208 protein-coding genes, 3 tRNA genes, 2 pseudogenes and 1 riboswitch (2 of these 214 running past the window's edge) are annotated in these 226,701 nt (G+C 70.2%); of the genes and pseudogenes, 112 read left to right on the top strand and 101 right to left on the bottom strand.

The genetic code is table 11. The features are described 5' to 3' along the window. A protein-coding gene (locus MFF06_RS02725; RefSeq protein ID WP_370876581.1) for a DUF1214 domain-containing protein crosses the window boundary here: on the bottom strand, positions 1-142 show its beginning. The gene continues 554 nt to the left of window position 1, outside the view; only the first 142 of its 696 coding nucleotides appear in the window; its start codon is at positions 140-142; its stop codon lies off the left edge, out of view. An 11-nt stretch (positions 143-153) separates the two neighbouring features. Beyond that, on the bottom strand, positions 154-2,406 hold the full coding sequence (locus tag MFF06_RS02730; protein WP_238201474.1) for a transglycosylase domain-containing protein: 2,253 nt from the start codon (positions 2,404-2,406) through the stop codon (positions 154-156). Between the two features lie 241 nt (positions 2,407-2,647). Here MFF06_RS02730 and MFF06_RS02735 point away from each other — a divergent pair, with 241 nt between their 5' ends. Next, positions 2,648-3,160 (top strand): YcgN family cysteine cluster protein, encoded by a 513-nt coding sequence (locus tag MFF06_RS02735; RefSeq protein ID WP_238201475.1) that lies wholly within the window; start codon positions 2,648-2,650, stop codon positions 3,158-3,160. A gap of 622 nt (positions 3,161-3,782) precedes the next feature. Here the strand turns inward: MFF06_RS02735 and MFF06_RS02740 are convergent. Next, positions 3,783-4,433 (bottom strand): NrsF family protein, encoded by a 651-nt coding sequence (locus MFF06_RS02740; protein WP_238201476.1) that lies wholly within the window; start codon positions 4,431-4,433, stop codon positions 3,783-3,785. Further along, complete coding sequence (locus tag MFF06_RS02745) at positions 4,433-4,990, bottom strand: sigma-70 family RNA polymerase sigma factor (RefSeq protein ID WP_238201477.1); 558 nt, start codon at positions 4,988-4,990, stop codon at positions 4,433-4,435. The genes MFF06_RS02740 and MFF06_RS02745 overlap by 1 nt, the downstream gene beginning before the upstream one ends. A gap of 479 nt (positions 4,991-5,469) precedes the next feature. On the opposite strand from MFF06_RS02745, the gene MFF06_RS02750 reads away from it, so the two are divergent. Further along, a complete protein-coding gene (locus tag MFF06_RS02750) occupies positions 5,470-6,279 on the top strand; it encodes a glycosyltransferase family 2 protein (protein WP_283207238.1) in 810 nt (269 codons plus the stop codon). 23 nt (positions 6,280-6,302) lie between these two features. On the opposite strand, the gene MFF06_RS02755 is transcribed toward MFF06_RS02750, so the two are convergent. The 3 genes from MFF06_RS02755 to MFF06_RS02765 all read right to left on the bottom strand — a co-directional run bounded on the left by MFF06_RS02755 (position 6,303) and on the right by MFF06_RS02765 (position 8,151). Further along, a complete protein-coding gene (locus tag MFF06_RS02755; RefSeq protein ID WP_238201479.1) occupies positions 6,303-7,085 on the bottom strand; it encodes a creatininase family protein in 783 nt (260 codons plus the stop codon). Positions 7,086-7,138: 53 nt separating this feature from the next. Then, positions 7,139-7,675: a protein phosphatase CheZ gene (locus tag MFF06_RS02760; protein ID WP_238201480.1), complete on the bottom strand. Its 537-nt coding sequence runs from the start codon at positions 7,673-7,675 to the stop codon at positions 7,139-7,141. A gap of 92 nt (positions 7,676-7,767) precedes the next feature. Continuing rightward, positions 7,768-8,151, bottom strand: a complete 384-nt coding sequence (locus MFF06_RS02765) for a response regulator (RefSeq protein ID WP_238201481.1) — start codon at positions 8,149-8,151, stop codon at positions 7,768-7,770. A gap of 259 nt (positions 8,152-8,410) precedes the next feature. Between MFF06_RS02765 and MFF06_RS02770 the strand changes: the two genes are divergently transcribed. Together MFF06_RS02770 and MFF06_RS02775 are read left to right on the top strand one after the other, a co-directional pair. Next, a complete protein-coding gene (locus tag MFF06_RS02770; RefSeq protein ID WP_238201482.1) occupies positions 8,411-9,397 on the top strand; it encodes a bifunctional riboflavin kinase/FAD synthetase in 987 nt (328 codons plus the stop codon). 51 nt (positions 9,398-9,448) lie between these two features. Then, positions 9,449-9,667 carry a DUF2093 domain-containing protein gene (locus MFF06_RS02775; RefSeq protein ID WP_238201483.1) on the top strand — a complete coding sequence of 73 codons (219 nt, stop codon included), beginning with the start codon at positions 9,449-9,451 and terminating at the stop codon, positions 9,665-9,667. Between the two features lie 559 nt (positions 9,668-10,226). On the opposite strand, the gene MFF06_RS02780 is transcribed toward MFF06_RS02775, so the two are convergent. Beyond that, positions 10,227-11,162, bottom strand: a complete 936-nt coding sequence (locus tag MFF06_RS02780) for a HEPN domain-containing protein (protein WP_238201484.1) — start codon at positions 11,160-11,162, stop codon at positions 10,227-10,229. Positions 11,163-11,322: 160 nt separating this feature from the next. Between MFF06_RS02780 and MFF06_RS02785 the strand changes: the two genes are divergently transcribed. The 3 genes from MFF06_RS02785 (at position 11,323) to MFF06_RS02795 (ending at position 14,359) form a co-directional block, all read left to right on the top strand. After that, positions 11,323-12,918 (top strand): gamma-glutamyltransferase family protein, encoded by a 1,596-nt coding sequence (locus MFF06_RS02785; RefSeq protein ID WP_238201485.1) that lies wholly within the window; start codon positions 11,323-11,325, stop codon positions 12,916-12,918. A gap of 202 nt (positions 12,919-13,120) precedes the next feature. Beyond that, a complete protein-coding gene (locus MFF06_RS02790; protein ID WP_238201486.1) occupies positions 13,121-13,822 on the top strand; it encodes a YoaK family protein in 702 nt (233 codons plus the stop codon). Between the two features lie 141 nt (positions 13,823-13,963). After that, positions 13,964-14,359 (top strand): hypothetical protein, encoded by a 396-nt coding sequence (locus MFF06_RS02795; RefSeq protein ID WP_238201487.1) that lies wholly within the window; start codon positions 13,964-13,966, stop codon positions 14,357-14,359. An 86-nt stretch (positions 14,360-14,445) separates the two neighbouring features. On the opposite strand, the gene MFF06_RS02800 is transcribed toward MFF06_RS02795, so the two are convergent. The 3 genes from MFF06_RS02800 to MFF06_RS02810 all read right to left on the bottom strand — a co-directional run bounded on the left by MFF06_RS02800 (position 14,446) and on the right by MFF06_RS02810 (position 16,046). Next, positions 14,446-14,532, bottom strand: a tRNA-Leu gene (locus tag MFF06_RS02800). Between the two features lie 34 nt (positions 14,533-14,566). Continuing rightward, the gene (locus MFF06_RS02805) at positions 14,567-15,772 is read right to left on the bottom strand and encodes an FAD-dependent monooxygenase (RefSeq protein WP_238201488.1); all 1,206 of its coding nucleotides are present in this window, start codon (positions 15,770-15,772) and stop codon (positions 14,567-14,569) included. A gap of 16 nt (positions 15,773-15,788) precedes the next feature. Then, a complete protein-coding gene (locus MFF06_RS02810) occupies positions 15,789-16,046 on the bottom strand; it encodes a zinc-finger domain-containing protein (RefSeq protein WP_238201489.1) in 258 nt (85 codons plus the stop codon). 237 nt (positions 16,047-16,283) lie between these two features. On the opposite strand from MFF06_RS02810, the gene map reads away from it, so the two are divergent. The 6 genes from map (at position 16,284) to MFF06_RS02840 (ending at position 22,080) form a co-directional block, all read left to right on the top strand. Beyond that, positions 16,284-17,111 carry a type I methionyl aminopeptidase gene (gene map, locus MFF06_RS02815; protein WP_238201490.1) on the top strand — a complete coding sequence of 276 codons (828 nt, stop codon included), beginning with the start codon at positions 16,284-16,286 and terminating at the stop codon, positions 17,109-17,111. 13 nt (positions 17,112-17,124) lie between these two features. After that, a complete protein-coding gene (gene radC / locus MFF06_RS02820; RefSeq protein ID WP_238201491.1) occupies positions 17,125-17,868 on the top strand; it encodes a RadC family protein in 744 nt (247 codons plus the stop codon). Between the two features lie 100 nt (positions 17,869-17,968). Then, entirely contained in the window at positions 17,969-19,408 is a 1,440-nt protein-coding gene (locus MFF06_RS02825; protein ID WP_238201492.1) for a circularly permuted type 2 ATP-grasp protein, read from the top strand. Between the two features lie 70 nt (positions 19,409-19,478). Next, a complete protein-coding gene (locus MFF06_RS02830; protein WP_238201493.1) occupies positions 19,479-20,426 on the top strand; it encodes an alpha-E domain-containing protein in 948 nt (315 codons plus the stop codon). 54 nt (positions 20,427-20,480) lie between these two features. Beyond that, on the top strand, positions 20,481-21,305 hold the full coding sequence (locus MFF06_RS02835; protein ID WP_238201494.1) for a transglutaminase family protein: 825 nt from the start codon (positions 20,481-20,483) through the stop codon (positions 21,303-21,305). A 28-nt stretch (positions 21,306-21,333) separates the two neighbouring features. Beyond that, the gene (locus MFF06_RS02840) at positions 21,334-22,080 is read left to right on the top strand and encodes a proteasome-type protease (protein WP_238201495.1); all 747 of its coding nucleotides are present in this window, start codon (positions 21,334-21,336) and stop codon (positions 22,078-22,080) included. Positions 22,081-22,286: 206 nt separating this feature from the next. Here the strand turns inward: MFF06_RS02840 and MFF06_RS02845 are convergent, their stop codons facing one another. The 8 genes from MFF06_RS02845 to MFF06_RS02880 form a co-directional block, all read right to left on the bottom strand. Then, positions 22,287-22,910 (bottom strand): thiamine phosphate synthase, encoded by a 624-nt coding sequence (locus tag MFF06_RS02845; RefSeq protein WP_238201496.1) that lies wholly within the window; start codon positions 22,908-22,910, stop codon positions 22,287-22,289. Next, on the bottom strand, positions 22,907-23,707 hold the full coding sequence (locus MFF06_RS02850; protein WP_238201497.1) for a thiazole synthase: 801 nt from the start codon (positions 23,705-23,707) through the stop codon (positions 22,907-22,909). Before MFF06_RS02850 ends, MFF06_RS02845 begins: the two co-directional genes overlap by 4 nt. 3 nt (positions 23,708-23,710) lie before the next feature. Next, the gene (gene thiS, locus MFF06_RS02855; protein ID WP_238201498.1) at positions 23,711-23,923 is read right to left on the bottom strand and encodes a sulfur carrier protein ThiS; all 213 of its coding nucleotides are present in this window, start codon (positions 23,921-23,923) and stop codon (positions 23,711-23,713) included. Beyond that, the gene (gene thiO, locus MFF06_RS02860; protein ID WP_238201499.1) at positions 23,920-25,137 is read right to left on the bottom strand and encodes a glycine oxidase ThiO; all 1,218 of its coding nucleotides are present in this window, start codon (positions 25,135-25,137) and stop codon (positions 23,920-23,922) included. Before thiO ends, thiS begins: the two co-directional genes overlap by 4 nt. A 69-nt stretch (positions 25,138-25,206) precedes the next feature. Next, a riboswitch (TPP riboswitch) is annotated at positions 25,207-25,335 on the bottom strand. A 180-nt stretch (positions 25,336-25,515) separates the two neighbouring features. Beyond that, entirely contained in the window at positions 25,516-26,775 is a 1,260-nt protein-coding gene (locus MFF06_RS02865) for an adenylate/guanylate cyclase domain-containing protein (RefSeq protein WP_238201500.1), read from the bottom strand. 57 nt (positions 26,776-26,832) lie between these two features. Further along, positions 26,833-28,806 (bottom strand): RNA polymerase sigma factor RpoD, encoded by a 1,974-nt coding sequence (gene rpoD / locus MFF06_RS02870; protein ID WP_238201501.1) that lies wholly within the window; start codon positions 28,804-28,806, stop codon positions 26,833-26,835. 231 nt (positions 28,807-29,037) lie between these two features. Continuing rightward, complete coding sequence (gene dnaG, locus MFF06_RS02875; RefSeq protein ID WP_238201502.1) at positions 29,038-30,924, bottom strand: DNA primase; 1,887 nt, start codon at positions 30,922-30,924, stop codon at positions 29,038-29,040. 238 nt (positions 30,925-31,162) lie between these two features. Further along, the gene (locus MFF06_RS02880) at positions 31,163-31,627 is read right to left on the bottom strand and encodes a GatB/YqeY domain-containing protein (protein WP_238201503.1); all 465 of its coding nucleotides are present in this window, start codon (positions 31,625-31,627) and stop codon (positions 31,163-31,165) included. A gap of 179 nt (positions 31,628-31,806) precedes the next feature. On the opposite strand from MFF06_RS02880, the gene carA reads away from it, so the two are divergent. The 9 genes from carA (at position 31,807) to MFF06_RS02925 (ending at position 43,006) form a co-directional block, all read left to right on the top strand. Then, positions 31,807-33,042 (top strand): glutamine-hydrolyzing carbamoyl-phosphate synthase small subunit, encoded by a 1,236-nt coding sequence (carA, locus tag MFF06_RS02885; RefSeq protein WP_238201504.1) that lies wholly within the window; start codon positions 31,807-31,809, stop codon positions 33,040-33,042. A 268-nt stretch (positions 33,043-33,310) separates the two neighbouring features. Next, entirely contained in the window at positions 33,311-33,688 is a 378-nt protein-coding gene (locus MFF06_RS02890) for a hypothetical protein (protein WP_238201505.1), read from the top strand. Positions 33,689-33,847: 159 nt separating this feature from the next. Continuing rightward, entirely contained in the window at positions 33,848-37,321 is a 3,474-nt protein-coding gene (gene carB, locus MFF06_RS02895) for a carbamoyl-phosphate synthase large subunit (RefSeq protein ID WP_238201506.1), read from the top strand. Between the two features lie 88 nt (positions 37,322-37,409). Continuing rightward, complete coding sequence (gene greA / locus MFF06_RS02900; protein WP_238201691.1) at positions 37,410-37,886, top strand: transcription elongation factor GreA; 477 nt, start codon at positions 37,410-37,412, stop codon at positions 37,884-37,886. A gap of 4 nt (positions 37,887-37,890) precedes the next feature. Continuing rightward, on the top strand, positions 37,891-38,388 hold the full coding sequence (locus MFF06_RS02905) for a hypothetical protein (protein WP_238201507.1): 498 nt from the start codon (positions 37,891-37,893) through the stop codon (positions 38,386-38,388). 325 nt (positions 38,389-38,713) lie between these two features. Then, positions 38,714-39,679 (top strand): mitochondrial fission ELM1 family protein, encoded by a 966-nt coding sequence (locus MFF06_RS02910; protein ID WP_238201508.1) that lies wholly within the window; start codon positions 38,714-38,716, stop codon positions 39,677-39,679. Between the two features lie 44 nt (positions 39,680-39,723). Next, positions 39,724-40,701, top strand: coding sequence for a thioredoxin-disulfide reductase (gene trxB / locus MFF06_RS02915; RefSeq protein WP_238201509.1), 978 nt, complete (start codon positions 39,724-39,726; stop codon positions 40,699-40,701). A gap of 241 nt (positions 40,702-40,942) precedes the next feature. Further along, entirely contained in the window at positions 40,943-41,833 is an 891-nt protein-coding gene (locus tag MFF06_RS02920) for a LysR family transcriptional regulator (RefSeq protein WP_238201510.1), read from the top strand. A gap of 165 nt (positions 41,834-41,998) precedes the next feature. Beyond that, positions 41,999-43,006, top strand: coding sequence for a zinc-dependent alcohol dehydrogenase family protein (locus MFF06_RS02925; protein WP_370876582.1), 1,008 nt, complete (start codon positions 41,999-42,001; stop codon positions 43,004-43,006). A gap of 215 nt (positions 43,007-43,221) precedes the next feature. Here the strand turns inward: MFF06_RS02925 and msrP are convergent, their stop codons facing one another. From msrP to MFF06_RS02945, 4 genes are all read right to left on the bottom strand, one after another. Further along, entirely contained in the window at positions 43,222-44,175 is a 954-nt protein-coding gene (msrP, locus tag MFF06_RS02930) for a protein-methionine-sulfoxide reductase catalytic subunit MsrP (RefSeq protein WP_238201512.1), read from the bottom strand. A gap of 126 nt (positions 44,176-44,301) precedes the next feature. Beyond that, positions 44,302-46,023: an AMP-binding protein gene (locus MFF06_RS02935; RefSeq protein ID WP_370876560.1), complete on the bottom strand. Its 1,722-nt coding sequence runs from the start codon at positions 46,021-46,023 to the stop codon at positions 44,302-44,304. Positions 46,024-46,132: 109 nt separating this feature from the next. After that, complete coding sequence (locus MFF06_RS02940) at positions 46,133-46,894, bottom strand: hypothetical protein (protein WP_238201513.1); 762 nt, start codon at positions 46,892-46,894, stop codon at positions 46,133-46,135. 19 nt (positions 46,895-46,913) lie between these two features. Further along, complete coding sequence (locus tag MFF06_RS02945; RefSeq protein WP_238201514.1) at positions 46,914-48,410, bottom strand: leucyl aminopeptidase; 1,497 nt, start codon at positions 48,408-48,410, stop codon at positions 46,914-46,916. Positions 48,411-48,586: 176 nt separating this feature from the next. Here MFF06_RS02945 and lptF point away from each other — a divergent pair, with 176 nt between their 5' ends. From lptF to rsmA, 5 genes are all read left to right on the top strand, one after another. Next, entirely contained in the window at positions 48,587-49,747 is a 1,161-nt protein-coding gene (lptF, locus tag MFF06_RS02950) for an LPS export ABC transporter permease LptF (RefSeq protein WP_238201515.1), read from the top strand. Positions 49,748-49,756: 9 nt separating this feature from the next. Then, the gene (gene lptG / locus MFF06_RS02955; protein ID WP_238201516.1) at positions 49,757-50,845 is read left to right on the top strand and encodes an LPS export ABC transporter permease LptG; all 1,089 of its coding nucleotides are present in this window, start codon (positions 49,757-49,759) and stop codon (positions 50,843-50,845) included. Positions 50,846-50,921: 76 nt separating this feature from the next. Next, positions 50,922-53,492: an LPS-assembly protein LptD gene (locus MFF06_RS02960; RefSeq protein WP_238201517.1), complete on the top strand. Its 2,571-nt coding sequence runs from the start codon at positions 50,922-50,924 to the stop codon at positions 53,490-53,492. Between the two features lie 158 nt (positions 53,493-53,650). Beyond that, on the top strand, positions 53,651-54,760 hold the full coding sequence (gene pdxA / locus MFF06_RS02965) for a 4-hydroxythreonine-4-phosphate dehydrogenase PdxA (protein ID WP_238201518.1): 1,110 nt from the start codon (positions 53,651-53,653) through the stop codon (positions 54,758-54,760). Then, positions 54,757-55,632 (top strand): 16S rRNA (adenine(1518)-N(6)/adenine(1519)-N(6))-dimethyltransferase RsmA, encoded by an 876-nt coding sequence (gene rsmA / locus MFF06_RS02970; RefSeq protein ID WP_238201519.1) that lies wholly within the window; start codon positions 54,757-54,759, stop codon positions 55,630-55,632. The genes pdxA and rsmA overlap by 4 nt, the downstream gene beginning before the upstream one ends. A 43-nt stretch (positions 55,633-55,675) precedes the next feature. On the opposite strand, the gene MFF06_RS02975 is transcribed toward rsmA, so the two are convergent. The 3 genes from MFF06_RS02975 to MFF06_RS02985 all read right to left on the bottom strand — a co-directional run bounded on the left by MFF06_RS02975 (position 55,676) and on the right by MFF06_RS02985 (position 58,583). After that, positions 55,676-56,644 (bottom strand): TIM44-like domain-containing protein, encoded by a 969-nt coding sequence (locus MFF06_RS02975; RefSeq protein ID WP_238201520.1) that lies wholly within the window; start codon positions 56,642-56,644, stop codon positions 55,676-55,678. Between the two features lie 109 nt (positions 56,645-56,753). Further along, positions 56,754-57,839 carry an ATP-binding protein gene (locus MFF06_RS02980; RefSeq protein WP_238201521.1) on the bottom strand — a complete coding sequence of 362 codons (1,086 nt, stop codon included), beginning with the start codon at positions 57,837-57,839 and terminating at the stop codon, positions 56,754-56,756. Positions 57,840-57,950: 111 nt separating this feature from the next. Further along, positions 57,951-58,583 carry a S24 family peptidase gene (locus MFF06_RS02985; RefSeq protein ID WP_238201522.1) on the bottom strand — a complete coding sequence of 211 codons (633 nt, stop codon included), beginning with the start codon at positions 58,581-58,583 and terminating at the stop codon, positions 57,951-57,953. A gap of 262 nt (positions 58,584-58,845) precedes the next feature. Between MFF06_RS02985 and MFF06_RS02990 the strand changes: the two genes are divergently transcribed. Beyond that, complete coding sequence (locus tag MFF06_RS02990) at positions 58,846-59,196, top strand: DUF952 domain-containing protein (RefSeq protein WP_238201523.1); 351 nt, start codon at positions 58,846-58,848, stop codon at positions 59,194-59,196. Further along, positions 59,193-60,266, top strand: a complete 1,074-nt coding sequence (locus MFF06_RS02995; protein ID WP_238201524.1) for a quinone-dependent dihydroorotate dehydrogenase — start codon at positions 59,193-59,195, stop codon at positions 60,264-60,266. The genes MFF06_RS02990 and MFF06_RS02995 overlap by 4 nt, the downstream gene beginning before the upstream one ends. A 40-nt stretch (positions 60,267-60,306) precedes the next feature. Here MFF06_RS02995 and MFF06_RS03000 read toward each other — a convergent pair whose 3' ends face one another. Beyond that, complete coding sequence (locus MFF06_RS03000) at positions 60,307-61,458, bottom strand: O-antigen ligase family protein (RefSeq protein ID WP_238201525.1); 1,152 nt, start codon at positions 61,456-61,458, stop codon at positions 60,307-60,309. Positions 61,459-61,755: 297 nt separating this feature from the next. Here MFF06_RS03000 and MFF06_RS03005 point away from each other — a divergent pair, with 297 nt between their 5' ends. Then, positions 61,756-62,517 (top strand): glycosyltransferase family 2 protein, encoded by a 762-nt coding sequence (locus tag MFF06_RS03005; RefSeq protein ID WP_283207243.1) that lies wholly within the window; start codon positions 61,756-61,758, stop codon positions 62,515-62,517. A 111-nt stretch (positions 62,518-62,628) separates the two neighbouring features. On the opposite strand, the gene MFF06_RS03010 is transcribed toward MFF06_RS03005, so the two are convergent. After that, positions 62,629-63,522, bottom strand: a complete 894-nt coding sequence (locus MFF06_RS03010) for an HpcH/HpaI aldolase/citrate lyase family protein (protein WP_238201527.1) — start codon at positions 63,520-63,522, stop codon at positions 62,629-62,631. Between the two features lie 235 nt (positions 63,523-63,757). Here MFF06_RS03010 and MFF06_RS03015 point away from each other — a divergent pair, with 235 nt between their 5' ends. Continuing rightward, a complete protein-coding gene (locus MFF06_RS03015; RefSeq protein ID WP_238201528.1) occupies positions 63,758-64,069 on the top strand; it encodes a hypothetical protein in 312 nt (103 codons plus the stop codon). Positions 64,070-64,078: 9 nt separating this feature from the next. Here the strand turns inward: MFF06_RS03015 and MFF06_RS03020 are convergent, their stop codons facing one another. Together MFF06_RS03020 and MFF06_RS03025 are read right to left on the bottom strand one after the other, a co-directional pair. Beyond that, positions 64,079-65,353, bottom strand: a complete 1,275-nt coding sequence (locus tag MFF06_RS03020; RefSeq protein WP_238201693.1) for an MATE family efflux transporter — start codon at positions 65,351-65,353, stop codon at positions 64,079-64,081. Between the two features lie 160 nt (positions 65,354-65,513). Continuing rightward, positions 65,514-65,858 carry a DUF6460 domain-containing protein gene (locus tag MFF06_RS03025; RefSeq protein ID WP_238201529.1) on the bottom strand — a complete coding sequence of 115 codons (345 nt, stop codon included), beginning with the start codon at positions 65,856-65,858 and terminating at the stop codon, positions 65,514-65,516. Between the two features lie 199 nt (positions 65,859-66,057). Here MFF06_RS03025 and MFF06_RS03030 point away from each other — a divergent pair, with 199 nt between their 5' ends. The 3 genes from MFF06_RS03030 to pdeM are packed head-to-tail and all read left to right on the top strand — an operon-like array spanning position 66,058 to position 70,459. Beyond that, on the top strand, positions 66,058-67,014 hold the full coding sequence (locus MFF06_RS03030; RefSeq protein WP_238201530.1) for an alpha/beta hydrolase: 957 nt from the start codon (positions 66,058-66,060) through the stop codon (positions 67,012-67,014). Next, complete coding sequence (locus MFF06_RS03035) at positions 67,011-69,692, top strand: ligase-associated DNA damage response DEXH box helicase (RefSeq protein WP_238201694.1); 2,682 nt, start codon at positions 67,011-67,013, stop codon at positions 69,690-69,692. Before MFF06_RS03030 ends, MFF06_RS03035 begins: the two co-directional genes overlap by 4 nt. 53 nt (positions 69,693-69,745) lie before the next feature. Continuing rightward, positions 69,746-70,459, top strand: a complete 714-nt coding sequence (gene pdeM / locus MFF06_RS03040; RefSeq protein ID WP_238201531.1) for a ligase-associated DNA damage response endonuclease PdeM — start codon at positions 69,746-69,748, stop codon at positions 70,457-70,459. Positions 70,460-70,702: 243 nt separating this feature from the next. Here the strand turns inward: pdeM and MFF06_RS03045 are convergent, their stop codons facing one another. Next, a complete protein-coding gene (locus MFF06_RS03045) occupies positions 70,703-71,677 on the bottom strand; it encodes a CorA family divalent cation transporter (protein ID WP_238201532.1) in 975 nt (324 codons plus the stop codon). A gap of 209 nt (positions 71,678-71,886) precedes the next feature. Between MFF06_RS03045 and groES the strand changes: the two genes are divergently transcribed. The 4 genes and pseudogenes from groES (at position 71,887) to MFF06_RS22770 (ending at position 74,563) form a co-directional block, all read left to right on the top strand. Then, positions 71,887-72,177: a co-chaperone GroES gene (gene groES / locus MFF06_RS03050; RefSeq protein WP_238201533.1), complete on the top strand. Its 291-nt coding sequence runs from the start codon at positions 71,887-71,889 to the stop codon at positions 72,175-72,177. Positions 72,178-72,266: 89 nt separating this feature from the next. Further along, positions 72,267-73,907, top strand: coding sequence for a chaperonin GroEL (groL, locus tag MFF06_RS03055; protein WP_238201534.1), 1,641 nt, complete (start codon positions 72,267-72,269; stop codon positions 73,905-73,907). Positions 73,908-74,033: 126 nt separating this feature from the next. Next, positions 74,034-74,270: pseudogene (locus MFF06_RS03060) on the top strand (type II toxin-antitoxin system ParD family antitoxin); the annotation flags it as partial. Continuing rightward, positions 74,267-74,563, top strand: a complete 297-nt coding sequence (locus MFF06_RS22770) for a type II toxin-antitoxin system RelE/ParE family toxin (RefSeq protein WP_370876561.1) — start codon at positions 74,267-74,269, stop codon at positions 74,561-74,563. The pseudogene MFF06_RS03060 and the gene MFF06_RS22770, both read left to right, overlap by 4 nt. A gap of 14 nt (positions 74,564-74,577) precedes the next feature. On the opposite strand, the gene MFF06_RS03065 is transcribed toward MFF06_RS22770, so the two are convergent. Together MFF06_RS03065 and MFF06_RS03070 are read right to left on the bottom strand one after the other, a co-directional pair. Next, a complete protein-coding gene (locus MFF06_RS03065) occupies positions 74,578-75,897 on the bottom strand; it encodes an HlyC/CorC family transporter (protein WP_238201536.1) in 1,320 nt (439 codons plus the stop codon). Positions 75,898-76,241: 344 nt separating this feature from the next. Next, positions 76,242-77,840, bottom strand: a complete 1,599-nt coding sequence (locus MFF06_RS03070; protein ID WP_238201537.1) for a hypothetical protein — start codon at positions 77,838-77,840, stop codon at positions 76,242-76,244. 263 nt (positions 77,841-78,103) lie between these two features. Between MFF06_RS03070 and MFF06_RS03075 the strand changes: the two genes are divergently transcribed. The 6 genes from MFF06_RS03075 (at position 78,104) to MFF06_RS03100 (ending at position 84,218) form a co-directional block, all read left to right on the top strand. Further along, on the top strand, positions 78,104-78,502 hold the full coding sequence (locus MFF06_RS03075; protein WP_238201538.1) for a DUF3775 domain-containing protein: 399 nt from the start codon (positions 78,104-78,106) through the stop codon (positions 78,500-78,502). A 13-nt stretch (positions 78,503-78,515) separates the two neighbouring features. Beyond that, positions 78,516-79,793: an App1 family protein phosphatidate phosphatase gene (locus MFF06_RS03080; RefSeq protein ID WP_238201539.1), complete on the top strand. Its 1,278-nt coding sequence runs from the start codon at positions 78,516-78,518 to the stop codon at positions 79,791-79,793. Between the two features lie 33 nt (positions 79,794-79,826). Next, positions 79,827-80,975, top strand: a complete 1,149-nt coding sequence (locus MFF06_RS03085; RefSeq protein ID WP_238201540.1) for an alpha/beta hydrolase — start codon at positions 79,827-79,829, stop codon at positions 80,973-80,975. A gap of 140 nt (positions 80,976-81,115) precedes the next feature. Then, a complete protein-coding gene (locus tag MFF06_RS03090; RefSeq protein ID WP_238201541.1) occupies positions 81,116-81,394 on the top strand; it encodes a hypothetical protein in 279 nt (92 codons plus the stop codon). 99 nt (positions 81,395-81,493) lie between these two features. Continuing rightward, complete coding sequence (locus MFF06_RS03095; protein WP_283207239.1) at positions 81,494-83,785, top strand: primosomal protein N'; 2,292 nt, start codon at positions 81,494-81,496, stop codon at positions 83,783-83,785. Between the two features lie 70 nt (positions 83,786-83,855). Next, positions 83,856-84,218, top strand: coding sequence for a SpoIIAA family protein (locus tag MFF06_RS03100; protein ID WP_238201543.1), 363 nt, complete (start codon positions 83,856-83,858; stop codon positions 84,216-84,218). 6 nt (positions 84,219-84,224) lie between these two features. Here the strand turns inward: MFF06_RS03100 and MFF06_RS03105 are convergent, their stop codons facing one another. The 5 genes from MFF06_RS03105 to MFF06_RS03125 all read right to left on the bottom strand — a co-directional run bounded on the left by MFF06_RS03105 (position 84,225) and on the right by MFF06_RS03125 (position 87,367). Then, on the bottom strand, positions 84,225-84,611 hold the full coding sequence (locus tag MFF06_RS03105; RefSeq protein ID WP_238201544.1) for a hypothetical protein: 387 nt from the start codon (positions 84,609-84,611) through the stop codon (positions 84,225-84,227). A gap of 227 nt (positions 84,612-84,838) precedes the next feature. After that, the gene (locus MFF06_RS03110; protein WP_238201545.1) at positions 84,839-85,045 is read right to left on the bottom strand and encodes a Trm112 family protein; all 207 of its coding nucleotides are present in this window, start codon (positions 85,043-85,045) and stop codon (positions 84,839-84,841) included. An 11-nt stretch (positions 85,046-85,056) separates the two neighbouring features. Further along, entirely contained in the window at positions 85,057-85,722 is a 666-nt protein-coding gene (locus MFF06_RS03115) for an LON peptidase substrate-binding domain-containing protein (RefSeq protein ID WP_238201546.1), read from the bottom strand. 68 nt (positions 85,723-85,790) lie between these two features. Continuing rightward, a complete protein-coding gene (gene trxA, locus MFF06_RS03120; protein WP_238201547.1) occupies positions 85,791-86,708 on the bottom strand; it encodes a thioredoxin in 918 nt (305 codons plus the stop codon). 128 nt (positions 86,709-86,836) lie between these two features. After that, the gene (locus tag MFF06_RS03125; protein ID WP_238201548.1) at positions 86,837-87,367 is read right to left on the bottom strand and encodes a hypothetical protein; all 531 of its coding nucleotides are present in this window, start codon (positions 87,365-87,367) and stop codon (positions 86,837-86,839) included. 263 nt (positions 87,368-87,630) lie between these two features. Here MFF06_RS03125 and MFF06_RS03130 point away from each other — a divergent pair, with 263 nt between their 5' ends. Beyond that, entirely contained in the window at positions 87,631-87,855 is a 225-nt protein-coding gene (locus tag MFF06_RS03130) for a hypothetical protein (RefSeq protein ID WP_238201549.1), read from the top strand. Here the strand turns inward: MFF06_RS03130 and MFF06_RS03135 are convergent. Then, complete coding sequence (locus tag MFF06_RS03135; protein ID WP_238201550.1) at positions 87,833-88,828, bottom strand: alginate O-acetyltransferase AlgX-related protein; 996 nt, start codon at positions 88,826-88,828, stop codon at positions 87,833-87,835. The genes MFF06_RS03130 and MFF06_RS03135 overlap by 23 nt on opposite strands. Positions 88,829-88,902: 74 nt before the next feature. Between MFF06_RS03135 and MFF06_RS03140 the strand changes: the two genes are divergently transcribed. From MFF06_RS03140 to MFF06_RS03165, 6 genes are all read left to right on the top strand, one after another. Next, on the top strand, positions 88,903-90,051 hold the full coding sequence (locus MFF06_RS03140) for an SPL family radical SAM protein (RefSeq protein ID WP_370876562.1): 1,149 nt from the start codon (positions 88,903-88,905) through the stop codon (positions 90,049-90,051). A gap of 20 nt (positions 90,052-90,071) precedes the next feature. Next, positions 90,072-90,596: a 2'-5' RNA ligase family protein gene (locus tag MFF06_RS03145; protein ID WP_238201551.1), complete on the top strand. Its 525-nt coding sequence runs from the start codon at positions 90,072-90,074 to the stop codon at positions 90,594-90,596. 672 nt (positions 90,597-91,268) lie between these two features. Then, positions 91,269-94,724: a beta strand repeat-containing protein gene (locus tag MFF06_RS03150; protein WP_238201552.1), complete on the top strand. Its 3,456-nt coding sequence runs from the start codon at positions 91,269-91,271 to the stop codon at positions 94,722-94,724. Further along, complete coding sequence (locus tag MFF06_RS03155; protein WP_238201553.1) at positions 94,724-95,368, top strand: invasion associated locus B family protein; 645 nt, start codon at positions 94,724-94,726, stop codon at positions 95,366-95,368. Before MFF06_RS03150 ends, MFF06_RS03155 begins: the two co-directional genes overlap by 1 nt. A gap of 109 nt (positions 95,369-95,477) precedes the next feature. Further along, the gene (locus MFF06_RS03160) at positions 95,478-96,245 is read left to right on the top strand and encodes a phosphatase PAP2 family protein (RefSeq protein ID WP_238201554.1); all 768 of its coding nucleotides are present in this window, start codon (positions 95,478-95,480) and stop codon (positions 96,243-96,245) included. 87 nt (positions 96,246-96,332) lie between these two features. After that, a complete protein-coding gene (locus tag MFF06_RS03165) occupies positions 96,333-96,647 on the top strand; it encodes a PilZ domain-containing protein (protein WP_238201555.1) in 315 nt (104 codons plus the stop codon). Positions 96,648-96,810: 163 nt separating this feature from the next. Here the strand turns inward: MFF06_RS03165 and flgH are convergent, their stop codons facing one another. Genes flgH through flgF form a run of 4 tightly spaced genes read right to left on the bottom strand, consistent with a single transcriptional unit; the run spans position 96,811 to position 100,236 of the window. Beyond that, positions 96,811-97,551, bottom strand: a complete 741-nt coding sequence (gene flgH, locus MFF06_RS03170; RefSeq protein WP_238201556.1) for a flagellar basal body L-ring protein FlgH — start codon at positions 97,549-97,551, stop codon at positions 96,811-96,813. Positions 97,552-97,586: 35 nt separating this feature from the next. Beyond that, on the bottom strand, positions 97,587-98,666 hold the full coding sequence (gene flgA / locus MFF06_RS03175) for a flagellar basal body P-ring formation chaperone FlgA (protein WP_238201557.1): 1,080 nt from the start codon (positions 98,664-98,666) through the stop codon (positions 97,587-97,589). 23 nt (positions 98,667-98,689) lie between these two features. Beyond that, positions 98,690-99,481, bottom strand: a complete 792-nt coding sequence (gene flgG, locus MFF06_RS03180; RefSeq protein WP_238201558.1) for a flagellar basal-body rod protein FlgG — start codon at positions 99,479-99,481, stop codon at positions 98,690-98,692. Positions 99,482-99,492: 11 nt separating this feature from the next. Continuing rightward, entirely contained in the window at positions 99,493-100,236 is a 744-nt protein-coding gene (gene flgF, locus MFF06_RS03185) for a flagellar basal-body rod protein FlgF (RefSeq protein WP_238201559.1), read from the bottom strand. A gap of 247 nt (positions 100,237-100,483) precedes the next feature. Here flgF and fliL point away from each other — a divergent pair, with 247 nt between their 5' ends. The 4 genes from fliL to MFF06_RS03205 all read left to right on the top strand — a co-directional run bounded on the left by fliL (position 100,484) and on the right by MFF06_RS03205 (position 103,765). Then, positions 100,484-101,044 carry a flagellar basal body-associated protein FliL gene (gene fliL, locus MFF06_RS03190; protein WP_238201560.1) on the top strand — a complete coding sequence of 187 codons (561 nt, stop codon included), beginning with the start codon at positions 100,484-100,486 and terminating at the stop codon, positions 101,042-101,044. Between the two features lie 7 nt (positions 101,045-101,051). Continuing rightward, positions 101,052-102,266: a flagellar motor switch protein FliM gene (gene fliM, locus MFF06_RS03195; protein ID WP_370876563.1), complete on the top strand. Its 1,215-nt coding sequence runs from the start codon at positions 101,052-101,054 to the stop codon at positions 102,264-102,266. A 6-nt stretch (positions 102,267-102,272) separates the two neighbouring features. Continuing rightward, positions 102,273-102,797: a DUF6468 domain-containing protein gene (locus MFF06_RS03200; protein ID WP_238201561.1), complete on the top strand. Its 525-nt coding sequence runs from the start codon at positions 102,273-102,275 to the stop codon at positions 102,795-102,797. Between the two features lie 158 nt (positions 102,798-102,955). Beyond that, entirely contained in the window at positions 102,956-103,765 is an 810-nt protein-coding gene (locus tag MFF06_RS03205) for a MotE family protein (protein ID WP_238201697.1), read from the top strand. A 250-nt stretch (positions 103,766-104,015) separates the two neighbouring features. Here MFF06_RS03205 and MFF06_RS03210 read toward each other — a convergent pair whose 3' ends face one another. From MFF06_RS03210 to MFF06_RS03225, 4 genes are all read right to left on the bottom strand, one after another. Beyond that, the gene (locus tag MFF06_RS03210) at positions 104,016-105,293 is read right to left on the bottom strand and encodes a leucine-rich repeat-containing protein kinase family protein (protein ID WP_238201562.1); all 1,278 of its coding nucleotides are present in this window, start codon (positions 105,291-105,293) and stop codon (positions 104,016-104,018) included. A 1-nt stretch (position 105,294) separates the two neighbouring features. After that, positions 105,295-105,483: a DUF1192 domain-containing protein gene (locus MFF06_RS03215; protein ID WP_370876564.1), complete on the bottom strand. Its 189-nt coding sequence runs from the start codon at positions 105,481-105,483 to the stop codon at positions 105,295-105,297. Positions 105,484-105,620: 137 nt separating this feature from the next. Then, positions 105,621-106,841, bottom strand: a complete 1,221-nt coding sequence (locus MFF06_RS03220; RefSeq protein ID WP_238201563.1) for a phosphopentomutase — start codon at positions 106,839-106,841, stop codon at positions 105,621-105,623. Positions 106,842-106,844: 3 nt separating this feature from the next. Further along, on the bottom strand, positions 106,845-108,479 hold the full coding sequence (locus tag MFF06_RS03225) for an ABC transporter ATP-binding protein (RefSeq protein WP_238201564.1): 1,635 nt from the start codon (positions 108,477-108,479) through the stop codon (positions 106,845-106,847). A gap of 341 nt (positions 108,480-108,820) precedes the next feature. On the opposite strand from MFF06_RS03225, the gene MFF06_RS03230 reads away from it, so the two are divergent. From MFF06_RS03230 to MFF06_RS03245, 4 genes are all read left to right on the top strand, one after another. Then, positions 108,821-109,759 carry a lytic transglycosylase domain-containing protein gene (locus MFF06_RS03230; protein WP_370876565.1) on the top strand — a complete coding sequence of 313 codons (939 nt, stop codon included), beginning with the start codon at positions 108,821-108,823 and terminating at the stop codon, positions 109,757-109,759. Between the two features lie 86 nt (positions 109,760-109,845). Then, on the top strand, positions 109,846-110,778 hold the full coding sequence (locus MFF06_RS03235; protein WP_238201565.1) for an alpha/beta hydrolase: 933 nt from the start codon (positions 109,846-109,848) through the stop codon (positions 110,776-110,778). A 184-nt stretch (positions 110,779-110,962) separates the two neighbouring features. Continuing rightward, a complete protein-coding gene (locus MFF06_RS03240) occupies positions 110,963-112,288 on the top strand; it encodes an O-antigen ligase family protein (RefSeq protein ID WP_238201566.1) in 1,326 nt (441 codons plus the stop codon). Between the two features lie 230 nt (positions 112,289-112,518). Next, on the top strand, positions 112,519-113,685 hold the full coding sequence (locus MFF06_RS03245; RefSeq protein ID WP_238201567.1) for an acyltransferase family protein: 1,167 nt from the start codon (positions 112,519-112,521) through the stop codon (positions 113,683-113,685). A 68-nt stretch (positions 113,686-113,753) separates the two neighbouring features. Here the strand turns inward: MFF06_RS03245 and MFF06_RS03250 are convergent, their stop codons facing one another. From MFF06_RS03250 to uvrB, 3 genes are all read right to left on the bottom strand, one after another. Continuing rightward, positions 113,754-115,499 (bottom strand): pyrroloquinoline quinone-dependent dehydrogenase, encoded by a 1,746-nt coding sequence (locus MFF06_RS03250; RefSeq protein ID WP_370876566.1) that lies wholly within the window; start codon positions 115,497-115,499, stop codon positions 113,754-113,756. Positions 115,500-115,621: 122 nt separating this feature from the next. Next, entirely contained in the window at positions 115,622-116,146 is a 525-nt protein-coding gene (locus tag MFF06_RS03255; RefSeq protein WP_238201568.1) for an ankyrin repeat domain-containing protein, read from the bottom strand. Between the two features lie 129 nt (positions 116,147-116,275). After that, positions 116,276-118,933, bottom strand: coding sequence for an excinuclease ABC subunit UvrB (gene uvrB / locus MFF06_RS03260; RefSeq protein ID WP_238201569.1), 2,658 nt, complete (start codon positions 118,931-118,933; stop codon positions 116,276-116,278). Between the two features lie 198 nt (positions 118,934-119,131). Here uvrB and MFF06_RS03265 point away from each other — a divergent pair, with 198 nt between their 5' ends. The 4 genes from MFF06_RS03265 (at position 119,132) to coaBC (ending at position 122,639) form a co-directional block, all read left to right on the top strand. After that, positions 119,132-119,749 carry a hypothetical protein gene (locus tag MFF06_RS03265; RefSeq protein ID WP_238201570.1) on the top strand — a complete coding sequence of 206 codons (618 nt, stop codon included), beginning with the start codon at positions 119,132-119,134 and terminating at the stop codon, positions 119,747-119,749. Beyond that, complete coding sequence (locus MFF06_RS03270) at positions 119,736-120,125, top strand: transcriptional regulator (protein ID WP_238201571.1); 390 nt, start codon at positions 119,736-119,738, stop codon at positions 120,123-120,125. Before MFF06_RS03265 ends, MFF06_RS03270 begins: the two co-directional genes overlap by 14 nt. Positions 120,126-120,204: 79 nt before the next feature. Beyond that, positions 120,205-120,927, top strand: coding sequence for a di-trans,poly-cis-decaprenylcistransferase (locus MFF06_RS03275; RefSeq protein WP_238201572.1), 723 nt, complete (start codon positions 120,205-120,207; stop codon positions 120,925-120,927). Between the two features lie 437 nt (positions 120,928-121,364). Then, on the top strand, positions 121,365-122,639 hold the full coding sequence (coaBC, locus tag MFF06_RS03280; protein WP_238201573.1) for a bifunctional phosphopantothenoylcysteine decarboxylase/phosphopantothenate--cysteine ligase CoaBC: 1,275 nt from the start codon (positions 121,365-121,367) through the stop codon (positions 122,637-122,639). Between the two features lie 109 nt (positions 122,640-122,748). Here coaBC and MFF06_RS03285 read toward each other — a convergent pair whose 3' ends face one another. Continuing rightward, a complete protein-coding gene (locus MFF06_RS03285; RefSeq protein ID WP_238201574.1) occupies positions 122,749-122,973 on the bottom strand; it encodes a hypothetical protein in 225 nt (74 codons plus the stop codon). Between the two features lie 231 nt (positions 122,974-123,204). Here MFF06_RS03285 and MFF06_RS03290 point away from each other — a divergent pair, with 231 nt between their 5' ends. The 4 genes from MFF06_RS03290 (at position 123,205) to MFF06_RS03305 (ending at position 129,356) form a co-directional block, all read left to right on the top strand. Next, positions 123,205-123,624, top strand: a complete 420-nt coding sequence (locus tag MFF06_RS03290; RefSeq protein WP_283207240.1) for an FKBP-type peptidyl-prolyl cis-trans isomerase — start codon at positions 123,205-123,207, stop codon at positions 123,622-123,624. Between the two features lie 52 nt (positions 123,625-123,676). Continuing rightward, positions 123,677-125,059, top strand: coding sequence for a Wadjet anti-phage system protein JetA family protein (locus MFF06_RS03295; RefSeq protein ID WP_238201575.1), 1,383 nt, complete (start codon positions 123,677-123,679; stop codon positions 125,057-125,059). Then, positions 125,052-125,675: a DUF4194 domain-containing protein gene (locus MFF06_RS03300; protein ID WP_238201576.1), complete on the top strand. Its 624-nt coding sequence runs from the start codon at positions 125,052-125,054 to the stop codon at positions 125,673-125,675. Before MFF06_RS03295 ends, MFF06_RS03300 begins: the two co-directional genes overlap by 8 nt. A 243-nt stretch (positions 125,676-125,918) precedes the next feature. Continuing rightward, positions 125,919-129,356 (top strand): SbcC/MukB-like Walker B domain-containing protein, encoded by a 3,438-nt coding sequence (locus MFF06_RS03305; protein WP_238201577.1) that lies wholly within the window; start codon positions 125,919-125,921, stop codon positions 129,354-129,356. A gap of 171 nt (positions 129,357-129,527) precedes the next feature. Here the strand turns inward: MFF06_RS03305 and MFF06_RS03310 are convergent, their stop codons facing one another. Then, a complete protein-coding gene (locus MFF06_RS03310) occupies positions 129,528-129,743 on the bottom strand; it encodes a hypothetical protein (RefSeq protein WP_238201578.1) in 216 nt (71 codons plus the stop codon). Positions 129,744-130,137: 394 nt separating this feature from the next. On the opposite strand from MFF06_RS03310, the gene MFF06_RS03315 reads away from it, so the two are divergent. From MFF06_RS03315 to MFF06_RS03325, 3 genes are read left to right on the top strand one after another with little or no spacing between them, the layout of a single operon-like run. After that, positions 130,138-131,280, top strand: a complete 1,143-nt coding sequence (locus MFF06_RS03315; RefSeq protein ID WP_238201579.1) for a S1C family serine protease — start codon at positions 130,138-130,140, stop codon at positions 131,278-131,280. Continuing rightward, a complete protein-coding gene (locus tag MFF06_RS03320) occupies positions 131,277-131,552 on the top strand; it encodes a hypothetical protein (RefSeq protein ID WP_238201580.1) in 276 nt (91 codons plus the stop codon). Before MFF06_RS03315 ends, MFF06_RS03320 begins: the two co-directional genes overlap by 4 nt. Continuing rightward, a complete protein-coding gene (locus MFF06_RS03325; protein ID WP_238201581.1) occupies positions 131,552-132,262 on the top strand; it encodes a DnaJ domain-containing protein in 711 nt (236 codons plus the stop codon). Before MFF06_RS03320 ends, MFF06_RS03325 begins: the two co-directional genes overlap by 1 nt. Positions 132,263-132,358: 96 nt before the next feature. On the opposite strand, the gene MFF06_RS03330 is transcribed toward MFF06_RS03325, so the two are convergent. Further along, complete coding sequence (locus MFF06_RS03330; protein WP_238201582.1) at positions 132,359-133,840, bottom strand: D-alanyl-D-alanine carboxypeptidase; 1,482 nt, start codon at positions 133,838-133,840, stop codon at positions 132,359-132,361. Positions 133,841-134,517: 677 nt separating this feature from the next. Between MFF06_RS03330 and clpS the strand changes: the two genes are divergently transcribed. The 4 genes from clpS (at position 134,518) to MFF06_RS03350 (ending at position 139,163) form a co-directional block, all read left to right on the top strand. Continuing rightward, positions 134,518-134,916, top strand: coding sequence for an ATP-dependent Clp protease adapter ClpS (clpS, locus tag MFF06_RS03335; RefSeq protein WP_370876584.1), 399 nt, complete (start codon positions 134,518-134,520; stop codon positions 134,914-134,916). A 37-nt stretch (positions 134,917-134,953) separates the two neighbouring features. Then, on the top strand, positions 134,954-137,434 hold the full coding sequence (gene clpA / locus MFF06_RS03340) for an ATP-dependent Clp protease ATP-binding subunit ClpA (RefSeq protein ID WP_238201583.1): 2,481 nt from the start codon (positions 134,954-134,956) through the stop codon (positions 137,432-137,434). A 91-nt stretch (positions 137,435-137,525) separates the two neighbouring features. Beyond that, complete coding sequence (locus tag MFF06_RS03345) at positions 137,526-137,801, top strand: hypothetical protein (protein WP_238201584.1); 276 nt, start codon at positions 137,526-137,528, stop codon at positions 137,799-137,801. Positions 137,802-137,855: 54 nt separating this feature from the next. Beyond that, entirely contained in the window at positions 137,856-139,163 is a 1,308-nt protein-coding gene (locus MFF06_RS03350; protein ID WP_306421643.1) for a flavin monoamine oxidase family protein, read from the top strand. 196 nt (positions 139,164-139,359) lie between these two features. Here MFF06_RS03350 and egtD read toward each other — a convergent pair whose 3' ends face one another. Both egtD and egtB read right to left on the bottom strand, forming a co-directional pair. Continuing rightward, the gene (gene egtD / locus MFF06_RS03355; protein WP_238201585.1) at positions 139,360-140,319 is read right to left on the bottom strand and encodes an L-histidine N(alpha)-methyltransferase; all 960 of its coding nucleotides are present in this window, start codon (positions 140,317-140,319) and stop codon (positions 139,360-139,362) included. 128 nt (positions 140,320-140,447) lie between these two features. Then, positions 140,448-141,731 (bottom strand): ergothioneine biosynthesis protein EgtB, encoded by a 1,284-nt coding sequence (gene egtB, locus MFF06_RS03360; protein ID WP_238201586.1) that lies wholly within the window; start codon positions 141,729-141,731, stop codon positions 140,448-140,450. A gap of 260 nt (positions 141,732-141,991) precedes the next feature. Here egtB and murI point away from each other — a divergent pair, with 260 nt between their 5' ends. After that, on the top strand, positions 141,992-142,870 hold the full coding sequence (gene murI / locus MFF06_RS03365) for a glutamate racemase (protein WP_238201587.1): 879 nt from the start codon (positions 141,992-141,994) through the stop codon (positions 142,868-142,870). A 251-nt stretch (positions 142,871-143,121) separates the two neighbouring features. Here the strand turns inward: murI and MFF06_RS03370 are convergent, their stop codons facing one another. The 3 genes from MFF06_RS03370 to MFF06_RS03375 form a co-directional block, all read right to left on the bottom strand. After that, positions 143,122-144,813, bottom strand: a complete 1,692-nt coding sequence (locus MFF06_RS03370) for a porin (protein WP_238201588.1) — start codon at positions 144,811-144,813, stop codon at positions 143,122-143,124. Positions 144,814-145,517: 704 nt separating this feature from the next. Beyond that, complete coding sequence (locus MFF06_RS22635; protein WP_283207241.1) at positions 145,518-145,643, bottom strand: hypothetical protein; 126 nt, start codon at positions 145,641-145,643, stop codon at positions 145,518-145,520. A gap of 125 nt (positions 145,644-145,768) precedes the next feature. Next, the gene (locus MFF06_RS03375; RefSeq protein WP_238201589.1) at positions 145,769-146,206 is read right to left on the bottom strand and encodes a UCP034077 family protein; all 438 of its coding nucleotides are present in this window, start codon (positions 146,204-146,206) and stop codon (positions 145,769-145,771) included. Positions 146,207-146,417: 211 nt separating this feature from the next. Here MFF06_RS03375 and MFF06_RS03380 point away from each other — a divergent pair, with 211 nt between their 5' ends. Beyond that, positions 146,418-146,726: a hypothetical protein gene (locus tag MFF06_RS03380; RefSeq protein WP_238201590.1), complete on the top strand. Its 309-nt coding sequence runs from the start codon at positions 146,418-146,420 to the stop codon at positions 146,724-146,726. Positions 146,727-147,281: 555 nt separating this feature from the next. After that, positions 147,282-148,139, top strand: coding sequence for an outer membrane protein (locus MFF06_RS03385; RefSeq protein WP_238201591.1), 858 nt, complete (start codon positions 147,282-147,284; stop codon positions 148,137-148,139). A gap of 959 nt (positions 148,140-149,098) precedes the next feature. Here the strand turns inward: MFF06_RS03385 and MFF06_RS03390 are convergent. The 9 genes and pseudogenes from MFF06_RS03390 to MFF06_RS03430 form a co-directional block, all read right to left on the bottom strand. Then, positions 149,099-149,509: an SRPBCC family protein gene (locus tag MFF06_RS03390; RefSeq protein ID WP_238201592.1), complete on the bottom strand. Its 411-nt coding sequence runs from the start codon at positions 149,507-149,509 to the stop codon at positions 149,099-149,101. A gap of 959 nt (positions 149,510-150,468) precedes the next feature. Further along, positions 150,469-151,269, bottom strand: a complete 801-nt coding sequence (locus tag MFF06_RS03395) for an ABC transporter ATP-binding protein (RefSeq protein WP_238201593.1) — start codon at positions 151,267-151,269, stop codon at positions 150,469-150,471. Next, positions 151,266-152,627, bottom strand: coding sequence for an ABC transporter substrate-binding protein (locus tag MFF06_RS03400; RefSeq protein WP_238201594.1), 1,362 nt, complete (start codon positions 152,625-152,627; stop codon positions 151,266-151,268). The genes MFF06_RS03395 and MFF06_RS03400 overlap by 4 nt, the downstream gene beginning before the upstream one ends. A 26-nt stretch (positions 152,628-152,653) precedes the next feature. Beyond that, a complete protein-coding gene (locus MFF06_RS03405) occupies positions 152,654-153,685 on the bottom strand; it encodes a branched-chain amino acid ABC transporter permease (RefSeq protein WP_238201595.1) in 1,032 nt (343 codons plus the stop codon). 4 nt (positions 153,686-153,689) lie between these two features. Further along, a complete protein-coding gene (locus MFF06_RS03410; protein ID WP_238201596.1) occupies positions 153,690-154,583 on the bottom strand; it encodes a branched-chain amino acid ABC transporter permease in 894 nt (297 codons plus the stop codon). After that, positions 154,580-155,440, bottom strand: a complete 861-nt coding sequence (locus tag MFF06_RS03415) for an ABC transporter ATP-binding protein (protein ID WP_238201597.1) — start codon at positions 155,438-155,440, stop codon at positions 154,580-154,582. The genes MFF06_RS03410 and MFF06_RS03415 overlap by 4 nt, the downstream gene beginning before the upstream one ends. An 829-nt stretch (positions 155,441-156,269) precedes the next feature. Further along, positions 156,270-157,094: a cobalamin-binding protein gene (locus tag MFF06_RS03420; protein ID WP_238201598.1), complete on the bottom strand. Its 825-nt coding sequence runs from the start codon at positions 157,092-157,094 to the stop codon at positions 156,270-156,272. 526 nt (positions 157,095-157,620) lie between these two features. Continuing rightward, a complete protein-coding gene (locus tag MFF06_RS03425; protein ID WP_238201599.1) occupies positions 157,621-157,920 on the bottom strand; it encodes a LysM peptidoglycan-binding domain-containing protein in 300 nt (99 codons plus the stop codon). A gap of 28 nt (positions 157,921-157,948) precedes the next feature. Beyond that, positions 157,949-159,064 (bottom strand): annotated as a pseudogene (locus MFF06_RS03430) (PAS domain-containing protein). A gap of 245 nt (positions 159,065-159,309) precedes the next feature. On the opposite strand from MFF06_RS03430, the gene MFF06_RS03435 reads away from it, so the two are divergent. The 4 genes from MFF06_RS03435 to MFF06_RS03450 all read left to right on the top strand — a co-directional run bounded on the left by MFF06_RS03435 (position 159,310) and on the right by MFF06_RS03450 (position 162,303). Beyond that, on the top strand, positions 159,310-159,978 hold the full coding sequence (locus MFF06_RS03435) for a sigma-70 family RNA polymerase sigma factor (protein ID WP_238201600.1): 669 nt from the start codon (positions 159,310-159,312) through the stop codon (positions 159,976-159,978). 227 nt (positions 159,979-160,205) lie between these two features. Then, positions 160,206-160,634, top strand: coding sequence for a PRC-barrel domain-containing protein (locus tag MFF06_RS03440; protein WP_238201601.1), 429 nt, complete (start codon positions 160,206-160,208; stop codon positions 160,632-160,634). A 115-nt stretch (positions 160,635-160,749) separates the two neighbouring features. Continuing rightward, entirely contained in the window at positions 160,750-161,487 is a 738-nt protein-coding gene (aqpZ, locus tag MFF06_RS03445; RefSeq protein ID WP_238201602.1) for an aquaporin Z, read from the top strand. A 261-nt stretch (positions 161,488-161,748) separates the two neighbouring features. Continuing rightward, entirely contained in the window at positions 161,749-162,303 is a 555-nt protein-coding gene (locus tag MFF06_RS03450) for a hypothetical protein (protein ID WP_238201603.1), read from the top strand. Positions 162,304-162,384: 81 nt separating this feature from the next. On the opposite strand, the gene MFF06_RS03455 is transcribed toward MFF06_RS03450, so the two are convergent. The 6 genes from MFF06_RS03455 to MFF06_RS03480 form a co-directional block, all read right to left on the bottom strand. Further along, positions 162,385-162,837 carry a BA14K family protein gene (locus tag MFF06_RS03455; RefSeq protein WP_370876585.1) on the bottom strand — a complete coding sequence of 151 codons (453 nt, stop codon included), beginning with the start codon at positions 162,835-162,837 and terminating at the stop codon, positions 162,385-162,387. Between the two features lie 726 nt (positions 162,838-163,563). Next, positions 163,564-163,836, bottom strand: a complete 273-nt coding sequence (locus MFF06_RS03460) for a hypothetical protein (protein WP_370876568.1) — start codon at positions 163,834-163,836, stop codon at positions 163,564-163,566. A 217-nt stretch (positions 163,837-164,053) separates the two neighbouring features. Beyond that, positions 164,054-164,284 carry a hypothetical protein gene (locus MFF06_RS03465; protein ID WP_238201605.1) on the bottom strand — a complete coding sequence of 77 codons (231 nt, stop codon included), beginning with the start codon at positions 164,282-164,284 and terminating at the stop codon, positions 164,054-164,056. 450 nt (positions 164,285-164,734) lie between these two features. Then, entirely contained in the window at positions 164,735-165,277 is a 543-nt protein-coding gene (locus tag MFF06_RS03470; RefSeq protein ID WP_238201606.1) for a metallophosphoesterase family protein, read from the bottom strand. Between the two features lie 254 nt (positions 165,278-165,531). Then, positions 165,532-165,606: transfer RNA gene (locus MFF06_RS03475), tRNA-Gly, on the bottom strand. 65 nt (positions 165,607-165,671) lie between these two features. After that, a complete protein-coding gene (locus tag MFF06_RS03480) occupies positions 165,672-166,538 on the bottom strand; it encodes a methionyl-tRNA formyltransferase (protein ID WP_238201607.1) in 867 nt (288 codons plus the stop codon). Between the two features lie 230 nt (positions 166,539-166,768). Between MFF06_RS03480 and MFF06_RS03485 the strand changes: the two genes are divergently transcribed. Continuing rightward, on the top strand, positions 166,769-168,292 hold the full coding sequence (locus tag MFF06_RS03485; protein ID WP_238201705.1) for a cryptochrome/photolyase family protein: 1,524 nt from the start codon (positions 166,769-166,771) through the stop codon (positions 168,290-168,292). A gap of 3 nt (positions 168,293-168,295) precedes the next feature. Here the strand turns inward: MFF06_RS03485 and bcsS are convergent, their stop codons facing one another. After that, positions 168,296-168,976 (bottom strand): cellulose biosynthesis protein BcsS, encoded by a 681-nt coding sequence (gene bcsS, locus MFF06_RS03490; protein WP_238201608.1) that lies wholly within the window; start codon positions 168,974-168,976, stop codon positions 168,296-168,298. 346 nt (positions 168,977-169,322) lie between these two features. Between bcsS and MFF06_RS03495 the strand changes: the two genes are divergently transcribed. After that, complete coding sequence (locus tag MFF06_RS03495) at positions 169,323-169,928, top strand: exopolysaccharide biosynthesis protein (RefSeq protein ID WP_283207242.1); 606 nt, start codon at positions 169,323-169,325, stop codon at positions 169,926-169,928. A gap of 363 nt (positions 169,929-170,291) precedes the next feature. On the opposite strand, the gene ldtR is transcribed toward MFF06_RS03495, so the two are convergent. Together ldtR and MFF06_RS03505 are read right to left on the bottom strand one after the other, a co-directional pair. Beyond that, positions 170,292-170,801, bottom strand: a complete 510-nt coding sequence (ldtR, locus tag MFF06_RS03500) for a transcriptional regulator LdtR (RefSeq protein WP_238201609.1) — start codon at positions 170,799-170,801, stop codon at positions 170,292-170,294. Between the two features lie 473 nt (positions 170,802-171,274). Next, a complete protein-coding gene (locus tag MFF06_RS03505) occupies positions 171,275-171,733 on the bottom strand; it encodes a DUF6163 family protein (RefSeq protein ID WP_238201610.1) in 459 nt (152 codons plus the stop codon). Between the two features lie 272 nt (positions 171,734-172,005). Between MFF06_RS03505 and hemB the strand changes: the two genes are divergently transcribed. From hemB to MFF06_RS03550, 9 genes are all read left to right on the top strand, one after another. Further along, positions 172,006-173,061 carry a porphobilinogen synthase gene (gene hemB, locus MFF06_RS03510; protein WP_238201611.1) on the top strand — a complete coding sequence of 352 codons (1,056 nt, stop codon included), beginning with the start codon at positions 172,006-172,008 and terminating at the stop codon, positions 173,059-173,061. Positions 173,062-173,100: 39 nt separating this feature from the next. Next, entirely contained in the window at positions 173,101-173,466 is a 366-nt protein-coding gene (locus MFF06_RS03515; protein ID WP_238201612.1) for a hypothetical protein, read from the top strand. A gap of 147 nt (positions 173,467-173,613) precedes the next feature. Then, complete coding sequence (locus MFF06_RS03520; protein ID WP_238201613.1) at positions 173,614-174,102, top strand: RDD family protein; 489 nt, start codon at positions 173,614-173,616, stop codon at positions 174,100-174,102. A 157-nt stretch (positions 174,103-174,259) separates the two neighbouring features. Next, a complete protein-coding gene (locus tag MFF06_RS03525; protein WP_238201614.1) occupies positions 174,260-175,006 on the top strand; it encodes an arginyltransferase in 747 nt (248 codons plus the stop codon). 217 nt (positions 175,007-175,223) lie between these two features. Next, positions 175,224-176,531 (top strand): adenylosuccinate lyase, encoded by a 1,308-nt coding sequence (gene purB / locus MFF06_RS03530; protein ID WP_238201615.1) that lies wholly within the window; start codon positions 175,224-175,226, stop codon positions 176,529-176,531. A gap of 56 nt (positions 176,532-176,587) precedes the next feature. Then, on the top strand, positions 176,588-177,445 hold the full coding sequence (locus MFF06_RS03535; protein ID WP_238201616.1) for a D-amino-acid transaminase: 858 nt from the start codon (positions 176,588-176,590) through the stop codon (positions 177,443-177,445). A 94-nt stretch (positions 177,446-177,539) separates the two neighbouring features. Further along, the gene (locus tag MFF06_RS03540; protein ID WP_238201617.1) at positions 177,540-177,890 is read left to right on the top strand and encodes a hypothetical protein; all 351 of its coding nucleotides are present in this window, start codon (positions 177,540-177,542) and stop codon (positions 177,888-177,890) included. Between the two features lie 140 nt (positions 177,891-178,030). Then, a complete protein-coding gene (locus MFF06_RS03545; protein ID WP_238201618.1) occupies positions 178,031-179,323 on the top strand; it encodes an adenylosuccinate synthase in 1,293 nt (430 codons plus the stop codon). A gap of 146 nt (positions 179,324-179,469) precedes the next feature. Beyond that, positions 179,470-181,062: a histidine kinase gene (locus tag MFF06_RS03550; protein WP_238201619.1), complete on the top strand. Its 1,593-nt coding sequence runs from the start codon at positions 179,470-179,472 to the stop codon at positions 181,060-181,062. Between the two features lie 45 nt (positions 181,063-181,107). Here MFF06_RS03550 and rpoH read toward each other — a convergent pair whose 3' ends face one another. After that, positions 181,108-181,995 (bottom strand): RNA polymerase sigma factor RpoH, encoded by an 888-nt coding sequence (rpoH, locus tag MFF06_RS03555; protein ID WP_238201620.1) that lies wholly within the window; start codon positions 181,993-181,995, stop codon positions 181,108-181,110. Positions 181,996-182,217: 222 nt separating this feature from the next. After that, positions 182,218-183,201, bottom strand: a complete 984-nt coding sequence (locus tag MFF06_RS03560) for an RluA family pseudouridine synthase (protein ID WP_238201707.1) — start codon at positions 183,199-183,201, stop codon at positions 182,218-182,220. 84 nt (positions 183,202-183,285) lie between these two features. Here MFF06_RS03560 and MFF06_RS03565 point away from each other — a divergent pair. Both MFF06_RS03565 and MFF06_RS03570 read left to right on the top strand, forming a co-directional pair. Beyond that, positions 183,286-183,361, top strand: a tRNA-Glu gene (locus MFF06_RS03565). Positions 183,362-183,810: 449 nt separating this feature from the next. After that, positions 183,811-184,062: a pilus assembly protein PilZ gene (locus tag MFF06_RS03570; RefSeq protein WP_238201621.1), complete on the top strand. Its 252-nt coding sequence runs from the start codon at positions 183,811-183,813 to the stop codon at positions 184,060-184,062. A gap of 42 nt (positions 184,063-184,104) precedes the next feature. Here MFF06_RS03570 and MFF06_RS03575 read toward each other — a convergent pair whose 3' ends face one another. The 3 genes from MFF06_RS03575 to MFF06_RS03585 all read right to left on the bottom strand — a co-directional run bounded on the left by MFF06_RS03575 (position 184,105) and on the right by MFF06_RS03585 (position 187,227). Further along, the gene (locus MFF06_RS03575) at positions 184,105-185,184 is read right to left on the bottom strand and encodes an acyltransferase family protein (RefSeq protein WP_238201622.1); all 1,080 of its coding nucleotides are present in this window, start codon (positions 185,182-185,184) and stop codon (positions 184,105-184,107) included. Between the two features lie 203 nt (positions 185,185-185,387). Further along, positions 185,388-185,795, bottom strand: a complete 408-nt coding sequence (locus tag MFF06_RS03580; protein WP_238201623.1) for a hypothetical protein — start codon at positions 185,793-185,795, stop codon at positions 185,388-185,390. A 115-nt stretch (positions 185,796-185,910) separates the two neighbouring features. Then, positions 185,911-187,227 carry an RsmB/NOP family class I SAM-dependent RNA methyltransferase gene (locus tag MFF06_RS03585; protein ID WP_238201708.1) on the bottom strand — a complete coding sequence of 439 codons (1,317 nt, stop codon included), beginning with the start codon at positions 187,225-187,227 and terminating at the stop codon, positions 185,911-185,913. A gap of 183 nt (positions 187,228-187,410) precedes the next feature. Between MFF06_RS03585 and MFF06_RS03590 the strand changes: the two genes are divergently transcribed. Then, entirely contained in the window at positions 187,411-187,590 is a 180-nt protein-coding gene (locus MFF06_RS03590) for a hypothetical protein (RefSeq protein ID WP_238201624.1), read from the top strand. A 235-nt stretch (positions 187,591-187,825) separates the two neighbouring features. Here the strand turns inward: MFF06_RS03590 and panE are convergent, their stop codons facing one another. From panE to MFF06_RS03605, 3 genes are all read right to left on the bottom strand, one after another. After that, positions 187,826-188,755, bottom strand: a complete 930-nt coding sequence (panE, locus tag MFF06_RS03595) for a 2-dehydropantoate 2-reductase (RefSeq protein ID WP_238201625.1) — start codon at positions 188,753-188,755, stop codon at positions 187,826-187,828. A 35-nt stretch (positions 188,756-188,790) separates the two neighbouring features. Further along, the gene (guaB, locus tag MFF06_RS03600; RefSeq protein ID WP_238201626.1) at positions 188,791-190,284 is read right to left on the bottom strand and encodes an IMP dehydrogenase; all 1,494 of its coding nucleotides are present in this window, start codon (positions 190,282-190,284) and stop codon (positions 188,791-188,793) included. Positions 190,285-190,484: 200 nt separating this feature from the next. Next, positions 190,485-191,381 (bottom strand): DUF3313 domain-containing protein, encoded by an 897-nt coding sequence (locus MFF06_RS03605; RefSeq protein ID WP_238201627.1) that lies wholly within the window; start codon positions 191,379-191,381, stop codon positions 190,485-190,487. 231 nt (positions 191,382-191,612) lie between these two features. On the opposite strand from MFF06_RS03605, the gene MFF06_RS03610 reads away from it, so the two are divergent. Then, a complete protein-coding gene (locus MFF06_RS03610; RefSeq protein ID WP_238201628.1) occupies positions 191,613-193,049 on the top strand; it encodes an MFS transporter in 1,437 nt (478 codons plus the stop codon). Between the two features lie 5 nt (positions 193,050-193,054). Here MFF06_RS03610 and MFF06_RS03615 read toward each other — a convergent pair whose 3' ends face one another. The 4 genes from MFF06_RS03615 to MFF06_RS03630 form a co-directional block, all read right to left on the bottom strand. Beyond that, entirely contained in the window at positions 193,055-193,546 is a 492-nt protein-coding gene (locus tag MFF06_RS03615) for a DoxX family protein (protein WP_238201629.1), read from the bottom strand. 255 nt (positions 193,547-193,801) lie between these two features. Continuing rightward, positions 193,802-194,971 (bottom strand): multidrug effflux MFS transporter, encoded by a 1,170-nt coding sequence (locus tag MFF06_RS03620; RefSeq protein ID WP_238201709.1) that lies wholly within the window; start codon positions 194,969-194,971, stop codon positions 193,802-193,804. Positions 194,972-195,195: 224 nt separating this feature from the next. Then, a complete protein-coding gene (locus tag MFF06_RS03625; RefSeq protein ID WP_238201630.1) occupies positions 195,196-196,485 on the bottom strand; it encodes an MFS transporter in 1,290 nt (429 codons plus the stop codon). A 26-nt stretch (positions 196,486-196,511) separates the two neighbouring features. Continuing rightward, positions 196,512-196,946, bottom strand: coding sequence for a MarR family winged helix-turn-helix transcriptional regulator (locus tag MFF06_RS03630; protein WP_238201631.1), 435 nt, complete (start codon positions 196,944-196,946; stop codon positions 196,512-196,514). Positions 196,947-197,142: 196 nt separating this feature from the next. On the opposite strand from MFF06_RS03630, the gene MFF06_RS03635 reads away from it, so the two are divergent. Continuing rightward, positions 197,143-201,987: an NAD-glutamate dehydrogenase gene (locus MFF06_RS03635; protein ID WP_238201632.1), complete on the top strand. Its 4,845-nt coding sequence runs from the start codon at positions 197,143-197,145 to the stop codon at positions 201,985-201,987. Positions 201,988-202,137: 150 nt separating this feature from the next. Here the strand turns inward: MFF06_RS03635 and MFF06_RS03640 are convergent, their stop codons facing one another. After that, positions 202,138-202,338, bottom strand: a complete 201-nt coding sequence (locus MFF06_RS03640; protein WP_238201633.1) for a hypothetical protein — start codon at positions 202,336-202,338, stop codon at positions 202,138-202,140. Between the two features lie 190 nt (positions 202,339-202,528). Here MFF06_RS03640 and MFF06_RS03645 point away from each other — a divergent pair, with 190 nt between their 5' ends. Further along, entirely contained in the window at positions 202,529-204,328 is a 1,800-nt protein-coding gene (locus MFF06_RS03645; RefSeq protein ID WP_238201634.1) for an outer membrane beta-barrel protein, read from the top strand. Positions 204,329-204,364: 36 nt separating this feature from the next. Here the strand turns inward: MFF06_RS03645 and MFF06_RS03650 are convergent, their stop codons facing one another. Continuing rightward, positions 204,365-204,814 (bottom strand): nucleoside deaminase, encoded by a 450-nt coding sequence (locus MFF06_RS03650; RefSeq protein WP_238201635.1) that lies wholly within the window; start codon positions 204,812-204,814, stop codon positions 204,365-204,367. Between the two features lie 126 nt (positions 204,815-204,940). On the opposite strand from MFF06_RS03650, the gene MFF06_RS03655 reads away from it, so the two are divergent. The 4 genes from MFF06_RS03655 to rsmD all read left to right on the top strand — a co-directional run bounded on the left by MFF06_RS03655 (position 204,941) and on the right by rsmD (position 208,253). Beyond that, positions 204,941-205,132 (top strand): CsbD family protein, encoded by a 192-nt coding sequence (locus MFF06_RS03655; protein ID WP_238201636.1) that lies wholly within the window; start codon positions 204,941-204,943, stop codon positions 205,130-205,132. Between the two features lie 165 nt (positions 205,133-205,297). After that, entirely contained in the window at positions 205,298-205,474 is a 177-nt protein-coding gene (locus MFF06_RS03660; RefSeq protein ID WP_238201637.1) for a DUF1328 domain-containing protein, read from the top strand. Positions 205,475-205,547: 73 nt separating this feature from the next. Beyond that, positions 205,548-207,668 carry a pseudouridine synthase gene (locus MFF06_RS03665; protein WP_238201638.1) on the top strand — a complete coding sequence of 707 codons (2,121 nt, stop codon included), beginning with the start codon at positions 205,548-205,550 and terminating at the stop codon, positions 207,666-207,668. A gap of 12 nt (positions 207,669-207,680) precedes the next feature. After that, positions 207,681-208,253, top strand: a complete 573-nt coding sequence (gene rsmD / locus MFF06_RS03670; protein WP_238201639.1) for a 16S rRNA (guanine(966)-N(2))-methyltransferase RsmD — start codon at positions 207,681-207,683, stop codon at positions 208,251-208,253. Between the two features lie 19 nt (positions 208,254-208,272). Here the strand turns inward: rsmD and MFF06_RS03675 are convergent, their stop codons facing one another. Next, a complete protein-coding gene (locus MFF06_RS03675) occupies positions 208,273-208,731 on the bottom strand; it encodes a helix-turn-helix domain-containing protein (protein ID WP_238201640.1) in 459 nt (152 codons plus the stop codon). Between the two features lie 309 nt (positions 208,732-209,040). After that, the gene (locus tag MFF06_RS03680) at positions 209,041-211,458 is read right to left on the bottom strand and encodes a thiamine pyrophosphate-binding protein (protein ID WP_238201641.1); all 2,418 of its coding nucleotides are present in this window, start codon (positions 211,456-211,458) and stop codon (positions 209,041-209,043) included. A gap of 134 nt (positions 211,459-211,592) precedes the next feature. On the opposite strand from MFF06_RS03680, the gene MFF06_RS03685 reads away from it, so the two are divergent. Beyond that, a complete protein-coding gene (locus tag MFF06_RS03685; protein ID WP_238201642.1) occupies positions 211,593-212,060 on the top strand; it encodes an Lrp/AsnC family transcriptional regulator in 468 nt (155 codons plus the stop codon). Between the two features lie 15 nt (positions 212,061-212,075). Here the strand turns inward: MFF06_RS03685 and MFF06_RS03690 are convergent, their stop codons facing one another. From MFF06_RS03690 to MFF06_RS03715, 6 genes are all read right to left on the bottom strand, one after another. Then, positions 212,076-212,366, bottom strand: a complete 291-nt coding sequence (locus tag MFF06_RS03690) for a hypothetical protein (RefSeq protein ID WP_238201643.1) — start codon at positions 212,364-212,366, stop codon at positions 212,076-212,078. Between the two features lie 543 nt (positions 212,367-212,909). Further along, positions 212,910-214,382, bottom strand: a complete 1,473-nt coding sequence (gene gatB / locus MFF06_RS03695; RefSeq protein WP_238201644.1) for an Asp-tRNA(Asn)/Glu-tRNA(Gln) amidotransferase subunit GatB — start codon at positions 214,380-214,382, stop codon at positions 212,910-212,912. Between the two features lie 184 nt (positions 214,383-214,566). Beyond that, the gene (locus tag MFF06_RS03700) at positions 214,567-214,866 is read right to left on the bottom strand and encodes a hypothetical protein (protein WP_238201645.1); all 300 of its coding nucleotides are present in this window, start codon (positions 214,864-214,866) and stop codon (positions 214,567-214,569) included. Beyond that, positions 214,863-216,344, bottom strand: a complete 1,482-nt coding sequence (gene gatA, locus MFF06_RS03705) for an Asp-tRNA(Asn)/Glu-tRNA(Gln) amidotransferase subunit GatA (protein WP_238201646.1) — start codon at positions 216,342-216,344, stop codon at positions 214,863-214,865. Before gatA ends, MFF06_RS03700 begins: the two co-directional genes overlap by 4 nt. A gap of 76 nt (positions 216,345-216,420) precedes the next feature. Next, positions 216,421-216,708, bottom strand: a complete 288-nt coding sequence (gene gatC, locus MFF06_RS03710) for an Asp-tRNA(Asn)/Glu-tRNA(Gln) amidotransferase subunit GatC (protein ID WP_238201647.1) — start codon at positions 216,706-216,708, stop codon at positions 216,421-216,423. Between the two features lie 87 nt (positions 216,709-216,795). Beyond that, a complete protein-coding gene (locus MFF06_RS03715; protein ID WP_238201648.1) occupies positions 216,796-216,972 on the bottom strand; it encodes a hypothetical protein in 177 nt (58 codons plus the stop codon). Positions 216,973-217,133: 161 nt separating this feature from the next. Between MFF06_RS03715 and ruvX the strand changes: the two genes are divergently transcribed. Further along, positions 217,134-217,628, top strand: a complete 495-nt coding sequence (ruvX, locus tag MFF06_RS03720; protein ID WP_238201649.1) for a Holliday junction resolvase RuvX — start codon at positions 217,134-217,136, stop codon at positions 217,626-217,628. 139 nt (positions 217,629-217,767) lie between these two features. Here ruvX and MFF06_RS03725 read toward each other — a convergent pair whose 3' ends face one another. Both MFF06_RS03725 and MFF06_RS03730 read right to left on the bottom strand, forming a co-directional pair. Beyond that, positions 217,768-218,535 carry an HTD2 family dehydratase gene (locus MFF06_RS03725; protein ID WP_370876586.1) on the bottom strand — a complete coding sequence of 256 codons (768 nt, stop codon included), beginning with the start codon at positions 218,533-218,535 and terminating at the stop codon, positions 217,768-217,770. Positions 218,536-218,606: 71 nt separating this feature from the next. Further along, positions 218,607-219,758 carry a CaiB/BaiF CoA transferase family protein gene (locus tag MFF06_RS03730; RefSeq protein WP_238201651.1) on the bottom strand — a complete coding sequence of 384 codons (1,152 nt, stop codon included), beginning with the start codon at positions 219,756-219,758 and terminating at the stop codon, positions 218,607-218,609. 283 nt (positions 219,759-220,041) lie between these two features. Between MFF06_RS03730 and MFF06_RS03735 the strand changes: the two genes are divergently transcribed. The 7 genes from MFF06_RS03735 (at position 220,042) to ureG (ending at position 225,327) form a co-directional block, all read left to right on the top strand. Then, on the top strand, positions 220,042-220,515 hold the full coding sequence (locus MFF06_RS03735) for a Ros/MucR family transcriptional regulator (RefSeq protein ID WP_238201652.1): 474 nt from the start codon (positions 220,042-220,044) through the stop codon (positions 220,513-220,515). A gap of 125 nt (positions 220,516-220,640) precedes the next feature. Next, positions 220,641-220,823, top strand: coding sequence for a hypothetical protein (locus MFF06_RS03740; RefSeq protein WP_238201653.1), 183 nt, complete (start codon positions 220,641-220,643; stop codon positions 220,821-220,823). 220 nt (positions 220,824-221,043) lie between these two features. Beyond that, positions 221,044-221,664 (top strand): urease subunit gamma, encoded by a 621-nt coding sequence (locus tag MFF06_RS03745; protein WP_238201654.1) that lies wholly within the window; start codon positions 221,044-221,046, stop codon positions 221,662-221,664. A 31-nt stretch (positions 221,665-221,695) separates the two neighbouring features. Next, complete coding sequence (gene ureC / locus MFF06_RS03750) at positions 221,696-223,423, top strand: urease subunit alpha (protein WP_238201655.1); 1,728 nt, start codon at positions 221,696-221,698, stop codon at positions 223,421-223,423. Between the two features lie 90 nt (positions 223,424-223,513). After that, entirely contained in the window at positions 223,514-224,023 is a 510-nt protein-coding gene (locus tag MFF06_RS03755) for an urease accessory protein UreE (protein WP_238201656.1), read from the top strand. Next, positions 223,980-224,696, top strand: a complete 717-nt coding sequence (locus MFF06_RS03760; RefSeq protein ID WP_370876587.1) for an urease accessory protein UreF — start codon at positions 223,980-223,982, stop codon at positions 224,694-224,696. The genes MFF06_RS03755 and MFF06_RS03760 overlap by 44 nt, the downstream gene beginning before the upstream one ends. Before the next feature lie 10 nt (positions 224,697-224,706). Further along, positions 224,707-225,327: an urease accessory protein UreG gene (ureG, locus tag MFF06_RS03765; RefSeq protein ID WP_238201658.1), complete on the top strand. Its 621-nt coding sequence runs from the start codon at positions 224,707-224,709 to the stop codon at positions 225,325-225,327. Positions 225,328-225,480: 153 nt separating this feature from the next. Here the strand turns inward: ureG and MFF06_RS03770 are convergent, their stop codons facing one another. After that, positions 225,481-226,257, bottom strand: a complete 777-nt coding sequence (locus MFF06_RS03770; protein ID WP_238201659.1) for an HpcH/HpaI aldolase family protein — start codon at positions 226,255-226,257, stop codon at positions 225,481-225,483. Positions 226,258-226,546: 289 nt separating this feature from the next. Between MFF06_RS03770 and tolQ the strand changes: the two genes are divergently transcribed. After that, a protein-coding gene (gene tolQ / locus MFF06_RS03775) for a protein TolQ (protein WP_238201660.1) crosses the window boundary here: on the top strand, positions 226,547-226,701 show its start. 562 nt of this gene lie beyond the right edge of the window; 155 of the gene's 717 nt are visible here — the first part of the coding sequence; it begins with the start codon at positions 226,547-226,549; its stop codon lies beyond the right edge, outside the window.

A 226,701-nucleotide genomic window follows, 5' to 3' on the forward strand; every position in this document is an offset into this window, starting at 1 on the left:
GGGTGTAGAGGACGAGCACGGGCCTGCCGCCCCGTCGCAGGAGCCGGGCCGCCCGCCGGGCGAGGCCGCCGTCGCGGGGCTTGCGCACAGCCGTGTCCGGCGCCGCGGCGGCCCCCGTGGAGCCGGTGAAGGCGGCCTTCATCTCCGCTGCCCTCACGGCGTGCCGATCCGGCCGCCGACCGCGCGGGCGCCCTCGGCCACTTCCCGCGCGGGGACGGCGGAGGCCCGGTCGCCGCCCGCGCCGCCCGTCCCGGCGGGACGCGGACGCTCGGCGGCCTTGAACAGGCCGTTCAGCCCGCCGATGACCTCGAAGGACCGGCGGGAGATCTTGCCGAAGGCGCTGGCATTGGGGTCCGTCGGTGCGATGACGCCGCCGGCGGCGGCCTGGGCCGCGGCCTTCGGGCTCTCCTTCAGGCCGGGCAGGCCCTTGATCTCGATGCCCTGGTGGGCCGGCTCCATCACGTCGTGCCAGGTCTGGGCCGGCAGGGAACCACCGGTGAGCTTGTTGGTCGAGGTGTGGTCGTCGTTGCCGTACCAGACGGCGGCGACGTAGTTGCCGGTGTAGCCGACGAACCACGCGTCGCGGTAGGCGTTCGTGGTGCCCGACTTGCCGGCCACCTTGATGCCCTCGAGCTGCGCCCGGCGGCCGGTGCCCTCCTCCACCACCTTGTTGAGCATGTAGTTCATGTCCGCCACGACCTGCGGCGAGAGCACCCGCTCCGGCGCCTCGTCGGCATGGCGGTAGATGACCTCGCCGGAGGAGTTGCGGATCTCGGTGGCCGCGTAGGGCTTGGCCTTGAAGCCGCCGTTGGCGAACACGGCGTAGCCCGCCGCCTGATCGAGAACCGTCACCTCGTCGGAGCCGATCGGCAGCGACACCGTGTCGACGAGGGGCGTGGTGATGCCCATGCTGTGCGCCATGGCGATGATCTTCGCCCGGCCCGCCTTGGCGGCCTTGGCCTCGTGGCTGATGCCCATCGCCTTGCCGAGCTGGATGGAGATCTTGATCGGGATCGTGTTCACCGATTTCGCCACGGCGAGCCACATCGGCTGGCGCCCGGAATAGGAGCGGCCGTAGTTCTGCGGGCACCAGTTGCCGATGCAGACGGGGCTGTCGACCACCGTGGTGTCCGGCTTGAACTGCCCCGAGGCGAGGGCCGCCGCGTAGACGTAGGGCTTGAACGACGAACCCGGCTGGCGCAGGGCGTCGGTCGCGCGGTTGAACTGGCTCTCGCCGTAGTCGGCGCCGCCGACCATGGCGCGCAGCGCCCCGTCGGGATCGAGGATGACCACGGCCGCCTCGTCCACGTCCGAGACGTCGCCGGACTTGCGCAGGATGTCGGCCACCACCTCGTCGGCGCGCTTCTGCACCGCGAGGTCGAGGGGGGTCTTCACGGTGAGCACCCGGTCGCCCCGGAGCTTGCCGGCATCGGCCATGGCCTTCACTTGGCCGAAGGCCCAGTCGAGGTAGTAGTCGGCGGTGATGTCGCGGGTGCGGGTGACGGGGGTCGCCGGGTTGCGCAACGCCGTCTGGATCTGCCCCTCCGTGACGAAGCCCGCCTCCACCATGTTGTGCAGCACGTCCGCCGCTCGGGCGCGGGCGGCGGGCAGGTTGACGTGCGGCGCGTATTTCGTCGGCGCCTTGAACAGGCCCGCCAGCATCGCGGCCTCCGCGAGGCTGATGTCCTTGAGCGGCTTGCCGAAATAATAATCCGCCGCCGCCACGGCGCCGAAGGTGCCGCCGCCCATATAGGCGCGGTCGAGGTAGAGCTTGAGGATCTCGTTCTTGGTGAGGTGGCTCTCCAGCCAGAAGGCCAGGAACGCCTCGTTGACCTTGCGCTCCAGCGAGCGCTCGTTCGTCAGGAAGAGGTTCTTGGCGAGCTGCTGGGTGATGGAGGAGCCGCCCTGCGTGTTGCCGCCGCCCCGCGAGTTGTTGACCAGCGCGCGGGCGGTGCCGATCGGATCGATGCCGTAATGCTCGTAGAAGCGCCGGTCCTCCGTGGAGATCAGCGCCTTGATCATGATGTCGGGGAACTGGTCCAGCGACAGGGAATCGTCGTGCTTGATGCCGCGGCGTCCGACCTCAGTGCCGTAGCGGTCGAGGAAGGTGATCGCGAGGTCCTGCTGCTTCAGCCAATTGTCGCTGGTGAGCTGGAATGCGGATTGCGCCAGGGCGAGCAGGCCGACGAGGCCGACGGTGCCGATCGTCGCCGCCTCGCTGGTGAGGTCGAGGGCGACGCGCTTCCAGCCGCGCACGGCGAAACGGGCCATGAACCGCTGGAACCGCTCGTAGGCCTCCCCCGTCGATCGGCCGCTGTCGTACAGGGACGCGTTGACCCAGGCATCGAAGGCCAGGGCGGCGCGTTCGAGGCGGGTCTTGATCGTGGTGAAGTTCGGCAGGCGCACGTCTCTGATCCGGTCTTCGGGCGCCCTCTCGGCTCCCGTGGTAGTAGCAGGAATGTGCGGCAGCGGCGAGGCGGCAGGCCCTCCTGCTCCAACGCAGACTGCCCGGTATAGCCGCCCGGCGGCACCCGATATCCTAACACAGGGTAAACGCCGCCGCCGTGGCGGCCTCCCCCTGCCGTGGCGTCGTCCTTTGCCGCGACGCTTGCCTCCGGCCGGCGCCTCGGGCAGACGGGGCGGGCCCATGTCACACTCCCCGCGCCATTCCGGCGGCCCCGCGGCGAAACATCCCGGCGTCGCGGACAAGCCCTTCTGGCGGACCAAATCCCTTGAGGAGATGTCCCCCGAGGAATGGGAGAGCCTGTGCGACGGCTGCGGCCGCTGCTGCCTGATCAAGCTCGAGGACGAGGACACGGGCGAGGTCCACCACACCGATATCGGCTGCACCCTGCTCGACGGGTACGGCTGCCGCTGCCGCGACTATCCCCGGCGGCAGAAGAAGGTGCCGGATTGCGTCCGCCTCACGCCGGAGGCGGTCCGCACGATTCCCTGGCTGCCGCCGACCTGCGCCTACCGCCTGATCCGCGACGGGGCGCCGCTCTATCCGTGGCATCCCCTCGTCTCGGGCCGCGCCGCGAGCGTCCACGAGGCGGGCATCTCGGTGCGCGGACGCCTCTCCGGCAACGAGGAGGAGTTCACCGAGGAGGAATACCTCGACCGGATCGTGGAGTGGCCAGGCCTGCCGCCCGAGGCATAAAAAAACCTGCCGCCCGAGGCATAAAAAAGCCTGCCGCCCGAGGCATAGGAAGGCTTGCCGCCCGAGGCATAGGAAGGCTTGCCGCCCGAGGCATAGGAAAGCCTGCCGCCTCTCACCGCCGTCTCTGCGAGCGCAGCGAAGCAACCTCTGGCAGCAGGACGCCTCGGAGTCGCGCCGGGAAGCCGGCATTATCCACTCTCGCCCTCATCCTGAGAGTCTCGCCGAAAATTCGGCCGTCCTCCCTCGTCGCGCCCTCGTCCTGAGGTGCCGGAGCGCAGCGGAGGCCTCGAAGGAGGGCTCCAGGGACCGCAGAGCCTTCGGGAGCCCTCGGTCGAGGCGGCTTCGCCGCACTCCAGAGCCCGGCCGGAAGGGTCCTGGCGGCCTATGAAGCCCTCCTCGTCTTTGCGAGTGCAGCGAAGCAATCCAGGGATGCCCCACGTTCGGACATGGCCCGTTGCCCTGGATTGCTTCGCTGCGCTCGCAATGACGGAGGGAGCGACGACTTTCCGGCCAGACACTCAGGATGAGGGAGTCTGAGGGGGCGAACGGGCTTCTCGGCTGACTTTCAGGAGGTGATGGATCCCTGGATTGGTTCGCTGCGCCCGCAAGGACGATGCGGGCGTCACCCCGGTGCGCGCGACAGCAGGCGCCCGCCGGCGAGGCCGTTCAGGCCGATCACCCCGCCGATCACGCCCAGATGGACGAGCAGATCCGCGACGGTCGACTCGTCCGGATGGAAGGGCATCAGGAGGGCGGCCGCGGCGGCGGCGACCGCGAGACCGGCGAGCGCCGCCGTGAGGTTCGGCCGCAGCGGACAGGCCCGGCGCAGCATCGCGACGATCAGGAGCGACAGCGGGATCGAGACGCAGACGAGGAAGCCGAGGCAGCCGACGCCTTCGTGCTCGGCGGGAAGGTCCGCGACCGGCGCCACCAAGGACCGCAGGCATCCGGGGCCGCTCGCGCCGAGCCACAGGGCCAGGAACGGCAGCGGCAGCAGCGCCCAGGAGGGCGACCGTCCCGGTACGCTCGTCGCGAAGGCCGCGTAGGCGGCGGTGACGGCGGTGAGGACCGCCCCCAGCGCCGCCAGGGCGAGATCGAGTCGCTCGATCCGGCCGTCGAGGCCGATCATCGCGAGGCGGGAGGCCAGGAGGGCGCCGATCCCGGCGACCGCCGCGAGCCACAGGGCCGTGCGCAGGCCGGGGCGCGGCAGGCGCCGCACCGGCTCCAGACGCCCGGCGAGGTCCTCGACGAGCCTGTCGTGCCGGGCCACCATCACTCCTTCTCCTGTCCGAGGCTGGTGCGCAGGGCCTTGAGCGCCCGGTGCAGATTGACCTTGAGGGCGCCCTTGGTCCGGCCGGTCAGGGCGGCGGTCTCGTCGAGGGAGAGCTCCCGCAGGCCGAGATGCTCCACGGCCTGACGCTGTCCCTCGGGCAGGGCCGCCACGGCGCGGGCGAGGGCCGCGCCCCGCTCCCGCGTCTCCAGGGCAGCGCCGGGCCCGGGGCCGGGATCGACCTCCGCCTCGAAGGCCAGGGGATCGTGCACCTCCTGCGGGCGCCGGCCGGCCCGGCGCAGGCGGTCGATCGCCCGCCGCCGGGTGATGGCCGCGAGCCAGGGCAGGAAGGGCCGCGCCGGGTCGTAGCTCGCCCGGGCGGCGTGCACGGTCATCAGCGTGTCCTGGACCACGTCGTCCACCGCCTCGCCCCGGACGCCCTGGGCGCGGGCGATGCCCGCCACGAGGGGTAGGCACGCCTGGAGCAGGGCGCGGTAGGCCGCCGCGTCGCCCCGCTGGGCCGCGTCCATCAGGCTCCCCAAGTCGCGCTCGCGTGCCATCGCGCTACCGGTCCGCGTCTCTCCAGCCGCCCTGTCTAGTCCAGCCGACCGCCCGGCGGCCAGGGGGCGGGGTCCGCCCCCGAGGGAGAGCCCGGCTCCGGCCAGGGCACCGAAGGCGACGGCCATGGCGCTCACGCCTTCGTTGCGGCGGCGGGAATCCCGCCACGCAGGGCCGCCCGGCTGAAACGAGAGGGATCGCGAGGGGCGAACGAGATCGGTCGCATGGGCGGGCTGGCTCCGGGGCCGGACCTGCCCCTCGCTCCGTCTTTCGCCGACCGGACGGACGCGGTTACACGCCCCGGCGGCCGGACATGGCGCGTCCGGCGAACATACGCCCGTCCGTTGAACTATCGGTACAAGTCAAACCGTCGATTGTATATCTCGATCAATATGCCTGGTCCCGTCGTATTTCTCGCGGCAGAACGGCTTTCCTCTCGGCGGAACATTTGACATGAGTGTCGCTTCTGCGGGGCGAACTCATGCGCGCGAACGGGCCCGGCCGTGTGGACGTGATCATGCCGGCCCACGATGCGGCGGCCACCGTGGCGCGGAGCGTGGAGAGCGCCCTCGCCTGCCCCGAATGCGCCCGCGTCCTGGTGATCGACGACGCCTCCCGCGACGGGACCGCCGCCATCGTCGAGTCCCTCGCCGGGCGGGCGCCCGGACGGGTGGTGCTCGTGCGGCTCGCGGTGAACGGCGGCCCGGCCTATGCGCGCAACGTCGGACTCGCCCTCGCGGAGAGCGACCTCGTGGCTTTCCTCGATGCCGACGACCTGTACGAGCCGCAGGCGCTGACCGTGGCGGTGGCCGCCCTCGACGGGCTGGCCGACCTCGCCCTGGTCCGACTCGCCCTGAAGCCCCTGGGGCTCGATCCGGCGCTCGCCTCCCATCCGGGATTCGGGGACGCCTGGACGCGGGTGGCCTTCACGGTGCCGAGCAACGTCGTCGTCCGCCGCGCGGTGGTCGCGGCGGCGGGCGGCTTCCCGGAGGACGACCTCTTCCGGCGCCACGGCGGCGAGGACGTCGCCCTGTTCCAGGCCGTCGTGCGCACCTGCCGGGTCGGCACGCTCTTCACCGAGCCCGGCGTGCTCTACCGGATCCGGCCGGATTGCGCCGCCCTGAAGCTCATCCGCGCCTGCCTGTTCGACATCCTCCCGCCGGGGATCGAGGCCGACCTGCCGAAGGCGGAGAGCGTGACCGTCAAGATCATGCAGCGGCTCAAGCTGTTGAGCCCCTTCGTCCGCGCGGAGCCCGGGGCGACGGAGGTGCGGGTCACGTGGTCGGGGTGAGAGGCGGCCGCGACGGTCGGCCCTCAGACCTGAAGGTCGAACCGGCTGACCTCGCCGAGCAGGTCGACGAACACCCTCGCCCCGTGGTCGAGGAGGGCGTGGCCGGCGGCGGCGGTGCCGAGGCGGGCATCGCCGAGGGCACCCGTGATGTTCAGGTCTTCGGTCTTCCAGGCGAGGGCGGCGGGGCGCCCGGTGCGCAGCACGGCGTGATCCCGGGCGATCTCCCGTCCCCGCGAGGGGAAATCCGCCACGGCCTCGCGCCGCACGAGGTCCGGGCGCAGGGCGAGCATCAACGCCGTCTCGATCCCGCCCGCATGGATGCCGTGGGCGATCTCCTCCGGCGGGAAGAGCCCGGCCGGGACGCCGAGCCGCGCCCAGGAGGTCGTGACCGCCACCATCCCGAACCGCCCGCGCAACTCGCCCGCGACGAGGTCGATGAGGGCGGAGTTGCCGCCGTGGCTGCTGACGACGACGAGGCGGCGGCACCCGCTCCGGGCGATGCCGGCGCCGATCTCGGTCCAGGCCGCCAGCGCCGTCGCGGCGGTGAGGCTGAGGGTGCCGGCGAAGGTGTCGTGCTCGTCGGACTTGCCCACGGTCTGGACCGGCAGGACGAGCACGTCGAGGTCGCGCGGCGTCAGGGCGGCGACCCGGTCGAGGTAGCCCTGCGCGATGACCGTGTCGGTGGAGAGGGGCAGGTGTGGCCCGTGCTGCTCCGTCGCCGCCACCGGCAGGACGGCCACGGCCCGGCTGAGCTCGGCTCCGGCGAGGTCCCCGGTGGTGAGGTCGCCCCAGTTGCGTGCGCCCATCCCGCGCCCTTCCCACGCTGCGCGACGGCGTCGGCCGGTCGCGGGGGGTGGTTCTACGCGAACAGCGCGTCGATGTCGTCCTGGCTGGTGGCGATCGCGGCGTCCTGCGGGCCGTTGAGCAGCAGCGTTTCGGCGCGTTCCTGCCGGGCGCGCTCCACGGGATCGGAGCTGATCGCGTCCCGCGCCCGCACCGCGCCGATGAACCGGTCCAGGCGCTTCTCGAAGCTCTGGAGGGCATCGACCACCTTCGAGATCCGCTGGCCGGTGATGTCCTGGAACGCGCAGGCCTCGAAGATCGTGTTGACGTGCTCGTCCAAGCCCGGCCGCCCGGCGGGGCCCTCGGGCAGGAGCAGCAGCGCCTCGGCGGCGGCCATGATGCGGTCGGTGGCGCCCGCCGTCGCCTGGAGGACGCTGCTGAGCTCCTCGTGCGCCATGGGGATGCGGTCGCGGCTCATCTCGTTGGGCCGCAGGGCCGCAATCTCCTCGCGCATGCTGGTGATGTAGTCGGCGATCTGCATCAGTTCCGAGACGATCGTCGCGGACTCGAAATCCTGGACCTCGGACCGGTCCTTCCGCTGCGCCTTGGCCATTCTGTCACCTCACCGTGCCGGATCGTCACGAAAGGGCGCGGGCGCCCGGAGGCGCGTTCCGGAGCGCGCCCCGGGCTTGCGCACCGGTCCGGTCAGCTGCCGCAGACGGCCTCGATCTTCGACTTCAGCGTCGCCGCGTTGAAGGGCTTGACGATGTAGTTGTTCACACCGGCCTTCTTGGCGGCGATGACGTTCTCGGTCTTCGACTCGGCGGTGACCATGATGAACGGCGTCGTGCGCAGGCCCTCGTCGGCGCGGACATGGCGCAGCAACTCGTAGCCGGTCATCGGCTCCATGTTCCAGTCCGAGATCACGAGGCCGTACTTGCGGCCCTTCATCCGGGCGAGGGCGGCCGTGCCGTCGGAGGCGTCGTCGACCTCCTCGAAGCCGAGCTGCTTGAGCAGGTTGCGGATGATGCGGACCATCGTCTGGTAGTCGTCGACGACGAGGATCGGCATGCTCAGGTCGAGAGCCATGGACGAAATGCTCCGAAATAGAAACCGGGGCGCGTCGCACCCGGGGCGTTGGACTGTCCGTCGCCGGCGGCGGGGCCGCACGGAACCTTTGACAACCGTAGCGGGAACTGCGTTGCAAAGGGGTTAAGCGGGTCGTCCATGCCTCGCTTGACCCGCCGGGTCCGTTTCGGCAGGGTCCGCGGGGTCCGGTCCCCGGCAGCCCCTGCGGGCCGGGGCGCCGGCAGGACCGATCCCGCTCCGATGTCCCCCCTCTGAGTCGATGTCCCCTGGCAACGAGACGGCCGCGCGGCCCTTCCTCCTGTGTCGCGCCGACGAGCCCGTGCCGGCGGCCCTGCGCGGCGCCGTGGCGGCAATCGGCAACTTCGACGGGGTTCACCGGGGCCACCGCGCCCTCGTGGACGCCGTGCGCGACGAGGCCCGCGCCCGCGCCAGGCCCGCCGTGGCCCTGACCTTCGAGCCGCACCCGCGCGCCTTCTTCCGGCCCGACGCGCCGATGTTCCGCCTCACCGGCCCCCGGGCGAAGGAGGTGCTCTTCGCCCGCAGCGGCCTCGACGGGCTGATCGTCCGGCGATTCGACGCCACCCTCGCCGCGACGGGCGCGCGGGCCTTCGTGCAGGGCCTGCTGCGGGACGATCTCGGCCTGTCCGGCGTCGTGGTGGGGCACGATTTCCATTTCGGCCGGGCGCGGGAGGGGACGCCCGCCGTGCTCGAGGCGCTGTGCGCCGAGGCCGGGCTCACCTGCCGCCTCGTGGCGCCCGTGGCCCTGCCCGGCGAGGACGAGGCGGTGTCCTCCAGCAAGATCCGGGCGGCCCTGGCCGGGGGCGACGTGGCCCGCGCCAACGCGCTGCTCGGCTACCGCTGGGTGGTGATGGCGGCGGTGCGCCACGGCGACAAGCGCGGGCGGACCCTGGGCTACCCCACCGCCAACCTCGCCCTGCCGGATTGCGACCTCGCCCACGGCATCTACGCCGTTCGCGTCCGCCTGCCCGACGGAACGGTGAGGGACGGCGTGGCGAGCTACGGCCGCCGCCCGACCTTCGACGACGGCGCGCCGCTCCTGGAGGTCCACCTGTTCGACTTCGCGGGCGACCTCTACGGGCAGGAACTCGCTGTGGAGTTCGTCGGCTACATCCGGGGCGAGGAGCGCTTCGACAGTGCGGAGGCGCTGATCGCCCGGATGGACATCGACTCGGCGGAGGCCCGGCGGATGCTCGCCGCCGACACGGTTCCCTCCGTCCTCGCCTGAGGCATCGGAACCGGTATAGAAGAGGCCGCGAGACAGCGTCGGAGGCGTGAAGTGCTGGGCCGGTTGGAGCGGGGAAACACGGGCGAGGCCGTCGTGGCCTACGGGGACGGCACCATGCGGGTCGTCAAGCCCGGCAGCTTCGTGCGCTGCGCGGTGACCGGCGAGGCGATCCCCCTGGACGAGCTGCGCTACTGGAGCGCCACCCGGCAGGAGGCCTACGCCTCGCCGGAGGCCATCCTGCAGCGGCTGAAGGAAACCGGGCGGCCGTAACCGTTCACCGTCCTTGCGAGCGCGAGCCGAAGCGATTCAGGGATGCGCCACGGTCGGAACCGGCCCGCTGCCCTGGATTGCTTCGCTTCACTCGCAAGGACGCGGAGGGAAGGCGGCGCCGGCATGGCTGATCCGGCCAGACGCTTGGGATGCGGCTGCGATGGCGATCGTTGCAGAATTGCTCCCACCCTCGACCTCATCCTGGGGTGCCGGAGCGTAGCGGAGCCCTCGAAGGAGGGCTCCAGACTGCACCGCGCTCACCGGAGCCCTCCTTCGAGGCGGCTTCGCCGCACCTCAGGATGAGGGGGTTGAAGGGATGGAGGGGCTCTCCGGCAAGCCTTCGCGGACAACGAATCGTCTCAAGCGTTTTCGGTTCGACCTGGATCGCAGCGGTTCAGCGGAATGCGCAGGCTCCCTTCCCTTCTGGGGAGGGGAAGGGGTGGGGTGGCGCAGGTGGCACCGCCGCGCGTGATGCGGCACCACCCCCACCTCCCACTGCTCCCCACAAGGGGGAGGAGAGCGCATCGCGCCACCTGATCCAAGTTTGATCGAAACCGCCCTAATCCCGCTTGTCGCCCGGCTCCGGTGTGGGCCGGAGGCCGAGGCGCTCCAGGCAGACCTCCTGCACGATCCGCTGCAACACGCCGATGCGTTCGGCCAGCCAGTCCAGTTCTTCGGTCGTGATGCGATAGTGGCGCGAGTAGCGCGCCTTCACGTAGGCATCGTGCAGCAGGTTGAAGCGGCGGCGGCTGAGCCGCGTGTTGCGCGGCCATGCCTCCACCAGCCGCCGATCGACGCCCTCGGCAATGGGGCGCAGTCGGCGGAGGGCGTGAAGCTTCGGGCTGTAGAGCGTCAGGACAAGCAGCGTGCAGTGAAACAAGCCTTCCGTGACCTGATGCAAGTCGAAAGCGGCCTGTCGGTTCGAACCCTGATCCATGAGAAAGCGAGCCGCTCGAAATCGTCTTGCGGCATCGTCAAACCACGTCTCGTAGTGGAGCCACGCCTCATCTCGGCGCGTCTCCGGGGTGAGCGCCCCCGGCTCGGCGAGCGGAAAGCCCGACGCCTCGTAGAGGGTGATGCCGTCCCGGAAGATGTCCGTGAAGAACGGCCGCCCCCGGGCCATCTGGTCGTTCACGTCCGCGTGGCTGTGGACGATCAGGCTCACCGATGCGGTGTGGAACGACTTGAGCATCTCGCTCTGGACGAAGCGGTCCCGCACCGGGTCCCACAGATCGATCTCATCGACCAGATCGTCGTGGTTCACGACGACGAGCAGGTCGTAATCGGAAAAATAGCCGGAGGCCCGGTCCTCCACCCAGCCGCCGCGGGCGTGCGAACCGTAGAGCACCACCCGGACGATGCGCCCGCGCCGCTTGCGGTCGGACAGTTTTCCCTTCTGGAACGCGTCGAACTCCTCGAACAGGATCGCCACCGTGCGGGCGAGGTCCCGGCGCTTGCGGAGCGGCAGGTGGGCGAGGCGGTCGTCGAGAATCATCGGGTTGCCACGGAGACGAGCGCTCAGTAGCCGACACGCCCCATCCTGGCGAGGCGCGGGCCGGAGGTCGGGAGGGCGAGGCCCGGAACGGGCTTTGCGTCGCGGGCCGCCCTCGCCTATTCGCGGGATGACCGCCGCCGGAGCACCCATCGGAACAGCCATGCCCGAGACCCCGATCTTCTCCTCCGCCGCCGTCGCCGCGCCCCACAGCCTCGCGGCCAGGGCGGGCCAGACCGTCCTCGCGCAAGGCGGCAACGCCATCGAGGCGATGGTGGCGATGGCCGCCTCCATCGCCGTCGTCTACCCGCACATGAACGGGCTCGGCGGCGACGGCTTCTGGCTCGTGCGGGAGCGCAACGGACGCGTGCGCGGCATCGAGGCCTGCGGACCGGCGGGCCGCGCGGCCACCATCGCCCGCTACCGGGAGAAGGGCTACGACGCGATTCCTCCGCGCGGGCCGGAGGCGATGGTGACGGTGGCCGGGACCGTCGGCGGGTGGGAGCTGGCGCTCGCCCTCTCGCAGGCGCTCGGCGGGCGCCTTCCCCTCGCGACGCTGCTGGCCGACGCCATCGGCCAAGCCCGCGACGGCGTGCCGGTCTCCGCGAGCGAGGCGCGCTACGCGCCGCAGGCCGGCGACACCCTGCACGACGCGCCGAACTTCGCCGCGACCTTCCTGAAGGACGGCCAGCCCTTCGCGGCCGGTGAAACCCGCCGCCTGCCGGCCCTCGCGCAGACGCTGGAGCACCTCGCCCATGCCGGGCTCGACGACTTCTACCGGGGCGATATCGGCCGCGAGATCGGCGCCGACCTCGAACGGCTCGGCGCCCCGGTCTCCCGCGCGGACCTCGAAGCCTACCGTCCCGCCGAGCGCGCACCGCTGACCCTGCGCCGCCGCGCCGCGACGCTCTACAACTTCCCGCCGCCGACCCAGGGGCTGGCCGCCCTGCTGATCCTCGGCATGTTCGACCGGCTGACCATCGCCGAGGCGGAATCGGCGGCCCACTACCACGGGATGATCGAGGCGACGAAGCGCGCCTTCGCCATCCGCGACCGGGTGGTGACCGATTTCTCCCGCCTGCGGCACGACCCCGCCGCCTTCCTCGATTCGCAGCGCCTCGCCGCCGAGGCCGCGCGGATCGACTTGGCGCGGGCGGCCTCGATCCCCGTCGTCTCCCATACCGGCGACACGGTGTGGATGGGGGCGATCGACAAGGACGGCCTCGCCGTCTCTTTCATCCAGTCGGTCTACTGGGAATACGGCTCCGGCACGGTGCTGCCCCGGACGGGCCTCGCGTGGCTCAACCGGGGCGTGTCCTTCTCCCTCGACCCCGCCGCCGTGAACCCCCTGGAGCCGGGCCGGCGGCCGTTCCACACGCTCATTCCCGCGCTCGCCACCTTCGACGACGGCCGGGTGATGGCCTACGGCTCGATGGGCGGCGACGGCCAGCCGCAATTCCAGGCGCAGATCTTCGCGCGCTATGCCGATTACGGGATGTCGGTGGCCGACGCCGTCGATGCCCCGCGCCTGCTCTACGGCCGCACCTGGGGGGCGCCGTCGCTGAGCGTGAAGGTGGAGGACCGGTTCGACCCGGCCCACCTCTCCGCGCTGGAGCGGATGGGCCACGAGATCGAGCCGGTGGGCAGCGGCTACAGCGACACGCTGGGCCACGCGGGGATGCTGGTGCGACACCCCGGCGACGGCCGCATCGCCGCCACGCACGATCCCCGCTCCGACGGCGGCGCCGAGGGGTTGTAGAGGCGTTGCCCAAGGGCCGAGCCCTTGGGTGGGTCGTCGCGGTGAAACCTTGAATTGCAGGGCTCTGCCCTGCACCCGCAAAAGTTCTAGGACCTTTTGAAAGCATGACTTGGGCGGCGCCCGCGGCATCCGTGAGGTGCCGTTAAGTGATGACGGCGCTATGATGGCGTCCACCGTTGCCCGTTCCTGCCCCCGAATCGCCATGCTGATCCACGAAGGCGCCGCGCGCACCGGCCGGACCGACGAACGTCTTGCCTGGACCTTCGCGGCCATCGCCGGAGCCTTGAACGCGGCGGGCTTCTACGCCTTTGGCGCCTATTCCGCGAACATGACCGGCAACGTCTCCTCGCTCGCCGACCATCTCGGCCTCGGCGAGGCGCGGATGGCCCTCTACGGTCTGCTCCTCGTCGCCGCCTTCATGTCGGGGGCGGCCATGGCGACCCTGCTCGTGGCGGTGGGACGCTGGCAGGGCCTGCGGGGCGTCTATGCCTACGCGGTGCTGGTGGAGGCCCTGCTGCTGACGGCGCTCGGCTGCGCGGCGCCCTGGCTGGCCGAGGGGACGCGGGAGGCGGTGCTGTCGCTCGGCCTCGGCTTCGTCCTCGGCCTGCAGAATGCCACCGTCACGCAGATCACCAATGCGCGGGTGCGCACCACGCACGTGACCGGGACCATGACGGATATCGGCATCGGCCTCGTCCAATGCCTCGCCCGGCATCCCGGCGCCGACCGGGCGCGGCTGCGGCTGCACCTCGTCACCGCCGCGGCCTTCCTGGCGGGCGGAATCGCGGGCGTGGTGGCGTTCAAGGCGATCGGGACGGCCCTGCTCATCGTGACGGGCGGGCTGCTCGCGGCGCTGGCCCTGCCCGGCATCAGCTCGGCCCGGCGGCTCCAGCTCACAAGCTGAACGGGAGCTGCCAGCGGGCTTCAGGGTCGGTGCAGCGCCGCCCTGCCATTCTCTCCTCAACAGCCCGGCCAGGGCCGGCTGGGAAACACGGAACCGGGCATCGTCGCGATGCCGGCCTCCGCCGAGCGAGAGGGATGGGTCATGAAGACGTTTGCTACGCTGGCCGCCACCGCGCTGGTCATGGCCGGAACCTTCGGAGCGCCGCAGCAGGCGCAGGCGCGCGGCGGCGGTGCCATCGCGGCGGGCGTGATCGGCGGCCTCGCGGCGGGCGCCCTCCTCGGCGCCGCCATCTCCGACGCCCACGCCGCCCCGGACTACGGCTATCGCCCCGCGGGCTATGGCTACGGCTACAGCCGTCCCGCCTACGGCTATGCCCCTGTCGTCGAGGAGGAGTACGTTCCCGCCTACCGCCCGCGCCGGGTCGTCCGCACCTACGACGACGGCCCCTCCTACGGCTACCGCCCGGCGGGCTACGGCTACGGCTACGGCCGTCGCCACTGCGACCGGCCCGACGGCTACGGCTACGGCGGCTGGTAAGCCCCGCCGGCACGATCCGGGCGCTCCTGTCGCCCGGCCTCACACCACCGCTCCGGCGGTGGTGTCGTCGTTCGGGGACGGGGTGATGGTGCGGACGGCGGGACTCGAACCCGCACGGCCTTGCGGCCGCAAGATTTTAAGTCTCGTGCGTCTACCGGTTCCGCCACGTCCGCATCGGGCGAGCGGTAGCGGGCCGGGGCGCCGGGATCAAGCCGGGGGCGTCCATCCGTAGACCCAGGCGTAGCGCTCGCGCATCCCGTCCGGACCGAGGCGGCGCATGACCGCGTTGCGGGCGAGCCCCACGAGGGCGCCCGCGTGGTAGGTGCGGCCGTTCGCGCGGGCGGCCCGCTGGACTTGGCGGACGCGCTGCGCCCGCGCCTCCGCATAGGTGGCGAGGGCCGTGGGCACGTCGTCTCCTCCGGACAGGCACCGGGTGAGCACGGCGGCATCCTCGATCGCCAGGGCGGCGCCCTGGGCGAGGTAGGGCAGGACGGGATGGCCCGCATCGCCGAGGAGAGCCAGGCGGCCCCGGGCCAGGGGGCGCGCCGCCGGCCGGTCGGCGAGGGACCAGACCAGCCAGGAATCGGGCAGGTTCAGCAACTCGCGCAGGGGACCCGCGCAGGCGCGGAAATGCGCGCGCAGCACCGCCGGCTCACCGAGGCGGCCCCAGCCCTTGTCGCCCACCGCCTCCGGGACGATCGCGACGACGTTGAGCAGGCTCCCGCCCCGGACGGGATAGTGCACCACATGCCGCCCCCGCCCGAGCCAGAGGCCCGTCGCCTCGCCCGCGAAGGCCTCCGGCACGGCCTCGCGGGGGAGGAGCGCCCGCCACGCGGCGGCGCGGCCGGGGCGCAGCGGCGCCTCGTCGAGATGGCGGCGCAGGTGCGAGCGCAGCCCGTCCGCGCCGATCACGAGGTCGAAGCCCATCTCCTGGTGGCCCGCGCCGACCTCGGCGGTGAGCGTCGCCCGCTCCGGCCCCTCGGCGAGGCCGGTGACGGAGCGCCCCATGAGGAGGCGGATGCCCTGGCGCCCGCGCACTGCGTCGAGGAGCACGGTCTGGAGGTCGGCCCGGTGGATTACGTAGTAGGGGGCGCCGAACCGCTCCCGCGCCGTCTGCCCTAGTGTCACGCCGCCGATGCGGCGGCCGGTCTCCAGGGCACGGACCTCGACGCCCGGCGGCTCGCTCGCCGCCCGGCGCAGGGGCGCCGACAGGCCGAGGCCCGCCAGCACCCGGCTGGCGTTCGGCGAGAGTTGGATGCCCGCGCCGACCTCGCTGAACCCCGTCCGCCGCTCCAGCAGCGTCACCGCGTGGCCCGCCGCGTGGAGGGCCAGGGCCGCCGTCAGGCCGCCGATCCCGGCGCCGACGATCCCGATGGTGAGGGACGGGCCCGGGGGAACCGAATCGGGGGGCAAGGCTGCTGGCGCCGCCTCAGGCCGCGGCCGCGGGGGTGTCGTCGTGCCAGACGCACTCGGCCGGCTCGGCCGCGCCCGCCGCCAGCGTCGGCGCGTAGCGGTAGAGCGTCGAGCAGTACTGGCAGATGATCTCGGATTCCGCGCCCATGTCGAGGAAGACGTGCGGATGGTCGAACGGCGGCAGCGCGCCGATGCACATGAACTCCTTCGCGCCCACGGAAATCGCGGGGACGCCGGGTTCGTTGTGAAAATGCGGTACCGACTTGCCAGCCATCCGGACCTCGCCTGCCCCGGACGCGGGGCATGTCCGCCGCAGCTTATGCCGCCCCGCCCCCCGGACGCGCAAGGGGGAGGCGCGAAGGGGGAGCGCAAAGGGGGAGCCGCCGGAGATACCCGCTCACCGCACATGGCCTCGCGCGGGAAACGCCGGGGAAGGCCGCTTGGCCTGCCGACGCGGGCGCCGTACATAGGCGGAAAGGCCGAGATCCCTCAGACCCGTCAAGACGTCCCGATGATGCAGCAGGAACAGGCGAGCGCCCAGGCGCGTCGCGCGCCCGAGCCGCCGATCCACGGCCCCGAGGATTTCGCCGGCATGCGCCGGGCGGGCCGCCTCACGGCCGAGGCCCTCGACCTCCTGATGGAGGCGACCCAGCCCGGCGTCACCACCGAGGCCCTCGACAAGCTCGCCTACGAGTTCGCCATGGACCACGGGGCCTATCCGGCCTCCCTGCTCTATCGCGGGTACCCGAAGTCGATCTGCACCTCGATCAACCACGTGGTCTGCCACGGCATCCCGAACGACAAGCCGCTGCGCGAGGGCGACATCGTCAACCTCGACATCTGCCTGATCCTCGACGGCTGGCACGGCGATTCGAGCCGCATGGCCTATGTCGGGGAGGTGCCGCGCAAGGCGCAGCGCCTGTGCGAGATCACCTACGAGGCCCTGATGCGCGGCATCGCGGCGGTGCGTCCCGGCGGCTCCACCAACGACATCGGCCGCGCGATCCAGACCTTCGCGGAAGCGGAGCGGTGCTCCGTGGTGCGCGACTTCTGCGGCCACGGCCTCGGCCGGATCTATCACGACGCGCCGACGATCCTGCACTACGTCGAGGCGAGCTACGACGTGCCGCTCAAGCCCGGCCAGTTCTTCACCATCGAGCCGATGATCAACCTCGGCCGCCCGGCGGTGAAGGTGCTGGGCGACGGCTGGACCGCGGTGACCCGCGACCGCTCCCTCTCCGCGCAGTTCGAGCACACCGTCGCCGTCACCGAGACGGGCGTGGAGATCTTCACGGCCTCGCCGAAGGGGCTTCACCAGCCGGTCAACCCGGCCGCCTGAGGCCGCCCCGCCCGTGGCCCGCAAGCCCGCCACCCCCGCGCCGGGGTTCTCTGACGGCGCGGTGCAGGCTCCGCTGCCGAAGGAGGAGCCGCACTATCTCGGCCACCGCGACCGTCTCCGCGAAAAATTCGCCGAGATCGGCGGCGAGGGCCTGCCGGATTACGAGGTGCTGGAACTGCTGCTGTTCCGGGCGATCCCCCGGCGGGACGTGAAGCCGCTGGCCAAGGCGCTGATCCGCCGCTTCGGCAGCCTCGCCGAGGTGCTGGCCGCCGAGCCCGCCCGCCTCCGGGAGATCGAGGGGATCGGCCCGGGGGTCGTCTCGGACCTGAAGCTGGTGGAGGTTGCGGGCCGCCGTCTGGCCAGGGGCGACCTCCGAGAACGCGATGTCATCGCCTCTTGGAGCGCCCTGTCGGATTACCTGCGCGCCACCATGGCCTTCGCGCCCCGGGAGGAGTTCCGCATCCTCTTCCTCGACAAGCGCAACCACCTCATCGCCGACGAGGTGCAGGGCCGGGGCACCGTCGATCACACGCCGGTCTATCCCCGGGAGGTCGCCCGCCGGGCCCTGGAACTCTCGGCCACCGCGATCATCCTCGCGCACAACCATCCGTCCGGCGATCCGGCGCCCTCCTCCGCCGACATCGCCATGACCCGCGAGATCGTCGCCGCCCTCGCGCCCCTGCGGATCGTGGTGCACGATCACGTCATTCTCGGGCGTAACGGTCATGCCAGCCTGAAAGGTCTCAAGCTGCTCTGAGGCCCCCTCCCCCTGGCAACGGGGCGAGAGGCCGCTACGCTAGGACTCAATGGCGCGCCTCTTGCCTCTCCAAGCGGTGGCGTATGGGGGAGTGAACAGCATGGCGGTGGCGGCCTTCGACGAAATGAACGGCTTGGTCGACGGCGCGCCCGATCCCGCGACCCTCCGTGAGGCCTATGCCCGGCTCAAGACCTGGCTGGACACCACCCCGCCCGAGCATTTCAACACCCGCCGCAGCCAAGCCGAACTGCTCTTCCGCCGCATCGGCATCACCTTCGCCGTCTACGGCGACACGGAATCCACCGAGCGGCTGATCCCCTTCGACATCATCCCCCGGGTCATCACCCGGCCGGAATGGGACTTCCTGGAGGCCGGGTTGAAGCAGCGCGTCACGGCGCTGAACCTGTTCCTCAAGGACGTCTACGGCGCGCAGGAATGCATCAAGGCCGGCATCATCCCCGCCGACCTCGTCTACAAGAACGCCCATTACCGCATGGAGATGCGCAACTTCCGGGTGCCGCACGACCTCTACGTGCACGTGGCCGGCATCGACATCGTCCGCACCGGCGAAAAGGACTTCTTCGTCCTGGAGGACAACGCCCGGATCCCCTCGGGCGTCTCCTACATGCTCGAGAACCGCGAGGTGATGCTGCGGCTCTTCCCGGATCTGTTCTCGAAGCACCGGGTCGCGCCCGTCGAGAATTATCCCGACGCGTTGCTGGCGACGCTGCGAAGCCTCGCCCCGGCCTCCGCCACCCGCGATCCGACCGTGGTGCTGCTCACCCCCGGCCGCTACAACTCGGCCTTCTACGAGCACTCGTTCCTGGCCGACAAGCTCGGCGTCGAGCTGGTGGAGGCCTCGGACCTCTTCACCAAGGACGACGTGGTCTACATGCGGACCACGGAGGGGCCGCGGAAGGTGGACGTGATCTACCGCCGCCTCGACGACGACTTCCTCGATCCCCTGGTCTTCCGCCCCGATTCGGTGCTGGGCGTGCCGGGCATCATGAATGCCTACGAACGAGGCTCCGTGACGCTCGCCAACGCGGTCGGCACCGGCATCTCGGACGATAAGGCGGTTTACAGCTATATGCCGGAAATCGTGAAGTTCTTTACCGGCGAAGAGCCGATCCTGCATAATGTTCCGACCTATCGCTGCCGCGAGAAGGAGGCATTTGCCTACGTGATGGACAATCTGTCCGACCTCGTGGTGAAGGAGGTCAACGGCTCCGGCGGCTACGGCATGCTGGTCGGACCCCACGCCTCGAAGCGCGAGATCGACGACTTCGCCAAGAAGCTGCGCCATGCGCCCGACGGGTTCATCGCCCAGCCGACGCTCTCGCTGTCCACCTGCCCCACCTTCGTCGCCTCGGGCGTCGCCCCCCGCCACGTCGACCTGCGGCCGTTCGTGCTATGCGGGGCGGACGAGATCCGGATCGTGCCCGGTGGCCTGACCCGCGTCGCGCTCAAGGAGGGGTCCCTCGTCGTGAATTCGAGCCAGGGCGGCGGGACCAAGGACACTTGGGTGCTCGACGCCTGAACCCCCGCCGCCGCGACCCTCCGCCAAACCTTCTGCGACGGCCTCCGGGCCGGGACGATCGAGCCGGACAATGCTTTCCAGGACCGCCGACAACCTCTACTGGCTCTCGCGCTACGTCGAGCGCGCCGACTTCGTGGCGCGCATCCTCGACGCCGCGCACCGCCTCGCCGCCCTCCCCTCCAGCTACGGCGGGGGCGAGACCAACGAGTGGGAATCCGCCCTGGCCTCGGCCGGCGACCCGGCCCTGTTCAAGCCGCATTACAGCGTCGTGAACGCCGACACGGTGTGCGACTTCCTCGCCTTCAGCCCGCACAATCCGTCCTCGATCCGCTCCTGCATCGAGGCGGCCCGCGAGAGCGCCCGCTCGGTGCGCACCGCCCTCACCACGGAGATGTGGGACGCGATCAACGGAGCGTGGCTCGAACTGCGCGGCTATGCCGGGCGCGACCTGAACCGCGACGAGTTCGGCCGCTTCCTCGATTGGGTGAAAACCGTCTCGCTGACCTACGACGGCTCGGCCTTCCGCACGATGCTGCGCAACGACGCCTTCTGGTTTACGCGGCTGGGCACCGCGATCGAGCGGGCGGACAACACCGCCCGCATCCTCGACGTGAAGTACCAGATCCTGCTGCCGCACGACGAGAAGATCGGCGGCAGCCTCGACTACTTCCAGTGGACCACGATCCTGCGCGAGGTCTCGGCGCTCACGGCCTATCACTGGGTCTACCGGGAAAGCGTGAAGCCGCTGCTGGTGGCCGACCTCTTGATCCTCAACAAGCAGATGCCCCGCTCCTTCGCCAACTGCTACGGCGTGATCGTCGAGTATCTCGACCTCATCGCCGACGCCTACGGGCGGCGGGGGCCGAGCCAGCGGCTGGCGGGCAACATGCTGGCGAAGCTCGAGAGCGACGACATCGACCGGATCTTCGCAGCCGGCCTCCACGAGTACGTCGAATCGTTCATCGCGCAGAACAACGGGGTGGGCGAAGCCATCGCCAAGCAGTATCTCGTCGGCTGATTTCGACGGGACGGGCACCGGAACGACGGGCAACGAGACGGGCGGGAAACGCGCATGCGCATCCGCGTGGTCCACGAGACCAGCTACACCTACGAGCAGCCGGCACGGGGTCTGATCCAGATCCTGCGGCTCACGCCGCGCGACCATGACGGGCAATATGTCCGCAAGTGGCGGATCGACACCTCCGTCGACGGGCGGCTGACCGCCCGCGAGGACGGGTTCGGCAACATCGTCCATTGGTTCACGCCGGACGAGCCCGCCGAGGCCCTGGCGATCCGCGTCACCGGCGAGGCCGACACCGACGACAATGCCGGCGTCGTGCGCGGTGCGGTGGAGCGGCTGCCCAACCTGTTCTACCTCCGCGAGACGGATTTCTGCGTGGCGAGCCCGGAACTGCACGCCTTGGCCCACGACGCGGCCGATGCTGCGGCCGATACGCTCACCGCCCTCCACCGGCTCATGGAAGCGGTGAACGGTGCCGTGCGCTTCGAGCCCGGCCCGGCCACCGCCGCCGTCCCCGCCGCCAAGGCGCTGGCGGCCGCCTGCGGCAATTCGCAGGACATCGCCCACGTCTTCATCGCGGGCGCCCGCCACCTCGACATCCCGGCCCGCTACGTCGCAGGCTACCGCGCCCGGGAGGACGGCGAGGCCGAGGTGGAGGCGCCGCACGGCTGGGCCGAGGCCTACGTGCCCGATCTCGGCTGGGTCGCCTTCGACGCCGTCCACTCGCTCAGCCCCTCGGAGGGCTACATCCGCCTCGCCATGGGCCTCGACTATTTCGGCGCCGCGCCGATCCGCGGGAGCCGCGTGGGCGGCGGGACCGAGACGCTGGACGTGAAGCTCCGGGTCGAGCAAGGCAAGGCGGCGGTTCAATGCTGAACGCTCCCCATCCCGGAAAAGTCGTCCCATGACCTACTGTGTCGGCGTCCTTGTCGAGGACGGCCTCGTGATGGTCGCCGATACCCGCACCAATGCGGGGCTCGACGACATCTCCACCTACCGCAAGCTGCACCACTTCAACGTGCCGGGCGAGCGGGTGATGATGCTGGCCTCGGCCGGCAACCTCTCGGTCACACAATCGGTGCTGAGCCTGCTGCAGGAGGGGGTTCCCGGCGACGAGGGGGAGCCGCCCCAGCGCCTCATCGAGGCGCCGACCATGTTCCAGGCCGCGCAACTGATCGGCCGGGCCATCCGCCGGGTGCGGACCATCGAGCAGAAGGGGTTCGAGGCGGCGAGCATCCGGTTCTCGATCTCGCTGCTGTTCGGCGGCCAGATCGGCGACGAGCCGATGCGGCTGTTCCTGATCTACTCGGCGGGCAACTTCATCGAGTGCAGCACCGATGCGCCCTTCCTGCAGATCGGCGAGCACAAATACGGCAAGCCGATCCTCGACCGCGCGGTGAAGTTCCAGACGGACCTTTACGACGCCCTGAAGGTCGGGCTCGTCTCGATGGACTCGACCATGCGCTCGAACCTCGGCGTCGGCCTGCCCATCGACATCGCGCTGGCCCGCCGCAACGCGCTCAGCCTTGAGGTGAACCACCGCATCGAAGCGGGCGAGGGCTATTTCCACGATCTGCGCGAGCGCTGGTCGGCGGCTTTGCGGGCGGCCCACCGGGCGATTCCCCGGCCGCCCTACGGGCCTTCGGCGTAGCGCGTCGGGAGAATCCCTCCCCCCTCTGCGGGGGAGGGTGGCCCCCGTCAGGGGGGCGGGAGAGGGGAGCGACGCCACTGGATGAGGCGCTGCCCTCACCATAAGCTCCGCCTTTTCTTGAAGCGTGGTTCCCCTCTCCCGACCCCCACTTACGTGGGGGCCGCCCTCCCCCGCAGAGGGGGGAGGGAGATCGGGTGCGCTCTCGTCTAAACGATGCCGCGATCCGCCCAGCCCGCGAGCAGAGCGCGGGTGGCGCCTTCAGGGTCCTCCCCGTGCATCACCCCACCCATCACCGCGAAGCCCGCCGCCCCGGCTTCGCGGCAGGCGGGCAGCGTCCCCTCCCCGATCCCGCCCAGCGCCACGACCGGAATGCCGAAGCCCCGCGCGGCGGCGATCGCCTCCGGGCCGAGGGCCGGGCCGTAGCCGGGCTTGCTGGCGGTGGGGAAGATCGGGCTGAGGGTCACGTAGTCGGCCCCGGCCAAGGCGGCGGCCTCGACCTCCCGCAGGCTGTGGGCCGAGACGCCGAGCAGCACCCCGCCGAGCCTGTCCCGCACCGGAGAAACCGGGGCGCCGCCGGGCAGGTGTACGCCCCCCGCCCCGAGGATGACGGCAAGGTCGGGATCGCCGCCGACGATGAGAAAGCCCTCCGCCGCCCGCACCGTGTCCGCAACCGTTTCGCCGAGGCGGCGGCGCTCGTCGGGGGGCAGGTCCCGGTCGCGGAACCAGATCCAGCGCCCGCCCCCGGCGATCACCGCCCGGACCGTGGCGGCCAGCGGGCGGGCATGGCCGTGGCGGTCCGTCACCGCCAGCAGCGGCGACGGCAGGCTCACGAGCCGACGAGGCCGAGTTGCGGGCTGGACGGTTCCGCCCGGCCCCGGCGGGGAATGCGGCCGGCAAGGTAGGCGTCCCGGCCCGCCTCGACGGCCCGGGCCATGGCGCGGGCCATGCGCACGGGATCGTCGGCCTTGGCCACGGCGGTGTTCACGAGGCAGGCGGCGGCGCCGAGCTCCATGGCGATCACCGCGTCCGAGGCCGTGCCGATCCCGGCATCGACGATCACCGGCACGCTCGCCCGGCGGCAGATCAACTCGATGTTGGCCGGGTTGGCGACGCCCATGCCGGAGCCGATCAGCGAGCCCATCGGCATCACGGCGGCGCAGCCGAGATCCTCCAGGCGGCGGCAGACGATGGGATCGTCGTTGCAATAGGGCAGGACGGTGAAGCCCTCGTCCACGAGGTGGCGGCAGGCGTCGATCAGCTCGGCCACGTCCGGGTAAAGCGTCTCCCGGTCGCCGATGACCTCGACCTTGATCCAGGTCGTGTCCAGGGCCTCGCGGGCGAGTTCGGCGGTCATGATCGCGTCGCGGGCGGTCTCGCAGCCGGCGGTGTTGGGCAGGAAGCGGCGGCCCTTCAGCAGGCTCACCGTGTCGGAGCCGTGCCCGGCCAGCGACACCCGGCGGATCGAGGCGGTAACCACTTCGGCGTCGGACGCCTCGACGGAGTCGCGCATGATCGCCTGCGTCGGGTAGCCGGCGGTGCCGAGGAACAGGCGCGAGGACAGGCGCACCCCGGCGATGACCAGGGCGTCGTCGTCCTCGGGACGAACGGGCGTGACTGTGCTGTCCATGCTCTAGCCTCCCTGCATGGCGCGGACGATCTCGATGCGGTCGCCCGGTGAAATGGCGGTGTCGGCCCACTGCGCCCGGCGCAGGACGCGGCCGTTGAGGGCGATGGCGATGCCCTGCGGGCTCTCGATCCCGGTCTCCTCCGCCTCGAGGCGGAACAGGGCCTCGACGGTCTCGGCCTCGACCTCGCGGGGTTCGCCGTTGACGAGAAGCCTCATCGCGCCGCCCGCCGCGGCTCGGGCCGCGCGAAGCGGGCCAGGGTGAAGGGCTTGGCCACGTCGGGCAAGGCGCCCCCGGCCACGAGGTCGGCCACGGCGTCGGCGGTGGCGGGGGCCAGGAGGTAGCCGTTGCGGTGATGGCCGGTGGCGGCCACCAGCCCCGGTGCCAGGGTGTCGATGATCGGCGCGTCGTCGTCCGAGGTCGGCCGGTAGCCGCTCCAGACGGCCTCCACCTCCATCTCCTCGATCCCCGGCAGCACCCGGCGGGCGCCCTCCAGCAGGGCATAGAGCCCGCCCGCCGTGTTGCCCGGCCGGAAGCCGCAATCCTCGACCGTCGCGCCGACGATGAGCTGCCCATCGCTCTTGGGCGCCATGTGGACCTGCTCGGTCCAGACCATCCGGGAGAGGGTGCCGGTCTGCTTCGTGGTGCGCAGCGCCAGGGCCTGACCCTTCAGCGGGCGCACCGGCAGGGCGAGGGAGCCGGGCAGGAGCCCGCCCTCCCCGCTCCAAGCGCCGGAGGCGAGGATGACCGTCCCGGCGCGCAGCGTGCCGCCCTCCGTGCGCAGGCCGGTAACCGCGCCGCCGGTCCAGTCGAGACCGGTCACGGGTGTGTTCTCGACGAGCGTCACCCCCGCCGCCGCGCAGGCTTGCGCCAGGGCGGCCATGACCAAACGGGGATCGACCTGATGATCCAGCGGGCAGCGCACGCCCGCCGTCACCGAGGGGCGCAGCCCGGGCTCCAGGCGGCGGATTTCGGCCCCCGGCAGCCACTCGGCGTCGAGACCCGAGCGGCGCTGAAGGTCGAAGCGGAAGCGCAGGCGCTCCACCTCGTCGCGGCCGATGGCCAGGACCAAGGTCCCGTCAGGCCGGTAGTCGATGGACAGGCCGGAGGCGGCTTCGAGGTCGTCGCGGAAGCCCGGCCATCGGGCCAGGGAGTCGAGGGCCAGCGGCAACAGCGGGTCGGAGCCGGGCTCGTGCTCGGCGGCCGGCGCCAGCATCCCCGTCGCCGCGAGGCTCGCACCGCTGCCGAGGGTGCCCCGCTCCACCACTGCCACCGACAGCCCGCGCCCGGCGAGCCGCCACGCGCAGGCGAGGCCGATCAGGCCGCCGCCGACGACGGCCACGTCCGCCCGCTCGGGCAGGCTCGCCGTCGAGGGCGTCAGGCCGGAATCCCGGCGGCGTCCGATGGGGGCTTCGGGCCTCGGCAGAACCACGTCAACGCTCCGCTGCTCGGGCGGAGGGATGGGGCCGGATGCTTTCTTGAAAAGCGATGGCCTGTCGGGGCGACGGCCGCGGTCCAATCCCTACGCCGGTGTGAACCGGATCAGGTTCGAAGGATTTCCGCGCCGCAGGCCCTCTCGGGCGTGCCAGCGGTTTCTCAGCCCCTTGCCGGGGATCTCCCTGGAACATGCGAGATGTGGCCCGTGGCGGGCCGAGCGTCAATCCCCTCCGGGCGTCGTCCTTGCGAGCATCGCGAAGCAATCCAGGGATGCGCCACGCAGGGCCATGTCCCGCTGCCCTGGATTGCTTCGCGATGCTCGCAATGACGTCCACCGACCGGGAGGGGGCGCCCGCAACGACGGCGAAGCGTGTCAGTCCCGCTTCCGCGGCCGCAGGAACTTCGGCTTGAACACCGCCATCGGCTCCTCGAACCCATGCAGGACGTGGGTGCCCACCGGGACCGGATCGCCCCACAGGAAATCCACGAAGGGCTTGGACATCAACAGTTCCTCGCCGAGCCCCCGGTTGAGCTTGGCCAGCCGGCTCGCGAGGTTCACGTCGCGGCCGATCACCGTGAAGTCGAGGCGGGAGCCGGAGCCGACGTTGCCGTAGGCGGCCTCCCCGTGGTGCAGGGCGATGCCGGCCTGGATCCGCACGGGGAACTGATGGAGGGCGTTGGCCTCGTCGAGGGCGGCGAGCACGTTCTGGGCGGCGGTGAGGGCGCCCTTGGCCGCGCCGCCGAGGTCGTCGCCGCTCTCACGGAAGATCGCCAGCAGGCCGTCGCCCAGATACTTCAGCACCTCGCCGCCCTCCCGCTCGATCGGCGGGACGAGGCAATCGAAGAAGACGTTGAGGAGCGCCACCGCCTCCTCCGGGGTCATGTCGGCGGAGATGCGGGTGTAGTCGCGCATGTCCGCGAACAGGATCGCGGAGCGGATCCGCGTGACCTGCCCGCGGCGGATGTCGCCCGACAGGATCGCCCGGTGCGGCTCGTCGCCGACATAGACGCGCAGCACGTGGTCGAGCTGCTTGTTCAGCACCCGCATCTCCATCACCGCCGCGAGCGCGGGCATGACGAAGCGCAGGATGGCGATGTGCTCGCGCTCGAACCCGGTCGGGCACTTGGTGGAGAAGGTGATGCCGTTCTGCGTGCCGTTGGTGAAGAACAGCGGCGCGACGACGTAGTGCGTGTAGCCCTCGGCCTTGAGGTCGGGGACGATGGCGTAGGCGTCGTCCGGCGTCTCGGACAAATCCAAGATCAGCCATTGGCCGGTCTGGTGGACCTCCGCGAAGGGGCTGCGGAGGTAGGCTTCCTGCGAACGGCTCCCGTGCGGGAACAGGCGCACGGTGACGCCGCCGTTGCGCGTCCACACGCGCCCGACACCGGCATATTCCGAATGGAGCGTGTCGATGGCGGTGGAGGCCCGGTCCACCGGCACGCCGATCGCGATCAGCCGCTCGGCCAGGCCCTCGAGCATGTGCTCGGCCTTGTCGATGCGGGCGCCCTCACCCAGCAGCCAGTCGCGGATACCCACCGAGGGTTCCAGCGCGCCGAAGGGGACGTCGCCGGTCTCGGAGCCGTCCGCGTCGGCCGTCGGCGCTCCTGGCATAGGCGGACGTCGTTCGAGCATGACGCCAAGGTGGGTTTCCGTCACGGCAAAGCAAGGCTTCGCCGTGAGTGTGCAGCCTCAGTTGTCGAGGAAGCTCCTGAGCTTCCGGCTGCGGCTCGGATGCTTGAGCTTCCGCAGCGCCTTCGCCTCGATCTGGCGGATGCGCTCGCGGGTCACGGAGAATTGCTGTCCGACCTCTTCGAGGGTGTGGTCGGTGTTCATGCCGATGCCGAAGCGCATGCGCAGCACGCGCTCCTCGCGGGGCGTGAGCGAGGCCAGCACCCGCGTCGTGGTCTCGCGGAGGTTCGACTGGATCGCCGCGTCGATCGGCAGGACGACGTTCTTGTCCTCGATGAAGTCGCCGAGGTGGCTGTCCTCCTCGTCGCCGATGGGCGTTTCGAGGGAGATCGGCTCCTTGGCGATCTTCAGGACCTTCCGGACCTTCTCCAGCGGCATGGCCAATTTCTCGGCCAACTCTTCGGGTGTCGGCTCACGCCCGATCTCATGGAGCATCTGGCGGGACGTGCGGACGATCTTGTTGATCGTCTCGATCATGTGGACCGGGATGCGGATGGTCCGCGCCTGGTCGGCGATCGAGCGGGTGATCGCCTGCCGGATCCACCACGTGGCATAGGTCGAGAACTTGTAGCCCCGGCGGTACTCGAACTTGTCCACCGCCTTCATCAGGCCGATGTTGCCCTCCTGGATCAGGTCCAGGAACTGCAGGCCGCGGTTCGTGTACTTCTTGGCGATGGAGATCACGAGGCGCAGGTTCGCCTCGATCATCTCCTTCTTCGCCTGCCGGGCCTCGCGCTCGCCCTTCTGCACCATGTTCACGATGCGGCGGAACTCGCCGATCTCGAGGCCGGTCTCGGAGGCGAGGTCGAGGATCTGCGCGCGCAGCTCCGTGACCTGCTTCGAGCCCTTCTCGACGAGGTTCTTCCAGCCCTTGCCGCCCAGCGTGCCGACGCGCTCCATCCAGGCCGGATCGAGCTCGTAGCCCTGGTAGTGGCGCAGGAACTCGTCGCGGGCGACGCCGTGGCTCTCCGCGTAGCGCATCAACCGGCCCTCGTGGCCGATGAGCTGCTTGTTGATCGCGTAGAGCTGGCCGACCAGCGCTTCGATGCGGTTGTTGTTGAGCGACAGGGACTTCACGTCGGTGACGACGATGTCCTTCAGGTCGCCCTGCTTCTTGGTTTGCGCCGAGGACTTGTCGGCGGCGTTGTCCGTCTGGGCCTTGCGCAGCTTGTGGTAGTTGGCGGCGATCGAGTCGAAGGTCTCCAGGACCCGCGGCTTGATCTCGGCCTCCATCGCGGCGAGCGAGACGTTGTTCTCGAGATCGTCCTCCTCGTCGCCGCCCTCGGGCGCGGCCGGCTCGGAATCCTCGTCGCCGTCACCCTCGCCCTCGGCCAGCTGCGGCGCGTTGCGCCCGTCGGGCCCGGCATAGGTCGCCTCGAGGTCGATGATGTCCCGCAGGAGGACCTTGCCCTCCACGAGTTCGTCGCGCCAGATGATGATGGCCTGGAAGGTGAGCGGGCTCTCGCAGAGCCCTGCGATCATCGCCTCGCGGCCCGCCTCGATCCGCTTGGCGATGGCGATCTCGCCCTCGCGGGAGAGCAGCTCCACCGAGCCCATCTCGCGCAGGTACATCCGCACCGGATCGTCGGTCCGGTCGGTCGGTTCCTTGGCGGTGGTCGTGACGGCGACTGCGCGGGTGGACGTCACCTCCGCGACCTCGCCGCCCTCGGCCTCCTCCTCCTCGCCCTCGGCGCCCGCCGCCTTCTCGCCGGCCGCGGCCTCCTCGGTCTCCTCGGCCTCGACGACGTTGATGCCCATCTCGGACAGCTGCGACAGCACATCCTCGAGCTGGTCGGGGTCGGATTGCCCCTCGGGCAGGACCTCGTTGACCTCCTCGTAGGTCACGTAGCCGCGCTTCTTCGCGAGCTTGATCATCCGCTTGACCGCGGCATCGGACAGGTCGAGGAGCGGCCCGTCGGTCGGCTGCTCGGGTGCAGCGTCCGCCTCGTCCCGTTCCGTTGCCTTCGTCGCCATGATGAGCCTATTGTTGTCCCGTTGCGGCGGAGTGCGGAGGCCCGCGCAGGCCGGTCCGCGCCGTCGACGCCGCGATGCAAAAGATGTCACCGGATCGCGACGGCAAGCCGCCCGACACCGCCTCCGTATGCAAGCCTTAGGCTTGACCGATTGTTAACCAAGGCCACGATTGCCGGATGGCAGCGGCCGAGGGGAGCCTATAGCGCCGCGCCCCACCCGGAGTCACGGTGCTCATGCATCGCCCGTCGCCGGTTGGTCGGCTTCGGTCTCCGCCGAGAGTACGGTCGCCAGCCTTTCCTTCACGTCGCATACCCAAGCCCAGCCCGCGTCGGTCGGATCAGCCTCAAACGCCTGCCGTGCTTCGTGAAGTTCGCTATGTAGCGCTCCCGCCTGCCGGTGCAAGATCATGGCTTGGCGGAGCGCGTCCGCGCGCTGCGCAGGATCGGCCTGCGTGCCGAGCATCGCCCGCTCCCGTGAGCGCGCCCGGTCGAGCACCCGCTGCGCCGCCTCGACGAGACCGCTCCGGGTGAGGCGTTCCTGCAACAGGTTCGCATCGGGAACGGAGGTCTCCGCCGCACAGGCGAGGAGGATCGCCGTCACGGCGCGGCAATCCGAATCAGCGAAGTCGAGTTCGGCGATGTCCTCCGCGGTGGTGGCGGCCATCTCGGGGTTCACGAGCAGGGTCGCCACGATCATCGCCTCCCGCACGGGTGAGGCGTCGCTGAAGCCCGCCGAGGCGGTGACGGAGGCGCTGGGCTGCGCCTTGAGGCGGGGCGAGACGGGCTCGTTGAAGCGCCGGGCGCCGTCGCGGCGGAAGCCGCCGGCCGCACCGCCGGACCCGCGCTGGGGCTGGGGCGAGAGGCCGCGCAGCCGCTCCTCGACGTCGTCCCGGTAGTAGCGCCGCACCGTCTCGTCGCGGATGGCCTGGACCGTCGTCCGCAGGGTCCGCGCGAGGCCTGCGCGGCGCTCCGGCGTGTCGATCGGACCGGAATCCAGGGCGCGCCGCCACAGGAGTTCGGAGAGGGGGATCGCCGCCTCCAGCACACGGTCGATGGCGGCGGGGCCGCCGGAGCGCAGCAGGTCGTCCGGGTCCTGGCCGGCGGGCAGCAGGGCGACCCGCAGGGAGCGGCCGGGTTCCAGCAGAGGTAGGGCGAGGTCGAGGGCGCGGTGGGCGGCGCGAACCCCGGCTCCGTCGCCGTCGAAGCACAGGATCGGCTCGTCGCCGTGGCGCCACAGGAGGGCGAGCTGGTCCTCGGTGAGGGCCGTGCCCAGCGGCGCCACCGTCTCGGCATGGCCCGCCAGCGTCATGGCGATGACGTCGACATAGCCCTCCACCGCGATGATCGTGCCGCGATCATGGGCGGCCTTCCGCGCACCCGCGAGGTTGTAGAGCATCCGGCCCTTGGAGAAGAGCGGCGTCTCCGGCGAGTTCAAGTACTTCGCGCGCACCTCTTTCGCCAGCGCGCGGCCGCCGAAGGCGACCACCTTGCCGCGCAGGTCGGTGATCGGAAACATCACCCGGTCGCGGAAATAGTCGTAGGGCACGGCGACGTCCTCGCCCGCCGCGAGCAGGCCGAGTTCCACCATCGTGGCCCGGTCGATCCCCTTGCCCGCGAGATGATCGCGCAGGGCGTAGCGATCGTTCGGCGCGTAGCCCAGGCGGAAGCGGGTCCGCACCTCGGGGCCGAGGCCTCGCCGGTCCAGGTAGGCCCGCGCCTCCGCGCCCGGCGCGGCGCGCAGCCGCTCCTCGAACCATGCGGCTGCCATCTCCATCACGTCGAGGGCGGTGGCGCGCCTCTTCTCGCTCTCCCGCGTCTCCGCCGTCGGCGCGGGCAGGCTCACCCCCGCCTCTCCGGCCAGACGCTCGACGGCCTCGGGAAAGCTCAGCCCCTCGGTCTCCATGAGGAAGGTGAACACGTCCCCGTGCTTGCCGGAGGAGAAGCAGTGATAGAACTGCTTCTGGTCGTTCACGTAGAAGGACGGCGTCTTCTCGGCGTTGAAGGGCGACAGGCCGCGCCACTCCCGCCCCGCCTTCTTGAGCTGCACCCGGCGGCCGACCACGGCCGAGGCCGGGAGCCTGGCGCGGATCTCTTCCAGGATGTGAGGCGGATAGCGCACGGGCTTCGCGGGATGAGACGGGGACCGGCGAGTATAGCGCGCCGGAGCCCGGAGAGTCCCACGCCGGGGTCGCAGGGGGGCGGGGGATTGCGGGCAGAACCCCAAGGTGACGCAGGGGTTCTGCGGGTAGCGTCGTTGCGAGCGGCAGCGAAGCAATCCAGGGATGCGGGACGCCTCCGCAGCTGGGCGCCAAGACTGGTTTGATTCGCTGCGCTCGCAAAGGCGGCTTTGTCGAAGGTTATCCCTTCGCCGCGAGGGCCGCCTTCACCAAGCCGCTCGCCTTCCCGAAATCCATACGCCCGGCGAAGGTGCCCTTCAGGGCGCCGATCACCCGGCCCATGTCCTTCGGACCGGCGGCGCCGGTCTCGAGGATCGCCGCCTCGACGGCGGCCTTCATCTCGGTCTCGTCCATCTGCTTGGGCAGGAAGGACTCGATGATGCCGATCTCGGCGCGTTCGTTCTGGGCGAGTTCCGGGCGACCGCCCTGCTCGTAGACGGCAGCCGATTCGTTGCGCTGCTTGATCATCTTCTGGAGCAGCGACAGGATCTCCTCGTCGGAGGCCGGGTCCTTGCCGAGGCCGCGGGCCTCGATGTCCTTGTCCTTGAGGGCCGCCTGGATCATCCGGACGGTGGCGAGGCGTGCCTTGTCGCCGGCCTTCATGGCCTCCTTCATCTCGGCGGTGAATCGCTCGCGCAGCTGCATCGTGAAGTCCCTGTGGGTGTGTGAAGACCGGGCGGCAGCCCTGCGACGGGGATCGTTGATCGGCGGCCGCGATGCAGCCACATTGACCGTACCGCACCACACTGTCTTTAAGACGCGCCGGAGGGCTCCGCGCGCGCCGCAAGGCGCCGGATGCCGACGGAATAAGCGAGAAGGTCCCGATGCTGCAAGACGACGGCGCCCCCGCGCAACCCCTGCCCGAACCCGCCGCGACCCCGGCCCCCTGGGCCGAGCCCGTCGTCACCGCCCTGCTGGTGCTGGCGGACGGGACGATCCTCGAAGGGTTCGGCATCGGCCAGACCGGCGTGGCCGACGGCGAGGTCTGCTTCAACACCGCCATGACCGGCTACCAGGAGATCCTGACCGACCCGTCCTATGCCGGGCAGATCGTCACCTTCACCTTCCCGCATATCGGCAACGTCGGCACCAACGACGAGGATCTGGAGAGCCTCGACGCGGCCCCGGCCTCGGGCGTGCGCGGCACGGTCATCGCCTCGGCGGTGACCAATCCGTCGAACTGGCGCTCCTCCTCCCATCTCGACGGCTGGCTGAAGGCGCGGGGCATCGTCGGCATCACCGGCGTCGACACCCGGGCGCTCACCGCCCGCATCCGTGACCGGGGGATGCCGAACGCCGTCATCGCCAACGATCCGCAAGGCCGCTTCGACCGGGAGGCGCTGAAGGCGCGGGCCGCCGCGCTGGCCCCGATGGAGGGGCTCGACCTCGTGCCGCCGGTCACCAGCCGCGAGCGCTCGGAATGGGGCGAGACCGTCTGGGCGCTGGGCGACGGCTACGGCCGCCGGGCACAGGGCGAGGGACTGAAGGTGGTGGCCATCGATTACGGCGTGAAGCGCAACATCCTGCGCCTGCTGGCGCAGGCCGGCTGCGACGTCACCGTGGTCCCCGCCACCACCAGCGCCGACGACATCCTCGCCATGAAGCCGGACGGCGTGTTCCTGTCGAACGGCCCCGGCGACCCGGCGGCGACGGGCGAGTACGCCGTGCCGGTGATCCGCCGCCTGCTGGAGGCGAAGGTCCCGACCTTCGGCATCTGCCTCGGCCATCAGCTCATGGGTCTCGCGCTGGGCGGCCGCACCGTGAAGATGGGCCAGGGCCACCACGGCGCGAACCACCCGGTGAAGGACAAGACCACCGGCAAGGTCGAGATCGTCTCGATGAACCACGGCTTCGCGGTGGACCCGGCGAGCCTGCCGGACACGGCGGTGGAGACCCACGTCTCCCTGTTCGACGGCTCGAATTGCGGCCTGTCCCTCACCGACCGTCCGGCCTTCTCGGTGCAGCACCACCCCGAGGCGTCGCCGGGTCCCCGGGACAGCCACTACCTGTTCGAGCGGTTCGTGACGCTGATGCGCTCCGGGCAGCCGGACGCGCGGTAGGGCGTAGCGCGTTCCCCTCCCCCTTGTGGGGAGGGGCTAGGGGTGGGGGTGGTGCAGGAGGCACCCCTGCGCTCGATCCGGAACCGCCCCACCCGTGCCCTTCCCACAGGGGGGAGGGAGTTATCCGGACGCCTCGCGCGAAGCCGCCTCGATCCCATCCCCGCCCCATCCGGGTCACAAAATCCGCGAATTCCTCCGGCTTATCCCCAGCCAACGGAAGGAGAGGGCGGCGCCGTGGCGCGCGCCCCGCCACGATGGGGACCCCCGGATGATCGCCAACCAGGCCCGCGACGATTTCTCCCGTCTGCACAAGGCGTTCGCGTTCCACCTGGGGATGGCGACGGCCCTGTCCTGGCTGACGGCCCTCTATGTCGCCGCCTCGACGCCGTGGGTGCGCAACGTCCGCGCGCTGATCGACCCCGTCGGGGGGCTCGACCGGGTGGAGAGCACTGTCTCCTACCTCTTCGCCATGCCGGCGGTGCTGGCGCTCGCCTGGATTTCCATCGTGCTCGGCCGCGAGAGCCTGCGCCGGGCGCAGACGCTCTCGAACGTCGCCGTGGAGTTCGCCGCCGCCGCCGTGGTGGCCTTCGGCGTGTTCTACCTGTCGATCGACCGGGCGGTGACGCTCCTGTCGGCGGCGTCCTGAGCCCTCGACTCGGCATTGTCCTTGCCTTGAACGGCGAGGCACCCTTGTCTCGGGTGCGAGGCCGCGTGTAAACGCAGGTTTCAACGACAATCCCGCCGCGCGTCCGGTCGTGGGGCCAAGCCCGACGACGGGGCGCGTGTGCCTGTACCAAGGCGTCCGATGCCCAAACGCACCGATATCTCCTCGATCCTGATCGTCGGGGCGGGGCCGATCATCATCGGACAGGCGTGCGAGTTCGATTACTCCGGGACCCAGGCCTGCAAGGCGCTGCGCGAGGAGGGCTACCGGATCGTCCTCGTGAACTCGAACCCCGCGACGATCATGACCGATCCGGACATGGCCGACGCGACCTACGTCGAGCCCATCACCCCGGAGATCGTCGCCAAGATCATCGAGAAGGAGCGCCCCGACGCGATCCTGCCGACCATGGGCGGCCAGACGGCACTGAACTGCGCCTTGTCGCTGCAGAAGATGGGCGTGCTCGCCAAGTACGGCGTGCAGATGATCGGCGCCACGGCGGAGGCCATCGACAAGGCCGAGGACCGCTCGCTCTTCAAGGACGCGATGACCAAGATCGGCCTCGACACGCCGAAATCCGCGCTGGCCAACGCCTCCGCCGCCAAGAAGGCCGACCGGGAGAAGTACCTCGCGGAGGTCGCCCGGATCGAGGAGTCGAACACCGATCCGCAGGCGCGCGCTGCCGCGCTCGGTGCCTTCGAGGCGAAGTGGCAGGCGGGCGAGACCGACCGGCGCAAGCGCTACGGCGAGCACGCCCTCGGGCAGGCGCTGATCGCGCTCGCCGAAGTGGGCCTCCCGGCCATCATCCGCCCGTCCTTCACCATGGGCGGTACGGGCGGTGGCATCGCCTACAACCGCGAGGAGTTCCTCGACATCGTGGAGCGGGGCATCGACGCGTCGCCGACGAACGAGGTGCTGATCGAGGAGAGCGTGCTCGGCTGGAAAGAGTACGAGATGGAGGTCGTCCGCGACCGGAACGACAACTGCATCATCGTCTGCTCCATCGAGAACATCGACCCGATGGGTGTCCATACGGGCGATTCGATCACCGTCGCCCCCGCCCTGACGCTCACCGACAAGGAATACCAGGTGATGCGGGACGCATCGCTGGCGGTGCTCCGCGAGATCGGCGTCGAGACCGGCGGCTCGAACGTGCAGTTCGCGATCAACCCCGAGAACGGGCGGATGATCGTCATCGAGATGAACCCCCGCGTCTCGCGCTCCTCGGCGCTCGCCTCCAAGGCCACGGGCTTCCCCATCGCCAAGGTCGCGGCCAAGCTCGCGGTCGGCTACACCCTCGACGAGATCGCCAACGACATCACCGGCGGCGCGACCCCGGCCTCCTTCGAGCCGACGATCGACTACGTCGTCACCAAGATCCCGCGCTTCGCCTTCGAGAAGTTCCCCGGCGCCGAGCCGACGCTCACCACCGCCATGAAGTCGGTGGGCGAGGCCATGGCCATCGGCCGGTGCTTCGCCGAATCGCTGCAGAAGGCGCTCCGCTCCCTGGAGACCGGGCTCACCGGCCTCGACGAGATCGAGATCGAGGGGCTGGGCAAGGGCGACGACCGCAACGCCATCAAGGCGGCGCTCGGCACCCCCACCCCCGCCCGCCTGCTGCAGGTCGCCCAGGCGATGCGGCTGGGCGTGAGCCACGAGGAGATCCACGCCTCCTGCAAGATCGATCCGTGGTTCCTGGAGCAGATCCAGGCCATCGTGGACCTGGAACTGCGGGTGAAGGCCCACGGCCTGCCGACCACGGCGGGCGCCTTCCGCCAGCTCAAGGCGGCGGGCTTCTCCGACGCGCGCCTCGCGGTGCTGGCCAACCTCGAGGAGGGCGAGGTGCGCGAGAAGCGCCGGGCACTGGCCGTCCGGCCGGTCTTCAAGCGCATCGACACCTGCGCCGCCGAGTTCAAGTCGCCCACCGCCTACATGTACTCGACCTACGTGGCGCCCTTCGCGGGCACGGTGGTGGACGAGGCCGAGCCCTCTGACCGGAAGAAGGTCGTCATCCTCGGCGGTGGCCCGAACCGGATCGGCCAGGGCATCGAGTTCGATTACTGCTGCTGCCACGCCTGCTACGCGCTCGGCGATGCCGGGTACGAGACCATCATGGTCAACTGCAACCCGGAGACGGTCTCCACCGACTACGATACCTCGGACCGGCTCTACTTCGAGCCGCTCACCGCCGAGGACGTGCTGGAGATCCTCGAGACCGAGAAGCAGAAGGGCACGCTCCACGGCGTCATCGTGCAGTTCGGCGGGCAGACGCCCCTCAAGCTCGCCCGCGCGCTGGAGGCCGCCGGCATCCCGATCCTCGGCACCTCGCCGGACGCGATCGACCTCGCCGAGGACCGCGACCAGTTCAAGCGGCTCCTCGACAAGCTCGGAATGAAGCAGCCGAAGAACGGCATCGCCTATTCCGTCGAGCAGAGCCGCCTGGTGGCCGCCGAACTCGGCCTGCCCTTCGTGGTGCGCCCGAGCTACGTGCTCGGCGGCCGGGCCATGGCGATCATCCGAGACGAGACCCAGTTCGCCGACTACCTCCTCGGCACCCTGCCGAGCCTGATCCCCTCCGACGTCGTCGCCCGCTACCCGAACGACAAGACCGGTCAGATCAACACGGTGCTGGGCAAGAACCCGCTGCTATTCGACCGCTACCTGTCGGACGCGGTCGAGGTCGATGTCGATGCGGTCTGCGACGGCGAGGCGGTGTTCATCGCCGGCATCATGGAGCACATCGAGGAGGCGGGCATCCACTCCGGCGACTCGGCCTGCTCGCTCCCGCCGCGCTCGCTCTCGCCCGAGATCATTGCGGAACTGGAGCGGCAGACCACCGCCATGGCCCTCGCCCTCAAGGTCGGCGGCCTGATGAACGTGCAGTACGCCATCAAGGACGGCGTGATCTACGTGCTGGAGGTGAACCCCCGCGCCTCGCGGACGGTGCCCTTCGTCGCCAAGGTGATCGGCGAGCCCATCGCCAAGATCGCCGCGCGGATCATGGCCGGCGAGAAGCTCGGCAGCTTCGGCCTCGTGAAGAAGACCTTGCAGCACATCGCGGTGAAAGAGGCGGTGTTCCCCTTCGCGCGGTTCCCCGGCGTCGACGTGCTGCTCGGGCCGGAGATGCGCTCCACCGGCGAGGTGATCGGCCTGGATGCGGGCTTCGGCGTGGCCTTCGCCAAGAGCCAGCTCGGCGCGGGCAACCAAGTGCCCCGCTCCGGCGCGGTGTTCGTCTCGGTGCGGGACGCCGACAAGGCGCGCATCCTGCCGGCGATCAAGCTGCTCACCGACCTCGGCTTCACCGTGACGGCGACGGGCGGGACCCAGCGCTTCCTCGTGGAGAACGGCATCCGCTCCGAGCGCATCAACAAGGTGCTCGAAGGGCGGCCGCACGTGGTCGATGCCATCAAGAACGGCGGCATCCAGCTCGTGTTCAACACCACCGAGGGGGCCGGCGCCCTGTCCGACTCGCGCTCGCTCCGCCGGGCGGCCCTCTTGCATAAGGTGCCGTACTACACCACTCTAGCCGGCGCGATGGCGGCCGCCGAAGGGATCAAGGCCTATCTCGAAGGCGATCTCACGGTGCGCGCATTGCAGGAATATTTTGCGGCTTGAAGTTGCGGGCCGTCCAACAACTATCCGGGCCCGGAGGGAGCGTCCTGCTCCCCACCGGGCTTCTTCATTACGGCGTGAGACGATGAGCATCGATAAGGTTCCGATCACGACCCACGGCTATGCGGCGCTCGAAGAAGAGCTGAAGCATCGCCAGCAGGTCGAGCGGCAGCGGATCATCCAGGCCATCGCCGAGGCCCGCGCCCTCGGCGACCTGTCGGAGAACGCCGAGTATCACGCCGCCAAGGAAGCGCAGTCCCACAACGAGGGACGGGTGCTCGAACTCGAGAGCATGATCGCCCGCGCCGAGATCATCGACGTGACGAAGCTCTCCGGCGACAAGATCAAGTTCGGCGCCACCGTGAAGCTCGTGGACGAGGACACGGAGGAGGAGAAGACCTACCAGATCGTCGGGGAGCCCGAGGCCGACGTGCGCTCGGGCCGCGTCTCGATCGGGTCTCCCATCGCCCGCGCGCTGATCGGCAAGGCCGTCGGCGACACCGTCGAGGTGACGACGCCGGGCGGCGGCAAGTCCTACGAAGTCGTCGACATCCGGTTCGGCGCCTGAGCCGATGCGGCGGATCACGGGTTTCCTCGCCTCCCTCGCCCTGCTGAGCGGGGCTTCCGGGGCGGCGGGGGCGCAGGACTTCCCCCCGACGCCGGTCTTCTCCGACGTGCGCGTGGATGTGCGCCCCCTGATGGCGGGAGCCGGCGGCCCCCAGGCCCAGTCCCTCGCGGCCGATCTCACGGAGGCGTTGCGCAGGAACTTCGCCGGGCGGATCGGCGGCGGCGGCCCGCGGCTCGTCGTGGTCCTCACCGGGCTGTCGTTGCGGGATTACGTCGCCAACGGCAGCCGGGCCGCCCTGGGCGGGACGCAGAGCGACTACCTGGAGGGCGACGCCCTTCTCGTCGGACGCCGGGGCGAGATCATCGGCCGCCACCACCAGTTGACCGCCACCCCATCGAGCTACGGCGGGGCTTGGTACGATCCGGCGAGCGAGCGCCGCCGTCTCGCGGTCGTCGCGGACATCTACGCCCAGTGGCTCGCCCGCGATCTGCCGCGGGACTGACGGGTCTTTCGGTGGCCTCCGTCCGCGCGCGCTCACTCATCGTCTTGGCGAGCGCGGCGAGGCAATCCAGGGCGGCGGGGCGTCCCCGTATCCGGCCGAGAAGCCGGATTTCCCAGACTCGGCCTCATCCTGAGGTGCCCGGCGTGCCGGGCCTCGAAGGAGGGCTCCAGGGATCGCAGCGTCCCCTGGGGGCCTCCTTCGAGGCGCCTGTCGCCGCACCTCAAGATGAGGGGGCGGATTGGAACGAGGGGCCTTTCGGTCAGGCTCTCAGGATGGGGGCGAGTGAGGGGATCGGCGGAAGCGATCCGGCTCCTCGATGCAAGCCATGAGGCCGCTCGCCGGTCTGCCGGCCTGGATCATCACCGACGGCAAGGCCGGCGACGAGAATCAGTGCCTGGGCCTCGCGGAGGCGCTAGGCGTGGCGGCCGAGTTGCGCCGCATTCCCAAGGCGGGCCTGTTCGCAACGCTGGCGCCCTGGGGCCCCGCCGATCCGCGCCTGCGGTGGACGGGGGGCGCCCTGCACGGCCCCCTGCCCGCCCTCGCCATCGCCTCGGGGCGACGGGCCGTGCCCGCCCTGCGGGCCTGCCGGCGGCTCGGCGTGCCCTTCACCGCCTACCTGAAGGATCCCCGGACGGGGGCGGGCACGGCCGACTTCATCTGGGTGCCGGACACCGACCGGCTGCGCGGCCCGACCGTCGTCACCACCCTCACCTCCCCCCATCGCGTCTCGGCCGAACGCCTCGCCGCCGCCCGCGCGGCCCCCGATCCGCGCCTCGCCGGCCTCGGCTCGCCCCGCGTGGCGGTGCTGCTCGGCGGCGACAGCCGGCACCTGCGCTTCACGGAGGCCGAGGCCGCAAGGCTGATCGCCGCGCTGCGCCGCCTCGCGGCGGCGGGGGGAAGGCTGATGATCACGGCCTCCCGCCGGACGCCGGAGGGGCTACGCGACGCGGCCCGGGCGCTCGTGGCGGAGACGGAAGGCTTCTTCTGGGACGGCACCGGCGAGAATCCCTATCTCGCCCTGCTGGCGCTGGCCGATTCCGTGGTCGTGACCTCCGATTCGGTCAATATGGTGAGCGAGGCGGTGGCGACCGGGGCGCCGGTCCTTCTGTTCGACGTGCCGGGCACGCCGCCACGCCACGCCCGGTTCTATGCCGCCCTCGCGCAGGCGGGCGCGCTGGCCGCCTTCGACGGTTGCTTCATCGATCTGCGCTATCCCCCCCTGGATGCGACGCCGGTCATCGCGCGCGCCCTCGAGGACGCCTATATGATGCGGTATCCGGCGGCGGCGTGATGCCTCGCGCGTCCCGCCGCCCGACGACGAAGAGTTCGAGACCGATGGCCCACACACACTCCAAGCTGATCATCGTCGGCTCCGGCCCGGCCGGCTACACCGCCGCGATCTACGCCGCCCGCGCCATGGTCCAGCCCCTGCTGATCTCCGGCTTCCAGCCCGGCGGCCAGCTCATGATCACCACGGACGTGGAGAATTATCCGGGCTTCGCGGAGGCTATCCAGGGGCCGTGGCTGATGGAGCAGATGCGCGCCCAGGCGGAGCATGTGGGCACCACGATCCTCTCCGAGTACATCACCAAGGTCGACCTGAAGACCCGGCCCTTCCGCCTGGAGGCCGATTCGGGCGAGACCTATTCCTGCGATGCGCTCATCATCGCGACCGGCGCCCAGGCCAAGTGGCTGGGCCTGCCCTCCGAGGCCAAGTTCCAGGCCGGCGGCGTCTCGGCCTGCGCGACCTGCGACGGGTTCTTCTACCGGGGGCGGGAGGTCGTCGTGGTCGGCGGCGGCAACACCGCCGTGGAGGAGGCGCTCTACCTCGCCAACATCGCCAAGAAGGTGACGGTGGTCCACCGCCGCGACCAGTTCCGCGCGGAGCGGATCCTGCAGGAGCGGCTGTTCAAGCACCCCAACGTCGAGGTGCTGTGGCACAAGGAGATCGACGAGATCTGCGGCGTCGAGAAGCCCGCTCCCTCGGTGACCCATGTGCGCCTGAAGGACACCCGCACGGGCGAGACCTCCGAGGTGAGGACCGACGGCGTGTTCGTCGCCATCGGCCACCAGCCGGCCACGGCGATCTTCGAGGGCCAACTGCCGATGCGGCAGGGCGGCTATCTCACCGTGCGGCCGGGCACGACCGAGACCGAGATCCCCGGCGTCTACGCGGCGGGCGACGTCACCGACGACGTGTACCGCCAAGCGATCACCGCCGCCGGCATGGGCTGCATGGCCGCGCTCGAGGCGGAGAAGTTCCTCGCCAACCTGGAGATCGGCGAGAGCCCGGTGCGCGCGGCGGCGGAGTGAGACGGCGCCGGGACACGGCGTTTCCGAAGGCTTTCGTCCCGGCGTCCCACGCGTTGTCCCGCCCTCGGGCACGGCGTCCCACGCATAGGTCTATTCTCCGCGCAGGTTTGCGTATATCGCATGGCACCGTGGCGTGCATGTCGGCCCTGCGGAGAGGATGGCGGGGCGCCGGGTGATCGCGCCCCCTCCGCAGGATCGGGCCGCAGGGCCCGGCGGGGCGGCACCGCTGGGAGTTCTCGCGTTGGACTGGGATAAGATCCGGATCTTCCTCAACGTCGCCGAGGCGGGCAGCTTCACCAAGGCGGGCGACGACATCGGGCTCAGCCAATCGGCCGTGAGCCGCCAGATCAGCGCCCTCGAACGGGAGCTGAAGGCGCCCCTGTTCCACCGGCACGCCCGCGGGCTGATCCTGACCGAGCAGGGGGACCTGCTGTTCCGCGCCGCCAAGGACATGAAGCTGCGCCTGGAAAACACCCGGATGCGCCTCGTGGAGACGGCCGAGCGCCCCACGGGCGACCTCAAGGTCACCACGACGGTGGGTCTGGGCGTGTCCTGGCTGGCCCAGCGGGTTGGTGAATTCCTCGATCTCTATCCCGACGTGCGGATCGAGATGATCCTCACCAACGAGGAACTCGACCTCGCCATGCGCGAGGCGGACGTGGCGATCCGGATGCGGCGCCCGGCCCAGCCGGACCTGATCCAGCGCCGCCTGTTCACGGTGCACTACCACGCCTTCGCCAGCCAGGATTACGTGAAGCGATTCGGCGAGCCCAAGACCGTCGAGGATCTGGACGAGCACCGTATCGTCTCCTTCGGCGGCAACGAGCCCTCCTACCTGCTGGCCGCGCACTGGCTCGCGGATGCGGGCCGGGACGGGCGCGAGCGGCGGCAGGTGCACCTCACCGTCAACAACATCGGCGCCCTCCAGCGCGCGATGGAGGCCGGGGCCGGCATCGGCATCCTGCCCGACTACGCCGTGGACGGCGACGACACCCTCGTCCAGGTCCTGCGCGAGACCGACATGCCGACGCTGGAGAGCTACCTCGTCTATGCCGAGGAGATGCGCTCCGTCGCCCGCGTTCAGGCGTTCCGCGACTTCCTCGTGCAGAAGGCCCAGCGCTGGACGTACTGACCCGCCGGACAAGTCTCCGCCCCGCTCGCGGGTTTCCGCCGTCATTGCCTCGCGTGGCTCGCGATGACGGCTGAGCCTCGGGGCGAGGCATCCCCGCCCCTTGATACGCGACGCCCCGGCCTACATCGCCCCTCGACGGGACATCGGAGGCGGGGCATGGGCACGATGGCGAAGGCCATGGTCGTCGGGGCGGGCGGCGGGTTCGCGGCGGTCTCGGCGCAGGAGCGGCCGGTGCCGGAGCCTGGCCCCGGCGAAATCACGGTGCGGCTGCGGGCGAGCTCCCTCAACTATCACGACTACGCCGTGGTCAGCGGCATGTGGGGGCCGCCCGAGCCGCGTATCCCCATGTCCGACGGGGCGGGCGAGGTCACGGCCGTGGGGCCCGGCGTCACCGAGTTCGCCGTCGGCGACGCGGTGGTGAGCACCTTCTTCCCGACCTGGCTCGACGGGCGGGCCGAGGTGGTGGGCTTCGCCACCGTGCCGGGCGACGGCATCGACGGCTATGCGCGGGAGGCCGTCACCGCCCCCGCGACCTCCTTCACCCGCGCCCCCGCCGGCTGGGACCACGCCGAGGCGGCGACGCTGACCACCGCCGGGCTGACCGCGTGGCGGGCGCTCCACGAGGACGGAAAGGTGAAGGCCGGCGAGACGGTGCTGGTCCAGGGCTCCGGCGGAGTCTCGGTCTTCGCCCTGCAATTCGCCAAGATGGCCGGGGCGAGGGTGATCGCCACCTCGTCCTCGCAGGCGAAGCTCGCTCGGCTCCAAGCCCTCGGGGCCGACCATCTCATCGACTACACGCAGGACCCCGCCTGGGGCGAGACAGCCCGCAGGCTCACCGGGGGACGCGGCGTCGATCACGTGATCGAGGTCGGCGGCCCCGGCACCCTGGAGCAATCCATGGAGGCCGCCCGCGTCGGCGGGCACATCTCGGTGATCGGCATCCTCACCGGCGTCGCCGGGCCGCTTCAGGTCGTGCCGGCTCTCGTCAAGCAGTTGCGGCTGCAGGGCGTCCTCGTCGGCAACCGCCGCCAGCAGATGGACATGATCCGCGCCATCGACGCCACCGGTATGAAGCCGGTGATCGACAGCCGCTATCCCCTCGACGCCCTGGTGGACGCCTTCCGGCATCAGGAGAGCAACCGCCACTTCGGAAAGATCTGCCTGGAGATGTGAAACGGCCCCATCCCCGCGCGCGACGCGATTCGGGCAGCCGCCACGGTCCGGGGGCCGACCGGGAAGGTCGAGCGGATTCAGGTCCGCTCCGCGTCCTTGCGAGCGCAGCGACGCAACCCAGAGCAACGGGCCGGCTCCGGCCGTGGCGCGCATCCCTGGATCGATTCGCTCGCCGAGACGAAGGAGGCCCGTGACCGCCCTGGGGCGGCCGGGCCTCACACGAACAGCCGCTCGCCCTCCAGCCCCTTGTAGAGCCCCGCGACCTGCTCGCCGTAGCCGTTGTAGATCAGCGTGGGCACACGCTGGTCGGTGCCGAGCACGCGTTCCGTCGCTTGGCTCCAGCGGGGATGCGGGACGGCCGGGTTCACGTTGGCCCAGAAGCCGTATTCCGAGGCTTGCAGCCCCTCCCAGAAGGTCTTCGGCCGGTCGGCGGTGAAGGAGACCTTCACGATCGACTTGGCCGACTTGAACCCATACTTCCACGGCACGGCGATGCGGATCGGCGCGCCGAACTGGTTGGGAAGCGGCTTTCCGTAGATCCCCGTGACCACGAAGGGCAGGTCGTTGCCCGCCTCGGCCATGGTCAGCCCTTCGACGTAGGGCCACGGGTAGTAGAAGACCTTCTGGCCCGGCGCCATGGCCTTGTCCATGAAGGTCTCGAAGCGGACGTATTTCGCCCCCGAGGTTGGCTTGGCCAGCGCCACCAGCTTCGAGAGGGGGAAGCCCGTCCACGGCACCGCCATCGACCACGCCTCGACGCAGCGGTGCCGGTAGAGCCGCTCCTCCAGGCCGGCCTTCCGCACGAGGTCGTCGACGCCGATCTCGAAGGGCTTCTCCACGAGGCCGTCGATCTTGAGCGTCCAGGGCGAGGTCTTCAGGGCGTTCGCCGCCGGGAGGACCGTCTTGGACATGCCGAATTCGTAGAAGTTGTTGTAGTCGCCGCTGAACCGCTCGGGCGTCACGGCCCTATCGAGGGCGTAGCCGTCGTTGCGGGGCGCCGGGTAGAGGGAGGCCGTGTCGGTGGCCGCCAGGACCCTGCCGCCGCCGAGGAGCGAGCCCGCCGCGAGCCCGGCCGCGCCGCCGATGAGGGCGCGCCGGTCGAGGAACACGGATTCGGGCGTCGCCAGATGCTCCGGGATCTCCCATCCGCGTCTGCGCCTGATCCACATGGTCGCCTCCCTGCCCTGTCTGCGGTGCTGCGCCGAACATCGGGTCGCGGCGGGGGCCGGGCAAGCCGGTCCCGCTCACCATTCGGCGAGACGCGCTGCGAGGTTACGTCGCGCGGCCGTTCTTCCTCACGGCGTCCCCTCCTCCCGCAGCACCCGGCGCAGGACCTTGCCGACGTTCGTCTTCGGCAGGGCGTCGTGGAGCACCACCGTGCGTGGCACCTTGTAGGCGGTGAGCTGGGTCCGGGCATGGGCGCGCAGGGCATCCGGCGTGATGCTCGGGTCCTTCAGGACCACGTGGGCGACGACCATCTCTCCTGTCTCGACGCTCGGGTTGCCCACCACGGCGCATTCGAGCACGCCCGGATGGGTGGCCAGCACCTCCTCGACCTCGTTCGGATAGACGTTGAAGCCCGAGACCAGGATCATGTCCTTCAGGCGGTCCACGATCCGCACCTCGCCGCCCGCGCTCATCACCGCGACGTCGCCGGTGCGGAAGAAGCCGTCCTCCGTCATGACCTTGGCGGTCTCGTCCGGCCGGTTCCAGTAGCCGCGCATCACCTGCGGACCCCGGATGCAGAGTTCGCCCCGCTCCCCCGGCGGCACCGCCCGGCCCTCCTCGTCCCGCACCGAGGCGGCGGTGGAGGGGATCGGGTAGCCGATCGTGCCGGTGAAGTCGGGGATCGTGTGTGAGTTGGCGCAGGCCACCGGCGAGGTCTCGGACAGGCCGTAGCCCTCCACGATCGGGCGGCCCGTCAGGGCCTTCCAGCGATCCGCCACGGCCCGCTGCACCGCGGTGCCGCCGCCGATGACGAAATCGAGCGCCGAGAAATCCACGGTGCCGATCTTCGGATGATTCACCAGCATGTTGAACAGGGTGTTGACCCCGGCCATGCTGGTGAAGCGATAGCGGGAGAGGGTCTTCACGAACCCGTCGCAGTCGCGGGGATTCGGGATCAGCAGGCAGCTTCCCCCCGTCCGCACCGAGAACAGGAAGCAGGCCGTCAGCGCGAAGATGTGGTAGAGCGGCAGGGCGGTGACGGCGATGCGCCGGAGGCTCGTGTCGGTGGCTCCGAACCACGTCACGCATTGCTCGACATTGGCCGAGACGTTGCGGTGGGTGAGCATCGCGCCCTTGGCGACGCCCGTGGTGCCCCCGGTGTACTGCAGGAAGGCGAGGTCGTCCGGCGTCACGGAGACGGGGCGCGGCGCGTCCTTGGTCTTGAGCGCCGCCTCGAAGCGCACGGCGAGGCCCGGCGCCAGGCGATAGGGCGGCACCGCCTTGCGGATGTGGCGGCTCGCCAGGGTGATGGCGCGCCCCTTCACGCCGAGGCCGTCGCCCGGCCCCACGAGGATCACCCGGCGGAGGTCGAGGCCGTCGGCCGCCGCCGCCACGGTGTGGGCGAAGTTCTCCAGCACGATCAGCACCCGTGCCCCGGCATCCGCGAGTTGAGCCGCCACCTCGCGGGCGGTGTAGAGCGGGTTCACGTTGACCACGACGCCGCCGGCCCAGTGGATCGCGACGATGGCCGTGGCGTAGGCCGGGACGTTCGGCAGCATGATCGCGACCCGGTCGCCCTTGGCGACGCCCTGGCCCTGGAGGTAGGCCGCCAGCGCCCGGGCCTGCCGCCCGAGTTCGGCATAGGTCAGGTCCGAACCGAAGCAGGTCATCGCCGGCCGGTCGCCGAAAGCCTTGACGCTCGCGGTGAACAGGTCGCTCAGGGTGGGCAGTCCTGCGACGTCGATCTCGCCCGGGATGCCGGGCGGATAGGCGCCGAGCCAGGGGGCGGAAGGGGCCTCGCCCGGCGCCCCGGCCGCCGCGGCGCGGCTGTCCATCACGCTGGTTTGCATCGCGTTTTCTCCCACGGGCGTCGCTCTCGGGGGCGACGTCCCGCTCTCCACCCCGCGAGTGTGGGCGATGCACCCGGTGGACGCAAGGCGCGCCCCCGCCCCCCGGGTTTCAGCGGGCGCCCCAGCCTCGCCAGGCCTGGAACACCGCGTGCGGGAGGGCGGCGGCGGCGAGGAGTCCCGCGGCCAGCCCGGCCTCGGAGCCGGTTATCGGGCGGGCGGGCCAGGGTCCGGTCCCAGCCGCGTGGGCGAGGCCGATCACCCCGGCGGCGAACCACAGCAACGCGAAGGAGAGCGCCCCGCCGCCGATCCGCCGGAGCCGCGGGCGCAAGACACCGTTGGCCGCGAGGCCGGAGGCCCCGACGATTCCGCCGACCATCGACGCCGCGACCCCCGCCCCGAGGGCGTAGGCGAGCCAGAGGGGTTGCCCGGTCAGGAAAGCCATGCCCCCCGTGGCGTAACCGCCGCGCAGGATCAGGCCGCCGAAGGTCGGATAGAGCCCCGCCCCCGCCAGGACGGCGAGGCCGGCGGCGGCGAAGACCCCCCGCCGGACGGGGCCGCCCGGCCCCGGTCCGGCCGCGACGGCCACGATACGCGCCGCCCCGTAAACGAGGGCGAAGGCGAAGAGGGGGTACCGGTCGAGGAAATAGCCGTAGGCGTAGGGTTCGAGGATATCGGGCACCCCCGACCGGCGGCTGAGGCCGGTGAGGGCGACGATCCCGAGGGCCGTCAGTGCCGCCGCCAGGGGCGCGACGGCCACCGCCCACGCGCCGCCGCCGGACCCGGAGCGCCCCGCGGTGGCGGATGCCGACGCGGCAACGGGACCCGCCCCGATGACGTCGAGGAAGGCGTCGCCGCCCCTGCTCCCGGCCATGGAACCGGTCCCGCCGTCGTCAGCGCGCCTCGTAGTTGTCGCGGATCAGGCGATCGAGCAGGCGCACGCCCCAGCCCGCGCCCCAGCTCTTGTTGATCTCGTTCGCGGTGGAGGACATGGCCACGCCCGCGATGTCGAGATGCGCCCAGGGCGTGTCCTCGACGTAGCGCTTGATGAAGGAGGCCGCCGTCGCGGCGCCGCCGTGGCGCCCGCCGGTGTTCTTCATGTCGGCGAACTTCGAGTCGATCGCCTTGTCGTAGGCCGGGATCAGCGGCATCCGCCACACGGCCTCGCCGGTCACCTCGCCCGCCGCGCGGATCTTCTCGGCGAGCGCGTCGTCGTTCGAGAACATGCCGGCGATGTCCTGGCCGAGCGCCACGATGATGGCGCCGGTCAGCGTCGCGAGGTCGATCATCGCCTTCGGCTTCTCGGAGCGGACGATGTGGGTGATCACGTCCGCCAGGACGAGGCGTCCCTCCGCGTCGGTGTTGATGACCTCGATGGTCTGGCCGGACATGGAGGTGAGGATGTCGGAGGGGCGGTAGGATCCGCCGTCGGGCATGTTCTCGACGATGCCGATGGCGCCGACGACGTTGCAGCGGGCCTTGCGGGAGGCGAGCGCGTGCAGGGCGCCGACCACGGCGGCCGCACCGCCCATGTCGCCCTTCATGTCCTCCATGCCGCCGCCCGGCTTGATGGACACGCCGCCCGAATCGAAGATCACGCCCTTGCCGATGAAGGCGACCGGCGCCTCCCCGGCGGGGCCGCCGTTCCAGCGCATCACCACCACGCGGGGCTCGCGCACCGAGCCCTGCGCCACGGCGAGCAGGGCGCCCATGCCGAGCTCGCGCAGGCGGGCGGGCTCCAGCACTTCGACCGCGACGCCGAGCTTGGTCAGCTCCTGGGCGCGCTTGGCGAATTCCTCGGGATAGAGGACGTTCGGCGGCTCGTTCACGAGGTCGCGGGCGAGGATCACGCCCTCGGCCAGGGTCTTCGCGGCCTCGGCCTCGCGGGAGGCGGCGGCGTGGTCGCCCGTGAGGATCGTGAGGGCGCCGCGGGACTTGTCCTCCGCGTCCGGCTTCTTCTTCGTCTTGTAGCGGTCGAAGGTGTAGGCGCGCAGGCGCCCGCCGAGGGCGAAGGCGGCGGCCTGCTCCGGCCCGGCCGCGACGCCGGGCAGGTCGAGGACGACCCGGGCGGTGCGGCCCGCGACCTTCGCGGCGGTGAAGCCGCCGAGCGCCGGCCAATCGATCTTGCCCCGGTCCGACTCGGAGCCGAGGCCCACCACGACCAGACGGTCGGCGGAGAGGCCCGCCGGGGCGGGCAGGACCATCGCCGAGAGCGAGCGGCCCTTGAACTTCTCCGAGGCGGCGGCCTTGGCCACGAGGTCCGCGCCGGCGCCGCCGAGGGCGTCCCGCGCCGCGCCACTCAAGGCCAAGTCGTCGCCGATGAAGACCACGAGGTCGCCGGGGCCGCTCTGGCCGAGGGGGCCGAAGGCGATGTCGATTGTGTCGGTCATGCTCGCTGCCATTCCCGCGCCCCCGGCTACGGAAACGGCCGGAGGCGCAACGCCATTCATCCTGTGTAGCCCCTGAGCCGCAGAACGCAACGCGGCGTGGCGGCCCTGGAATCGCCCCAAATAGCGCGCCATGCCGGTGAATTGAACGGGTCGACCGAGGGCGGGCCGCTGGGCCGATGAGGCAGATCGAGCGCTACATCTTCCGGATCGCGGCGGGCGCGACGCTGGCCTGCCTCGTCGGGCTGACCGGGACGATCTGGATCACTCAGGCGCTGCGCGAGCTCGACCTCGTCACCGCCAAGGGGCAGACGCTCCTCGTCTTCCTCTTCGTCACCGCCCTGTCGCTGCCGACGCTGGTCGTCGTCATCGCGCCGGTGGCCCTGTTCATCGGCATGATCTACGCCCTGAACAAGCTGAACGGCGATTCGGAGCTCATCGTGATGTCGGCGGCCGGGATGCCGCCCCGGGCGCTGTTGCGACCGTTCCTCACGCTGGCGCTCAGCATCAGCTTCCTCGTGGGCTTCGTGGTGATCGTGGTGATGCCCGCGAGCTTCCAGGAGCTGCGCGACGTCATCACGCGGGTCCGGGGCGACTTCATCGCCAACGTGGTCAAGGAGGGGCAGTTCACCCAGCTCGACAACGGCATCACCTTCCACTTCCGCCAGCGCGGGCCGGGCGGGGTGCTGGAGGGCCTGTTCATCCAGGACCGGCGGGAGGCCGGCAAGACGAAGGTCTACCTCGCCGACAAGGGCAACGCCGTCGAGATCGACGGGCAGAGCTACCTGATCCTCGAGAACGGCACCGTGCTGCAGCAGCAGAAGGACAGCCGCGATTCCTCGATCCTGAAGTTCGACCGCTACACGATCGACCTCGCCGCCTTCGCCCCCCCCGACACGGACACGGTCTACAAGCCCCGCGAGCGCTCGACGGCGCAACTCCTGTTCCCCGACGAGACCGAGGGCTACTACAGGCTCTCGAAGGGCCGGTTCCGGTCCGAGCTGCACGACCGGCTCTCGGCCGCCCTCTACCCCCTGGCCCTCGCCTTCATCGCCTTCGCGGCCCTCGGCGACCCGCGGACGACCCGGCAGGGGCGCGGGCTCGCCGTCGGCGGGGCGATCCTCGCCGTGGTCGCCCTGCGCATCGGCGGCTTTGCGGCAGTGAGCGCGGCCACCCGCAGCGCGGCGGCGGTGACGGCGATCTATGCCGTGCCCCTCCTCTCCATCCTGCTGTCGAGCCTCCTCATCTTCCAGGGCGCGCGGGTGCGCCGCTTCAATGCCGGGATCGCCCGCCTGTTTCGCAGGCGCGGACGCTCCGGCGGCCTCGCCCCGGCCGGCTAGCGCGTCGCCATGCTGATCGGACCCACCCTCGGCCGCTACTTCGCCCTGCGCTTCGCGCGCACCGTGCTCGGCGTGTTCATCACGGTCTTCGCCCTCGTCTACACCATCGACTTCGTGGAGCTGGTGCGCCGCGCGGGTGAGACGCAGGGCGCCTCCCCGGCGGTGATGGCGCAGCTCTCCCTCTACCGGACCCCCGCCGTGGCCGAGGCGGTGCTGCCCTTCGCGGTCCTGTTCGGGTCCATGGCCTGCCTGCTGCAACTCTCGCGCAAGCTGGAACTCGTGGTCGCCCGCGCCGCCGGCATCTCGGCATGGCAGTTCCTCCAGCCGGGGCTGTTCGTCGCGCTGGCCATCGGGGCGGCGGCGATCTTCGCCTACAACCCGGTCTCAGCCCTCCTGAAGCAGCGCTCCACGGAGATCGAGGCCAAGATCTTCGCCCGTTCCACCAAGGCGGCCTCCGGCAAGGACCTGTGGCTGCGCCAGCGCGGCCTCGACGGCGAGGCGATCATCCGGGCGGAGACGGCGATCGAGGGCACGACCACACTGGCCGGGGTGGCGGTGTTCCTGTTCGACGACGCGGGCGTCTTCACGGGGCAGGTGGTCGCCGCCGAGGCGACCCTGCACGACGGGTACTGGGAACTGACGGATGCGCGGGTGATGGAGCCCGGCCAGCCGCCGGAGGCCCACGGCACCTACATGATCGCCTCGACCCTGGAGCCCGCGCGGATCCGCCAGCGCTTCACCAGCCCGGAATCTGTGCCCTTCTGGCAACTGCCCTCCACGATCCGCCAGACGGAGAGGGCCGGCCTGGATGCCACCCGCTACCGGCTGCAGTATGATGTGCTGTGGGCGAGGCCGATCCTCTTCGTCGCGATGGTCCTGGTGGCTGCAACCGTTTCGTTACGGTTCTTCCGCTTTGGTGGCGTTGGAAAACTCGTTCTCGGGGGCGTCGCGGCGGGCTTTGCCCTTTACGTCGTCCGGCAGGTCATGGAGGGTCTCGGCGCCTCGGGGATGGTGGCAACCCCGGTGGCGGCGTGGTTCCCCGCGGTGGTGGGAAGTCTTCTCGGTACGCTCGCGCTTCTGTACCAGGAAGACGGCTGAGGCCCGCGGCCCGCGCGGGTCGGGAGACGGGTTTTGAGAGTCGTGGCGAAGGTCGTCACAGGGGTTGGGACTCGCGTTGCGTAAGGTCGCCGACATCCTGAGGAGCGCCGGTCTCTCGGCGGCTCTCGCGGTCGCGGTGCTTCCGGTGGCGGAGGCGCGCGCGCAAAACCTGCCCGCGCCCAAGGTGAAGCCCGGCGAGAAGCTCCTCGTCGAGGCCGACGAGCTCATCTACGACAACGACCGCAACAGCGTGACCGCCCGGGGCAACGCGGAGCTGCATTACGGCCCGCGCACCCTTCAGGCCGACCGCGTGCGCTACGACCGCGGCACCGGCCGCGTCTTCGCCGAGGGCAACGTCCGCCTGACGGAGGCCGACGGCGGCGTCGTGACCGGCGAGCGCATGGAGCTCACCGACGACTTCAAGACCGGCTTCGTCGACTCCCTGCGGGTCCAGCAATCGATCGAGCGCAAGAACGAGACGGTGCGGGTGCGCTTCTCCGCCCCGCGCGGCGAGCGGATCGACGGCGCGCAGACCTCCTTCGAGTACGGCAGCTACACCGCCTGCGAGCCGTGCAAGGATGCGCCCGAGAAGCCGCCCCTGTGGCAGATCAAGGCGCAGAAGATCATCCACAACAACGAGACCCGGACGATCTACTTCGAGGAATCGACCCTCGAACTCGCCGGCATCCCGGTGATGTACCTCCCCTATTTCGAGGTTCCGGATCCGAGCGAGAGACGCAAGACCGGCCTGCTGACACCGCGCTTCATCTCCACGACGGCGCTCGGCAAGGGCGTGTCGCTTCCCTATTTCATCGATCTCGCCCCGAACTACGACCTGACCCTGACGCCCACCTTCCTCAGCCGCCAGGGCGTGCTCGGGCAGGCGGAGTTCCGGCACCGGCTCGACAACGGCTCCTACTCCCTGCGCCTCTCCGGCATCTCGCAGACGACGCCCTCGGCCTTCCTGCCGAGCCCGCTCGGCGCGGGCGAGCGCGACTTCCGCGGCTCCGTGGAGAGCAAGGGCCGCTTCTACATCAACGACCGCTGGCGCACGGGCTGGGACCTCGTCGGCGTCACCGACAAGTGGTTCCTCGACAACTACCGCATCCGCAACCAGTCGATCACCACGGACTTCTTCCGCGAGGCTGTCTCGACGGCCTACCTCACCGGGCAGGGCGACCGCTCCTACTTCGAGGCGCGGGCCTACTACTTCAAAGGCCTGTCGAGCTTCGACTGGCAGAAGCAGCAGCCGATCGTCGCGCCCGTCATCGACTACGACAAGCGCGTCAACGCCCCGCCCGAGATCGGCGGCGAGCTGCGCCTGCAGACCAACATCACCCATCTCGACCGCGACGTGACCCAGTACCAGGGCCTGCCCCGGACGACGGCCTACGTCCTGTCCCCCAGCATCAACGGCATCAGCTTCCCGCTCTACCAGACCTGCGCGGTCTTCGTCCGCGGCGCCTGCCTGATCCAGGGCTTGGCCGGCTCGGACACCCGCGCCTCGGCGCAGCTCACGTGGCGGCGCAGCTTCATCGACGACTGGGGGCAGAAGATCACGCCCTTCGCTTCGCTGCGGGCCGACGCGTTCTTCGTGAACCCGAACCTGCGCGGCTACCAGAACGACCTCGCCCCCCAGGTCGCGCGCATCGACGACGGCACCAGCGGACGGGTGATGCCGACGGTCGGCGTCGATTACCGCTACCCCTTCGTCGCCAATTTCGGCGGCTTCGGCGTGCACACGATCGAGCCCATCGGCCAGCTGCTCCTGCGCCCCTCCGAGACCAAGATCGGGCGCCTGCCGAACGAGGATGCGCAGAGCCTCGTCTTCGACGACACCTCGCTGTTCGAGTGGGACAAGTTCTCCGGCTACGACCGGGTCGAGGGCGGCGTCCGCACCAACCTCGGCGCGCAGTACTCGGTGGTGACGCCCTCCGGCTGGTACGCGAACGCGATGTTCGGCGAGTCGATCCAACTCGCGGGGGTGAACTCCTTCCGCCGGGGCGACCTCGCGAATACCGGCCTCGAATCCGGCCTCGACAAGAAGCTCTCCGACTATGTCGGGCGCTTCCAGGTCTCGCCGAACCAGAACATCACCTTCATCACGCGGGCGCGCTTCAACCAGTCGGATTTCCACGTCGCGCGGTTCGAGGCGGGCGCCACCGCGCGCTTCGCCCCCTTCGTGCCGCTCACGCTCTCGGCCTTCTACTCCTACTACGAGTCGCAGCCGCTCCTTGGGTACAGCCACTACCGCGAGGGCATCACCGCCGCCGCGACCTACAACATCACGCCGAACTGGTTCGTCTCCGGCTCGGTGCTGATGGACCTCACCCACTACCTCGACGTGCGCAACACCTACACCGACGCCCTGGCGGGTTACCTCGCCAACCCGGTCGGCGCGGCGCCGATCTACGAGAATCCGGGGCGCTTCTACGTGGCCGGGGCGAGCTTCGGCGGCGGCTATCAGGACGAGTGCACCACGGTCACGCTGAACTACATCAACTCCCCGATCGCCACGGCGACGGGCGTGCGCGAGCGCAACCAGACCGTGCTCCTGCGCATCGAGTTGAAGACCCTGGGAGAGGCGGACCTGCGCCAGAACGTCGGCATCGCCGCCACCGCCGACGGCATTGCCAGCGCCCGGTAACGGGATCCCGAAGGGCGAGCCCTTCGGTGGGGTCCGAGTGGCGGGTCCAGGCGGCGGGTCGAAGTGGTGGGTCCACGGGCGAAGCCCATGGTACTGGCAGGGCGCTGCCCTGCACCCGCCAAAGGACTCGGCCTTCGGAAACCCGGTATAAGAGCGCCATGCTCCCCCTCGCCCTGACCCTCGGAGATCCAGCCGGGATCGGCCCCGAACTGGCGCTCGCCGCCTGGCTCGCCCGCGGCGGCCCCTCCCCGCTCCCGCCCTTCTTCGTGCTCGGCGACCCGGCGTTCCTGGAGCGCCTCGCCCTGCGGCTCGACCGGCTCGTGCCGGTGGCGGAGGTCGATCCCGAGACCGCGGCCGAGGTGTTCCCCCGGGCCCTGCCCGTCGTGCCCCTGCCGAGCGGCGCGCCGGTCTCCGCCGTTCCGGGCGTGCCCGATTCCGTCAACGCGGGGGCGACCATCGAGTCGATCAGCACCGCCGTCGCCCTCGTCCGGGCCGGCCGGGCGGCGGCGATCGTCACCAATCCCATCGCCAAGCATGTCCTGACCCGCGCGGGCTTCGCCCATCCCGGCCACACGGAGTTCCTGGCGGCCCTGTCGGTCCCCCCTGGCCGGGAGTTGCCCCGCCCCGTCATGATGATCTGGAGCGAGCATCTCGCCGTCGTGCCGGTCACGATCCACGTTCCCCTCAGGGACGTGCCGGAGCTGCTGACCCAGGACCTCGTGGAGGACACGGCGCGGATCGTCGCCCGCGACCTGCGCGAGCGCTTCGGCCTGCCCGCGCCGCGCCTCGTCCTCGCCGGGCTCAACCCCCATGCGGGCGAGGCCGGGACGATCGGCTTTGAGGACCGCGACGTCCTCACCCCCGCTGTGGCCCGGCTCCGCTCGGAGGGTATCGACATCCGCGGGCCGCTCCCCGCCGATACCCTGTTCCACGCCCGAGCCCGCGAGACCTACGACGTCGCCCTGGCGCCGACCCACGATCAGGCGCTGATCCCGATCAAAACCATCGCCTTCGACGACGGCGTGAACGTCACCCTGGGCCTGCCCTTCATCCGCACCTCGCCGGATCACGGCACCGCCTTCGACATCGCGGGGAAGGGCGTCGCCCTGCCGAACAGCCTGATCGCGGCCCTGCGCCTCGCCCGGCGCTTGGCGGATGCGCAGGATCCCCCCCGCCGCAATGCGGAGGATGATGCCATCGCCAGCCCCTATGCCGGGCGGGCCAGACCCGCCGGAGCCCGCCATTTCGATCCCGAGGACGAACTGTGAGCGCACCCGATGGCCTGCCTCCCCTCCGGGAGGTGGTGGCCCGCCACGGTCTCGAACCGAAGAAGGCGCTCGGCCAGAACTTCCTGTACGACCTGAACCTTACCGGCCGCATCGCCCGTGCTGCCGGGCCGCTGGCGGGGGTGACGGTGGTCGAGGTCGGCCCCGGCCCCGGCGGGCTCACCCGCGCCCTCCTCGCCGAGGGAGCGGGCCGGGTCATCGCCATCGAACGCGACCCCCGCGCGCTGCCCGCGCTCGCCGAGATCGCCGCGCATTACCCCGGCCGGCTGGAGGTGGTGGATGCGGACGCTCTCGCCTTCGATCCGCGACCGCTCATCGGGGAAGGACCCGCCCGGATCGTCGCCAACCTGCCCTACAACGTCGGCACGGCGCTGCTCACCGGCTGGCTCGACGGCGAGGCGTGGCCGCCCTGGTGGGACAGCGCCGTGCTGATGTTTCAGCGGGAGGTGGCGGAGCGGATCGTCGCCGGGCCGGAGAAGCGGGCCGATTACGGGCGGCTCGGGGTGCTGTGCGGCTGGCGCACGGAGGCGGCGATCCTATTCGATGTCGCGCCCTCGGCCTTCGTGCCGCCGCCCAAGGTGACGTCGAGCGTCGTCCGGCTCGTGCCCCGCGCGACGCCCCTGCCCTGCCGGGCCGGCGCCCTGGAAGCCGTCACGCGGGCCGCCTTCGGCCAGCGCCGCAAGATGCTGCGCCAGAGTTTGAAGTCCCTCCTGCCCGATCCGGCCCCCCTGCTCGACGCGGTCGGCATCGCCGCAACCGCGCGGGCGGAGGAGATCCCCGTGGACGGATTCGTCGCGCTGGCGACGGAATGGGACGCCCGACGCAAAAAAGCCGGCGCCACGGCGCCGGCCTGATGCGAGGGCAGGCCCGCGCCCCGGGGCGCGGGCCTCCCAACCGTTACTTGGTCTGCTGGATCGCCGAAAGCACCCAGCCGCGGCCCGGCTGGCGGGCGAACGTCCAGAGCTCGGTCGCCTCGGGATCGTTCGTGGAGACGACCCGGCCGCTGCCACGCTCCACCGTCACATCCTTGAGGGCGTAGCGCATGGCCACCGTAGCGTAGTCCGTGCGATCCTCGCCCCAGGCTTCCGCGAGGTCGCCCTGCAGGAGCTTCACGTCGGTGATGCGGTTGATCACCCCGCGCGAGGCGTTGGCGCGCAACTCCTCCTCGAAGTAGCCGACCATCTCCGGCGTCGCGAGATTCGACAGGGTGACCCGGTCCTCCCGCGAATAGGCGTCCTGGATGTCGCCGAGCAAACGCTCGAACGCCTGAAAGTCGTTAGGGCCGATCTGCACTTGGCGCATCTGCGGGGCGCGGGGGGCGGCGCCCACACCGCCGGAAGACATGCCGCCCGGCGCCATGCCGCCACCCATCGGGCCACGGTCCGGGCCACCCATCGGGCCGCCGGTGCCGGGGCCGGTCCGGGCATAGGAGGCTGCCGCGGGCTCGTTCCGGCGGCGGAAGAAGCGCAGCGCCAGCATCACCACGCCGATGACGAGGGCGACCTGCAGCAGCAGCCCGATCATCGAGGCGATGCCGCCCAGGCCGCCGAAGAAGCCGGCGCCGAGCAGGGCACCCAGGAGGCCCGCCCCGAGGAGGCCGCCCATGAAGCCGCCGCGACGGCCGGGCGCCTGCATCCCCGGCGCGTTCATGCCGGGCGAGGGCGCGGTCTGGCTGCGCTGCATGGTCATGCCGCCACCGGGGGCGGTGGGCGTGGCCGACGGGGCCGTGTAGGTGCGCGAGCCGCGGGATCCGACGGAGCCGCCGCCGCCGGGCCGGGCCTCGGCGATCGGAGCCGCGACGGTCAGCGCGGCGGCGAGCGCCAGAAGGGCCGCCCTGTGCCGACGACGCGACGAAGACAATGACATGAAACGCCCCTGAAGACGAACTGGCGACAAGACCGCCGCAACCAATATGGAAACGGTCATGCCGGAATTTTAGTCCGTCGATCACGCGACCGTGAGGAATGTCGTTCGGTCAGTGCAGGACGCGCGCCGGGGCGGCCGGGAAGACGAGGCGGACCCTGGTGCCGCCGCCGGGTTCGCTGTCGAGGGCGATGGTGCCGTTCTGTCGCTTCATCAACCCGTGGACGATGGCGAGGCCCGCCCCCCTCCCGGCCTCGCGGCTGGTTTGGAACGGCGCCAGCGCCCGGGCCAGCATCTCCGGCGACATGCCGTGCCCCGTATCGGCGACCTTGAGGCCCACGGCGCCCGCGCCGGGATCCTGCATGGAGCGGTCACCCGGTTCGATGCGGAAGGTCGAGAGGGTCAGGGTCCCGCCGTCCGGCATGGCCTCGCAGGCGTTGGCGACGAGATGCCTCAGGGCGAACTCGATCTGCGTCGGGTTCGTGATGGCCTGCGGCAGGTCCGGCGTCGTCTCCACGGCGAGGCGGATCCCCGGCGGCAGGTCGCGGCCGAGGCGCTCACCCAGGTCCGCGACCAGGGCGTCGAGGTCGATGGGGCGGACGTCGGGCGCGATGCGGCGTGAATAGGCCAGGAGTTGCCGGGTGAGGATCGCCGCCCGCTCCGTGGCGTCGGCCGAGCGCGACATGGCCCGCTGGATGAACGGCTCCTTCTGGTCGCCGAGGCGGCGCTTCAGCCCATCGATGTAGCCGATCAGGATCTGGAGGAAGTTGTTGAACTCGTGCGCCACGCTGTTCGTGAGCAGGCCCAGCGCCTCCCGCTGGCGCGACAGGGCCAGGGCCGACTCGGCCTCGCGCCGGGCGGTGATGTCGACGATCTGGCCGAGCGTCAGGTCCGGGGAGAAGGGCGCCAGGGTCAGGGCGGCCCAGAAGGTCGCCCCGTCGGCACGCTGGGCGAGGAATTCCTGAGGGCCTTCGCGCGAGGGGTCCAGGGCGAAGCCGTGCGGGCCGGTGAGGATGTCGAGGCCCGCCCCCGCCAGCGCCCCGCCCGCCTGGGCGGTCAGCCGTTCCAGGGCGCCGTTGGCGTGCAGGATGGTGCCGTCGCCGGACAGGACCAGGCTCGCCAACGGCAGGGCGTCGATCACCGCGCGGGCGGCCGCCGGCAGGGTCGTCGCGGGAGTGTCGGTGTCAGGCTGCGCCATGCCCGCCTCGGTCGAAAGCCGTGCGCGCCCGCCCGTCACGGTCGGCGCTGGGGCAGCGATAGCGGGTGACGGACGCGAGGCCAAGCCGGGACCGGCCCGCCGGGTTCCGCCCTATTGGCGCACCCACATCACCCGCGCCATCCAGGCGATCTCGCCGATGTTCAGCACCCGGTCGGCGTGCTCCGGGTTGAGGGAGGCGAGTTCCACCGTCCGGGCGGTGCGGCGGCGGAGTTCCTTGGCGATCACCTCGCCGCCGTGGAGGCGGGCGACCACGCGGTCGCCCTTGCGCACCCCTGCGGTGGGCGAGACGATGAGCACGTCGCCGTCGCGGAAGAGGGGCATCATCGAATCGCCCTGCACCTCCAGGGCGAAGGCCCGCTCCTCGCCGAGATCGGGAAACTCGATCTCCTCCCAGCCGGGGCCGCCCGTGGGCATCCCGTCGTCGGTGAAGACCCGGCCCGCGCCGGCCTGGGTGAGGCCGATCAGCGGGACCATCGTCCGCGCCGGGACCGCCCGCGCCTCGATCAGGCGCAGGAACTCGTCGAGGCTCGCGCCCGTGGCGGTGAGCACCTTCGCGATCGATTCGGTGGAGGGCCACCGCTTGCGGCCGTCGGCGCCGATGCGCTTGGACTTGTTGAAGCTCGTCGCGTCGAGCCCGGCCCGCCGGGCGAGACCCGAGGCGGAGTAGCCATGCCGCTCCGCCAAGCGATCGATGGCGTTCCAGATTTGTTCGTGGGACAGCATGCGACCCGCCGAGTCCTGTCTGATCGGCCCGGTCATCCCGGCCCGCATCAGCCTGCACAGTTGTGCCACCGAAAATGACACATCTAAGACGTGTCGCCTACCGGTAGGAAACTAGAACTACAATCCTCAAATCGCAAATTCCGACCGGCAACATCCTGCCTGGGATGTCCTGCCGTGCCTCTGCTTGGCAGCCGGGTCCGCGCCGCCGGTTGCGGAGGGCCGACACTGCCTCTATCCGACCGGCCATCCCGGGGAGTGGATCATGCCGTTCGTCTACAAGATTTGCCCGCGCGCCCTCTGGCGGGAGGCGGAGGGCGCCGGCCGTTTCGCCGGGGCGCCCGTCGACCTCGCCGATGGATTCATCCACTTCTCCACCGCCGCGCAGGTGGCCGAGACGGCTGCGCGCCACTTCGCCGGGCAGGAGGACCTGCTTCTCCTCGCCGTCGAGGCCGACGCCCTGGGCGACGCCCTGCGCTACGAGACGTCGCGGGGCGGCGATCTCTTCCCGCACCTCTACGGCGACCTGCCCCTCACGGCGGTGGTGGCCGTGGAGGAGTTGCCCCTGGGGCCCGATGGCGGGCACGTTTTCCCGGAAGGAATCCCGCCGCAATGATCGGTGCCGCCTTTCCCCTGGTGCGGCCGCTGCTGCACCGGCTCGACGCCGAGCGCGCCCACGATCTGACGATTCGGGGGCTGTCGCTCCTGCCGGCCGGGACGCCGCCCGCCGACGATCCCCGCCTCGCCGTCACCTGCCTCGGGCGGCGCTTTCCCAATCCGGTCGGCCTCGCGGCGGGGTTCGACAAGGGCGCGCGGGTGCCCGACGCGCTGCTGGGGCTGGGATTCGGCTTCGTCGAGGTCGGCGGCGTGGTGCCGCGGCCGCAGCCCGGCAACCCGCAGCCACGGGTGTTCAGGCTCCCGGCCGATCGGGCGGTGATCAACCGCTTCGGCCTCAACAGCGAGGGGCTCGGCGTGGTGGAGGCGCGGCTCCGCGCCCGGGCCGGACGGGGCGGGATCGTCGGCGTCAACATCGGCGCCAACAAGGACTCGGTGGACCGGCTGGCCGATTACGTCGCCTGCACGGCGGCGCTGGCGCCGCACGTCGCCTTCGTCACGGTCAACGTGTCCTCCCCGAACACGCCGGGCCTGCGGGATCTGCAGGGCGAAGCCTTCCTCGACGAGTTGCTGGCCCGGGTGGTGGAGGCGCGGGATGCCGCCGGGGCCGGCGCCGCGATCCTGTTGAAGATCGCCCCCGACATGGGCCTCGACGCCCTTGACGCGATCTGCGCCACCGCGAAGGCCCGGGGTGTGCAGGCCCTCGTCGTCTCGAACACCACGGTGGCTCGGCCATCCTCCCTGCGCGAGGCGGCCACGGCGAAGGAGACCGGCGGCCTCTCCGGCCGTCCCCTTTTCGCGCCGGCCACGCGGATGCTGGCTCAGGCGTTCCTGCGGATCGGCGACGCGATGCCCCTCGTCGGGGTCGGCGGAGTCGAGTCGGCCGAGACCGCCTGGGCGAAGATCCGCGCCGGGGCGAGCCTCGTGCAGCTCTATTCCGCCCTGGTCTACGAGGGGCCGGGGCTCGTCTCGCGAATCAAGGCGGGCCTGAGCGAGCGGGTGATGGCCGAGGGCGCCTCGTCCATCGCCGCCGTCGTCGGACGGGACGCGCGGGCCCTGGCGTCGGGCTGACGGCGCCCTCCCCGCCGCCGACCCACCTCGCCGGCGTGGCTCACGCCGGGCGAGGCGCCCCGTCCCGCGGCGCCGGCCTCGCGCCGGGGCCGCCACCGAGGCGGAGCCACGTGAAGGCGATGGCGACGCTGGCGATCCACCAGGGTTGCCAGAGGGAGTGCGACAGGAGCATCAGCACGCAACAGAACAGGACGATCCCGAAGCGGAGCGCGAAGGCGCCGTCGGTCCCGTCCATGCCGGCGATCAGCCACCAGAAGAGCGCGAAGGACAGGCCGGCGCCCACCGCGCCGAACTCCACCCAGACTTGCAAGTAGGCATTGTGTGGGTGGAGGTTGCGGGCCGCGTCGAGAGCGGGATCGCCCGCCCCGTGCAGTGCCTTCGAGCCGACGATCTCCTGAGACGATCCGAATCCGTAACCGAGGACAGGCCTCCGCCCGACCAGCGACCCGAAGGCCTCCCAGATCGCGATGCGCTCCTCGAGGTGGAAGGCTTCGAGCGTGCGGACGAGGAGCCCCTCCCACCCCTGATTCGCCGCCGTCCCGAGGAAAGGGGCGACGAGGAGGCATCCGGCGATCCAGGCCGCGCCCACGGCCTTGGCCAGGGACGGCCCGCCGAAGCGGACGGCGAGGAGCGCGCCCCCGAACCCGAGGAGACCGAAGGCGGCCGCGCCGGAATGGGCGGCGGTGATCGCGCCCAGCTGCAAGAGGCCGACAAGGCCGATCAGCGACGGCCGAAGGCGGCCGAGCATGAAGCGAAGCAGGCCGAGCAGGACCAGCGTGTTGCAGACGGCCGTGCGCTTCAGCACGAACGACTCCGATCGCACGCCGATGGCGCGGTGAAGGGGCATGTCGGCCCATTCCTCGACGATGATCAGCGCCGCGCAGGCAACGGTGATCGACAGCGCGACGTATCCCGCCGCGACGTCATGATCCGTCCGGCGAATGAACACCGTGGTCAGGCCCGCCGCCGTCACGATCCCGGCTCCGGCCAGGATGTCGAGCGACCGGACGGGATCGGGTGACGCCAGGGCCGAGACGGCGAAACAGGCCGGAACCGCAAGGGCGAGGATCCGCAACGGTCGCGGAACGCCGGGGCCGACCGGCCGCACCCTCCCAGCCAGGGCGTATCCCGCGACCGCCACGGCGGCGGACACGACGAGGACCAGGGCGGCCGACTTGTTGAAGAGGAACATCGAGACCGGTGTCGTCGCCAGGATCGTTTGCGACAGTCGATCGGCTTGCCGCGCAATACCACCGTCGAACGGGCGCATGAGGCTGTCGCACTCGTTTATTCGCGCGTTGGGGAACGCTCATGTTGCATTGTCGACGTCGTTATAGGCCGGATAGTGTTGCTGGGATATTTGTTTCTGTTAGGTGCCGGTGCAATCCATAGTTTTATATATTGTTATTATGCAATCTTGAATTTATTACCGCGACTATTTCTGTTTGATATCATGTTTCTCGACGCGAAATATTCGTCGGCGAGCGCAATGGACCGTAAAATATCATGCACCATTATAGCCAAGAACGAGGAAGATCGAATCGCCGAATGTCTTCGGAGTGTCAGGGATGTGGCCGATGAGATTGTCGTCGTCGATTCCGGTAGCTCCGATCGGACGCTCGAGATCTGCCGATCCTTCGGCGCGACATGCCATCACCATGACTGGCAGGGCTTCGGTCAGCAGAAGCGCTTCGCCGAAGACCGAGCCACCCACGATTGGATCCTCAACATCGATGCCGACGAGTGGCTGACGCCGGACCTTCAGCGGGAGATTAAGGCCTGGGCCGCCGCACAACCCGAGGATGGGATCGTCGGCTACCGGATCGATATCAAGACGGTCTACCCGGGACAGGACCGGCCACGGCCACTGGCCGACCAGCACCGGTACGTTCGTCTCTACGACAGGAGATTCTGCAGGTTTCCGGCTTCCGCGGCGTTCGACGAAATTCACCTGCCATCGCGGCAGGTGCGCGCGCTGAAGCATCCCATGTATCACCGGTCGATCCGGTCGCTGTCTCATTACATCGAGAAGAACATCGCCTATTTCAACATCCAGTGCTCGGAGAAGATCAAGGGAAGGTATTTGTTCTTCATCAGGGTTTTGGTCGAGCCGTTCGGGGCGTTCTTCAAATACTATATCCTGCGGCGTCATTTCACCGGCGGATGCTACGGGTTCCTGATCGCGTCGACGGCCGCCGTGCTGCGAACCTATCGCCTGATGCTGCTGACGTTTCCGCACCGGCCGAGATGACCGGCCCGCCACGTCCCACCCACCTCTCCCGATCGGAGGCGAGGCCCATCGGGTCGCTTCAGGGGGCCGCCGTCCGTCCCCCGCCCTCGTCCTGCGAAGCCGGCCCGACGCTCAGAACCCCTTCGCCTTGATCGCCTCCGCCCAGCTCACCGCCCGGCGGTTCATGGCGAGGTGCTGGCGCTCGTAGAGGCGGCCTTCCAGCTTGATGACGCCGCGCTTGGCGTATTCCGGCCGCTCGAAGGCTTCGAGCACCATCTTGGCGCGGCGCACCTCCTCCTCTGTCGGGGCGAAAGAGGTGTTGGCCGGCTCCAGCTGGCTCGGATGGATCAGCGTCTTGCCATCGAAGCCGAGGTCGCGGGCCTGGAGGCATTCCGCCCGGCAGCCCTCCGTGTCGGAGATGTCGTTGAACACGCCGTCGAGGATGGTCAGGCCCTCCGAGCGGGCGGCGGCCAGCGCCGTCATCATCCACGGCATGAACGGCGCCCGGCCGGGCACGATCTTGGCCCAGGTGTCCTTGGAGAGGTCGTTGGTGCCGAGCACGAAGCAGGCGAGCCGGGTGCGGCTGTCGCGGCGGGCCTTGGCGATCTCGTGGATGTTGAGGATCGAGGCGGGGGTCTCGATCATCGCCCAGATGCGGATGTCCTCCGGGGCGTCGAGGGATTCGAGCCGGTCGGCGATGCTCTCCAGCACCGCCGGAGAGGACACCTTCGGCATCAGGATCGCGTCGGGCTTCGCCTCGATGGCCGCGTGCAGGTCCGCCTCGCCCCAGGGGGTCTGCGGGGCGTTGACGCGGATCACCAGTTCCCGGCTGCCGTAGCCGCCGTTCTTCACCGCGGCGCAGACCTGCTCGCGGGCGGTCTCCTTCTCGTCCGGCCCCACGGCGTCCTCGAGGTCGAGGATGATGCTGTCGCAGGGCAGCGACTTGGCCTTGTCGAGGGCGCGCTGATTCGAGCCGGGCATGTAGAGGACGCTGCGGCGCAGGCGGAGATCGGTCAGCGTGGCCATCGGCGAAATCCTTCCTCGCGGCGTCGCAAGCCGCCTTCCCTCTCGTCGCGACCCTCCGGTCCGGCCGCGTTGCAGCGCACACTAGACGATGGGCACGGCCGTGCCATCCGCCTTTCGACCACGGGATTGAGAACGGCCGAGGTTTGACACCACCCGGCGAAGCGAACACTGCCGTGCTTTGGTCACGGTCGCGCGATTCAAGGCGCACCGTATCGTTTGGAACGTGGACGAACTGATGAGACGGATTCTTGCGGCCCTCGCCCTCGTCGGCGGCCTCGGCCTGCCGCAGGCCGCCGTGGCGCAGAGCGCGACGACGCTGGGCGTCGGGTCGGGCGCGGTCGCGGGCGCGGTGGTCGGCGGCCCGATCGGCGCCGTGGCCGGTGCGGTGATCGGCGGCGTGATCGGCCACAATTCCGAGCGCGGCGGGCGCCGCCACGTCCGCCGGAGCCGCCACTACGCCACCGGACGCCGCTTCCCCCAGCGCCGCGCCGAGGCAACGATCCCCCGGGCCGCCCCCACGGCGACGGCCTGGAAGGACCCGCGCTGACGGCCGGGTTCAGGCGGAGGCGGGAAAGGTCCGCCTGACGAGGCCGGGGAAGGCGACTCCCTGGCTCATGCCCCTGGCGCCGAGGAAGACCAGGAAGGCGATCCAGAGCCCCGGATTGCCGAGGCCCATCACCTCGACGATCCCGAGGGCGGCCGCGAAGACGGCGAAGGCCAGCAGCATGAGGTTGCGCATCGCCCGCGTCCAGGTCGCGCCGATGAAGATGCCGTCATAGGCGAAGGCCGCCGCGGCCGTGACCGGCGCGAGCGCGGCGAGCGGCAGGGTCGCCCGCGCCGCCTCCCGGACCGCGGCGTTCGTCGTCACGAGGTCGATGAAGGTCCCGCCCCCGGCGAGCGCCAGAAGGCTGACGACGAGGCCGAAGCCGAGGCACCAGCGCAGGCTCAAGGACGCCGACGCCCTGAAGGCGGCGGCGTCCCGGGCGCCCACCGCCTGCCCGCACAGGGTCTCGGCGGCGGTGGCGAACCCGTCGAGGAAGAAGCCGCCGATCATGAAGAGATTCCACAGCACGGCGTTGGCCGCCAGCGTCACGTCGCCCTGCCGGGCCCCCAGCGCCGAGAACAGGACGATGGCGGCGATGATGGCGAGCGTCCGCACGATCACGTCGAGATTGACGCTGAGCGTCCGGCGCAGGGCCGCCCCGTCGCGGATCTCGGCCAGCGGCACCCGGAACGGCCGGGAGCCGAGGCGCGTCACCACGAACAGCCCCAGCACCAGCCCGGCCGCCTCCGCGCCCAACGCCGCCAGGGCCGCCCCGGCGATGCCGAGATCCGCGCCGAGCACCAGCGCGAGGGTGAGCGCGATGTTGATCAGGTTGATCGCCACCTGGATCACAAGGCCGAGATCCGTCCGTCCCCGGCCGAGGATCGAGCCGAGCAGGGCGTAGTTCGCCAGCACGAAGGGGGCGGAGAGGATGCGGATGACGAAGTAGCTGGCCAGCGCCGCCTGCACCGCCGGGCTCGCGCCGCTGACCGCGAAGGCTGCCTGCCCGATCGGCCATTGCAGCAGCACGATGATCAGCCCCGCCAGCCCTCCCGCGGCGAGAGCCCTTGCGAGCGTCCGGTCCGTCTCGGCGGTATCGCCCGCGCCCACCGCCTGCGCGGTCAGCCCCGCCGTCGCCATGCGCAGGGAGCCGAAGGACCAGAACAGCGCATCGAAGACGACGGCGCCGAGCGCGATGGCGCCGAGCAGCGCCGCGTCGCCGAGCCGCCCGATCACCGCCGCCCCGACGAAGCCGAGGAGCGGCGTCGTCACGTTGGCCAGCGTCATCGGCAGCGCCAGCGTGAGGACGCGGCGGTGGCCGGTGGGGAGGGTGGTCGAGACGGTCACGGCGGCGACAAGGGTCTCCCCGGCGCGGGACCGCGCCGAAGGCGAATTCCCGCCGCATCCTCTCGGGCGTCCGTGCGTTGGCGCACGGGACGCCGGCTTCTCAACGGGAGACGGCGAAGAGCCGGGCGATCAACCAGAGCGGCACGACGACGACGGCGCCGGCCACGATCCAGCCGGTGACGTCGTGCAACTGGGTGGCCGCGAGGTGGACGAGATCCTGGACCGAATCGACGACCCGCCAGAACAGCAGGCCCGGCGTGACCCCGAGCATCGACATGAAGGCGCCGACCAGCACCGAGAGGAACAGCAGGCGCACGAATACGCCGGCGGGCGATCCGCCGAGGAACCGGCGGAGCGCCGAGGATCCCCGTGGCGCCTGGTAGGCGGCGTAGGGCGTCTCGCCGGGCTCGGCTCCGGCACGGCGGCGGTCATGGTCGAGGAGCATCGTCTTCTTCTCAGCTGGCGCCTTTGCATCGCCCGCGAACCGGGCATAACCGTGGCCGGCGCACCACACCCGGCCGAAAGCCTGCAACAACCGCGACCCTCGCGGATTTTACCGCCATCCCTCAGATGGCAAGCATGACGGGGCACGCCAAGATGCGGGAATCGCAGCCGGGATCACGCCGGCCGACCGAGACGAGAGCATGATCGACCACGCCCTCTTCGATCCGGCGACGATCGATCCCGAGACCAAGCGGCTCAACGCCGAGATCGTCGCCGCCCACGCCGCGCAGGCCGACCCCTGGTCGCTGCCCATCGCGGAGGTGCGCGCCCGCCGCCAGGCCGGCACGCAGGCCTCCCCAGCCATGCCGCGCTCGGCGCGGGCGGAATGGCTCACGATTGAGGGGCCGGCCGGCCCCCTGCGCCTGCGCTGCATCCGGCCCAAGGCCGGGGTGAGGCTGCGCGGCGCATACCTCCACATCCACCGGGGCGGCTGGATCTGGGGGTCTGCCGACGAGCAGGACCCGTGGCTGGAGCGCGTCGCCGACACCTGCGGCTTCATCGTGCTTTCCGTGGAGTACCGGCTCGCCCCCGAGCACCCCTACCCGGCCGCGCTCCTCGATTGCGAGGCGGCGGCCGTGTGGCTCGCCGGTCCGGGCCGGGCGGAGTTCGGCGTCAACGCCCTCACCATCGGCGGCGAGTCGGTCGGCGCCCACCTCGCGGTGATGGTGCTGCTGCGCCTTCGCGACAGGCAGGGCCTCGGCCGCGCCTTCCGCGGCGCCAACCTGAATGCCGGGTTCTTCGACCTCGGCCTCACCCCGTCCGTCCGCAACTGGGGTTCGGAGCGCCTGGTGGTGAACACCGAGGACCTGACCCGCTTCGCCGACGGCTACGTCCGCGAGGGCATCGACCGGCGGCGGCCGGACGTGTCGCCGATCTACGCCGACCTCAAGGGCCTGCCCCCGGCCCTGTTCACGGTAGGCACCTGCGACCCCCTCCTCGACGACACGCTCTACATGTCCGCCCGCTGGGCGGCGGCCGGCAACGGCGGCCACACGGCGATCTATCCGGGCGGGTGCCACGTCTTCGTGCGCTACCCCGGCGCCATGAGCGAGCGCGCCCTCGAACTGATCGACCGCTTCCTCATGGCCCTCGCCTGAGCAGGCGGGCGAAGGGCACGTCGGCGGGGGATCTGCCCCCGGCCTTCCGGGCGTGGTTCGCCGCGCGCGGCTGGGCGCCACGGCCCCACCAGCTCGATCTCCTGCGCCTCGTGCGCGGAGGCCGCTCGGCGCTGCTCGTGGCGCCCACCGGCGCGGGCAAGACGCTGGCGGGGTTCCTGCCGAGCCTCGTGGCACTGTCCGAGCGGGGCGCGCGGCCCGTGAAGGGGGCGGGTCTCCACACGCTCTACGTGTCTCCGCTCAAGGCGCTGGCCGTCGACATCGCCCGCAACCTCGAAGCGCCGATCGACGGGATGGGCCTGCCCATCCGCGTCGAGACCCGCACGGGCGACACGCCGTCCCACAAGCGCACCCGGCAGGTCAGCCGCCCGCCCGACATCCTGCTCACCACGCCGGAGCAACTCTCCCTGCTGATCGCCCATCGCGAGGCGGCGGACCTGTTCGCCAACCTCCAATGCGTGATCCTCGACGAGTTGCACGCGCTGGTCACCTCGAAGCGGGGGGACCTCTTGTCCTTGGCCCTCGCGCGTCTGCGCCGGCTGAGCCCGGGGCTCGTGTCGATCGGCCTGTCCGCGACGGTGCGGGAACCGGACGAGTTGCGGAAGTATTTGGTGGCGCAGACAGAACCGCCTCTCCCTCCCCCCTTTGCGGGGGAGGGTGGCCCCCGGAGGGGGTCGGGAGAGGGGAGCAACGATTCAGGACGTGACGCCTCGGGTAACAACTCCGGGACCGTCGCTCCCCTCTCCCCCCCTGCTGCGCAGGGTACCCTCCCCCGCAGAGGGGGGAGGGAGGGCGTGGCCATGGCCGACCTCGTGGTCGTCGCCGGCGGTGCCCGGGCCGACCTGCGGATGCTCGATCTCGGGCGGCCCCTGCCGATCTCCGGCCACACCGCGTGGCACTCGATGGAGGCGATCTACGACCTCATCAAGCAACACCGGACGACCCTTGTCTTCGTCAACACGAGGCTCCAGGCGGAGTACACCTTCCAGGAGTTGTGGCGCCTCAACGAGGAGACGCTGCCCATCGCGATCCACCACGGCTCCCTCGACGCCGCCCAGCGGCGGCGGGTGGAGGCGGCGATGGCGGGGGGCGGCCTGCGGGCCATCGTCTGCACCGCGACGCTCGATCTCGGCATCGACTGGGGCGATGTCGATCTCGTCGTGAATGTCGGCGCGCCCAAGGGCGCGAGCCGGATCATGCAGCGCATCGGCCGCGCCAACCACCGGATGGACGAGCCGTCCAAGGCCTACCTCGTCCCCGGCAACCGGTTCGAGATGCTGGAGTGCCAAGCCGCCCTCGACGCTGTGGAGGAGGCGGCCCAGGATACGCCCGACGCCCGCACCGGCGCCCTCGACGTGCTGGCCCAGCACGTGCTGGGCATGGCCTGCGCCGACGCCTTCGACGCGGCCGACCTCTACGACGAGATCGTCTCGGCCTCGCCCTATGCGGGACTGACCTGGGAGCGGTTCGAGCAGGTCGTGGATTACGTGGCGACGGGCGGCTACGCGCTGCGCGCCTACGAGCGCTTCGCCAAGATCCTGCGGGGACCGGACGGGCTTTGGCGGGTGCGCGACGCCCGCACCGCGCAGGCCTACCGAATGAATGTCGGCACCATCGTCGAGGCGGCACGCGTGAAGGTGCGCCTCGGCCGCAGCCTGCGGAACAAGCCCGGCACGGTGCTGCCGAAGACCGGCCGGGTCCTCGGTGAGATCGAGGACGAGTTCGCCGACACCCTGACCGTGGGTGACACCTTCCTGTTCGCGGGCGAGACCCTGCGCTTCGAGGGGCTCGCCGAGGACGAGGCCCTCGTCACCCGCGCCCCGCCGGGCACGGACCCGGCAATCCCCTCCTATGCCGGTTCCAAGTTCCCGCTCTCGACGTTTCTCGCCGCGCGGGTGCGGGCGATCATCGCCGACCCGTTCGAGTGGGACCGGCTTCCGGCATCCATCGGCGACTACCTCGTGCAGCAGCGCCGCCGCTCGGTCCTGCCGGGCGAGCGCGACCTGCTGGTCGAGACCTTCCCGCGGGGCAAGCGCCACTACCTCACCGCCTTCCCCTTCGAGGGGCGGCTCGCCCACCAGACGCTCGGGATGCTGCTGACGCGCCGCCTGGAGCGCGCGGGCCTGAGGCCGCTCGGCTTCGCGGCCAACGATTACGGCATCGCCATCTGGATGACGAAGGACATCTCCGAGCGGGCGGCCTTCGATCCGGATTTCATGGCCGGGCTGTTCGGCGAGGACATGCTGGGCGACGACCTCGAGGCGTGGCTCGATGAGTCGGCGATGATGAAGCGCACCTTCCGGCAATGCGCCGTGATCGCCGGGCTGATCGAGCGCCACCACCCCGGCCTGAAGAAGACCGGGCGGCAGGTCACGATCTCGACGGACCTGATCTTCGACGTGCTGCGCAAGCACGAGCCCGACCACTTGCTGCTGGCCGCCGCGCGGCAGGATGCGGCAACCGGACTCCTCGACGTGCGCCGCCTCGGCATGATGCTAGAGCGCATCCAGGGGCGAATCATCCATCGCGCCCTCGACCGGGTGTCGCCCCTGTCGGTCTCCGTCATGCTGGAGATCGGCCGCGAGCGGGTCTACGGCGAGGGGGCGGACGAGATTCTCGCCGAGGCGGAGGCGGAGCTTCTTCAGGAGGCCCTGGCTTGAGCCGAGGCCCGCGCGACGGTTCGCCCTCCCCCGACGCGATAGAGGATGCCCTGGTGGCGGCCGGACTCCGACTCGAGAAGACCCAGAAGCACCCGACGCTCACGCTCGCAGGGGAAGTGCTCACCCTCGACCTCTGCGGCGGCCTCTGGATCGAGGCCCACCGCACGCTGATCGTCTCCGATCTGCACCTGGAGAAGGGTTCGTCCTTCGCCGCCCGGTCCGGCCAGTTCCTGCCGCCCTACGACACCCGAGAGACCCTGGCCTGCCTGCACGAGGCGATCATCCGGCACGATCCCGCCCGCGTCGTCGCGCTGGGCGATTCCTTCCACGACGCGAGGGGGCCCGAGCGGATGGAGCCCGGCGACCGGGCGATGATCGCCGCCCTGCAGGAGGGGCGCGACTGGGTCTGGATCGCGGGGAACCACGATGCCGCCGTGCAGGACGGCGTCGGTGGACGCTACGCCGAGGCGTTGACCCTCGGCGGCCTCCTCCTGCGCCACGAACCGGGTGCCGACCCGGCGCCGGGCGAGATTTCCGGCCACCTCCATCCCTGCGGAAAGGTCGCGATGCGGGGCCGCGCCGTCCGCCGCCGCTGCTTCGTCACCGACGGTCACCGCCTGATCATGCCGGCCTTCGGCGCCTATGCCGGCGGGCTCAACGTCCGTGACAAGGCCTTCGACGCGGCCTTCCCCAAGGGCTTCACCGCCTATCTCCTCGGGGACGGGCGCGTGTTCACGATCGGCCGGGCGCAACTCGCCAGGGATTGATGCGCGCCCGTCGTTGCGAGCGGAGCGCTTCCGTGTATCGCAGCGGGCCTCCGGGAGCCTGACCGAGAATACCCTCTTCCCCCAAATCACCTCGTCCTGAGAGGCTGGCCGGAAAGATCGTGGCGGCCCGTCACGACCTCCACGTCATTGCGAGCGGAGCGAAGCAATCCAGGGTGGCGGGCCGTTTCCGATCGTGGCGCACCCCTGGATTGCTTCGCTCCGCTCGCAAGGACGGAGGGGGCGTCAGAACCAGCCGCGGATCCTGAAGTACACGATCGGAATGATCGCGCTGATCAGGATGAGACCGAGGGCGTAAGGGTAGCCGTAGGTCCATTCCAGTTCCGGCATGTATTTGAAGTTCATGCCGTACATCGAGGCGATCAGCGTCGGCGGGACGCCCACCACCGAGACAACGGTGAGGACCCGGAAGACGTTGTTTTGCTCGATGTTGATGAGGCCCAGCGCCGCGTCGAGGAGGAACTGCACGTTCTCGGCGAGCCGCGTCTCGAACTCGTCGAGGGACTCGATGTCCCGCTTCAACGTCTCGTAGCGGCCGTCGTCGGCCAGTTCCAACCCCTCGCAGGCGCTCGCCACGAAGGGAACGATCCGCTCCAGGCCGAGCAGGCTTGCCCGCACCTTGCCGAGCACCTTCCCCCGGCGGCTGATTCCCCGCAGGATCCGGCGCAGCGCGAGATCCCGGCGGCGGGGCGGAGGGTCCTCCATCCGGCGGGCATGGGGGCCGCGTACGTCGAAATCGAAGATGCGGCTCGACAGGGAGTCGAGGTCGGCCGCCATCTCCTCCAGGGCGTCGGCGAGGCTGTCGACCAATTCCTCCAGGATCACCAGCAGGATTTCGCCGGGGTCACCCCCCTCCCCGTCGTCGATGCGCGTCCGGGCATGATCGAACGCACGCAGATCGTGGAAGCGGATGGTGACGAGGTGATCCTTCGTGAGCATGAAGCCCAGCGGCAGGAGCTGGGAGTCCGCTCGCTCGAAGGTGATCATCGGAGTCGAGAGCGACAGCCCGGTCTTCACCCGGCGCAGGCGGCTCGACGACTCGACCTCGGAGAGCGCCGCCCGGGAGGGGACGCGCAGGCCCGTCCGCGCCTCGACGTCCGCCACGGTCTCCGCCGAGGGATCCAGCAGATCGAACCAGACACCAGCGCCCCGCGCAGGCGCATCGCTGGCGGATGCCGAGGATCCGGTGGAGATCGCCATGAAGGGAGAATCCGTGGAAAGGCGCCGCGCCTGAGAGGGGGGGGAGCGGGGTGCGACAGTCTTGACTCGAAAACCCACGATGGCTATCTGCCTCCTCGTGTTAGCACTCGTCAGGCGAGAGTGCTAACAGAGGTGCTACCAGCGAGAGTGCGTGTGGTCGGCTAGGCCGCATCAACGCCATCTCCAGACCTGAAGCAAGAGGGCTGCTCATGAAGTTCCGTCCGCTGCACGACCGCGTGGTCGTCCGCCGCATCGAGAGCGAAGAGAGGACGAAGGGCGGGATCATCATTCCCGATTCCGCCAAGGAGAAGCCGCAGGAGGGCGAGATCATCGCCGTCGGATCCGGCGCCCGCGACGAGACCGGCCGGGTCAACCCGCTCGACGTCAAGGCCGGCGACCGCGTGCTGTTCGGCAAGTGGTCCGGCACCGAGGTCAAGATAGACGGTGAAGATCTCCTCATCATGAAGGAGTCGGACATCATGGGCGTGGTCAACGTCTGATCACGGCTCGGCCGACCTTCACAGGCTTTTGGCTTCGTGAGGCCGAATACGGCTCCGAAGCGCAACCTCCAATCGAAAGAGTTTAGGACATGGCAGCGAAAGACGTTCGTTTCTCCGCCGACGCCCGCGACAAGATGCTTCGCGGCGTCGACATCCTCGCGGACGCCGTCAAGGTGACCCTCGGCCCGAAGGGCCGCAACGTCGTCATCGAGAAGAGCTTCGGCGCCCCGCGCATCACCAAGGACGGTGTGACGGTCGCCAAGGAGATCGAGCTCGCCGACCGCTTCGAGAACATGGGCGCCCAGATGGTGCGCGAAGTGGCCTCGAAGACCAACGACATCGCCGGTGACGGCACCACCACCGCGACCGTGCTGGCCCAGGCCATCGTCCGCGAGGGCGCCAAGTACGTGGCCGCCGGCATCAACCCGATGGACCTGAAGCGCGGCATCGACCTCGCCACCGCCGCCGCGGTGAAGGACATCACCGCCCGCGCCAAGAAGGTCTCGACCTCCGACGAGGTCGCCCAGGTCGGCACGATCTCCGCCAACGGCGACAAGGAGATCGGCGAGATGATCGCCCACGCCATGCAGAAGGTGGGCAACGAGGGCGTCATCACCGTCGAGGAGGCCAAGACCGCCGAGACCGAGCTGGACGTCGTCGAGGGTATGCAGTTCGACCGCGGCTACCTGTCCCCGTACTTCATCACGAACGCGGAGAAGATGGTCGCCGAGCTCGAGGATCCCTACATCCTCATCCACGAGAAGAAGCTCTCCTCGCTCCAGGCGATGCTCCCGGTCCTCGAGGCCGTGGTGCAGACCGGCAAGCCGCTCCTGATCATCGCCGAGGACATCGAGGGCGAGGCGCTTGCCACGCTCGTCGTGAACAAGCTCCGCGGCGGCCTGAAGGTCGCGGCCGTCAAGGCGCCGGGCTTCGGTGATCGCCGCAAGGCGATGCTTGAGGACATCGCGATCCTCACCAAGGGCCAGATGATCGCCGAGGATCTCGGCATCAAGCTCGAGAACGTCTCGCTCCCGATGCTCGGCCGCGCCAAGCGCGTCCGCATCGAGAAGGAGAACACCACGATCATCGACGGCGTCGGCGAGAAGTCCGACATCGAGGGTCGCATCAGCCAGATCAAGGCGCAGATCGAGGAGACCACCTCGGACTACGACCGCGAGAAGCTCCAGGAGCGTCTGGCCAAGCTCGCGGGCGGCGTCGCGGTGATCCGCGTCGGCGGCGCGACCGAGGTCGAGGTGAAGGAGAAGAAGGACCGCGTCGACGACGCGCTCAACGCCACCCGCGCTGCAGTGGAAGAGGGCATCGTCCCCGGCGGCGGCACCGCGCTGCTCCGCGCCAAGAAGGCGGTTTCCGAGCTGAAGTCCGACATCCCGGACGTCCAGGCCGGCATCAAGATCGTCCTCAAGGCCCTTGAGGCCCCGATCCGCCAGATCGCCCAGAACGCGGGCGTCGAGGGCTCGATCGTGGTCGGCAAGATCACCGACAAGACGGACTCCGAGACCTTCGGCTTCAACGCCCAGACCGAAGAGTACGTCGACATGATCCAGGCCGGCATCGTCGATCCGGCCAAGGTCGTCCGCACCGCCCTGCAGGACGCCGCCTCGGTGGCCGGCCTGCTGGTGACGACGGAGGCCATGGTCGCTGACGCGCCGAAGAAGGACAGCCCCGCTCCGGCGATGCCGGGCGGCGGCATGGGCGGCATGGACTTCTAAGTCCACGCCACCCGTCACGGACGGAAGGAAGGGGGTCGCCGAAAGGCGGCCCCTTTTCTTTTGGGCGTCGCGGCGGCACTTTTACCAGGATTTGGTACACCGGCGGCCGGAGGGCGTGACGGGGGACGCAACACCTCGATTGCCCTCAACGACCATTTCTTGCGCTTCATCGAGAGGCAGGTCCAGGGAGGACGTTATGGCTCTGCCAGCGATGTCGTGCGCGCGGGCCTGCGGCTTCTCGAAGAGCACGAGGCCAAACTCGCGGGGCTTCGCGCGGCGCTGATCGAGGGAGAGGAGAGCGGTCCTGCCCAACCGTTCGACGTCGAGGAGTTCTTGCAGAGCAAAGACGACGACCGGCAGTGAGTGGCCGCTATACTCTCACCCCAAGGGCGCGCCGCGACCTCGATGAGATTTGGATATCCTCGGTACGCACCGGGGGCCCGACCCAAGCTGAGACGTCTGTTCGGCGCCTCGACGGCGCCTTCCGCGATCTTGCCGGCGGTTTCAAGGTCGGCCGCAACGCGGACGACCTTCGACAGGGTTACCTCCTACACTCGGTCGGATCGCACATCGTCTATTATCGCCGGCCAGACGACCTGCACATCGAGATCGTTCGCGTCCTCCATGGGCGGATGGATCCGGGCCGCCCTCTCTGACACGCCGTGCTCGGTCACGCCGTCCCGCGATCCTCGGCAACGGGCATTGCCGCCTGAGCCACGCCCGACAGCGGCACGATCTTCAACACCGTGATCCGGTTCTTGGCCTTCCGCAGCACCTTGAAGCGGAAGCCATGGAAGTTGAAGGCGGTGCCCTGGTCGGGGATGGTGCGGGCCTCGTGGATCACGAGGCCGGCGATGGTGGTGGCCTCGTCGTCGGGCAGGTGCCAGTCCATGGCGCGGTTCAGGTCGCGGATCGGCACGCCGCCATCGACGTTCACCGAGCCGTCCCCCTGGATGCGCACGCCGGAGACCGTCACGTCGTGCTCGTCGGCGATGTCGCCCACGATCTCCTCCAGGATGTCCTCCAGCGTCACGAGGCCCATCACCTCGCCGTACTCGTCCACGACGAGGGCGAAGTGGGTCTTCTTCGAGAGGAACGCCTTGAGCTGAGCCCTGAGGCTCGTGGTCCCGGGGATGAACCACGTCTCCAGCGCCAGCGCCTCGACCTTGAGGCCGGAGGCGTCGCCGCCCGCCGCGTCGAGGGCGCGGAGCAGGTCCTTGGCGTGGAGCACGCCGATGATGTTCTCCGGCGTGCCCCGCCAGAGCGGCATGCGGGTGTAGGGCGAGGCCAGGACCGCCCGCACGATCTCCTCGGACGACATGTCGGCATCGATCGCCCGCATCTTGGTGCGGTGGACCATGACTTCCGAGACGGTGAGGTTCGACAGGTCGAGGAGGCCGCCGAGCATATCGCGCTCGGCCCGCTCCACCCCGCCCTCCCGGTGCAGGAGCGCCACCTGCCCGCGGATCTCCTCGGCGGCGGTGAGGATGGACTGGTGCTCGCCGATGGTGACGCCGAAGGGCTTCAGCATCACCCGCACCAGTTGCTCAATGGCGAGTGCCGGCGGTCCCATCAGGGCCACGGCGAAGGCGACGGGCCGGGCGATCAGCAGGGCGATCTTGTCCGGGTTGGAGATGGCCAGCGTCTTCGGCAGCACCTCCGCGAAGACGATGACCAGCACCGACATGCCGACGGTCGCGTAGATCACGCCGCTCTTGCCGAAGAGGGCCGTCAGCACACTCGTGGTGAAGGCCGAGGCGCCGATGGCCACGATGTTGTAGCCGATCAGCATCGCGCCGATGAACCGCTCGCGGATCGCGAGGATGCGGTTGACGATGCTGGCCCGTGAATCGCCCCCCTGTTCGAGGGCGTGCATCCGCGCCCGCGAGGCGGCCGTGAAGGCGGTCTCTGCGCCCGCGAAGAAGGCCGAGAGCACCAGCGAGATCAGCACGATGCTCGCGGCGAACCAGAGGTCGGTATGCGTGTCCATGGGCCGGATCTGATGCGGCCCGGAAGGAGGCGCCGCGTCAGCCTCTATAGCGCCGCCGCGCCGCAGGCGCATGCGGCTGTTGGGGGAGCCTGCCGGAACCCGTCCTACGCTGCCCGCGGCGTCTCAGGCGCGCCGTCCCCTGCATGGGCAGCGGAGCCGTCCACCGGGGGAATCCGTCACACGCCTCGTTGCAGCGACGCACTCACTTCGTTCATGCGCCCTGCCACAAGCGTTTGTTTTTACTTCATTTTCCTCAGGCAAGGCATCAGCCGAGACTGGAAAAATTGATGCAAAAACAATGAGCGCGTGCAGACACGCATGAACGAAGTGAGTGCGTCACTGCACTAGGGGCTTCCCAGCCGCCGCGCCGTCCACGTCGCCCAGTAGGCCGGGCGGCCGTAGATCCGGGAGCCCGTGCCACCGCCGGGGCCGGGGGCGAGGCGGTCCACCCAGGTGAGAACGCCCGACCTGCCGGCATAGCTCGCAGGGACGTCGAGGTTGCCGAAGGCGTCGGTCATCCAGAAATGACTGCTGCGGTCGAACCGCCCGGCCCCGTCGCCGCCGGAGCTGAGGCCGAGATAGGTGTTCGACCGCGCGGCCTCGACCGGTTCCGAGAACAGGGTCAGTGACCCGATCCCGGCCGGATCGAGATCGGCCGTATATTGCAGGCAGATGTCCGCCACGGGCCCGCCGGGTGCGTTGGCCGGCCGGTAGCAGGTGTAGGCGACGGCCCAGCTCTGGGCGTCCCGCGCGCGGGCAGCCCGCACGAGGCTGCCCGGCGGCAGCACGCCCCCGAGGCGGCGGGGCGCCGACCACACCCGTTCCGCGGCGAGATCCTTTGAGGTGCGGAGGTAGAGGCCCATGCGGCGCCGCTCGGGCGGAAGGCCGCAATCCTCGGGCAGCACGTCGGTGTACACGTAGTGGTAGGTGCGATCGACGACGCTGATCGAGCCGTCGAGCCCCGCCGTGTCGAAGGGGGCGGCCGCGCAGGCCGAGGCGAGCGGCTGGCCCCCCTCGTCCATGACCGGCGCGGGCACCAGCGGCTCCCGGCGGCGGCCCCTGCCCTCGCCGCCGACCGGCGTCCAGGCGAAGCCGTTGCCGTCCTCGGCGCGGGTCCTGATCTCGAAGGACACGAAGTCGAGGGTCCGGGCCTCGATCTGGATCCGGCGGCGCAGTCCCTCTTCGGCGGGGGGCTCTTCCCGGCGGCGGGACCGGCGGCGGCGCGACGGCTCCTCCGGCTGCGGCGCGACGGCCGGGCCCGGCACGGTGGACGGCGCCGCCTCCTGGCCGAGCATGAAGACGTAGAAGTACGCCTCGCCCGCCCAATCCCGCCCGGAGATGGCGATGGGCGAGCGGGGGCCGATCCCCTCGCGGACGACGGCGGCTCCGGCCGCCTCCGGCACGTCGCGCCGCCCTCGCCGCCCGCGCCCCTCGGGGCGCCGTTCGGGCAGGCTGATGCCGAAGCGCGCCTCGGCCTCGGCCAGGATCATCGCGAGCTGTTCGGGATTGCGGCCGGTGCGCAGGGTGCCGCCGTCGCGGCTGTCGGTGGCCCGCCGCTCGGGGCAGGCATCCTCCCGGCCGCGGCCGGAGACCGGGCTCTCGCCCTGGTAGACCGACACGACCGAGCCGGGGGGATTGCTCCGGGCCAAGTGGAGGAGCTGGGCGCCCCGCACGAAGGCGCAGGCGCGCGGCGCGGCGAGCACGCCCTCGGCCCCGCTCCCGTCCCGGCAGATCTCGAGGGTTCCCCCGCCGGTGCGGAAGCAGCTCGGCGCGAGGCCGTCCGATCCCGGACGCGCCGCCGCCGGACCGCCGACCCCCACCGCGAGGAGGGCCGCCAGCCCCGCAAGGCCGGCACGGGGGAGCGGCCACGGCGCGGGACATCGGCGGCGCGGGGCGGCGCCCGGCAGGGGAGTGGCGCAGCGGGTGGCGGGTGAGGTCGACATCGGCCAACCGCAAGCCCGGACGCCGCGATATCGTTCCGCTTGTCCGCGCGAGCCCCGCAATCTTCCGGGGATATCGCCGCGGGCGGGCGGATCCGCGAATCGTCCGGAGCCGGCGAACCCGTCGCGGCCTCGCCCGTTGTCGCGGCGCAGGCGGTTCGGGGCCGTCCCGGCCCGGTCGGCCCCGTGGGGCCAGCCCCGCGAGCCGTGGCCGTCACCGCCGCCACCATCGTTTCGTGTTTCGCGTCCGCTTCGAGGAGACGAGTATGGACATCGCCGCAGACACCGTTTCCGACATCGTTATCCGCCTGCGCGCGATCGAGGTGAAGGAAGGCGCCACCGACCCGGATTCGGGATCGAACCCCATCGACGACGGCGCCACCGACGTCCTCGTCTCCGGCACCGACGACGCCACGGAATCCGAGGTGCGCGGCATGATCGCCGGGCTCGACGACGATTCCCGGGCGGAACTGCTGGCGCTCCTCTATGTCGGGCGCGGCGACATGGAGCCGGAGGAATGGGACGAGGCGGTGAAGTTCGCGCGGGAGCGCGAGGCCGCCGGCGAGGGCGCCGTGAAGGAACTCCTGCGCACCCCCGATGCGGGCGACCTCCTGGAGGAGGGGCTCGACGCCTTGGGACTGACCCCGGACCTCCCCCAAGCCTGAGGTCCGGGGAACGATGCCGACCCGCACCGGCCGGGCCGCGCGCAAGGCGCTGCGGGTCGTCACGCGCCCCGTCCGGCGCGCCCAGGGCGCCGGCGGGCGCGGGCCGGGCGGCCTCGTCATCGAGCCCTATCGCGGCTACGGTTCGGCGGAGGAGATCTTCCTGATCGGCCGCGTCTTCCGGCAATCGCCGGGCGTTCCGGGCGAGGATCCCGACTCCTGGCGGGCGCAGTGGCGAGATGTCCGCCGCCGCATCAGCCGGCGCACCATCGCGGGGGCAAAAATCCTCGCCCGGTTCGGCGGAGCCGAAACGGAGGTCGTCACCGACTCGGACGGGTATTTCCGCATCCATCTCGCTCCCCGCGCCGTTCCCCAGGGTGACGGCCCCTGGCACGAGGTGGCGCTGACCCTCGCCGCCGACCCGCCCATCGCCGCCACCGGCGCGGTCTTCATCCCCCCGGCCGAGGGTGGCTACGTCGTCATCAGCGACATCGACGACACGGTGATGCGCACGGGCGTCGCCAACAAGCTCACGATGCTCTGGCGCCTGTTCGTCGAGGATGCCGAGAGCCGCGTCGCCTTCCCCGGTGTCGCCGCCCTCTACCGGGCCCTCCACGCGGGACCCGGCGGGGCGGATTCCAACCCGATGCTCTACGTCTCGCGGGCGCCCTGGGGCCTCTACGAGATGCTGACGGAATTCTTTCAGCGGCACGGGATTCCCGCCGGGCCGGTGCTGTTCCTGCGGGAATGGGGCCTGTCCTGGACCCATCCCCTGCCCCGGCGGGCCACGGACCACAAGCAGTCGCTGATCGGGCATATGCTGGAGATCTATCGCACCCAGCCCTTCGTGCTGATCGGCGACAGCGGCCAGCACGACCCCGAGGTCTACGCGGCCATCGTCGCCGCCCATCCCGGCCGGGTGCGGGCGGTCTACATCCGCAACGTGTCCAAGGGGCGGACGCGGGTCGAAGAGATCGCCCGCCTCGCCGGCGCGGTGGCCGCCGCCGGATCGAGCCTCGTGCTGGCCGCAGACAGCACCGCCATCGCCGCCCATGCTGCCGAGATCGGCCTCATCGCCGAAGCGGCCGTCGCCGAGGTCTCGCAGGAGCGCGAGGCGGGCGAATCGGCCGTGGTCCAGCCCGAGACGGTGCGCATCACGCCGCCCGCCGCCGCCGGGGACCTCGACCTCGCCCCCGACGTGATGGCCGCCTTCACCCGCGAGGGGACGATCCCGGCGACCGTCGTCGTCGCCCCGCAGGACCCGGTCGCGCCGGTCCACCCGACCACCGCCTGACGATCTCCCCCACTCCAGCCGAGGTCTCTCTTCATGCGTCGTCCGTCCCCTTCCGATCTCTCGAAGCGTGCCGCCCTGAAGATGGCCGCCCTCGGCCTTGTGACCGCGCCCGCCCTCGCGGCGCCCGCCGCGGCGGAGGACGGCGCGGGGGGAGCGGGCGGCGGCTCGCTCGGCGCGAAGATGGGGGCGGCCAACGCCAAGCCGGGGCCGCGCACGGTGCCGGGGCGCGAGATTCCGGTGCCGGTCGCGACGGTGAGCGAGCCCTTGGCCAAGCAGATCGCGGCGCCCTACCGGTCCCCGGCCTGGAACGCCAACCCGCCGGATGCCGCCGCCTGGAAGGAGTTGGTGGACCGCCTCGCCACGCTCACGGCCGCGCCGGTGCCCGGCCTGCGCGACCGCCTCGGCGTGTCGAGCGAGGCGGCGGTGATCGGCGGCGTGAAATGCTCCGTCATCCAGCCCAGGACCCTGCCGGAGGCGAACCGGAACCGCCTGCTCCTGCACATCCACGGCGGCGGCTACGTCTACAATCCGGGCGAGGCGGGCACCCTGGAGGCGGTGCTGATGGCCGGGATCGGCGGGTTCAAGGTCGTCTCGGTCGATTACCGGATGCCGCCGGACGCCCCCTACCCGGCGGCGATGGACGACGCCGCTGCGGTCTGGAAGGCGATGCTCGGGATGCAGGCGCCGGACCGGATGGCGGTGTTCGGCACCTCCACCGGGGGCGGGATGACGCTCGCCCTGATGCTCCGCGCCAAGCAGGACAAGCTGGCCCTGCCCGCCGCCATGGGCCTCGGCACGCCCTGGTCCGACATGACCGAGACCGGCGACACCTACAAGACGAACGAATGGCTCGACAACGTGCTCGTCAGCTATTCGGGCTACCTGACCCCCGCCGCCAAGCTCTACGCCGACGGCCGCGACCTGCGGGATCCGCAGCTCTCCCCGATCTACGGCGACTTCGCTGGCCTGCCGCCGACCCTCCTCGTCTCGGGCACGCGGGACCTGTTCCTGTCGAACACCGTGCGGACCCACCGGAAGCTGCGGGCCGCCGGGATCGACGCCGACCTCCACGTCTTCGAGGGCATGAGCCACGCCCAGTACCTCGCTGCACCGGACTCGCCCGAGACCAAGGAGGTCTTCACGGAGATGGCGGGCTTCTTCGGCCGGCGGCTCAAAGGCTGATCGCGGCAAGACCGTGACGGTTGCCGACGCTGCCGCAACGCAGCAATTCGGAGAACGCGCTTCTCCCGGGGACCGACGTTCCTACGTTCGCCCCCTTCCGGTTGGACCTTCGGTTGGACCATTTCTGGCGGAGCGACGCCATGCAGACCTACACCCTCGCCATCGTGGACGGCGTCCTGTTCGCCTGCCTCCCGGACGCGGGCGACCTCGCCACGGCGATCACCGAGGCCACGGCCATGAGCTACGGGGCCGGCCTGTCCCTCGACATCGTCCGGGGCACGGTGCTCACCGACACGCTCCGCCCCGGCGACGAGGTCGTCTGGCGCGAGAGTTCGGACAGCGAATTGCTCGACGCGGAGGGACAGCGCCACCGCTTCGCGGTGATCCGGCACAGGGAGCAGCACCGCCGGGCGGCGTGAGGGCGACGCGGGCTTCCCCTGTCCCCCGCCTTCGGGAATCGTTGCGATCCGCGATCATTGCGCCTGATCCCGCCCTTGAAGGCGAAGGAGGGAGTTCTCTTGCATCGACCCCCGCGCGCGGGTGGGGGGGAAGTCACGGCACCGTCCGGTTCGGTCCAACATCTCTCTGAAAACTATGGTACAAACGCGGAACACGCCACCGCCGCCAGCCGAATGCCGACCGTCGCCGAGATCCAGATCCCCCTCGCCATCGACACGCCCTACAGCTACGTCGTCCCCCATGGGATGACCGTGGAGGCGGGGGACGTGGTGCAGGTCCCCCTCGGCCCCCGCGAGACGGTAGGCGTCGTCTGGACCGTGGCCGAGACGGTGGGCGGCTCGAACCTGCGGCCGGTGACGGGGGTGCTCGACGTGCCCCGCCTCGGCGCCACCCTGCGCGGCCTCGTGGACTGGATCGCCCGCTATACCCTGGCGCCCCGGGGCTCGGCGCTCGCCATGGTCCTGCGCCTGCCGGACGAGGCGGCGGGGACCGAGGTCGCCCGCGTGGCGGTGAAGACCTCCGGCAAGCCCCCCGCCCGGCCGACGGCCGCGCGCGCGAAGGTGCTCGCCATTGCCGCCGACGGGGAGCTGCGGGGCAAGAGCGCACTCGCCAAGGAGGCGGGCGTCTCCCTCTCGGTGGTGGACGGGCTGATCGACGACGGCGCCCTGGAGACCGTGGCCGTCGCCCCCGAGCCGGTCGCGCCCGAGCCCGACCCCGACCATCCCCGCGTGCCGCTCTCGGCCATCCAGGCCGAGGCCGCCGCCGCGCTGGCCGCCAGCCTCGGCGAGGCGACGGAGACCGGGGCGGCGAAGCCCGTGCTTCTGGAGGGCGTCACCGGCTCGGGCAAGACGGAGGTGTACTTCGAGGCGGTGGCCGCCTGCCTCCGGGAGGGGCGCCAGGCGCTGATCCTGATGCCCGAGATCGCGCTGACCGCGCAGTTCCTCGACCGGTTCGCCGGCCGCTTCGGCGTGCGCCCGGCGGCGTGGCATTCGGGGATCGGCGGGCGGCGGCGGGAGCGGCTGCGGGCGGCGGTGGCCTCGGGCGAGGCGAAGGTGGTGGTCGGCGCCCGCTCGGCCCTCTTCCTGCCCTTCCCGCGCCTCGGCCTGATCGTCGTCGATGAGGAGCACGAGACCGCCTACAAGCAGGAGGACGGTGTCCACTACCATGCCCGCGACATGGCCGTGGTGCGCGGGCGCCTGGAGGGCTGCCCGGTGGTGCTCGCCTCGGCGACGCCCTCCATCGAGAGCCGCGTGAACGCCGCGCGGGGACGCTACGGCCACCTCGTCCTGCCCGAGCGGTTCGGCGGGCGGCGCCTGCCCGACATTGCCGCCATCGACATGCGGCGCGATCCGCCGGTCAAGGGCAGCTTCATCAGCCCGCCGCTGGTGAACGCGGTGAAGCACACCCTTGAGAAGGGCGAGCAGGCGCTCCTGTTCCTGAACCGCCGGGGCTACGCGCCGCTGACCCTGTGCCGGGCCTGCGGCCACCGCTACCAGTGCCGCAACTGCTCGACCTGGCTGGTGGAGCACCGCTTCCGCCGCGCGCTGGTCTGCCACCAGTGCGGCTACACCGAGCGGCGGCCTGAAGCCTGCACGGAATGCGGCGCCTTCGACCACCTCACCCCCTGCGGCCCCGGCGTCGAGCGGATCGCCGAGGAGGCAGCCGGGTTGTTTCCCGACAAGCGCATCATCGTCCTGTCGAGCGACTTTCCCGGCGGCGGCGAGCGGCTGCGCCAGGAACTGGAGGCGGTGGCGGCGGGCGAATGCGACCTCGTGATCGGCACGCAGCTCGTGGCCAAGGGGCACAATTTCCCGTTTTTGACCCTCGTCGGCGTGCTCGATGCCGATATCGGCCTGACCTCCGGCGATCCCCGCGCGGCCGAGCGGACCTTCCAGCTGCTCCAGCAGGTGACGGGCCGGGCGGGGCGCGGCGACAAGCCGGGCCGGGCCCTGGTCCAGACCTACCAGCCGGAGCACCCTGTCATCGCCGCCCTCCTCTCGGGCGACGCGGAGCGGTTCTATGCGGAGGAGATCGCCGCCCGCGAGGCGGCGGGCCTGCCGCCCTTCGGGCGCCTCGCGGCGCTGATCGTCTCGGGCACCGACAGGGCGGCGGCCGAAGCCTACGGGCAGGCCCTGGCGCGGGAGGCCGACCCGCCGGCGGGCGTGATGGTGCTCGGCCCCGCCGAGGCGCCGCTGGCTCTGATCCGCGGGCGCCACCGCCTGCGCCTGCTGGTGAAGACCGAGCGGAACGTCGATCTGCAATCCTACCTGAGGGAGTGGTTCGCCCGCGCGCCCAAACCACGCGGAAACGTGAAGCTCACGATCGATGTCGACCCGCAGAGCTTTTTGTAGGAGAACGCAGACCATCGCAGGGCCGTGCTCCTCCACGGGACACGGCGGCGGGGCGCGCGAGGAGCGACCAGTGCTGAGCTACACCAAGACGCCGGATTCGAACGTGGCCGAGATCGTTGTCGACGGGAAGATCTCCGACGAGGAGATGAACGCCGCCATCGCCTCCATGAAGGCGGACCTCGACAAGGGCGACAAGATCAAGCTCCTCGAAGACATCCGCAGCTTCCAGGGCATGGAGCCGGCGGCCTTCTTCAAGGATCCGCGCTTCGGCATTTCGATGATGAAGGGCGTGAGCCACGTCGCGCTGGTGACGGATGCGCCCTGGCTGAAGATGATGGCCGAGACCTTCGCCTTCGTCTCGCCCTACAAGATCAAGGTGTTCGAGCGCGAGCGCCTGTCCGAGGCGCGCTCCTGGCTGGCTGCGGCCGCCTGAGCACCCTCACTCGGCCTCGGCGGTGCGGGTGGTGCCCCGCCGGGCCGTCCAGCGGCCCGCGCACAGGGAGGACGCGCTCCATGTGCCGGAGCCGCGGGCTCCGTCGAGGCGCCCGGTGCCGGAGCCGGAACCGCCCGAACCCGCCACCGTGATGCCCACCGTGCCGTCCGCCGCGACCCGTCCGCTCACGCGGGCTCCTGCGGAGGCCGACACCGGTCGGACCTCGCCGTCTCGGATCGCCACGGTGTAGCTGTAGCGCGCGCTGCACACGCCGCTGTCCGTGACGAGCTCCACCGCCCATGTGCCGTTGTGCCGATCGGCCGCGACCGCGACGGATGCGCTCGCGGCGCAGAACGCGAGGGCGGCGGTGGCGATCCGGGTGGGGCGGGTCATCCTCATCAATATGTGGCTCTCACCAGTTATGCGACTTTGTTGCGCCGTTGAGGCGCCGCGCCGTCGCAATGTTTGCAGGATCGTTCACATATGACAGGGCGATGCGGCGAGAACAAGGCCGCGCCGCCGATGATTTTGTATCGGAACTTTGCAGCCGATAAGCTCGGCAATACTCTCGACGGCCGCCGCGGATTGTTTCGCGCTGCCCGGAAAGACCGGTGGCGCACTCAATCGTGCAGGGGGCGGGCCTCCTCCGGCAGCATGATCGGGATGCCGTCGCGGATCGGGTAGGCGAGCTTGGCCGCGCGGCTGATGAGTTCCTGGCGGGCGGAGTCGTATTCCAGCGTGCTCTTGGTGAGCGGGCAGACCAGGATCTCGAGGAGCTTCGGGTCGACGCGGGTCGCCTCGATCGGGGCGGTGAGGTCGTTGGCCATCGAACAGGGTCCTATTGCATCGTCGGCTCGGGGCCGGAGCCCCGCAGCAATTCCATCTGCGTGACCGCGATCAGGATCTCGGCACGGGTCTTGAGGTCCGCCGCCTCGAGCATCGCTTGCTTCTCGCGGATGCCGAAGGGGCTCATCATGCACAGCGCGTTGACGAGGGCCTCGTTCGGCGCCTCGTCGATCCCCGCCCAATCGACCTTGAGGTCGTTCGATTCGACGAAGTCGCGCAGGGCCTTCAGGACGCCCGCCCGGTCCACGGTGTCCTCGCCCGCCCGCGCCTGGAAGTCCACCGCGAACTCGTCGTAGCTCACTTGGCAGCGGCGGTAGGCCTCCGCCGAGGCGACCTCGCCCGTGAGGCGGAAGCGGGTGATGCCGGTCAGCGAGATGAGATAGCGCCCGTCGCCGGTCTCGGCGTATTGCGTGATGCGGCCGGCGCAGCCCACCCGGAACAGCTTCGGATGCTGGGAGGCGGCCGAATCGGGATCGGGCTGGATCATGCCGATCATCCGGTCGCCGCGCAGGGCATCGTCCACCATGGCGAGGTAGCGCGGCTCGAAGATGTTGAGCGGCATCTGGCCCCGCGGCAGCAGCAGCGCGCCGGGAAGGGGGAAGACCGGAATGATCGCCGGACAATCCGCCGGGCCGTGATACTCGGAATGCGTGCTCATCGCACCTCCTCTGGCGCGGCGGTCCCCATCCCGGGCCCAGCGGCGCCGGATGGATCGGGAAGTCCGGCCTACGAGAACAGCAGGGTCGAGAGCTTGCGGCGCCCGCGGATCGTGTCTGGATCCATCACGCCCCAGGCCTCGAAGAACTGAAGCAACTGCTTGCGAGCCGCGTCGTCGTTCCAGGCGCGGTCGCGCTTGCGGATCTCGATCAGGTGATCGACCGCCTGCTCGCGCTGATTCCGGGCGGCGAGGCCCAGCGCCAGATCGAACCGGGACTGGTGGTCGGCGGGGTTGGCCTCGATCGCCTTCTGAAGGCCGGCGAGGTCGCCCAGCGAGGCGGCTTGGTCCGCGAGGTCGAGGGCCGCCCTGAGGCCCGCGAGCGCCGGATCGTTCACCTTGTCCTCGGGGACCATGGCGAAGAGCCGCTTGGCGTTCTCGATCTCGCCCGCGTCGAGCTGGAGCTTGGCGAGGCCCGCCAGGGCCGTGAGATTGTCGGGCTCCTGCTCCAGCACCGCCGCGTAGAGTTCGGAGGCGCCCGCCACCTCGCCCTGTTCCACAAGGCCCGCCGCCTCGGCCAGTGCGGCCTCGATGGGGCTCGGACCGGCGGGGCCGGCGATGCGGTCGATCAGTTCCTTGATCTGGCTCTCGGGCACCGCGCCCATGAAGCCGTCCACCGGGCGCCCCTTGTCGAAGGCGATGACCGCCGGGATCGATTGGATGCCGAGCTGACCCGCGATGGAGGGATGCTCGTCGATGTTCATCTTCACGAGCACCACGGCCCCGGCGGCCGCCGTGACGACCTTCTCCAGCACGGGGGTGAGCTGCTTGCACGGGCCGCACCAGGGCGCCCAGAAGTCCACCAGCACCGGCCGGTTCATGGATTCGGCGATCACGTCCTGCCGGAACGCGGCCGTCGTGGTGTCCTTGATCAGGTCGCCGGCCGGGCCGGCCTGCGCGGCGCCGCCGGCGCTGAGGTCGTTGAGCATCATCCGCTTCGGAACTTTTTTCGTGGTGGCGGTTAGATGGGGCCGCCAAGCCGTATTGACCAGCCCGCGACGGCGGTTGGCGCCGTTTGTCCACCCTCCATGCGGAGCCGGGTGGCGCCCGGCCGACCCTAGCGGGCCGCCGGCGCCCCCGGAGCCGCCTTCGCCGCCGTGACGAAGGTCCCCGCGTAGGCGCGCCCGTCCCCGGTCTTCGCCTCGCAGGCGATGGCCGTCCGGCCCGGTTCCGGCGTCGAGAAGCGGCAGGCCCCGATGGCGAGCACAGGCGCGCCGATCTCGCTGCCGCTCCGGCTCTCGGTCACAACGTTGATCGGCTGGAGGGGGTCGGTCTCCTCGGTCGCCTCCTGCTGGGCGCCGTTGCCCGAGAAGCTGACGACCTGGCCGTCCCTGGTTATGAAGTCGAAGGCGGTGCGGTTGCGGCTCACCGCGTTCGAGAGGCTGTCGCCGCATTGTGAGGTGACATCGCGCCCGGCGACGACGAGCTTCTCGCAGTGGCCGGTGAGCGTGAAGGCGGCCGGCCCTCCGGCGCCCTGAGCCGAGGCACCGGAGGCCCCGAGGAGGCCGATCGCGGCGGCCCCGACCGCGAGATGAATCAGGCGAAGGGAGGTGTGGCGGACCGGAGCCGTCTTGGCGGAAGCCTTCATGGATTGCGCAAACCTCCCGATGTTCGCAACCGATGTAGGCGGCGGCCCGGCGGCGTCGAGGCGGCCGGTCGCGCGGCCCTCTGAAAGCGCCCGTCCGGTGCAAGGCTGATTTGCAGCGGGGCCTCTTTTGCGGTGCAACAAAGCCGGGCAAGACGGTGGTTCGGAAGGCCGTTCGCCCGGCGTCCCCTTCCCGTCCGTCCGCTCCGGAGCCCACCGCCCGGCTTCGGACACGCCCCCGGCGAACCACGATGAGGAGTGCCGCGATGACCCCCGTGTTGATGCCCGTCGTGGAGGCATCCCTGTTCACGCTCGGCTGCATGGCGATCCATGCCCTGCGGCGACACGCGGACGTGGTCACCGCAACGCTCGCCTGGTTCGCGACGCTCCTCGTGCTGCTGATCGGCGTGCTCTGCGCCCCGGAGCCGCTCCAGCGCTACCAGACGGCGAGCCTGGGCGATTTCGTCGTCATCGATCCGTCGCTCTACTGAGGCTGCCGAGGCGGCCGGGCGATCCCCGGCGCCCGCCCACCGCCACGTCGAAGTCGTCGCCGGGCAGGCGGGCGAGGAACCGCTCGCACAACTCGCCCAACAGGATATCCGGCTTCACCGCCGCGATGTAGGACCAGTCGAAGCTGGTCGACCAGACGAAATGCACCTCGCGGAAGCTCTCGGCGAGCAGGCCGGTGAGCAGGAACGGCGCGAAATGCGCGCAGGAATCGCCGAACAGGACGAGACGGCGCGGATCGGCGGTTTCGGCGTCGTTCCGGTAGACGACGTGGGCGCCGACATGCAGTTCGCCGGCCCGGCCCTGCGCCTCGTAGGCGGCGAGAAGCGAGCCGGTCTCCGCCCGGACGGCATCGCGCTGGACGTTGAGCCGCTCGATCCGCTCCGCCCGGGGCTCGCGCAGCTTCTCCCCGAGATCCATCACCTCCACCACCGTCAGGCGGGGCCGGGACGCGATGTCGGCGGGCGGGCTCGCGCTCAAGGCCCGCATGATCTCGCGGTAGACGAGCAGGCACCCCTCCGCCGTCCAATGGGTGTCGGTGCGCAGGTAGAGCGGCGCGCCGCCGTCGCGGGCGGCCCGGAGGGGGGCGAGCAGATCGAGATAGGCGGGGTGCCGCGCGAGGCTGCGGGCGAGGCGCCGGGTCGAGGCCTTCGCCGGGTCGTAGCGCAGCCCGTCGGTCCGGTCATCGTAGACGGAGAGTTTCTCCGGCACGACGACCTGGAGATAGCGGATGCCGAGGCGTTCGGCCCTCGCCGCACGGGCGGCGACGAGGCGCATCCAGCGGCGCAGGAGCCACCAATGGGCCAGCCCGCCGCGGAAGCGATCGAGGACGCGGTTGCTGCCGCCGATGAGGAAGAGCCAGCCGTCGCGGCCGACGTGGATTTCGGTCCCGTCCTTCGGGACAGAAACCCCGGAAGTCGGGTCGGAACAGGCCGGAACGGGCGCATCGGGGTCCATCCGGGGAGCATTAGCCGCACGGGCTCCGGGCGCCTAGGCCGGAGCCCGCGCCGGCCCTGCGGCGTTCGCCGGTCATGGATTCCCCCTTGCCGGACCTGGACCTTGCGCTCGACCGCCCCCCGGCGGGGGCTGCGGAAGCCGTCCCCGGCGGACGAGGACGGACGGCGCCGCGCCTGTGGCGCCCGCGCCGGGTGGTGGCGACGCCGGCCGCCCTCGCCCTCCCCCATGGCCAGGCGATGGCGAGGCGCATCGCGGCGCAGGGCCTGACGGTGGAGCGGCTCCCCGCGAACCGCCTGTCGCTGCCCCGGCGGGAGGACCCCCGCCGCGCCTACGCCGAGGCCAAGTCGACGCTCGCCCTCACCGTGGCGCCGCCGGCCAAGCTCCGCCTGCAGCCGATCCCGCCCTCGGCGGACTGGCGCATCGACCTCGCGGAGGGCTGCCCCGCCCATTGCCAGTATTGCTACCTCGCCGGCTCCCTCTCGGGGCCACCCGTCACGAGGGCCTACGCCAACCTCGATGCGATCCTCGCGGTGCTGCCCGGTTATCTCGGGCGCGGCGGCGTGACCTCCGCCTCCGGCGCGCGCGCCCAAGAGGGGACGACCTTCGAGGCGTCCTGCTACACCGATCCCCTGGCCATCGAGCACCTGACCGGCTCCCTCTCGGTGCTGATCGCACATTTCGGCGCCTGGGACGCGCCGGTGCAACTGCGCTTCACCACCAAGTTCGCCGCCGTCGCGCCGCTGTTGACTCTCGCGCACAACCGCCGGACCCGGATCCGCTTTTCCGTGAACGCCCGGGGCGCCGCCCGCTACGAGGGCGGCACCGATCCTCTGGAGGCCCGCCTCGCCGCCCTGCGCGAGGTCGCCCTCGCCGGCTACCCCGTCGGCCTCACCATTGCGCCGATCCTTCCCCTGCCCGATTGGGAGGGAGCCTATGGCGGGCTGATCCGCGAGGCCGCCGCGGCGCTGGCCGGCGTGCCGGACCTCGACCTCACCGCCGAACTCATTACCCACCGTTTCACCCCCGGCTCCAAGAGCGTGCTCCAGGGCTGGTATCCGGGCTCCGACCTGCCCCTCGACGAGGCCGAGCGGGTGCGCAAGCTCACGAAGTTCGGCTCGGTGAAATACGTCCTGCCCCGCCCCCAGATGGCGGCGATGCGCGCGGGTCTCACGCAGGCCCTCGCCCGGGACCTCCCCGCCGCCAAGATCCTCTACTGGACCTGATTCCGAAGGACGCCCCCGCCATGACCCCCCGGGACCCGGCTCCGCTGATCCTGACCCTCGGCTTCGACGAGGCGACCTTCGCGCGGTTCGACGGCGAACGCCGCCGGCATTTCCCGGAGGCGCTGAACCACATCCCCGCCCACGCGACGCTGTTCCACCACCTGCCGGGCGAGGAGGAGCGCGGGGTGATCGAGACGGTCACCGCCCTGGCGCGCCCCGTACCGCGCCCCGAAGTCGCCGTGACGGGCTTGCGCTTCACCGGGCGGGGCGTCGCCTACGTGCTCGAATCCGAGCCCCTGGCGCAGTTCCGCGGCAGGATCGCCAAGAGCTTCGAGACGTCCCTCACCGCCCAGGACCGGCAGGGCTGGCGGCCCCACGTCACCGTGCAGAACAAGGTGCGGCCTGAGCAGGCGCGCGCCCTCCACGCCGACCTCCAGGCGGCCTTCGCCCCGTTCCGCTTCACGTCGCCGGGGGTGCTGCTGTGGCGCTACCTCGGCGGTCCCTGGGAGAAGGTGGCGCGGATCCACTTCGGCGACGGCGGCTGATCGACAGTGCTAAGGTCCTTTCAAGACCGGTTCTTCGGAATTCGAACCTTCGCTGCGGGAAAACGACCATGATCGCGATCACGCAGTGTATGATTTTCTGATTTCGCAAAAAATATGGTGCTTTATTATTTTATAACCTGGAATTTGGCCGAGAATACAGGCGTTAATCAATCGTTATCCATATTTTTGCGTTGACGTATCCCCGCAAATTGCGTTTTATACTTAAATTGACCGGCGAGTTATCTCGCCAAGATGGTGCAGATCATCATGACACAACCGTAAGAGATCTTCGCGGAAGGGTAGGCAGAGCCTGCCGCTGCATCGGTCCGGACGAAGGCGGCAGCTGAACTCGGAACGATGAGTGCAGGAACAAGGACCCGAGGTGGGGACGCCTGCATGACGTGATGGTGTCCCCGCCCTAGGCCAGCCCCTCCTCACCGCCAGCACCGGTAAGACCCACGCCGTGCCGCAGCCACCGCCGCTGCGGATACGAGGACTCTTGCCGCCACACGACGGACCATCGGATCCGCTCCATTCCGGCGAAGACTTCGCCGGGAAAGGCATCGTCACGCCTCGTTGCGGATGTTCGCTCGACCAAGACTGTCCGAACAACTTTCACCATCATCAGTGAGAGCCCTCAAAACTCTTCCAGTTGCGTATCGGAGTTCTGCAATGGCTGCCAAAGCATCGTTTCCCCTGGCCTTGACCGCCTTCGCCGTCGCGGGGACCGTCTCCCTGCCGCCGATGGCGTCCGCCGGCGGGATCCTCGTCGGGGACGGTTTCAGCTACAATCCGGGCACGAGCACCGTCGATGCCAACAGCATCTTCATCGGAGCAAGCGGCTCCGCGGCGAATGCCAGCGTCGCCGTCGGCTACGGGTCGAGCGCGAACACCACCAGCGCCGCCCTGGGCTATCAGGCCGCCGCCGACAAATCCGGCATCGCGATCGGGTACGGCACGGACAACACGGAGGGGTACGGCTTCGCCGGCGGCTATCAGGCGATCGCCAAGAAGAACGGCGTCGCGGTCGGCTACCAGGCCACCAGCGCGAGCAACGGCGTCGCCATCGGCTCCGGCGCCCAGGCCGGCACGAACGACGTGGTCATCGGCTCCAATTCGGCGACCCACGCCCTCAGCAACGCCAACACGATGTACTTTTCCGGCAGCCCCGCCGCCGGCATCAACTACTCGACGGGCGCGCGCTTCGCGGTCGGCAGCGTCGGGAACGAGCGGCAGATCCAGAACGTGGCGCCGGGCGTGATCTCCGGCAGTTCCACCGACGCCATCAACGGCTCGCAGCTGTACGGCGCCGTGGTGGGGATCAACAACGTCGGCTCCTCGACGGCGTCGCTGCTCGGCGGGACGACTGCCTACAACGGATCCACGGGCTCGCTGTCGGGCTTCGCCGTCACCATCGCCGGCACGACCTACACGAGCGTGACCTCCGCCATCCAGGCCGCCGCGACCGTGCCGAATTACGGCTGGAACCTGAAGTCGAACGGCGACACGGCGACGGCCGTGGCCTCCGGCGACACGCTCACGGTGAACAGCGGCAGCAGCGGCAATCTGGCGATCAGCCGGAACCGCAACACGCTCACCTTCGATCTCGCGCCCAACGTGACGGCCACGAGCCTCACCACGGGCAACACTTCCCTCGCCACCAACGGCCTGACGATCGCGAACGGGCCGAGCGTTCTGGCCACCGGCATCGATGCCGGTGGCAACGCCGTGTCGCATGTCGCGGCGGGGTCGCTCTCCGCCACCTCGACCGACGCGACGAACGGCGCGCAGCTCTACGCCACGAACCAGGCGGTCGCGGCGGCCGCCGCCACGGCGGCGAAGGGCATCAAGGTCCAGGCCAACGGCGACACGGCCACGCAGGTGGCCCCCGGCGGCACCGTGCAGTTCAAGGACGGGACCAACGTCAAGGTGACCCGCAACGGCACCGACGTGACGATCTCCACCTCCGACACCTTGACCGCGACGAGTCTCACCACGGGCAACGCCACCCTCACCACCAACGGCCTCGCCATCGCGAACGGGCCGAGCGTGCTGGCCACCGGCATCGATGCCGGCGGCAAGGCCGTGACGAACCTCGCCGCCGGGTCTCTCTCGGCCACCTCGACCGACGCGACAAACGGCGCCCAGCTCTACGCCACGAACCAGGCGGTGGCCGCCGTCACCGCCACGGCGGCGAAGGGCTTCAACCTCCAGGCCAACGGAGACACGGCCACCCAGGTGGCCCCCGGCGGCACGGTGCAACTGCTGGACGGGACCAACGTCAAGGTCATCCGCAACGGGAGCAACGTCACCGTTTCCACCGCCAACGACCTGACGGCGACGAGCCTGACCACCGGCAACGCCGTGATGAACACGGGCGGCTTCTCCCTGTCGGGCGGGCCCAGCGTCACCACGACGGGCATCTACGCGGGCAACAAGGTCGTGACCGGCGTCGCCAACGGAGCGGTTGGCGTGACCTCGTCGGACGCGGTGAACGGCGCGCAGCTCTATGCCGTCAACCAGACGGCGGCGGCGGCCGCCGCCACGGCCGCCCAGGGTTTCAACCTCCAGGCCAACGGCGACACGGCCACGCAGGTCGCTCCCGGCGGCACGGTGCAGTTCAAGAACGGGCAGAACATCAAGATCACCCGCAACGGCGGCGACGTCACCGTCTCCACCGCCGACGACCTGACCGCCACGAGCCTCACCACCGGCAACGCGGTGATGAACACGGGCGGCTTCAGCATCACGGGCGGCCCCAGCATCCTGGCCACGGGCATCTTCGCCGCCAACAAGACCATGACCGGCGTCGCCGCCGGATCTCTCTCGGCCACCTCGACCGACGCGACGAACGGCGCCCAGCTCTACGCCACGAATCAGGCGGTGGCCGCCGTCACCGCCACGGCGGCGAAGGGCTTCAACCTCCAGGCCAACGGCGACACGGCCACGCAGGTCGCCCCCGGCGGCACGGTGCAGTTCAAGGACGGGACGAACATCAAGGTCACCCGCAACGGCGGCGACGTGACCGTATCCACCTCCGACACCCTGACGGCGACGAGCGTCACCACCGGCAACGCCACCCTCACCACCAACGGCCTGACCATCGCCAACGGCCCGAGCGTGACCGCCTCCGGGATCGACGCGGGCGGCAAGGCCGTGACGAACATCGCCACCGGAACCCTCTCCTCCACCTCCACGGACGCCGTGACGGGCGCGCAGCTCTACGCCACCAACCAGACCGTCGCGGGGCTGGTCACCACGGTCACCAACTCGGCCGGCGTGGTGCAGCGGGGGAGCACCCCCAACACCATCGTGCTCACGGCCGCGGGGGGCACGCCCGGCAATCCCGGCGCCGCGCAGACCCTCACCAACGTCGCCGCAGGCTCGCTCTCGGCGACCTCGACGGACGCGGTCAACGGGTCGCAGCTCTACGCCACCAACACCAATGTCGGGCAGTTGCGCGACGCCGTGGACGGACTCACGAAGTCCGACGCGCTGTCCCTGAAATACGTGGCCGGCAGCAACGGCAAGGCGACGAACACCGTCGTCCTCACCGGCGACGGGTCGGGCGCGGCGGTGCGCGTCACCAATGTCGCGGCGGGCACCGCCGACGGGGATGCGGTCAACTACGGGCAGGTGAAGAACCTCGTCTCCTACGACACGGACGGGAACGGCAACCGCACGGGGTCGATCACCCTCGCCGGGCCCAACGGCGCCCCGGTGCGGATCGGAAACCTCGCGGACGGCGTGAACGGGGGCGACGCCGCCACCGTGCGGCAGCTGAACCGGGTCCGCTCGGACTCGATGGCCTACACGGACACCCGCATCGCGGAAGTCCAGAGCGCCAACCAGTCGGCCTTCAACGCGCTGAGCAGCAACATCCGCGATGTGCGCAACGAGGCGCGGGCCGGCATCGCCTCGGCCATGGCGATGACGAACTCGGCCATGCCCTCGGCTTCGGGCCGCCTGACCTATGCCGTCAACGCGGCGACCTACCAGGGCGCCGCCGCCGTGGGCGGCTCCTTCGCCTACCGGTTCGACACGAGCGTCCCGCTGGCCTTCACCGGCAGCGTCGGCGGCTCGTCCGGCTATGTCGGCGGGCGTGTGGGCATCACGGGCGAGCTGTGATGCCCGGCGGCGACGCGCGATCCCGGCGGCGGGCCGCCCCGCCCCGGCGGGTCCTCCTCCTCGGCGTCGCCCTCGCCGCGGGCCTCGCCGGCGGGGTGCGGGCCGAGGGCCTGACCCTCGCGAGCCTGGACCGGAGCGGCGCCCCGGCGCCGCCCCCCGGCGACCGCCTGAGCGTGGTCCGCCCCTTCGGTCCCTGGACCCTGCGCTGCGAGGTCTCGCTCTCGCAGAACCGCCGCCTCTGCGCGGTGGAGCAGGTGCTCGAACGTCCGGGCGGCGCGGTGCTCTGGCGGGTGGCCAGGGCTTCGGACGAGAGCAACGTGCTCGTCTGGTCCGTGCCCCCGGCGATGGACCCGGCCAAGGGCCTGCGCGTAAGCCTCGGCGCGTATTCCCTGACCATCCCGAACTGGACCTGCCGGACCGCCTGCCTCGCCCTCACCCGGGTGACGCCCCCGCTGGAGGCCATGCTTCTGGCCGCGACCACGGTGGAGATGGCCTACACGACGGGCGACGGGCGCGCCGTGACGCTGTCCGGGTCGATGGCGGGCTTCAGGGAGGCGGTCGCGGCCGCGGCGCAGGACCCCTTCGGCAAGCACCCGCCCCATCCCGCTACGCCCCATCCCGCCCCGGCCCGGCCCAGGCGCTGAAGGCAGGGCGCGCCGGAGCGGGAGCGGGGGCGGTGCTGACGCGTTGGCGTCCCGACGCGCGGGCGCTACCTCCCGCCGGGAATCGATCCGAACGGGGAGCGGCGGCGCCGTGAGACTTGCGACACGATGGGCCGAGCATCCCGTCGCCGGACGGGCCACCGCCCTGTGGCTCCGGCTGCGGCTGAACGAGGTCGGCCCCCTCCTCGCGCTGCTGGCCGTCAGCACCCTCGGCTACGGGTTCTTCGCCCTGGCCCACGAGGTCGGCGAGGGCTCCACGGAGGCCCTCGACCGCCGGATCCTGCTCGCCCTTCGCAACCCCGCCGACCTGTCCGACCCGATCGGGCCGCCCTGGCTGGAGGAGACGATGCGGGACATCACCGGCCTCGGCAGCGTCTTTACGGTGCTGTTCGTGACGGTGGCGGTGGCGACGTTCCTCGCCCTCGACGGGCACCGCCGGATCGCCGCCTTCGTCGTCGGGGCCATCGGCGGCGGCGAGCTGGTCTCGACGGTGCTGAAGCTGTTCTACCACCGCCCGCGGCCGGACCTCGTCCCCCATGGCATGGAAGTGTTCACCGCGAGCTTCCCGAGCGGCCACGCGATGATGTCGGCCATCGCCTACCTCACCCTCGCCATCCTGCTGGCCCGCGTCCACCGCAACCGGCGGGTGAAGGCGCTGGTCATGGTGCTCGGCGTGTCGATCACCCTGCTCGTCGGCATCAGCCGGATCTACCTCGGCGTCCACTGGCCGAGCGACGTGCTCGCGGGTTGGTGCGTCGGCGCCGCCTGGGCCGCCCTATGCTGGTTCGTCGCCCTGCAATTGCAGCAGCGGGGGGAGGTCGAGGCCCCGGACCCGGCGCCGATGCCGCCGCCCGGTTAACAATGATGAAAGGTTACGTAGCTTTTCGCGGATCGTCCCGGCACGGCGCGCGCTACATCATCTCACGAGGACGTGAGGGCCAATCGGATGGATGAACGCAGGCAGGATGCACGCCGACGGGTGTGCCTGGGAGGGCTGATCGAGGCGGCGGCCTTCCTACCCGAGATCCCGTGCACGCTCCGCAACGTGTCCCTTACCGGCGCGCAGGTGAGGGTCGCCCCCGGCGCGATCCTGCCCGAGCGGATCGTCCTGTCCGTTCCCTCACGGGGCGAGCAACGCCTGGCCGAGTTGGTCTGGCGGGAGGGCGAGCTCGCAGGGTTCCGGTTCCAGGAGGCCCGCGAAAAGCCCGCCGACCGTCCGCCGTCGGCCGCCCGGCCCCGGGGGGACGAGACCCTCCACTGATTCTTGCGCCCCAAGGCGGAGATCGCCCCCGCTCCACCGTCCTTGCGAGCGGAGCGAAGCAATCCAGGTAACCGCCACAGTCGGCAGCGGCCCGCTGCCCTGGATTGCTTCACGGCGTTCGCCATGACGGAGAGGGTGTCATGACACGTGCCGCGAGGACCGATCAGAACGGCAGCAGGATATCCACCAACTGCTGGCCGTAGCGCGGCTGCTGCACGTCGGTGATCTGGCCCCGGCCTCCGTAGGCGATGCGGGCTTCGGCGATCTTGGTCGAATCGATGGTGTTGTCGGAGGCGATGTCCTCCGGGCGGACGACGCCGGCCACGATCAGTTCGCGCACCTCGAAGTTGATGCGGATCTCCTGCTTGCCCTCGATCACGAGGTTGCCGTTCGGCAGCACCTGCGTGACCACGGCGGCGACGTTCGTCGTCACCTGCTCGGCCCGCTGCACCGAGCCCGCGCCGTCGTTCGACGTGGCCGAGGTGGCGCTGAGCAGCGCGGAGCCGCCGACACCGGCGGCCTTGCCTGCGTCGGTCTGTTCGAGGCCGACGGCGTTCGGCAGGCCGAAGCTCTCGGTGTTGGCCCGGGACCGCTTGGTCTCGTTGCTGATGTTGGCCTTGTCGGTGACGATGACGTTGACCGTGATCAGGTCGCCGATCTTGGCCGCGCGCTGGTCCTTGAAGAAGGCGCGGGAGCCCGTCCGCCAGAGGGAGTTCGGCGCGTAGGAGACCGGCTGGACGTCCGGCATCGGCATCCGCACCGGCTTGTAGCCCGGCTGGGTCGTCGGGTCCTGGATCGCCGACAGGGTCGGCGTCGCGCCGATGTTGGAGAGCCGGTCGGCCGTGTTGCAGGCGCCCAGAGCCAGCGGCACCACGGCGACGGAGAGGCGGACGAGGAGGCGCATCGGCTCGGAACCCTGACGCAGAGGAAACGGGTGGCTCAGCGCGCCAGAGCGTTGGCCTGGAGCTGGGGCACGCCGTTCGGGCCGACCGACACCTTGCCCGGCCCGACAACCGTGGCTTGCAGCACTTTCTTTGACGCCACGTTAACCACGTTGACGACGGCGCCCATCCGGCCGCTGTCGTTGGCGAGCCCGCGCATCGACAGGCTGATGCCGGGCGTCGCGTAGACGATGGTCACGGTCTCGCCGCGGGAAACGAGGTCGGGCGGGGCAGTGTCGCCCTCCCGCAGCACCGTGCCGGCCGAGAGGGGCCGCTGGGCGACCTCGCCGAGGGCCGCCGAGAGGCTCGCCTGCACGTCGCCGCCGAGGCCGTCGCGCGGGCGCTTCTCCAGGGTCACGTCGCCCTCGCGCAGGGCCTCGCCCCGGTTGAGGTTGCGGGCCAGCACCGCGACCTCGCGCAGCTCCACCACCACGCCGGAGACGCGCAGGGAAGCCTGCCGGTCGCCAAGGCTGACGAGGGCCGAGACCCGGTGCGCGCGCGCGTCGTAGACGAGGTCGACGGCGCTCGCCTGACCCGCGAGGTCGATGGGCGCCAGCATCGAGGGGGCCTCGTTGTCGAGGCGGATCGTCGTCATGGCGGTGTCGAGTCCGTAGCCGGTCTCCAGGCCGCGCTTCAGGGCGGCCTCGATCTCGGCCGGGCCGACCCGGCGGGCCGCCCGCTGCACGGCGATCTGCACCCGGCCGCCGGTCTCCACCCCCGCGACGCCGAGCGCCGAGGCGGCCTCGGCGATCCGCCGGGTCTGGATCGTGCCCGTCGAGCCCAGCGCCGGGGCGCGGAAGAGCGGGCGGTCGGAGAGGGCGGGGGGCGCGTTCTCCACGAGGTCTCCGAGCGTCAGCACGTCGTTGCGTGCGGTGACGTCGCCCCGGAGTCGCGGGGTGGGCGTCGCGGCCATGGCGGGGAGCGCCACCGCGCCGAGGATCAGCACGACGGCGAGCGCCAGCACCGCCCGCAGCACCATGCCGGGCGCGGGCGGGGCCACCCGGCGGCGGGTCGGCTGCACGATGGGCGTGAGCGAGGTCTCGGCCAGGAGGGAGACGGGGAAGGCAACGGGGGTCATGGTGGGGGATCCCGTATCGGCCATCAGCCGCGGAACATCTGGGAGGTGGTGGAGAGCATCTGGTCGGCCGCCGTGACGACCTTCGAGTTCATCTCGTAAGCGCGCTGGGCGGCGATGAGCGACGAGATCTCCGTCACCGCGTTCACGTTGGCCTCCTCCAGGTAGCTCTGCTGGAGGTTGCCGAAGCCCTCCGCGCCGGGGAGCCCGCTGATGGCGGGGCCGGAGGCGGCGGTCTCGACGAACAGGTTGTCGCCGATCGATTCCAGGCCGACCTTGTTGACGAAGCGCGACATCTGGAACTGGCCGAGCGCCTGGGGCGCGGTCTGGCCCGGCAGCGTCGCCTGCACGGCGCCGGTGGCGCTGATCGTCACCGAGGTGGCGGTGTTCGGCACGGTGATCGCCGGATCCACGAGGTAGCCGTCCCGGGTGACGAGCTGGCCCGAGGCCGAGAGATCGAAGGAGCCGTCGCGGGTGTAGGCGGTGCGGCCGTCCGGCATGGTGATGCGGAAGAATCCCTCACCGCGGATCGCGATGTCGTAGTCCTTCTCCGTCGAAGTCAGGGTGCCCTGGGACATCACCCGGGCCGTGGAGGTGGTCTTCACGCCCGAGCCGAGGGCGAGGCCCGCCGGGAGCTGCGTGTTCTGCTCGGAGGTGGAGGAGCCGGCCCGGCGCAGGTTCTGGTAGAGCAGATCCTGGAAGTGCACCTGCTGGCGCTTGTATCCGGTGGTCCGCAAGTTGGCGATGTTGTTCGAGATGACCTGGACGTTCAGTTCCTGGGCCGCCATTCCGGTGGCGGCGGAGTAGAGGGCGCGCATCGGTCGTCCCCTCAGGCCACGTTGGCGAGGCGGGAGATGGCCGTGCCCCGCAGGTCGTCCATGCGGGAGATCACGCTGGAGACCATGGTGTAGGTGCGGTTCACGTCCATCAGGCGGGTCATCTCGAGGACGGGGCTCACGTTGGAGCGCTCCAGCGCGCCGGGCTCCAGGCGGCCGTCGAGGCCGGCGGGGCGGGCGGGGCTCGTCGAGGAATAGAGGTTGCCGCCGTCGTTGATCAGCGCGTTCGGGTTGGCGAAGGTCACGAGCTTGATCCGGCCGCGGATGCCGAGGTTGGTGGAGACGGTGCCGTCCGGTCCGATGGCGAGGCCGGTCTCCTGCGGGTTGACCGTGATCGGCCCGCCCTCCCCCATCACGGGGTAGCCGTCGCTCGTCACGAGCTGGCCGCGGGCATCGACGCTGAGCGCCCCGTTGCGCGTGTAGCGCTCGGCGCCGCCCTGCGCCCGCACGGCGATGAAGGCCGAGCCCTTCACGGCAACGTCGAGGGGGTTGCCCGTCTGCTCGACCGGCCCCTGGCCGAGGTTCAGGGTCGTGCCCTGGTCGATCACGTAGGAGAGCCGCCGGTCCGGCGCGGAGAAGCTGTCCGCGCTTGCCACCGGCATCAGGTATTCCTGGAAGCGGCTCGTGCGGCTCTTGAAGCCGTTGGTCGACATGTTCGCCATGTTGTTGGCGATCACATCGAGTTCGCGCTGGAGGGCGACCTGACTCGAGACGCCGACGAAGAGGGCATTCTGCATCGTGAACTCTGGTGCCCACGTGATGTCGGGGCACCGCTTCATCAGCATCGGCCGTGCCACTCCGGACCGGCCGAAATTCGCGAACAGAGTGAAGCGTTTACCGTATCGATGCCCGCGCCTTGCACCCGTCCCCTTCGGTCCGGCGGCAAAGCCGACCCGGCAGGATTTGCCGCCTTAACGGGGCGTTAACCGCAACCTTCGATAGCTTCCGTATCGCGCCAACAATCTTTCCGAGAGTTCCGGCCCCATGGCCAAGAAGCCGAAGAAGGCGAGCGCCGGTGAGGGCGAGGGCGGAGCCGCCGACGCTCCCAAGAGCAAGAAGAAGCTCATCATCATCGCGGCCGCCGCCGCCGTCCTCGTCGTCGGCGGGGGCGCCGCGGGCTTTTTCATGATGAAGGGCAAGCCGGGCGGCGAGAAGGGCGAGGCCGCCCAGGCCGACGCCTCCGGGCACGGCGACGCCCACGGGGGCGGGGCCGGCCACGCGCCGGGGAAGAAGAGCATCGCCTTCCTCGAACTGCGCGAGATGGTCATCAACCTCAGCCCCGACCCCGGCCAGGAGAAGGGCAAGTACGCCAAGCTCCGCGTCGCCCTGGAGATGAGGGACGCCAAGGCCGAGGAGGAGGTGAAGCCGCTGGCGCCGCGCATCGAGGACGCGTTGCAGGTCTACATGCGCGAAGTCCGTTCCGCCGACCTCACCGGCTCCGTGGGCCTCTACCGCCTGCGGGAGGAGTTGCTGCGCCGGGTCAACGTCGCGGTCTACCCGGCCAAGGTCGATGCGGTGCTATTCAAGGATCTGATCATCCAGTGAGGCGCTGATGGAACCGGAGGATCAAGTCGCGGACGACGACTGGTCGGCGGCTCTGTTGGAGCAGGGCGCCGAGGGCGGCGACACGTCGCTCGCCGAGGAATGGGGCGCGGCCCTCGCCGAGCAGGGCACCACGCGCAACGCCAGCGACGTCGCCGCCGAATGGGCGACGATGATCGAGGACGGGGAGAGCGACCACCTCCCCGAACTCGCCGGCAACGACCGCATCCTCAACCAGGACGAGATCGACGGCGTCCTCGGCTTCTCCATGCGCGAACTTTCGGCCTCCGGGGCCGGGGGCGTGCGCGCCATCGTCGATTCGGGCGTCGTCCAGTACGAACGCCTGCCGATGCTGGAGATCGTCTTCGACCGGATGATCCGGTTGCTGTCGACCTCGCTGCGCAACCTGTTCCAGGACAACGTCGAGGTGACGCTGGACAACATCACCTCGGTGCGCTTCGGCGACTACCTGAACGCCATTCCCCTGCCGACGCTGCTCGGCGTGTTCCGCGCGGAGCAGTGGGAGAATTCCGGCCTCGTTACCGTCGACACCAACCTCGCCTACGCGACCTTCGACCTGCTGCTCGGCGGCAAGCGCGGCGGCACGTCGAGCCGCCTCGACGGCCGGCCCTTCACCGCCATCGAGATGACGCTGGTGCGCCGCCTCGTGGAGATCATCCTCGCGGACCTCCAGCTCTCGTTCCAGCCCCTCTCGCCGGTGAACTTCGGCATCGACCGGATCGAGACCAACCCGCGCTTCGCCACCATCACCCGGCCCGGCAACGCCGCCATCCTCATCGGCCTGCGCCTCGACGTCGATGGGCGCGGCGGGCAGATGCAGATCCTGTTCCCCTACGCCACGCTGGAGCCGATCCGCGAACTCCTTACCCAGAGCTTCATGGGCGAGAAGCTCGGGCGCGACCACGTCTGGGAAGGGCACCTCGCCACCGAGATCTGGCAGGCGGACGTGACCATGGACGCCGTGCTGCACGAGATGATGCTGCCGCTGAAGCGCGTGATGAGCCTCAAGGTCGGCGACACGCTGATGTTCGACGCCAAGCCCTCCGACCTCGTCACGGTCCGCTGCGGCGACTGGGCCCTGACCCAGGGGCGGATCGGGCGGGTGGACGGCCACATCGCGGTCCAGGTGACGCGGCCCCTGCGCCAGTCCCGGACCAGCCTCGTGGCCTACGAGGCCTCCATGAACAACCGCTCCGACGGGTAGGACGCCATGAGTCTCTTCGTCACCGTCTTCGCCGACCTGCTGGTGGCCGTCCTGCTCGCGGCGACGATCGTCACCTCCCTGCGCCTGTCGAAGCGGATCAGCCAGCTCAAGGGGGACGAGGCGGCCCTCAAGGCGACCATCGGCGACCTGATGGTGGCCACCAACAACGCCGAGCGGGCCATCCTCGGCCTGCGCACCGCCCTCGACGAGTGCGAGCGCAGCCTGGAGCAGCGCATCCAGGCGGCGGAGACCTGCTCCGCCACCCTGGCCGGGGGGGTCGAGGCGGGCGAGGGCGTGCTGGCGCGGATCGCCAGCATCGTCTCCGGCGCGCGGGCCGCACCGGCGCCCCGGGCCACCGACATCCGCCGCGAGCCGGCTTCCCGCTCGTCCTCCGAGGCACCGGCGCACCCCGTGCCGCCGGAGCCGCGCCCCGCCGACGGGCCCAACGGCGAGCGCCTCGGCGCCGCCGCCGCCGCCGCACTCGCCATGACCGAGCGGGCACTGGCCCGCGTCCGGGCCCGCGCCGCCTGATGCCCCCGGCCTCCTCCCCGCCCAAGCCTTCACCCAAGCCGGCCTTGGGGCTGAAGTCGCCCTTGGGGCTGAAGCCGCCCGCCGGGTCCAAGTTGACCCTGGGCTCCGATTCGTCCGGGAAATCGAAGCCGCCCGTGGCGGCTTCGTCCGCCGGGACGATGGCCCCCGCGGCCAAGGAAGCCAGCGCCCTCGGCCGCTCGCGCCTCAAGCCTCCGCGGCCCCTCAAGCTGCGCCTCGTGGACGCCGTCGCGCTGTCGGCGGCGGCGCTGCTCGTGCTCAAGGTGCTGACGTGGGCCGGCGCCGGCATCCCCGAGCCGAGCCTGCCCGCTTTCGCCCGCGCCGTCGCCAAGGCCCGCACCGGCTACGAGTTTCTCGATCCGGAGACGACGGGCTCGGTGGGCACCAAGGAGCCGGCCAAGGAGAAGGCCGCGTCCCCGGCCGACCGGCCCCCCGAGCCCCGCGAGGCCACTCAACCCCCGGTCGAGGGTCCCTCCCCGAGCGAGAAGGCCCTCTTGGAAAAGCTCGGGGCGCGGCGGGACGTCCTCAAGCAGCGCAGCGACGAACTCGACCTGCGCGAGAAGATGCTCGACGAGGCGGAGAAGAAGATCGAGACGGGGATCGGCGACCTCAAGAAGCAGGAAGACAAGGTCGACGCCGCCGCCAAGGCCAAGGACGAGGCCGAGAAGCAGGGCCTCAAGAGCATCGTCACCATGTACGAGACCATGAAGCCGAAGGATGCGGCGCGGGTCTTCGACCGGCTCGGCCACGACGTGCTCGTGCCCCTCGTGGTGGCGATGAACCCGCGCAAGATGGCCGAGATCCTGGCCGTGATGCAGCCGGAGGCCGCCGAGCGCCTCACCGTGGCCCTGGCCAACCGCGCCCGCGGCGCCGCCTCGGCCCAGGCCCAGGCGGCCCCTGCCCTGCCCCCCGGCGAACTGCCGGCGATCGATCCCGGTCCGGCGCGGTAGCTCTGCCGTCCACGGGCCGGCCGATACCGCTGCCGGCGTCGTTGCGAGCGGAGCGAAGCAATCCAGGGACGCGCATCGGTCGGACACGGCCCGCTGCCCTGGATTGCTTCACTGCGTTCGCAACGACGATGGGCAAAGAGTCGCCGTCGGCGTCCTCCCCGCCTCCCCTCGCACTGCGACCTCCGGCCCTGCGCGGGTTCGCCGAAGCCGGAGCGTCATTGTTTCGCTTCGCCCGCCATGACGGCGGGGGTCAAAGGCCTTCCGCGAGCATCCCCGCCACGTCCCTCATCTCCGGCCGCGCCGCCACCTCCGGCCCGGTGCAGGCGCCTTCGAGGGCGCGCAGGTCCGGGGACGGCGCGGCGCAGCGGTCGAGGAGTTCGCCGAGGAGGATGCCGAAGGCCCGGGTCTCGATCCGCGCCAGGGCGCGACCGGCCTCGCCCTCCGGCAGGGTCGAGGCCGCGCCGAAATCGCCGAGCGTCGCCCCGCCGTGCCCGTCCCAGAGGACGTTGTGGCCGTAGACGTCGCCGTGCATCAACCGCCGCCCGTGCAGGTGGGCGAGGCCCGAGGCGAGGGCGCGGACGAGGGAGAGCAGCGCGTCCGGCGCGATGCGGAGGTCCGGCGCATAGACGTCGCGGCTGCAACTCGCGAGGCTCGGCGGCCCGGCGAGCACCGTCCAGTCGGGCGGCATCAGCGGCAGGATCAGGCCCGGGATGCCCTCGGGATGGCCGACGAGTTCGCCCTGCGCGCCGATCAGGCCGGGATGGCGGCCCGCGGCGAGGCAGGCGGCGATCTCCCGCGCGGGCAGGCCGTCGCTGCCGACCGCCCCCTTGAACAGCTTCACGGCGATTGCCCCGCCCCGCCACTCGGCCCGGTGGACCCGGCCGGAACTGCCCTCGCCCAGCATCGGACCCACCGTGAGGTCGGACCACGCGACGGGTCGGGCTGCGACCGCCTCGGCCGCCGGCTCGGCGGGGTTGCTCGCGTAGGAGATCCAGGCGAGGCGCGGCAGCCGCGTGAGCCAGGGCGGCAGGAACTCCAGCCCGTTGTCGGCGAAGCGGATCAGTTCGAGGTTTCCGGCGCTCGCCAGGGTCTCCGGGAGCCGGTCCAGGCGGTTGCCGGACAGCATCAGCTTTTGCAACCGGGGCCGCTCGCCGAGGGCCGCCGGAAGCGAGGCAATGCGGTTGTCGGTCAGCGTCAGCCAGCGCAGGGCGGGCGGCAGGGCGTCGGCCGGCACCTCCGCGATGCCGCAGCCCCGGAAGCCGACCTGGCTCAGGGCCGGGCAGGCGCCGAGGACCGGCGGCAGGCGCGGGAAGGGTGTGCCCGAGCAGAACAGCACGCGCAGGGACGTGAGCCGCGCCAGATCGTCCGGCAGGGCATAGGTGCCCCGGCCGAGGTCCAGGACCTCCAGCGTGTCCGCGAGGCCGAAGACCTCCGGCGGGACCTCGCTTAAGCCGTCCGGCAGGCGGATCTCCCGCGCGCCCGCGCAATCGCCCCGGCGCAGGGCCGCCAGGGTCGAGGCCCGGTCCATCTCAGCCGCGCTTGAAGAAGGCGTCGGCGGAATCCTGCGCGGCGGCCTTGGCGGCGCGGGCGGCCTCGATCCGGGCGATCTCGGCCCGCAGCAGGGCGATCCGCTCGTCGAGGTCCGACAGGGACAGGGTGTCGAGGGCCTGCCCGATCTCGTGCGTGGCCGGTTTGCGCGGCCGGTCGTCGTCCCACATCACAGTCATCCTCGCGAGGTCGGTGTGTTTAGCACGCCGTTCCCGCGGGCGAAGCGAGGCAACCCGGGGCAGCGCTCCGTCCGCACGCGGAGCGGCATCCCCGGATCGCTTCCCGTCGCGCGCGAGGACGGCGACGCCTACAGGAAGGCGACGCCCGCTCCGTCCCAGGACACGCCGAGGTGGCGGGCCAGCGAGGCGGCGATGTCGGCGAAGCTGTCGCGTCGGCCGAGCGCCCCCGGCGGCAGGCCGGGGCCGACGGCGAGGACCGGGACCTGCTCGCGGGTGTGCTCCGTGCCGTGCCACGTCGGGTCGTTGCCGTGGTCGGCGGTGATGAGGGCGAGATCGCCGGGGCGCAGGGCGGCCAGGATCGTGGGAACCTGCGCGTCGAAGGCTTCCAGCGCGGTGGCGTAGCCCGGCACGTCCCGGCGGTGGCCGTACTCGGTGTCGAAATCCACGAGGTTGACGAAGACGAGCCCGCCCTCCCCGATCTCCGCGAGCGCGGCGAGCCCCGCCGCGAGGCAGGCGGCGTTGCCGCTGGCCTTGACCTCCCGGCCGGTGGCCCGGTGGGCGAAGATGTCGCCGATCTTGCCGACGCTGACCACCGGGCGGCCCTCGGCCTCCAGCCGGTCGAGCAGGGTCGGACCCGGCGGGGTGACGGCGAAATCCTTGCGGTTGCCGGTGCGGCGGAACCCCTCCTCCGGTGAGCCGGTGAAAGGCCGGGCGATGACCCGGCAGACCCGGTAGGGGTCGCACAGGGTGCGGGCCGTCCGGCACAGCGCGTAGAGGCGGTCGAGCCCGAAGGTCTCCTCGTGGGCGGCGATCTGGAAGACGCTGTCGGCGGAGGTGTAGCAGATCGGCTTTCCCGTGCGGCCATGCTCGGCCCCCAGGGCCTCGATGATCGGCACGCCCGAGGCGTGGCAATCGCCGAGGATGCCGGGCAGGCCGCCTTCGAGGATCAGGGCGTCGGTCAGCGCCTTCGGGAAGGCGGGGCGCGTCTCGGGGAAGGTGCCCCACGGCTCCGCGAGGGGCAGCCCGGCGATCTCCCAATGGCCGGAGGGCGTGTCCTTGCCGGCGGCGGTCTCGACGGCGTGGCCGTAGAGGGCTTGGGGCTCCCCCTCCGGCGCAAGGCCCGGCGGCATCCGGCCCGTGGCCCCCTGCGCGGCGAGGCCGAGGCCCAGGCGGGCGAGGTTCGGCAGGGCGAGCGGCCCCCGGCGCAGGTCCGCCCGGTCGCCCTGGCCCTCCGCGCAGGCCGCCGCGATATGGCCCAGCGTGTCGGACCCGGCATCGCCGTAGGCGGCGGCGTCGGGCGCGCCGCCGATCCCGACGGAATCCAGCACGATGAGGATGGCGCGGGCCACGGCTCAGGCGGGCTCCAGCTCGGCCGGCGCGTCGCTGTCGAGGGCGAAGGCGGCCTTGAACAGGGTGCGGGTGTAGTCGGTGCGCGGCGCCTCGAAGATCGTCTCGGCGGGGCCCTCTTCCACCACGCGGCCGTTCTGCATGACCACCACGTGGTTAGCGAGCGCGCGGACCACCTTCAGGTCGTGGCTGATGAACAGGTAGGCGAGGCCCCGCTCCCGCTGGAGGTCGCGCAGGAGGGTCACGATCTGCGCCTGGACCGAGCGGTCGAGCGCCGAGGTCGGCTCGTCGAGCACGACGAATTTCGGGCCCAGCACGATGGCGCGGGCGATGGCGATGCGCTGGCGCTGGCCGCCGGAGAACTCGTGCGGGTAGCGGTCCATGGTGGAGGGATCGAGCCCGACATCGTGCAGGGCCTTGGCCACCACCGCCCGGCGCTCGGCCCGGTTCCGCACGGCGCCCTGCACGACGAGGCCCTCGGCCACGATGTCGGCCACCGACAGGCGCGGCGACAGGGAGCCGTAGGGGTCTTGGAAGACCACCTGCATGTCCCGGCGCAGCGGCCGCATCGCCCCGGTGCCGAGGCCGTCGATGGGCTTGCCGAGGAACAGGATCGGCCCCTCCGATTCCACGAGGCGCAGGATCGCGAGGCCGAGCGTCGTCTTGCCGGAGCCCGATTCGCCGACGACCCCCACCGTCTCCCCCGCCTTCACCCGCACGGAGACGCCATCGACCGCCTTCACGAAGCCGCTGGTGCGGCGCAGGAAGCCGCTCTTGAGGGGGAACCACACCTTGAGCGGCCCGGCTTCGACGAGGGTCGCGGCGCCCGGCGCCACCGGGTTGGCCCGGCCCTTCGGCTCGGAGGCGATGAGGCGCCGGGTGTACTCGTGCTTCGGATCGCGGAAGACCTCGGCCGTGGGACCGGCCTCCACGATCTTGCCCTTGAGCATCACGCAGACCCGGTCCGCGATGCGCTCCACGATGCCGAGATCGTGGGTGATGAACAGCATCGCCATGCCGAGCCGCTGGCGCAGCTCCGCCAGGAGGGCGAGGATCTGCGCCTGCACCGTCACGTCGAGGGCCGTGGTCGGCTCATCGGCGACCAGCAGGTCCGGCTCGCAGGCGAGCGCCATGGCGATCATCACCCGCTGGCGCTGGCCGCCGGACAACTCGTGCGGGTAGGCCCCCATGCGCGAAGCGGCGTCCCGCAGGCCGACGAGCTCAAGGAGTTCGAGGATCCGCGCCTTGGCGGCCTTGCCGGTCAGGCGGGTGTGGAGGGCCAGCACCTCGCCGATTTGCCGCTCGATGGTGTGGAGCGGGTTGAGCGAGGTCATGGGTTCCTGGAACACCATGGTGATGTCGGCGCCGCGCACTTGGCGCATCTCCCGCTCCGGCAGGGCGGCGAGGTCGCGCCCCTTGAACACGATGCGGCCCGTCTGCACGGCGGCGCTGTCGAGGAGCCGCAGAATCGCCAGCGCCGAGACCGACTTGCCCGACCCGGACTCCCCGACCAGCGCCAGGGTCTCCCCCCGGCCGATCGTGAAGTCGATGCCGTCGACGGCCCGAGTCTCGCCGTCCCGTGAGCGGAAGGCGACCGACAGGTTCTCGACGGACAGGAGCGGCGTCTGCGGATCCGGCATGGGGCTCTTATAGCGCGGACGCGGGCGCGCCACAGGGGCCCGCCGTCGCTTCGCCCCGCTCGCGGACCCTCTGTCACGGCAAGCCATCCACCGCCGTCATCGCGGGCGCAGCGAAGTGACCCAGGGCCGTGGGACGCTTCCGGAGACGGCGGATCCCCGGACCGCTTCGCTCGCAAAGACGACAGGGCGGTGGACGAAGTACGGGGGTGCATTGATCGGTCCCGCCGCGACGCTACCTGCGGCTGCGCGAGCCTGACGGCACACCCCGATGGAACGCCTTCGAAAGGCATCGTCGGATAAGCTCGAAGCCATTGCCCCGCCCCGCGTCTCCGAAGCTCCGCGTGCCCCTGCCCTCCCCCGCCGCGCGTCTCGTCCTGGCAACCGTCGCGGGTGTCGTCCTCGCGTCGCCCGCCGCCGCCATTCCCTCGGAGGGGGCGACGGAGACGGTCGAGCAGGCCCTGTGCCGCCTGATCGACGAATCGGCCAAGACCCGCGACCTGCCGGTGGCGTTCCTCACGCGGCTGATCTGGCGGGAATCGAGTTTCCGCGTGGGCGTGGTGAGCCCCGCCGGGGCACAGGGCGTGGCGCAGTTCATGCCGGGGACGGCGCGGGAGCGCGGCCTCCTCGATCCCTTCGATCCCGAGCAGGCGATCCCGCACGCGGCGCACCTGCTCTCCGACCTGAGGCGACAGTTCGGCAATCTCGGGCTGGCGGCGGCGGCCTATAACGGCGGCCCGCAACGGGTGACGAACTGGCTCGCGGGCAGCGGCGGCCTGCCGTCGGAGACGCGGACCTACGTCACCGTCATCACCGGCCGGACGCCCGAGGAATGGCGGGGCGCCTCGTCCGGCGCCTCGATCGAGTATCCGGAGGGCGGCGCCCCTGCCGCCAAACCTTCCGCCAAACCCGCCGACAAGGCGGAAAAGGCCGAGCCCGAGAAGCCGCAGACCTGCCTGCAGGTCACCGCCTCGCTCAAGCTGCCGAACCGCGGCGACCGCTTCGCGCTCGGCTCCTCCGAGGGGCCGGCCGCCCCCTGGGGCATCCAGCTCGCGGGCAACTTCTCGAAGTCGCTGGCCCTCCAGAGCTTCTCCCGCGCCCGCGCCTCCTATGCGGGCGTGATCGGCGAGGTGCGGCCGATGATCATCGGCACGCGCCTGCGCAACCGCGGCACCCGCGCATTCTACCGGATCCGCATTCCGGCCGAGAGCCGGCAGGCGGCCGACACCCTTTGCGGCAAGATCCGGCGCGTCGGCGGCGCCTGCATCGTGCTGCGAACCTGAATTTGTCTCCACGGCGCCACGCGCCCGTCATGGTTCCGCCCCGAGCGGGACCGTAGATGGCGGGCAACGGCGCAATCGGACGGGAAATGACACGGCTCATCACTGCCTTCGCCAGCCTGATCTGCCTGTGCCTCGCCGCACTGGGCTTCTCCCGTGCATCGCCGCTCACCTTGTTCGACGCGATCGGGCCGCGGGATGCCGGCGGGCGCCTCGCCGCCCGGGACCTCACCTTCGGCGACGGGCCGCGCCAGCGCCTCGATGTCTACGTGCCGGTCTCCCTGCCGGCCCCGGCGCCGGTGCTGGTGTTTTTCTACGGCGGTTCCTGGGACAGCGGGTCGAAGGACGATTACGCCTTCGTGGGCCAGGCCCTGGCGGCGCAGGGCTTCGTGACCGTGCTGCCCGATTACCGGCTCTACCCCCAGGCCCGTTTCCCCGATTTCCTGAACGACGGCGCGGCGGCCATCGCCTGGATCCGTGACAACATCGCCGAATACGGTGGCGACCCGCGCCGGGTCGTCCTCGCCGGTCACTCGGCGGGCGCCTACAACGCCGTGATGCTCGGCCTCGATCCGCGCTACCTCGAGGCGGCCGGTGTCGATCCGAAGGTGATCCGCGCGGTGGCAGGCCTCTCCGGCCCCTACGATTTCCTGCCCCTCGACACCGACACCACCATCAAGACCTTCGGGCAGGCGCCGGACCTCGCGCAGACGCAGCCGATGAACTTCGTCGGCCCGATGTCGCCCCCGGCCTTCCTGGCGACGGGCGACCTCGACAAGACCGTCAAACCCCGCCACACCGCCCGCCTCGCGGAGCGGCTGCGGGCGGCCAACATCCCCGTGCAGGAGCGGGTCTACAAGGACCTCGACCACCGCGACACGCTGCTGGCCCTCTCGGTCACCTTCCGCTCCAAGGCGCCGGAACTCGCGGAGATGTCCGCCTTCCTGATGCGCCAGGCGGCGGGGCGCACGCAGGTGACGATGCGATCCCCGGATGGATCGTTCGTCAAGTCTCAACCATAGCGAGCGATTCCCGGAGGCGCGGGCGGGGGTCTTAAGCCCGGTCGCCCCCATCGGGGGCTAGGGTCGCGGCCGGTCGACGGAGGGCTTCGCCGGCCGGATCGTTCCTTTTCGCATCCTCCCCCGCCGGGCCGGTCTTTCGAGATGGCTCCGCCGCGCCGGAGAATGCGCCACCGCGAGCGGACCCGTGCGCACGCTGACCGACATGCCCGCCGCCGCGGAGGGGGAACGGATCGTCCGCCCGGTCCGCGACCTGCCCGATTTCGCCCGGCTCTCCTACCTCACCTTCGTCCTCGTGGCGCTCCTCAACCATGCATGGTTCGTGGACCTGAGCGACCCGACGCCCCTCGAGGCCTTCGAGGGCGGCAGCCTCGCGACGCAGTTGCTGTTCGGCTCCATGCTGCTCGCGGGTCTGCCGATGGTGCTCCATCTCGGGCTTGACCGCCTGAAGCCCCTGGCGAGCCGGCCGGTGGTGATCTTCGGCGGCTGGTTGCTGATCACCTCGCTGATCTCCTCGGACCCGATGCTCTCCCTGCGGCGCCTCGCGCTGTTCGGCATCGCCGCGTTCCTGTCCGTCAGCCTGATCCTCGTCGCCCGCAGCGCCCGCCAGCTCGCCGACGCCTTCGCCATGGCGGGAGGGACGATCCTCGCCGCGAGCTATCTCGGCCTCGTCCTCGTGCCGAACCTGACCATGCACTCGGCCTACGACCTGACCGGCGAGATCAATCACAACGGGTTGTGGCGCGGGATCTTCCCGCACAAGAACGAGGCCGGCATGGCGATGACGATCATCGTCATCCTCGGTCTCTTCGTCGGCGCGGTCCGCGACCGCTGGCTCGGCTGGACGATGTCGGCGGCGGCGGCGGTCTTCCTCGTGGGCAGCGGGTCGAAGACGCCGCTATTCACCCTGGCCATGGTGCTCGGCCTGACATGGCTCTGCGGTCTCATTCGCCTGCGCGCGGTGCGGATCGTGCTGCTCACCGGGCCGGTCCTCCTGATGATGACCGCGACCATCGGGTCGATCCTGTTCCCGCCCGTCCGGGCGGTGCTCGACATGGTGATGACCGACGCGACCTTCACCGCCCGCAACGAGATCTGGGCCTTCGCCATCGATCACATCGCCCAGAAGCCGCTTACCGGCTTCGGCTTCGGCGCCTTCTGGCTGACGGAGCGCACCGTCTATGGCTCCGTGGTCGATCCCGATTCGAACTGGGTGCAGACGGCGACCCAGGCGCACAACTCCTTCCTCGACTCCGCCATCGCGATGGGCCTGCCGGGCTTCGCCATCACCCTCCTCGTCTTCATCGTGATGCCCCTGCGGGATTACCTCGCCCGCGCCCGGGACGGGCGCACGGATGCGTCCGGCGAGTTGTTTCTGCGCCTCTGGCAGCTCGTGCTGCTCTCCGCCTCCTTCGAGACGATCCTGTTCAACCCCAACACGCCGGCCTTCAGCATGATCGTGATGTCGATCGCCGGACTCCGGTTGCTGCGCGTGCGGCCGGTCGTGGTGTGATCCTCACCCCCGTTTCCGCCGTCGTCATGGCGAGCGCAGCGAAGCAATCCGGGGATCCGCGCCGTTCGAACGTGTCCCGCTGCCCTGGATCGCTTCGCTGCGCTCGCAATGACGGAAGTCACGCAGGATCCTGTTAGGGCGCGGCGGATACCGTACCGCAAACTCGAATCCATCGATTCGCGCGGAACGCCCGTCCCGTGGCGGTCGTGCCCCGCCGGACCTGTCCTCCGATGCCCGATCCCCGCTCGACCCCCGCGGTCGCCGCCCATCCGAAGGTCGATGCCCTTCCGGCCCTGACCTCGCTGCGCTTCGTGGCGGCGGCCTACGTCGCGATCTACCACTACGCGCCGATCTACTTCCCCAAGACGCACGAGCCCTACGTCGTGCCGCTGGGCTATACCGGGGTCACGTTCTTCTTCCTGCTCTCGGGCTTCATCCTCGCCTACAACTACCGCCGGGCCGACCTCTCGACCCCCGGCCGGCGCGGCCTGTTCTACCGGGCGCGATTCGCGCGGATCTACCCGACCCTGCTGCTGTCGCTGGTGATCCACATCCCGTGGCTGCTCAACTGGTCGTCGGTGCAGCCCGAGCCGCTGAAGTCGCTGATGCACTCCGGCCTGGTCCTGGCGCCGCTCGGCCTGCACGCCTGGGTCCCCGGCGCCGCCTGCTCCCTCAACTGCCCGAGCTGGTCGGTCTCGGTGGAGGTGTTTTTCTACGCCGTGTTCCCATTCCTGCTGCCCCTCGTCCTGCGCCGCCCCGCCGCCGTGGCGGTGGTGACGGCGCTCGCCTGGATGCTGGGCGCGGGACTGCTCTCTGTCGCCTGGGCGGCCTATGGCGGCGGCGTCTCGCTGATCGGGCCGGAGCCGGGCGGGCTCGGGCCGGTCTTCCTCGCCGAGTTCATCAAGTACTTCCCGCTTTTCCATCTGCCGACCTTCGTGGCGGGCCTGCTGCTCTGCGTGGTTTACGAGCGCGAGGAGTGGTCCGTCGGCGCGCTGCTCTTCGCGGCGCTGGCCTGCGGCGTGCTGATCGTGGCGGCCGCCGTGTTCGTCCCGGAGCCTGTCCTGCACGACGGCCTGACGGTGTTGGTCTGGGCGCCGCTGATCCTCGCCTGCGCGGCGATGCGGACGGGGCCGCTCTGCGCCGCGCCGATGATCTTCCTCGGCAAGGTCTCCTTCGCCTTCTACCTTCTGCACATCCCCGTCTTCGCGATGATCAACACCGCCGACCGGGTGGTGCTGCACGGCTGGCTCGCGGCGCATCCCTGGACCGCCGTGACCCTGAACGGAGCGGCCAGCCTCGCGGCGGCGACCCTCGTCCACCTTCTGGTCGAGGAGCCGGCCCGGCGCTGGATCATGGGCCGGGCGCCCCGGCGGGCAGCGGAGCCGATGGCGGCGTAGCGCAGTCTCCGCCGACGTGGAGGCCGCTTCGGCTCAGGGCGACGCGGCAAGGATGATGAACCGATCCCTCACTGAGGGAGGGCGAAGACGACGAGGGCATCGCCCGTGCCGAAGCCCGCCGCCTGCGTGTAGGAGGCGCCGCCCGCTGCCACCGCCACGTACTGGCGTCCGTCGATGGCATAGGTCATCGCCGGGCCGCTGATTCCGGCGCCGCACTGGAACCGCCACAGGAGCTTGCCCGTCGCGGAATCGTGGGCGTCGAGATGGCCGTCCTCCTCGCCTGAGAAGACGAGCCCGCCCGCGGTGGCGAGCGTCCCGCCCGACAGGCGGCTCCCGGCGCGCACGGACCACGCGATCCTGCCGCCGCCGTTCAGATCGACGGCGGTGAGGGTGCTGAAGGAAGGCTCGCCCTTGGCCGTGCCCGTCTCGGTGAAGCGGATCTCCGGGCGGCCCGGCCCAGCGGGCACCGATTTCACCGTGTAGGTCGTGGCCCCGTGGCGGACCTGCACGTAGGCGAGATGACCGTCATAGGCGGTGGGCGGCCAGGAGACGGCCCCGAGGGGACCGGGCGCCACCACCGTGCCCTCGGCGCTCGGGGGCTGGAACAGGTTCTTCTGCGCCAGAAGCGGCTCCGACCGCGTGAGCAGCGCGCCGGTCGCCCGGTCGTGGACGTAGATCCAGCCGGTCTTGCTCGCCGAGGCAACGGCCTTGGTGCCGTTCGGCCCGTCGAGCAGGAAGGGCGGCGCGGCCACGTCGTAGCCCCACTCGTCGTGCGGGACCTGCTGATAGTACCAGCGGAGCTTTCCCGTGTGCACGTCGAGGGCGACGAGGCACATGGTGTACAGGTTGTCGCCGGGTCGGCTCGCGCCGAAATTCTGCGGGGCCGGGTTGCCGGTGCCGAGGTAGATCAGCCCCAGGGTCGGGTCGTAGGCCGGCGTCATCCAGAGGGAGCCGCCGCCGACCCGCCACGCGTCGCGGTTCTGCGGGGCGGCGGCCTTCTCCGCCGCGATGTCCCGGTGTAGCGCCTCGCCGTCGGGGGTCGCCTCCGAGAACTTGCCCTCCCAGCCCTCGGACGGGGTGACGTACCAGCGCCAGCGCTCCTCGCCGGTCTTGGCGTCGTAGGCGGCGAGCCAGCCCCGGCGTCCGTAGCCCCCTTCGATGCCGACCACCGCCCCGCCATCGAGCCCGCCCGTCGGGTCCTCGACGTGCAGGCCGTAGCCGGCGCCGGTCACGCCGACGATCACGAGGCCCTCGGCGACGAGCGGCGGCATCTTGAAGCCCAGGCGGCTCGACCCCTGCACCGGCTTGCCGCCCAGCGTGTCCGCGAGGCCCGAGGCGGTCTCGGTCTCGCCCTCCTCCGGCCGCACGGCCTCCTTGTCCCAGGCGAGCTTGCCGGTCTTGGCATCGAGGGCGACGATCCGCCCGTCCATGGTCGCTTCGTAGACGAGGCCGTCCGACACCGCGACGCCCCGGTTCGAGGGCGGTCCGAAGATCTTGTCGGTGCGCGGCTTGTGCAGGTAGGTCCACAGCACCTTGCCGGTCTTGGCATCGAGGGCGGCGACGTGGTTCTGCGTGGTCGAGAGGTACATCACGCCCTCCACCATCACCGGCTGCGCCTGGAAATAGCCCGTCACGCCGGTCTGGAAGATCCAGGCGGGGGCGAGCTGGCCGACATTGCTCCGGTCGATCTGGGTCAGGTCGGAGGCATTGCGGTTGCTGTGGTCGTGCCCGAAGGCCGGCCAGTCGGTCTCGGCAGCGAGGGCCGGCGTCGCCAGGGCAAGCAGCGCCCCCGTCAGTCCCGTGAGCTTCGACACCGCGTTTCCCCTTGTTGGCCGTCGCCGGTTCAACTCGGGCACGGACCCGTGACGGCAAGGGCAATCCGGGCCGTCATCGCTTCGCTGCGCTCGCAATGACGGTGGAGGGTGCGAAAGCGGTGTTATTCGTTCTTCCGCGCCGCCCGATCCAGCTGCCCCGGCGTCGCCTGGGCGCCCATGGCGCGGGCCATGTCGGCGGCTGTCTTGCCGGAGGCGTCCGCGAAGTCCGGGTCGGCGCCGTGAGAGAGCAGGAGGTCCACCATGTCCGTGCGGTCGAACATGGCTGCCGTCATGAGGGCCGTGCGCGTGCCGTCGCCGATGCCGTCGACCTTGGCCCCGTGGTCGAGGAGAAGCGTGGCGATGGCGATGTCGCCCTTGAAGGCCGCGCCGGCCAGCGGAGTCTGCCCGCGGTCGTTGGCGAGTTCGGGATCGCCCCCGGCGTCGAGGATGACGCGGGTGGTCTCCGCCTGACCGTTGTAGGCTGCGAGCATCAGCAGGCTGTCGCCCTTGTCGTTGCGCAGGTTGGCGGGCAACCCCTGGGCGAAGAGTTCCGCCAATTCCCCGGCGTGACCCATCCGCGCGAACTGGAAAACCCGCCCGGCGAAGGCGAGGGTCTCGGCATCGAGTTCGGGCTTAGGCTCGCTCATGAACGCTGTGTGCTCCAAATGAATGGATCCCAAAGGACAAGTCCTTTGGTGGGGTCCAGGGGCAAGGCCCCTGGGAGTGCAGGGCGGCGCCCTGCACCCGCCGGAGGGCTCGTCCTCTGGACACCCCGACTAGCCGCGCTTGCGGCCGCCGCCGCCCTTGTATTTGGGGCGCTGGCCGCCGAGGCCCTGCGTCGAGCGGGCCTTCGGGCGCTCCTGCCAGACGGGGATCTCGCGGTCGGTGCCGGGACCCATGTTGTCGAGGTCGGGCTTGCTGATCCGGCTGCCCTTCGCACCGTAGCGACCGGCTTCCCGCTCTACGTCGCCCTGGCGGGCCATGGGGTCGTCGGCCACGAGGAGTTCCGTGGCCTGGAGGCGCTTGAGTTCGTCGCGCAGGCGGGCGGCCTCCTCGAAGTCGAGGTCGGCGGCGGCCGCCCGCATCCGCTTCTCGAGGTCGGCCAGCACCGCCTTGAGGTTGTGCCCGACCGTCACCGCATCCTTGGCCAGGCCGGTATCCACTTGGACGTGGTCGCGCTCGTAGACGCTGTTGAGGATGTCGGCGATGCCGCGCTTCACGCTCTGCGGCGTGATGCCGTGCTCCTCGTTGTAGGCGAGCTGCTTCGTCCGGCGCCGCTCGGTCTCGGCCATCGCCCGCTCCATCGAGCCGGTGATGGAATCCGCGTAGAGGATGCAGCGGGCGTCGGCATTGCGGGCGGCGCGGCCGATGGTCTGCACCAAAGATGTCTCCGAACGCAGGAAGCCCTCCTTGTCCGCGTCGAGGATCGCAACGAGGGCGCATTCCGGGATGTCCAACCCCTCGCGCAGCAGGTTGATGCCGATCAACACGTCGAAGGCGCCGAGCCGCAGGTCGCGGATGATCTCGATTCGCTCCAGCGTGTCGATGTCGGAGTGCATGTAGCGGACGCGCACGCTGTTCTCGTGCAGGTATTCGGTGAGGTCCTCCGCCATGCGCTTGGTCAGCGTGGTCACCAGCGTGCGGTAGCCCGCCTGGGCGACGGCCTTCACCTCGCCGAGCAGATCGTCCACCTGGCTGCGGGCGGGGCGGATCTCGATCACCGGGTCCACGAGGCCGGTGGGGCGGATGACCTGCTCCGCGAAGACGCCGCCGGTCTGCTCCATCTCCCACTTGCCCGGCGTCGCCGAGACGTGGACCGATTGCGGGCGCATCGCGTCCCATTCCTCGAAGCGCAGCGGGCGATTGTCGAGGCATGACGGCAGGCGGAAGCCGTACTCGGCCAGCGTCGCCTTGCGGCGGAAGTCGCCCCGGTACATGCCGCCGATCTGCGGCACGGTGACGTGGCTCTCGTCGGTGAAGACGATGGCGTTGTCCGGCAGGTACTCGAACAGGGTCGGCGGCGGCTCGCCGGGCTTCCGGCCGGTCAGGTAGCGGGAATAGTTCTCGATGCCGTTGCAGGAGCCCGTGGCCTCGATCATCTCGATGTCGAAGGTGCAGCGCTGGTCGATGCGCTGCGCCTCGATGAGACGGCCCATCTTCGTCAGCTCCTCGATCCGGCCGTTCAACTCGGTCTTGATGCCCTTGATCGCCTGCTGCAGGGTCGGGCGCGGCGTCACGTAGTGCGAGTTGGCGTAGACCTTCACGAACTTGAGGTCGCTGATCTTCTTGCCGGTCAGCGGGTCGAACTCGACGATGCTCTCGACCTCGTCGCCGAACAGGCCGATCCGCCAGCCGCGATCCTCCAAGTGGGCGGGCCACAGCTCGATCGAATCGCCGCGCACCCGGAAGGTGCCGCGGGCGAAATCCGACTGGATGCGCTTGTACTGGAGCGCCACGAGGTCGGCCACGAGCTGGCGCTGCTCGATCCGCTCGTTGAGGCTCACGGTGAATGACATCGCCGTATAGGTCTCGACGGAGCCGATACCGTAGATGCACGACACCGAGGCGACGATGATCACGTCGTCCCGCTCCAGCAGGGCGCGGGTGGCCGAGTGGCGCATCCGGTCGATCTGCTCGTTGATCGAGGATTCCTTCTCGATGAACGTGTCGGAGCGCGGGACGTAGGCCTCCGGCTGGTAGTAATCGTAGTAGGAGACGAAATACTCCACGGCGTTGTCGGGGAAGAAGGCCTTGAACTCGCCGTAGAGCTGCGCCGCCAGCGTCTTGTTCGGCGCGAGGATCAGCGCCGGGCGCTGCGTCTCCTCGATGATCTTGGCCATGGTGAATGTCTTGCCCGAGCCGGTGACGCCAAGCAGCACCTGATCGCGCTCGTTCGCCTTCACCCCCGCCACGAGCTCCGCGATGGCGGTGGGCTGGTCGCCAGCGGGCGAGAATTCCGATTTCAGGGAGAAGCGGACGCCGCCCTCCGACTTCTGCGGCCGGTCCGGCCGGTGCGGCCGCCACATCTCGCCGTTCTTGAACAGCGGGTTGCCCTCGGTGAGCAGCTTTTCCAGCGCCGTGACGGTGGCGGAGGCGCCGTCCGAGGCGACGGGCTCCCCGTCGGACAGCCCGGCCGGGGCGGGACCGTCCTCCGGCGCCGCGAGGCCCAGCGCCTGGGCGAGCTTCGGGTCGATCTCGGCCGCCTCGCCCACGGTGTAGCCCGCCTGCGGGGAATCCGCGAAGCCGGTGCGCTTGCGCTTGGCGGACGCCTTGCTGGCGGGGGGCTTGCCCGGCCGGTCGCCGCCGACATCGGGCGATTTCGGGCGGCCGCGATTCAGGGCGGGGTTCAGCAGCTCGGCGAGGTGCGCGTCGAGGGGCTGGAGGACCGGCTTGTCGGCCTTCGCGGCGGCGCGGGACTTCTTGGGAGTCGGCATACCGGTAATATGGGCCGGCCGCACGCCCGGGCAAAGATCGGCGCGCCGGTTTCGCGGCCCGTTCGATCCGCCGGACGGGCTCCCCCGTGCGACCGAATACGCGCGACAAACACCACTCCAGGTTCGGGGCGGGTCCTTGCGACCGGAGAGTCCGCGCGGTACTTGGCGGTGCAAAGTCTTCGCCAGGGAGTTGAGTCGATGCGCGACCTCGACAGGGCGCTGGCCGATATCGTGGCGATCCGTTCGCAGATCGCCCGGGACACGGCGTTCCGTGGGCTCGGCTCGGCCACGGTGGCGGCCACGGGGGGAATCGCCCTCGCCGCGGCGGTGGGACAGGCCGTGCTGATCGGCGACCTCGACAAGCGGCCCGGCCTGTTCTTCGGCATCTGGATCGCCACGGCGCTCATCGCCTTCGCGCTGATCGGCGTCGAAGCCATGCGCCGGACGCGGCGCCTCCATTCCGGCCTCGCCGACGCCATGGTGTGGAACGCCATCGAAGGCTTCCTGCCGGCGGCCGGGGCCGGCGCCTGCCTCGGCCTCGTCATCGCCCGCTTCGCACCCGAGGAAATCTGGATGCTGCCCGGCCTGTGGCAGGCGATGGTGGGCCTCGGCCTGTTCGCCTCTTCCCGGATCCTGCCCCGGGCGGTGCAGGGCGTCGGCGCATGGTATCTGCTCACGGGCCTCACCGGCCTCGCCGCCGCCGCCGAGAGCCATGCCCTCTCGCCCTGGATGATGGGCCTGCCCTTCGTCGTCGGCCAGGCCGCCCTCGCCCTCGTCATCCACCGTGCCGCCGGAGCATCCGATGGCGATCTCTGACCGGACGGCCGGCCGATTCTCCTACGAGGGGCTGGACCGCATCATCCACGAGCGGGCCCGCCTCAGCGTGCTCACCTCCCTGGCGGCGCATCCGAAGGGCCTGCCCTTTCCCGACCTGCGGCGGCTTTGCGGCCTGACGGACGGCAACCTCAGCCGGCATCTCTCCGTTCTCAGCGAGGCGGACCTCGTCAGCTTGGAGAAGGGCGTGTTCCAGAACCGGCCGCAAACCCTCTGCCGTCTCACCCCGGTGGGCCGCGAGCGCTTCCTCGGCTACCTCGCCGTCCTGGAGCGGGTGGTGCGCGACGCCGCCCGCGCCTCCGGGCCGCTCGGCGAGACGGTTGTTCCTGGGCTCGACCCCGCGACCAAACCCGTGTGATTCCACGAGTGCGATCAGCCAGCGTTAATCTGGTTTCATTAATCCTTTGCCCGCCGCCGTCACGTCCGGAGACTTTACGATGCAAAGCGAAGCGGAGGCCCGCGCCCTGCACGCCGCGATCATCATGGACGGCAACGGCCGGTGGGCCACGTCGCGCGGCCTGCCCCGCATCGCCGGGCATCGCCGGGGCGTCGAGGCGATCCGCAAGACGGCCGAGGCCTGCCCCGATCTCGGCATCGGCACGCTGACGCTCTACGCCTTCTCCGCCGACAACTGGCAGCGTCCGGCCGACGAGGTCGGCGGCCTGATGCGCCTGCTGCGCAGCTACCTCCGCAACGAGACCCAGCGCCTCGCCCGCACCGGCACCCGCCTCAGTGTCGTCGGCCGCCGGGACCGGCTGCCCGCCGGCATCCCGGAGGCGATCGAGGCGGCCGAGGCGGCGACCGCCGAAGGGCGCCGCCTGCACCTGCGCATCTGCGTCGATTATTCCGCGCGGGACGCGATCATCGCGGCGGCCCGCCAACTCGCGGGCGGCGAGGCCACCCGGGAGAGCTTCGGCGCCCTGGTGGCCGGTGAGATGCACGGCTCGCCGGTGGAGGTGGATCTCCTCATCCGAACCGGCGGTGAGAAACGCCTCTCCGACTTCCTCCTGTGGGAGGCGGCCTATGCCGAGTTGCACTTCACGGAGCGGATGTGGCCCGATTTCGGGGAGCAGGACCTCGCGGCGGCCGTCTCCGACTTCGCCTCCCGCGACCGCCGCTTCGGCGGCCTGAAGCCCTCCGGCGTAATGGTGGCGGCATAGGCGGCGGCGACATCGCTTCTTCCCACCTCCGTCTTTGCGAGCGCAGCGAAGCAATCCAGGGTTGCGCCACCGTCGGAAACGGCCCTTTGCCCTGGATTGCTTCGCTGCGCTCGCAAAGACGCGGAGGGCTTCAGGAGCCGCCGGGACCTCCTGCCAGACACTGAAGTGCCGCTGCGCGAAGGTGCCTCGAAGGAGGGTTCCAGAGCGGGCCGCGATCCCTGGAGCCCTCCTTCGAGGCCTCCGCTGCGCTCCGGCACCTCAGGATGAGGTCGTGCAGGGGAAAGAGGCTGACTTTCCGGCCAGGCTCTCAGGATGAGGGTGGCGGGGTTGGCGCGAGGGCCTTTTCGGTCGGGCGCTGAGATGACAAAGCGGGTTTGACGGCAGGGCCGCCCTGCGCCGCTTGACGTCGCCGTTCCCTCGGGCAGAGGCTTGCCGCCATGAGCCAGCCCCTCGCCCGCCGCCGGATCCTCCTCGTCATCGGCGGGGGCATCGCCGCCTACAAGTCCCTCGACCTGATCCGCCGCCTGCGCGAGCGCGGCGCCAGCGTCTGTCCCGTCCTGACGGCGGGGGCGCAGGAATTCGTGACGCCGCTGGCCGCCGCCGCGCTCGCCGGGGAGCGGGCGCATACGGACCTGTTCGACCGGGCGAACGAAGCCGAGATCGGCCACATCAAGCTCGCCCGGCAGGCGGATGCGGTGGTCGTCGCCCCCGCCACCGCCGACCTGATGGCGCGGATGGCCGGGGGGCACGCCCCCGACCTGGCCTGCACCATCCTGATGGCCACGACCCTGCCGATCCTCATCGCCCCGGCAATGAACGTGCAGATGTGGGCGCATCCGGCCACGAAGCGGAACCTCGCGACCCTGCAGGGGGACGGCGTTCGCGTCGTCGGCCCCAATGCCGGAGCCATGGCAGAGCCCGAATCGGGGCCGGGCCGTATGGCGGAGCCGGTGGAGATTGCCGAGGCCGTCGCGCGGATGCTCGACGAGTCCCAGGGCGAGCGGCCCGGCCTCGGCTTCCTCGCGGGGCGCGCCGCGCCGCAGGAGGCCCGGCCCCTCGAAGGGCGGCGGGTGCTCGTGACCTCCGGTCCGACGCACGAGCCCATCGACCCCGTGCGCTACCTCGCCAACCGGTCCTCCGGCCGCCAGGGCCACGCCATCGCCGAGGCGGCGGCGCGGGCGGGCGCCGTGGTGACGCTGGTCTCAGGACCCGTCACCCTCCCCGATCCGGCGGGGGTGGCGGTGGTGCGCGTCGAGACCGCGCGGGAGATGCTGACCGCCGTCGAGGCCGCGCTGCCCGCCGACATCGCGATCTTCGCCGCCGCGGTCGCGGATTGGCGCCCCGAGAGCGAGGCGACGACCAAGAAGATCAAGAAGGACGGATCCGGCCCCGCGCCCCTCGCGCTGGCCGAGAACCCCGACATCCTCGCCACCATCGCCCACCGGAGCGAGGGCCGCCCCGGCCTCGTGGTCGGCTTCGCGGCCGAGACCGATTCCGTGATCGATCACGCCCGCGCCAAGATCGCCCGGAAGGGCTGCGACCTCATCGTGGCCAACGACGTCTCCGCCGAGGGTGCGGTGATGGGAGGGGCGGACAACACCGTCCACCTGATCGGCCGGGACGGCGCGGTGGAATCCTGGCCCAAGGCGGCGAAGGACGAGGTGGCCCGGCGGCTGGTGGCGCGGTTCGGGGAGATGGTCGCCGGATCTTGACGACGAAGCCGTCATTGCGAGCGCAGCGAAGCAATCCAAAGTAGCGCCACCGTCGGAAGCGTCCCGCGTCCCTGGAGTGCTTCGCTGCGCTCGCAATGACGGGCGGGTGTCACGCCGCCTCCAAGAACTCCACCTCCGCATAAGCCTCCACCGCATCGAGCACGGCGGTCAGCCGTGCGACCCAGGCGGCGATCTCGGGGGGGAACAGCACGGCGGGTTCGAGGCCGAAGGCGGTGTCCAGCGCCGGCATGATGCTCGCCAGGATCGGGTGACGCGGTGTCTCCGAAGCGGGGCTGGGCGGGACGAGGGCGGGGAAGGCCCGGATGGCGAGCATGGAGGGGATCGTCCGCTGGGAACGCCCCGCGATCGAGGCGCACGCTCAAGCTAGGAAGCGCCGGTTGAACGCTGGCTGAAGGATCGAGGCTCGTCCCCAGGCGACGGCTGGAATCGTCGAGGCTCGCGCTCGCAATGACGATGAGCAGGGCGACGGGATTTGCGCGGGCGCATCCCCTCCCCTAGAAGCCCCCCGACAGCCGGCGCAGCGACGCCGGCTCAGGGAGAGACCATGCCCCGCCTGTCCATCCTCGCCGGAGCCGCACTGATCGCCATGACCGCATCCGCCAACGCCGCCGAGACCGTCACCACGCCCTCCGGGCTCAAGTACCAGGACGAGGTCGTGGGCACCGGCCCCGCGCCCAAGGCCGGGCAGCAGGTGACCGTCCAGTACACCGGCTGGCTCGATGAGGGCGGCAAGAAGGGCAAGAAGTTCGATTCGTCCCGCGACCGCAACCAGCCCTTCTCCTTCACCATCGGCGCCGGCCAGGTGATCCAGGGCTGGGACGAGGGCGTGATGTCGATGAAGACGGGCGGCCGCCGCACCCTCATCATCCCGCCGCAGCTCGGCTACGGCGCCCGCGGCGCCGGCGGCGTGATTCCGCCGAACGCGACCCTGATCTTCGACGTCGAGCTCCTCGGCGCCAAGTGATCGGCGCGAAGTAAGACGACCGGCTGCGCGGACAACCGGGGCCCGTTTTCCCATGCTGTTCGCGCAGCTCTCCGACGATCTCTTCCGGCCGCTCGCCTCGCCGAGCCGCGCCTTCAACGCCGCCTTGCTGCTGCACCTTCACCGCAGGGTGCTCGGCGCCGAGCCGGTTCGTAAAGCCGAGCTCCTGGCCGAAATCGGCGACTTCGCCGCCGGCTGGACGGAGCCCGAGGTCCACGGCGACGAGCCGGTGCCGCCGGACCCGGTGGAGCGCCGGGCGGTGCCCTACCGCCGCCTCGTCGAGACCGGCTGGCTGATCGAGCGCCGGGAGCGCTACGTCCCCGTGGTCGAATTCGACCCGGAGGCGCGCCTCCTCCTCGAAGAGTTGTCCCGCCTGGAGCGCGGCGAGACCCGCTCCTACGGCGGCGCGGTGCTCGACGTGCTCGGCGGCCTGGAAAGCGCGCTCGCCGACCCCGCCAACCGCTCCGAGTCGCTCGCCAACGCCGCCCGCGCGGCGGACGGGTTCCTCGCCCATGTCCGCGGGTTGGCGGCGGGAATGCGCAAGGTCGAGGAGCGCATCCTGCGCGAACCCGACCGGGCGGCTTCCTTCCGCCTGTTCTTCGAGGAGTTCGTGGAGCGGCACCTGATCCGCGATTACCGGACGCTCCACACCCGCTTCAACCCGTTCCGCTTCCGCGCCAGCGTCGTGCGTCTCGCCCACCGGGCGCTCGGAGACGCCCTCGGCGTGCGCGCGCTCGCCGAGGGGGCGGTGCGCGAGGGCCGGGCCGCCGACCTCGTGGCGGGCGAACGCACCGTACGGGCCGACCTCTCCCAGATCCTCACGGTGTTCGAGGGCGTCGACACCCACCTCGATGCCGTCGATGCGGTGGTGGCCCGGCTGGAGCGGCGGATCGGCGCGACCCTGCGCTACGCCGAGGCACCCGATCCCGGCACCACCGAGCGCATCGCCGCCCTCCTCCAGGCGGTGGGCGAGGCGGACGAGGCCCCCGACGTGGCCGCCGACCTCTCTCTCCTGCGCCCGCCCATCGGCGAGCCGCATCTTCAGACGCCACGGACGCGCAAGCTCGAGATCGTCATCGAGGCCCTGCCCGACCTCGACCTCGACCCGGCGGTGGATGCCTTCGCCGCCGCCAAGGCCGACTTCCGCCGCCGGGTGACGGTGACGCCGGAGCGGATGCGCGACTTCGTGGAGGATCGCCTCGCCGGAGGCGCTCCGCTCCGGGGATCGGGCCTCGCCATCGCCGACGTGGATGAGTTCGTGGTGTTCCAGCGCCTGCGGGAGATCGACCTCCTGTTCGAGGGCCAACTCGCGCGCGACTACGCCGTCACCCACCTCACCGAACGGCTGACCAACGGCTGGCTCGACTGTCCCGATTTCGTGGTGGAGCGCCGGGACCGAGGATCGTCCCATGCTTGAGCCCTTCCGCGCCATCATCGACGGCGACGAGCCCCCGCCCCCCGGCAGCCGCGCCCCGGACGCCGAGGAGTTGATCCGGTCTCTTCAAGTGATGCTCAAAGCGCAGGTGATCTACGCCGACACGCCCGGCATCGGCCGAACCTACGAGCTGGCAAGGCATTACGCGCCGTTCTTCACGGATTACTTCGCCTGCCTCGGCTACGGCATGACGATTGCCCACCGGGACCAGATGGTGTCCCTCGGCCCTGCCCCGGACGCGCCGCGCTACGACATGGCGGGCGAGCGCCTACGCAAGGACGAGACCCTGGTGCTGCTTGCCCTGCGTCTGCTCTACGAGGAGGGGCTGCGGGACGCCCGTGTCGGCACGGACGGCATCGTCGAATGCACCACGGACGAGATCGTGGAAAAGATCCGCACCGCCGCCCGCAACGACCCGCCGGAGGAGGCGCGCCTCGGCGAGATCCTCCGCCTCGTCGCCCGCCGGGGCGGCCTCAAGCTCGGTGAGCGCGACCGGATCGAGCGGGTCACGCCGCTGGCCCTTCTGCCGGGCCTCGCCGTGCTGGCCTCCGACGCCTGGATGGAGCGGCTGCGGGGTTGGGCCGATGCGCGGGGGTGAGGTGCGCGCAGTCCCCCTCCCCCTTGTGGGGAGGGGTCGGGGGTCGGGGAGGTTCAGAAGGCACCGCCTCGCTCGGTTCGGAACCACCCCCACCCCGACCCTCCCCACAAGGGGGAGTCAGAGCGTCGTGCGAATGAGCGCCTTGTGAGTCGAGTACCTCCCGAAAAAATGCCTCCCCTTGCGTCGCGGCCAGAGTCCGGCCAACTCCTCCGGCTCCCGAAGCCGGCGGGCGGACTGCATCCCTTGTACCTACTGACCGACATCGCGATCTCGAACTGGTACCTGATCCGCCGCGAGCAGATCCGCATCCGCGGCGCGGCGGCGCTGGTCGGTCCGACGGGCGCGGGCAAGTCCACGATCTTCGATGCGGTGGGCACGGTGCTCGCGGGCAACAACGCGAGCCGGCTGGCGCTGAACGCCTCGGCCTCGGGGCGCAGCGCGCGGACGGTGCGGGACTATTGCCTCGGCTGGATCAGCGACCCTGCCGAGGGCGGGCGTCCGACGCGGGAAGCCTGCGAGACGATCCTCGCCCTGACCTTCGAGAACCCCTCCTCCGGCCGGGTGGTGACGGCGGGCCTCGCCCTCGCGGCGCGGGCGGAGGAAGCCAAGGAAACGGTCCTCTCCCGCTTCATCGCCATCGGCCACCGCTTCGCCATCGCCGACTACGCCCGCACCACCGATACGGGGACCTTCACCGCCCCGTGGTCGGAGATCGCCGCCGACCTGAAGGCCAAGGCCGAGAGCTTCACGGAGTACCGCACCTCTGGCGAGCGCTTCACCGCCGACCTGCTCTCGGCCCTGCGCGAGGGCGCGCCGCCGCCGGAGCCGCGCCACTTCCTGCGCAGCTTCGCCAACGCCGTCGCCTTCAAGCCGATCTTCGACACCAGCGCCTTCGTGCGGGCCTTCGTCCTCGACCCCGAGCCCCTGAACGTCGACCGGGTGCGCCAGTCCATCGCCACCTGGAAGTCGCTCCTCGACACGCTGGGCGAACTCGAAACCCGGCTCATCCGCCTGAAGCGCCTGCGGGACCGCTACGACTCCTGGGGCGAGGCGGTGGTCGCCGCCTCGGAGCACGAGCTGAAGGGCGCCATCGCCGAGTTACGCCGCCGCAGCCTCGACCTCGCCGCCGTCCGCGCCCGCCTACGGGAGGGGTCCGACACCCTGCGCCTTGCCCGCGAGCGGGTCTCCGACAGCCGGGGCTTCGTCCGCGACATCGACCGGGAGATCGCGGAGAAGAAGGCGCTGAAGGCCGGCAGCGCAGTGGGCGACCGCCTCGCCGCCGCCGATCTCGGCCTCTCCATGCTGGACCGGGACCGGAAGGAATTCGCCGCCCGCGTCGCGGACCTCGTCGGCCTCGTCGGACAGATGGCGCGGCTCCAGGCGGTGGTGCCGGTGCTGCGGCCCGTGGCGCCGCAGGCCGCGCGGCTCGCCGAAGCCTGCGCCCGGGCGGCCCTCCGCAAGGAGTCGCCCCCCGCCGACATCCTGAGGACCGACGGCGCGCTCGCCGAACTGGTCGAGGGCCTGTCCCGGCTGACTCCCTTCGACGAGGCGCTGGAGCGGGCGGCGGAGGACGCGGCGTTGAAGGCCCGCAGCGCCGAGGCCGAGGCCGAGCGGACCGCACCCCGTCCCGGCGCCGGCACCGGCGTGCGGCTCGCCTCCGACACCCTGGCCTTCCGCGCCGAACTCGATCGCAAGGGGATCGACTCGGTCGCAATCTGCGAATGCGCCGAGATCACCGACCCGACCTGGGGGCCGGCCCTGGAAGCCCTGCTCGGCCGCGCCCGGGAGGCGCTGATCGTGGAGCCGAACCGGCTGGAGGACGCCTTCTCCGTCCTCCAGGCGGGACGGGACCGCTTCCACCGCTGCATCCTCGTCAAGACCACCGACACCGCCCGCCAGCGCGCCCGCTACGACGACGACGGCGCGATGTCGGTGATCGCCACGGACGATCCCCATGCCCGCGCCTTCCTCGGCGTGCGGATCGGCGGCTACGACCTCGCCCGCAACGATGCGGAACTCGCCCACCTTTCCCGCGCCGTGGCGCCGAGCGGCCGCACCACCGCCGGGATGGCCTATTCCGTCACGCGGGGCGTCGATCTGATGATGACCCGCGGCCATCGCGGGCCGACGCCGGAGAGCCGCCGCCTGCACGAGACCGCCGCCGCCGAGGCCCGGCGGCTGCGCGGCGAGGCGGCGGTCTTGCGCGAGGCGGCCCGCACGGCGGCCACCATCCGGGCGCGGATCGAGCGCGGCCTCGACGATGTGGATGCCTTGCGCGGCGAACTCGACGGGCTGGAGGGCCGCCGCCGCTCCCTCACCACCGAGCGGGCCGAGATCGAGAAGCGCGACACGGCGGGGCTCGACGCCGAGATCGCGGCGCTGAACGCCGAGCGCGTCGCCTACCTGCGTGAACTCTCGGAGGAGCTGGAGCCGAAGCTTGACCGGCTGCTCGCCGACGAGGCGGCCTTGGGCGCCCGGCTCGGCACCGTCCGCGAGGCGGCCCGCGCCGCCTTCGCCGCGCGGCGGGCGGCATTGCGCCAGTGCCAGGGGGGCGATGCCGCCCGGGTCCGGGTGGCCCGGATGGAGGTGTTCGACCCGGCGGTCATCGTCGCCGCCCGGCGGGCGCTGGCGGGGCTGGACGCCAAGGCCGCCGGGGCGCTCGCCGCCTCGGAGCGGACGCTGGCCCGCGAGGCGGCGGACGCGGCCCGCTCCCACGGCCGCATGGCCGAGCGGGAGTTGGCCGAGGCCTGCGCGACATGGCGGATCGAGAACCCGCTCCGCGCCGGCGATGTCGCGGCCATCGAGGGCTATGCCTGGGTGAAGCGCGAGTACGAGGCGGTGGAGGGCCACGAGCTGCGCCGCTACCGCGATCAGGCCGCCCGCGCCGAGGCCGAGATGCGCCGCCTTATGACCGAGGACCTCTTGGCCCGCCTCGCGGACCGGTTCGAACGGGTCCATACCCGCCTCGCGGCCCTCAACGAGCGGCTGTCCGCTCGCTCCTTCACCGGCCAGACCTACGCCTTCGAGGCAGCGGTGGACCGGCGCTACGCGGCGGTCCACGCCCTGGCCGTCGAGGCCGCGCGCTCGCCGGAGGCGGCCCAGGCGCTGCTGTCGGGTGAGGTCGAGGGCTCCATGGCCTCGGCGCTCGCCGAGATCACCGCCCTCATCGCGGGCGAGGAGGATGCGAGCCGGCTCGCCGACTACCGCAACTACTTCGTCTACGAGATCGGGATGAAGGACAAGGCGGGCAACCGCACCACCATGTCCGCCCGCGCCCTGCGCGGCTCCGGCGGCGAGGCGCAGGCGCCGTTCTACGTCGCCATCGCGGCCTCGCTGGCCAGCGCCTACTACCCCGGCGACCGGCCGGGGGCGGAGCATCCGGGGCTTGGGCTGTGCCTGCTGGACGAGGCGTTCTCGAAGCTCGACGTGCGCAACAGCCAGGCCCTGGTCGACCTTTACCGCGCCTGGGGCCTGCAGTTGCTGATCGCCGCGCCCGAGGACAAGCGCACCACGCTCACCGAGGTGATGGACACCATCGTCACGGTCTACAAAAGTCCGGACCTGTCATCGGTCAGGATCGAATCCGAGCATCCGCTGGAGGCGGCGCGCCGGGCGCTGCACGCCATCAACCCCGACCACCGGGGGATCGAGGGGTTCCGCCGGCGGGACGCGGCGGAATAGCGATCCCCGCTTTCCTCGTGATGCACAGAGGGCGCGGCTTTGCCGTGACCCGCCGTCGCGACCCAACCCTCTCCGTCATTGCTTCGCTACGCTCGCAATGACGGGGTTGGCCTGCAAGGAGCGCGGCGCGAATTCGAAAAAAAGGGAGCGCGGTGCGCTCCCTTCGAAAGGTCAGTTCAGATACGTCCGGATCCAGTTCGGGGAGAGGATCTCGCCCTCCTCGGTGATGATCCAGGGCTGCTTGGCAGGGTCGCGAAGGGCGCCCGCGGCGGCGGCGATGGCCTCGCGCAGGGTGCCGTACCGCTCGGGCTGCGCGAGCGGGGCGCTCGCCGGGGCCGTGCGCCAGATCGTCAGATCGGCGGGCCGTTCGAGGGCTTCGGTTTCCATGGTCCTCTTCTCTTTCTTCCGTAAACCTTGAGTGGTTGTCAGACGCTAGCCCGCCGCGGACCCGGCCGGGGCTGCGGCGAATACCTAGCTTCGAATACAAGCTTCTCTGCGGCAGCTTTGAGATCAATTGGCGCGCCGTTCCAGGTGCCCTCCGCCTTCGGGGCGAAGATGTGGCCGTCGGTGACGATCACAACTGGAATTGGTGGCTCGATCCGCCTTCTGCACTTGCGATGATTGTCACACCCGAAACATGACCATTCCGTTAGCTGCGCCGGCGCCGCTATAGGAGCGGATGTAACCCGGTGCGTGGCCTCTTGTTGACGCTTCGAACCTGAACGCGCACTTAAGACGTGGCCGTAAGCGGCTTCCCTACCCCCCGATCCCGGAGATCCCTGTGCCGGACCGCACGCGGCGCATCGTTTGGGCCGTCCTCCTGCTGCTGCTCGCGCTCGCCGTGGCCCAGCCGTACCTCACCCCCCTGTTCTACTCGGCGCAGGGCCCCCGGCTCGTGGCGGCCCGGGGCGATCTCGCGGAGTCGGAGAAGTCGACCATCGCCCTGTTCGAGAGGGCGAGCCCCTCGGTGGTGCACGTCTTCGCCCAGGCTGCGGCACAGGATCGCGGCCTCCTCGATATCGAGAACGAGGGTGAGGGCGAAGGCGGCGGCAACGGCGGCACGCAGACCGGCACGGGCTTCGTCTGGGACGGCGCCGGGCACGTCGTGACGAACACCCACGTGGTGCAGGCCGCCGCGCAATCGGGCGGCTCGGTTTCGGTGCGCCTCAGTTCGGGGGACGTGGTGCCCGCGACCCTCGTCGGCATGGCCCCCTCCTACGACCTCGCCGTCCTGCGCCTCGGGCGTACCGCGCACCTGCCGCCCCCCTTGGCGATCGGCACCTCGGCGGACCTGAAGGTCGGCCAGTCCACCTTTGCCATCGGAAACCCCTTCGGCCTCGACCACACCCTGACCACGGGCGTGATCAGCGCCGTCCGCCGCCGGATGCCGACGAGCGAGGGGCGGGAGATCTCCGGGGTGATCCAGACGGACGCCGCCATCAATCCCGGCAATTCCGGCGGGCCGCTGCTCGATTCCGCCGGCCGCCTGATCGGCGTGAACACGGCCATCGTCTCGCCGTCCGGCGCGAGCGCGGGGATCGGCTTCGCCATCCCCGTCGATGTGGTGAACCGGGTCGTGCCCGAGCTGATCCGGGCGGGGCGGATGCGCAACCCCGGCATCGGCATCATCGCCGGCCAGGAGGCGACCGCCGCCCGTCTCGGGATCGACGGCGTGGTGATCCTGCGCGTCCTGCGGGGATCGCCCGCCGGCCAAGCGGGCCTGCGCGGCGTCGATCCGCAGACCGGGGCCATCGGCGACATCATCGTCTCGGTGGACGGGCAGGACGTCCACCGGCTCGCCGATTTCACCGCCGCCATCGCCCAGGCCGGAGTCGGCGCCAGCGTCGAACTCGGGATCCTGCGCAACGGCCAGATGCGGCGCGTCCGCGTCGGCACCACGGATGTCGCGGAGAACCGCCAATGATCCGCCTCCCCGCCCCGGTCCTCGCGGTGGCCCTGGCCTGCGCCGCCACCTCGGCCGCCCTCACGACCTCACCCCCGGCGGCGGAGCGTCCCCGGCCGTCCCTCTGCCCGGACGACCTGCCCGAGGGCGTTCACCTGCCGCCGCAGCCGGGCTGCGCGGGGCGCGATCGTCCGGCGGCCGGGGGACGGCGCGACGGGTTCGTGGATCTCGGAAACGGGACGACGGTGCGGATCGGCGGGCGGGCCGCCGCCGAGTTCGGCGCGCGCCGCTGATGGTCCTCGCCCTGGGACTGGCCGTCTGCTTCGCCCTGTGGTGGCTCTCGAAGACGCCGGGAGGTCTCGCGCGCATCGCCGCCGCCCTTCCCCGGCACCGGATCGCGGGCTGGGCCGCCGTGGCACTCGCCGCCGGGATGATGCTCCACGGCAACCTGATCCTCGCCGCCCTGCTCGGCCTCGGCGGGCTCTGGGCACTGGAAGGACCGGTGGGCGTCGGCCGGCGCCTGCGCTCTCTCGTCCCGTCGCGGGTCCCGCTCACGCGGGTCGTGCGCACGCGCCTGATCGCGATGACGCTCACGGCCGAGGGCGCGCCGGACGGCGGCCGGGTCCGGTCGGGCCCGATGGCGGGGGCGATGCTCGACCGCCTCGACCGGCCCGCCCTGCTGGCCCTGCGCGCCCTGTGCCTGTCGGAGGACCCGCAGGGTGCGGCGCTGCTAGAGGCTTATCTCGACCGCCGGGCGCCCGGCTGGCGTGTAGACGCTGAGCGTGATCGCGACCCGTGGGCGGGCGGCCCGGCGAAGCCAGGGGCGATGACGCAGGAGGAGGCGTACCAGATCCTGGGGCTTCAGCGCGGGGCGGCCACTGAGGAGATCCGGACGGCCCACCGGACGCTCATGAAGCGCGCCCACCCCGACCAGGGAGGCAGCGCCGAGGGGGCGGCGCGCCTCAACGCGGCCCGGGATCGACTTCTGAACCGACATCGCTGAACTCCACGCGCGTTGCCAGGTACGGGTTACGTCGTACGCGTCACACAGCCGGGCGTTCTCTCGCGGCGCCCGGATCTCGCTTGAATCCCGAGCGGATCAGCTCCGCGTGGCGAAGCAGCTGTAGCCGCTGCGCTTCAGGGCGGTGCAGGCATCCTGCGCCGATTCCTGTTCCGAGAAGCCGGAGAAGCGGGCCCGGTACAGGGTCGCCCCGCCGTGCTCGACCTTCACCGTGTAGGGGGCCGCCTTGGAGAGCGAGCCGCCGACCTTCGCCCGCGCCTGGCTCAGCATGGAGCGGGCCTTGTCCTCGTCGTCCATGGCGCCAAGCTGGATCACCCAGGCGGTGGGCGTCACCTTCGGGCCGGACAGGGCCTTCGGCGGCTCGTCCCGCTCGTTGGAGGAGATGCGGGCCGCGATCTTGCCGAGGCTCGGGAAGGCGGGCTGGCTCGGCTGCTCCGCATAGGCCTGGGCCGATTTCGGCAGGGCGGGGGACGCCGCGCGCAGGCCGTTGCCGGGGGTGGTGGTGCGGGCGGGGGAGATGTCGAGGGGCTCGCCCGTGGAGTTCGTGGTCTCCACGTCGTCGTCCTCCGCCGAGGCGACCTGGGTGCGGGTGCGGGAGATGCCGTCGGCGACGACGGCTGGACGGGCGCGCTCGGCCACCTCGGTGACCGGGGGGGCGATGCGGGCGCCGGCATAGGCCTTCGGCAGGTTCGCCCGGACGAGCTGGGCCATGATGGCGTCGCGGCTGCCGCCCGACTTGCCGCCCAGCACGATGGCGACGATCTGGTGCCCGTCGGACTTCGCCGCCGTCATCAGGTTGAAGCCGGAATCGCGGGTGTAGCCGGTCTTGATCCCGTCCACGCCTTCGACATTGCCGAGCAGGCGGTTGTGGTTGCCGATGACCCGGCCGCGGAAGGCGAAGGAGCGGGTCTGGAAGTAGCGGTAGTAGTGCGGAAACCGGTCTTGGATCGCCCGGGCCAGAATCGTCAGGTCGCGGGCGGTGGTGAGCTGGTCCGGATCGGGCAGGCCCGAGGCGTTGGCGTAGTGGGTGCGGCTCATGCCCAGCGCCCGCGCCTTGGCGGTCATCATCTGCGCGAAGCGCTCCTCGGAGCCGGCGATGTTCTCGCCGATGGCGCAGGCCACGTCGTTGGCCGACTTGGTGACGATGGCCTTGATCGCGTCCTCGACGGAGATGGTCTGGCCAGGGCGCAGGCCGAGCTTCGAGGGGGCCTGCGCGGCGGCGTGAGCCGAGATCGACAGGTCGGAATCGAGGGCGAACTTGCCGCGCTCCATCTGCTCGAACAGCATGTAGAGCGTCATCACCTTGGTGATGGAGGCCGGGTGACGCAGGGCGTCCTCGTTCACCGCGTGCAGGGTCTTGCCCGTCTTGGCGTCCACCACCATCGCCGCGAAGGGCGGATTGTAGCCGCCGCCGCTGACATGGCGGTGATGGGCGGCGTGGCGGGCATGGCGCCCGCGCCGGGCATCCGCCGGGATCGTGAGGGCCGAGAGAACCGCAACCGCGACGAGCGCGACCGGAACCGCACGGGTTGTCCGGCCGGGTACTTCAACCTTACGCATGCGCCCGTACGCCCTCGCACCACCGGCTCCACGCCGGTCACCGCCCTCTGGTGGACGCCCGTCGTCGGGGTGCGTCCGTATGCTTGTCGAAAGATGCGGCGCTGCGGTTACGGGCGGGTTAATCGGAACGACGAGAACCGCGTTTCATGCCGGCCGCAACATCGCTTGACGCTGGCTGGCGCGGCGCACAAACTCCCCCTCGCCGCCCCGGGGCATCCCCGCCGACCGTGCGCGGCCGGCACGAAGGAGGCGTCGATCCTGCAGCCCTTCGCCTCCCCCGGCCCCTTTGACTCGCCCGGACATTTGGTTTTGCCCGGACCGCTCGCCTCGACGAGGCCCTTCGCCGCGATCCCGTTCGGCGCGACGGCCCTGCACCGTGCCGGAGACGCGCAGACGGGTCTCATCGCGTGGGTCGATCGCGCCGAGCGGCGATCGGACGACCTCGCCGTCGGGCCCTCCGGGCGGATGGCGGTCCCCGGGAGCGCGCGAAACCGATGACACGGACCCCTCGCGCGCCGGGAATGACGGACACGAGCGCGCAGGCGTCTGGCGAAGTCGGCTCACGGTCTGTAGATTGGCGGGAGGAGAGACGAGGGCTCGGACCGCCGATGCCGCTTCAGCCGATCGACGGCCGGCGACAGGTGCCAGCCCCGCATGATGGGATCGGTTCGACGGATATGACACGGATCCCGATGATGGGAACGGAGCACGCTGGCACAGGCGGGCGCAACGGATCTGTGGTGACGGCCTCGGGATCGCGGGAGCCGGGCGGCGACGATCGCTCGAACACGGCGATCATCACCCGCACCAAGCCGCGCACGAAACGGCCGAGCCTCTACCGCGTTCTCCTCCTGAACGACGACTACACGCCGATGGAATTCGTCGTGCTGGTCGTCGAGCGGTTCTTCAACAAGACTCACGAGGACGCGTACCGGATCATGATGCACGTGCATCAGAACGGGGTCGGCGAGTGCGGCGTGTTCACCTACGAGGTCGCTGAGACCAAGGTGACGCAGGTCATGGACTTTGCGCGCAAGCACCAACATCCTCTCCAGTGCGTTATGGAAAAGAAATAGGCGCCGTTCGCGGTAGGCACCCACACAGAGGCCCGCTTTGCCAAGCTTCTCACGTAGCCTAGAACAAGCCCTCCACCGGGCGCTCGCCCTGGCCGGCGAACGCCGCCACGAATACGCGACGCTCGAACATCTCCTCCTGGCCCTGGTCGACGACCAGGACGCGGCCGCGGTCATGCGGGCCTGCAATGTCGAGATCGACACGCTGCGGCGCAGCCTCGTCGAGTACGTCGATACCGAACTCTCGAACCTGACGGGCGACGGGCGCCACGACGCGAAGCCCACGGCGGGCTTCCAGCGGGTGATCCAGCGGGCGGTGATCCACGTCCAATCCTCCGGCCGCGAGGAGGTGACGGGTGCGAACGTGCTCGTGGCGATCTTCGCCGAGCGCGAGAGCCACGCCGCCTACTTCCTGCAAGAGCAGGACATGACCCGCTACGACGCGGTGAACTACATCAGCCACGGCATCGCCAAGCGCCCCGGCGCCAGCGATTCGAAGCCCGTGCGCGGCGCGGAGGAGGAAGGTGCCTCCGAGCGTCCGGCCGAGGAGAGCGAGGGCCGCGGCACCAAGAAGAAGGGCGACGCCCTCGACGCCTACTGCGTCAACCTCAACAAGAAGGCCCGCGAGGGCAAGATCGACCCGCTGATCGGCCGCCACGCAGAGGTCGAGCGGACGATCCAAGTGCTCTGCCGCCGCCAGAAGAACAACCCGCTGCTGGTGGGCGATCCGGGCGTGGGCAAGACCGCCATCGCGGAGGGACTGGCCCGCAAGATCATCCAGCACGAGGTGCCGGAGGTGCTCGCCGAGGCGACGGTCTTCTCCCTCGACATGGGCACCCTGCTCGCCGGCACCCGCTACCGGGGCGACTTCGAGGAGCGCCTCAAGCAGGTGATGAAGGAGATCGAGGCGCACCCGAACGCCATCATGTTCATCGACGAGATCCACACGGTGATCGGCGCCGGTGCGACGTCGGGCGGCGCGATGGATGCCTCGAACCTGCTGAAGCCGGCCCTGGCCTCGGGGACCCTGCGCTGCATCGGCTCGACCACCTACAAGGAGTACCGCCAGTACTTCGAGAAGGACCGAGCCCTCGTCCGCCGCTTCCAGAAGATCGACGTGAACGAGCCCTCGATCCCGGACGCCATCGAGATCGTGAAGGGTCTGCGCCCGTATTTCGAGGAGTTCCACAAGCTCAAGTACACGACCGAGGCCGTGAAGGCCGCCGTGGAGCTGTCGGCCCGCTACATCAACGACCGCAAGTTGCCGGATAAGGCGATCGACGTGATCGACGAGACCGGCGCCTCGCAGATGCTAGTGCCCGAGGCGCGCCGCAAGCGCACCATCGGCATCAAGGAGATCGAGGCGACCATCGCCACGATGGCCCGCATCCCGCCCAAGACCGTCTCCAAGGACGACGCGGTGGTGCTCCAGCACCTGACCGAGAACCTGAAGCGGGTGGTCTACGGCCAGCCCAACGCCATCGAGGCCCTCACCTCGGCGATCAAGCTGGCCCGCGCCGGCCTGCGCGACCCGGACAAGCCCATCGGCTCGTACCTGTTCGCGGGCCCGACCGGCGTCGGCAAGACCGAGGCCGCCAAGCAGCTTGCCGCCTCGCTCGGCGTCGAGATGCTGCGGTTCGACATGTCGGAGTACATGGAGCGGCACACGGTGAGCCGACTCATCGGCGCGCCCCCCGGCTACGTGGGCTTCGACCAGGGCGGCCTGCTCACCGACGGGATCGACCAGCACCCGCACTGCGTGCTGCTGCTCGACGAGATCGAGAAGGCCCACCCGGACCTGTTCAACATCCTGTTGCAGGTGATGGACCACGGTAAGCTCACCGACCACAACGGCAAGCAGGTCGATTTCCGCAACGTCATCATCATCATGACGTCGAATGCGGGCGCCTCCGACCTCGCGAAGTCGGCCTACGGCTTCACGCAGTCCAAGCGATCGGGCGATGACGTGGAGGCGATCAACCGGCTGTTCGCGCCGGAATTCCGCAACCGTCTCGACGCGATCATCTCCTTCGGGCACCTGCCGAAGGAGGTCGTCGCCAAGGTGGTGGACAAGTTCGTCCTCCAGCTGGAGGCGCAACTCGCCGACCGCAACGTCACGATCGAGCTGTCCGACGAGGCGCGCGACTGGCTGGTGGAGCACGGCTACGACGACGCGATGGGCGCCCGGCCCATGGCCCGTCTGATCCAGTCCACCATCAAGACGCCGCTGGCCGACGAGGTTCTCTTCGGCAAGCTGAAGGATGGTGGCGCCGTGCGCGTCGTGGTGCGTAAGCCCGAGGATGCCGAGGCGAAGGCGGGGGCGAAGGAATCTCTGACCTTCGAGTTCCCGGCGGGACCCGCCACCCCGAAGCCCGAGAAGGACGTGGCCGACGTCGCCAAGAAGAAGCGGGCCAAGCCCCGCTCCGTCGCCCGCAAGAAGACGCCCAAGGACAACAAGGGCGGCGGCGGCTCCGGCGGCGGCATCAAGACCGTGCCAAAAGTGCCTCTGGTCCGGGTGTAAGGTTTCGCCGGCCGGAACAGAGGCTTCCGGTCGGCGGTCACCCGGTCTATGACCGCCGCGACGTGGAAGCGCCGCGGCGAGGAGGCGCCCGATGACTGAAGACTGGCGGGAAGGCCCCCTCAACCCCGTGCCGCTGGCGCCCCAGGCGCAGCCGCAGAAACCCACCGGCCGCGAATTGCGCCGACAGCGCCGCCGTCGGCGCCGCCGGGCCGAGGAGATTCTGGCCTGGGTGCTCGTGCCGTTGATCTGCCTGGGGATCTACTGGGGCATCGCGGCTGGCTTCGAATTCATGGGATCCTCGCCGGGGCAGGTCTGGGACCAGCTCATGCAGGTCAAGGCCATGATGGAAAAGCGCAATAAGACCTGACGCCCGTGGCACTCCGCGGGAGCCGGGGGGCCGCACGCCGACGGGGCCGCCACGATGCCCGACCTGCTGCTCAACCGCCGGACCCTCCTGGGCCTGGGGCTCGCCGCCGCCCTCCCCCGCCCCGCGCGGGCGCGGGACGGCCTCGTCGCCGTCATCGGTGCCGGCGCGGCGGGGCTCGCGGCGGCGGAGATCCTCCGGCAGGCCGGGCAGCCTTTCGTGATCCTGGAGGCGCGTGGCCGGATCGGCGGTCGCGCCCATACGGACCGCAGCCTCGGGCCGGACTGTCCCTTCGATGCCGGCGCGCAGTACATCCACTGGGCCGAGCGCAACCCGTGGTCGTCCATCGCCCGCAGGGCCGGGGCGCGGATCAACGACCGGGAGGGCTGGGCCCGCAACCTCGTCATCGATGGGCGCCCGGCCACCGAGGCGGAACGGGCGGCCCGGCGGGCGGGCTTCAGTGGGCTTGACGACCTCCTTGCGCCGAAGGGCCGGGACGAATCCCTGGCGGCCGAGGCCGCGCCGGGCGGTCCGGCGGCCGTCAACGCCGCGGCCGGACTGAGTCGCCTGTCCCTCGGCGAGGATCCGGCGCGGGTGTCGGCCGCCGACTACGATCGCCTATGGTCCGGCAGCGACCTCTGGGTCGATGGCTACGGCGACCTCGTCGCCCGGCATTTCGCGCACCTGCCCGTGCGCCTCTCCTGTGCCGTCACCGGGCTCGATTGGTCGGGCCGGGGCGTGCGCGTGGCGACACAACAGGGGGCGATCGAGGCCGTCGCGGCCATCGTTACCCTGCCCGTCGGCGTCCTGAAGAGCGGCAATCCCAGGATCACGCCCGCCCTCCCCGATCCAGCCCGCACGGCCCTCGATGGCCTCTCGATGGGCGCCTACACCAAGATCGCCCTGCGCCTCGACCCCACGAAGGTGGATGCGGCGGCGGTGGGCGATGCCGTCACCCTCGCCACCGGCGGGCCGACCCTCTACCTCGAGATGGGCCCTTTCGGGTATCCGCTGGCGGTGGCCAACCTCGGCGGCGACCTCGCGCGCGAGGTCTGCCGCGCGGGCGAGGCCGCAGCCGTGGCTTTGGCGACGGCGCGCCTCGCCTCCGTCCTCGGAGCGAAGGCGGCGGGCGCCGTGACAGGCGGCCGCTTGGCGGGCTGGTGGACCGACCCTCACGCGCTCGGTTCCTACTCGATCGTGGCCCCCGGCCACGCGGAGGCGCGGGACGCCCTTCAGCGGCCGGTGGGAGAGCGCCTTTTCTTCGCCGGGGAAGCGCTGGCCGGTGGCGGCGCGATGACGGTGGGCGGTGCCACCCTCGACGGGGAGCGGGCCGCCCGCGAGGTCCTCAAGAGGCTTCCGGCGTAAGCCACGCCGCCCGTGTTCGCGCACCGCCCGTTACCCTGGCCGGCCTCTGGCGCCCCTCGATAACGCTTCCGCAGCCGTGGCCGATGCCGTCGATCCGCGCCCGTTGATGGCTCCCTGGCCGCGCTCACATGGACGGAGATTCTTGAGCCGGTATGGCCGTATTCGGCTCCCGGTCGAGGCCCCGTGAGGGCGGCGCTCAGTCCCGCCGCAGCACGTGGACGCTGAACAGCGCCTCGGCATCGGTCCAGGCTTCCACCGACTGCCAGCCGGCCCGGCCCGCCAGGGTGCGAAAGCTCTCCAGCGTGTACTTGTAGCTGTTCTCGGTATGAATCGACTCGCCCTCGCGGAAGGAGAAGCCGTCACCGCCGATGCGGACGCTCTGGTCGGAGCGGGCAACGAGATGCATCTCGATCCGCGAGGCCTCGCGGTTGAAGACGGCCCGGTGGGCGAAGGCGTCGAGGTCGAAATCGCCGCCGAGTTCGCGGTTGATCCGCTTGAGCAGGTTCAGGTTGAAGGCCGCCGTCACCCCGGCCGCATCGTCGTAGGCGGCCTCCAGGCGCGTCGTCTCCTTCACGAGATCGACGCCGAGCACCAGGAATGCGCCCGAGCCGAGGATCTCGCCGAAGCGGCGAAGCAGCACCTCGGCCTCCGCCGGTTCGAAGTTGCCCACCGTCGATCCGGGGAAGAAGCCTGCCCGCGGCGTCCCGGCTATGCTCTCGGGCAGCGCGAAGTGCTGGGTGAAGTCTGCAACCACGGGGGCGACGGTGAGGCCGGGAAAGTCGTGCCGCAGGGTCGCCGCCTGTTCGGCCAGGAACTCGCCGGAGACATCGACGGGCACGTAGGCCGCGAGGTCCGGCAGGTGGCGCAACAGGCGCCGGAGTTTGGCAGTGGAGCCGCTGCCGAACTCGACCAGTGCGGCGTGGCGCGGCAGGAGGGCGGCAATGTCCGGCCCGCGGGCGTCGAGGATTCCGATCTCCGTGCGCGTCGGATAGTATTCCGGCAGGGCGGTGATCGCCTCGAACAGTTCCGAGCCGGCGGCATCGTAGAAGTATTTCGGCGAAAGCGTCTTGCGCGTGCCGCCGAAGCCCTCGCGCACGTCGCTGAGGAAAACGGGATCGGCGGCGACGGCGGCGGGAAAAATCGGGTTGACGGTCACGGGATACTCCGTTGCAGACACTGTCCCCACCGGATCGGGACGCGGAGGAAGGGGCCGAGCCCTGAACGGAGCGGTTCCGCTCTGGATCGGAAACGGCGGGGGAGCCCGCCGGGTTGCGGCGCGCGCGTTCAGGCGAGCGGTTCGGCCAGCCGCAGTCCGGTGAACTGCCAGCGCTGGTGCGGATAGAAGAAGTTGCGGTAGGTCGGCCGCGCATGGCCCGCCGGCGTCGCGACGGAGGAGCCGCGCAGCACGAACTGGTTCGACATGAACTTGCCGTTGTATTCACCGAGGGCTCCCGGCAGCGGCCGGTAGCCCGGATAGGCAAGGTAGGCGCTGCGGGTCCATTGCCAGACCAAGCCGTCCGCGTCGGCGAGGTCGCCGCTGCGCGCCGCGACCTCCCATTCGAACTCCGTCGGCAGGACGCGCCCGGCCCAGCGGGCGTAGGCGTCGGCCTCGTAGTAGCTCACATGGGAGACGGGGGCGTCCGGATCGACGGGCCGCAGGCCGCCGAGGCTCATCTGCGTCCAGCCCCCACCCTCGCGGCGCCAGTAGCCGGGGGCCTCCCAGTTCTGGGTCTGGCCGGCATACCACCCGTCGTTGAGCCACAATTCCTGACGGGCGTAGCCGCCATCCTCCATGAAGCGCAGCCAGTCGCGGTTCGTCACCAGGGCGCGGTCGATCCGCACCGGCAGGATCAGCGTCTCGTGCCGGGGCGACTCGTTGTCGTAGGAGAAGCCCGCGCCCTCATGGCCGATGCCGGCGACCTGCCGGTCGAGGGTGACCGCCCCCGGCGCCCGGGTGGCGCGAGGCAGGCGCCACGCTGGATCGTAGACCGGATCGAGGGGGTTCTGCGCGAAGGCGTGAAGGATGTCGGTCCAGAGCAATTCCTGGTGCTGCTGCTCGTGATAGAGCCCGATCTCCAGGATCGGCAGGATGGCACCGAGCGCCGACTCTGATGCCTCGCCGAGCAGGGCTTCGACCGCCCGGTCGACATGGGCGCGGTAGGTCGCCACCTCCGCGCAGGTGGGGCGGGTGATCAGCCCGCGCTGGGTGCGCGGCTGACGGGGCCCGGCGGCGACGTAATACGAATTGAACAGATAGTGCAGGCGCTGATCGTGGATCGTGTAGCCCGGCAGGTGCTCGGCGAGGAGGAACTGCTCGAAGAACCACGTGACATGCGCCCGGTGCCACTTCGTCGGGCTCGCATCCTCCATCGACTGGATCTGCTGGTCCTCCGGCGAGAGCGGGGCCGCGCGCCGCTCCGTCTCCGCGCGGACCTCGCGGTAGGCGGCGATCCAGGCTTGGCGATCGACCGCGCCCGGCCCGATCACGGGCGGGGGGAAGGCGGTCGCGCGGGGCACGAGCGGGGCGGACGGCGCGCTGTCCGCGCGGCGGGCGGCGATGGCTGCCATGCAAACATTCCCTTCCGGCCGGTGTGCGAGAGAACGACGTTCCCGATCCGAGGCCGAGCGTGGCAGATAGGTCCCCCCGCCCGGCGAGCAACCTGGGCGCGTCAATTCTGTCGGCCGGGGCGGCGTGGAGCCGATTGCCCACCTTGGCCGTTACGGGAGTCCTGGCGGAATTGTGGGCCTTTCTCGCGCCTCGGTCAGGTGGCCTTAACCGTCCGGCGGGGAGAGTGCCGGGCGAAATCTTGCGAGGGGTGGGTGTTGCGATGCGGATCGACCTGATGGCAGGGGCCGGGCTTTCCCTCGCGCCGGTCGCCGGGGCACCGGAGCCGACGATCCTCCTGTTCGATTCAGGCCTCGGCGGCCTGACCGTCCTGGACGCCGTACGCCGGGCGCGGCCCGATGCCCGCTATGTCTATGCCGCCGACGACGCGGCGTTCCCCTATGGCCGCCTGTCGGAGGCGACCCTGATCGCACGCGTGCTCGACGTGATGGAGCGCTTGATCGCGACGCACCGGCCGGATCTGGTGGTCATCGCCTGCAACACCGCTTCGACCCTGGTGCTACCTGCCCTGCGCCAGCGCTTCACGACACCCTTCGTCGGGGTGGTGCCGCCGATCAAGCCGGCCGCGGAGACCACGCGCTCGCGCCTCGTGACCCTGCTCGCGACACCCGGCACCGTCGCGCGGTCTTACACCCACGACCTCATCGCGACCTACGCCGCCGCCTGCGCCGTCACCCTCGTCGGCTCGCAGAACCTCGCGGCCTTCGCAGAGGCCGAGATGGCCGGTAACCCGGTGGACGACGGGACGCTCCGGGCGGAGATCGCCCCCTGCTTCGTGACCGGGGAGGACGGCCGGCGCACCGATGTGGTGTGCCTCTCCTGCACGCATTATCCGCTGCTGCTGCCGCGCCTGCGGGAATTGGCTCCGTGGCCGGTGAGCTGGATCGACCCCGCTCCGGCCATCGCCCGGCGGGTGGTACAACTCCTAGGACCCGGTCAGCGAAGCCTCGGTGCCGACGGCGCGACGGTCCACGCGGCCTTCACGGCGGGCTCCTGCCTGACCCAGCCCCTGCGCGAGGGCCTTGCCGCCCGGGGCGTCGGCGAGATCGCCATCGAGGCGATGCCCCTGCGGATGCAGTAGCCGCACCCGGGGAGCCCCGGTGGTCACGCGGCTCGCTGCCCTGCGCCCACTCTCCTGCGACGGGCGCAGGTGGCGTTTTCGGTGGCGTTCCCGGCGGCGGGCGATGTGCTGGCGTTTCGGGCCGCACACGAGCGGGGCGCCCGAGGACACGGCCGACACGAAAATGCCCGGCACGAGGCCGGGCAGTCGTATCCCTCTGCACGGGGGATATCGCGGCCGGGGCTTTGGAGAATCCCGGCCGAGATCGGTGATCAGAAGTCGCGCTGGACGCGGAAGCGAACCTGAGCGGCGTCGTAGTTGTTGAGGGTCTTGATCGCGCCGGCGGCGTTGAGGGCTGCGAAGTTCGCGGCGTTCACGCCCGTGGTCTTGGTCTGGTCGATGACGCGACCGGACTTCATGCCGGTGTTGATGTAGTTGCCCTCGACGCCGATATCGAGATCCTTCACCGGCGACCAGATCAGGTTGGCACCCGCCACGATCTGGTAGCTGTCCCGCAGCACGGGGCTGAGGGCGAACAGGGCCGGATTGGTGACGATGGAGGTCGCGCCGGCACTGCCGCCGACGAGGCCCTGGGTCAGGCTGAGGGCAGCACGGGCGCCCTTGCCGAAGTTGGTCTCGGAGTAGCTGGCGAAGACCGCCGAGCGGACCGACGGGGTCCAATAGTGGAGGAACGAGCCCACCACGCTGAAGCTCTCGGTGAGCTGGATCTTGCCGGTGAGCGGGTTCACGACCGCATCGGAGAGGTACTGCGCGAACGGGCCGCCGTTGGTCGGCGTGCCGGACTGGGTGTAGGTGCCGGTGTAGGCGGTCACGCCGGTGTAGACGTTGGCGCCTTCGCCGTAGGCACCCTGGAGGTACAGGGCATCGCCGGGGGCGATGAAGGGGGTGTTGATCTTCAGGCCACCCTGGACCGCGAAGCCCTCGGTGGTCTGCGAGCCGCCGCGGATGCCGCGGGCGCTGGCGAGGGCGATGGCCGCCGCGGAGTTGGCGATCGGCAGCGTGACGCCGGTCGCGCCGAGGAAGCCCTGGTTGTACGAGCTGCCGATGTTGACGTCCTTCACGGCGCCGGAGATCTGGGCCGAACCCCAGGCGGAGTCGTAGCGCAGCACACCGACGAAGTCGGGCATGCGGGAGCGCTCGATCACGTCCTGGAAGCCGACGAGGGTGGCGTTGCCGTTGGCCGCTTGCTGAAGGATCAGCGGGGTCAGCGAGTAGCTGCTGAAGAACGTCGAAGTCCCGCTGGTGCCGGCCGCCGCGCCCGCGCCCGCGGCCGCCGCGCTGTAGACGGTGTTGTGGCGGAAGTTCGGATCTTCCATCGAGATCGTCGCCGAGAAGCCGTTCCCGAAGCTGGCGGTGTAGGCCAACAGGTTGGTGGACGAGACGTCCGAACCGGCCGTGCCGCCGACGAACTCGAAGTCGTGGGCGTAGAAGTCGAAGAACGAGGAGGCGCGACCGGCGGTGAGGCCGGCGAACTGGATGAACGCCTTGTCGGTGTTCACGTATTGCTGCACGCGGCCGAACTGGTCGACACCGAGCGCCGGGTAGGCGTTGGCGATGCGCTGCTGGGTGCCGGAGGTCATGAACGCGCCGGTGCGGCTGGCGGCCTCAAGGCGGATGAAGGCGCGCAGGGTGCCGTAATCGGTCTGCGTGCGGGCATCCATGTTGATGCGGAGGAGGCCGCGGAACTGCGAGACGTCGCCGTTCCCGCTACCGACGTTGCGGTTCTCGTTGGACTGATAGCCGTACTCGGCGCGGGCGCGGCCCGAGATGCGCAGGCAGGTATCGGTGCCCGGAATGTAGAAGAAGCCGGCGCCGTAGGCCGAGCAGACGCGGACGAACTCGACCGCAGCGGCCTTCTTCGCGGGCAGGTCGGCAGCGTGTGCCGCGCCGACGGTTGCAAGTGCAGCGGCGGAGCCGAGCAGAGCTCTCTTCAGAAAAATCATCGCCAACCCCAAAGATCCGAGACCCGAGCGCAGATCGTCCAGTTGTCTGGATCTTTCTGCGGTATTTATGATTGTGCCTTCATCAGGCAGAGTGGTTATGGCGGGCTTTTGCTGAGCATTGACCCGACGTTCCGTATCATTGTCGGGTAAAAACGATTCCGCAAACGCTTTTTATGATCAGTATATATGATATATAGTCTATAGTTATAAGAACGGGTCTGGCGTAATGTCATCAATTATGGCGGAGTGAGGTCTTCAAAAGCCGAAAGCGGGTAAGATCACTCGGGCGCGGCTATGAAGTGCAGCGAGATCGCGCGGGGGCGATAAATGTGTGGCAATCCTGCTACGCTTCGGCCGCGATCGCGGTGAGATCTGGCCGATCCGATCCCGCCGGTCGTGCCGTCCGCCGGAGATTTCCGTGTCGGCCGAGGCTTGCGGACGAGGCGGCTGCAGGCGGCCGACCCTGCTCGGCGGCGCCGTGGGCAACAGATGAGTCGCGTCGTCCCGATGACGACGAGTGCGCGTCAGCGAGTGGCGGGACCCAGTGCCTTCCGGTTCACCGGGGCGCGGTGCCGGATAGGGGCGCGGCCGTGTGGACCGCAGGGGCCTGCGCATCAGCCGCGTGCGAGCGAGGCGGCGCAGGGGTGACGGGGGTCGCTACCGAGGCAAAAGTATAGGGAAGCGGGCGGCGGCCCGTCTCGGGGCTACCGGCTGGGCGGAGCGTCGCCGAAGACCTGTTTCCAGGCCTCCACGCCTCCGGCGCGGTGCCATGCCCAGGCCGTGGCGGCGACCCACGGGCCACCGATCAGGATGAAGGCGAGCAGACCCATCGCGTCTCTCCATGCGTTGAAGGCGACAGTCTAGGACCTCGCGCCCAGTCTGTCTCCCGCCTTCCATGCACGACCGCGCCGACCGCCGCCTCCCCGCTCGCCGGGCCGAGCGACGACGGTGCGGCTCAGCGCGGCTTCGTTTCCTCCGCGAAGATCGACATCCAGGCGCCGAGGTTCCGGGAGGGCTCGCGAGGCGTGTTGACCAATCGGAGATTGACTAGCGTCTCGCCCATCGACGCCCTGAAGCTCGGCGAAATAGCGACCGGCAGGCAATGCTCCAACGTGCCATAGGCGGAGGCCAGGAACTTCTGCTGGGCTTCCTGCGAGCCCTTCAGGACGCGCCCCTGGATGCGCGGCGGCCCCCTCAAGCGCCCGTCCCTGTCGAGCAGGAAGGCGAACGATACCAGGGACCCCTCCGTGCCCTCCGGCACCGTCCAGCATTTGACGAACGCCGCCCGCAGATCAGGCCAGTTGTTGATGACGCCCGGCGATGCCAAGGGTGCGGCCCCGGCAGGGCCGGCCAGCATGGCGATGACGATGGGAGCGAGGATCAGTTTGCGCATTGCTGAAGTTCAAGAACGCAGAGCACAGGTCGTTAAAGAGGATTCAAGCAGTCCTCTCTTGATAATTGTTGAACAGTAGCCGATGGCGGCGGGGGCGCCGATCGCGTGGGGTGCGACGGGATCAGCGGTTTGGTCAGGTGCGCTTCGTATCCCGCGTTCCGAACCAAATGACCCTCAGCTACGTTAATCGCACCCGTTGAGAGGAAAGACCATGAAAGCTATTTGCGCAGTCTCTTTCGTCGTGTTGGGCATCGCGGGATCGGTCTCCGCCGCTACCGCCCAGGGTTACTACGGGGGCGGCGGCTACGAGGGGCGTGGCTACGAGGGGCGCGGCTACGGGGGCGGCGGCTACGAGGATCGGGGCTACGGTGGTCGCGGCTACGGCGGTGGCTTCGATGAGCGCGACTACCTTCGTTGTAACCCGGACGTCTTGCGAGCCGTGCGGCGTGGCCAGTTCGAGTCCGGCCTGCACCATTACCGCACGTTCGGTCGCCGCGAGCGCAGGCGATTGAGCTGCTGATGTCAAAGGCGGCCGACTCTCGGTCGATGCTGGGCGGACGCGGCGAGGAACGGTGCCGCGTCTCTCCTGAACGGACCGTTGGTGCAGCAACGCACACACCTCGTCCATGCGTGTCTGCACTCGCCCATTGTTTTTGCATCAATTTTTCCAGTCTCGGCTGACGCCTCCGACTGGATCGATGCACGGAGCAATCACCGATGGCCCGTGCCGGCGGCGGTCTGCCGGGCCTCGTCGTGCTTTGCTTGCCGGGCAATCGTGCAAGATCGAAAGCTGATCGGTGCTGCGACTGCGCCATTTCCTTTCGCATGAAAGCTTTGCAATTATCAATTGACAAGAAATCTTTGAGTTCGACGTAATTAAAGCATCGACCATTGTGGAAGATCATGAATATCATTTTACATTTTCAAATGAGGTGATGTCGATTGATCGTGCTGCCGATCTTTCAGTATCGACACTTCCAATGTTTCGGGTCTGTGTCTGATCGGCAACAGACAGGCAACTGAAATCATCGTACACCCCAATGTGATCGGAATTATATTTGGGGAATCACAAGTTATGAAGTCTCTGGCGACCTCGCTGGCAATGTTCACGGCGCTTACCGCCGTGGCTTCCGCCGCAGATCTTCCGCGCCGTGCCGCGCCCCCGCCGGTATTCACGCCGGTTCCGGTGTTTACTTGGACCGGGGCTTACTTCGGTGTGAACGCCGGCTACGCCTGGAGCGATAACCAGAACATCCGCAGCTTCGAGATCAACAACAGCGGCGCCGGGCTCGTCATCAACCAGCTTGGCGCGGCCAGCGTCCGGTCGAAGCAGGACGGTTTCACCGGCGGCGGCCAGATCGGGTACAACTATCAGTTCACGCCGGGCTCCGGCATCGTTGTCGGTATCGAGGCCGATGCGGCCTATACCGATCTCGACCGTCGGCGGACCCGCGTCGTCGATGCCGGCATCGGCGTTCCCGGCGTCACCCTGATCAATACGTCCCGGCAGTCGCTCGACTTCCTGGGCACGGTCCGTGGCCGCATCGGCTATGCGTTCGACCGGTTCATGATCTACGGCACTGGCGGCTTCGCCTACGGCAACGTCCGCTATCAGACCGCCACCAGCATCAACGCCCCCGCCTTCGGGATCAACAACGTGGTGTTCGCGGCCGGCCGTTCCGACTCGATGGAGACCGGCTATGCCTACGGCGGCGGTATCGAGTATGCCCTGCCCACCGATAACTTCCTGAACTTCTTCCGGTCGAGCGCCGTGACGCTCAAGGTCGAGTATCTGCACTACGACCTGGGCCGCCGCAACGTCCTGGTGGCCGACGTTCCGTCCAACCCGCCGACGTTCAACTCGATCTCGCGTTTCAAGACCGAGGGGAACATCGTCCGCGGCGGTATCAACTACAAGGTCAACTGGTTCTGATCCCTCGGGTTCGCTCTGCCGGTCTTCGCGGGTTTCGCGAGGTCGGCAGGGTCGATCAAGCCGAGGCGGTCGTTGCTCTGATGCGCCGCCTTGCGAAGTTTGGCCCTAAACTCAGCCCGATCACTCTGACGACGATGGCCAGGCGGCGCCCTGGGAGTGGCTCAGCACTCCCTGGGCGTTCGCTTTGAGGGATGGGGGCCGACCTTCCGACAGGCTGCGACAGCCGCCCGGTGCAGGGGCGCGCTCACGCCGTTCGAGCGTCTTTCCCCCCTCCCCTCCTGTTTCGGCATCGTCTTTCCCGAGTTCGGCCGATGCCTCGGCCCGGATCGATGCACCCGAGCCGTTGCCGAACGGGTCGAGTCGGTCGCTTTCTCGTCGGAGCGGCGTCGGGCTACCATCCCCGGGAGACCCGTTTCACCGCTCGCGTCGCAACGGATCGACGGCGCCCATCGGGGCGTCTGGAAACCGCCAGGCACGGGAAGTGCCAGGCGCGGGAGCGCCGTGACGGCTGACGCTTCGGCAAGGGGGATTGGAGCGGGCGAGTTCCGCCTCGCCGCGGTAGCCCAGAACCTGAAGCAACTCGCCAAGCTGACCCCGATGCCGCAGCCGAGCCCGGCCTGATCGGCCGGGGCCAGACTCTGATCCAGCCGCCGCACTCGTCCGACCTGCATCCGATCCACTTGGACGGCGAATTTCGCAACAAAATTGGCGCAGAGCCGAACGTCCGGTTCTGCGCTCGATAGCGATCCGGCGTGACGTAGTCTGGCCGAAAGCGGAACGACGGCTCCGGAGGGGGTTGACCAGAGAAGCGGACGATCTTCTATCGACCCAAGTCGGCCAAGCGGGGAGCCAATGACGCATCTCGAAAGCAGCCATACACTCGGCGCCAAGCGACCCTGCTGCGATCGGAAAGTGCCCGCTGCGGAATAACTGCTCGACCACTTCTCAGCGTTTGTAACTCAAGCGCCGAGATATTTGGCGAAATTATCGAGAATGGCTTGCCAGCCGTTGCGTTGCTGCTCGATGGGAAAGCTGGTCTCAGGATCGAACGAAACTCTGATACGTGTGTGCTCGGCCTGCGGCATGAACATTACGGTGGCACTGCGGCCGCCAATATCGTAGTCGATCCGCTCGTTCTCGATCACCTTGGTGTAGGTGCCAGCGAAATCGAAGCCCATGCTTCCGTCTTTCGCTTCCATCCGCGATGAGAACCGCCCCCCTTCCCGAAGATCCACGCTCGCGCTTGGGCAATGCCAATCGTCAGACGCGAAGTTCCAATGCGGTATGCGGTGGGGAGAAGTGTAGGCGTCCCAGGCTTCCGCGACTGGGACGGGCACCATGGTTTCCACGACGATCTGGTCCTGCGGCATCGATATCTCCCTACAGATTTACAATCCTTCGTCTGAAACCTCGCGAAGGCGTCATGGAGGATAGCACGAGGCCCGATGCAGGCAGCGACTGCTCTACTCTCTCCTTCATGTCATGACGGGCCAAGTGGCGACGTCCACATCTATGGCTTCGTAGCCCGCAAGCAGACAGGCGGGAACCCACCCATCTGAGACGTTCAGGCGGGCGCTTCGTGGTGTCTGGCGAAAAGGCGGACGAGCTTCTGTCGATTCAACTCAGTCGTTCCAGGCACCCGAGAGGATGCCCGAAAGCGGTCGCTCGTCGCTCCAGATTGCGCTTACACTGCAGTGCGCGGATCGACGTACTGCTTCAGCACGGTGAGGTTAGCAAAGGGAGCAGGCCACAGTACGATCCGATAGTGATCGTCTCCGTCGAGGCGATCTTCGCTTAGGGTACCCAGACCGCCATGATAGGCCCGGACCCGCTAAGTACCTGTCAGGACCGCCAGGACGTCGAGCGATCCTCCGGTGCATTCGTGGATTTCAAGCCTGCCTGACGGAAGGTCGAGGCTGGCCTCAGTGACGTGATCCCATTCGTCGAGGTCGAGGTCCGGCGGTTCGTCCACGATCTCGACCCCGACCTGCCACTTGACCGCGTTTGCCCAGGTGCCGCGCTGAAGGCGGCGCCGAAGCCAGAAGCGAGCGCCGGAGGCGGCTACCGTCCGGTTCGCAGCAGCCGAGGTTCGTGGCAGGTGTGAGGCTCAGAGCCAGCGCACCGGATAAGACAACACGGCAGGAATAGTGAGACACGCCCACAGCTATTTGTGAGAGAATTGGACGCATAAATTTTCTTCAATCGCCTTGCGCGCGGTAGAATATCTTAAAGTTTCGAGCGTCAATTTCGCGCATTATGTTTAGTATTGATTCTGATTTATTATCTTATTAACTGAGAAATTATCTCCGATCACCTGATCTCGGTAGCGTCAAACTTCCATGGGCAATGGAGGTCTTTTGGAGACGCGCTGTGCCGGACCCAGTCCGAGATAGACCTGCCGGATGTCGTCGCGGGTACGCAGGTCTGCGGCGAGGCCCTCAAGGATCGAGCGGCCGGTCTCTAGCACGACGCAGCGATGGGCGTGACGCAGAGCGAGGGCGACGTTCTGCTCGGCAACGAGCAGTGTCAGCCCGTCGCTGCGGTTCAGGGCGCCGAGAATGCGGTAGATCTCGTCCGTCACGAGCGGCGCGAGACCCATGGAGGGCTCGTCGAGGACCAGAAGGCGAGGGTGTCCCATCAGCGCCCGGCCAATGGCCGTCATCTGCTGCTCACCGCCGGAGACCAGGCCAGCGGGCAGGCTGCGCTTCTGCGCGAGGCGGGGGAACAGGGCGTAGACCCGCTGCAGGTCGGCCTGGAGTTCGGCCCGTCCCGAGCCGCGACCGAGCCCGCCTGCGATGAGGTTCTCCTCGACGGTGAGACTTCTGAAGCAATGCCGTCCCTCCAGCACGCTCACGAGCCCGTTGCGGACCAGAACATCGGTGCGGGTTCGCGCTACATCGCGTCCCGCGTAGGCCACGCGGCCTGCGGTAATCCTTCCACCGGTGGCGGTCAGGAGGTTCGCGATGGCGCGGAGCAGCGTGGTCTTACCCGCGCCATTCGACCCGGCGAGGGCGACGATCTCGCCCTCGCGCACGGTCAGATCGACACCGGACAGGGCCCGGATGCCGCCGCCGTAGATCGCTTCCAGCGCCTCGACGCGGAGCAGATCTTCTCCGGGCGCGGTGGTCACTTGCCGTCCACCGAGGCCCGCTTGCCGGACTGGATGTCCGCCTGCTCCTCGGCCGCGCAATCGCGGGGTGTCAGGCCGCGTTCCTTGGCATAGGCCGTCGAGGACGCCTCGATGATCGGGCGCAGGGAGGCCCAATCCGGCTTGATCCAGTCGGACACCACCTTCCACTGGGTGCCATCCCATTGCTGGAAGGTGACGCGACCTTCGCCCTCATGGTTGGCGCAGGTCACATTGATCGAGTGGAACAGGCCCTTGGCGCCCAGCGCCTCGACCCGCGCCTCATCGAGCCGCAGATGTTCGAAGCCCCAGCGAACCTCATCGCCCGTCAGGGTGCGGTGGCCGAACTTGGCTTGCGCGATCCGCACCGCCTCCACGTTGAGGATGCCGTTCAGCACGCCGAGGTTGTGATAGACGCTGCCGATCCGTTTCTTGTCCGAGAGATTGCCCGCGCCCTTGTCGTAGACCGTGCGGACGATCTCCTGGATCACCGGATATTGCGCGCCGGAGGCCTGAGTGGTGATGGCGACGTAGCCCTTGGCGGCGTCGGCCGCCGGGATCACGTCCTCCTCGGAGTTCGACCAGACATTGCCGACGATGCGGTTGGCGGGAAAGCCGGTCTTCTGGGCCGTCTTGAGCGCCACCGGGTTCATCACGCCCCAGCCGCGCAGCACCACGTAATCGGGCCGCAGGCGGCGGATGGTGAGCCACTGCGATTGCTGCTCGTTGCCGGGATGCGGCACCTCGATCTGCTCGACCTTGAAGCCGTACTTCTTGGAAAGCAGCTCGTAGATCGGGATCGTCTCCTTGCCATAGGGCGAGCCGTGGTAAAGCACGGCGATGGTCTTGCCCTTCAGCTTGTCGAGCCCGCCCTCGCGGGTGGCGAGGTATTCGACGATCCCCGAGGTCTCGCTGTAGGGGTTCAGGAGCAGCGGGAAGACGAAGGGAAAGACCCGCCCGTCGGTGGAATCCGTGCGGCCGTGGTTGATCGTGATGAGCGGCACCTTGTCGGCGGTGATGCGGTCGATCATGGCGTAGGCGATGCCGACCGAGAGCGGGTTCCAGGCGGCGATGCCGGGGCGCGACTTCAGCCGCTCGTACACCTCGACGCCGCGCTCCACCTCGTACTGCGTTTCACCCTCGCTCCAGGTGAGCTTCACCCCGTTCACGCCGCCATCGCGGCTGTTCACGAGGTTCAAGTAATCGATGAAGCCACCGAAGAAGCCGGTGCCCCCGGCGGCGTAGGGCCCGACCCGGTAGCTCTGCAGCGGGAAGTATTGCTCATCGGCGGAAGCGCCTGCTCCCAGCGCTAGGAGGGCAGCGCCCGCGAGCAAGGCGCGGATCGAGGTCGAGCGGGGCATGGCGGACTCCTTCGGATAGGGCAGGATCAGGCGGACAGCCGCAGGCGGCGCGCGGTCCGGTGGAGGAGGGCTGAGAGGCCGGCGGGTTCGCGGATCAGCACAATGACGATGAGCGCGCCGAGCACGATGCGCTGGACCATCTCGAGGGTGCCGGAATCGAAGCTATCGCCGAGGAGGGCGGCGCCGAGGCGAGACAGCACCAGCGGCAGCACAACGATGAAGCCCGCGCCGAGGAAGGCACCGCGCAGGGTGCCGAGTCCGCCGATGATGACGATGAACAGGATTTGAAAGGAACGGTCGAGGTTGAACCCCGCCGGCTCCACGGTGCGCAGGTAGGCGAAAGCCCAGAGGACCCCGGCGATGCCGACAATGAAGCAAGAGAGTGCGAAAGCCAGCAGCTTGGTCCGAGCCACCTTCACGCCGACGATGCGCGCGGCGACCTCGGAATCGCGGATGGCCACGAGGTTCCGGCCGGTCGGCGAGTTCACGAGCCGCCCTGTGGCGAAGGTCAGGAATGAGACGATGGCGAGCGAGAACAGATAGCGCCCCCGGGCGTCCTCGAAGGACTGGCCCGCCACTACGAGACGCGGGGCGTTGATCACCCCCGAGGGGCTGTCGTTCGACAGCCAGCCGATCCGGTTCAGGGCCCAGGCGACGAAGAACTGCGCGGCGAGCGTCGAGACGGCGAGGTAGAAGCCTTTGAGGCGCAGGGAGGGGAGGCCCGCCACGAGTCCGGCTGCGGCGGCCACCAATCCCGCTCCGAGGATCGATACGGGCAGGGGTAGGCCGGGCACGCGCAAGGACAGGTTGAAGGCGGCGTAGGCCCCCACCGCCATGAAGGCCGACGAGCCGAGCGAAAGAAGCCCGGCATAACCGGTGAGCAGGTTCAGCCCGAGTCCCGCCAGCGCCAGCGCCAGGAACGGCGTCAGGATCGCCTCGAACAGGTAATCGCTGGCCGTCAGCGGCACGAGACCGAATGCGAGCGCGAGGAGGAGCGCGATGCCGACGGGGCCGGAGAGGTCCCGCGGTTTGGCCGGGAGGTCGAGGGCGGTCGACATCGGGTCAGGCCCTCTCGACGCTGCGCTGGCCGAGCAGGCCGGAGGGGCGGATGAGCAGGAGGGCAAGGGCCGCCACGTACGCGATCCAGCCTTCGATGCCGCCACCGATGAAGGGGCCGAGATAGACCTCGGCGAGTTTCTCGGCGGCCCCGACGATCAGCCCCGCCACGATGGCGCCCGCGATAGAATCGAAGCCGCCCAGCACGAGCACCGGCAGCGCCTTGAGCACGACGAGGGAGAGGGAAAACTGCACGCCGAGCCGCGCGCCCCAGAGCAGACCCGCCACCAGGGCGACGATCCCGGAGGCGATCCAGACGGCGGACCAGATCCGCGGCAGACGCAGCCCGATAGAGAGCGCCGCCAGGGGATCGTCGGCTACTGCGCGAAAGGCGAGGCCGGTGCGGGTGTAGCGGAAGAACAGGGTGAGCAGCGCCACCATCAGCCCCGCGACGGCGGCGGCGAACAGATCGAACCGGCTCACCAGAACACCGCCGAATTCGAGCGGCGTATCGTCGATGCCGAGATCGAGCCCGTGGACTTGCGTGCCCCAGACGAGTTGCGCCGCGCCCTCGATCACGTAGGCGACCCCGAGCGTGGCCATGAACAGTGTGATCGGCGGCTGGTTGACCAAGGGGCGCAGCACCGCCCGCTCGACGGCGAGGCCGACCACCACCATCACGGCGAGCGTTGCGATGAGGGCCGCCGGGAAGGGCAGCCCCCACTCCACTAGGCTGACGAAGGTCAGCGCGGCGAACAGCACCATCGCGCCCTGCGCGAAGTTGAGCACGCCCGACGTCTTGTAGATCAACACGAAGCCGATCGCGACGAGGGCGTACATGACGCCCGACAGCAAGCCGCCGACAACGACTTCGACGAAAAAGGAGAGCTCGGGGTTCATGCCGCCTCGCTCTCGGGGTCGCCCTCGACGCCAAGATAGGCGGCGACGACCGCCGGATCGGCCTGAACCTCCGCAGGCGTCCCCTGCGCGATCCGGCGCCCGTGGTCGAGCACCGTCACGCGATCCGAAAGGCGCATCACGACGCCGATATCGTGCTCGATCAGGACGATGGCGCAGCCGAGGTCCTCTCTCGCCTCTCGAATGAAGCGGCTCATCTCGGCCTTTTCGGTGGCGGTCATGCCCGCCATCGGCTCGTCCAGAAGCAGAAGGCGCGGCCTCGCGACGAGGGCGCGGGCAAGTTCCGCCCGTTTCTGAACACCGAATGGCAGGGTGCCGACCGGCCGATGCGCGACCTCGCCGATGCCGAGACGGGCGATCGCCTCCGCCGCGCGCTCCCGGTGAACCTGCGCCTCACGCCGGGCATGCGGCAAGCCAAGCCACTGCGCCGCGAGCCCAGCCCGCTGCGCGCCCGCAAGGCCGGACAGCACGTTGTCGAAGACGCTCAGTCCATTGAACAGTGCGAGATTCTGGAACGTGCGCGCGACCCCAAGCGCCGCCAGCCGCCCCGCCGGGATGCGGGTGAAGCGGGCTTCACCGATGCTCACGCTTCCCGATTGGGGGGCATAGAGCCCGCTGATCGCATTGATGAGGGACGATTTCCCGGCGCCGTTCGGCCCGATGACCGCATGGATCTCACCGGGTTGGACGGAGAGGTCGATCGCCTCGAAGGCAACGGTTCCGCCAAAGGCCAGCGTCAGTTTTTCGACGGCGAGGATCGGGGTTTCGCCCGACTTCGCTCGAGGCCCCGGCGTAACGGAAGGAGCAGGCTGCAACCGTCGCGGCGAGGACTGGCTCAACTGCTTTCTTGCCTCATCCGGCGGTCTCTGAAGACTGGGCAAGGGCGGTGGTGCTGATGACGCCATCGCTCCGGCAGCTTTTCGAAATGAAAATGAATGCATATCTGGCTGAATATTTCGCGGAAAGTCGCGCGAAAATTTAGGAAATTCAACTAATGCATATCTATTGGAATTTCACCTATGCCGTCAAAGGAATTTAAAACTATTGTTCGGGGAAGCTCGATCAAATATTTTTCTCATCCGCGACGACCAGGGGAGGTTCTGCCTGCCTGCCTGCGCTGAGCCATCGCTCATGGTGTCCAGGTGAACAGGCCAAATGCGGAGTGACGCCTTTCACCGCTGCTGGTCCGTGGTTGGGACAGACGGAATCCATCCAACGCAATCATTCTCAGGCGCCCGCCAACGCGACCGCAGCTGGCCGGAAGCGGACCTTTCTCAACAAATTTGATCACGAACGGCTTCGAAATCTCGCGACGCTGCGTTCCAGAAGACCCCTTCTGTGAATGGCCGATCGCAGGCGGCGGCGTCCGCTTACGGAGTGTCGTCAAAGCCATCTGGATGATCGCGACGGGCGCAATGCCGGACGACCGGTTATGCGCTTATCGGCAATCCGGCATGGCGTCGTCTGGCCGTCAGCGGAATGACCGCTCCCAGGATGAGAAACAAGGAAGCAGACCTTTGTCGCGGCCCAGGGTCTCGTCTCTGTGTGCCTGGTTTCGGACCATCCACCCTGCGGATTCCAATGGTCGCTTGGATGGCGAAATCCGCTTGGAAGGCGAAGTGGCCCTGAATGCGGCGGCCATGACATCAGCATGTCATGGCTCATGCGTTACGGCTGACCGTCGACTGAGATCGGCGCAGGTGAACGATGTATTGGGGCGGTTAGGGCACGCAGAATGGCGTCGAGCCCATCGGTAAGTGCTGCCGGCCCCGGCTGCAGGATGAGTGGCGACTTGATCTCGACGATCCGTCCCGCCGCGACCGCCGGCATCGACGACCAGCCGGGCCGCGAAGCGATGCGGGACGGCACCACCTTTTTCCCGCACCACGATGCCAGGATGACGTCCGGCCGGGCGGCCAACACCGCCTCCGACGTGACGATGCGGTCCTTGGCGGCCGGCTGCTTGGCGAGTTCGGGGAAGACGTCGTCACCGCCCGCTATTCGCACGAGCTCGGATACCCAACCGATGCCGGAGATCAGCGGCTCGTCCCATTCCTCGAAGTACACCCGGAGCCGCGGGCGTCCGTGCGATTGCCCGGCGACCGTCGTCAGTCGTTCCTCGTAGCCGCGAGCGAGCGTCTCCGCGCGGTCCTTCGCATCCACCAGGGCGCCCACCGTCCTGATCATGGCGAGGATGCCGGCCACGTCGCGCTGGTTGAAAAGGTGGACCGCGACGCCGGCTCGGGCGAGGTCGGCCACGATGCCGGCCTGCATGTCCGAGAAGGCCAAGACCAAGTCCGGCGCGAGTGCCAGGATCTTGGGGATGTCGGCGCTGGTGAAGGCCGAGACCCGGGGCTTCTCGCGACGCACCTGCGGCGGACGGACGGCGTAGCCGGAAACTCCGACTATTCGGTCCTGCTCGCCCAGCAGGTAGAGCGTCTCAACCGTCTCCTCGGTCAGGCAGACGATCCGTTCAGGCGGGAAGCGATGCATACCCACCCATAGCGCAAGCGACCGCCCGATGTCCGCGAGGGGCTTAGGAGTAGCGGGCGTACCAAAGCCACGCTGGCCCGTCCTCCCGCCTCGGGCTCTTGAGGCCAAGCTGTAACGCGTAGCGCATGGCGTGACCTGTGACGTGTTACCCTCGGCAAGCCGAGGCACCCTGGGCGCCCGAGAGACCGTGGCCGTCCGCCACACTCCGCAGGACATCGACCGTATCGAAGCCGCGCTCGCCGTCGATGTGAAGCCGACCCTCCTTTCCCCGGCTCCCCAAAGTCCTGAAGCGGGACGAAGGCCGCCTAGTGCAGTGACGCACTCACCTCGTTCATGCGTGTCTGCACTCGCTCATTGTTCTTGCATCAATTTTTCCAGTCTCGGCTGACACCTCCGACTGGATCGATGCACTAGACATCGACGCCGAGAAAAGCGGTGGCGTGCAGGCTTCGGTTTTTCGGCCTAACCAAGGTTGGGCGACGCCCCCGTTTCCGGTCGTCCCTGTCGGCGCGCGAGGGTGCCGCACTCATGGGCCCGCTCGCGCGCCGACCTTGTCGGCCTCCGGGCCCTTCACGTTCGGCAACACGAAGACCTGTCCGGGGTAGATGAGGTCCGGGTCGCGGATCTGGTCCTGGTTGTACTCGGCGACCTGGCCGCTCACGCCGCCCTGACCGGCATGGCGCAGCGCGCGGGCGCCGCGATCGTCGGCATCCTCGGCGTAGTCGGAAGCGTCGTCGGCTGCGGAATTCCTCCCTTCGGTCATCGCCAAGCCGTCAGGTGCGAGAAAAATGCAGATTCCGTGAAAAGATCCATCAATCTTCGTCATCAATGGGCAGCATATACCGGTAGATGGATCACGTTGTTCTCTGGACGTGGAGGGAAAATGCGTTTTCGCGCCCCCAAATGACGGCATCGCTGCGCTTGTGGACACCGATCTTGCGGTAGAGGACAGCCCCGTGGTTGCGTACGAGGTTCGCCCCGTCCTCGCGGCGCAGGCAGACCTCGGCGTCGAGGACGTAGCCTGTCCGCTCCAGGGCGGACTCGAATTCGCTCCTGTGCCGCTCGTTCACCTAGAGGCCGGCCTTCTCGAGGCCACGGCCGACGACGGCGTCCTCCCCAATTCCGAAGACGCGGGTGAAGGTCTCGTCGATGCCGGTAACCCGGAAGTTCCCTGCCCGCGCCAGAACGGTCGGAACCGGGGTGATCCGGAACGCCTTGGCGAAACGCGCCTCGCTCTGGCGAAGCGCCGTCTCGGCCTTCCGACGGAGTTCGAGGTCCGCGAAGGTGAACAACATGCACGGCTCGTCGCCCAACTCGATGGGTTGGCCGGCGACGATGACGAAGCGGCTGCCGCCGTCGGGCAGGGAAAGGCAGGCCTCCATCTGAGGGATGGTGCCACCCTCCTTCAGACGGGAGATGCCGAGGTCGCGGTGGCGTGCCCGCGCCAGCACGTCGACCTCGTCGACGCTGCGCCCGAGGACGGCGTCACGGGTGAAGCCGGTCATCTCAAGGAAACCCGTGTTGACCTTTACGTGCCGGAGCTCCGACAGGCGGGTGATCACCGCCGGGGCGGGATTGGCATCGAAGGTCGCTTCGAACCGGTCCTCCGCCTCGAACTGGTCGGTGACGTCCTTGAGGATCAGGGCGAGGCAGCTCGGCTTGCCCTCGCGGTGGGTGGCCACGGGGCTCCGCAGGCTGTGCACGACGTCCTGTTCGGGCCTGTCGGTGCGCCGGACCTCGACGATGACGACGTGGAAACGCTCGCCCTCCGCGACCCGCTCGATGAGATACTGGTTCGGGGTAACGGTGTTGCGGTAGCGCAGGCAGAACCGCTCACGGTACTCGTCGACCGTGGGGCCGAGTTCCTCCAGGCTGCCCGCGCCATGCATCGCGAGCGCGGCCTCGTTCGCGTAGGCGATGGTCTGGTCGGGCTCGATTAGGATCACGCCCTCGCTCAGGCCGGCGATGATCTACCGGAGTTCATGCCTGTCGACGCCCGCCGTCACGGCTTGCCTCGTCCTTTCCCACGACAGCCGCCCATTCGGCAGCACGCATGAACAGGTTGCGCGCAAGCTGGTTCCGAAATTTATTTTAGGATCCCGGTATGCCCGTACCATTGAAGTGGAGACCGGCGGCCTGACATTCATGCCGACCGAGCCCGGTGGCCGCTGGACCGCTTTGGGCCCTAATTTCAAGACGATGATGAGCCTGACCCGTGCCGCTTGTCGCCGAACAATTCCGTTCGCCTGCCATCTTCGGCGCCGTGATCTCATTGGCCGGTGCCGAGATCGGACGAGACCTACGGGATTACTACCCAGAAGTTGAGATGATCGACGGCGCCTCGCCCCTGGCCGAGGCGCTCCGGCGCCTGTCCGAGGCCTTGGATAGGTTCGAGGCGCGAACGGGGGATGGCTTCGCGGCCGAACTCGTCGCGGCAGTGCCCCAGCTGCGCCGGTACGCGCTCTCGCTGACCCGGAACGCAGCCGAGACTGAGGATCTGGTCCAGTTCACCCTGCTCAAGGCATGGGAACATCGTACCAGCTACCGGCCCGGTACCGGCCTGAAGGCTTGGCTATTCACAATCCTGCGCAACGGCCACCTCAACGGGCGGATGAAGTATCGCCGGGAGGTGCCGGATCCGGAAGGCACGCATGCTGCCGGGCTGTCGAGCCTCGCCGACCAGGAGCACCGTCTCGACGTGCAGGACATGCGGGACGCGCTCGACCGGCTTGGGCCCGACCAACGCGAGGCCTTGCTCCTCGTCGCCGTGGAGGACTTGACCTACGAGGCTGCCGCCGAGCGGCTCGGCTGCAGGCCCGGCACGGTGAAGAGCCGGGTCAGCCGTGCCCGCGACCGCCTCGCCGCCGAGCTTGGGGAGCCCTGAGTCGTGGCCGCCGACGAGACGCCGGGGCAAGCGACCGTGTCGATGCCCGATGACCCGACCCTCGTAGCGTCTGCGGTCAGGGCCGGCATCGACGCCCTCCTAGCCGAGCGTGCGCCTGCGGAGCGGGACGCCTTCTGGCGAGCGGTCGCGCTCTACTACGCGCCACCGCCGAAACACCGGGAACCATCCGAACCCCAGACCAAACACGCCGACCAGGAGACCGTACCATGAGACGCCGCCATTTCCTCGCGGGCATCCTGCTCGCGGCCACCCCCGCAACGGCACAGTCGCCCGCAGCGGTGCCGGGCGCGCCGGCCACGCTGAACGACGACCTCAAGGTGCGCTTCGTCGCCCAGGCCCACGACGACCTCGTCGCATCGAAGCTCGTCGGGCTGAGCATCCGCAATAGCGCCAACGAGACGGTCGGATCGGTCGCCGACGTGGTCTTCGACGACAAGCGCGGGATCAAGTCCTACGTCGTAAGTGTCGGCGGCTTCCTCGGCCTGAACGCGAAGTACGTCGCCGTGGCACCCGACACGCTGCAGTTGAACCGCAAGGATGGCGGGACGCTAGACGCCGTCATCGAGACTGACAGGGACCAACTCCGGGCCGCGCCCGAGTACGTCTACCTCGGCTCGGAGCCGTCGAAGAAGTAGCCGTCGCCCCCTTGGGCGGACCCGCCATGGCCCCCGTGCCGGGCGGGCTCCGAGAGCAGGTCACGGAAGCCATTGATCACCTGAATCCACGAGACTGTTCCGAAGGAGAACGACCATGGACCATGACCTGAAACGCCGCACGGCGGCCGAGTTCTTCGGCACCTTCTGGCTCACCTTCGGCGGCTGCGGCGCCGCCGTGCTGTCGGCGGCCTTCCCCGAACTTGGGATCGGCTTCGTCGGCGTCGCCTTGGCCTTCGGGCTGACGGTGCTCAGCATGGCCTACGCGGTCGGACACATCTCCGGCGGTCACTTCAATCCTGCCGTCACCCTCGGTCTCTGGGCCTCCGGGCGCTGCGCGAACAAGCACGTCGTGCCCTACATCCTGTCGCAACTCGTCGGCGCCATCGCGGCGGCGGCGGTGCTCTACCTGATCGCCTCAGGCAAGGTGGGCTGGGTGCCCAAGGGCTTCGCCTCGAACGGCTACGGCGCCCTCAGTCCCGGGAATTACGGGCTGACCGCCTGCCTCGTCACCGAGGTGCTGACGACCTTCTTCTTCCTGATGATCATCATCGGCTCGACCTCGAAGGGTGCAGCGAGTGGCTTCGCCGGCATCCCCATCGGCTTCGCCCTGGTGCTGATCCACCTCGTCTCGATCCCGGTAACCAACACCTCGGTGAACCCGGCCCGCTCGACCGGTGTCGCCCTGTTCGCGGGCGGCGAGTACGTGGCGCAGCTCTGGCTCTTCTGGCTCGCTCCCATCGCCGGTGCGCTGATCGCGGGAGCCTTCGCCAAGTGGCTCTACGACGACGGCCGGATCTACGACACCGTCGTCGTCGAGAAGCGGGCGGCGTGAGCCCGACCGCTTGGGCTTCGGTGCCGGTCGATCCGTCCCTCCAGACGGTCGCCGTCCCGGCTCGTATGGGAACCGATTTCGGGCGCCCGGGGCATTCCCGGGGGCCTGTCCCACATTTTCGAGGTCGTTCCGGAGGCTCTATCCGATCAGCGTCCGGGGCGGCGGCGGGGTCGGGCGCATGCATCTCTCCGGGCGCGCGTCCGGCGCCCGTCCCTTTCCCTCCGGGTTTCGCCCGGGCCACGTGCCGGACGGTTCGGCCCGATGCTTGAAATGGATGCCCACGGCGGCGATGCGCGTCGACACCTCCTCGACCGATGGGCGATCGGGGAGGCCAAGGTCGCCGGTCTCCATGGGGTCGAACTCGCAGCCATCCTGCTCGGCCGTTCGCCGACCGAGATAGTCCAGCCCGAGGCGGGCGAGGAGCCGCAAGCCTACGCGGACCGGGCGGTCGCCCAACTCCTCCGCCTCTACGTCAGGCGCTGGCACGGCGGCGCGGGCGGATGCGCAACCCCCGTGACGCCGCCGACCGTACTCGTTCAACGTTGTGAGACGATGTTCGAAAACCAGGAAGCCGCACAGCGGCGAATCGCGCTGCTGCAACGGATTGCGGATGCGCTCGGGGTGCCAGTCGAGAGCCTTAGGGACGGGGCCGCGTCGACGCCGTGGAGCGAAGCGTCCGCCCTCCTGGAAGCCTTCACCGCCATCACGGACGTGCAAGGCCGCCGACGCGTCCTGGCCATCGCGCAGGAAGAGGCCGCCCGCAGCGAGGGCAAAGCCGATGCGGCCCTCGCCGTCGGGGACGGGACGACGTCCTGACGCCTGAATAGCTCATCGATATGAAGAGGCCCCGGCCGCTGCTCAGCGGCCGGGGCCTGGGCTCAGGAGATATTCACCGGGTTACGGGCAGGGATGGCGGAAGCCGTCGTAGCCGAGGTAGGTTCCCGAGACAGGGTCGTACGAGCCGTAGCGCGCGGCGCAGTAGGCCGAACCGCGGACGGCGACCGGGCGGGCGTAGACCACCGGGGCGGGGGTCTCATACACCGCGACGGGCCGGGCCGCGCTGCTGGCGGCCGCCGAGCCGATCACGGTGCCGGCCGCGAAGCCCAGCAGTCCCGCTCCGACCGCTGCGCCGACGCCCGGGCCACGGCGATAGCCATAGCCGCCGCGCCAACCGCCGAACCCGCCGCGGTGCCAGCCACCGTAGCCGCCCCGGAACTGAGAGTAGGACACCGGCAGGGTGCCGGCCCGCAATGCGTCCATGGCCCTTCCGGCGTGAGCGGCCTCGGACGCCTGGGCGGCCGGGGCCGCGAGGCTGGCCAGCACAGCCAGGGTGGCGACGCCGATCTTCATCGTCATCGAATGGTACTCCATCGTTTGGGTCGAAAGCGCCCTGGGCGCTCTCATGGACGCTAAGAACAATGGACCTGGATGCCAGTTCCGTATTGGTGGGTGATATTTGGTTTCTCGAATGTTTCATTCAATCAAAGAAGAGCTGCCATGCTTGGCTTCATGTCTCGCGTGATGGGCAATCTCGACCGAGATCAGCGGCTTCACGGCAAAGGGCTTAAAAATAATTCAAATATCCAAAATGGGTGAAAATCTTACTGGTAACGAATGACCAAAGACGCGGCATCCGCACCGGATTGCTATCGGTCGAGGACGCTGGACGGCGGAAGCACCCGATTTCCAGCCGGCGCCGCAGGTGCCGAGAAATCGGGGTGTGCGGCGGAGCAAGTCGACCGTCGGCTCGAAGCCTCGGCCAGCCGATGGAGATGTCGGCCCTTGTGCCGAAAGGGTTCTCACGGAGCGGTGATGGTCCGCCCGTCTTCGGCGACGACCATGGCGGGGTGTCTGCCTCACGCCATTGCGACTGCACCTGCCAGCCCACTCCGGAAGCAGGGCGGCGAAAGCGGATTGAACGATCATCCGCCCGATCCCTGTCCGACGGTGCCGAACTGTCTGTGGATCGACAATTGTCGCACGAACGGCCCGAGGCCGGCATTGAGTGCCGGCCTCGGGCTTCGTCAGTCGTCGTTCGAGCCGATGAGATACCGCGATGAACGCGGCACCCAGACGTCAGTAGCCTACGTAACCACCGGCACCCTGGGCAGGACGAGCCGCGACGTTGGTGCCTGCGGCCGGGGCGACCTGCTGGCGCTCTGCCTGGCGGTTGGCCAGGGCGCGACCGGCCGCGCATCCGCCGATCGCACCGAGCACGCCATGCCCGGCGTAATGTCCGGCGATGCCACCGACGATGGCTCCCTTGATGCAGCCCTTCGCCTCGGCTGCCTGACCGGCGGCCAGAAGGGCGCTCGCCGCCATAGCGGCCACGGCGACACGCTTCATCATGATAATTTCCTCCTCGGCATCAGTGCCGCGAGCAGCATCTAAGCGTCCCCAATGCGGATTTAAGAGGCGAGGACGCCGAGATTTCGAATAACTTTTTGCCGTAGATTTGGAACTTATTGCAAGAGACGGCATCCTTGACCGCGATATAGAGTTGCGCTCGAAATGAATGCTGAGTGAATGGCTTCAGCCGGCAAGCCGCGGCGTCATTGCACCCTCATCAGGCCACGGCTCGCCTCGGCGAAGGCATACCCCGGCCCACGAGGCGGACGGTGCGGGCCTGCAGCCGGGCCCGGTCATCGACCGCCCGTCCCGCCGCTTGGCAGAGCGCGGCCATCATGTCCGCCCAGGTGTAGGACATCGCCAGCGCGAGGAGGACCGCTGTCTCCGCCAGCCGCACTGGGAGCCGAACGGTTGCGTCAGCTAGCCGCCCGACTTCGCTCTCCATCATGGTTCGCTCCTGGAACGACGACGGCCGCCCACCTCGCCGGCGGGCGGCCCTCTCGTTAGCCGAGATGCTCGGACGCCGTCGGCAACCCGCCCCGCCCTGGCACGGGGAACGATCGGAACCGTGCCGGACTATGCCGCAACGCCAATGGCCAGTGTCGCCGCGCCGCTTGGTGTCCAGGGGCGGGGCATTGCGGTCGCCGGACACGGCGGCGGGTCATCGTCGTCGTCTTTCCGGCGGGAACGGACAAACCTGTGCAGCGTCTTCAAGCGTGGGGATCGCTTGTCCCGCCCCCGGCTCGCCGGATCCTCGCCGCCGCCGACCTCGTCGTCGTATCCCCGATCCCGATCTGCGAGGTTGGCAGCATCCTGATCGGCACGCGTCCGGAGCGGAAGCTGCGCCGAATGCCCGATGAGGACGTCCAGGCTCGCACGGACTTGGCATTCTGATCGCCTAGTCGCGGCGCCGGATCTCCCGGCGCTCCTCGGCGTCGAGCGTCACGCCCACAAGCCGGGTCCGGACGTCGGCGATCCGACTCGGCGCGTATCCCCAGCTGTCGACTCCGACGTCGCAGGACCCCTTGGGGTCCGGCACGGGCCGGTGCGTGTGGCCGTGCAGGTGCAGCGTCCGACCGAGCGCCCCCCACGCGCGCACAGGGTCGTGGCAAGCGACGATCCGGACGGCGTCGGCGGCGATCTCCACGGGCTTCTCCGGCGGCCGCGCCCACGGCAGGGCGAGCACTTCGTCCGTGTCGTGGTTGCCCTTCACGAGGAACTCGGTGCCGTGCAGGCCGTCGAAGATCTCGCGCAGCGTGTCCGCGTCGTGGCCCAGGGCGAAGTCACCGAGGTGCCAGACGTGATCGCCCGGGCGGACCTTCGCATTCCAGGCGCCGATCAGCGCCACATCGATCTCGATCACATCGTGGAAGGGGCGCTCGCACATGCGGATGATGCCGCCTTGGCCGCAGTGCGTGTCGGCCGTGAACCAGATTGCCATCGTGGGAATGCAAAAATCGAGCGCGGCCGCACAGCCTCCCGGCGGCGGATGGCTGGCCGGTCAGGCCAAGCGGCGTTTCGATTTGCGGAGGGTCTTCCTGGGTGCAATCGTGCGCCGGGCCCCGGATGGCCGCAAGCTCTGATTCGTCAAGGGATTGAGGGCTTTGCGTTGAATCCCCGTTTTATCCACCCGTTTCGGGGGGCGCCGAGGTTGAGGATACCGCCGCCAGCCGTTGCGCTGCGGGGGGAAAGCTTTGGAGCGGGCGATCGGGATCGAACCGACGACATTCAGCTTGGGAAGCTGACGTTCTACCACTGAACTACGCCCGCACGGCGGTGAGGGTTAGGCAATCCGCCCCGTCCTGTCCAGCCGAAAATGGTGGCCGGGCGGCGGGTCAGCGACCGGTCTGGGTGGACTCCGCGAGGGAGAGGGGCGACCAGCGCAGGATCTGCACGAAGCCGTCGCGGGCGGCGACGACCACGTGGCGGCGGTGCTGGTGCACGACCGTGCCGGGGGGGTGGCCGTGGGCCTCGCGCCAGCCCTGGGCCTCCGCGATGTAGGCGCGCTGGTCGCCGAGGCGCGCGATGGTCTCGACAGTGCCGAACGCCCGGACCCGGCGCAGGATCGCCTCGACTTCCTGGCGGAAGTCGAGGGTCCGGTCGCCGTCGTTGGCCCGCGCCCAGTAGGAGCCGTCACCCTGCGGCTCGGCCCGCTTCCAGCGCGCCGGAAGCTCGCGCGCCAGCGGGCCGGCGGCGATCCGCCGGGCCGCCATCTGGCACTTGGCGAGCAGCGCTTCGTGCGTCTCCGTCGCCGACAGGGGGAAGATGTCCTGCGCGAGGATGTCACCGGTGTCGAACCCATCCTCCGCGAGGACGTGGGCCGTGACGCCCCAGGTCTCGTAGCCGTCGAGGATGGCGCGGAAGAGCGGATAGGGGCCGCGGCCGGTGGGCAGCGGCGAGGGATGGAAATTCAGGGCGTAGTTCGCCCGCCCGCGCCAGCCCCGGACCAGCCACGGATAGCCCGCCACCACGAGGGCCCAGTCCTTGCCGTGCGCCGCGTGCAGGCCGTCGAGGTCCTCCTGCCGGATGCGGGACAGCTGGACGGGGATCCGCTCGGCGCGGGCGCGGGCCACCACGACCTCGTTGTGATCGTAGATCCCGTCGCAGGGCCGGGAGAACAGCTTCACCGGCGTCCATCCCGCAGCGATCAACGCCTCGAACACGCCGCCGAGGAAATCGATGCCGGCAAACGCGAACTTCATGCGATCCCCTGCGACTCCGTGGTCCGGGACAGGCCCGGTTTGCCCGATTCCCGAAGGTCGGCCCCAGCTTTACCCTGTTCGCGCCTGGGGTGGGACCGGGAACGGTGCCGCCCCCACCCCGCGTGGGGGAGATCGGTTTGGCCAAGCGACCGCAGGGACAATCGGGCGGCAGGGAGGCCAAGGCGTCGCCCAAGGGCACGCGGAAGGCGACCGCCGGACCGAAGGGCGCGCTGCGCCTCGTCCTCGGCGATCAGCTCAACACGCGCATTGCGAGCCTCACGGATCTCGATCCCGAGCACGACACCGTGCTGCTGGTCGAGGTGCGGGACGAGGCGACCTATGTCCGCCACCACAAGCAGAAGATCGCCTTCCTCTTCGCCGCCATGCGCCACTTCGCGCAAGGGTTGCGCGACGAGGGCGTCAATGTCGCCTACGTCGAACTGACGGATCCCGGGAACACCCACAGCTTCACGGGCGAGCTCGAACGGGCGCTCGCCCGCCTGTCCGTCGGCCGGGTGGTGGTGACGGAGCCGGGCGAGTGGCGGGTGTGGGAGATGATGCAGGATTGGCGGGAGACCCTCTCGGTCCCCGTGGAGATCCGAGCCGACAACCGGTTCCTCTGCCCCCGCGAGGACTTCGCCGGGTGGGCCGAGGGCAAGCACCACCTGCGCATGGAGACCTTCTACCGGGGGATGCGCAAGCGGACCGGTCTCCTGATGGAGGGTGGGGAGCCGGTGGGCGGTCGCTGGAATTTCGATGCCGAGAATCGCAAGCGCCTGCCCAAGGGCCACCGCGTGCCGGACCGGATCGGCTTCCAGCCCGACGCCGTCACCCGCGAGGTCATCGCCCTCGTCGAGCAGGAGTTCGCGGATCATTTCGGCGACACCGCCGCCTTCTCGTGGCCGGTCACCCGCGCCGACGCGCTCGCGGCCCTCAAGCACTTCATCGCCGAATGCCTGCCGACCTTCGGCGACTATCAGGACGCGATGAAGGGCGGCGAGCCCTTCCTCTACCACGCTCTCCTCTCCCCGGCCCTCAATGCGGGGCTGCTGACGGCGGAGGAGGTCTGCCGCGAGGCCGAGCGCGCCTACAAGGACGGCGAGGCCCCGCTCCATTGCGCGGAGGGGTTCATCCGGCAGATCCTGGGCTGGCGGGAATACGTCCGGGGACTCTACTGGGCGCGGATGCCCGAGTACCGGGCGAGCAACGCCCTCGACGCGGGCCGCCCCCTGCCCTGGTTCTACTGGTCGGGCGAGACCGACCTGAACTGCATCCGCCAGGTCGTGGATCAGACCCGCAGCCACGCCTACGCCCACCATATCCAGCGGCTGATGGTGACGGGCAACTTCGCCCTGATTGCCGGTCTCTCACCCGCCGAGGTCGAGGAATGGTACCTCGTCGTCTTCGCGGACGCCTACGAATGGGTCGAGTTGCCCAACGTCCACGGGATGGTGCTCTGGGCCGACGGGGGCGTCATGGGCTCGAAGCCCTACGCCGCCTCCGGCGCCTACATCGACCGGATGTCCGACTATTGCGCGGATTGCGCCTACGACGTCCGCACCAAGAATGGCGAGCGGGCCTGCCCCTTCAACTACCTGTACTGGAACTTCCTGATCGAGAACGAGGAGATCCTGTCCGGCAACCAGCGCATGGCCATGCCCTACCGTACCCTGGCCAAGATGGACGAGGCGCGGCGCAAGGAGATCCGGCGTGACGCCAGCCGGTTCCTCGCATCGCTGTCACCCGAGCCCTGAGGATCACCACTCCCGCCACGTCGCCAGGCCGAGATAGGGGCCGAGTTGCCGCTCCGGCGTCACCTGCCCCCCGGCGGAGAGGCGCAGGTGCAGGCCCGCGATCGCGAGATCGGTGACGTGGAGCCCGAAGAACCATTTCCGGTAGCCCGTGGCGTCGGCGTAGAGGCCGATCTCGGGTCCGAGATAGGTCTCCTTCAGCCGGAAGCCGCCCGCGGCGCGGGCCCAGACACTGGTCCGCGCGGTCCCGGCGACGAGGGATCCCTGGAACAGCGTCGCTTCGCTCGGACGCAGCCATGCCTCGGCCTGGACCCGGAGACCCGTCCGCACGGTCCTCCGCACGAAGTTCTCGCCGTCGCTGACGATGGTCAGCGTCGCCTCCGGCCCGGCGAAGAGGCCGACGACCCCCTCCTCCCGGTACCATTGATAGCCGAGAACGCCCGACGCCGTTGCGACGGTGCGGCCGATCTCGGCCGTCCCGCCGTCGACAGTTCCGATCCGCTCCCGCCGGGCGCCTCCGCCGAGACTCACGATGAGGGCCGGGCCGCTCTCCTTCAGGGCGATCTTGAACCCCGAGGTGTTGAAGCTCGACGTGCCGGCCTCCAGGCTGCCGAAGACGACCCGGTCGAGTTCGGCGTCGGAGGCTTCCGCCCTCCGGGACAGGTCACCCCACGCCGGGACGAGCAAGACAATGAGGGGAATCGCGCCGCGGGAAGCGCGCCGATGAGAGCGCAACGGGCGCTGATCCTGTGGAGGCTTTCCGTATTAAGGCCATTCATGATTCCGGATGCAATGGCTTATTGCGTCGATGAACAAGACGAATGCGGACAATCCTTCATGGCGCAAAAACAATGCTTGGTTGATGCTGTGAAACTCTGAAGAAACAACCGACTTCCGAAGAAACTTGAGGTTCGAGGCCCTGCAACCGGTGATCCTCAACCGGTCGGCCGGACCGGCTCCGTGGCGCCCGACGCTTGGCGCCGGGCGCGATCTCGGCTAGAGCGCCCCCGAGACAGTGAAGGTTTGGCGGGACGTGGCAGCCGGTGCACGCACCTCGGACGTCCTCACCGTGCTTGCGAGCCAGGAAGGCGAGCGGTTGACGGTGGCGGACATCGTGGCGGTCCTGCGCGACCGGGCCTTCGCCCTGCTCGTCGTGCTGCTCGGCCTGCCCAACTGCCTGCCGATGCCGCCGCCGATTCCCCTCGTCTGCGGGCTGCTGCTGCTGCTGGTGGCAATCCAGATCGCGGCGGGCATGTCGGCGCCGTGGCTGCCCCGGCGGCTCCTCGGACAATCGATTCGCCAAGCGGACGTGCAGCGCGCGGTGACCCGGGCCGTGCCTGTGCTGAAGCGTCTGGAACGCTGGTCGCGGCCCCGCCTCAGCGTCTTCGAGACGGCGATCGGCATGCGCGGCATGGGGGTGGCGCTGCTTGCGCTGGCCCTGGCGCTGATCGTCGCAGCCCCGCTGATCGGGCAGATCCCCCTGGGCCTTGCCGTCTGCCTCGTCGGGCTCGGGCTGGTGGAGCGCGACGGCATCCTCGTGCTGGCGGGCCTCGGCATCGGCCTGTTCGGCGTGGCGCTCAATGCCGGCTTCGCCTACGCGGTCATTTCGGGGATCGCGGGGCTGTTCAGCCTGGGCTGACGGTCTGTTGATTCTCCGCTGAGTCCGGCCTGACAGTCGGCGGCCCGCCCTCCTGCGACCCCTCCCGAGGCACCGGAGCACAGCGCGCTGCGGTGCGCGCCTGAGAGCCTGACCGGGAAGCCCCTCGTTCCAATCCACCCCCTCATCCTGAGGTGCGGCGAAGCCGCCTCGAAGGAGGAGTCCAGAAGGCTCCGCGATCCTGGGAGCCGTCCTTCGAGGCCTCCACTGCGCTCCGGCACCACAGGATGAGGGCGCGGCGGGGAAAAGAGCCGACTTTTCGGCCAGACACTCAGCCAGATACGCAGGATGAGGAAAGGGGCCGGAGCGAGAGCCTGTTCGATCGGGATCTCGAGCGCGCCGGTCTCAGAGCCGGTAGCGGATCTGGTCGGTCCAGAAGCGCTCCAGACGGCCGAGGGCGCGGTTGAGGCGGTCGAAGTCCTCATCGGAGATGCCGCCGATGGGCGTGATCGTGCGGGAGTGCTTGTCGTAGAGCTGCTGGACGATGTCGTGGATCTGGCGGCCCTTGTCGGTGAGGCTGATCCGCACCGAGCGCCGGTCGGTCTTCGACCGGGCGTGGTGGAGGTAGCCGGCCTCGACGAGCTTCTTCACGTTGTAGGAGACATTGGAGCCCAGGTAGTAGCCCCGGGTCCGCAGCTCGCTGGCGGCGAGTTCGCTGTCGCCGATGTTGTAGAGCAGCAGCGCCTGCACGCTGTTGACGTCCTCGCGACCGCGCCGCTCGAACTCGTCCTTGATCACGTCCAGGAGCCGGCGGTGCAGGCGCTCCACCAGGTGCAGCGCCTCCAGATAGGCGTTGTGCGGCGCGGCCACCTCTTCCGTGGGGGCGGGCTGGGTACGGGCGGTCTGGTTCTTCATCGGTGCGGTCCCTGGCTGATCGAGCCCTGATGGCTGCGCGATGGTCGTTCGAACCGCCACCGCTTGTATGGCAAACCTACCGGCCTCGAATGAAAGACGCTTTAAGCGGCAAGATGAATTCCCGATTTACCTGTGGCAGTAAAGACAAACTGAATGGATCGCGGCAAGACTTCGTTCACCCTCGTGATGAGGGTGAATCGAACCTGTCGAAAGCGTAGCGAAATCTGCGTAGATCCGGCGCGGCCCGGGCGCCGCGTTGCTGCGCCGGTGAAGCGACGCACTCACCCCGTTCATGCGGGCCTGCACCGGCGAATGGTTTCCGCATCACCTTGTCCAGTGTCGGCTGACGCCTTCGCCTGGACCGATGCGCCCGTGCAGTGACGCAGTCCCTCCGTTCATGCGTGACTGCACTCGCTCATTGTTTTTGCATCGATTTTCCAGTCTCGGCTGATGCCTTCGACTGGATCGATGCACTAGCGGCCTTCCCGCGCGGCAAGCCAGGACAGGACGAAGTAGATCGCCATCACCGACGCCCCGGCGATGAGGAACGGCGTCGAGATCGGCACGAGTTGAGGCGTGAGAAGCGCGAGGGTCAGGGCGGAGGTGACGGCCAGCAGCCACAGCACGCCGCCCCAGGCGCTCGTCAGCCACAGGCCGCTCGCCGCCGCCGCGTCCACCACGGCGAAGTAGACGATGGCCGCCTGCCGCCCGAAGGGCTCGCCCTCGAAGGGGCGCACGCCCGGCAGCACGTCGAGGATCGTCGCCCAGGCGTAGACCGACTTCACCAGCCAAGCCAGCGCGGTCAGCCGCATGAACCAGACGAGCACGATGTCCCAGGTGCTCGACGGCGGCGCGGCGTGGCGCTCGATCCGGTCGCCGAGGAGGCCGCCGGACCGGGCCGGCTTGCCGCGCAGCGGGATCAGGCCGCGCATGGCCGGCCCGTCCGTCCGCGTGAGCCTCGATGCGTCATGGCCTGCCTTGCGATCCCCTCGCCCCCGTTCCACCGGGCACCTCCGGGGTTGAACCCCGTCCGGCGGGCTCCGTCAACGCCGGAAACCCCGTCCGGCCGGGATGGCGCTTGGGTCGGCGCCGGGCCGCGTGCTAGGCGGAGCGGGCGGGCGCGATCGGCGCCTGCCCTCTGTGGCGGCCATCCTGCGGGGTTCCCTCCGCGTGGCCGGAACCCCGAGCCCGGACACCCGAACGCATGTCGGACACCCTCCCGGAACCGCGCCCCCTCGCCGTCGAAGCTGCCCGCGAGGACAGCCGCAAGGGTGGCCTGAGCATCACTCAGCGCCCCCGCCGCAACCGCAAGGCGGATTGGTCCCGCCGCCTGGTCCGGGAGCACACGCTCACCGTCGACGACCTGATCTGGCCGATGTTCGTGATCGAGGGCGAGGGGCGGCGCGAGCCCATCGCCTCCATGCCCGGCGTCGAGCGCCTGTCGGTGGACCAGATCGTCCGCGAGGCGGAGCGCGCGGCCAAGCTCGGCATCCCGGCCGTCGCCTTCTTCCCCTTCACCGAGGTGGACCTGCGCGATCCGGTGGGGTCCGAGGCGCTGAACGCCAACAACCTCGTCTGCCGGGCGGTGCGCGCCGTGAAGAAGGCGGTGCCGGAGCTCGGCATCATGACCGACGTCGCCCTCGACCCCTACACCAGCCACGGCCATGACGGGCTGATGCGGGACGGGGCGATCCTCAACGACGAGACCGTCGCCGTCCTCGTGGAGCAGAGCCTGATCCAGGCCGAGGCGGGGACGGATATCATCGCCCCCTCGGACATGATGGACGGCCGCGTCGGCGCCATCCGCGTCGCCCTCGACCGGGCGGGCTTCCTCGACGTGCAGATCATGGCCTACGCGGCCAAGTACGCGAGCGCCTTCTACGGACCCTTCCGCGACGCTATCGGCACCAAGAGCGCGCTGGTGGGCGACAAGCGTACCTACCAGATGGACCCCGGCAACTCGGCGGAGGCCCTGCGCGAGGTCCGGCTCGACCTCGACGAGGGGGCCGATTCGGTGATGGTGAAGCCCGGCCTGCCGTACCTCGATATCATCCGCCGGGTGCGGGACACCTTCGAGGTGCCGACCTTTGCCTACCAGGTGTCCGGCGAGTACGCGATGATCGAGGCCGCCGCCCGCAACGGCTGGCTCGACGGGGACCGCGCCATGGTCGAGGCCCTGCTCGCCTTCAAGCGGGCCGGGGCCGACGGCGTGCTGACCTACCACGCCCCCCGGGTGGCCGAGCGCCTGCGCAACGCGTGAGGCGGACGCCTTGAGGAAGCGGTCGGCGGGGGTGGCGTCGTGAGGTTCGGCCGTGGCCTGTTCGTCGCGGCGGGCGTCGTCGTCGGCTTCCTCGCCGGGCTCGCCGCGTGCGAGGGCACCCTCCGCGAGGACCGCGTGGCGACCTGCCGCCGCGCCCTCCCCGCCCTCGCACAGGGGCCCGGCGTCGCCTTCCAGAGCGCCGGTGCCGGACAATCGCCCGATACGGTCCGCGTGGACTACACGCAGGGTCTCCGGCCCCACCGCCTCACCTGCCGCTTCGACGCGACGGGGCTGATCGAGGTCGCGGCGGACGGCCGGACCCTGTCGGGCTCCGCCCTCCACCTCCTGCGCCGCTATTATCTCGACACGCCCGATGCGGCCTCGGCGGATCCTGCGGGGCGGTGAGCCGGGGCGCCGCGTTCGGGCAGCGGGTTTCCATCGGGAGGTCTTCCAGAGGCAGGTCTCGCAAAGACGGGTCTCCCAGCGGAAGGATCTTGCGGGCGGCCGCGGGCGCACCCACCTCACGGTCGCTGCTTTCGCAGGACCGACCCGATGTACGATCCCCGCTCCACCTACGCCGACCGCACGGCGCCCCCGCCCTTCATGGGCACCCTGCCGGTGCCCTACGTCCGCGCGAGCCTCGGCGCGCGCACCGTGGCGTACCTGCTCGATATCCTGTTCATCTTCGGCTTCACCGCCTTCCTGACCCTCCTCATCACCGTGGTGGGCCTCGTCACCTTCGGCCTCGGCTGGACGCTCTTCGCGGTGCTGCCGGCGAGCGGCATCATCTACAGCGCCATCACGGTGGGCGGCAGCCGGCAGAGCACGATCGGCCAGCGGATGATGGGCCTGCGCGTCGTCGCGCCGGAGAGCGGGCGGCCGGTCGACTTCGTCACGGCGGCTGTGCACGCATTGCTGTTCTACGTCGCCGTCTCGACGTTCCTGCTGTGGTGCGTGGACGTGGCCTTCGGTCTCGTGCGCTCCGACCGGCGCCTGGGCCATGACCTGCTCCTCGGCCTCGCGGTGGTCCCCGCCCGCTGAGCGGCGCGACACGGCGGCGCGTCGGCCACGGGGCCGAAGGCGCGCCGTGATTTTTTAAGCCGGGCTTGGTCCTCCGGGGCATTGAGCCCGGCCGTATCCCTTGTAGATTGAGGGGTGGGCGAAGCGAGAAAGGCTGTCGCCGAGGTTCCGATACAGCGTGACGAGCCATCCGCGCGACACTCCGCAATTCTACCTGACGGCGCCGTCGGCCTGCCCGTATCTCGCGGGGCAGGAGGAGCGGAAGGTCTTCACCCATCTCGTGGGGCGCCGGGCACGCGACCTGAACGAGATCCTGACCCAGGGCGGCTTCCGCCGGTCCCAGACCATCGCCTACCGCCCGGCCTGCGAATCCTGCCGCGCCTGCATCTCGGTGCGGGTGGTGGTGGACGAGTTCGAGCCGAGCGCCAGCCAGCGCCGGGTCCTCGCCCGCAACGCCGACCTGATCGGCGCCGCCGAGCCGAACCGCCCGGCCTCCGACCAGTATGCCCTGTTCCGCCGCTACCTCGGCGCCCGCCACGACGACGGCGGCATGATCGACATGACCATGCTCGATTACGCGATGATGATCGAGGACAGCCACGTCGACACGCATCTCGTGGTTTACCGCCGCCATGGTCCCGATACGGCCATCACGGGACGGGGCATGGGCGCGCCCATGGCGGTCTGCCTGACGGACGTGCTCTCCGACGGCCTGTCGATGGTCTATTCCTTCTTCGAGCCATCGGAGGCCGGCCGCTCGCCCGGGACCTTCATGATCCTCGACCACATCCACCGCGCCCGGCGCCTCGGCCTGCCGTACCTGTATCTCGGCTACTGGGTCGATGGCTCCCGCAAAATGGACTACAAGGCCAAGTTCCGGCCGCAGGAGCGGTTGCTGGGTCCGGGCTGGGTGCGGGCGGAGTGACGGGCGAATGGGGAGTAGCGAATAGCGAATAGTTCGTTCGGTGGAGCACCGATCGATCCGCTTCAATCCATTCGCTATTCGCAACACCCTATTCGCCGTGGCCACCGCGACCTGCGCCGGATGGCCCCATCGGATTGTCCCACCAGCCCCGCATTGAGCTACGGCCCGGGGAGTGCTACCCGCCGACCATCCCCCGATGGCCTGAGACTGTGCTCCGATGATCCCCCGCTACAGCCGCCCCGCGATGACCGCGATCTGGTCGCCCGAGTCGCGCTTCCGGATCTGGTTCGAGATCGAGGCGCACGCCACCACGGCTCTGGCCGAGATCGGCGTCGTGCCGAAGGAGGCGGCCGCCAAGGTGTGGGAGATGGGGCGGAACGCCACCTTCGACGTCGCGCGGATCGACGCCATCGAGGCCGTGACGAAGCACGACGTCATCGCCTTCCTCACCCATCTCGCCGAGATCGTCGGGCCCGAGGCCCGCTTCGTCCACCAGGGCATGACCTCCTCGGACGTGCTCGACACCTGCCTCAACGTCCAGCTCGTCCGTGCCGCCGACATCCTGATCGCCGACGTGGACGCCCTCCTCGACGCCCTCAAGCACCGGGCGCAGGAGCACAAGATGACGCCGACCATCGGCCGCTCGCACGGCATCCATGCCGAGCCGGTGACCTTCGGCCTCAAGCTTGCCCAGGCCTATGCCGAGTTCGCGCGCAACCGCGCCCGGCTGGTGGCGGCCCGCGAGGAAATCGCCACCTGCGCCATCTCCGGGGCGGTCGGCACCTTCGCCAATATCGACCCGCGGGTGGAGGAGTACGTCGCCAAGCAGATGGGCCTGACGCCCGAGCCGGTATCGACGCAGGTCATCCCCCGCGACCGGCACGCGATGTTCTTCTCGGTGCTCGGCGTCGTGGCCTCGTCGCTGGAGCGGCTCGCCATCGAGATCCGCCACCTCCAGCGCACGGAGGTGCTGGAGGCGGAGGAGTATTTCTCCGAGGGGCAGAAGGGCTCCTCGGCCATGCCGCACAAGCGCAACCCCGTGCTCACCGAGAACATCACCGGCCTCGCCCGGATCGTGCGCAGCGCCGTGAACCCGGCGATGGAGAACGTCGCCCTCTGGCACGAGCGCGACATTTCCCACTCCTCCGTGGAGCGGATGATCGGCCCCGACGCGACGGTGACCCTCGATTTCGCCCTCGCCCGGATGACCGGGGTGATCGAGAAGCTACTGGTCTACCCGGCCCACATGCAGAAGAACCTCGACCGCCTCGGAGGCCTCGTGCACTCCCAGCGCGTGCTGCTGGCGCTGACCCAGGCGGGCGTCTCCCGCGAGGACGCCTACCGCCTCGTCCAGCGCAACGCCATGCCGGTCTGGCGCGGCGAGGGCGACTTCCTCACCCTCCTGAAGGCCGACGCCGAAGTCACGCAGGCGCTGAGCCCGGGTGAGATCGAGGAATGCTTCGATCTCGGCTACCACTTCAAGCATGTGGACACGATCTTCCAGCGGGTTTTCGGGCACGCCTGACCGGCTAGAACGACCCACGCCGCATCGATCACTTCGCCAGCCCGAGGAAAACCGCCGTGAGCGCGTCCCGCATCGTCTACCTGAACGGCGAGTTCCTGCCCTTCGCGGAAGCCAAGGTGCCGGTGATGGACCGGGGCTTCCTCTTCGCCGACGGCATCTATGAGGTCTCGGCGGTGCTCGACGGGCACCTCGTGGACAACGCGGCCCACCTCGCCCGCCTCGACCGGTCGCTCGGCGAGATCGGCATCCGCAATCCCCACGACGCCGCCGAGTGGGAGCGGCTTCAGCTTGATCTGGTGCGCCGGAACGGCCTTACCGAGGGGCTGGTCTACATGCAGGTGACGCGCGGCGTCTTCGAGCGGGATTTCGGCTTCCCGCCCGCCGACACTTCGCCGACGGTGATGATGTTCACGCAAGCCAAGACCGTGGCCGCCAACCCGCTCGCCGAGAAGGGCGCGCGGATCATCACGGTGGAGGACCTTCGCTGGAAGCGCCGGGACATCAAGTCCGTCGCCCTCCTCGCCCAGGTGCTGGCCAAGCAGCAGGCGGTGGAGGCGGGTGTCTCCGAGGCCTGGATGGTGGAGGACGGCGCGGTGACGGAGGGCTCCTCCTCCACCGCCTTCGTCATCACGGCCGACCGCACCCTGGTGACGCGACCGCTCTCGACGGCGCTGTTGCCGGGAATCACCCGCGCCAGCGTGCTGCGCCTCGCGGCGGAGGCCGACCTGCGGATCGAGGAGCGGCTCATCACCGTCGCCGAGGCGCAGGCGGCCGCCGAGGCGTTCTACACCAGCGCGTCGTCCTTCGTGATGCCGGTGATCGAGATCGACGGGAACCGGATCGGCGACGGCCGGCCCGGCCCCCTCACCCGTCGCCTGCGGGAACTGTACCTGGAACTGGCGCGGGCGGGCTGAACCCCCTCGCCCTGTGGGGGACGAGGGGGCACCGGAACGGTTCTCGCCCCCGCCTGTTCCTTCCCGACGTTCGAGCGAACACCGGGAGACAGCGTTGCCGAGCTTGTTACACCGCCACGCCCTATCCGCCGCCGCCCTCGCGATGCTGCTGACCGGGGGCGTCGCGCTGGCGCAAAACCCCGACGCGCCCCTGCGCAAGCAGGACAGCGATCCCGCCCTGCCCCCGGCGAGCCAGACGCCGCCGGACCGGGTGCGGCCGAGCGCGGACGCACCCCCGCAGGACCAGAACCTGTCGGACAAGCTCCAGAAGAACGATGGCGTCATCAAGCCGCCGAGCGATGGCGCCGCCTCGGGCACCGTCGTGAAGCCTGATCAGAGCGGCACCATGCCGGTGATCAAGCCCGGCGAATTGCCCGGCCGCCAGCCTGGAACGGAAGCGAAATAGCGTCGGACGCCGGGCCTCGGCACGGATCGCCAGACCAACTCTGCTTGATTTCCCCTGCCGGATCGCGAAAACGGTCACGAAGCGCCCGGTGACGGCACCATCCGGCGGCGGGCGCGGGATCAGGTAGGTACAAGTCAGGCATGGCCAACGTCGTCGTAGTCGGCGCCCAATGGGGCGACGAGGGCAAGGGCAAGATCGTCGATTGGCTCTCCGAGCAGGCCGACGTGGTGGTCCGCTTTCAGGGCGGGCACAATGCCGGCCACACGCTCGTCATCGACGGCGTCACCTACAAGCTCTCGCTCCTGCCTTCGGGCGTGGTCCGGGGCGGCACGTTGTCGGTGATCGGCAACGGCGTGGTGGTCGATCCCTGGCACCTGATCGAGGAGATCGCCAAGATCGCCGAACAGGGTGTCTCGATCACGCCGGAAAACCTCCGGGTGGCCGACAACGCCACGCTCATCCTGCCCCTCCATCGCGAACTCGACCATTTCCGCGAGACGTCGAACACGGTCCTCAAGATCGGCACGACGAAGCGCGGCATCGGCCCCGCCTACGAGGACAAGGTCGGCCGCCGGGCGATCCGGGTGGTGGACCTCGCCGACGAAGCGATGCTGGACGCCAAGATCGCCCGCCTCCTCGCCCACCACAACGCCCTGCGGCGCGGCCTCGGCATCGACGAGATCGACGGTGCCGCCCTGAAGGCCGAATTGCTGGCCATCGCGCCGAAGGTTCTGCCCTACGCCGACACGGTGTGGTCCCTGCTGGACGAGGCCCGGCGCGCGGGCAAGCGCATCCTGTTCGAGGGGGCGCAGGGCGCGCTCCTCGATGTCGATCACGGAACCTATCCCTACGTCACCTCCTCGAACATCGTCGCGGCGCAGGCGGCCACCGGCTCCGGACTCGGCCCCTCGGCCATCGGCTACGTGCTCGGCATCGTGAAGGCCTACACGACCCGCGTGGGAGAAGGCCCCTTCCCCACCGAGTTGACCGACGAGACGGGTGAGCGGCTCGGTGCCCGCGGCCGGGAATTCGGCGTCGTCACCGGGCGCAAGCGCCGCTGCGGCTGGTTCGACGCCGCCCTCGTGCGGCAGACCGTGCGGACGTCGGGCATCAACGGCATCGCGCTCACCAAGCTCGACGTGCTCGACGGGTTCGACACGATCCAGATCTGCACGGGCTACCGCCTCGACGGCCGCGAAATCGACCATCTCCCGGCGAGCCAGGCGGATCAGGCGCGGGTCGAGCCGGTCTACGAGGCCTTCGAGGGCTGGTCCGAGACGACGGCGGGCGGTCGCTCCTGGGCGGACCTTCCCGCGCAGGCGATCAAGTACGTTCGCCGGATCGAGGAGTTGATCGGAGCGCCCGTGGCGCTCCTGTCGACCTCGCCGGAGCGCGACGATACCATCCTGATGCATAATCCCTTCGAGGATTGATCGCGGCATTTATTTGGTTGATGAGACGTGGAAGCCGGCTTGGACCGGTGTCGCACGGCCAGGGCTTCCGTTAACCCTGGCCTTGCAAGGGAGCGTCCGCAAAGCCGGCGGCTGGCGCGGCGCCATGCGGGGCGAACCGGGACAGAATGGCCGATTATTACCCGCTTCTGGCGAGGGCACTGGATGCCCTGCCCGACCGTTCGCCGGGCCTGAGGCGAGCGGTCTACGACCGGGCACGCAACGCCCTCGTGAGCCAGTTGCGGTCCCTGGAGCCTCCCCTCTCGGAAGACGACATCGACCTCGAGCGTAAGGCCCTCGACGCCGCCATCGAACGGCTCGAGATCGAGCACGGCGGTATTCCCGCCCCCGCCAATGACGCCCCTTCGCGGGTCGCATCCCCGCCGCCGGCCGCGCCGGTCCCCCCTGCGCCGGCGCCCACGACGCCGAGCCGTGCGGATCAGCCCCGCCCAGGGGCGTTCCCGCAGGGGGCGTCCCTTCAGGAGACACCGCGACGGGAGCCCGTGCGCGAGGCGGCCGCGCCGCCCGTCCCCACGCCGGCGCAGCCCGCCGCCTCGCCCCCCTTGCCGCCGCCGCCGCCGCCCGGCCTTCCCGAGCCGGAGCCCGCCCGGGCCGAGGCGGGGGCACCGCCCGCCCCGGCGCTCCCCCGCGCGCCCTCGCCGCGCTTCGAGTTGAGGCCGGAGCCTGTGGCGACCCGCCCGCGCGAGGCCGCCATCGCGATCACCGCCCCGCGGACGCAGCCCGAGGCCGAGGCGCCGCCCTTCGGCGAACCGCCGCTTCCGCCCGCCGACCCGGCGACGGCGGATCCCGTGCTGGACGGCGTGGACGTCGCGACGGATGGAGCCCACGGCCGCCAGCGCCCACGGATCGACGTGGTCGCGCCGCGGGGCCGGTCGCGGATCCTGCGCAACATCGCGATCTTCGTGGTGCTGGTCGCGGTGATCGGGGCCATCGGCGTCGCCGCTTTCCTCCTGCGCGACACGCCTCAGGCCCTGGTGCGTACCGATCCGAACGGGGCATCGAGCGCGGCCGCCGACGGCTCGGCCGAGACGAAGTTCGGCGATCGGGTCGGCAACGAGGCCGCCACGCCGACGCCCGAGCGGCCCAAGCCCCGCGCGGAGGAGACGCCCGCCGCGCCTGCGACCCCGGCGCCCGAGCCCAAGCAGAGCGTCGCGGTGGCGCAATCGGCCGTGCTGATCGAGGAGTCGAGCGCACCGGATTCCACCCAGCCGAAGACTTCCACCGGCCGGGTGACGTGGCGGCTCGAGACCTCGAACGGCGACCAGGGCCAGCCCCTGCAGACGGTGGCCATCGCCGCCGTCACCTATCCCGAGGCCGGACTGTCGCTCACCATGACGATCCGCAAGAACCTCGATGCCACGCTCCCCGCGTCGCATACGGTGAGCCTCGCCTTCAGCGAGACGGGGCCCGACGCGGCGACGCGGGTGGTGCAGGACGTCGGCCTGCTGCAGGCCAAGGACGACGAGAACAGCCGCGGCTCGCCGGTTTCGGGCCTGCCGGTGCGGGTGAGGGACAACCTGTTCCTGATCGGCCTCTCGTCGCTCCCCTCGGACGTGGAGCGGAACACCGAATTGCTCCTGCGCCGGTCGTGGTTCGACCTCGCGGTGCGCTACACATCGGGACGCCGCGCAGTGCTCACCTTCGAGAAGGGGCAATCGGGCACGCAGGTGTTGCAGGACGCCTTCGAGGCCTGGAAATAAGCCGGACCCGGGGGACGGATCCCCCGGGCTTCCGGGGCCTGCGGCCTACGGGTGGGCGGCCCGGGGCGCTTCGCGGGTGGCGACGTTGCGCTTGACCGCCTCCTGGACCTTCTCGAAGGCCCGGACCTCGATCTGGCGCACGCGCTCGCGGGACACGCCGAACTCGCCCGAGAGATCCTCGAGGGTGATCGGGTCGTCGGCGAGGCGCCGCGCCTCGAAGATCCGCCGCTCGCGCGCGTTGAGCACGGAGAGCGCGTCCCGCAGGGCGGCGAGGCGGTTCTGTCCCTCCTCCTCGCGGACGAGCACGGTCTCCTGGCTCGGGCTGTTGTCCACGAGCCAATCCTGCCACTCGCCCTCGCCCTCCTCGCGCAGGGGCGCGTTCAGGGAGGTGTCACCGGAGAGGCGGCGGTTCATGTCCACCACGTCCTGCTCCGGCACGCCGAGGCGGGTCGCGATCTGGCTCACCTGCTCCGGCCGGAGGTCACCCTCCTCCAGGGCGGAGATCCGGCCCTTCGCCTTGCGCAGATTGAAGAACAGCTTCTTCTGGTTGGCGGTGGTGCCCATCTTCACGAGGGACCACGAGCGCAGGATGTATTCCTGGATCGCCGCCTTGATCCACCACATCGCGTAGGTCGCGAGGCGGAAGCCCTTGTCGGGGTCGAAGCGCTTGACGGCCTGCATCAGGCCGACATTGCCCTCCGAAACGACTTCCGCGATCGGCAGGCCGTAGCCGCGATAGCCCATCGCAATCTTCGCCACGAGGCGCAGATGCGAGGTCACGAGGCGGTGGGCGGCTTCCCGGTCCCCGGCGTCGCGCCAGGACTTCGCGAGGGTGAACTCCTCGGTGGGCTCCAGCATCGGGAACTTGCGGATCTCGTCGAGATAGCGCGAGAGGCCGCCTTCATTGGCGAGCACGGGCAGCGTACCGGCCATGTCCTTCTCCTCAAACAAGTCCCCCAAACGGGCAGACGCATTACCGACGGGGTCGCCCTTGAGCCGACCCAGCCGAGCGCCCACCTGAGTGGAACGCCCGGTCGATCCGGCCGGTTCGGCGCACGCGAACGTCGCACCCAACGCACAACCGAGTCATTTCGTGCGACCATGTCACGAAGTGACGCGCCCTGTCGTGCCCTTTCGCACTCTTGGTCGATGAAGTTACTCCGCGAGTGCTGTGCGAAGCGCGGCCATGTCGGGCGGAAGCCTGCTCTCGAACCGCAAAGTCTCTCCGGTGCGCGGATGGGCGAAGCCGAGTAGCTCCGCGTGCAGGGCCTGCCGCCCGAGCACCGTGAGGGCCTCCCGCGCCGCGGGGTCGAGCCGCGCCGCCTTCGTCCGGAAGGCCGCCCCATAAACGTCGTCACCGAGCAGCGGGTGCCCGCGATGGGCCAGATGCACGCGGATTTGATGGGTGCGGCCGGTTTCGAGGCGGCACCGCACGAGGCTGACCTCGGCGTAGGTCTCCGCGACGGCATAGTGCGTCACCGCGTGCCGCCCCGCCTCCTCCGGGACCACGGCGATCTTCTCCCGGTTGTGCCGCGAGCGGGCGAGGCTCGCGCGGATGGTGCCGGTGGTGGGCTGGGGGACGCCCCACGCAAAGGCGAGGTAGCTGCGCTCCAGCGGGCCGCTGCGGCCATGGTCGGCGAATTGCTCGGCGAGCCCGCGATGGGCGGCGTCGTTCTTCGCGACGACGAGCAGGCCGCTCGTGTCCTTATCGAGGCGGTGGACGATGCCGGGGCGGCGCACGCCCCCCACCCCCGACAGGCTGGCCCCGCAATGGGCGATCAGGGCGTTGACGAGGGTGCCCTCCGCGTGCCCCGGCGCCGGATGGACCACGAGGCCGGCGGGCTTGTCGATCACGACGAGGTCGTCGTCCTCGTAGGCGATGACGAGGTCGAGCGCCTCGCCCCGCGGCAGGGGATCGGAGGGCGGCGGCAGATCGAGGACGAGGCGCGTCCCGGCCGCGACCTTGGCCGAGGGATCGCGCAGGACCGCGCCCTCCCGGCTGACGTGCCCCTCCCGGACGAGATCCTGCAACCGGGCGCGGGACAAGTCCGGAAATAGCCCGACGAGGGCCTTGTCGAGCCGCTGCCCCCCCTGCTCCACGACCCCGTCGCGTTCCCCGTATCCGCTCTCGTCCTGCACCACGCCCGTCCAATGCACGAATGTCGTCGAAGGCCCTTGCTCCTCCGGCGGACCGTCGCTATAGCAACGCCACGCCGCCGGAAAGCTCCCATCGTCTAGCGGTCTAGGACGTCGCCCTCTCACGGCGAAAACAGGGGTTCGATTCCCCTTGGGAGCGCCACCGGGCGTCATTCAGCGCACACCTACAGCGAACTGCCCGAATTGGGACCACGTCCGCCTCCGGAGTGGGACCATGCCGTCCTCGCGCCGAGCCTCCCAGGCGGTCGCGGTGAGGCCGGCGCGCTGAGCGTCTCCGTTTCGACGCCGTACGGCTTTGCCGGGCGATGAGACGTGCGGCCGACTTCGATCCCGCCCGAAGCACTATCGCATCGCATTCGGCCGGTCCGGTTCGTCGGGTCGATCGTCGGACCCACATGGCGCTGGGTTCGCCGGGCGCGATCAACGGCGGCTGGTCCAGACAATACTGACGTGATCAGCCCTGCGGGGATGGCTCGACATTCCGAACGGCGCGGCCGGCTTTGGAAGAAATTATACAGTTGCAGCGAATCTTCACGGAGTCGCAAGGCGTTTGGCCACTCTATGGGGGCCGGCTCAGCCGGGAGACGCTCCATGACGACCGAGCGAAGGCGACAGTTGCGCCGCGATGCGCTGAAGACCGGCACGCTGGTCTTCGCCGAAGGGCATCCGAGCCAGGATTGCCTGGTGTGGAACGTGAACACCCTCGGCGCGCTGCTCGAAGTGGAGGGAGGCGCCGCCATCGCGGCGACCGGGCGGCTCGTCAGCGAGGCGTTGTTCGTCGATCGGCCCTTCACCACCATCTGGCGCGACGGCCGCAAGATCGGCGTCGCGTTCCAGGAGTGAGACCCCCTCCCCCGGGCCGCCGTGCGGGCGTGGCGTGCGCCCTCACTCGTGGACGAGGCGGCGGCGCGTGAAGGCCGGGAACCGCGCGAAGCCGAGGAGCGGCGCGAGGCCGAGACGGTTCGCGACCCACACGAGGACGAGCGGCCCCACGAGGCCGGCGGCGCAACCGATGACCACATGCGGTCCCCATTCGGTGATCCCCAGGCGGAGGGCGATCACCCGCGCCCCGCTCGCGGCGATCACGTGCGCGAGGTAGATCGGCAGGGACAGGGCGCCGAGGGCGGCCAGGGCGCGGACCGCGCGCGTGCCGGAAGCCGCATCGAACAGCGCGGCGAGGGCGAGGCTGAAGCCGATCACCGCCACAACCGCCGCCGCGAGGGCGCCAAGACCCTGGAGGCCGAACGCCAGGGCCCCCCCTTCCGCAGCGAGGAAGAGGACGGCTCCGAGCCATCCGGCACGGGAACCGACGGGCCGGACGGCGGCAGACGCGCCGAGGGACGTGCCGAGGGCGCGACCGAGGGCGACGAACGGCAGGTAGTGGAGCGCGCTCCCGATGACGGGCAGCGCCGTCCCGGTCGCCGTCGCGGCGACGCTGGCGGCGATGAGGGCCGCGAGCGCGATACGCCGCACGCTCGCCGGAACGCGGTCGAGGGCCGCGAGGCAGATCTGGATCAGGAACAGCGCCCAGAGGAACCAATAGATGTCGTTCGCCTCGAACGGGTAGAGCAGCGCGTCCCGGAGGGAGAGCCCGCCCCGGCTCGCGCTGCCTCCCGCCAAGAGGCGAAACCCGGCCGAGAGGTAGGACCAGACGAAGAACGGGTAGATCAGTTGTTCGGCCCGCAGGCCGGCATAGGCCCCGAGGCTGCGGTTTCCCAGCGCCTTGGCCAGGAAGAGCCCCGAGAGGAAGAAGAACAGGGGCATGTGGAACAGGTAGACGAACCGGTCCACGCCCTCGAAGAGCGTCGGCGCGATGGCGACCCCGCCGTTGGCGAGCCCGCGCCAGACGTGGCCGAAGACCACGAGCACGATGCCCACGCCCTTGGCGAAATCGACCCAGCCCACCCGCGCGACGCCCGGCGGGGCGACGGCCGTCTCCGGTTCCGGGGTGATCGTCGTGTCCATGGGCGGCATTGTCGGGTCCCGTGGGCGGCCGGACGGCGCCGACGCCGGACGATCATGCGCGAATTCTGTCTTCGCCGCGCCCCGGCGAGGGGGCTGGAGCGGAAGTCGTTGCGGTTAAGGATACCGCTCCGCCTCCGTGCCCACCGGCCCCCCGTGCCTCGGTTCCTTCCCTCGCGGGCCGCGCCGTCCCCTGCCGCCGGGCTTCACGCCACCATGGCGCGGGAGGCGTCGCGGACGAGGCGCATGGAGGCATCGACCTCCTGGGTCGAGGCGGCGATGAGGCTGACGTTCCGGCTGATCTCGGAGACCGCTTTTGTCATGGCCTGCTTGTTGGCCGACATCTCCTGCGCCACGGCGGCCTGCCGCCCCACGGCCGCCGAGATCGCGGAGGAGATCTCGTTCACGTTCCCCACGGTTTCGCCGATGCTGGCGATGGTCGCGGCGGCTTGGTTGGCGGCGGCCTGGGTCTCGGCGATCTGGCTGGCGATGCCATCGAGATCGACGCCGATGCCCTTGTTCAGTTCCGACCGGCGCAGGCGCTCGGATACTCGCTGCCAGCAAGCGTTGCCATCTCGGCGCGGACCGCAGCGAAATCTCCCATATCTCGGCATTTTGACGCTATCGAACGCGCCCCGGGGCGGACCCCGAAGGGCATGCCTTTGCCGCCGGCGCGGTGCAGGCTGCGCCCGCGCCGGCAACCTCAAGGCATGGCGGCCGTTCCGCGCGTCACGCCCGCCGCTCGACCATCGCGACGTAGAATCCGTCCGTGCCGGTGCGCAGGGGCGTCATCTGCACGCCGTGGGCCGTGCGGCGCACGGCCTCGCGGAAGGAGGCCGGGGCGGGGGCGAGCAGGTCCGCGGAGGGGACGGTGGCGAAGGCGCCTCCCGTGCGGGTGAGGAGCCCCGCGACGGCGTCGTCGTTCTCGCTCGGGAGCAGCGAGCAGGTGACGTACACGATCCGGCCGCCGGGCCGGACGAGGCGGGCCGCCCGGTCGAGCACGGTCGCCTGCTCCGCCTGCCGGGTGGCGAGGCTGCCCGGCCGCAGCCGCCACTTCGCGTCGGGGTTGCGACGCCACGTCCCCGACCCCGTGCACGGCGCGTCCACGAGGACGCGATCGACCGTGCCGTCGAGATCGGTCAGCACGTCCGTCCGCATCTTCCCGCCCCGGGGCGTGCGCACTTCCGCCTCGGCGCCCGAGCGGCGCAGGCGTTCGTGGATGGGGGCGAGGCGGCGCGGGTCGCCGTCGGTAGCGATCAGCCGGGCGCCGTTGGCGGTCGCGGCGGCCAGGGCGAGCGTCTTGCCGCCACCGCCCGCGCAGAGATCGACGAGGGTCTCGCCCGCCCTCGCGTCGGCGAGGAGCGCCGCCATCTGCGAGCCCTCGTCCTGGATCTCGTACCAGCCGTCGAGGAACTCGGCCTCGACGTGGAGGGCGGGCCCGCGTCCATCGGCCCCGACGGGCACGCGTAGCCCTTGAGGCGCGTGGGGGGTCGGCGCCGCGCCGTAGCCTTCGAGGGCGGGCAGGACAGCCTCGCGCGGTCCCCGCAGGGTGTTGACGCGCAGATCCAGGGGAGCCCGGCGGGCCAGCGCCTTCAATTCGGGGATCAGGTCGTCGCCGAGCGCGGCTTCCAGCTCCGGCAGGACGAAGGGGGGGCAGTCGCCCGCAACGTCGCGGGGCGCCCCGTCGAGGTTGGCCGTATTGAGGCGCGCCCTCTCCCCGTCGGTGAGGGGCTCGGGCGCGAAACGCTCGCCCGAGAACAGCGCGGCGATGGAGGGAGAGGCGAGTCCCTGCTGGAGACGCAGGGAGCCCAGCAGCAGGGCGCGGGGCGTCCCGGCGTCGGGGGTCTCGCAGCCCATGATCCATGCGGCGGAGGCCCGGCGGCGCAGGGCATCGTAGACGAGGCTCGCGATGCCCGCCCTGTCGCCCGAACCGGCAAAACGGTGGGCGAGGCCCCAATCCTTGAGGGCATCCGCGGCGGGGCGCCGACGGTCGATGATGTCGGCCAGAACCTCGATGGCGGCGGCGCAGCGGGCGGCGGGGGTCAGGACGATGCTCCCTGGACAGGTTTCGGGGGCCGCAAAGCAGCCCCATTACGGCCAAGCTTTCGCGCGGATGCGGGCCATGATGAGTTGCGGCGCGGACGGTTCTCCGCCCGTGCCGCTGCCTTATCGCATTGCCCGGCCGAAGGCGAAATCCATCGGCCGGTCACGGTCGGAGTTGCCCGAACCATGTCGTTCCGTCTGAAAGCCGCCCCGCGCTGGGTGCTGCTCGCCTGCGCGGCGGCCTCCCTCGCCGCCTGCGCGCGGTCCCAGGCCGCGCCCCCGCCCGACCTCACGCCGCCGCCGCAGCGGCCCTACGATGCCAAGACGCAGCTGGAACAGGGCGCCCCGCCGCCGCTGCGCCGCTAGTGCATCGATCCTGACGGAGGCGTCAGCCGGATCTTCGGAAATTGATGCGAGAAGAAGATCCTGGGGCAGGGGCGCTTGAACGAAGCGAGTGCGTCACTGCACTCGGCTGCGCAGGCGCATCCCTTGCCGCCGGAGCGAGGGGCGGCCGCGCCATCCGGAGCAGCGGGACGGTTCCCGGCCCGCCGCCGCCGCCTCGCACCGGCGAGCGGGACGGCGCGGTTCGGCCTAGGAACGGTCAGTCCCGCGCACGGCGCGCCTCGTAGGCCTTCAGCCCTGTATAGACCCGGTCGAGTTCAGGCGTGGCGAGGGTGCCCCGCCGGGCGATCAGGTCGCCGATCACGTGATCGGCCTCGATCCGCCCCCGGTTGTCGATGTCCCGGAGCATCGAGGCGGTGAAGGTCGAGCCCCGCGCGGTCAGCTGCGTCCGCGCGCCGGCGGCGACCTTCTCCCGCGGGGCGTAACCGGCCGCTTCGGCGATGGCGGTGCATTCCCCGTGCAGGGCCAGGATGAACGCCTCGCCGCCCGGCGCGGCGACGATATCGCCGACCGCCGCCCGCATCAGGGTCGTCGCGCCCGCGAGCGTCGCCAGGAACACCCACTTCTCCCACATCTCCTGAAGGATCCGGTCGGAGCGGCGCGGCTGGAGTTTGGCGCCGTTGCCCATCAGCGCATCCACGGCCGCGATCCGCGCCGAGGCCGAGCCGTCGCGCTCGCCGTAGGTGATGCTGCACAGCTCGGTCATCTGGCGGATGGCGCCCTCCGGCGTCAGCGTCGCCGCGATGGCGCAGCTCCCGCCGAGCACCCGGCCCGCGCCGAACCGCGCGTCGAGGGCGTCGAGATGGGCCATGCCGTTGAGGAGCGGCAGGATCGCCGTCCCCTCCCCGACCGCCGGGGCGACATCCTCGATGGCCGAGGCGAGGTCGTAGGCCTTGCAGGAGAGGATCACGAGGTCGAAGGGCCCGGCCTCGCTCACGGCCCCGACGGTGACGGTCTGCGGCCGGGGCAGGTGGCAATCGCCCAGCGGGCTCAGCACCCGCAGCCCCTCCGCCGCCAGCCGCTCCGCCCGGGCGGGGCGGACGAGGAAGGTGATGTCCGCGCCCGCCTCGGCGAGGCGCGCGCCGTAATAGCCGCCGGTCGCCCCGGCTCCCACGACAAGCGTCCGCATCCTCGCCCCCTGTCCTGACTCGTGTCCGGCCCGGATCAGGTCCGCGACGGGTAGTTGGGGCTCTCGCGGGTGATGGTCACGTCGTGGACGTGGCTCTCGCGCAGGCCCGCATTGGTGATGCGGATGAACTGCGCCCGCTCCTGGAACTCGGGGATCGTCGCCCCGCCGACATAGCCCATCGCCGCGCGCAGGCCGCCGACGAGCTGGTGCAGGACGTTCCCCACCGGCCCCTTGTAGGGCACCTGACCCTCGATGCCCTCGGGCACCAGCTTGTGCGTCTCGCTGACCTCGGCCTGGAAGTAACGGTCGGCCGAGCCACGCGCCATGGCGCCCACCGAGCCCATGCCCCGGTAGGACTTGTAGGACCGGCCCTGGTGCAGGAACACCTCGCCGGGCGCCTCGTCGGTCCCGGCCAGCAGCGAGCCGACCATGGCCACCGAGGCCCCAGCGGCGATGGCCTTGGCGAGGTCGCCGGAATACTTGATCCCGCCGTCGGCGATGACCGGGACGTCGGCCTGGGAGGCCGCCTCGACGGCCTCCATCAGCGCCGTGAGCTGCGGGACGCCCACGCCCGCCACGATGCGGGTCGTGCAGATCGAACCCGGCCCGATTCCGACCTTGATGGCATCGGCGCCGGCATCGATCAGCGCCTGGGCGCCGTCGCGCGTGGCGACGTTGCCCGCGATGACCTGCACGGCGTTGGAGAGCTGCTTCACCCGGCGCACGCTCTCCAGCACCTTGATCGAATGGCCGTGGGCCGTGTCGACCACGATCACGTCGCAGCCGGCGTCGATCAGCATTTCCGCCCGCTCGAACCCGCCGTCGCCCGTCGTCGTCGCCGCCGCGACCCGCAGGCGCCCCTGCTCGTCCTTGACGGCGTTGGGATAGGCGACGCGCTTCTCGATGTCCTTGACGGTGATCAGGCCGATGCAGCGGTAGTGGTCGTCGACGACGAGCAGCTTCTCGATGCGGAACTGGTGCAGCAGGCGCTTGGCCTCGTCCTGCGTCGTGCCCTCGCGGACGGTGATGAGCCGATCGCGGGTCATCAATTCGGAGACCGGCTGCGACGCCTCGTTGGCGAAGCGCACGTCCCGGTTGGTGAGGATGCCGACGAGCTTGCCGCGGTTGCCGTTGGGGCCGCGCTCCACCACCGGAATGCCGGAGATGCGGTTGTGGCGCATCACGTCCAGGGCGTCGGAGAGGGTCTCGTCGGGGAAGATGGTGATCGGGTTCATCACCATGCCCGACTCGTACTTCTTGACGAGGCGGACCTGGGCCGCCTGCTCCGGCGGCTCCAGGTTGCGGTGGATCACGCCCAGCCCGCCGGTCGCCGCCATGGCGATGGCCATCGGCGCCTCGGTCACGGTGTCCATGGCGGAGGAGAGGATCGGTATGTTGAGGCCGATCGTCCGCGTCAGCCGGGAGGCGACGTTCACCTCGGTCGGCATCACCGATGAGGCGGCAGGCCGCAACAACACGTCGTCGAAGGTGAGCCCCTCGATGATCGACGCGGATGAGAGTCGGGCCATGTGCCAACGGTCCTTGAGACGAGCCGCGCGTGCCGCGCGGAGGGGATCGGGTTGGCAAGTGCCCCTATCACGCCCCGCGCTGCGGCGCCAATGCGGGGATGCCGCGCCGCGGTCGCTGGGTGTGCATGGCTCGTGGTGTTCGTGTCCTTCCCGTCATTGCTTCGCTGCGCCCGCCAAGACGGGTGAGCCGAAAACCCGTCCTACCGCACCGGCACGGCGCGGTCCGCCGCCGGGCCCTTGTCGCCGTATTCCGGCGGCAGGCCGATGTAGTCGGTCAGCATGCCGTCGATGCCCGGCGCCCGTCCGAAGGCTTCGCAATCGGGGTCGAGGGGCGCCTCGCCGAGCGCGGTGACGCGGATGCGGTCCCAGGTGGGCAGGGTGTTGGGGGCGGTGAACGGGTCGTCGCCCGTCGCCATCAGGTACCCGAAATCCTGCCCGAACTCGCCCGCGAGGTCGTAGGGGTCGCTGGCCGGGGAGAAGCGCGGCTGGCTCGTGAAGGAGTTCGCCGCCCCGCCCCAGACCATGGCGGCGCGCTGCTCGCGGCGCAGGTCCAGCGCCTCGGCCTCGACGGTGAGGCTCCCGAGGCCGATCGGCAGGCGCGGGATCGGGATGCGGCCGATGCCCTCTGCGAAGCCGACGCCGAGCTGCGAGGCGACGGTGACCGCCGCCGAGCCCGCGATGGTGCCGCCCGCGCCGATGAGGTTCGTCGGCTCCACACGGGTCACCTGGGCGCGGACGGTGAGGTCCGCGTCGCGGGAGGTCACGATGTCGTAGCGGAGCGACAGGTCGTAGCAGAGCGCCCGGTCCGCCGCGTTGGCGATGAGGCGACGGTCGGCGGGGGTGAGCGGCGCGGAGCCCTCGACATTCGCCGGGAAGGCGGTGGGGATGATGCGCACGGTGCGCATCCGCTGCAACGCCGGCCGGTCGGCGAAGAGGCGCGCCTCGGTGGCGGTGGAGGTCGACTTCCGCAACTGGTCGTAGCGGGTGAGCGAGCCGGTCTGGTTGATCACCACGGTGCCGCAGGCCGCGACGCCGCAGAGCAGGGCCGCTGCCAGGACACGGGATAGGGCGCGACGGTGGGGTCGGCTGAAACGCATCCGCTCTCTCTGTGTCCCGCGACGCCCGGTGGGGCGGCCAAGCGGCAGACGTCTGACGGGCGCTCGCGCCGGTCCTGCGCCCAAGCTTACCGCCCGGGACCCTCCGGCGGAAGCGTTCAAGTCCCCGTGAACAGCCCGCCGACGGCCCTCTGTGGCTTCGCGGATACAATCCTGAAATGAGGCGGTGCGAGAGCGGCGCAACTCCGCCGCCCGTCATGCGTCTTTCGACCGATGCCTCTCTCCCCCGCCCGCTCGACGCGGATCGTCCCCCTGACGGTCGCCACCGCCCTGTTCATGGAGAACACGGATTCGACCGTGATCGCCACGGCGCTGCCGACCATCGCCGCGAGCCTGCATGAGGATCCCATCGCCCTCAAGCTCGCGCTGACCTCCTACCTCGTCAGCCTCGCGATCTTCATCCCGGTGAGCGGCTGGGCGGCGGACCGCTACGGCGCGCGCACCGTGTTCCGGGCGGCGCTCTGCGTGTTCCTGGCGGGGTCCCTCGCCTGCGCCGCCGCCAACGGGCTGGGCGGCTTCGTGGCGGCCCGGTTCCTCCAGGGCATGGGCGGGGCGATGATGGTGCCGGTGGGGCGCCTCGTGGTGCTGCGCTCGGCGCCGAAGGCGCAGCTCGTCACCGCCCTTTCCTACCTCACCCTGCCCGCCATGGTCGGCCCGGTGATCGGCCCGCCGCTCGGCGGCTTCATCACCACCTGGTTCGACTGGCGGTGGATCTTCTTCATCAACGTGCCGATCGGCCTCGCCGGTCTGGTGCTGGCGACTCTCTACTTCGAGGACCTGCGCGAGCCCGAGCGCCCGCCCCTCGACGTCGTTGGCTTCCTGCTTCTGGGCTCGGGGCTTGCCTCGCTGATGCTCGGGCTTGCCGCGACGGGACGCCACCTGCTTCCGGCGGAGGTGACCTGGGGGTGCCTCGTCGCCGGCCTCGTCCTGCTGCCCGCGTATTTCTGGCATTCGCGCCGGGTGGCGCACCCGGTGGTCCGCCTCGACCTGATGCACCACGCGACCTTCCGGGCTGCCGTGACCGGCGGCAGCCTCTTCCGCATCGGCACGGGAGCGATCCCCTTCCTGCTGCCGCTGATGCTGCAGGTCGGCTTCGGCCTCGATCCCCTGCGCTCGGGCCTGATCACCTTCGCTGCCGCCGCAGGCGCGATGTTCGTGAAGACGATGGCCCCGGCGATCCTGCGCCGGTTCGGCTTCCGCCGGGTGATGGTGACGAATGCGGTGCTCGCCTCGGCCTTCCTGGCGGTGAACGGGCTCTACACGGCGCAGACCCCTCACCTCGTCATGCTGGCGATCCTGTTCGTCGGGGGCTGCTGCCGGTCGGTGCAGTTCACCTGCGTGAACGCCATCGCCTATGCCGACCTCGACAAGAAGGAGATGAGCGCCGCCACGAGCTTCGCCAGCGTCGCGCAGCAACTCTCCCTCAGCCTCGGCGTGACCTTCGGCGCCCTGGCGCTGGAGGGTACCGCCGCCCTTCACGGACGCACGGCCATCGAGGCGTCCGATTTCGGCCCGGCCTTCTTCGCCGTCGCCGTCATCTCGGCGCTGTCCGTCTTTCCGTTCCGGGCGCTGTCGCCCGAAGCCGGGGCGGAGGTATCCGGACGGCAGATTCAGGCCGCGCCGTCGAGCACGGCGCCGGGGCGGGGCTGACGCCCTCAGGCCGCCGCGCGGGCCGGCGCGCGCTTGCCGCCGCCCTTCACGCCGCTCCTGGGGGCCGCCTTGGCCCGGGGGGCCGGGGCGCCGGCCCGCCAGCCGTCCCAGCTCCAGCCGCCGGGACCCATGAGGGCGTAAATGAGGTAGCCGCCCGCCAGCCCGAGGTCGGCGAGCATCAGCGTCCGCTCGGCGACGAGGGCCGGCCCGGTATATTGCCAGAAGGCGTGCAGCATCACCGCCGTGACCGCCGAGAAGGCCGCGAGCGCGAGGCCGGTCAGCCGGGGCAGCACGCCGAGGACGACGGCCAGCGGCCCGAACACCTGCACGACCACCGCCGCCGTCGCGACTCCGTTCGGGAACGGCATCCCGGCGCCGGCCAGCGTCAGCGCGAAGCCCGAGACGTTGAGGGCGCGGGCGATGCCCGTCGGCAGAAGGGCGGCGGCGAGGAGCAGGCGCGCGGCCAGCAGCGTACCGTCTTGGGCGCGGGAGAGCATCGGCGAAGTCCGGGTCGGGCGGCGATCGCACGAGCCTCGCGGGATCGGTTGAACGACCCGTTAAGCTCAACCGAAAATGGCGTGGATGAGAGCGATCCCGCCGGAACGCGGGGGCGTCGCGCCGTGCGGGCTTCGTCGGTGCCCGTCACCCCTCCGTCACTGCGAGTGCCACGTTTCGTTGGTCAGCGCGCTCTCCCTCCCCACAAGGGGACGGAGAGCGCGTCGCGCGCCCTGGTCCCAAGCCAGCGGGAACGCTCAGCCCGACGGCCCGTACCGAAAGAGCTGCCCCCGCTCGGTGATGGCGACGACAAGCAGCGCGAGGCCGCCGAGCGTCGCGTAGCCGATGCCGATGGGCAGGACCGTGCCGTCGAAGGACTGGCCGATGGCGTAACCGCAGCCCGCGCCGATGATCGTGGTGTAGAAGCCGAGGAAGGACGAGGCCGTGCCCGCCACCGCGCCGAGGGGCTCCAGGGCGAGTGCGTTGAAGTTCGGCATGGCGAAGCTGATCAGGAACTGGTTCGCGGCCAGCACGCCGAGGAAGAGGGGCAGCGGCGGGTGCCCGCCATAGGCCAGCCCAAGCGCCACCTGCCCGAGGCCGACCACCGTGAAGGCCAGGGTGCCCGCCTGCGACAGGCGCCGCATCCCGAGCCGCCGCACCGCCCGCGAGTTGATGAGCGTCGCCGCGCCCATCGCCCCGGCGACGAGGCCGAAGGCCACGGGGAAGAACACGCCGAGGTGGTATAGGCCGGTGTCGAACACCTGCTGGGCCGAGCCGACATAGCCCATGATGCAGCCGGTGAGCAGGCCGAGCGCCGTGGCGTAGCCCACCGCGATCCGGTTGGTGAGGGTCACCCGCACGGCCTGCGCCGTCGCCCTGAGGGACAGGGGCCGCCGGTACTCGGGATGCAGGGTCTCCGGCATCCGCCAGCCGAACCACGCCACCAGGATGAAGGCGAGGATCAGCATCGAGACGAAGACGTAGACCCAGGAGCCGAAGGCCAGCATCGCCCCGCCGATGGCGGGGGCAATCATCGGCACGATCAGGAACACCATCATGATGAGCGACATCACGCTCGCCATCTCGCGCCCGGCGAAGCGGTCGCGGACGATGGCCGTGGAGAGCACGCGGCCCCCGGCGGCGCCGATCCCCTGGATCACCCGCGCGGCGAGCAGCCAGCCGAAGCTCGGGGCCAGCATCGCCAGCCCGCAGCCCACCACGTAGACCGCGAGGCTCGCGAGCAGGACCGGCCGCCGCCCGAGGGCGTCCGACAGCGGGCCGTAGACGATCTGCGCCGGGCCGAAGCCCAGCATGTAGACGTAGACGAGGAGCTGCAGGTGGTTCGGGTCGGCGACCGAGAACCGCGCCTCGATCGCCGGGAAGGCCGGGAGCAGGTTGTCGATGGAGATCGCCGTCACCGCCATCATCAGGGCGACGATGGTGACGAACTCGGCGAAGCCCGGCCCGCCGGAGGCGCGGCGGGCACGAAGCGGCGGGGCCGCCGTCACGGGCGGGAGGGCATCGGACAAGGGGGGCTCGCTCAGACGGGGCGCGGGCGCCCGGTCCGCCGCCACCGCCTCCGGGGAGCCAGGCGCGGACCGGTCGGACGCGGGCGCCGGTATAGGACCAAACGCCCCGCGCGGGCCGCAGTTCAGGCCGGCAGCGGACGCATCGCCGGCTCCGGCTCGGGCCTGCGCCCGACGAAGAGGGCCATCATCGCCGCCACGAGGCAGAGAATGCCCGCCGCCACGAAGGCGCCGAGATAGGTGCCGGTCTCCGTCCGCGTGACGCCCGCGAGCCACGCCGCCGAGGCTGCGCCGATCTGGTGCATGGCCGCGATCCAGCCGAACATCAGGGCCGCGTTCTGCTCCCCGAACGCCTTGCCCGCGAGGTTCACCGTCGGCGGCACGGTGGCGATCCAGTCGAGCCCGTAGAAGACCGCGAAGAGCGACAAGCCGTAGAAGCTCAGGTCGAAGCTGTAGGGCAGGAAGATCAGCGAGAGGCCGCGCAGCGCATAGTACCACGCCAGCAGCTTCCTCGAATCGTACCGGTCGGTGAGCCAACCCGAGGCGGTGGTGCCGATGAGGTCGCAGATCCCCATCAGGGCGAGCAGCCCCGCCGCCCGCACCTCGGGAATGCCGTGGTCGAAGCAGGCGGGGATGAGGTGGGTGCCGATGAGCCCGTTGGTGGAGGCGCCGCAGATGAAGAAGGTGCCCCCGAGCAGCCAGAAATCCTTGGAGCGCAGGCCCATGCCGAGGCCGCGCAGCGCCCGCCGGGCCGGGTTCTCCGTGGAGACGGGCGTCGGCGTCAGGGCGGTCTCGCCGTAGCGCGGCAGGCCGAGATCCGCCGGGCGGTCCCGCAGGAAGAGCATCACCAGGGGCACGAGGACGAGGGTGCCCGCCGCCACGGTGAAAGACACGGTGCGCCAGCCGTGATCGGCCGCGAGGTGGGCGAGGACGGGCAGGAATACGAGCTGGCCGGTGGCGCTGCTCGCCGTCAGCAGGCCGAGCACCAGACCCCGCCGCTGCCCGAACCAGCGGTTGGCCACCGTCGCCCCCAGCACGTTGGCCACCATGCCCGAGCCCGAGCCGACGACGATGCCCCAGAGCAGCATCATCTGCCAGGGCGTCCGCATCATGCTGGTGGCGCAGGTGCCCGCGGCCAGCACGACGAGGGCCGCGCAAACCGAGAGCCGGAGGCCGAAGCGCTCGATGATCGCCACGGCGAAGGGGCCGATCATGCCGTAGAGGAAGATGTTGATCGCAATGGCGATGCCGATCGTCGCCGCGCTCCAGCCGAATTCCTGCTCCCACGGCACGATGAGCACGCTCGGCGTCGCGCGCACGCCCGCCCCGACGAGCAGGACGAGGAAGGTGATCGCGACCACCACCCAGGCGTAGTGGAACCGCGCGGGGACGGCCGGGGGGACGAGGGAGGGCATCGCGGCGGGCTCCGGGGGAACGGGCGTCAGTGGGATCCGATGGCCTCGGCCAGCGAGCGGACGGCGGCGGGATCGACCCGCCGCCGGACTTCTTCCTGGGCCCGGCGCCAGTGCGGCAGGGCCTCGGCGAGGGCTCGGCGCCCAGCCTCGGTCAGTTCGGCAAGGCGGTTGCGGGCATCGGCTTCCCCGGCCGCCACGCGCACGAGGCCGCGCCGCTCCAGGGGATCGAGGTTGCGTGCCATCGTCGTGCGTTCCAGCGCCGCCTCGGCCGCGAGCCGCGTGACCGGCAGCGGCCCGGCCTTGTCGAGGATGCGCAGGATCGCGAACTGCGTCACCCGCAGGCCGGTGGGCTTCAGGGCCGAATCGTAGACGGAGGTGAGCGTCCGCGCCGCCCGGCGCAGCACGCCGCAGGTACAGAAATCCTCGCCCGATCCCGTGCCCGTGCCGCGGCCGTCGCTCATGAAGCGTGTATATGCACCTAAATCATACCAATCAAGCGACGATCGCGGACGGCGGCCACACGGGACGGTTGCGCTCGCGGCCCGCGAGCGGTGACGGAACCGGGCGATCCTTGCCTCCGGCAGGGTCCGCGTCTTCGACTCGTCGAACGCCTCTGCTAACCCTCGACCCGTCGACCACCCGGTTCGGGAGTTGCCCGTGAGCCTCGAGACCGCCACCGCCCTGTCCTCGAACGAGGAGCGCAGCGCCCGGACGGGCCTCATCGACTCGGCGGCGGAGGCGGTCGCGCGACGCGGCGGGCCGGGCGGATTCGTCCGCGACCTGTTCGGGCGGGTGCCGCCGGAGGATCTCGCGCCCTGCACCGCCGAGACCCTGGCCGACCTCGCCGGCCGGGCGCGGGACTTCCTCGCAAGCCCCCGCCATCCGGGCGACCCGGCGCGGCTGCGCCTCTCCGACGCGACCGTCCTCCGCGATGGGCGTCCGCGGGAGGTGACGGTGCTGGAGATCGTCAACGACAACCGGCCCTTCCTCCTCGACTCGACGCTGGCGGCCCTCACCGCCCACGGGCTCACCGCCGATCTCGTGGCCCACCCGATTCTCGGCGTCGAGCGCGACGGCGGCGGTGCCCTGACGCGGGTGGTGGGGGAGACCACCGCCGACGCCCACGGCAGCCTCGCCCGCGAGAGCCTGATCCATATCCACCTCGATCGCCTGGAGGGCGAGGCGCGCAAGCTGCTGGAGGCGGGCCTCGTGCAGGTCCATGCCGACGTGGCCGCCGCCGCCGCCGACCACGCCGCGATGCGCGACCGCCTCGCGGCGCTCGCCGCCGAGTACGGCCGGACGCCCTCGCCCCTGCCGGAGGCCGAGACGGGCGAGGCCCGCGCCTTCCTCACTTGGCTCGGTGACGGCCATTTCACCCTGCTCGGGATGCAGGAGCACGGCATCCAGGGCGAGGCCCACCCCCTCGTGCCGGGCACGAGCCTCGGCGTGCTGCGCGACCCCGGCACGGCGGTGTTGCGCCGGGGCGGGAGCCTCGTGGACTACACGCCCGAGATCCTGGCCTTCCTCGAAGAGCCGCAGGCCCTCATCATCACGAAGGCGAGCGCGAAATCCCGCGTCCACCGCAGCGCCCATCTCGACTATATCGGGGTGAAGCTGTTCTCGCCCTCCGGCAAGTTGTCGGGCGAGATCCGCATCGTCGGCCTGTTCACGGCCGCCGCCTATGCCAGCCCCGCCCGCGAGGTGCCGGTGCTCCGCCGCAAGGTCGAGGCGGCGGTGGCCCGCGCCGGGCTCGACCCCACGAGCCATGCCGGCCGCAGCCTGCTCGCCGTGCTGGAGACCTATCCGCGCGACGAACTGTTCCAGATCGACAGCGACCGGCTGACCCGCTTCGCGCTGGGCATCGTCGACCTCGCCGACCGGCCGCGCATCCGGGTGCTGACCCGGCCCGACCGGTTCGGGCGCTTCGTCTCGCTCCTCGTCTACGTGCCGAAGGACCGGTACGATTCCACCGTCCGCGCCCGGATCGGCGCCTACCTCGCCCAGAGCTTCGGCGGCCGGGTCTCCGTGGCCCAGCCGGATTTCCCCGAGGGGCCGCTGGCCCGCACCCACTACATCATCGGCCTGTCCGAGGAGGGGCCGCTGGAGCGCGACCCGGCCGGGCTGGAGGCGGGCGTCGCGGCGATCGTGCGCACCTGGGCCGACGGCCTGCGCGCCGCCCTCGCCGAGCGAGGCGACGGCAGCCGCGCCCGGACCCTCGCCGCCCGCTACGCCGAGGCGTTCTCGGCGGCCTATCGCGAAAACTTCCTGCCCGAGGTGGCGGTGGAGGACATCGCCATCCTCGAATCCTTAAGCGAGGCGAACCCCCGGGCCGTCTCGATCGGCCGCCGCGACACCGATCCGCCCGCGCAGATCCGCCTGAAGGTGTTTTCGCGCGGCACTGCCATCGCCCTGTCCGACCGGGTGCCGGGCCTCGAGAACCTCGGCTTCCGGGTCATCAACGAGCGGACCTACCGGGTCCACCCGCCCGGCGCCGCCGAGGGCGACCGGGTGTGGCTGCACGACATGCTGATCGAGCGCGCCACGGGCGCGGCCATCGACGTGGCCGCCCTGGAAAGGCCCCTCGAAGCCGCGATGCTCGCCGTCGCCGACGACCTCGCGGAGTCCGACGCCTACAATCGCCTCGTCCTGGAGGCTGCCCTCCCCTGGCGGGAGGCGGCGCTGCTGCGCGCCTACGGCCGCTACCTGCGCCAGCTGCGGATCCGCTACGGGCAGGACTACATCGCCGGGACGCTCACCCGGCACCCCGCCATCGCCCGCGACCTCGTCGCGCTGTTCCGGGCGCGCTTCGACCCGTCCGCCGAGGGGGACCGGGACGCGGCGGAGGCCGGGATCCGCGCGCGGATCGAGGAGGCGCTGTCCGCCGTCACCAGCCTCGACGACGACCGCATCCTGCGCCGCTTCGTGAACCTCATCGAGGCGACGCTGCGCACCAACGTCTTCCAGACCGACGAGGCGGGCGCCCCGCGCGGCACGATCAGCTTCAAGTTCGCCTGCGCCAAGGTTTCGGGGATGCCCCTGCCCCGGCCGCTCTTCGAGATCTTCGTCTACTCCCCCCGCGTCGAGGGCGTGCACCTGCGCTTCGGCTACGTGGCGCGCGGGGGCCTGCGCTGGTCCGACCGGCCGGAGGATTTCCGCACGGAGATCCTCGGCCTCGTGAAGGCGCAGCAGGTCAAGAACGCGGTGATCGTACCGGTGGGCGCCAAGGGTGGCTTCTATCCCAAGCGCCTGCCCCCGGCCTCCGACCGCGCCGCCTGGATGGCCGAGGGCACCGAGAGCTACCGGATCTTCATCCGCACGCTCCTCGAACTCACCGACAACATCGTGGACGGCGAGATCGTCCCGGTGCCGAACACGGTGCGCCACGACCCCGACGACGCCTACCTCGTGGTCGCCGCCGACAAGGGCACCGCGACCTTCTCCGACATCGCCAACGCCATCTCCCTGGAGAAGGGCCACTGGCTCGGCGACGCCTTCGCCTCGGGCGGCAGCCAGGGCTACGACCACAAGGGCATGGGCATCACGGCGCGGGGGGCCTGGGAGGCAGTGAAGCGCCACTTCCGCGAGATGGACCTCGACACCCAGGCCGACCCCTTCACCGTCGTCGGCGTCGGCGACATGTCGGGCGACGTGTTCGGCAACGGGATGCTGCTGTCGCGCACCATCCGGCTCGTCGCGGCCTTCGACCACCGCGACATCTTCCTCGACCCCAACCCCGACGCGGCCACGGCCTTCGCCGAGCGGCAGCGGCTGTTCTCGCTCGGCCGCTCCTCGTGGGCGGATTACGACAAGGGCCTGATTTCGGCGGGCGGCGGCGTGTTCTCCCGCAGCCTCAAGACGATCCCCCTCTCCCCCGAGGTGCGCGCGGCGCTGGCCTTCGACCGGGCCGAGGCGACGCCGACGGAGCTGATGCAGGCGATCCTGAAGGCTCCCGCCGACCTGCTCTGGTTCGGCGGCATCGGCACCTACATCCGCGCCACCACCGAGAGCGACGACGAGGCCGGCGACCGGGCGAACGATGCCGTGCGCATCACCGGGTCGGACCTGCGCGCCAAGGTGGTCGGTGAGGGCGCCAACCTCGGCCTGACCCAGCGCGGGCGCATCGAGGCGGCCCGCGCGGGCGTGCGGCTCAACACGGACGCCATCGACAACTCGGCGGGCGTGAACACCTCCGACGTCGAGGTGAACATCAAGATCGCCCTGATGGGCCCCGAGCGCGACGGGCGCCTCGACGAGGGCGCCCGCAACGCGCTGCTCGCCTCCATGACCGACGAGGTCGGGCGCCTCGTACTCCGCAACAACGAGTTGCAGACGCTCAGCCTGTCGCTGGCCCAGCGCGGCGGCCTCGGGGAGACCGGCTTCGCCGTGCGGACGATGCAGGCGCTCGAAGCCGAGGGGCGCCTCGACCGGGCCGTGGAGTACCTGCCCGACGACGGCACCCTCGCGGATCGGATGCGCCGGGGCGAGGGCCTGACCCGGCCGGAATACGCCGTGCTTCTCGCCTACGCGAAGCTCTCGCTCCACGACGCGATCATCGCCAGCGCGGTGCCGAACGACCCGTATTTCGACCGGGAGTTGCAGCGCTACTTCCCGAAGGAACTGCGCGAGCGCTTCCCCGACGCGGTGAAGTCCCACCGCCTGCGCCGGGAGATCATCAGCACGGCGCTCGCCAACATCATCGTCAACCGGGGCGGTCCCTCCCTCGTCACCCGGCTCATCGACGGCACGGGGGCCGACGCGGCGACCATCGCCAAGGCCTACGCCGTGACCCGCGACGCCTTCGGCCTGATGGAGCTCAACCTCGCCATCGACGGGCTCTCGGGCAAGGTCGGCGGGCAGCAGCAACTCGCCCTCTACGGAGAAGTGCAGGACCTCCTCCTCAGCCGGATCGTCTGGTTCATCCGCAACCTCGATCTCGGCGGCGGCCTCGCCCCCATCGTGGCGCGCTACCGCGACGGCGTCGCCGCCGTCGAGGCCGCCCTCCCCCGCGTGCTCGACGGGCAAGCCCTGGCCGAGGTGGAGGCCCGGGCGGCGGAACTCGCCGGCCACGGCATGGCGGAGCCGCAGGCGCGGCGCCTCGCCAGCCTCACGGCCCTGATCTCTGCGCCGGATATCGTGCGCGTCGCCGAGATGAGCGGGCGGCCGGTGGAGGAGGTCGCCGCGACCCACTTCGCTCTGGAGCACGAATTCGGCCTCGACGCCCTCGCGGCGGCGACGCGGACGGCGCCGGTGGCCGACACCTTCGACCGGATCGCCCTTGAACGGGCGGTCGCCGGGATCGCCACCGCCCACCGGAAACTCACCGCCGAGGTGGTGACGGATATCGGCGCCGGGCCGGAGGCCGTGGCCGCCTGGGTCAATGCGCGCGGAACGCCGCTGGCCCGGATCCGCGAGGCGGTCGAGGGCATCGCGGCCTCCGACCTCACCGTGTCCCGCGCCACCGTCGCCGCGAGCCTGCTCGGCGACCTCGTCCGGGCGACGTGAGAGTCCGGCCGGAAAGGTCGTCCGTCCCCTCCGTCCTTGCGAGCGGAGCGAAGCAATCCAGGGATGCGCTACGTTCGGAAACGGCCCGTTGCCCTGGATTGCTTCGCTGCGCTCGCAAGGACGACGAGGGCTTCAGGGGCCGCCGGCACCTCAGGTCGAGCGCGCGCGGGGAGAAATGCTGACGTTGCGGAGACCTCCGCTTCGCGGCGGCGTCTCGGGCAGAAAAGCGAGCTGGATGACGAAATCTTGAACCCGTCCCGTCGCCACCGGCGCGCGGGAGGGCAAATGTAAACAAAGGTTGAAGACCGCCTTGCGCTCTTTCGTATCAATCGAGGACTTCAGCGCGGACAACCTGTAATATTATCGGCCGTCAGGCATTCGCCTTCATTGACCGCGCATTAACCGCCCTCCGATAGACCCGGTTAACCTTGACGAAGGATCAACGGCGGGCGCGAGAGCCTTCCGCGTCCGTCGCAGGCGCGTGCGGGACGAGTGGGGGCGACGGGTGGCGGGCGCGAGAACCGACAGCGAATCCCTGCGGATGCGCGGTGCGTCCGTGTCCGGGACGGCGGCCGGTGCAGCCTTGGCGCTCGCCGTGGCGCTGACTCCCGGCCCTGCCGAGGCCCAGACGCCGCGCTTCGATGCGATCAGCCCCGTCTCGGGTCAGCCGGACAACCCGGGCGTCGGCCAGGAGACCGGACCGAACGGCCTGCCCTTCCTCCGCCGGGGTTACTCGGAGAGCGATCCCGGCGGCCGGGGCCGCGTTCCGTCGAGCTTCAGCAGCGGCAGCGGCGGCGATTCCGGGGCTGGGACCTCGCAACTCGGCGCCTCGGGCCAAGCCTTCCCCTCCGCGACCGGGCTGGCCGGCGCGAACGGGCGCCCCGGCATGGGGGGCGACCGGACCGGCGGCGTCTCGACGGGCACGGCCAACCGCGCCCTCTCGGGTCCCCTGCGGGTGCGCGCCGCGCCGCCCCGGCGCGCCGGACTCGCGACGAAGCAGACCATCCGCGAGGTGACGCAGATCACCACGCAATCCCCGACCCTCGTGCCCGTGGTGCAGCAGCCCGTGGTGGGCGTGCCGCTGCCCGCGAGCACCGCGAGCCAGCGCCTGCCGATCCTGGCGCAAAGCGCGGTCCTCGGGCTGCTGACGCCGGGCTTCATCCTCGGCACCGACGTGTCGCGCCCGATCCCCGCCGATCCGGCCTATGCGCCCATCGGCTTCAAGCTCGGCAGTTTCACGGTGCTGCCCTCCTTCACGCAGGGCATCGGCTACGATTCCAACCCCGACCAGACGACACGCCAGTTCGCCAAGGGGTCGGTGGCCTTCCGCACAGAAGCCACCGTCGACTTCCGCAGCGACTGGTCGTCGAGTTCCCTCGACGGCTCCCTGCGCGGCGCCTACTTCGAGACGCCGCAGAACGAGATGGCGAGCCGCCCCTCGGCGGACGGCATCGTGAACCTGCGGATCGACGCGACCCGCGACCTGCAATTCACCGCGCAGGGGCGCGCCATCCTCGACACCCAGCGCACGTCGAGCCCGAACCTCCAGGCGGTGACCGCCACCGGCCGTCCCCAGATCGCCCTGTACGGCGGCACGGTCGGGGCGACGCAGAGCTTCAACCGCCTGTCGGTGACGGTGGCCGGATCGGTGGACCGCTCGGAATTCGAGGACGCGCGCCTGTCGAACGGCAGCGTGATCCGCCAATCGGACCGCAACCTCAACCAGTACGCCCTGCGCCTGCGCACCGCCTACGAGGTGACGCCGGACTTCGCGCCCTTCGTGGACGTGATCGCCGACACCCGCGTCTACGACCAGCGCGTCGACATCTTCGGCGTGCGGCGCGATTCCGACGGGTTGAGCCTGCTCGGCGGCGCCCGCGTCGGCTTCGGTCGCACCCTCACGGGCGAGGTCTCGGCGGGCGTCCAGCACCGCGACTACGTGGACCGGACCCTGCGCAACATCGATGCGCCGCTGATCAACGCCACCCTGTCCTGGGCGGCGACGCCCCTCACCACGATCCGGCTGAACGCGGCCACGGGCGTGACGGAGACCACCATCCCCGGCTCCAGCGGCGTGCTCACCCAGGTGGGGACGCTGGAGGTCCAGCACGATCTCTTCCGCAACCTCTCCATCGTCCTCGGCGGCTCGGTCCTGCACAACGAGTACAAGAACAGCCCGATCCGCGAGGACGGCTTCTCCACCACCGCCCGGCTCGACTACCGCTTCACCCGCTGGCTGACCCTGCGGGCGGCCTACATCTTCCAGGAGGTGCACAGCACCTCGTCCGGCTCCAGCTTCCGCGATAACACCGTGCTCGTCGGGATGCGGGTGAACCCCTGATCCGGCCATTCCGGTGTAGCTGCCGGTCCGGCCCGGTCACGGCCCACGGCGGCCGGCGAAGAAGGTGCGCAGCAAATCGGCCGCCTCTGCCTCGCGGAAGCCGCCATAGACCTCCGGCGCGTGGTGGCAGGTCGGCTGGTTGAAGACGCGCGGCCCGTGCTCGACGCCGCCGCCCTTGGGGTCCGGCGCGCCGTAATAGAGGCGCCGGATGCGCGCGGCGGAGATCGCCCCGGCGCACATCGGGCAGGGCTCCAGGGTTACGTAGAGGTCGCAGCCCGTCAGCCGTTCGTCCCGGAGGGCGGCGCAGGCGGCGCGGATCGCCAGGATTTCCGCATGGGCCGTGGGGTCGTGGAGCGCCCGCGGCCGGTTGTGAGCGACGGCGAGGACCTGCCCGTCGCGCAGGATCGCGGCGCCCACCGGCACTTCACCCTCCGCGGCGGCGCGGCGCGCGGCATCGAAGGCGAGGTCGAAGGGCGTCTCAGCCACGGGTCGCTCCGGCGTCGCCGGGCCGGACGTCACACGATGATGTTAACATTCGGAACATACCCGCGGCCAAGCCCGTTTCTGGTCCAACGCGGCGAGGCCGTAACTGGATAGGATTGGAAGGACGCCATGAGCAGCACCACCGACAAGATCAAGGGCGCCGCCAACGAGCTGGTCGGCAAGGCCAAGCAGGGCATCGGCGACGCCACCGGCAACGACAAGATGAAGGCCGAGGGCGCCGCCCAGGAGCTCAAGGGCAAGACCCAGAGCACGGTCGGCGACGCCAAGGACACCGTCAAGTCCACCGTCGGCAAGCTCTGAGGCGATCCTCGGGTTCGCAAGCCCGGGCACCCTGACCGGGTTGCCCGGCGCCTCCCGAGCAGGCAGGCAAGACCCAGGTTGCGTCAAACGGGTTCAGCAGGAGCGGCGTCGGCCCGGCGCCGCTCCTTTCCTTTGGCAGTCGAGGTATCTTTTAGGGAGCGCACCATGATCGGTTGGGCCGTCACCTTTCTCGTCGTCGCGCTGGTCGCAGCCCTGCTCGGCTTCGGTGGCATCGCCGGTACGGCCATGGAGGCTGCGAAGCTGGTGTTCTTCATCGCCATCGCCCTGTTCCTGATCTCCGCCGTGTTCGGCGTCCTGCGCGGGCGGTCCCCGAGGCTCTGACCCGGCGCGGTTCCGGCGCGCTTCGGCAACCGCCGGTCTCGCCTGAGGCGGGCGGCTCTGTTATGGGCCGCCCATGACCGACATTCCGAACGACGATTCCTCCAAGCCCGAGGGCGAGGAGGACAAGGCCGGGGCTTCCACGACCGCGTGGAAGCCCGCCACCGACGCGGGCAGTGAGGCCCAGGCCGCCCAGGCCGCCGAGAGGCCGCGCAAGGCCACCGGCACCAAGGGCCGCGCCGCGCCCAGCGGCGAGCAGACCCTTCGCCGCCGCTCCGCCCCCGACGCGACGGCGCAACCCGCCGCCGTCGCCGATTCGCATCCCGGGTCCGAAGCGGATCAGGCCGAGACCTTTGCCGGCGAGCGCATCGCCAAGGCCATCGCCCGAGCCGGCCTCGCCTCCCGCCGCGACGCGGAGGCCATGATCCTCGACGGTCGTGTCAGCGTGAACGGGGAGGTCATCCACTCGCCCGCCCTCAACGTGACGGACGAGGACCGGATCGTCGTCGATGGCGAGCCGCTGCCCACGCGCGAGCGGACACGGCTGTGGATCTTTCACAAGCCGCGCGGCCTCGTCACCACCGCCCGCGACCCGGAAGGGCGCCAGACGGTGTTCGAGGTGTTGCCGGAGGACATGCCGCGGGTCGTCGCCGTCGGCCGTCTCGACATCAACACCGAAGGGCTCCTGCTCCTCACCAACGACGGCGGCCTCGCCAAGGTCATCGCCCACCCCGACACGGGCTGGTTGCGCCGCTACCGGGTGCGCGCCCACGGCGACACCGATCAGGCCCAGCTCGACCGCCTCGCCAAGGGCGTCACCATCGACGGCATGGAGTACGGTCCCATCGAAGCCACCCTCGACCGGGTGCAGGGCGACAACCTGTGGCTGACGCTCGGCCTGCGGGAGGGCAAGAACCGCGAGGTCAAGCGGATCCTGGAGCATCTCGGCCTGTACGTGAACCGCCTGATCCGGCTGTCCTTCGGACCGTTCCAGCTCGGCGACCTCGAAGTCGGGCTCGTGGAGGAGGTGCGCACGCGGGTGCTGAAGGACCAGCTCGGCAAGACGCTGGCCGAGCAGGCGGGCGTGGACTTCGAGAGCCCCGTGCGCGAGCCGATCTCGCCCTTCGGCGGACCGGCCAAGGCGCCGCGCTCGGAGTCCGCTCCGGCCCGGGGGCAGCCCCGCCGGGACGCCGCCCGCCCCGCGCCGCAGAAGGTGTCGACCGGCGGCACCGGCCCGACGCTGCGCCGCTCCGTGTGGCGGGCCGACGAGGGCGAGGGACCGAACTACCGTCCCGGCCGGGTGCCCCGGCGCGGCTCGGACCCCCGCGAGGCACAGGCGGCCGTGGCCGCCGAGCGCGGCCGCGAACGGGTCGGCGCGATCAAGGCGGGCGAGCGCCGCGTGCTGGTGGAGCGCCTGTCGCCCACCCCGCCGCAGCCCGTGCGCGAGGAGGCTCCCCGCCGCCGCTACGCGAAGGCCGGATCCGCCCCGGCCCAGGGCGGCGGTTTCCGTGACAGCGGCCGCGACGATGCCCGCCCCTTCCGCACCCGCGATGGCGGCGACGAGCGCGCTCCCCGCGGGCGCGCCTTCGGCCAGGGCGATGGTGCAGGCTTCCAGCGGGGCGAGCGCACCGGCGGCCCCCGGCGCGAGGCCGGGGCGGCGCCGCGCGACCGGGCGGGTGATCGGAACGAGGGCGGTGCCCGGTTCCAAGACCGGTCCGAGGACCGGTCCAAGGACCGGCGCGGCGGCCGCGACGAGGGCGGCTTCGCGGGGCGTCCGCCGCGCGGACGTGCCGAGGGCGGCGAGGGATTCCCGGGACGTGGCGGCCGTCCGGCCGCCAGGGACGCCGGTGGGGATCGCGCCGGCGGCGGGGCGTCCCGTGGCCCGCGGCCGGAGGGCAGGCCCGGCGGCTTCAAGGCGGGCGGCAAGCCCGGCGGTTCCCGCGAGGGGGGCTTCAAGGGAGCGTCCAAGCCCGGCGGCTTCAAGGCGGGCGGTGCGCGGGACGGCGGCTTCAAGGGCAACGGGGCCGGTGGCGGACCCGGCGGAGGGGCACGCAGCGGTCCCGGCCGTGGCGGACCGAAGGGCGGCGGCTTCAAGGGCGGCGCTGGGCCCAAGGGTGGCGGCTTCAAAGGGGGCGGCGGCTTCAAGGGTGGCGGCTCCTCCGGCGGCGGCGGGCGTCCGCCGCGCGGCGGCCGATAGGCGGTCCCGGCGGTGAGGATCGTCGGTGGCGAATGGCGGGGACGGCGTCTGGCGACCCCGAAGTCGGAATCGATCCGTCCGACCTCCGACCGCCTGCGGGAGGCGCTGTTCAACGTCCTCGCCCACGCCTACGACGATGCCGTGGATGGGGCGCGGGTGCTCGATCTCTTCGCGGGGACGGGCGCCCTCGGCTTCGAGGCCCTCTCACGGGGGGCCGCCTACGCGCTGCTCGTGGATGACGGCGCCGAGGCGCGCAGCGTGATCCGCACCAACATCGAAGCCTTCGGCGCGGAGGGCGTCACACGCCTCTTCCGCCGGGACGCGACCCGGCTCGGGCCGTCCGGCCCGGCGGGTCGCTTCTCCCTGGTCTTCTGCGATCCGCCCTACGGGCGCGACCTCGCCCCGGCGGCGCTCGCGAGCGCCGCAGCCGGCGGATGGCTCGCGGAGGGTGCGCTGGCGGTGGTGGAGGAGAGCGGTGCCGCGACCGTCACTCTGCCTCCGGGCTTCGCCGAACTGGAGCGGCGGCCTTACGGCGAGACGGTGGTGATCCTGGCGCGCTACGCCGGCGCGGGTGACGTGGGCTGACCGCCCCCGTTTCCGTCTTTCAATGTGTCGAGGGCTGCGCCGGGGGCTGCTCGGCCGGTCGCTCGTCGTCGTCGCCCGCCGTGGCGGGTTTCGATGCATTGGCGACGCGGAGGGACGCCTTCACCATCATGAGGATGCTGCGACGCATCTCCTCATCGGGAATCGTCGCGTAGGCGCGCAGGAGATCGATCGCCCCCTCGCTGTTCAGGAGCATCTCGATCGCGTCGTCGGGATTGTTCTGCGACGTATCTTCGAAGAACGTCGACACGGGCACGCCCAAGCGATCGGCAATCGCCTGTAAACGGCCGGCGCCAATACGGTTCTTTCCGGCTTCGTATTTTTGAACCTGTTGAAAACTGATGCCCAGGGCCTCCGCAAGCTGCGATTGGCTGAGCCCATGGGCAGTGCGAAGCAATGCGATCCGGCTTCCGATCCCGTGATCGACCGGTGTCGACTGCTTCGGTTTGGCCTTTGTCATCGAGAGCAACCCCCGTTGCGCCGTTTGAAATGAACGGTGCCATGTACCACTTCTGGTTACACAATTGCCATCGGTGAAACGGTGCGAGTGCGCACAACCTGATTGTGGGCGACCATCGACGTGGTGGCTTCTGCAATGCGGAAGGTTTGTCGCCATGAGGTGGGATAAGACAACCTAAAGACCTCCTTACGGAGCCCGATGGACCGCTCCGCTCCGGCGCCTTGCGGCAGTATCCCGCAGGAGCCTCACCCCTGAACGACCGAGCCGGGGACGGCGAAGACATCCCCGCTCGCCTGGCATTCGACGGCGTCAGGCACGCAGGGGCGACGCCTCCGCGAGCCTGTGGCCATAGCCGCGCATCCGAATCGGGCGCTCAGGGGCGAGTGCCCCGGCAGCGGCCACGATGCCCCGGGCATCGAGGCCGTAATGGCGGTAAAGGTCCGCCACCGTCCCGGTCTGGCCGAATCGCTCGACGCCCAGCGCGCGGGTGCGGTGGCCGAGCACGGAGCCGAGCCAGCCGAGGGTCGCGGGGTGTCCGTCCACGACGGTGACGATGCCGCAATGGGGCGGCAGGCGCTCCAGCAGGTTCTCGATCGGCGCCCGCGCCGTCCGGTCCCCGGCCTCGCGGGCGCGCTGAGCGGCGGTCCAGCCGGCATGGAGAACGTCCGCCGAGGGAACGGCGAGCAGGCCGATGTCGCGCCGGTCCTCGGCCATGAGTCCCACCGCCTCGATCGCCTCCGGGGTCGGGGCGCCGGTGACGGCGACGACGAGGTCGGCGTTGGGGCCCGGCTCGCGCAGCCAGTAGGCGCCCTGCACGATGCCGCGGGAGAGGTCCGGGGTCATCGCCCGCTGCGGCTGGGCGATGGTGCGCGTGGAGAGGCGCAGGTAGACCGAGCCGCCCTCCTTGCCGTCGCGCTGCACGTAGTCGAAGGCGTGGGCCATGATCACCGACAGCTCATCGACGAAGGCCGGCTCGTAGGTGGCGAGCCCGTCCTGCGCCATGCCGATCAGCGGCGTGCCGATGGACTGGTGCGCCCCGCCCTCCGGCGCCAGCGTCACGCCCGAGGGGGTGGCGGCGATGATGAACCGGGCATCCTGGTAGCAGGCGTAGTTCAGGGCATCGAGGCCCCGGCAGATGAAGGGATCGTAGAGCGTGCCGACGGGGATCAGGCGCTCGCCGAACAGCCGGTCCGAGAGGCCCAGCGCCGAGAGGAGCAGGAACAGGTTCATCTCGGCGATGCCGAGTTCCATGTGCTGGCCCTTGGCGGAGAAGTCCCAGTTGAAGGTCGAGGGGATGCGCTCGGACTTGAACAGGTCGCGCAACTCCTCGCGGGCGAACAGGCCGCGCCGGTTCACCCAGCCACCGAGATTGGTCGAGACGGTGACGTCTGGCGAGGTGGTGACGATCCGCTCGGCGAGCGGCGTCTGACCCTTGCCGATCTCGTTGAGGATCAGTCCGAATCCGGCTTGGGTCGATAGCGAGGGCTGGCGCGGGCACGGAAAATCCTCCGGCACGGCGAGCTTCGGGGCCGAATAGCGGCGGGGGCCGCTCTTGAAGAACGGCGTGTCCGCGATGAACCGGCGCAGGTCCGCCTCGGGCAAGGCGGCGCCCTCGAAGGGCTCCCACTCGTGACCTTCGCGGACGCCGACCTTGTCGCGGAACAGCTCCGTCTGGGCCGGGGTGAGCAGGCCCGAATGGTTGTCCTTGTGGCCGGCCAGCGGCAGGCCGTAGCCCTTCACCGTGTAGGCGATGAACACGGTGGGCCGGTCGTTGTCCGCCGCCTCGAAGGCCTTCAGCAGGTTCACCATGTCGTGGCCGCCGAGGTTGCCCATCAGCGCGGCCAAGGCGTCGTCATCCCGGCGGGCGACGAGGGCGAGCGCGTCGGCATCGTCGGCGAGGTCCTGGTTCAGGCGCCTGCGCCACGCGGCGCCGCCCTGGAAGGTCAGGGCCGCGTAGAGCTGGTTCGGCGCCGTGTCGATCCAGTCCCGCAGGCGCCCGCCGCCCGGCTCGGCGAAGGCCGCGTCCATGAGGCTCCCGTATTTCAGGATCACCACGTCCCACCCGAATGATCTGAAGATCTCCTCGAACCGGCTGTAGAGCCCCTCGCGGATCACCGCGTCGAGGCTCTGGCGGTTGTAATCGATGATCCACCACGTCTTGCGCAGGCCGTGCTTCCAGCCCTCCATCAGGGCCTCGAAGATGTTGCCCTCGTCCATCTCCGCGTCGCCGACGAGCGCGACCATGCGGCCCTCCGGCTGGTTCAGCCCCCAGCCGTGGGCGCGGACGTAATCCCGCACCAGGGAGCCGAACAGCGTCTGCGCCACGCCGAGGCCGACGGAGCCGGTGGAGAAATCGACGTCGTCCGTGTCCTTCGTCCGCGAGGGGTAGGACTGCACGCCGCCGTAGCCGCGGAAGTTCTCGAGCTTCTCGCGGGTCTGACGCCCGGCGAGGTACTGGATGGCGTGGAAGACGGGGCCCGCATGGGGCTTGACCGCGACCCGGTCCTCCGGCCGGAGGGCGGCGAAATACAGGGCCGTCAGGATCGTCGCCATGGAGGCCGAGGAGGCTTGGTGCCCGCCGACCTTCATGCCGTCGTGGTTTGGGCGGATGTGGTTGGCGTTGTGGATCGTCCAGGTGGAGAGCCATAGGGCCCGCCGCTCCAATTCCCCGAGGTAGGACAGGCGCGGATCGGCGGCGGCGGAGTGCGTGCTGATGGCGGGCGACATGGCTGGCGGCTTGGCGATCTCTGCGGTCGATGGCCGACGATGCCTCAGACGCAGGGGCGAAAGTTGCCAAATCCGCCCGCCGGCGGATGAATTTTAGCGGATTTCGCCCCGCTGGGCGGCTAGGATGGCACATCATGCCCGAACGCCCCATCGACCGTATCGACCGCAAGATCCTCGCCGAGTTGCAGCGGGACGGCCGCATCACCGTTCAGGAACTGGCCGAGCGGGTCGGCCTGTCGCCCTCCCCCACCCTGAGGCGCGTGCGGATGCTGGAGGAGGCGGGCATCCTCAAGGGTTACGTGGCCCTGGTGGATCAGGCGCGGGTCGGCCTGCCGATCTCGGTCTTCGCCTCGGTGAAGCTGGAGCGGCAGCGGGAGGAGGAACTCGACCGCTTCGCGGAAGCCGTCGCCCGCTGGCCCGAGGTGGTGGAATGCTACCTGATGACCGGGCGGCACGACTATCTCGTGCGGGTGGTGGTGCCCGACCTCGCAGCCTACGAACGCTTCCTCAAGGACAAGCTCACCCGCCTCGACGGCGTGGGCTCGATCGAATCGAGTTTCGCCCTCGGGCAGGTGAAGTATACCAACGTGTTGCCGGTCTAACCGCTCAGGCCGGTCTCAGTATTGGGTGCCGGTGAACCGGCAGATCGTCTTGCAGCGCGGGCCGCCATTGGTCCAGTAGGATTTGGCGTGGCCGATCGAGCCGGTCATGTCCTGGGTCGGGTTGCCGCCCGGCCGCTTCACGACGATGTTGCACGGGTCGCGCGGCGTCCGCTGGTAGCGGGGGCAGGCGGGCGTGTCGCGTCCCGCGAGCAGATCCATCAGCGTCTCGGGCCGCGCGCCAGCCGAACCCACGGCGGCCGCGACCAGGGTGACGGCGGCGACGGCGATCAAAGCGAGTCTTCGCATGGATGCTCTCCATCTGGGCACGATCTGCATGATTTGCCGGCAGATGGAGGTATAGATGCAAATACACTGGGCAAAAGTGCCTGGGCGCACATGATTATGCGCGTTTTTTAATCCCAAAATTATTGTATTTATTGGAGGGATTATTTTGGAGTTCGGCAGGGGCGCCGGGCGAAACCTCGCATGTCGGCGCATTCTCCCGCCGAGCCACGGTCACGCCATCAGTGTCGTTTCGATCCAGCTTGGATCGACGCGCTCCCTCGTCTTTGCGAGCGAAGCGAAGCAATCCAGGGATGCGCCACGGTTGAAACCGGCCCGTTGCCCTGGATTGCTTCGCTTCGCTCGCAAAGACGAAAGGGCGACGACCTCTTTGGCCAGATGCTCGGACGTCCCGCGCCCTGGCTTGCTTACGCTCGTGCTCGCGATGACGTTGGAGTGGGGACGCGGTGTCGCGCTCGGGGCGCACCGGGCGCCCGGCCCCAGGCCGGTCTGATGGCGCTGCGCTGGGGCGTGGTCCCCGCGGCCTGGGCCGCGGGGCATGAACCCTCACTCGATCCCGAGCTTGGCCTTGAGAAGGGCGTTCACCGCCGCCGGGTTCGCCTTGCCGCCGGTAGCCTTCATGGTCTGGCCGACGAACCAGCCGAGCAGGGTCGGCTTCTCCTTGGCCTGGGCCACCTTGTCGGGGTTTTTGGCGATGATGTCGTCCACGGCGGCCTCGATGGCGCCCGTGTCGGTCACCTGCTTCATGCCGCGCGCTTCGACGACGGCGCGCGGGTCGCCGCCCTCCGACCAGACGATCTCGAACAGGTCCTTGGCGATCTTGCCGGAGATCACGCCCTCGCCGATCAGGTCCACGATGGCGCCGAGCTGCTCGGCGGAAACCGGCGTCGCCTCGATGCCCAGCCCCTCCTTGTTGAGGCGGCCGAACAGCTCGTTGATCACCCAGTTCGCCGCCGCCTTGCCGTCCCGCCCCTTGGCCACGGCCTCGTAATAGTCGGCCGAGGCGCGCTCGGCGACCAGCACGCCCGCGTCGTAGGGCGAGAGGCCGAAGTTCTTCACGAATCGCGCCTTCTTGGCGTCCGGCAGTTCCGGCAGGCCCTGGGCGAGGCCGTCCACGAAGGCTTGGTCGAACTCGAGGGGCAGCAGATCCGGATCGGGGAAGTAGCGGTAATCGTGCGCCTCTTCCTTCGAGCGCATGGAGCGGGTCTCGCCCTTGCCCGGATCGAACAGGCGGGTCTCCTGATCGATGGTGCCGCCGTCCTCGATGATCGCGATCTGGCGCCGCGCCTCGGTCTCGATGGCCTGGCCGATGAAGCGGATCGAGTTGACGTTCTTGATCTCGCAGCGGGTGCCGAGCGGCTCTCCGGGGCGGCGGACCGAGACGTTGACGTCGGCGCGCAGGCTGCCCTTCTCCATGTCGCCGTCGCAGGTGCCGAGGTAGCGCAGGATGGTGCGCAGCTTGGTCACGTAGGCCTTCGCCTCCTCGGACGAGCGCAGGTCCGGCCGGGAGACGATCTCCATCAGCGCGACGCCGGAGCGGTTGAGGTCCACGAAGCTGCGGGTCGGGTCCTGGTCGTGCAGGGACTTGCCCGCATCCTGCTCCAAGTGCAGCCGCTCGATGCCGACGGTGAAGGAGGAGCCGTCGAGCATGTCGACCAGCACCTCGCCCTCGCCGACGATCGGGTCCTTGTACTGGGAGATCTGATAGCCCTGGGGCAGATCCGGGTAGAAGTAGTTCTTCCGGTCGAACACCGAGCGCAGGTTGATCTTGGCCTTGAGACCGAGGCCCGTGCGCACCGCCTGTGCCACGCATTCCTGGTTGATCACCGGCAGCATCCCCGGCATCGCCGCATCGACCAGCGAGACGTGGTCGTTGGGCTCGCCGCCGAAGGCCGTGGAGGCGCCGGAGAACAGCTTCGCCCGGCTCGTCACCTGGGCGTGGATCTCCATGCCGATCACGACCTCCCAGTCGTGCAGGCCGCCCTTGATCAGCTTCTTGGGGTCAACGGGTGCGTTCATGATCGGTCCGAATAGGTATGGCGCTCAGACCCGCACCGTCATCGCGAGCGCAGCGAAGCGATCCAGGGCGGCGGGACTTCTCAGAACGGCGCGCATCCCTGGATTGCTTCGCTCCGCTCGCAAGGACGGTACTGATCGCGGATCCACCGAATGATGTGTTTCTAGGAGCCCCGCGCGCCAAGAATCAAGCGCGCCGTCCCATCGCCTGGCGGGCGCCGTAGCCGATCATCGCCCAGAGCAGGGCCGCCACGGCGCGGACGCTGAAGAAGGTCGGCCCGTCATGGGTGATGGGCGCGGGCCAGGGGATCCCCGCCGCCGAGACGGCGTAGGAGAACAGCACGGCGATGGCGAAGGCGGCGATGGCCGCGATGAAGCACTTGCCGAACTGGTCGGCCTTCCAGCCGAGGTAGAGGGCCACGACGATCAGGGCCGGATCGAACCCGGCCCAGATCCAGACGGTCCAGGGATAGAAGGGGACGGTCATGCCCACCACGGCGCAGGCAGCTGCGTCCTTCCGGCGGAATCCTCGATCACCTGGGCGGCGGCGAACAGCGTCTCCTCGTCGAAGGGACGGCCGATGAGTTGGAGGCCGAGGGGCAGGCCCTGTGCGTCGAGGCCCGCCGGGACGGCGATGCCGGGCAGGCCCGCCATGTTCACCGTCACGGTGAACACGTCGTTGAGGTACATCTCCACCGGGTCGGCGTTCGCCTTCTCGCCGATGCCGAAGGCGGCCGAGGGGGTCGCGGGCGTCAGAATCGCGTCCACGCCGTCGGCGTAGGCCGCCTCGAAATCGCGCTTGATGAGCGTGCGGATCTTCTGCGCGCGGACGTAGTAGGCGTCGTAGTAGCCCGCCGACAGCACGTAGGTGCCGATCATGATCCGGCGCTTCACCTCGCGGCCGAAGCCCGCCGCGCGGGTGTTCTCGTACATCCCGGCGATGTCCTTGCCCGGCACCCGCAGGCCGTAGCGGACACCGTCGTAGCGCGCGAGGTTCGAGGAGGCTTCGGCGGGGGCGACGATGTAATAGGCGGGCAGCGCGGCGGAGGTATGGGGCAGCGAGATCTCCTTGATCGTCGCCCCGGCGGCCTTAAGCCACGCGGCGCCCTCCTCCCACAGCTTCTGGATCTCGGCGGGCATCCCGTCGACCCGGTACTCCTTCGGGATGCCGATGGTGAGGCCCTTGATGCCCCGGCCGACGGAAGCCTCGAAATCCGGCACGGGCAGGTCGGCGCAGGTGGTGTCGCGGGCGTCCGCCCCGCTCATGGAGGTGAGCAGGATCGCGCAGTCGCGTACCGTGCGGGCGATGGGGCCCGCCTGATCGAGGGAGGAGGCGAAGGCCACCGTGCCCCAGCGGGAGCAGCGGCCATAGGTCGGCTTGATGCCTACCGTGCCGGTGAAGGCGGCGGGCTGTCGGATCGAGCCGCCGGTATCGGTCGCCGTGGCGCCCAGGCACAGTCGCGCGGCCACCGCCGCCGCCGAGCCGCCCGAGGAGCCGCCGGGGACGATGGCGGCCTCGGAGCCCTTCCGGCGCCAGGGGGAGACGACGTTGCCGAAGGCGCTGGTCTCGTTGGACGAGCCCATGGCGAACTCGTCGAGGTTGAGCTTGCCGAGCATGACGGCGCCGTCGCGCCAGAGGTTGGCGGAGACCGCCGATTCGTAGTGCGGCGTGAACCCCTTCAGGATCTTTGAACCCGCCGTCGTCTCGACGCCGTCGGTGCAGAACAGGTCCTTGATCCCGAGCGGGATGCCCTCCAGCGGGCGCGCCCCGCCGGAGGCGATCTTGGCGTCGGAGGCGTCGGCCATGGCCAGCGCCTGCTCGGGTGTTTCGAGAAGGTAGGCGTTGAGGGCGCGTGCCTTCGCCATGGCGTCGAGATGCGCCTGGGTCAGCTCGCGGGCCGAGAGGCTCTTGGCCTTCAGGGCGTCCCGCGCCTCGGCGAGGGTGAGTTCGTTGGGGCTGCTCACGGGTCTTCAGGTCCCTGCGCGCCGCGATGGGCGCCTGCACGCGGAAATCGGCGAGGCCGACGGGTCGGCCGGCGGGCTACTCGACGACCTTCGGCACGAGGAAGTAGTTGTCCTCGGTCTCGGGGGCGTTGGCCACCACGTCGTCGGCGCGGCCCCCATCGGTCACCGCGTCCTCGCGCTTCTTCATCGCCATGGGCAGGACCGAGGTCATCGGCTCCACGCCCGAGACGTCGATGGCGCCGAGTTGCTCCACGAAGGCGAGGATGTTGTTCAATTCGGCGCCGAGCGGCCCGACTTCGTCGTCGGTCACCGCGATCCGCGCCAGGTGCGCGATCCGGCGCACTGTCTTCTCGTCGACCGACATGCCGTCCCATTCTTCGCGGCCGCGGACCCGTTTCCCCGGCCGGTCGGGCTATAGCACCGGGCCTCGAAGCCCCGCAACGCGGCCGCGTCAGGTCACGACGTGGTTCGGGGTGAAGACCTGCTCGACGCTGATGCCCGGCCGCTTGATCGGCTGCATCACCGCCTGGGTGCAGCCGAAGACCATAACCTCGAAGGCGAGGAGGAGCATCCAGCGATGGCGGCGGCGCCGCGCACGGGCGTCCCGGGAATCAGAAGCGACCGGCAAGACCGTCTCCGGAAAAGCGATTAACGAAGCTTTAACCAGTGTAGACGGGCGCGGCTCCCGGTCCATCCGCAGCGATTTCACGAATGGTTAACCCTGTGGACGGCGCGGCTGGCGCGCGGCGCCGCCGTGGCGTAGGCCGGTCCGGTGGGAAAAGGGCCCGGATGGACAAGCAGACATTCCGTGACTTCGCGGCGGCCTCCCGGGGCGGGGCGCGTCTCGTCGGGGTCGATCTCGGCACGAAGACGATCGGGCTGGCCCTCTCGGACCTCGGCCGCCAGATCGCGACCCCGCTGGAGACCATCCGGCGGGTGAAGTTCACGCCGGACGCCCAGCGCCTGAAGGCGATCTGCGAGCAGCACCGCGTGGGCGGCCTCGTGATCGGCCTGCCGCTCAACATGGACGGAAGCGAGGGGCCGCGGGTGCAATCGACCCGCGCCTTCGCCCGCAACCTCGCGCCGATCCTGCCCCTGCCGGTCCTGTATTTCGACGAGCGCCTGTCCACGGCGGTGGTCACCCGCGCGCTGATCGAGGCCGACGCCTCGCGCCAGCGCCGGGGCGAACTCGTGGACAAGCTCGCCGCCGCCTACATCCTCCAGGGATGTCTCGACGCGATGCGCAACGTCGCGGACGGAGATTTCGCCGGGGACGAGGACTGAGCCGCCGCTGCCCCCTCGCCGTCTTCGGCGAGCGTGGGCCGGGGCAACCCAGGGAGACGCACCGGTCGGAGGCGTCCCGCTGCGCTGGACCCCTTCGGTCGCGATGACGGGAATGGCTGCGGCCGTCGCGGTGAAAGATCTAGAGGAAGGCCCGCGTCCGCATGCAGACCCGGCCTTGGGCATCGAGGGTCACGCCCTCCCAGCCGTCCCCGCTCCGCCTCCCGCAGACCGAGAAGGTCTGGTTGGCGGTCATCGGCGACTGTCCGCGATGGGTGAACCGGGACGGCGTCCGGCCGAGCTGCGTCGCCGCGAGGTTCACGAGCAGGGTCGCCTGGACCGGCCCGTGGACCACGAGGTCGGCATAGCCCTCGACTCCCGTCGCGTAGGGGTGATCGTAGTGGAAGCGGTGGCCGTTGAAGGTCATGGCCGAGTAGCGGAACAGGAGGGTCGGCGTGGCGGGGACCGTCCAGACCTGCCCGTAGGCGGACGGATCGTCCCGCTCGGGTGCGGCGGCCGTGCCGGTCTGCGCGCCGGCCGCCTCGCGGTACACGATGTCCTGCCGCTCGCGGATCGCGGGGCCGGACGGGCCCGCGATCACGTGGTCCACGGTGACGAAGCACAGGCGGCCGCTGCGGCCCTCCTTGAAGGCCACGTCCCGCAGGGTTTCGACGCGGGTGACCGCGTCGCCCTCCCGTAGGGGCGCGAGGAACTCGACCTCGCCCCCCGCCCACATCCGCCGGGGCAGCGGCACCGGAGGCAGGAACCCGCCCTTGGCGGCGTGGCCGTCCGGGCCGAGGGCGTCGGCGGCGGGCGTCTCCGGTGCGAGGCACCAGTGCAGGGCTGGCCACGCCTCCCCCGCCGCCACGGGGGCGAGATGGGGGGCGAAGGTTGCCCGGAACTCCGCCATCAGCCGGGGCGTGACGAGGTCCCGCCCCTCGCGGGTGCGGCCGATCCAGGCGGCCAGATCCTGCTCGATGCTCACGCGGCGAACTCCTCGCGGATGCGAACGCTGTGCTCGCCGATCCCGGGCACGGGGCCGAGGGGGCGGACCTCGCCGTCGACGAGCACCGGCGGCGCCACGATCCTCGCCGTCCCGGCGGGCGTCTCGACCTCGACGCGCGTCAGGGCCGGGTGGCTGGCGAGGTCACCGAGGCCGTTCACGAAGCCGTAGGCGGTGCCCGCCGCCTTGAGCCGCGCGGCGGCCTCCTCCCGCGTCATGGCGGCGAAGACCCGGCCGATCCGCCCGTCCACGGCCGCGCGGTTGGCGACCCGGGCGTTGTTCGACTCGAAGCCGGCCGCGCGGGCGAGCGGCGCCTCACCGAGGACATGCGCGCAGAAGGCGGCCCATTCCCGCTCGTTCTGGATCGCGATCAGCACGAGGCTGTCGTCGGCGGTGCCATAGGCCCCATAGGGGCTGATGGAGGGATGGGCGAGGCCGATCCGCTGCGGCGCCCGGCCGGTGCCCTCGAAATACAGGAGCGGCACGTTCATCCAGTCGGCGGCGCCGCTGAACAGGCTGGCCTCGAGGGCCGCCCCTTCCCCCGTGATGCTCCGGGCGATCAGCGCCTCCAGCACGGCGGCGTGGGCATCCATGCCGCAGGCGACGTCGCAGACCGAGACGCCGACGCGCCCCGGCCCGGCCGGGTGGCCGGTGATGCCGGCCAGACCGCTCTCGGCCTGAACCAGGAGATCGTAGGCCTTCATGTCCTCGTAGGCGTGGCCGCGCCCGTAGCCCGAGATATCCACCGTGATGAGGCGCGGATGCCGGGCGCGCAGCTCCGTCGAGCCGAACCCCGCACGGGCGGCGGCGCCGGGGGCGAGGTTCTGCACGAACACGTCCGCCCGCGCGAGGATGGCGTGGAGCAGCGCCGCGTCCCGCGGGTCCTTGATGTCGGCGACGAGGCTCTCCTTGCCCCGGTTCAGCCACACGAAATAGCTCGCCATGCCGTTGACGGCGGCATCGTAGCCCCGGGCGAAATCCCCCTCCGGCCGCTCGACCTTGATGACCCGCGCGCCCGCATCCGCAAGGCGCGAGGTGCAGTACGGCGCGGCCACGGCCTGTTCCAGGGCGAGGACCGTGAGGCCCTTCAAGGGCAGCGAGGTGGTTCGGTCCTGACCGCCCGGCGGCATGGTCCCCTCCCGGCGCGCCCCGGCAGGGCGCTGTAGCGCCAGAGATGGGGCACGCGGCCGTCCTGTCGAATCCGCGCGGCCATGCCTTGGATCGGCGGCGGAAGGTGAGTCCGGGCTCCGAATGTTCACCCCTAGAATGTGGAGAGAGTATTGAGTGAAACCCCGAGTTTTATCGGCGAGAAAAGACTAGAACAATCGTAAAGGAACCGGCGTCGAGGTGCTTGAAAATTATTCGTCCCTCGTGACATTGGACGAGTACGAATCAAAGAAGGGGTGTTGGTCGATGGCCGCCGAAGCAGAACAGCCTGCGGGCGATGAATCTGTGCATCAACTCGCTCTATACGCGAGTGATGTGATCGCGGCGTACGTGGCTCACAATCCGATACCCGCCGCCGAGTTGCCCGGCCTGATCGCCAGCGTCCACGCCACCCTGCGGCGCCTGTCCGACAGCGGCGTCGCCGAGCCGGCGGCCAAGGCGAAGGTGATCCAGCGGCCGAGTTCCGCGGAGATCCGCAAGTCCATCGGCCGGGACGGCCTCGTCAGCTTCATCGACGGCAAGGTCTACAAGACCCTCAAGCGCCATCTCACCAGCCACGGGCTGGACCCGATCGCCTACCGCGAGCGGTACGGCCTGCCGGAGGACTACCCGATGGTGGCGCCGAGCTACGCCGAGCGGCGCTCCGCCCTGGCCAAGGAGATCGGCCTCGGCCGTCCGGGCGCCCTGGCGGCCCGCCAGACCAGCCGGGACGCGGCCTGACGCCCGCCCGGCCCGCCCCGGCGTGACGATCCCGTCCGGTCGTCGCGGAACTGCCTCTAACTTGGGCTGGACCGCGTCGGCGTCGATCACTACCGAGGCGGGCAAATCGTTCGAGGGAGGGCGATATGGACGCGAACGACCGCGCGCTGGTGCGACCGGTGACGACAGACGCGGCGCTTGCCGAGCGGCGCAGGTTGGACAGCGAAACCCTCTGGGTTGCCCTGCGCGCCGACAGGCGGTCCCGCGATGAGCGGACCGCGCGCCTGCGGGCCATGACCCTCGCCGCCGCCGCCGACCTCGACCAGTAGGTTCAGCCGACACCTGCGATTCGCCGGATGCCGGGGTCGCGCGCGTCCCCGGCGCCGCCGATCGCTGTCGGGCGGGGGGCGCCCAGGCCCGCGGGGCTTCACGGACGCTCCCGCAGGGGCAGCCCGGCACCCCGCCCGCACACCCTTGACCCATGCTTGAGCATGATCCTTGCTGGGGCGATGCGGTCCCCCGGAGACCGGCCATGAGGACGAGACGCGCGTGCTGCTGACCCCCCGCGAAAAGGACAAGCTGCTGATCGCGATGGCCGCGCAGGTCGCGCGCAACCGGCTGGCGCGGGGCGTGAAGCTCAACCACCCGGAGGCGGTGGCGCTCATCACCGATTTCGTCGTGGAAGGCGCCCGGGACGGGCGGACCGTGGCCGAGTTGATGGCGGCGGGGGGCACCGTCCTGACGGCCGATCAGGTCATGCCCGGCGTACCCGAGATGATCCACGACATCCAGGTCGAGGCCACCTTCCCCGACGGGACGAAGCTCGTCACCGTCCACCATCCGATCCGCGGCGCGGCCTCGGACGACGTGCCCGGCGCGGTGACGACGCTGCCCGGCGAGATCGTGTTCAATGCCGGAGCCGAGCGCACGGTGATCGAGGTCGCCAACACCGGCGACCGGCCGATCCAGGTCGGGTCGCACTACCACTTCTTCGAGGTCAATCCCGGCCTCGTCTTCGACCGGACGCAGGCGCGGGGCAAGCGCCTCGACATCGCCCCCGGCACGGCGGTGCGCTTCGAGCCGGGCTCGACGCGGGCGGTGACGCTGGTGCCGCTCGCGGGCGACCGGACGGTCTACGGGTTCCGGGGCGACGTGATGGGCAAGCTGTGATGCGGGCGGGGGACGAGGGGAGGCGCGAGCCATGAGCCAAGGTCCTAGACCCGCGAGCCTGCCCCGTGCGGCCTATGCCGACATGTTCGGCCCGACGACGGGCGACCGCATCCGCCTCGCGGATACGTCCCTCGAAATCACCGTGGAGCGGGATTTCACCACCTACGGCGACGAGGTGAAATTCGGCGGCGGCAAGGTGATCCGCGACGGCATGGGCCAGTCGCAGGTGACGAACGCCGCCGGGGCGGTGGACACGGTGATCACCAACGCCGTCGTCCTCGACCATTGGGGCATCGTGAAATGCGATGTCGGGATCGTGCGCGGGCGCATCGCGAAGCTCGGCAAGGCCGGCAACCCGGACGTGCAGGCGGGCGTCGACATCGTCGTCGGGCCCGGCACCGAGGTGATCGCGGGCGAGGGCAAGATCCTCACGGCGGGGGGCTTCGACAGCCACATCCACTTCATCTGTCCGCAGCAGATCGAGGAGGCGCTGTGCTCGGGCGTCACCACGATGCTCGGCGGCGGCACCGGCCCGGCGCACGGCACCTTCGCCACCACCTGCACGCCCGGCCCCTGGCACATCGCCCGGATGATCGAGGCGGCGGACGCCTTCCCGATGAACCTCGCCTTCGCGGGCAAGGGCAACGCGGCCCGGCCCGAGAGCCTGATCGAGATGGTGCGCGGCGGCGCCTGCGCCCTGAAGCTCCACGAGGATTGGGGCACCACGCCCCAGGCCATCGACACCTGCCTCTCCGTGGCCGACGCCCACGACGTGCAGGTGATGATCCATACGGACACGCTGAACGAATCGGGCTTCGTCGAGGACACGATCGCCGCTTTCAAGGGCCGGACGATCCATGCCTTCCACACCGAAGGCGCGGGCGGCGGCCACGCGCCGGACATCATCAAGGTGGCGGGGCTGCCGAACGTGCTGCCCTCCTCCACCAACCCGACGCGGCCCTTTACCCGCAACACCATCGACGAGCATCTCGACATGCTGATGGTGTGCCACCACCTCGATCCGTCGATTCCGGAAGACCTCGCCTTCGCCGAGAGCCGGATCCGCAAGGAGACCATTGCGGCGGAGGACATCCTCCACGATCTCGGCGCCCTCTCGATGATGTCGTCGGACAGCCAGGCCATGGGCCGGGTCGGCGAGGTCATCATCCGCACGTGGCAGACCGCCGACAAGATGAAGCGCCAGCGGGGCACCCTGCCCGGCGACACCTCCGGCACGGACAACCTCCGCGCCCGGCGCTACGTGGCGAAGTACACCATCAACCCGGCCATCGCGCACGGCATCTCGAATCACATCGGTTCGGTGGAGCCCGGCAAGCTGGCCGACCTCGTGCTCTGGACGCCGGCCTTCTTCGGCGTGAAGCCCGATCTCGTGCTGAAGGGCGGCACCATCGCCGCCGCGCCGATGGGCGACCCCAACGCTTCGATTCCGACGCCGCAGCCGGTGCATTACCGCCCGATGTTCGGCGCCTACGGCCGCGCGCCGTATTCCACCGCCCTCACCTTCGTCTCGAAGGCGGCGCTGGAGGACGGGCTACGCGATAAGCTCGGCGTGCAGAAGGCGATGGTCGCGGTGGAGAACGTCCGCGGCGGCATCTCGAAGAAGAGCATGATCCTCAACGACGCGACCCCGGTGATCGAGGTCGATCCCGAGACCTACGATGTGCGCGCCGACGGCGAGTTGCTGGTCTGCGAGCCCGCCGAGGTCCTGCCGATGGCGCAGCGGTACTTTTTGTTTTGACGCAGCGGCTTCCGTCTTTGCTTCGCTTCGCTCGCAAAGACGGCGAGGGTCGGACGAGCCCCCAAGTGAGACGAGCCCCCAAGTGAAACGATGACTCGCGCCACCCGCATCGTCCGCGCGGCCGTTCCCGTCGCCGGTGAGATCATCGACCGCGTGGTGCTCGATCACGGCGACCGCCACCGCCGCCGGATGGCGATGCGCGGTGTCGGCGGCACCGCCTTCCTCCTCGACCTGCCCGAGGCGACCGTCCTCGACGACGGCGACGCCCTGGTGCTGGAGGATGGCCGCCTCGTCGAGGTCGAGGCGGCGCCCGAGCGGCTGCTGGAGATCCGTGCGCCGAGCGAGCACGCCCTGCGGCGGCTGATCTGGCACATCGGCAACCGGCACATCCCGGCCGAGATCGGGCCGGACGCGGTCTGGATCGCGTACGACCATGTGCTGGCCGAGATGGTGCGGGGCCTGGGCGGCTCCGCCGAGCCGGTGGAGCGGCCCTTCCGGCCGGAGGGGGGCGCCTATGCCGGGGGGCACGCCCACGGTCATGCCCACAGCCACGATCATGGGCATTCCCATTCCCACGCCCATCCCCACGCCCATGAGTGAGGGCGCCGCCGAGGCCCTGCGGCTCTTCGCGTGGCTCTCTCCGGGTTACCCCGTGGGGGCCTATGCCTATTCGCACGGCCTCGAAGCGGCGGTAGAGGCAGGCGATGTCACCGACGAGGCGAGCCTAGCCGGGTGGCTCGAGGATGTCTGCGAGCGCGGCTCGCTCCGCAACGATCTGATCCTCGCTGCGCACGCCCACGGGGCCGCCGGGCGTCCCGGCGACCTCGCCGCCATCAACGACCTCGCCCTGGCGCTCGCCCCCTCGCGGGAGTTGCACCTGGAGACCAGCCAGCAGGGCCGCAGCTTCCTCGACGCGACGCTGGGCGCGTGGCCCTGCGCGGCCCTGTCGGCGGTGGCGCGGGTGCTCGATGGCCCGGTCGCCTACCCCGTCGCGGTCGGCGCGGCGGCGGGTGCGCACGGCATGGCCGCCGGGCCGGTTCTCGGCACCTATGCCCTGGCCTTCGTCCAGAACCTCGTCTCGGCGGCGCTGCGCTCCGCTCCCGTGGGTCAGGCGGCGGGCACCCGCGTCGTCGCGGCCCTCGCCCCGCGCCTGACACCCCTGGCAGAGGCGGCGCGGGCGGCCGGTCTCGACGAGATCGGCTCCGCCTGCCTGCGCCTCGATCTCGGCTCCTTCCGGCACGAGACGCAGTATTCCCGCATCTTCCGATCCTGAGGACCGCACCATGACGGCATCGACGAACGGACCCCTGCGCGTCGGCATCGGCGGCCCGGTCGGCTCCGGCAAGACGGCGCTGATGGAACAACTCTGCAAGCGTTTTCGCGATCGCTACGACATCTGTGCCATCACGAACGACATCTACACCAAGGAGGATGCCCGCATCCTCACCGTGGCGGGCGCCCTGCCGGAGGAGCGCATCCTCGGCGTCGAGACCGGCGGCTGTCCGCACACCGCGATCCGCGAGGACGCATCGATCAACCTCGCCGCCGTGGCGCAGATGCGGGCCAAGTTTCCCAAGCTCGATCTGGTGCTGATCGAGTCCGGCGGCGACAACCTCGCCGCGACGTTCTCGCCCGAACTCGCCGACATCACCCTCTACGTCATCGACGTGGCGGGCGGCGAGAAGATCCCGCGCAAGGGCGGCCCCGGCATCACCCGCTCCGACCTGCTGATCGTGAACAAGACCGACCTTGCGCCGCTGGTCGGGGCGGATCTCGGGGTGATGGAATCCGATACGAAGCGGATGCGGGGGCAGCGCCCCTACGTCTTCGCCTCGCTGCGGGCGGGCGACGGGGCCGATACGGTGGCGCGGTTCATCGAGGAGGCCGGGGGGCTGGGGCGGTAGGGGCAAGCTCCTCCCGTCCTCACCCGCGCACCCCGTCATTGCGAGCGCAGCGAAGCAGTCCAGGGATGCGGGACGCTTACAGGCGCGGTGCTGCCCTGGATTGCTTCGCGATGCTCGCAATGACGGCCAGGGGATGGGAAGGAGACGCGAGACTTACCCCCGCGCCTCACCCAACATCCGCGAAAACGCCTCGCCGATGACGATGCCGTCGTAGCCGATGGAGGCGAGCCTGTAGCCCATGGCGAGCATCTCGCGGGCGCGGGCGGCGCTGGGGGCGAAGGCGCAGGGAATCTTGCCGGCGCCGAGGGTGAGCCGCAGGATCTCCTCCAGCCCGGCGGTGACGGCGCTGCCCGTCGGGTCGATGGCGGCGCCGTGCGACAGGGCGATGGAGAGGTCGGCGGGCCCGACGAGGATGCCGTCGATGCCCGGCACATCGAGGATCGCGGGCAGGTTGCCGATCGCCTCGCGGGTTTCGCACATGGCGATGGTGAGCGTGCGGGCATTGGCTCCGGCGAGGTAGTCCGGCCCGGTGGAGAGGCCGGAGAACCACATCGCCCGGTCCGGCCCCCAGCTGCGCTGGCCCACCGGCGGGAACTTGGTGGCCGCCGCGAGCGCCTGGGCGTCGGCCACGGTGTTGATCATCGGCGCCACGATCCCGGAGGCGCCGGCATCGAGCATCCGCGAGGCCATGGCGAAGTCGCCCACCGCCACCCGGACGAGGCCCGGCGTGCCCGCGAGCGCGAGCTCCGTCAGCGACGCCACGCAGGTGGCGTAGTCGTGCGCGCCGTGCTGCTGGTCGAGGAGCACGGCGTCGAAGCCCGCCCGCGCCATCATTCCGGCGAGCGCCACGTCGGCGAGGCAGGACCAGCCGAGGAGGCGGCCGGGGCCGCCGCGCAGGAGGTCGGGCAGGCTGGGCACGGGTGCTGGCACGGACGGGTCCCCGATCGGTGGCAAGGCCCGCGAGGATACAGGCGCGGCCCTCCCCCGGCCACCCGCAGGTGCGGCGCAATCGCGAAGGGACGCGCCGCACGTCGTGGTTTCAACCAATCCTTAACCCTACCGCGCCCTTAGACTCTGTGGCACGCGGCGGTCCCGCGTGGACGCGGCGGCCCTTACTTTCGACAGATTCACGGTCGATAGCATTGAAATCGCTCGCACTTCCGGTTGACACGGCGTCCCGCGCCCGGTCGCGCCGGTCCGGAGCAGGAGACCTCGACGGATGAACCCAGCCGACGCGATGCAGGCCGCTCCCATGGCCGACATGAGCCTGCTCGGCTTGTTCCTCCAGGCGCACTTCGTCGTGAAGATCGTGATGGTGGGCCTGCTCAGCGCCTCGATCTGGTGCTGGTCGATCATCGTCGACAAGACCCTCCT

Origin of the sequence: Methylobacterium aerolatum, assembly GCF_022179085.1 — a bacterium.
Classification (GTDB): domain Bacteria; phylum Pseudomonadota; class Alphaproteobacteria; order Rhizobiales; family Beijerinckiaceae; genus Methylobacterium; species Methylobacterium aerolatum.

Bases quoted from the DNA above. Each gene is read 5' to 3' on its own strand.
- MFF06_RS02830 (WP_238201493.1), top strand. From the start codon at position 19,479: ATGCTTTCCAGGACCGCCGACAACCTCTACTGGCTCTCGCGCTACGTC.
- MFF06_RS03675 (WP_238201640.1), bottom strand. From the start codon at position 208,731: ATGACAAAGGCCAAACCGAAGCAGTCGACACCGGTCGATCACGGGATC.
- MFF06_RS03590 (WP_238201624.1), top strand. From the start codon at position 187,411: ATGTCGTTCCGTCTGAAAGCCGCCCCGCGCTGGGTGCTGCTCGCCTGC.
- clpS (WP_370876584.1), top strand. From the start codon at position 134,518: ATGACACGGATCCCGATGATGGGAACGGAGCACGCTGGCACAGGCGGG.
- MFF06_RS03465 (WP_238201605.1), bottom strand. From the start codon at position 164,284: ATGATGGAGAGCGAAGTCGGGCGGCTAGCTGACGCAACCGTTCGGCTC.
- MFF06_RS03145 (WP_238201551.1), top strand. From the start codon at position 90,072: ATGACCCCCCGGGACCCGGCTCCGCTGATCCTGACCCTCGGCTTCGAC.
- MFF06_RS03370 (WP_238201588.1), bottom strand. From the start codon at position 144,813: ATGATTTTTCTGAAGAGAGCTCTGCTCGGCTCCGCCGCTGCACTTGCA.
- MFF06_RS03570 (WP_238201621.1), top strand. From the start codon at position 183,811: ATGACGACCGAGCGAAGGCGACAGTTGCGCCGCGATGCGCTGAAGACC.
- MFF06_RS03295 (WP_238201575.1), top strand. From the start codon at position 123,677: ATGCTGTTCGCGCAGCTCTCCGACGATCTCTTCCGGCCGCTCGCCTCG.
- MFF06_RS03065 (WP_238201536.1), bottom strand. From the start codon at position 75,897: ATGGACACGCATACCGACCTCTGGTTCGCCGCGAGCATCGTGCTGATC.
- MFF06_RS03350 (WP_306421643.1), top strand. From the start codon at position 137,856: ATGCCCGACCTGCTGCTCAACCGCCGGACCCTCCTGGGCCTGGGGCTC.
- MFF06_RS03610 (WP_238201628.1), top strand. From the start codon at position 191,613: ATGCCTCTCTCCCCCGCCCGCTCGACGCGGATCGTCCCCCTGACGGTC.
- MFF06_RS02910 (WP_238201508.1), top strand. From the start codon at position 38,714: ATGAGGCCGCTCGCCGGTCTGCCGGCCTGGATCATCACCGACGGCAAG.
- MFF06_RS03725 (WP_370876586.1), bottom strand. From the start codon at position 218,535: ATGGCGGAGTTCCGGGCAACCTTCGCCCCCCATCTCGCCCCCGTGGCG.
- MFF06_RS03115 (WP_238201546.1), bottom strand. From the start codon at position 85,722: ATGAGCACGCATTCCGAGTATCACGGCCCGGCGGATTGTCCGGCGATC.
- MFF06_RS03325 (WP_238201581.1), top strand. From the start codon at position 131,552: ATGGTCCTCGCCCTGGGACTGGCCGTCTGCTTCGCCCTGTGGTGGCTC.
- MFF06_RS03025 (WP_238201529.1), bottom strand. From the start codon at position 65,858: ATGCTCCTCGACCATGACCGCCGCCGTGCCGGAGCCGAGCCCGGCGAG.
- MFF06_RS03330 (WP_238201582.1), bottom strand. From the start codon at position 133,840: ATGCGTAAGGTTGAAGTACCCGGCCGGACAACCCGTGCGGTTCCGGTC.
- flgF (WP_238201559.1), bottom strand. From the start codon at position 100,236: ATGCAGAATGCCCTCTTCGTCGGCGTCTCGAGTCAGGTCGCCCTCCAG.
- MFF06_RS03090 (WP_238201541.1), top strand. From the start codon at position 81,116: ATGCAGACCTACACCCTCGCCATCGTGGACGGCGTCCTGTTCGCCTGC.
- msrP (WP_238201512.1), bottom strand. From the start codon at position 44,175: ATGTGGATCAGGCGCAGACGCGGATGGGAGATCCCGGAGCATCTGGCG.
- MFF06_RS03310 (WP_238201578.1), bottom strand. From the start codon at position 129,743: ATGGAAACCGAAGCCCTCGAACGGCCCGCCGATCTGACGATCTGGCGC.
- MFF06_RS03460 (WP_370876568.1), bottom strand. From the start codon at position 163,836: ATGATGAAGCGTGTCGCCGTGGCCGCTATGGCGGCGAGCGCCCTTCTG.
- thiS (WP_238201498.1), bottom strand. From the start codon at position 23,923: ATGAGGCTTCTCGTCAACGGCGAACCCCGCGAGGTCGAGGCCGAGACC.
- MFF06_RS03130 (WP_238201549.1), top strand. From the start codon at position 87,631: ATGACCCCCGTGTTGATGCCCGTCGTGGAGGCATCCCTGTTCACGCTC.
- MFF06_RS03655 (WP_238201636.1), top strand. From the start codon at position 204,941: ATGAGCAGCACCACCGACAAGATCAAGGGCGCCGCCAACGAGCTGGTC.
- MFF06_RS03755 (WP_238201656.1), top strand. From the start codon at position 223,514: ATGACTCGCGCCACCCGCATCGTCCGCGCGGCCGTTCCCGTCGCCGGT.
- MFF06_RS03645 (WP_238201634.1), top strand. From the start codon at position 202,529: ATGCGCGGTGCGTCCGTGTCCGGGACGGCGGCCGGTGCAGCCTTGGCG.
- MFF06_RS02985 (WP_238201522.1), bottom strand. From the start codon at position 58,583: ATGCTGTCCCACGAACAAATCTGGAACGCCATCGATCGCTTGGCGGAG.
- MFF06_RS03155 (WP_238201553.1), top strand. From the start codon at position 94,724: ATGCCCGGCGGCGACGCGCGATCCCGGCGGCGGGCCGCCCCGCCCCGG.
- MFF06_RS03660 (WP_238201637.1), top strand. From the start codon at position 205,298: ATGATCGGTTGGGCCGTCACCTTTCTCGTCGTCGCGCTGGTCGCAGCC.
- MFF06_RS03400 (WP_238201594.1), bottom strand. From the start codon at position 152,627: ATGCCCCGCTCGACCTCGATCCGCGCCTTGCTCGCGGGCGCTGCCCTC.
- MFF06_RS02735 (WP_238201475.1), top strand. From the start codon at position 2,648: ATGTCACACTCCCCGCGCCATTCCGGCGGCCCCGCGGCGAAACATCCC.
- MFF06_RS02890 (WP_238201505.1), top strand. From the start codon at position 33,311: ATGATCGCCAACCAGGCCCGCGACGATTTCTCCCGTCTGCACAAGGCG.
- MFF06_RS03730 (WP_238201651.1), bottom strand. From the start codon at position 219,758: ATGCCGCCGGGCGGTCAGGACCGAACCACCTCGCTGCCCTTGAAGGGC.
- egtB (WP_238201586.1), bottom strand. From the start codon at position 141,731: ATGGCAGCCATCGCCGCCCGCCGCGCGGACAGCGCGCCGTCCGCCCCG.
- MFF06_RS03580 (WP_238201623.1), bottom strand. From the start codon at position 185,795: ATGCCGAGATATGGGAGATTTCGCTGCGGTCCGCGCCGAGATGGCAAC.
- MFF06_RS03735 (WP_238201652.1), top strand. From the start codon at position 220,042: ATGGCCGCCGAAGCAGAACAGCCTGCGGGCGATGAATCTGTGCATCAA.
- MFF06_RS02825 (WP_238201492.1), top strand. From the start codon at position 17,969: ATGGCGGTGGCGGCCTTCGACGAAATGAACGGCTTGGTCGACGGCGCG.
- lptF (WP_238201515.1), top strand. From the start codon at position 48,587: ATGAGGCAGATCGAGCGCTACATCTTCCGGATCGCGGCGGGCGCGACG.
- gatC (WP_238201647.1), bottom strand. From the start codon at position 216,708: ATGTCGGTCGACGAGAAGACAGTGCGCCGGATCGCGCACCTGGCGCGG.
- groL (WP_238201534.1), top strand. From the start codon at position 72,267: ATGGCAGCGAAAGACGTTCGTTTCTCCGCCGACGCCCGCGACAAGATG.
- uvrB (WP_238201569.1), bottom strand. From the start codon at position 118,933: ATGCCGACTCCCAAGAAGTCCCGCGCCGCCGCGAAGGCCGACAAGCCG.
- MFF06_RS02740 (WP_238201476.1), bottom strand. From the start codon at position 4,433: ATGGTGGCCCGGCACGACAGGCTCGTCGAGGACCTCGCCGGGCGTCTG.
- MFF06_RS03215 (WP_370876564.1), bottom strand. From the start codon at position 105,483: ATGTGGGACGACGACCGGCCGCGCAAACCGGCCACGCACGAGATCGGG.
- MFF06_RS03550 (WP_238201619.1), top strand. From the start codon at position 179,470: ATGGCCGATTATTACCCGCTTCTGGCGAGGGCACTGGATGCCCTGCCC.
- MFF06_RS02840 (WP_238201495.1), top strand. From the start codon at position 21,334: ATGACCTACTGTGTCGGCGTCCTTGTCGAGGACGGCCTCGTGATGGTC.
- MFF06_RS02750 (WP_283207238.1), top strand. From the start codon at position 5,470: ATGCGCGCGAACGGGCCCGGCCGTGTGGACGTGATCATGCCGGCCCAC.
- MFF06_RS03205 (WP_238201697.1), top strand. From the start codon at position 102,956: ATGGCCCCCGCGGCCAAGGAAGCCAGCGCCCTCGGCCGCTCGCGCCTC.
- MFF06_RS02780 (WP_238201484.1), bottom strand. From the start codon at position 11,162: ATGATTCTCGACGACCGCCTCGCCCACCTGCCGCTCCGCAAGCGCCGG.
- MFF06_RS03615 (WP_238201629.1), bottom strand. From the start codon at position 193,546: ATGCTCTCCCGCGCCCAAGACGGTACGCTGCTGGCCGCGCGCCTGCTC.
- gatB (WP_238201644.1), bottom strand. From the start codon at position 214,382: ATGAACGCACCCGTTGACCCCAAGAAGCTGATCAAGGGCGGCCTGCAC.
- MFF06_RS03420 (WP_238201598.1), bottom strand. From the start codon at position 157,094: ATGCATCGCTTCCCGCCTGAACGGATCGTCTGCCTGACCGAGGAGACG.
- MFF06_RS03075 (WP_238201538.1), top strand. From the start codon at position 78,104: ATGGACATCGCCGCAGACACCGTTTCCGACATCGTTATCCGCCTGCGC.
- MFF06_RS02945 (WP_238201514.1), bottom strand. From the start codon at position 48,410: ATGACCGACACAATCGACATCGCCTTCGGCCCCCTCGGCCAGAGCGGC.
- MFF06_RS03405 (WP_238201595.1), bottom strand. From the start codon at position 153,685: ATGTCGACCGCCCTCGACCTCCCGGCCAAACCGCGGGACCTCTCCGGC.
- MFF06_RS02835 (WP_238201494.1), top strand. From the start codon at position 20,481: ATGCGCATCCGCGTGGTCCACGAGACCAGCTACACCTACGAGCAGCCG.
- guaB (WP_238201626.1), bottom strand. From the start codon at position 190,284: ATGGCCCGACTCTCATCCGCGTCGATCATCGAGGGGCTCACCTTCGAC.
- trxA (WP_238201547.1), bottom strand. From the start codon at position 86,708: ATGCTCAACGACCTCAGCGCCGGCGGCGCCGCGCAGGCCGGCCCGGCC.
- MFF06_RS03005 (WP_283207243.1), top strand. From the start codon at position 61,756: ATGGACCGTAAAATATCATGCACCATTATAGCCAAGAACGAGGAAGAT.
- MFF06_RS03385 (WP_238201591.1), top strand. From the start codon at position 147,282: ATGAAGTCTCTGGCGACCTCGCTGGCAATGTTCACGGCGCTTACCGCC.
- MFF06_RS02760 (WP_238201480.1), bottom strand. From the start codon at position 7,675: ATGGCCAAGGCGCAGCGGAAGGACCGGTCCGAGGTCCAGGATTTCGAG.
- flgH (WP_238201556.1), bottom strand. From the start codon at position 97,551: ATGCGCCTCCTCGTCCGCCTCTCCGTCGCCGTGGTGCCGCTGGCTCTG.
- MFF06_RS03140 (WP_370876562.1), top strand. From the start codon at position 88,903: ATGGATTCCCCCTTGCCGGACCTGGACCTTGCGCTCGACCGCCCCCCG.
- flgG (WP_238201558.1), bottom strand. From the start codon at position 99,481: ATGCGCGCCCTCTACTCCGCCGCCACCGGAATGGCGGCCCAGGAACTG.
- MFF06_RS03210 (WP_238201562.1), bottom strand. From the start codon at position 105,293: ATGGACCGGGCCTCGACCCTGGCGGCCCTGCGCCGGGGCGATTGCGCG.
- MFF06_RS02990 (WP_238201523.1), top strand. From the start codon at position 58,846: ATGCCGTTCGTCTACAAGATTTGCCCGCGCGCCCTCTGGCGGGAGGCG.
- MFF06_RS03690 (WP_238201643.1), bottom strand. From the start codon at position 212,366: ATGCGAAGACTCGCTTTGATCGCCGTCGCCGCCGTCACCCTGGTCGCG.
- MFF06_RS03425 (WP_238201599.1), bottom strand. From the start codon at position 157,920: ATGACGAAGATTGATGGATCTTTTCACGGAATCTGCATTTTTCTCGCA.
- MFF06_RS02810 (WP_238201489.1), bottom strand. From the start codon at position 16,046: ATGGCTGGCAAGTCGGTACCGCATTTTCACAACGAACCCGGCGTCCCC.
- MFF06_RS03575 (WP_238201622.1), bottom strand. From the start codon at position 185,184: ATGGACACGACGATCACCCCGGAACCGGAGACGGCCGTCGCCCCGCCG.
- MFF06_RS03290 (WP_283207240.1), top strand. From the start codon at position 123,205: ATGCCCCGCCTGTCCATCCTCGCCGGAGCCGCACTGATCGCCATGACC.
- trxB (WP_238201509.1), top strand. From the start codon at position 39,724: ATGGCCCACACACACTCCAAGCTGATCATCGTCGGCTCCGGCCCGGCC.
- aqpZ (WP_238201602.1), top strand. From the start codon at position 160,750: ATGGACCATGACCTGAAACGCCGCACGGCGGCCGAGTTCTTCGGCACC.
- MFF06_RS02790 (WP_238201486.1), top strand. From the start codon at position 13,121: ATGCTGATCCACGAAGGCGCCGCGCGCACCGGCCGGACCGACGAACGT.
- MFF06_RS03480 (WP_238201607.1), bottom strand. From the start codon at position 166,538: ATGAAGTTCGCGTTTGCCGGCATCGATTTCCTCGGCGGCGTGTTCGAG.
- groES (WP_238201533.1), top strand. From the start codon at position 71,887: ATGAAGTTCCGTCCGCTGCACGACCGCGTGGTCGTCCGCCGCATCGAG.
- MFF06_RS03255 (WP_238201568.1), bottom strand. From the start codon at position 116,146: ATGAGCGAGCCTAAGCCCGAACTCGATGCCGAGACCCTCGCCTTCGCC.
- MFF06_RS03680 (WP_238201641.1), bottom strand. From the start codon at position 211,458: ATGTCGCCCGCCATCAGCACGCACTCCGCCGCCGCCGATCCGCGCCTG.
- MFF06_RS03440 (WP_238201601.1), top strand. From the start codon at position 160,206: ATGAGACGCCGCCATTTCCTCGCGGGCATCCTGCTCGCGGCCACCCCC.
- MFF06_RS03270 (WP_238201571.1), top strand. From the start codon at position 119,736: ATGGCGATCTCTGACCGGACGGCCGGCCGATTCTCCTACGAGGGGCTG.
- MFF06_RS03045 (WP_238201532.1), bottom strand. From the start codon at position 71,677: ATGGCGATCTCCACCGGATCCTCGGCATCCGCCAGCGATGCGCCTGCG.
- MFF06_RS03285 (WP_238201574.1), bottom strand. From the start codon at position 122,973: ATGCTCGCCATCCGGGCCTTCCCCGCCCTCGTCCCGCCCAGCCCCGCT.
- MFF06_RS03410 (WP_238201596.1), bottom strand. From the start codon at position 154,583: ATGAACCCCGAGCTCTCCTTTTTCGTCGAAGTCGTTGTCGGCGGCTTG.
- carB (WP_238201506.1), top strand. From the start codon at position 33,848: ATGCCCAAACGCACCGATATCTCCTCGATCCTGATCGTCGGGGCGGGG.
- carA (WP_238201504.1), top strand. From the start codon at position 31,807: ATGCTGCAAGACGACGGCGCCCCCGCGCAACCCCTGCCCGAACCCGCC.
- MFF06_RS22635 (WP_283207241.1), bottom strand. From the start codon at position 145,643: ATGGGTCTGCTCGCCTTCATCCTGATCGGTGGCCCGTGGGTCGCCGCC.
- ldtR (WP_238201609.1), bottom strand. From the start codon at position 170,801: ATGAAGAACCAGACCGCCCGTACCCAGCCCGCCCCCACGGAAGAGGTG.
- MFF06_RS02935 (WP_370876560.1), bottom strand. From the start codon at position 46,023: ATGCAAACCAGCGTGATGGACAGCCGCGCCGCGGCGGCCGGGGCGCCG.
- MFF06_RS02925 (WP_370876582.1), top strand. From the start codon at position 41,999: ATGGCGAAGGCCATGGTCGTCGGGGCGGGCGGCGGGTTCGCGGCGGTC.
- MFF06_RS02850 (WP_238201497.1), bottom strand. From the start codon at position 23,707: ATGGACAGCACAGTCACGCCCGTTCGTCCCGAGGACGACGACGCCCTG.
- MFF06_RS03000 (WP_238201525.1), bottom strand. From the start codon at position 61,458: ATGTTCCTCTTCAACAAGTCGGCCGCCCTGGTCCTCGTCGTGTCCGCC.
- MFF06_RS03275 (WP_238201572.1), top strand. From the start codon at position 120,205: ATGCAAAGCGAAGCGGAGGCCCGCGCCCTGCACGCCGCGATCATCATG.
- MFF06_RS03020 (WP_238201693.1), bottom strand. From the start codon at position 65,353: ATGACGCTGGCCAACGTGACGACGCCGCTCCTCGGCTTCGTCGGGGCG.
- hemB (WP_238201611.1), top strand. From the start codon at position 172,006: ATGTCGGACACCCTCCCGGAACCGCGCCCCCTCGCCGTCGAAGCTGCC.
- MFF06_RS02755 (WP_238201479.1), bottom strand. From the start codon at position 7,085: ATGGGCGCACGCAACTGGGGCGACCTCACCACCGGGGACCTCGCCGGA.
- MFF06_RS03010 (WP_238201527.1), bottom strand. From the start codon at position 63,522: ATGGCCACGCTGACCGATCTCCGCCTGCGCCGCAGCGTCCTCTACATG.
- MFF06_RS03630 (WP_238201631.1), bottom strand. From the start codon at position 196,946: ATGAGCGACGGCCGCGGCACGGGCACGGGATCGGGCGAGGATTTCTGT.
- MFF06_RS03545 (WP_238201618.1), top strand. From the start codon at position 178,031: ATGGCCAACGTCGTCGTAGTCGGCGCCCAATGGGGCGACGAGGGCAAG.
- fliM (WP_370876563.1), top strand. From the start codon at position 101,052: ATGGAACCGGAGGATCAAGTCGCGGACGACGACTGGTCGGCGGCTCTG.
- ureG (WP_238201658.1), top strand. From the start codon at position 224,707: ATGACGGCATCGACGAACGGACCCCTGCGCGTCGGCATCGGCGGCCCG.
- MFF06_RS03225 (WP_238201564.1), bottom strand. From the start codon at position 108,479: ATGCCGGATCCGCAGACGCCGCTCCTGTCCGTCGAGAACCTGTCGGTC.
- MFF06_RS03135 (WP_238201550.1), bottom strand. From the start codon at position 88,828: ATGGACCCCGATGCGCCCGTTCCGGCCTGTTCCGACCCGACTTCCGGG.
- MFF06_RS03605 (WP_238201627.1), bottom strand. From the start codon at position 191,381: ATGCGTTTCAGCCGACCCCACCGTCGCGCCCTATCCCGTGTCCTGGCA.
- MFF06_RS03015 (WP_238201528.1), top strand. From the start codon at position 63,758: ATGAGACGGATTCTTGCGGCCCTCGCCCTCGTCGGCGGCCTCGGCCTG.
- MFF06_RS03235 (WP_238201565.1), top strand. From the start codon at position 109,846: ATGACACGGCTCATCACTGCCTTCGCCAGCCTGATCTGCCTGTGCCTC.
- MFF06_RS03265 (WP_238201570.1), top strand. From the start codon at position 119,132: ATGCGCGACCTCGACAGGGCGCTGGCCGATATCGTGGCGATCCGTTCG.
- MFF06_RS03505 (WP_238201610.1), bottom strand. From the start codon at position 171,733: ATGCGCGGCCTGATCCCGCTGCGCGGCAAGCCGGCCCGGTCCGGCGGC.
- MFF06_RS03685 (WP_238201642.1), top strand. From the start codon at position 211,593: ATGCCCGAACGCCCCATCGACCGTATCGACCGCAAGATCCTCGCCGAG.
- MFF06_RS03320 (WP_238201580.1), top strand. From the start codon at position 131,277: ATGATCCGCCTCCCCGCCCCGGTCCTCGCGGTGGCCCTGGCCTGCGCC.
- MFF06_RS02765 (WP_238201481.1), bottom strand. From the start codon at position 8,151: ATGGCTCTCGACCTGAGCATGCCGATCCTCGTCGTCGACGACTACCAG.
- ruvX (WP_238201649.1), top strand. From the start codon at position 217,134: ATGGACAAGCAGACATTCCGTGACTTCGCGGCGGCCTCCCGGGGCGGG.
- MFF06_RS03380 (WP_238201590.1), top strand. From the start codon at position 146,418: ATGAAAGCTATTTGCGCAGTCTCTTTCGTCGTGTTGGGCATCGCGGGA.
- panE (WP_238201625.1), bottom strand. From the start codon at position 188,755: ATGCGGACGCTTGTCGTGGGAGCCGGGGCGACCGGCGGCTATTACGGC.
- MFF06_RS03375 (WP_238201589.1), bottom strand. From the start codon at position 146,206: ATGCGCAAACTGATCCTCGCTCCCATCGTCATCGCCATGCTGGCCGGC.
- MFF06_RS03105 (WP_238201544.1), bottom strand. From the start codon at position 84,611: ATGACCCGCCCCACCCGGATCGCCACCGCCGCCCTCGCGTTCTGCGCC.
- coaBC (WP_238201573.1), top strand. From the start codon at position 121,365: ATGAGCCAGCCCCTCGCCCGCCGCCGGATCCTCCTCGTCATCGGCGGG.
- MFF06_RS03200 (WP_238201561.1), top strand. From the start codon at position 102,273: ATGAGTCTCTTCGTCACCGTCTTCGCCGACCTGCTGGTGGCCGTCCTG.
- MFF06_RS03620 (WP_238201709.1), bottom strand. From the start codon at position 194,971: ATGATGGCGGTGACGGCGATCTCCATCGACAACCTGCTCCCGGCCTTC.
- MFF06_RS03165 (WP_238201555.1), top strand. From the start codon at position 96,333: ATGGATGAACGCAGGCAGGATGCACGCCGACGGGTGTGCCTGGGAGGG.
- ureC (WP_238201655.1), top strand. From the start codon at position 221,696: ATGAGCCAAGGTCCTAGACCCGCGAGCCTGCCCCGTGCGGCCTATGCC.
- MFF06_RS02940 (WP_238201513.1), bottom strand. From the start codon at position 46,894: ATGGCCGGGAGCAGGGGCGGCGACGCCTTCCTCGACGTCATCGGGGCG.
- MFF06_RS02995 (WP_238201524.1), top strand. From the start codon at position 59,193: ATGATCGGTGCCGCCTTTCCCCTGGTGCGGCCGCTGCTGCACCGGCTC.
- MFF06_RS03390 (WP_238201592.1), bottom strand. From the start codon at position 149,509: ATGCCGCAGGACCAGATCGTCGTGGAAACCATGGTGCCCGTCCCAGTC.
- MFF06_RS03455 (WP_370876585.1), bottom strand. From the start codon at position 162,837: ATGAAGATCGGCGTCGCCACCCTGGCTGTGCTGGCCAGCCTCGCGGCC.
- MFF06_RS03520 (WP_238201613.1), top strand. From the start codon at position 173,614: ATGTACGATCCCCGCTCCACCTACGCCGACCGCACGGCGCCCCCGCCC.
- rpoD (WP_238201501.1), bottom strand. From the start codon at position 28,806: ATGGCGACGAAGGCAACGGAACGGGACGAGGCGGACGCTGCACCCGAG.
- MFF06_RS03085 (WP_238201540.1), top strand. From the start codon at position 79,827: ATGCGTCGTCCGTCCCCTTCCGATCTCTCGAAGCGTGCCGCCCTGAAG.
- MFF06_RS03080 (WP_238201539.1), top strand. From the start codon at position 78,516: ATGCCGACCCGCACCGGCCGGGCCGCGCGCAAGGCGCTGCGGGTCGTC.
- rpoH (WP_238201620.1), bottom strand. From the start codon at position 181,995: ATGGCCGGTACGCTGCCCGTGCTCGCCAATGAAGGCGGCCTCTCGCGC.
- MFF06_RS02865 (WP_238201500.1), bottom strand. From the start codon at position 26,775: ATGCTCGAACGACGTCCGCCTATGCCAGGAGCGCCGACGGCCGACGCG.
- fliL (WP_238201560.1), top strand. From the start codon at position 100,484: ATGGCCAAGAAGCCGAAGAAGGCGAGCGCCGGTGAGGGCGAGGGCGGA.
- MFF06_RS02795 (WP_238201487.1), top strand. From the start codon at position 13,964: ATGAAGACGTTTGCTACGCTGGCCGCCACCGCGCTGGTCATGGCCGGA.
- MFF06_RS02975 (WP_238201520.1), bottom strand. From the start codon at position 56,644: ATGTCATTGTCTTCGTCGCGTCGTCGGCACAGGGCGGCCCTTCTGGCG.
- MFF06_RS03070 (WP_238201537.1), bottom strand. From the start codon at position 77,840: ATGTCGACCTCACCCGCCACCCGCTGCGCCACTCCCCTGCCGGGCGCC.
- MFF06_RS03030 (WP_238201530.1), top strand. From the start codon at position 66,058: ATGATCGACCACGCCCTCTTCGATCCGGCGACGATCGATCCCGAGACC.
- MFF06_RS03470 (WP_238201606.1), bottom strand. From the start codon at position 165,277: ATGGCAATCTGGTTCACGGCCGACACGCACTGCGGCCAAGGCGGCATC.
- map (WP_238201490.1), top strand. From the start codon at position 16,284: ATGATGCAGCAGGAACAGGCGAGCGCCCAGGCGCGTCGCGCGCCCGAG.
- MFF06_RS03700 (WP_238201645.1), bottom strand. From the start codon at position 214,866: ATGACCGTCCCCTTCTATCCCTGGACCGTCTGGATCTGGGCCGGGTTC.
- MFF06_RS03300 (WP_238201576.1), top strand. From the start codon at position 125,052: ATGCTTGAGCCCTTCCGCGCCATCATCGACGGCGACGAGCCCCCGCCC.
- pdxA (WP_238201518.1), top strand. From the start codon at position 53,651: ATGCTCCCCCTCGCCCTGACCCTCGGAGATCCAGCCGGGATCGGCCCC.
- MFF06_RS03740 (WP_238201653.1), top strand. From the start codon at position 220,641: ATGGACGCGAACGACCGCGCGCTGGTGCGACCGGTGACGACAGACGCG.
- MFF06_RS02770 (WP_238201482.1), top strand. From the start codon at position 8,411: ATGTCCCCTGGCAACGAGACGGCCGCGCGGCCCTTCCTCCTGTGTCGC.
- MFF06_RS03110 (WP_238201545.1), bottom strand. From the start codon at position 85,045: ATGGCCAACGACCTCACCGCCCCGATCGAGGCGACCCGCGTCGACCCG.
- MFF06_RS03760 (WP_370876587.1), top strand. From the start codon at position 223,980: ATGGGCATTCCCATTCCCACGCCCATCCCCACGCCCATGAGTGAGGGC.
- MFF06_RS03245 (WP_238201567.1), top strand. From the start codon at position 112,519: ATGCCCGATCCCCGCTCGACCCCCGCGGTCGCCGCCCATCCGAAGGTC.
- MFF06_RS02980 (WP_238201521.1), bottom strand. From the start codon at position 57,839: ATGGCGCAGCCTGACACCGACACTCCCGCGACGACCCTGCCGGCGGCC.
- murI (WP_238201587.1), top strand. From the start codon at position 141,992: ATGCGGATCGACCTGATGGCAGGGGCCGGGCTTTCCCTCGCGCCGGTC.
- MFF06_RS03150 (WP_238201552.1), top strand. From the start codon at position 91,269: ATGGCTGCCAAAGCATCGTTTCCCCTGGCCTTGACCGCCTTCGCCGTC.
- MFF06_RS02905 (WP_238201507.1), top strand. From the start codon at position 37,891: ATGCGGCGGATCACGGGTTTCCTCGCCTCCCTCGCCCTGCTGAGCGGG.
- MFF06_RS02880 (WP_238201503.1), bottom strand. From the start codon at position 31,627: ATGCAGCTGCGCGAGCGATTCACCGCCGAGATGAAGGAGGCCATGAAG.
- MFF06_RS02745 (WP_238201477.1), bottom strand. From the start codon at position 4,990: ATGGCACGCGAGCGCGACTTGGGGAGCCTGATGGACGCGGCCCAGCGG.
- MFF06_RS03625 (WP_238201630.1), bottom strand. From the start codon at position 196,485: ATGCCCTCCCTCGTCCCCCCGGCCGTCCCCGCGCGGTTCCACTACGCC.
- lptG (WP_238201516.1), top strand. From the start codon at position 49,757: ATGCTGATCGGACCCACCCTCGGCCGCTACTTCGCCCTGCGCTTCGCG.
- MFF06_RS02785 (WP_238201485.1), top strand. From the start codon at position 11,323: ATGCCCGAGACCCCGATCTTCTCCTCCGCCGCCGTCGCCGCGCCCCAC.
- MFF06_RS03665 (WP_238201638.1), top strand. From the start codon at position 205,548: ATGACCGACATTCCGAACGACGATTCCTCCAAGCCCGAGGGCGAGGAG.
- purB (WP_238201615.1), top strand. From the start codon at position 175,224: ATGATCCCCCGCTACAGCCGCCCCGCGATGACCGCGATCTGGTCGCCC.
- flgA (WP_238201557.1), bottom strand. From the start codon at position 98,666: ATGACCCCCGTTGCCTTCCCCGTCTCCCTCCTGGCCGAGACCTCGCTC.
- MFF06_RS03450 (WP_238201603.1), top strand. From the start codon at position 161,749: ATGCTTGAAATGGATGCCCACGGCGGCGATGCGCGTCGACACCTCCTC.
- MFF06_RS03345 (WP_238201584.1), top strand. From the start codon at position 137,526: ATGACTGAAGACTGGCGGGAAGGCCCCCTCAACCCCGTGCCGCTGGCG.
- MFF06_RS03125 (WP_238201548.1), bottom strand. From the start codon at position 87,367: ATGAAGGCTTCCGCCAAGACGGCTCCGGTCCGCCACACCTCCCTTCGC.